This window comes from Thermopolyspora flexuosa (assembly GCF_006716785.1).
Classification (GTDB): domain Bacteria; phylum Actinomycetota; class Actinomycetes; order Streptosporangiales; family Streptosporangiaceae; genus Thermopolyspora; species Thermopolyspora flexuosa.
Map to the genome: position 1 here is coordinate 684261 of NZ_VFPQ01000001.1, position 230686 is coordinate 914946.

General features: G+C 73.0%; 200 protein-coding genes, 4 tRNA genes, 3 pseudogenes and 2 riboswitches (2 of these 209 only partly in view). Of the genes and pseudogenes, 131 read left to right on the top strand and 76 right to left on the bottom strand.

Annotated features, from left to right (window positions below; translation table 11 throughout):
• The 4 genes from FHX40_RS03025 to FHX40_RS03040 all read left to right on the top strand — a co-directional run.
• A protein-coding gene (locus FHX40_RS03025) for an ABC transporter permease (protein WP_306465722.1) crosses the window boundary here: on the top strand, positions 1–391 show its 3' portion. 287 nt of this gene lie to the left of the window's left edge; 391 of the gene's 678 nt are visible here — the last part of the coding sequence; its start codon lies beyond the left edge, outside the window; it ends in the stop codon at positions 389–391.
• Positions 388–1056: an ABC transporter permease gene (locus tag FHX40_RS03030; protein WP_142258191.1), complete on the top strand. Its 669-nt coding sequence runs from the start codon at positions 388–390 to the stop codon at positions 1054–1056. The genes FHX40_RS03025 and FHX40_RS03030 overlap by 4 nt, the downstream gene beginning before the upstream one ends.
• A gap of 34 nt (positions 1057–1090) precedes the next feature.
• Complete coding sequence (locus FHX40_RS03035; RefSeq protein WP_142258192.1) at positions 1091–1996, top strand: ABC transporter substrate-binding protein; 906 nt, start codon at positions 1091–1093, stop codon at positions 1994–1996.
• A gap of 66 nt (positions 1997–2062) precedes the next feature.
• Positions 2063–2542 (top strand): flavin reductase family protein, encoded by a 480-nt coding sequence (locus FHX40_RS03040; RefSeq protein WP_229789153.1) that lies wholly within the window; start codon positions 2063–2065, stop codon positions 2540–2542.
• Positions 2543–2578: 36 nt separating this feature from the next.
• Here the strand turns inward: FHX40_RS03040 and sppA are convergent, their stop codons facing one another.
• Both sppA and glgB read right to left on the bottom strand, forming a co-directional pair.
• Positions 2579–4288, bottom strand: a complete 1710-nt coding sequence (gene sppA / locus FHX40_RS03045) for a signal peptide peptidase SppA (protein ID WP_142258194.1) — start codon at positions 4286–4288, stop codon at positions 2579–2581.
• A 22-nt stretch (positions 4289–4310) separates the two neighbouring features.
• On the bottom strand, positions 4311–6506 hold the full coding sequence (gene glgB, locus FHX40_RS03050) for a 1,4-alpha-glucan branching protein GlgB (protein WP_142258195.1): 2196 nt from the start codon (positions 6504–6506) through the stop codon (positions 4311–4313).
• A gap of 156 nt (positions 6507–6662) precedes the next feature.
• Here glgB and FHX40_RS03055 point away from each other — a divergent pair, with 156 nt between their 5' ends.
• Together FHX40_RS03055 and FHX40_RS03060 are read left to right on the top strand one after the other, a co-directional pair.
• Positions 6663–7268, top strand: coding sequence for an NsdA family TPR-like regulatory protein (locus tag FHX40_RS03055; protein ID WP_142258196.1), 606 nt, complete (start codon positions 6663–6665; stop codon positions 7266–7268).
• 175 nt (positions 7269–7443) lie between these two features.
• Entirely contained in the window at positions 7444–7992 is a 549-nt protein-coding gene (locus FHX40_RS03060) for a DUF3093 family protein (protein WP_142258197.1), read from the top strand.
• A gap of 26 nt (positions 7993–8018) precedes the next feature.
• Here the strand turns inward: FHX40_RS03060 and FHX40_RS03065 are convergent, their stop codons facing one another.
• The 3 genes from FHX40_RS03065 to FHX40_RS03075 form a co-directional block, all read right to left on the bottom strand.
• The gene (locus tag FHX40_RS03065; RefSeq protein ID WP_142258198.1) at positions 8019–9356 is read right to left on the bottom strand and encodes a maltokinase N-terminal cap-like domain-containing protein; all 1338 of its coding nucleotides are present in this window, start codon (positions 9354–9356) and stop codon (positions 8019–8021) included.
• Positions 9353–11062 (bottom strand): maltose alpha-D-glucosyltransferase, encoded by a 1710-nt coding sequence (gene treS / locus FHX40_RS03070; RefSeq protein ID WP_142258199.1) that lies wholly within the window; start codon positions 11060–11062, stop codon positions 9353–9355. Before treS ends, FHX40_RS03065 begins: the two co-directional genes overlap by 4 nt.
• 202 nt (positions 11063–11264) lie before the next feature.
• Entirely contained in the window at positions 11265–13310 is a 2046-nt protein-coding gene (locus FHX40_RS03075; protein WP_142258200.1) for an alpha-1,4-glucan--maltose-1-phosphate maltosyltransferase, read from the bottom strand.
• 439 nt (positions 13311–13749) lie between these two features.
• On the opposite strand from FHX40_RS03075, the gene glgP reads away from it, so the two are divergent.
• The 12 genes from glgP (at position 13750) to FHX40_RS03135 (ending at position 30433) form a co-directional block, all read left to right on the top strand.
• Positions 13750–16347, top strand: a complete 2598-nt coding sequence (gene glgP, locus FHX40_RS03080) for an alpha-glucan family phosphorylase (protein ID WP_142258201.1) — start codon at positions 13750–13752, stop codon at positions 16345–16347.
• A gap of 60 nt (positions 16348–16407) precedes the next feature.
• A complete protein-coding gene (locus FHX40_RS03085; protein ID WP_229789154.1) occupies positions 16408–16848 on the top strand; it encodes a hypothetical protein in 441 nt (146 codons plus the stop codon).
• Entirely contained in the window at positions 16829–18088 is a 1260-nt protein-coding gene (locus tag FHX40_RS03090) for a DUF6395 domain-containing protein (protein ID WP_142258202.1), read from the top strand. The genes FHX40_RS03085 and FHX40_RS03090 overlap by 20 nt, the downstream gene beginning before the upstream one ends.
• A 170-nt stretch (positions 18089–18258) precedes the next feature.
• Positions 18259–19101 (top strand): M55 family metallopeptidase, encoded by an 843-nt coding sequence (locus FHX40_RS03095; protein WP_142258203.1) that lies wholly within the window; start codon positions 18259–18261, stop codon positions 19099–19101.
• Positions 19098–20750, top strand: a complete 1653-nt coding sequence (locus FHX40_RS03100) for a flavin monoamine oxidase family protein (protein ID WP_142258204.1) — start codon at positions 19098–19100, stop codon at positions 20748–20750. Before FHX40_RS03095 ends, FHX40_RS03100 begins: the two co-directional genes overlap by 4 nt.
• Before the next feature lie 15 nt (positions 20751–20765).
• The gene (locus tag FHX40_RS03105) at positions 20766–21302 is read left to right on the top strand and encodes a YbaK/EbsC family protein (RefSeq protein WP_142258205.1); all 537 of its coding nucleotides are present in this window, start codon (positions 20766–20768) and stop codon (positions 21300–21302) included.
• 446 nt (positions 21303–21748) lie between these two features.
• On the top strand, positions 21749–24037 hold the full coding sequence (locus tag FHX40_RS25640; RefSeq protein WP_229789155.1) for a serine/threonine-protein kinase: 2289 nt from the start codon (positions 21749–21751) through the stop codon (positions 24035–24037).
• 11 nt (positions 24038–24048) lie between these two features.
• Entirely contained in the window at positions 24049–25938 is a 1890-nt protein-coding gene (locus tag FHX40_RS03115) for a serine/threonine-protein kinase (RefSeq protein WP_142258206.1), read from the top strand.
• A 19-nt stretch (positions 25939–25957) separates the two neighbouring features.
• Positions 25958–27208, top strand: a complete 1251-nt coding sequence (locus FHX40_RS03120) for a serine/threonine-protein kinase (RefSeq protein WP_142258207.1) — start codon at positions 25958–25960, stop codon at positions 27206–27208.
• A 219-nt stretch (positions 27209–27427) separates the two neighbouring features.
• On the top strand, positions 27428–28207 hold the full coding sequence (locus FHX40_RS03125; RefSeq protein WP_142258208.1) for an electron transfer flavoprotein subunit beta/FixA family protein: 780 nt from the start codon (positions 27428–27430) through the stop codon (positions 28205–28207).
• Positions 28208–28219: 12 nt separating this feature from the next.
• Positions 28220–29173, top strand: coding sequence for an electron transfer flavoprotein subunit alpha/FixB family protein (locus tag FHX40_RS03130; protein WP_142258209.1), 954 nt, complete (start codon positions 28220–28222; stop codon positions 29171–29173).
• A 102-nt stretch (positions 29174–29275) separates the two neighbouring features.
• Positions 29276–30433: a cysteine desulfurase family protein gene (locus FHX40_RS03135; protein ID WP_142258210.1), complete on the top strand. Its 1158-nt coding sequence runs from the start codon at positions 29276–29278 to the stop codon at positions 30431–30433.
• Here the strand turns inward: FHX40_RS03135 and FHX40_RS03140 are convergent.
• The gene (locus FHX40_RS03140; protein WP_142258211.1) at positions 30426–31430 is read right to left on the bottom strand and encodes a DUF695 domain-containing protein; all 1005 of its coding nucleotides are present in this window, start codon (positions 31428–31430) and stop codon (positions 30426–30428) included. The two genes, FHX40_RS03135 and FHX40_RS03140, sit on opposite strands and share 8 nt — an antisense overlap.
• Before the next feature lie 106 nt (positions 31431–31536).
• Here FHX40_RS03140 and mnmA point away from each other — a divergent pair, with 106 nt between their 5' ends.
• Positions 31537–32610: a tRNA 2-thiouridine(34) synthase MnmA gene (mnmA, locus tag FHX40_RS03145; RefSeq protein ID WP_142258212.1), complete on the top strand. Its 1074-nt coding sequence runs from the start codon at positions 31537–31539 to the stop codon at positions 32608–32610.
• 96 nt (positions 32611–32706) lie between these two features.
• On the opposite strand, the gene FHX40_RS03150 is transcribed toward mnmA, so the two are convergent.
• Positions 32707–33351 carry an MBL fold metallo-hydrolase gene (locus tag FHX40_RS03150; RefSeq protein ID WP_142258213.1) on the bottom strand — a complete coding sequence of 215 codons (645 nt, stop codon included), beginning with the start codon at positions 33349–33351 and terminating at the stop codon, positions 32707–32709.
• A gap of 89 nt (positions 33352–33440) precedes the next feature.
• On the opposite strand from FHX40_RS03150, the gene FHX40_RS03155 reads away from it, so the two are divergent.
• The 7 genes from FHX40_RS03155 to FHX40_RS03185 all read left to right on the top strand — a co-directional run bounded on the left by FHX40_RS03155 (position 33441) and on the right by FHX40_RS03185 (position 45133).
• A complete protein-coding gene (locus FHX40_RS03155; protein WP_142258214.1) occupies positions 33441–34472 on the top strand; it encodes a methionine synthase in 1032 nt (343 codons plus the stop codon).
• A gap of 551 nt (positions 34473–35023) precedes the next feature.
• On the top strand, positions 35024–37201 hold the full coding sequence (ligA, locus tag FHX40_RS03160; protein WP_142258215.1) for an NAD-dependent DNA ligase LigA: 2178 nt from the start codon (positions 35024–35026) through the stop codon (positions 37199–37201).
• An 80-nt stretch (positions 37202–37281) separates the two neighbouring features.
• Positions 37282–39351 carry a putative bifunctional diguanylate cyclase/phosphodiesterase gene (locus tag FHX40_RS03165; protein ID WP_142258216.1) on the top strand — a complete coding sequence of 690 codons (2070 nt, stop codon included), beginning with the start codon at positions 37282–37284 and terminating at the stop codon, positions 39349–39351.
• A gap of 158 nt (positions 39352–39509) precedes the next feature.
• Positions 39510–39809 carry an Asp-tRNA(Asn)/Glu-tRNA(Gln) amidotransferase subunit GatC gene (gene gatC, locus FHX40_RS03170; protein ID WP_142258217.1) on the top strand — a complete coding sequence of 100 codons (300 nt, stop codon included), beginning with the start codon at positions 39510–39512 and terminating at the stop codon, positions 39807–39809.
• Positions 39806–41302, top strand: a complete 1497-nt coding sequence (gatA, locus tag FHX40_RS03175) for an Asp-tRNA(Asn)/Glu-tRNA(Gln) amidotransferase subunit GatA (RefSeq protein ID WP_142258218.1) — start codon at positions 39806–39808, stop codon at positions 41300–41302. Before gatC ends, gatA begins: the two co-directional genes overlap by 4 nt.
• Positions 41263–42810 (top strand): Asp-tRNA(Asn)/Glu-tRNA(Gln) amidotransferase subunit GatB, encoded by a 1548-nt coding sequence (gatB, locus tag FHX40_RS03180; RefSeq protein ID WP_373286914.1) that lies wholly within the window; start codon positions 41263–41265, stop codon positions 42808–42810. The genes gatA and gatB overlap by 40 nt, the downstream gene beginning before the upstream one ends.
• Before the next feature lie 211 nt (positions 42811–43021).
• Positions 43022–45133: a VanW family protein gene (locus FHX40_RS03185; RefSeq protein ID WP_142258220.1), complete on the top strand. Its 2112-nt coding sequence runs from the start codon at positions 43022–43024 to the stop codon at positions 45131–45133.
• Here FHX40_RS03185 and FHX40_RS03190 read toward each other — a convergent pair.
• Positions 45117–46280: a PQQ-dependent sugar dehydrogenase gene (locus tag FHX40_RS03190; RefSeq protein ID WP_142258221.1), complete on the bottom strand. Its 1164-nt coding sequence runs from the start codon at positions 46278–46280 to the stop codon at positions 45117–45119. The genes FHX40_RS03185 and FHX40_RS03190 overlap by 17 nt on opposite strands.
• 70 nt (positions 46281–46350) lie before the next feature.
• Between FHX40_RS03190 and FHX40_RS03195 the strand changes: the two genes are divergently transcribed.
• The 5 genes and pseudogenes from FHX40_RS03195 to ilvC all read left to right on the top strand — a co-directional run bounded on the left by FHX40_RS03195 (position 46351) and on the right by ilvC (position 53814).
• The gene (locus FHX40_RS03195; RefSeq protein ID WP_142258222.1) at positions 46351–47274 is read left to right on the top strand and encodes a 2-hydroxyacid dehydrogenase; all 924 of its coding nucleotides are present in this window, start codon (positions 46351–46353) and stop codon (positions 47272–47274) included.
• A gap of 220 nt (positions 47275–47494) precedes the next feature.
• Positions 47495–50128, top strand: coding sequence for a putative bifunctional diguanylate cyclase/phosphodiesterase (locus tag FHX40_RS03200; protein WP_229789156.1), 2634 nt, complete (start codon positions 47495–47497; stop codon positions 50126–50128).
• Positions 50129–50444: 316 nt separating this feature from the next.
• Positions 50445–52217 (top strand): annotated as a pseudogene (locus FHX40_RS03205) (acetolactate synthase large subunit); the annotation flags it as partial.
• Between the two features lie 13 nt (positions 52218–52230).
• The gene (gene ilvN, locus FHX40_RS03210; RefSeq protein ID WP_142258225.1) at positions 52231–52755 is read left to right on the top strand and encodes an acetolactate synthase small subunit; all 525 of its coding nucleotides are present in this window, start codon (positions 52231–52233) and stop codon (positions 52753–52755) included.
• 66 nt (positions 52756–52821) lie between these two features.
• Positions 52822–53814: a ketol-acid reductoisomerase gene (gene ilvC / locus FHX40_RS03215; RefSeq protein WP_142261508.1), complete on the top strand. Its 993-nt coding sequence runs from the start codon at positions 52822–52824 to the stop codon at positions 53812–53814.
• A 104-nt stretch (positions 53815–53918) separates the two neighbouring features.
• On the opposite strand, the gene FHX40_RS03220 is transcribed toward ilvC, so the two are convergent.
• Positions 53919–54458 carry a DUF1707 and FHA domain-containing protein gene (locus tag FHX40_RS03220; protein ID WP_142258226.1) on the bottom strand — a complete coding sequence of 180 codons (540 nt, stop codon included), beginning with the start codon at positions 54456–54458 and terminating at the stop codon, positions 53919–53921.
• 99 nt (positions 54459–54557) lie between these two features.
• Here FHX40_RS03220 and FHX40_RS03225 point away from each other — a divergent pair, with 99 nt between their 5' ends.
• The 3 genes from FHX40_RS03225 to FHX40_RS03235 are packed head-to-tail and all read left to right on the top strand — an operon-like array spanning position 54558 to position 58476.
• Positions 54558–55115 (top strand): PadR family transcriptional regulator, encoded by a 558-nt coding sequence (locus tag FHX40_RS03225; RefSeq protein WP_142258227.1) that lies wholly within the window; start codon positions 54558–54560, stop codon positions 55113–55115.
• Positions 55112–55840 carry an ABC transporter ATP-binding protein gene (locus FHX40_RS03230; RefSeq protein ID WP_142258228.1) on the top strand — a complete coding sequence of 243 codons (729 nt, stop codon included), beginning with the start codon at positions 55112–55114 and terminating at the stop codon, positions 55838–55840. Before FHX40_RS03225 ends, FHX40_RS03230 begins: the two co-directional genes overlap by 4 nt.
• Entirely contained in the window at positions 55837–58476 is a 2640-nt protein-coding gene (locus tag FHX40_RS03235; protein WP_142258229.1) for an FtsX-like permease family protein, read from the top strand. The genes FHX40_RS03230 and FHX40_RS03235 overlap by 4 nt, the downstream gene beginning before the upstream one ends.
• Before the next feature lie 60 nt (positions 58477–58536).
• Here FHX40_RS03235 and FHX40_RS03240 read toward each other — a convergent pair whose 3' ends face one another.
• On the bottom strand, positions 58537–59301 hold the full coding sequence (locus tag FHX40_RS03240) for a class I SAM-dependent methyltransferase (RefSeq protein ID WP_142258230.1): 765 nt from the start codon (positions 59299–59301) through the stop codon (positions 58537–58539).
• A gap of 274 nt (positions 59302–59575) precedes the next feature.
• The gene (locus tag FHX40_RS03245) at positions 59576–60598 is read right to left on the bottom strand and encodes a hypothetical protein (RefSeq protein ID WP_142258231.1); all 1023 of its coding nucleotides are present in this window, start codon (positions 60596–60598) and stop codon (positions 59576–59578) included.
• A 296-nt stretch (positions 60599–60894) separates the two neighbouring features.
• Here FHX40_RS03245 and serA point away from each other — a divergent pair, with 296 nt between their 5' ends.
• The 4 genes from serA (at position 60895) to FHX40_RS03260 (ending at position 65226) form a co-directional block, all read left to right on the top strand.
• Entirely contained in the window at positions 60895–62484 is a 1590-nt protein-coding gene (gene serA, locus FHX40_RS03250) for a phosphoglycerate dehydrogenase (protein ID WP_142261509.1), read from the top strand.
• A gap of 193 nt (positions 62485–62677) precedes the next feature.
• A complete protein-coding gene (locus FHX40_RS24895) occupies positions 62678–62821 on the top strand; it encodes a hypothetical protein (protein WP_170198651.1) in 144 nt (47 codons plus the stop codon).
• 55 nt (positions 62822–62876) lie between these two features.
• Positions 62877–63926: a 3-isopropylmalate dehydrogenase gene (locus FHX40_RS03255; RefSeq protein ID WP_142258232.1), complete on the top strand. Its 1050-nt coding sequence runs from the start codon at positions 62877–62879 to the stop codon at positions 63924–63926.
• 202 nt (positions 63927–64128) lie between these two features.
• Positions 64129–65226 (top strand): branched-chain amino acid aminotransferase, encoded by a 1098-nt coding sequence (locus FHX40_RS03260; RefSeq protein WP_142258233.1) that lies wholly within the window; start codon positions 64129–64131, stop codon positions 65224–65226.
• A gap of 105 nt (positions 65227–65331) precedes the next feature.
• Here the strand turns inward: FHX40_RS03260 and FHX40_RS03265 are convergent, their stop codons facing one another.
• On the bottom strand, positions 65332–65988 hold the full coding sequence (locus tag FHX40_RS03265; RefSeq protein ID WP_142258234.1) for an O-methyltransferase: 657 nt from the start codon (positions 65986–65988) through the stop codon (positions 65332–65334).
• Between the two features lie 253 nt (positions 65989–66241).
• Between FHX40_RS03265 and cimA the strand changes: the two genes are divergently transcribed.
• Positions 66242–67840, top strand: coding sequence for a citramalate synthase (cimA, locus tag FHX40_RS03270; protein ID WP_142258235.1), 1599 nt, complete (start codon positions 66242–66244; stop codon positions 67838–67840).
• Here cimA and FHX40_RS03275 read toward each other — a convergent pair.
• Both FHX40_RS03275 and FHX40_RS03280 read right to left on the bottom strand, forming a co-directional pair.
• Positions 67837–69588 (bottom strand): heparinase II/III family protein, encoded by a 1752-nt coding sequence (locus FHX40_RS03275; protein ID WP_142258236.1) that lies wholly within the window; start codon positions 69586–69588, stop codon positions 67837–67839. The genes cimA and FHX40_RS03275 overlap by 4 nt on opposite strands.
• Before the next feature lie 186 nt (positions 69589–69774).
• The gene (locus FHX40_RS03280; RefSeq protein WP_142258237.1) at positions 69775–70167 is read right to left on the bottom strand and encodes an antibiotic biosynthesis monooxygenase family protein; all 393 of its coding nucleotides are present in this window, start codon (positions 70165–70167) and stop codon (positions 69775–69777) included.
• Between the two features lie 141 nt (positions 70168–70308).
• Between FHX40_RS03280 and FHX40_RS03285 the strand changes: the two genes are divergently transcribed.
• Positions 70309–71085 (top strand): fumarylacetoacetate hydrolase family protein, encoded by a 777-nt coding sequence (locus tag FHX40_RS03285; protein WP_142258238.1) that lies wholly within the window; start codon positions 70309–70311, stop codon positions 71083–71085.
• The gene (gene gltX / locus FHX40_RS03290; RefSeq protein ID WP_142258239.1) at positions 71078–72472 is read left to right on the top strand and encodes a glutamate--tRNA ligase; all 1395 of its coding nucleotides are present in this window, start codon (positions 71078–71080) and stop codon (positions 72470–72472) included. Before FHX40_RS03285 ends, gltX begins: the two co-directional genes overlap by 8 nt.
• A gap of 33 nt (positions 72473–72505) precedes the next feature.
• Here gltX and FHX40_RS03295 read toward each other — a convergent pair whose 3' ends face one another.
• Positions 72506–74527, bottom strand: coding sequence for a M3 family metallopeptidase (locus FHX40_RS03295; RefSeq protein ID WP_142258240.1), 2022 nt, complete (start codon positions 74525–74527; stop codon positions 72506–72508).
• Positions 74528–74705: 178 nt separating this feature from the next.
• Here FHX40_RS03295 and FHX40_RS03300 point away from each other — a divergent pair.
• Together FHX40_RS03300 and FHX40_RS03305 are read left to right on the top strand one after the other, a co-directional pair.
• A tRNA-Gln gene (locus FHX40_RS03300) sits at positions 74706–74777 on the top strand.
• Between the two features lie 652 nt (positions 74778–75429).
• Positions 75430–75505, top strand: a tRNA-Glu gene (locus tag FHX40_RS03305).
• Between the two features lie 211 nt (positions 75506–75716).
• On the opposite strand, the gene FHX40_RS03310 is transcribed toward FHX40_RS03305, so the two are convergent.
• Together FHX40_RS03310 and FHX40_RS03315 are read right to left on the bottom strand one after the other, a co-directional pair.
• Positions 75717–77483, bottom strand: coding sequence for a hypothetical protein (locus FHX40_RS03310; RefSeq protein WP_142258241.1), 1767 nt, complete (start codon positions 77481–77483; stop codon positions 75717–75719).
• Between the two features lie 71 nt (positions 77484–77554).
• Positions 77555–78280, bottom strand: coding sequence for an IclR family transcriptional regulator (locus FHX40_RS03315; protein ID WP_142258242.1), 726 nt, complete (start codon positions 78278–78280; stop codon positions 77555–77557).
• A gap of 78 nt (positions 78281–78358) precedes the next feature.
• Between FHX40_RS03315 and leuC the strand changes: the two genes are divergently transcribed.
• From leuC to FHX40_RS03335, 4 genes are read left to right on the top strand one after another with little or no spacing between them, the layout of a single operon-like run.
• The gene (leuC, locus tag FHX40_RS03320; protein ID WP_142258243.1) at positions 78359–79744 is read left to right on the top strand and encodes a 3-isopropylmalate dehydratase large subunit; all 1386 of its coding nucleotides are present in this window, start codon (positions 78359–78361) and stop codon (positions 79742–79744) included.
• Between the two features lie 36 nt (positions 79745–79780).
• Entirely contained in the window at positions 79781–80368 is a 588-nt protein-coding gene (gene leuD / locus FHX40_RS03325; RefSeq protein ID WP_142258244.1) for a 3-isopropylmalate dehydratase small subunit, read from the top strand.
• Complete coding sequence (locus FHX40_RS03330) at positions 80347–80622, top strand: SCO5555 family protein (RefSeq protein ID WP_142258245.1); 276 nt, start codon at positions 80347–80349, stop codon at positions 80620–80622. The genes leuD and FHX40_RS03330 overlap by 22 nt, the downstream gene beginning before the upstream one ends.
• A 57-nt stretch (positions 80623–80679) precedes the next feature.
• Positions 80680–80970: an HU family DNA-binding protein gene (locus FHX40_RS03335; protein ID WP_142258246.1), complete on the top strand. Its 291-nt coding sequence runs from the start codon at positions 80680–80682 to the stop codon at positions 80968–80970.
• An 82-nt stretch (positions 80971–81052) separates the two neighbouring features.
• On the opposite strand, the gene FHX40_RS03340 is transcribed toward FHX40_RS03335, so the two are convergent.
• Both FHX40_RS03340 and FHX40_RS03345 read right to left on the bottom strand, forming a co-directional pair.
• The gene (locus FHX40_RS03340) at positions 81053–81271 is read right to left on the bottom strand and encodes a hypothetical protein (protein ID WP_142258247.1); all 219 of its coding nucleotides are present in this window, start codon (positions 81269–81271) and stop codon (positions 81053–81055) included.
• 10 nt (positions 81272–81281) lie between these two features.
• On the bottom strand, positions 81282–82013 hold the full coding sequence (locus FHX40_RS03345) for a TetR/AcrR family transcriptional regulator (RefSeq protein WP_142258248.1): 732 nt from the start codon (positions 82011–82013) through the stop codon (positions 81282–81284).
• Positions 82014–82167: 154 nt separating this feature from the next.
• On the opposite strand from FHX40_RS03345, the gene FHX40_RS03350 reads away from it, so the two are divergent.
• Entirely contained in the window at positions 82168–83637 is a 1470-nt protein-coding gene (locus FHX40_RS03350) for an MFS transporter (protein ID WP_142258249.1), read from the top strand.
• Positions 83638–83660: 23 nt separating this feature from the next.
• Here the strand turns inward: FHX40_RS03350 and cofC are convergent, their stop codons facing one another.
• Complete coding sequence (cofC, locus tag FHX40_RS03355; protein ID WP_142258250.1) at positions 83661–84308, bottom strand: 2-phospho-L-lactate guanylyltransferase; 648 nt, start codon at positions 84306–84308, stop codon at positions 83661–83663.
• Positions 84309–84392: 84 nt separating this feature from the next.
• Between cofC and FHX40_RS03360 the strand changes: the two genes are divergently transcribed.
• From FHX40_RS03360 to FHX40_RS03370, 3 genes are all read left to right on the top strand, one after another.
• Positions 84393–85223 carry a lysophospholipid acyltransferase family protein gene (locus FHX40_RS03360; protein ID WP_142258251.1) on the top strand — a complete coding sequence of 277 codons (831 nt, stop codon included), beginning with the start codon at positions 84393–84395 and terminating at the stop codon, positions 85221–85223.
• A gap of 20 nt (positions 85224–85243) precedes the next feature.
• On the top strand, positions 85244–86251 hold the full coding sequence (locus FHX40_RS03365; protein WP_142258252.1) for an NAD(P)H-dependent glycerol-3-phosphate dehydrogenase: 1008 nt from the start codon (positions 85244–85246) through the stop codon (positions 86249–86251).
• A 418-nt stretch (positions 86252–86669) separates the two neighbouring features.
• Positions 86670–87782 carry a D-alanine--D-alanine ligase family protein gene (locus FHX40_RS03370; protein ID WP_142258253.1) on the top strand — a complete coding sequence of 371 codons (1113 nt, stop codon included), beginning with the start codon at positions 86670–86672 and terminating at the stop codon, positions 87780–87782.
• A 117-nt stretch (positions 87783–87899) separates the two neighbouring features.
• On the opposite strand, the gene FHX40_RS03375 is transcribed toward FHX40_RS03370, so the two are convergent.
• Together FHX40_RS03375 and FHX40_RS03380 are read right to left on the bottom strand one after the other, a co-directional pair.
• Positions 87900–88328: a DUF3515 domain-containing protein gene (locus tag FHX40_RS03375; protein ID WP_142258254.1), complete on the bottom strand. Its 429-nt coding sequence runs from the start codon at positions 88326–88328 to the stop codon at positions 87900–87902.
• Positions 88329–88346: 18 nt separating this feature from the next.
• Positions 88347–88580, bottom strand: a complete 234-nt coding sequence (locus FHX40_RS03380) for an Lrp/AsnC family transcriptional regulator (protein WP_142258255.1) — start codon at positions 88578–88580, stop codon at positions 88347–88349.
• A gap of 60 nt (positions 88581–88640) precedes the next feature.
• Here FHX40_RS03380 and FHX40_RS03385 point away from each other — a divergent pair, with 60 nt between their 5' ends.
• From FHX40_RS03385 to FHX40_RS03400, 4 genes are all read left to right on the top strand, one after another.
• Positions 88641–89606, top strand: a complete 966-nt coding sequence (locus FHX40_RS03385) for a thiamine-phosphate kinase (protein ID WP_142258256.1) — start codon at positions 88641–88643, stop codon at positions 89604–89606.
• A gap of 182 nt (positions 89607–89788) precedes the next feature.
• On the top strand, positions 89789–90595 hold the full coding sequence (locus FHX40_RS03390) for a hypothetical protein (protein WP_142258257.1): 807 nt from the start codon (positions 89789–89791) through the stop codon (positions 90593–90595).
• 62 nt (positions 90596–90657) lie between these two features.
• Positions 90658–91449, top strand: coding sequence for a bifunctional hydroxymethylpyrimidine kinase/phosphomethylpyrimidine kinase (gene thiD / locus FHX40_RS03395; RefSeq protein WP_142258258.1), 792 nt, complete (start codon positions 90658–90660; stop codon positions 91447–91449).
• A gap of 166 nt (positions 91450–91615) precedes the next feature.
• Positions 91616–93133 carry a hypothetical protein gene (locus FHX40_RS03400; protein ID WP_142258259.1) on the top strand — a complete coding sequence of 506 codons (1518 nt, stop codon included), beginning with the start codon at positions 91616–91618 and terminating at the stop codon, positions 93131–93133.
• 390 nt (positions 93134–93523) lie between these two features.
• Here FHX40_RS03400 and rpmB read toward each other — a convergent pair whose 3' ends face one another.
• A complete protein-coding gene (gene rpmB / locus FHX40_RS03405) occupies positions 93524–93709 on the bottom strand; it encodes a 50S ribosomal protein L28 (protein ID WP_142258260.1) in 186 nt (61 codons plus the stop codon).
• A gap of 259 nt (positions 93710–93968) precedes the next feature.
• Here rpmB and FHX40_RS03410 point away from each other — a divergent pair, with 259 nt between their 5' ends.
• From FHX40_RS03410 to FHX40_RS03470, 13 genes are all read left to right on the top strand, one after another.
• Positions 93969–95645 carry a DAK2 domain-containing protein gene (locus tag FHX40_RS03410; protein ID WP_229789158.1) on the top strand — a complete coding sequence of 559 codons (1677 nt, stop codon included), beginning with the start codon at positions 93969–93971 and terminating at the stop codon, positions 95643–95645.
• 73 nt (positions 95646–95718) lie between these two features.
• On the top strand, positions 95719–97965 hold the full coding sequence (gene recG, locus FHX40_RS03415) for an ATP-dependent DNA helicase RecG (protein WP_142258261.1): 2247 nt from the start codon (positions 95719–95721) through the stop codon (positions 97963–97965).
• 268 nt (positions 97966–98233) lie between these two features.
• Entirely contained in the window at positions 98234–98806 is a 573-nt protein-coding gene (gene rsmD, locus FHX40_RS03420; protein WP_142258262.1) for a 16S rRNA (guanine(966)-N(2))-methyltransferase RsmD, read from the top strand.
• Between the two features lie 135 nt (positions 98807–98941).
• Positions 98942–99418, top strand: coding sequence for a pantetheine-phosphate adenylyltransferase (gene coaD / locus FHX40_RS03425; protein ID WP_142258263.1), 477 nt, complete (start codon positions 98942–98944; stop codon positions 99416–99418).
• Between the two features lie 77 nt (positions 99419–99495).
• On the top strand, positions 99496–100053 hold the full coding sequence (locus tag FHX40_RS03430; protein ID WP_142258264.1) for a YceD family protein: 558 nt from the start codon (positions 99496–99498) through the stop codon (positions 100051–100053).
• A 1-nt stretch (position 100054) separates the two neighbouring features.
• Positions 100055–100234, top strand: a complete 180-nt coding sequence (gene rpmF / locus FHX40_RS03435; RefSeq protein WP_142258265.1) for a 50S ribosomal protein L32 — start codon at positions 100055–100057, stop codon at positions 100232–100234.
• Between the two features lie 210 nt (positions 100235–100444).
• A complete protein-coding gene (gene rnc, locus FHX40_RS03440; RefSeq protein WP_373286913.1) occupies positions 100445–101212 on the top strand; it encodes a ribonuclease III in 768 nt (255 codons plus the stop codon).
• Between the two features lie 18 nt (positions 101213–101230).
• On the top strand, positions 101231–102118 hold the full coding sequence (gene mutM, locus FHX40_RS03445) for a bifunctional DNA-formamidopyrimidine glycosylase/DNA-(apurinic or apyrimidinic site) lyase (RefSeq protein ID WP_142258266.1): 888 nt from the start codon (positions 101231–101233) through the stop codon (positions 102116–102118).
• Between the two features lie 28 nt (positions 102119–102146).
• On the top strand, positions 102147–102440 hold the full coding sequence (locus FHX40_RS03450) for an acylphosphatase (RefSeq protein WP_142258267.1): 294 nt from the start codon (positions 102147–102149) through the stop codon (positions 102438–102440).
• A 186-nt stretch (positions 102441–102626) separates the two neighbouring features.
• Positions 102627–102821, top strand: a complete 195-nt coding sequence (locus FHX40_RS25645; RefSeq protein WP_142258268.1) for a hypothetical protein — start codon at positions 102627–102629, stop codon at positions 102819–102821.
• A 189-nt stretch (positions 102822–103010) separates the two neighbouring features.
• Positions 103011–106709 (top strand): chromosome segregation protein SMC, encoded by a 3699-nt coding sequence (gene smc / locus FHX40_RS03460; protein ID WP_142258269.1) that lies wholly within the window; start codon positions 103011–103013, stop codon positions 106707–106709.
• Positions 106710–106753: 44 nt separating this feature from the next.
• Positions 106754–107959, top strand: a complete 1206-nt coding sequence (gene ftsY, locus FHX40_RS03465) for a signal recognition particle-docking protein FtsY (RefSeq protein WP_142258270.1) — start codon at positions 106754–106756, stop codon at positions 107957–107959.
• A gap of 926 nt (positions 107960–108885) precedes the next feature.
• Entirely contained in the window at positions 108886–109494 is a 609-nt protein-coding gene (locus FHX40_RS03470) for a sigma-70 family RNA polymerase sigma factor (protein ID WP_142258271.1), read from the top strand.
• A gap of 52 nt (positions 109495–109546) precedes the next feature.
• Here FHX40_RS03470 and FHX40_RS03475 read toward each other — a convergent pair whose 3' ends face one another.
• On the bottom strand, positions 109547–110383 hold the full coding sequence (locus FHX40_RS03475) for a DMT family transporter (protein ID WP_142258272.1): 837 nt from the start codon (positions 110381–110383) through the stop codon (positions 109547–109549).
• 91 nt (positions 110384–110474) lie between these two features.
• Between FHX40_RS03475 and FHX40_RS03480 the strand changes: the two genes are divergently transcribed.
• Together FHX40_RS03480 and FHX40_RS03485 are read left to right on the top strand one after the other, a co-directional pair.
• Complete coding sequence (locus FHX40_RS03480) at positions 110475–111056, top strand: helix-turn-helix domain-containing protein (RefSeq protein ID WP_142258273.1); 582 nt, start codon at positions 110475–110477, stop codon at positions 111054–111056.
• A 158-nt stretch (positions 111057–111214) separates the two neighbouring features.
• Positions 111215–112084 carry a polysaccharide deacetylase family protein gene (locus tag FHX40_RS03485; protein ID WP_229789160.1) on the top strand — a complete coding sequence of 290 codons (870 nt, stop codon included), beginning with the start codon at positions 111215–111217 and terminating at the stop codon, positions 112082–112084.
• A 196-nt stretch (positions 112085–112280) separates the two neighbouring features.
• On the opposite strand, the gene typA is transcribed toward FHX40_RS03485, so the two are convergent.
• Positions 112281–114140 carry a translational GTPase TypA gene (gene typA / locus FHX40_RS03490; RefSeq protein WP_142258274.1) on the bottom strand — a complete coding sequence of 620 codons (1860 nt, stop codon included), beginning with the start codon at positions 114138–114140 and terminating at the stop codon, positions 112281–112283.
• A gap of 232 nt (positions 114141–114372) precedes the next feature.
• On the opposite strand from typA, the gene FHX40_RS03495 reads away from it, so the two are divergent.
• From FHX40_RS03495 to FHX40_RS03520, 6 genes are all read left to right on the top strand, one after another.
• Positions 114373–115170, top strand: a complete 798-nt coding sequence (locus tag FHX40_RS03495) for an alpha/beta hydrolase (protein ID WP_229789161.1) — start codon at positions 114373–114375, stop codon at positions 115168–115170.
• A 237-nt stretch (positions 115171–115407) separates the two neighbouring features.
• A complete protein-coding gene (locus FHX40_RS03500) occupies positions 115408–116298 on the top strand; it encodes a coiled-coil domain-containing protein (RefSeq protein WP_229789162.1) in 891 nt (296 codons plus the stop codon).
• Between the two features lie 93 nt (positions 116299–116391).
• Entirely contained in the window at positions 116392–117042 is a 651-nt protein-coding gene (locus FHX40_RS03505) for a TetR/AcrR family transcriptional regulator (protein ID WP_229789163.1), read from the top strand.
• Between the two features lie 32 nt (positions 117043–117074).
• Complete coding sequence (locus FHX40_RS03510; RefSeq protein WP_142258277.1) at positions 117075–117524, top strand: MerR family transcriptional regulator; 450 nt, start codon at positions 117075–117077, stop codon at positions 117522–117524.
• A gap of 46 nt (positions 117525–117570) precedes the next feature.
• A complete protein-coding gene (locus FHX40_RS03515) occupies positions 117571–118185 on the top strand; it encodes a LysE family translocator (RefSeq protein ID WP_142258278.1) in 615 nt (204 codons plus the stop codon).
• Between the two features lie 283 nt (positions 118186–118468).
• Positions 118469–119755 (top strand): ABC transporter substrate-binding protein, encoded by a 1287-nt coding sequence (locus tag FHX40_RS03520; protein ID WP_142258279.1) that lies wholly within the window; start codon positions 118469–118471, stop codon positions 119753–119755.
• 135 nt (positions 119756–119890) lie between these two features.
• On the opposite strand, the gene FHX40_RS03530 is transcribed toward FHX40_RS03520, so the two are convergent.
• Complete coding sequence (locus FHX40_RS03530; RefSeq protein WP_142258281.1) at positions 119891–120892, bottom strand: ArsR/SmtB family transcription factor; 1002 nt, start codon at positions 120890–120892, stop codon at positions 119891–119893.
• Between the two features lie 137 nt (positions 120893–121029).
• Here FHX40_RS03530 and FHX40_RS03535 point away from each other — a divergent pair, with 137 nt between their 5' ends.
• A complete protein-coding gene (locus tag FHX40_RS03535; RefSeq protein WP_142258282.1) occupies positions 121030–122262 on the top strand; it encodes an MFS transporter in 1233 nt (410 codons plus the stop codon).
• Here FHX40_RS03535 and FHX40_RS03540 read toward each other — a convergent pair.
• On the bottom strand, positions 122213–123247 hold the full coding sequence (locus FHX40_RS03540; RefSeq protein ID WP_229789164.1) for a LacI family DNA-binding transcriptional regulator: 1035 nt from the start codon (positions 123245–123247) through the stop codon (positions 122213–122215). The genes FHX40_RS03535 and FHX40_RS03540 overlap by 50 nt on opposite strands.
• 331 nt (positions 123248–123578) lie before the next feature.
• Between FHX40_RS03540 and mdlC the strand changes: the two genes are divergently transcribed.
• The 4 genes from mdlC to FHX40_RS03560 all read left to right on the top strand — a co-directional run bounded on the left by mdlC (position 123579) and on the right by FHX40_RS03560 (position 128606).
• The gene (mdlC, locus tag FHX40_RS03545) at positions 123579–125183 is read left to right on the top strand and encodes a benzoylformate decarboxylase (protein WP_142258283.1); all 1605 of its coding nucleotides are present in this window, start codon (positions 123579–123581) and stop codon (positions 125181–125183) included.
• Positions 125180–126370, top strand: a complete 1191-nt coding sequence (locus FHX40_RS03550; RefSeq protein ID WP_142258284.1) for a CynX/NimT family MFS transporter — start codon at positions 125180–125182, stop codon at positions 126368–126370. The genes mdlC and FHX40_RS03550 overlap by 4 nt, the downstream gene beginning before the upstream one ends.
• A gap of 416 nt (positions 126371–126786) precedes the next feature.
• The gene (locus FHX40_RS03555; RefSeq protein WP_142258285.1) at positions 126787–127389 is read left to right on the top strand and encodes a hypothetical protein; all 603 of its coding nucleotides are present in this window, start codon (positions 126787–126789) and stop codon (positions 127387–127389) included.
• 80 nt (positions 127390–127469) lie between these two features.
• Entirely contained in the window at positions 127470–128606 is a 1137-nt protein-coding gene (locus tag FHX40_RS03560; protein ID WP_142258286.1) for a glycerophosphodiester phosphodiesterase family protein, read from the top strand.
• Between the two features lie 101 nt (positions 128607–128707).
• Here FHX40_RS03560 and FHX40_RS03565 read toward each other — a convergent pair whose 3' ends face one another.
• Positions 128708–129079 (bottom strand): phage holin family protein, encoded by a 372-nt coding sequence (locus FHX40_RS03565; protein WP_142258287.1) that lies wholly within the window; start codon positions 129077–129079, stop codon positions 128708–128710.
• 145 nt (positions 129080–129224) lie between these two features.
• On the opposite strand from FHX40_RS03565, the gene FHX40_RS03570 reads away from it, so the two are divergent.
• The 6 genes from FHX40_RS03570 to FHX40_RS03595 all read left to right on the top strand — a co-directional run bounded on the left by FHX40_RS03570 (position 129225) and on the right by FHX40_RS03595 (position 134605).
• A complete protein-coding gene (locus FHX40_RS03570) occupies positions 129225–130268 on the top strand; it encodes an NADP-dependent oxidoreductase (RefSeq protein WP_142258288.1) in 1044 nt (347 codons plus the stop codon).
• A gap of 38 nt (positions 130269–130306) precedes the next feature.
• Positions 130307–130576, top strand: coding sequence for a hypothetical protein (locus FHX40_RS03575; protein WP_142258289.1), 270 nt, complete (start codon positions 130307–130309; stop codon positions 130574–130576).
• Positions 130577–130616: 40 nt separating this feature from the next.
• Positions 130617–131309, top strand: coding sequence for a response regulator transcription factor (locus tag FHX40_RS03580; protein WP_142261515.1), 693 nt, complete (start codon positions 130617–130619; stop codon positions 131307–131309).
• Positions 131310–131337: 28 nt separating this feature from the next.
• Complete coding sequence (locus FHX40_RS03585; RefSeq protein ID WP_142258290.1) at positions 131338–132480, top strand: HAMP domain-containing sensor histidine kinase; 1143 nt, start codon at positions 131338–131340, stop codon at positions 132478–132480.
• Between the two features lie 600 nt (positions 132481–133080).
• A riboswitch (cyclic di-AMP (ydaO/yuaA leader) is annotated at positions 133081–133261 on the top strand.
• A gap of 400 nt (positions 133262–133661) precedes the next feature.
• Positions 133662–134402 (top strand): hypothetical protein, encoded by a 741-nt coding sequence (locus FHX40_RS25650; RefSeq protein WP_229789165.1) that lies wholly within the window; start codon positions 133662–133664, stop codon positions 134400–134402.
• 130 nt (positions 134403–134532) lie between these two features.
• Positions 134533–134605 (top strand) — tRNA-Lys (locus tag FHX40_RS03595).
• Between the two features lie 192 nt (positions 134606–134797).
• Here FHX40_RS03595 and FHX40_RS03600 read toward each other — a convergent pair.
• From FHX40_RS03600 to FHX40_RS03650, 11 genes are all read right to left on the bottom strand, one after another.
• A complete protein-coding gene (locus tag FHX40_RS03600) occupies positions 134798–136084 on the bottom strand; it encodes an ArsB/NhaD family transporter (RefSeq protein WP_142258291.1) in 1287 nt (428 codons plus the stop codon).
• Between the two features lie 228 nt (positions 136085–136312).
• Entirely contained in the window at positions 136313–136771 is a 459-nt protein-coding gene (locus FHX40_RS03605) for a CBS domain-containing protein (RefSeq protein ID WP_142258292.1), read from the bottom strand.
• A gap of 428 nt (positions 136772–137199) precedes the next feature.
• Positions 137200–138870, bottom strand: coding sequence for a dihydroxy-acid dehydratase (gene ilvD, locus FHX40_RS03610; protein ID WP_211350150.1), 1671 nt, complete (start codon positions 138868–138870; stop codon positions 137200–137202).
• Positions 138867–140228 carry an FAD-dependent oxidoreductase gene (locus tag FHX40_RS03615; RefSeq protein ID WP_280525099.1) on the bottom strand — a complete coding sequence of 454 codons (1362 nt, stop codon included), beginning with the start codon at positions 140226–140228 and terminating at the stop codon, positions 138867–138869. Before FHX40_RS03615 ends, ilvD begins: the two co-directional genes overlap by 4 nt.
• A 23-nt stretch (positions 140229–140251) precedes the next feature.
• A complete protein-coding gene (locus FHX40_RS24900) occupies positions 140252–140500 on the bottom strand; it encodes a hypothetical protein (protein ID WP_170198692.1) in 249 nt (82 codons plus the stop codon).
• Complete coding sequence (locus tag FHX40_RS03625; protein WP_142258294.1) at positions 140500–141594, bottom strand: hypothetical protein; 1095 nt, start codon at positions 141592–141594, stop codon at positions 140500–140502. The genes FHX40_RS24900 and FHX40_RS03625 overlap by 1 nt, the downstream gene beginning before the upstream one ends.
• A gap of 76 nt (positions 141595–141670) precedes the next feature.
• A complete protein-coding gene (locus FHX40_RS03630; protein ID WP_142258295.1) occupies positions 141671–142210 on the bottom strand; it encodes a UGSC family (seleno)protein in 540 nt (179 codons plus the stop codon).
• 147 nt (positions 142211–142357) lie between these two features.
• Positions 142358–142801 (bottom strand): NUDIX hydrolase, encoded by a 444-nt coding sequence (locus tag FHX40_RS03635; RefSeq protein ID WP_142258296.1) that lies wholly within the window; start codon positions 142799–142801, stop codon positions 142358–142360.
• Positions 142802–142983: 182 nt separating this feature from the next.
• Positions 142984–146226 carry an ABC transporter substrate-binding protein gene (locus FHX40_RS03640; protein WP_142258297.1) on the bottom strand — a complete coding sequence of 1081 codons (3243 nt, stop codon included), beginning with the start codon at positions 146224–146226 and terminating at the stop codon, positions 142984–142986.
• 567 nt (positions 146227–146793) lie between these two features.
• Positions 146794–147258 carry an NUDIX domain-containing protein gene (locus FHX40_RS03645; RefSeq protein WP_142258298.1) on the bottom strand — a complete coding sequence of 155 codons (465 nt, stop codon included), beginning with the start codon at positions 147256–147258 and terminating at the stop codon, positions 146794–146796.
• Positions 147259–147338: 80 nt separating this feature from the next.
• Positions 147339–149711, bottom strand: coding sequence for a beta-glucosidase family protein (locus FHX40_RS03650; protein WP_142258299.1), 2373 nt, complete (start codon positions 149709–149711; stop codon positions 147339–147341).
• A 1052-nt stretch (positions 149712–150763) separates the two neighbouring features.
• On the opposite strand from FHX40_RS03650, the gene FHX40_RS03655 reads away from it, so the two are divergent.
• Positions 150764–151468 (top strand): DedA family protein, encoded by a 705-nt coding sequence (locus FHX40_RS03655; RefSeq protein ID WP_306465717.1) that lies wholly within the window; start codon positions 150764–150766, stop codon positions 151466–151468.
• Positions 151469–151579: 111 nt separating this feature from the next.
• Here FHX40_RS03655 and FHX40_RS03660 read toward each other — a convergent pair whose 3' ends face one another.
• Entirely contained in the window at positions 151580–152872 is a 1293-nt protein-coding gene (locus FHX40_RS03660; protein WP_170198693.1) for a helix-turn-helix domain-containing protein, read from the bottom strand.
• Between the two features lie 256 nt (positions 152873–153128).
• Here FHX40_RS03660 and FHX40_RS03665 point away from each other — a divergent pair, with 256 nt between their 5' ends.
• Positions 153129–153614, top strand: coding sequence for an ATP-binding protein (locus FHX40_RS03665; protein ID WP_142258301.1), 486 nt, complete (start codon positions 153129–153131; stop codon positions 153612–153614).
• A 116-nt stretch (positions 153615–153730) separates the two neighbouring features.
• Here the strand turns inward: FHX40_RS03665 and FHX40_RS03670 are convergent, their stop codons facing one another.
• Positions 153731–154294, bottom strand: coding sequence for a GrpB family protein (locus FHX40_RS03670; RefSeq protein ID WP_142258302.1), 564 nt, complete (start codon positions 154292–154294; stop codon positions 153731–153733).
• Positions 154295–154445: 151 nt separating this feature from the next.
• Between FHX40_RS03670 and FHX40_RS25655 the strand changes: the two genes are divergently transcribed.
• Positions 154446–154718, top strand: a complete 273-nt coding sequence (locus FHX40_RS25655; RefSeq protein ID WP_189136262.1) for a metal-sensitive transcriptional regulator — start codon at positions 154446–154448, stop codon at positions 154716–154718.
• A 65-nt stretch (positions 154719–154783) separates the two neighbouring features.
• On the opposite strand, the gene FHX40_RS03680 is transcribed toward FHX40_RS25655, so the two are convergent.
• Positions 154784–155068 (bottom strand): hypothetical protein, encoded by a 285-nt coding sequence (locus FHX40_RS03680; protein ID WP_142258304.1) that lies wholly within the window; start codon positions 155066–155068, stop codon positions 154784–154786.
• Between the two features lie 275 nt (positions 155069–155343).
• On the opposite strand from FHX40_RS03680, the gene FHX40_RS03685 reads away from it, so the two are divergent.
• Both FHX40_RS03685 and FHX40_RS03690 read left to right on the top strand, forming a co-directional pair.
• Entirely contained in the window at positions 155344–155886 is a 543-nt protein-coding gene (locus tag FHX40_RS03685; RefSeq protein ID WP_142258305.1) for a DUF5709 domain-containing protein, read from the top strand.
• A 187-nt stretch (positions 155887–156073) separates the two neighbouring features.
• The gene (locus tag FHX40_RS03690; protein WP_142261520.1) at positions 156074–157363 is read left to right on the top strand and encodes a TIGR04013 family B12-binding domain/radical SAM domain-containing protein; all 1290 of its coding nucleotides are present in this window, start codon (positions 156074–156076) and stop codon (positions 157361–157363) included.
• 124 nt (positions 157364–157487) lie between these two features.
• Here the strand turns inward: FHX40_RS03690 and FHX40_RS26350 are convergent.
• Positions 157488–158600: pseudogene (locus FHX40_RS26350) on the bottom strand (helix-turn-helix domain-containing protein); the annotation flags it as partial.
• Between the two features lie 752 nt (positions 158601–159352).
• On the opposite strand from FHX40_RS26350, the gene FHX40_RS03700 reads away from it, so the two are divergent.
• The 3 genes from FHX40_RS03700 to FHX40_RS03710 all read left to right on the top strand — a co-directional run bounded on the left by FHX40_RS03700 (position 159353) and on the right by FHX40_RS03710 (position 162678).
• Positions 159353–159628, top strand: coding sequence for a hypothetical protein (locus tag FHX40_RS03700; RefSeq protein WP_142258307.1), 276 nt, complete (start codon positions 159353–159355; stop codon positions 159626–159628).
• Positions 159621–160232, top strand: coding sequence for a DUF6879 family protein (locus FHX40_RS03705; RefSeq protein WP_142258308.1), 612 nt, complete (start codon positions 159621–159623; stop codon positions 160230–160232). The genes FHX40_RS03700 and FHX40_RS03705 overlap by 8 nt, the downstream gene beginning before the upstream one ends.
• Before the next feature lie 79 nt (positions 160233–160311).
• The gene (locus tag FHX40_RS03710; RefSeq protein WP_142258309.1) at positions 160312–162678 is read left to right on the top strand and encodes an ATP-binding protein; all 2367 of its coding nucleotides are present in this window, start codon (positions 160312–160314) and stop codon (positions 162676–162678) included.
• A gap of 55 nt (positions 162679–162733) precedes the next feature.
• On the opposite strand, the gene FHX40_RS03715 is transcribed toward FHX40_RS03710, so the two are convergent.
• The 3 genes from FHX40_RS03715 to FHX40_RS03725 all read right to left on the bottom strand — a co-directional run bounded on the left by FHX40_RS03715 (position 162734) and on the right by FHX40_RS03725 (position 165490).
• Positions 162734–163246, bottom strand: a complete 513-nt coding sequence (locus FHX40_RS03715) for an ATP-binding protein (protein ID WP_142258310.1) — start codon at positions 163244–163246, stop codon at positions 162734–162736.
• A 557-nt stretch (positions 163247–163803) separates the two neighbouring features.
• On the bottom strand, positions 163804–164355 hold the full coding sequence (locus tag FHX40_RS03720; protein WP_170198694.1) for an NUDIX domain-containing protein: 552 nt from the start codon (positions 164353–164355) through the stop codon (positions 163804–163806).
• A gap of 271 nt (positions 164356–164626) precedes the next feature.
• A complete protein-coding gene (locus tag FHX40_RS03725) occupies positions 164627–165490 on the bottom strand; it encodes a sulfurtransferase (protein WP_142258312.1) in 864 nt (287 codons plus the stop codon).
• 359 nt (positions 165491–165849) lie between these two features.
• Here FHX40_RS03725 and FHX40_RS03730 point away from each other — a divergent pair, with 359 nt between their 5' ends.
• Positions 165850–166464 (top strand): sigma factor, encoded by a 615-nt coding sequence (locus FHX40_RS03730; protein ID WP_268241052.1) that lies wholly within the window; start codon positions 165850–165852, stop codon positions 166462–166464.
• Positions 166465–166828: 364 nt separating this feature from the next.
• Positions 166829–167221, top strand: a complete 393-nt coding sequence (locus tag FHX40_RS03735; protein WP_142258314.1) for a ChaB family protein — start codon at positions 166829–166831, stop codon at positions 167219–167221.
• A 93-nt stretch (positions 167222–167314) separates the two neighbouring features.
• Here FHX40_RS03735 and FHX40_RS03740 read toward each other — a convergent pair whose 3' ends face one another.
• From FHX40_RS03740 to FHX40_RS03755, 4 genes are all read right to left on the bottom strand, one after another.
• Positions 167315–169156: a transketolase gene (locus tag FHX40_RS03740; protein ID WP_142258315.1), complete on the bottom strand. Its 1842-nt coding sequence runs from the start codon at positions 169154–169156 to the stop codon at positions 167315–167317.
• Positions 169157–169238: 82 nt separating this feature from the next.
• Positions 169239–169493, bottom strand: a complete 255-nt coding sequence (locus FHX40_RS03745) for a hypothetical protein (protein ID WP_142258316.1) — start codon at positions 169491–169493, stop codon at positions 169239–169241.
• A 74-nt stretch (positions 169494–169567) separates the two neighbouring features.
• The gene (gene rfaE2 / locus FHX40_RS03750) at positions 169568–170977 is read right to left on the bottom strand and encodes a D-glycero-beta-D-manno-heptose 1-phosphate adenylyltransferase (protein ID WP_142258317.1); all 1410 of its coding nucleotides are present in this window, start codon (positions 170975–170977) and stop codon (positions 169568–169570) included.
• 10 nt (positions 170978–170987) lie between these two features.
• A complete protein-coding gene (locus tag FHX40_RS03755) occupies positions 170988–171578 on the bottom strand; it encodes a D-sedoheptulose-7-phosphate isomerase (RefSeq protein WP_142258318.1) in 591 nt (196 codons plus the stop codon).
• Positions 171579–171661: 83 nt separating this feature from the next.
• On the opposite strand from FHX40_RS03755, the gene FHX40_RS03760 reads away from it, so the two are divergent.
• The 3 genes from FHX40_RS03760 to FHX40_RS03770 are packed head-to-tail and all read left to right on the top strand — an operon-like array spanning position 171662 to position 174647.
• Entirely contained in the window at positions 171662–172549 is an 888-nt protein-coding gene (locus tag FHX40_RS03760) for a glycosyltransferase family 2 protein (protein WP_142258319.1), read from the top strand.
• The gene (locus tag FHX40_RS03765) at positions 172546–173604 is read left to right on the top strand and encodes a glycosyltransferase family 9 protein (protein ID WP_142258320.1); all 1059 of its coding nucleotides are present in this window, start codon (positions 172546–172548) and stop codon (positions 173602–173604) included. The genes FHX40_RS03760 and FHX40_RS03765 overlap by 4 nt, the downstream gene beginning before the upstream one ends.
• Positions 173601–174647, top strand: coding sequence for a DNA topoisomerase IB (locus FHX40_RS03770; protein WP_229789066.1), 1047 nt, complete (start codon positions 173601–173603; stop codon positions 174645–174647). The genes FHX40_RS03765 and FHX40_RS03770 overlap by 4 nt, the downstream gene beginning before the upstream one ends.
• 47 nt (positions 174648–174694) lie before the next feature.
• Here FHX40_RS03770 and FHX40_RS03775 read toward each other — a convergent pair whose 3' ends face one another.
• From FHX40_RS03775 to FHX40_RS03800, 6 genes are all read right to left on the bottom strand, one after another.
• Positions 174695–175066 (bottom strand): LppU/SCO3897 family protein, encoded by a 372-nt coding sequence (locus FHX40_RS03775; protein ID WP_142258321.1) that lies wholly within the window; start codon positions 175064–175066, stop codon positions 174695–174697.
• Between the two features lie 95 nt (positions 175067–175161).
• Positions 175162–176034 carry a glycosyltransferase family 9 protein gene (locus FHX40_RS03780; RefSeq protein ID WP_142258322.1) on the bottom strand — a complete coding sequence of 291 codons (873 nt, stop codon included), beginning with the start codon at positions 176032–176034 and terminating at the stop codon, positions 175162–175164.
• Positions 176025–176720, bottom strand: a complete 696-nt coding sequence (locus FHX40_RS03785; protein ID WP_142258323.1) for an SDR family oxidoreductase — start codon at positions 176718–176720, stop codon at positions 176025–176027. Before FHX40_RS03785 ends, FHX40_RS03780 begins: the two co-directional genes overlap by 10 nt.
• A complete protein-coding gene (locus FHX40_RS03790; RefSeq protein ID WP_142258324.1) occupies positions 176717–177931 on the bottom strand; it encodes a glycosyltransferase in 1215 nt (404 codons plus the stop codon). The genes FHX40_RS03785 and FHX40_RS03790 overlap by 4 nt, the downstream gene beginning before the upstream one ends.
• Positions 177928–178857, bottom strand: coding sequence for a glycosyltransferase family 4 protein (locus tag FHX40_RS03795; RefSeq protein WP_142258325.1), 930 nt, complete (start codon positions 178855–178857; stop codon positions 177928–177930). Before FHX40_RS03795 ends, FHX40_RS03790 begins: the two co-directional genes overlap by 4 nt.
• A complete protein-coding gene (locus tag FHX40_RS03800; RefSeq protein WP_142261522.1) occupies positions 178854–179870 on the bottom strand; it encodes a glycosyltransferase family 9 protein in 1017 nt (338 codons plus the stop codon). Before FHX40_RS03800 ends, FHX40_RS03795 begins: the two co-directional genes overlap by 4 nt.
• Before the next feature lie 195 nt (positions 179871–180065).
• Between FHX40_RS03800 and FHX40_RS03805 the strand changes: the two genes are divergently transcribed.
• Together FHX40_RS03805 and FHX40_RS03810 are read left to right on the top strand one after the other, a co-directional pair.
• A complete protein-coding gene (locus tag FHX40_RS03805; RefSeq protein ID WP_229789067.1) occupies positions 180066–180347 on the top strand; it encodes a BON domain-containing protein in 282 nt (93 codons plus the stop codon).
• Positions 180344–181114, top strand: a complete 771-nt coding sequence (locus tag FHX40_RS03810) for a metallophosphoesterase family protein (protein ID WP_142258326.1) — start codon at positions 180344–180346, stop codon at positions 181112–181114. The genes FHX40_RS03805 and FHX40_RS03810 overlap by 4 nt, the downstream gene beginning before the upstream one ends.
• 67 nt (positions 181115–181181) lie before the next feature.
• Here FHX40_RS03810 and FHX40_RS03815 read toward each other — a convergent pair whose 3' ends face one another.
• Both FHX40_RS03815 and FHX40_RS24905 read right to left on the bottom strand, forming a co-directional pair.
• Positions 181182–181724 carry a D-glycero-alpha-D-manno-heptose-1,7-bisphosphate 7-phosphatase gene (locus tag FHX40_RS03815; RefSeq protein ID WP_142258327.1) on the bottom strand — a complete coding sequence of 181 codons (543 nt, stop codon included), beginning with the start codon at positions 181722–181724 and terminating at the stop codon, positions 181182–181184.
• The gene (locus tag FHX40_RS24905; RefSeq protein ID WP_170198695.1) at positions 181721–181870 is read right to left on the bottom strand and encodes a GPGG-motif small membrane protein; all 150 of its coding nucleotides are present in this window, start codon (positions 181868–181870) and stop codon (positions 181721–181723) included. Before FHX40_RS24905 ends, FHX40_RS03815 begins: the two co-directional genes overlap by 4 nt.
• A 139-nt stretch (positions 181871–182009) precedes the next feature.
• Between FHX40_RS24905 and FHX40_RS03820 the strand changes: the two genes are divergently transcribed.
• From FHX40_RS03820 to FHX40_RS03830, 3 genes are all read left to right on the top strand, one after another.
• Positions 182010–182963 (top strand): TIGR03557 family F420-dependent LLM class oxidoreductase, encoded by a 954-nt coding sequence (locus FHX40_RS03820; RefSeq protein WP_142258328.1) that lies wholly within the window; start codon positions 182010–182012, stop codon positions 182961–182963.
• A gap of 104 nt (positions 182964–183067) precedes the next feature.
• Positions 183068–183667 carry a nucleotidyltransferase family protein gene (locus tag FHX40_RS03825; protein WP_142258329.1) on the top strand — a complete coding sequence of 200 codons (600 nt, stop codon included), beginning with the start codon at positions 183068–183070 and terminating at the stop codon, positions 183665–183667.
• 134 nt (positions 183668–183801) lie between these two features.
• Positions 183802–184344: an ATP-binding protein gene (locus FHX40_RS03830; protein WP_170198696.1), complete on the top strand. Its 543-nt coding sequence runs from the start codon at positions 183802–183804 to the stop codon at positions 184342–184344.
• On the opposite strand, the gene FHX40_RS03835 is transcribed toward FHX40_RS03830, so the two are convergent.
• From FHX40_RS03835 to secA2, 3 genes are all read right to left on the bottom strand, one after another.
• Positions 184331–184855 (bottom strand): hypothetical protein, encoded by a 525-nt coding sequence (locus tag FHX40_RS03835; RefSeq protein WP_142258331.1) that lies wholly within the window; start codon positions 184853–184855, stop codon positions 184331–184333. The genes FHX40_RS03830 and FHX40_RS03835 overlap by 14 nt on opposite strands.
• 102 nt (positions 184856–184957) lie before the next feature.
• Positions 184958–185485: a hypothetical protein gene (locus tag FHX40_RS03840; RefSeq protein WP_142258332.1), complete on the bottom strand. Its 528-nt coding sequence runs from the start codon at positions 185483–185485 to the stop codon at positions 184958–184960.
• A gap of 164 nt (positions 185486–185649) precedes the next feature.
• Positions 185650–187884 (bottom strand): accessory Sec system translocase SecA2, encoded by a 2235-nt coding sequence (secA2, locus tag FHX40_RS03845; protein ID WP_211350381.1) that lies wholly within the window; start codon positions 187882–187884, stop codon positions 185650–185652.
• 149 nt (positions 187885–188033) lie between these two features.
• Here secA2 and FHX40_RS03850 point away from each other — a divergent pair, with 149 nt between their 5' ends.
• A complete protein-coding gene (locus tag FHX40_RS03850; protein ID WP_142258333.1) occupies positions 188034–188429 on the top strand; it encodes a VOC family protein in 396 nt (131 codons plus the stop codon).
• A 151-nt stretch (positions 188430–188580) separates the two neighbouring features.
• Complete coding sequence (locus FHX40_RS03855; RefSeq protein ID WP_142258334.1) at positions 188581–189447, top strand: DMT family transporter; 867 nt, start codon at positions 188581–188583, stop codon at positions 189445–189447.
• Positions 189448–189516: 69 nt separating this feature from the next.
• On the opposite strand, the gene FHX40_RS03860 is transcribed toward FHX40_RS03855, so the two are convergent.
• Positions 189517–190671, bottom strand: a complete 1155-nt coding sequence (locus FHX40_RS03860) for an FAD-dependent oxidoreductase (protein WP_142258335.1) — start codon at positions 190669–190671, stop codon at positions 189517–189519.
• Positions 190672–190722: 51 nt separating this feature from the next.
• On the opposite strand from FHX40_RS03860, the gene FHX40_RS03865 reads away from it, so the two are divergent.
• The 3 genes from FHX40_RS03865 (at position 190723) to FHX40_RS03875 (ending at position 193599) form a co-directional block, all read left to right on the top strand.
• Positions 190723–191301, top strand: coding sequence for a TetR/AcrR family transcriptional regulator (locus FHX40_RS03865; protein WP_211350152.1), 579 nt, complete (start codon positions 190723–190725; stop codon positions 191299–191301).
• Positions 191302–191395: 94 nt separating this feature from the next.
• Positions 191396–192394, top strand: coding sequence for a phosphotransferase family protein (locus FHX40_RS03870; protein WP_142258336.1), 999 nt, complete (start codon positions 191396–191398; stop codon positions 192392–192394).
• Positions 192394–193599, top strand: a complete 1206-nt coding sequence (locus tag FHX40_RS03875; protein ID WP_142258337.1) for an acyl-CoA dehydrogenase family protein — start codon at positions 192394–192396, stop codon at positions 193597–193599. Before FHX40_RS03870 ends, FHX40_RS03875 begins: the two co-directional genes overlap by 1 nt.
• A 16-nt stretch (positions 193600–193615) precedes the next feature.
• Here FHX40_RS03875 and FHX40_RS03880 read toward each other — a convergent pair whose 3' ends face one another.
• Positions 193616–194218 (bottom strand): TetR/AcrR family transcriptional regulator, encoded by a 603-nt coding sequence (locus FHX40_RS03880; RefSeq protein ID WP_142258338.1) that lies wholly within the window; start codon positions 194216–194218, stop codon positions 193616–193618.
• 203 nt (positions 194219–194421) lie between these two features.
• On the opposite strand from FHX40_RS03880, the gene FHX40_RS03885 reads away from it, so the two are divergent.
• Together FHX40_RS03885 and FHX40_RS03890 are read left to right on the top strand one after the other, a co-directional pair.
• Positions 194422–195192 carry an NERD domain-containing protein gene (locus FHX40_RS03885; protein WP_142258339.1) on the top strand — a complete coding sequence of 257 codons (771 nt, stop codon included), beginning with the start codon at positions 194422–194424 and terminating at the stop codon, positions 195190–195192.
• Positions 195193–195527: 335 nt separating this feature from the next.
• Positions 195528–195600, top strand: a tRNA-Lys gene (locus tag FHX40_RS03890).
• Positions 195601–195698: 98 nt separating this feature from the next.
• Here FHX40_RS03890 and FHX40_RS03895 read toward each other — a convergent pair.
• Entirely contained in the window at positions 195699–196349 is a 651-nt protein-coding gene (locus tag FHX40_RS03895) for a response regulator transcription factor (RefSeq protein WP_142258340.1), read from the bottom strand.
• A gap of 124 nt (positions 196350–196473) precedes the next feature.
• On the opposite strand from FHX40_RS03895, the gene FHX40_RS03900 reads away from it, so the two are divergent.
• Positions 196474–197250: an ABC transporter ATP-binding protein gene (locus FHX40_RS03900; protein ID WP_142258341.1), complete on the top strand. Its 777-nt coding sequence runs from the start codon at positions 196474–196476 to the stop codon at positions 197248–197250.
• On the top strand, positions 197247–199862 hold the full coding sequence (locus FHX40_RS03905) for an FtsX-like permease family protein (RefSeq protein ID WP_142258342.1): 2616 nt from the start codon (positions 197247–197249) through the stop codon (positions 199860–199862). Before FHX40_RS03900 ends, FHX40_RS03905 begins: the two co-directional genes overlap by 4 nt.
• Before the next feature lie 48 nt (positions 199863–199910).
• Here FHX40_RS03905 and FHX40_RS03910 read toward each other — a convergent pair whose 3' ends face one another.
• Both FHX40_RS03910 and FHX40_RS03915 read right to left on the bottom strand, forming a co-directional pair.
• On the bottom strand, positions 199911–201101 hold the full coding sequence (locus FHX40_RS03910) for a sensor histidine kinase (protein ID WP_142258343.1): 1191 nt from the start codon (positions 201099–201101) through the stop codon (positions 199911–199913).
• 55 nt (positions 201102–201156) lie between these two features.
• Positions 201157–201804, bottom strand: coding sequence for a hypothetical protein (locus FHX40_RS03915; protein WP_142258344.1), 648 nt, complete (start codon positions 201802–201804; stop codon positions 201157–201159).
• Between the two features lie 50 nt (positions 201805–201854).
• Between FHX40_RS03915 and FHX40_RS03920 the strand changes: the two genes are divergently transcribed.
• The 3 genes from FHX40_RS03920 (at position 201855) to FHX40_RS26000 (ending at position 205467) form a co-directional block, all read left to right on the top strand.
• Entirely contained in the window at positions 201855–202535 is a 681-nt protein-coding gene (locus tag FHX40_RS03920; RefSeq protein ID WP_142258345.1) for a response regulator transcription factor, read from the top strand.
• 10 nt (positions 202536–202545) lie between these two features.
• On the top strand, positions 202546–203964 hold the full coding sequence (locus FHX40_RS03925) for a HAMP domain-containing sensor histidine kinase (RefSeq protein WP_142258346.1): 1419 nt from the start codon (positions 202546–202548) through the stop codon (positions 203962–203964).
• A gap of 375 nt (positions 203965–204339) precedes the next feature.
• Positions 204340–205467 (top strand): lytic polysaccharide monooxygenase auxiliary activity family 9 protein, encoded by a 1128-nt coding sequence (locus FHX40_RS26000; RefSeq protein WP_142258347.1) that lies wholly within the window; start codon positions 204340–204342, stop codon positions 205465–205467.
• Between the two features lie 119 nt (positions 205468–205586).
• Here the strand turns inward: FHX40_RS26000 and FHX40_RS03935 are convergent, their stop codons facing one another.
• The gene (locus FHX40_RS03935) at positions 205587–207110 is read right to left on the bottom strand and encodes a serine hydrolase domain-containing protein (protein WP_142258348.1); all 1524 of its coding nucleotides are present in this window, start codon (positions 207108–207110) and stop codon (positions 205587–205589) included.
• 150 nt (positions 207111–207260) lie between these two features.
• On the opposite strand from FHX40_RS03935, the gene FHX40_RS03940 reads away from it, so the two are divergent.
• The 3 genes from FHX40_RS03940 to FHX40_RS03950 all read left to right on the top strand — a co-directional run bounded on the left by FHX40_RS03940 (position 207261) and on the right by FHX40_RS03950 (position 210155).
• Positions 207261–207908, top strand: coding sequence for a TetR/AcrR family transcriptional regulator (locus FHX40_RS03940; protein ID WP_142258349.1), 648 nt, complete (start codon positions 207261–207263; stop codon positions 207906–207908).
• A gap of 230 nt (positions 207909–208138) precedes the next feature.
• The gene (locus FHX40_RS03945) at positions 208139–209485 is read left to right on the top strand and encodes a ferredoxin reductase family protein (protein ID WP_211350153.1); all 1347 of its coding nucleotides are present in this window, start codon (positions 208139–208141) and stop codon (positions 209483–209485) included.
• Positions 209486–209660: 175 nt separating this feature from the next.
• Positions 209661–210155: a hypothetical protein gene (locus tag FHX40_RS03950; RefSeq protein WP_142258350.1), complete on the top strand. Its 495-nt coding sequence runs from the start codon at positions 209661–209663 to the stop codon at positions 210153–210155.
• Between the two features lie 22 nt (positions 210156–210177).
• Here FHX40_RS03950 and FHX40_RS03955 read toward each other — a convergent pair whose 3' ends face one another.
• Together FHX40_RS03955 and FHX40_RS03960 are read right to left on the bottom strand one after the other, a co-directional pair.
• Positions 210178–211857 carry an AMP-binding protein gene (locus tag FHX40_RS03955; RefSeq protein WP_142258351.1) on the bottom strand — a complete coding sequence of 560 codons (1680 nt, stop codon included), beginning with the start codon at positions 211855–211857 and terminating at the stop codon, positions 210178–210180.
• 204 nt (positions 211858–212061) lie between these two features.
• Entirely contained in the window at positions 212062–212679 is a 618-nt protein-coding gene (locus FHX40_RS03960; RefSeq protein WP_229789068.1) for a TetR/AcrR family transcriptional regulator, read from the bottom strand.
• A 49-nt stretch (positions 212680–212728) separates the two neighbouring features.
• Here FHX40_RS03960 and FHX40_RS03965 point away from each other — a divergent pair, with 49 nt between their 5' ends.
• Positions 212729–213886, top strand: a complete 1158-nt coding sequence (locus FHX40_RS03965; RefSeq protein WP_142258352.1) for an acyl-CoA dehydrogenase family protein — start codon at positions 212729–212731, stop codon at positions 213884–213886.
• A gap of 57 nt (positions 213887–213943) precedes the next feature.
• On the opposite strand, the gene FHX40_RS03970 is transcribed toward FHX40_RS03965, so the two are convergent.
• Positions 213944–214792 carry a MaoC/PaaZ C-terminal domain-containing protein gene (locus FHX40_RS03970; RefSeq protein ID WP_142258353.1) on the bottom strand — a complete coding sequence of 283 codons (849 nt, stop codon included), beginning with the start codon at positions 214790–214792 and terminating at the stop codon, positions 213944–213946.
• A gap of 313 nt (positions 214793–215105) precedes the next feature.
• Here FHX40_RS03970 and FHX40_RS24910 point away from each other — a divergent pair, with 313 nt between their 5' ends.
• The 4 genes and pseudogenes from FHX40_RS24910 (at position 215106) to FHX40_RS25400 (ending at position 218650) form a co-directional block, all read left to right on the top strand.
• Positions 215106–215411, top strand: coding sequence for a protein kinase family protein (locus FHX40_RS24910; protein WP_170198697.1), 306 nt, complete (start codon positions 215106–215108; stop codon positions 215409–215411).
• 31 nt (positions 215412–215442) lie between these two features.
• Positions 215443–215532 (top strand): annotated as a pseudogene (locus tag FHX40_RS26185) (hypothetical protein); the annotation flags it as partial.
• A gap of 24 nt (positions 215533–215556) precedes the next feature.
• Positions 215557–216765 (top strand): serine/threonine protein kinase, encoded by a 1209-nt coding sequence (locus tag FHX40_RS03975; RefSeq protein ID WP_244941613.1) that lies wholly within the window; start codon positions 215557–215559, stop codon positions 216763–216765.
• 175 nt (positions 216766–216940) lie between these two features.
• Positions 216941–218650 carry a serine/threonine-protein kinase gene (locus FHX40_RS25400; RefSeq protein WP_229789069.1) on the top strand — a complete coding sequence of 570 codons (1710 nt, stop codon included), beginning with the start codon at positions 216941–216943 and terminating at the stop codon, positions 218648–218650.
• Here the strand turns inward: FHX40_RS25400 and FHX40_RS03985 are convergent.
• The gene (locus tag FHX40_RS03985; protein ID WP_229789070.1) at positions 218634–219329 is read right to left on the bottom strand and encodes an endonuclease III domain-containing protein; all 696 of its coding nucleotides are present in this window, start codon (positions 219327–219329) and stop codon (positions 218634–218636) included. The two genes, FHX40_RS25400 and FHX40_RS03985, sit on opposite strands and share 17 nt — an antisense overlap.
• 371 nt (positions 219330–219700) lie before the next feature.
• On the opposite strand from FHX40_RS03985, the gene FHX40_RS03990 reads away from it, so the two are divergent.
• Positions 219701–220555, top strand: coding sequence for a hypothetical protein (locus FHX40_RS03990; protein ID WP_142258355.1), 855 nt, complete (start codon positions 219701–219703; stop codon positions 220553–220555).
• Positions 220556–220574: 19 nt separating this feature from the next.
• Here the strand turns inward: FHX40_RS03990 and FHX40_RS03995 are convergent, their stop codons facing one another.
• On the bottom strand, positions 220575–221858 hold the full coding sequence (locus FHX40_RS03995; protein ID WP_142258356.1) for a hypothetical protein: 1284 nt from the start codon (positions 221856–221858) through the stop codon (positions 220575–220577).
• Between the two features lie 15 nt (positions 221859–221873).
• Positions 221874–223088: a site-2 protease family protein gene (locus tag FHX40_RS04000; RefSeq protein WP_142258357.1), complete on the bottom strand. Its 1215-nt coding sequence runs from the start codon at positions 223086–223088 to the stop codon at positions 221874–221876.
• Positions 223089–223262: 174 nt separating this feature from the next.
• Between FHX40_RS04000 and FHX40_RS04005 the strand changes: the two genes are divergently transcribed.
• Both FHX40_RS04005 and FHX40_RS04010 read left to right on the top strand, forming a co-directional pair.
• Complete coding sequence (locus tag FHX40_RS04005) at positions 223263–224309, top strand: type III polyketide synthase (protein ID WP_142258358.1); 1047 nt, start codon at positions 223263–223265, stop codon at positions 224307–224309.
• Positions 224306–224824, top strand: a complete 519-nt coding sequence (locus FHX40_RS04010; RefSeq protein ID WP_142258359.1) for an isoprenylcysteine carboxyl methyltransferase family protein — start codon at positions 224306–224308, stop codon at positions 224822–224824. Before FHX40_RS04005 ends, FHX40_RS04010 begins: the two co-directional genes overlap by 4 nt.
• 87 nt (positions 224825–224911) lie before the next feature.
• On the opposite strand, the gene FHX40_RS04015 is transcribed toward FHX40_RS04010, so the two are convergent.
• The 3 genes from FHX40_RS04015 to FHX40_RS04025 all read right to left on the bottom strand — a co-directional run bounded on the left by FHX40_RS04015 (position 224912) and on the right by FHX40_RS04025 (position 226939).
• Positions 224912–225910, bottom strand: coding sequence for an aldo/keto reductase (locus FHX40_RS04015; RefSeq protein ID WP_142258360.1), 999 nt, complete (start codon positions 225908–225910; stop codon positions 224912–224914).
• A gap of 18 nt (positions 225911–225928) precedes the next feature.
• On the bottom strand, positions 225929–226327 hold the full coding sequence (locus FHX40_RS04020) for a MerR family transcriptional regulator (protein ID WP_142258361.1): 399 nt from the start codon (positions 226325–226327) through the stop codon (positions 225929–225931).
• 120 nt (positions 226328–226447) lie between these two features.
• Positions 226448–226939, bottom strand: a complete 492-nt coding sequence (locus tag FHX40_RS04025) for a type 2 periplasmic-binding domain-containing protein (RefSeq protein ID WP_229789071.1) — start codon at positions 226937–226939, stop codon at positions 226448–226450.
• Between the two features lie 265 nt (positions 226940–227204).
• Positions 227205–227320: riboswitch (SAM riboswitch) on the top strand.
• Positions 227321–227500: 180 nt separating this feature from the next.
• On the opposite strand from FHX40_RS04025, the gene FHX40_RS04030 reads away from it, so the two are divergent.
• From FHX40_RS04030 to FHX40_RS04040, 3 genes are all read left to right on the top strand, one after another.
• Positions 227501–228703, top strand: a complete 1203-nt coding sequence (locus tag FHX40_RS04030; protein WP_229789101.1) for an aminotransferase class V-fold PLP-dependent enzyme — start codon at positions 227501–227503, stop codon at positions 228701–228703.
• Positions 228704–229089: 386 nt separating this feature from the next.
• The gene (locus FHX40_RS04035) at positions 229090–229776 is read left to right on the top strand and encodes a glutathione S-transferase C-terminal domain-containing protein (RefSeq protein WP_142258364.1); all 687 of its coding nucleotides are present in this window, start codon (positions 229090–229092) and stop codon (positions 229774–229776) included.
• Positions 229776–230686, top strand: partial view of a hypothetical protein gene (locus tag FHX40_RS04040; protein WP_142258365.1) — the 5' portion only. 82 nt of this gene lie beyond the right edge of the window; 911 of the gene's 993 nt are visible here — the first part of the coding sequence; its start codon is at positions 229776–229778; the stop codon falls past the right edge of the window. Before FHX40_RS04035 ends, FHX40_RS04040 begins: the two co-directional genes overlap by 1 nt.

Genomic DNA, 230686 nt, shown 5'->3' on the forward strand with positions numbered 1-230686 from the left:
CTACGCCCTCGCCGTGCTCGTCCCGGCCGTGGTGGACGGGCTGCGCTCGGTCCCCGACCACGTACGGCAGGCCGCCGAGGCGATGGGCTTCACGCCGCTGCGCCGGCTGGTCCAGGTGGAGCTGCCGATCGCGGTGCCGGTGGTGCTCGCCGGGATGCGGGTCGCCACCGTGTCCGGCATCAGCCTGGTGAGCGTGGGCGCGCTGATCGGCCGCGGCGGGCTCGGCGGGCTGTTCGTCACCGGCTGGCAGCTGCGCTTCCCCACGCCGATCATCGTGGGCGTCGTGCTCGTGGTGCTGCTCGCGGTCGCCGCGGACGGGCTGCTCGTGCTCGCCGGTCGGCTGCTCACCCCGTGGGCGCGAGCCCGCCGCGAGGCAGGGGAGGCCGCATGAGCTGGCTCGCGGACTTCTTCGGCGACCCGGCGAACTGGGCCGGGCCGTACGGCATCCCGGTGCGGCTCGCCGAGCACGCCGGGTTCTGCGCGCTCGCGCTCGGCCTCGCCGCGCTCGTCGCGGTGCCGCTCGGGCTGCTCGCCGGGCACACCGGGCGGGGCGTCCACCTGGTGACGTTCACCGCGAACGCCGCGCGGGCGCTGCCCACGCTCGGGCTGCTCGTGCTCGTCATGCTGCTCGCCGGGGTGGGCACGCTGCCGGTGCTCGTGCCGCTCGTCGCGCTCGCCGTACCGCCGATCCTCGTGAACACCTGCGAGGGGGTGCGCGGGGTCGACCCCGACCTGCTCGACGCCGCGTACGGCATGGGCCTGCGCGGCCACCAGGTGCTGCTGCGGGTGCGCACGCCGGTGGCGCTGCCGCTCATCCTGCTCGGGCTGCGGCTCGCCGCGATCCAGGTGGTGGCGACCGCGACCGTCGCCGCGTACGTGGGCCTCGGCGGGCTGGGCCGGTTCATCATCGACGGCCTCGCCACCCGGGACTACCCGCAGACCCTCGGCGGGGCCACGCTCGTGGTGCTGCTCGCGCTCGCCGTACAGGCCGCGTTCGCCGTCGTGGAGCGGGTCGCGGTGAGCAAGGGGGTGAGCCGACGGGTAAGAGGCGGTTAGCCCCGATTTCCCCCAACGCAGAAGGGAATTTTCGATGAGACGTCTGTTCGGCGGCCTGGTGCTCACCCTGACCGCCGTGATCGCCCTGGCCGGATGCGGTGGGGGAGGCGACCCCCTCGACGAGCCGACCGGCGGGCCCTCCGGGGCGCGCGGCACCACGGTCGTGGTCGGCTCGGCCAACTTCCCGGAGAACGTGCTGCTCGGCTCGATCTACAGCCAGGCACTGCGGGCCAAGGGCGTCAACGTGGAGGAGAAGTTCAACATCGGCAGCCGGGAGATCATCTTCGGCCAGGTCCAGAGCGGGGCGATCACCGTGCTGCCCGAGTACCTCGGCTCGCTGCTCGCCTACGTCGACCCGAAGTCCATCGCGCGGACCAAGGAGCAGATCGTCGCCGAGCTGCGGGGGAAGCTCCCGGACACGCTGGAGATCCTGGAGCCCGCCGCGGCGGAGGACAACAACTCGCTCACCGTGACCCGGCAGACCGCCGAGCGGTACGGCCTGGCCACGATCGAGGACCTGGCGAAGGTGTCGAAGGACATGGTCGTGGGCGGCCCGCCGGAGTTCCGGCAGCGCCAGGAGGAGAACCTCCGGCGCACCTACGGCCTGGAATTCAAGGAGTGGCGGCCGACCGGCGACGCCACCGCCGACGCGATCCTCGACGGCACGGTGGACGTCGGCAACGTGTTCACCACCGACCCGGTGATCGCCCTTGAGGGGCTGGTGCCGCTGGAGGACAACAAGAACGCGTTCGGCGCGGAGAACGTCGTGCCGCTCGTGCACCGGGCCGGCGTGGACGACACCGTGCGGGCCACGCTCAACACGGTGTCCGCCAAGCTCGACACCCCCGCGCTGCTCGAGATGATGAAGCGCGTCGCCGTCGACAAGGAGGCCCCGGAGGCGGTGGCGAAGGACTGGCTGGCCCGCAACGGGCTGCTGTGATCGCCTGACATGATGGGAAGCCCCCGCGTGACCGGGCCGGGGGCTTCTCGTCGTCAGGGGAGGGGCGTGAGCGAGTTCACCGAGGCGATGGCGCAGCTCGCGGCGGGCGTGACCGTGCTCACGGTACGCGACGGCCGCGACGACATCGGCACCACCGTGACCACGTTCACCTCGTTGTCCCTCGACCCGCCGCTGGTGATGGTGAGCGTCACCAGCACGGGCTACCTCAACGAGGTGCTGCTGCGCCGCGACCGCTGGGCCGCATCCCTGCTCTCCGGCGGCCAGGCGGCGATCGCGAGCCGGTTCGCCACCCCGGGCCGGCCCAGCGCCCGGCTGCTCGTCGCGGGCACGCCCCACCACCGCGGGCCGCACAGCGAGGCGCTGATCATCGACGGCGGGGTGGCCGCGATCGAGGCGGAGACCGACAAGGTCGTGCCCGCCGGGGACCACACCGTCTACATCGCGTCCCTGCTCGCGGTCGACTACGTCGACGCGGGCCGCCCCCCGCTGGTACGGCTCCGCGGCCGCTACCGGCCGCTCGGCTAGCCCGGCGGCCGTGCCGTACCGGCGGGGCCGGGGCGGCTAGCGGATGACCCAGGTGCCGGGCAGGATGAGCGGGCCGTACGGCGGCAGCCCGAGCCGGGCCGCGAGCACGGCCAGCGGCCCCCACGCCTCCAGGCGCACCCGGGCGATCGCCTCCGCCTTGTCCTCGCTGGATTCGGCCGGGCGCAGCCGCTCCAGCGCGTGCAGCTTCGGGTAGTAGCGCACCGGCGCGTCGGCCGCCAGCCCCGCCTTGCGGCGGGCGATCGCCAGCGCCTCCTCCAGGCCGCCGAGCTCGTCGACGAGCCCGCGCTCGTGCGCGTCCGCCCCGGTCCACACCCGGCCGCGGGCGAGCTCGTGCGCCCGGTCCCGGTCGAGGCCGCGGGCCTCGGCGACCTTGCCCACGAAGTCGTCGTAGATGCGGTCGAGCCAGGCGTTGACCCGCTCCCACTGCGCCTCGGAGAACTCCTGGGTGAGCGAGAACATGTTCGCGTTCGCGCCCTCGAGGATCGTCTCGGTGGCGATCCCGACCTTCGCCAGCAGCTCGCCGATCACCGGCTTGCCGCCGAGCACGCCGATCGAGCCGGTGAGCGTGCCGGGCTGGGCCACGATCACGTCGGCGGGCATCGACACGAAGTAGCCGCCGGACGCGGCGACGTCACCCATCGACACCACGACCGGCTTGCCCGCCCGGCGGGTGAGCAGCACCTCGCGCCAGATCGCGTCGGACGCGACGTACGAGCCGCCGGGGCTGTTCACCCGGAACACGACCGCCTTCACCTTCTCGTCCCGGCGGGCGGCGCGGAACGCCGCGCAGATCGTGTCCGAGCCCATCGAGGCGCCGCCGAACGGGCTGCGCCCGCTGCGGCCGAGGCGGATCGCGCCGTGCCCGTGGATGAGCGCGACCACCTGCTCGCCCGGCCGCGGCATCTTCCGGCCGAGCAGGTGCTTGTGGTAGCGGGTGACGTACTGCAGGTGCGGCTCCTGCCCGGTCTGCGACCGCACGCCCGCCTTGAGGTCCGCGTAGACCTCGTCGCGGTAGGCGAGCCGGTCCACCAGGCCGGCGCGGACCGCCTCCGCGCCGATGAACGGGCCCTCGTCGATCATCTCGCGCACCCGGGTGGGCTCCATGCGCCGCGCCTCGGCGATCCCGGCGACGATCTGCTCGGTGACCGACTCGGCGATCCGGGCCATCATCTCCCGGTGCGCCTCGGTCATGTGGTCCTGGGTGAAGGTGTTCGCCGCGGTCTTGTACTCGTGCCGCTGGCCCACCTGGTACTCGACGCCGGCCTTGCCGAGCGCGTCCTTGAGGAAGTGCTGCTGCAGCGCGATGCCGGTGAGCCCGACGTCGCCGGACGGCTGCAGGCAGATCGTCTCGCACGCGGTGGCGAGGTAGTAGGGGACGGTGCCCGCGCCGAACTCGCCGAGGGTCTCGGCGAACGCGACCGTGCGCTTGCCCGACCGGCGGAAGGCCTGGATCGCGCCGCGCAGCTCCTGGACCGTGCCGAACTCGATCGGGTGGCCGCCGATCCTGACGATCAGGGCCCGTACCCGGTCGTCGCTCCGGGCGCGCTTGAGGCCCGACAGCAGGTCGGTGAGACGCGGCCGGCGCATGGACATGACCGCCGAGAAGGGGTCGGTCGGCGGCCCTTCCACGACGCCCTCGGTGAGATCGAGTTCCAGAATCAGCGGGGAGGTCCGCACCTTCCGGAACCGGTCGAGGGCATCGGTGATCACCTTGGTCGCGTCCATAGACCCCACCATAAGGGACGGATCAGACGCGCGGCGCGGTCGTTTCGGCGGGACCCTCCTCCGCCGGATCCGTGCGCCGGGCGGGCCGCAGCCAGAGCACGCCGAGCGGCGGGACGCGCAGCCGCGCCGAGTACGGCAGGCCGTGCCGGGGCACGTCGACGGCCTCCACCCGGCCGAGATTGCCCACGCCGCTGCCCGCGTACTCGTAGGCGTCGGTGTTGAGGATCTCCTCCCACACGCCCGGCTCGGGCAGGCCGAGGTGGTAGTCCTCGTGCGGCACGCCCGCGAAGTTCGCCACGCAGGCGAGCACCGAGCCGTCCGTGCCGTACCGGAGAAACGAGAACACGTTCCCCTGCGCGTCGTCGGCGTCGATCCAGCGGAACCCGTCGGGGGTGTGGTCCTGGGTGTAGAGGGCGGGCGTGGACGTGTAGATCCGGTTGAGGTCCCGCACCAGCCGCTGCACCCCCTGGTGGAAGTCGAAGTCGAGCACCCACCAGTCGAGGCCGCGCTGCTCCGACCACTCCGAGCCCTGGCCGAACTCGCCGCCCATGAACAGCAGCTGCTTGCCCGGGTGCGCCCACATGTACGCGAGCAGGGCGCGCAGGTTCGCGAACCGCTGCCACTCGTCGCCGGGCATCTTGCCGAGCAGCGAGCCCTTGCCGTGCACCACCTCGTCGTGCGACAGCGGCAGCACGAAGTTCTCCGAGTACGCGTACATCAGGGAGAACGTCATCTGGTGATGGTGGTACTGGCGGTAGATCGGCTCGTGCCGCAGGTAGGCGAGGGTGTCGTGCATCCAGCCCATGTTCCACTTGAAGCCGAACCCGAGCCCGCCCAGGTAGACCGGCCGGGACACGCCCGGCCAGGCGGTGGACTCCTCGGCGATGGTGACGATGCCCGGCACCTCGCGGTAGCAGACCGTGTTGAGCTCCTTGAGGAACTCCACCGCCTCGATGTTCTCCCGCCCGCCGTAGATGTTCGGGGTCCACTCGCCCTCGGGACGCGAGTAGTCGAGGTAGAGCATGGAGGCGACCGCGTCCACCCGCAGGCCGTCGATGTGGAACTCCTTGAGCCAGTAGAGCGCGTTCGCCACCAGGAAGTTGCGCACCTCGTTGCGGCCGTAGTCGAACACGTAGGTGCCCCAGTCCGGGTGGTAACCGCGCTTCGGGTCGGGGTGCTCGTACAGCGCGGTGCCGTCGAACCGCCCCAGCGCCCAGTCGTCCATCGGGAAGTGCGCGGGCACCCAGTCGAGCAGCACGCCGATGCCCGCCTGGTGCAGCCGGTCCACCAGGTACCGGAAGTCGTCCGGCGTGCCGAACCGGGCGGTCGGCGCGTAGTACGAGGTCACCTGGTAGCCCCACGATGGCCCGTACGGGTGCTCGGCCACCGGCAGGAACTCCACGTGAGTGAACCCCATGTCCGTCACGTACTCGACCAGCTCGGTCGCCAGGTCGCGGTAGGACAGCCCCGGCCGCCACGAGCCGAGGTGCACCTCGTACACGCTCATCGGCTCCTCGAGCGGCCGCCGCGACGCCCGCCTCGCCATCCACTCGTCGTCCTGCCACTCGTACGTCGACCGCTCCACGATCGACGCGGTCGCCGGCGGCACCTCGGTACGGCGGGCCATCGGGTCGGCCTTCTCCCGCCACACCCCGTCGACGCCGAGCACCGCGAACTTGTACCGCTCGCCCGGCCCGATCCCCGGCACGAACAGCTCCCACACCCCGGACCGGCCGAGCGACCGCATCGGGTACCCCTGCCCGTCCCAGTGGTTGAAGTCGCCGATCAGCCGCACGCCCCGGGCGTTCGGCGCCCACACGGCGAAAGCCGTACCGTCGACGTCCTCGTGCCGCATCACCCGGGCGCCGAGCACCTCCCACAGCCGCTCGTGCCGCCCCTCACCGATCAGGTGCAGGTCGAGCTCGCCGATCGTCGGCCAGTGCCGGTACGGGTCGTGCACCACCTGCGGCTCACAGCCCGCGTAGGTGACCCGCAGCCGGTAGTCCGGGATCTTGTCCAGCCCCGGGATCGTCGTGGCGAACACCCCGTGCGCGACGTGCGTCATCTCCCGCGCCTCGTCGCCGATGAGCACCTCGACCTTCTCCGCCAGCGGCCGAAGCGCCCGGATCGTCACGCCGTCGGGGCCGGGGTGAGCGCCCAGAATCGAATGCGGATCATGGTGGGCCCCGCCCGCCAGCCGGTCCAGCTCCGCATCCATCGCCCGCTCACCACTCCTCGCTCGCACCGGATCACTCCACCGTTCGCTCATACCCTGCCTGCCACCCACTGATCCAACCCGCCGCCCCCACGCAGACCCATCACAAGCGCGTAACGACCGTGCCGCGACGCGCGGCTCGCCGCGACCACGCTGAGCATGCGCGCCCACCAGGCGTGGAGCATCGGCGACGGGCCTGCCTGTGTACGGCTCGCCGAGGCGGCGCGGTTGCACGACGGGCGGACCACGCCGGGCGTGCAGGGCATGGCCGCGCAGATGGCGGCGCGGGGACACGCGCTGATGGGCGAGGCGGACGCGGCCCGCGCCCTGCTCGACGAGGCCGAGCGGCTGATCGCCAGGGCCACCGAGCGGCCGGAGGACGAGCCCGCCTGGATGTACTTCTACGACGACGGCTGGTTCGCCATGCAGCGCGGCATGGCCGAGATCGAGCTCGGCGCGGGCGACCGGGCCGTTCCGCTGCTCGAGGCGGGGTTGTCCCGGCTGCCGGAGGCCTTCCGCCGTGACCGCGCCTGGTTCGGTTCCTGCCTCGCCAAGGCGTACCTGCTCAAGGGCGACGCCGACGCCGCGGCCGGTACGGCGCTGCGGTACGCCGGGGACGCCGTCGCCGTGAACGCCTACGCCGTCCGGACGCTGCGTGACGTCGCCTCGGCACTGCGGGACACGCGGCTGCCCGCCGTACGCGATCTGGATGATCTGCTGGCGACCGCCCGGGACGCGGGGAACGGAAACCGCCCCTCGGAGTAGAGATCGCGTGCCTGCCGTCGTCAGGGCCGAAACCTCCCGATCCGGGTGACCGCAGAGCCGCGCGATACGCATGGGGTTTGTGCTGCGTGTCTCTTATTACCGGTGTGGTGAATCGCAGGCGCGTTGCGAAAAGCACAGGTATGTTGCCGGTCGCGGTCAGACGAAAAGGAAAGCGATGGCGGTACGTGACGACACGGTCATTTATCAGCGCGACATCCTGTCGCGGTGGCCGGACAGGGTGTGCTGGGCCGGGCTGCTGGCGCTCGGCGTGGTGATGCCGATCGTGCAGCCGGGGAAGGACGGCGCGCCGTTCGTGGTGGACAGCCTCGCCTACGTGGCGGTCTGGGGCATTCCGTTCTGGATCGCGCTGCTCACCCTGTGGTCGTTACGCCGATACGGCCGGGTCACCGTCACCCGATGCGAATTACGGGTGGGGCGGGAGCGAATTCCCGTGCACCATCTGGATCGCGCCTACGTCTACCTGCTGGCCACGGAACTCCCCGCGCTCGCGGGACGGCTGCCGGACCTTCCCGACCTGCCCTGGGATCGCCTGCGCGCGATTCGCGACGCGCGCCCCGCACGGCTGCTCGGCGGCGCCTACGCCGAGCCGATCGGCGTCGCCTCGTACCCGCTGATGCTGAAGGACGGCACGGCCGTGGCGGTGGCCACCCGCGACCCGGCCGGCATGGTCAAGGCGCTGCTCGCCGTCGTCCCCGAAGGGTGACGACGGGCCCGCCGGACGGCCCAGGGCTACGAGCCGGTGAAGGCGGCGAGCGGGATGGGCAGCCAGGTGGGGCGGTTGCGGGCCTCGTAGCCGACCTCGTAGACGGCCTTGGCGTACTCGAGGGCGCGGAGCAGGACGGCGTCGTCGCCGTGCACGCGGCCGCCGCCCTCGGTGTAGCCGTCGAGGAAGGCGGCGCGGTTGCGGGCCGACCACTCGGCGGCGCGGGAGGTGAGGATGCGGCCCTCGGGGTGGTCCATGAGCAGGTGGCGCGAGGCGTAGTCGAAGGAGCGGAGCATGCCCGCGACGTCGCGCAGCGGCGTGTCGAGGGCACGGCGCTCCTCGAGCGGCTGGCCGGGCTCGCCCTCGAAGTCGAGCACGACCCACTCGGTGTGGGTGCGCATCACCTGGCCGAGGTGGTAGTCGCCGTGCACCCGCTGCACGGTGATCGGGCGGTCGATGTCGGCGAGCCGGTCGTAGGCGGCGTGCACCACCGCGTCGTGGCCGCGCAGCTGGGGCACCTCGAGCAGGGTCTGGTCGAGGCGGGCGCGCAGCCGCTCGGCCATGCGCTTGATCTCCGGCGGGTCGAGCGTGCCGGTCGGGAACGCGGCGGCGAGCTCGCGGTGCACCCGCGCGGTGGCGATGCCGAGGCGGCGCGACTCGGCGGCGAAGTCGCCGCCCACCTCCGAGGCGGGGATCTCCGGCTGGTGGGCGTAGCCGTACAGGTCGCGCACGCTCGCCAGGGCGAGCGACCAGCCGTCGTTCGCCGTGCTGAGGTAGCGCTGCATGAACGCGAGCGTGGTGTCCTCGCCGTCGATGTCGGTGGTGAACCACCCGTACGGCTGCGCGATGTGCGGCGAGCCGCGCCGGGCGAGCGCGGTGACGATCTCCACCTCCGGGTTGACCCCGGGCACGAGCCGCCGGAACAGCTTGCAGATGTACGCCTCGCCGTACACGAGCGAGGTGTTCGACTGCTCGGCGCCGAGCACCAGGCTGCGCAGCCCGGTCTCGATCGTCACGCCCTCCATCGCCCGGAAGCGCAGGGGACCGATGTCGGCCCCCTGCGCCATCGCCTCGAGCAGCACGCCGGTGAGCTCGGCGTCGTGCGCCGCGTCGTAGTAGCGGCCACCGATGTGCGCGTGCTGGAGCCGCTGCGGGATGGACCGCCGCGTTCCGAGCAGCAGCTGGTAGCGGTCCCGGGCCCCGGCCTGGTGCACCTGGAGGACCAGGTGCCGCAGGCCGGGGTCACCGGACTTCAGCTCGACGTCGGACTCGATGCCGACGCCGTCGATCGCGCGTCCCTTGCCGGCGAACCAGCGCTGGCGGCCGATCCATCCGGCGAGCAGGTCTTCGAGTGCTGTTGTCACGACTCCTCGGTGGCGCTCGTGGGCGTCAGCGTGAACCAGTAGAACCCATGCCCAGGAAGCGTCAGAAGATACGGGAGCTCGCCGATCGGGGGGAACGGCACGCCGCCCATGCACTCCACCGGAGTGGCCCCCTCGAACCGGCGCAGGTCCAGCTCCACCGGCTGCGGGAAGCGGGACAGGTTGTTGACGCACAGCACCCGGTCGTTGCCGAGCTCCCGGACGAACGCGAGCACGCTCGGGTTCGACGAGTTGAGCTCGGTGAAGTCGCCGAGCCCGAAGACCGGGTGGCGCTTGCGGATCTCGATCATCCGCCGGGTCCAGTGCAGCAGCGAGCCGGGGTTCTTCTGCTGCGCCTCGACGTTGATCGCCTGGTACCCGTAGATCGGGTCCATGATCACCGGAAGGTAGAGCCGTCCCGGGTCGCAGTCGGAGAAGCCCGCGTTGCGGTCCGGGGTCCACTGCATCGGGGTCCGGACGCCGTCGCGGTCACCGAGCCAGATGTTGTCCCCCATCCCGATCTCGTCGCCGTAGTAGAGCACCGGCGACCCGGGCAGGGAGAGCAGCAGCGCGGTGAACAGCTCGATCTGGTTCCGGTCGTTGTCGAGCAGGGGCGCGAGCCGCCGCCGGATGCCCACGTTCGCCCGCATCCGCGGGTCCTTGGCGTACTCGGCGTACATGTAGTCGCGCTCCTCGTCGGTCACCATCTCGAGGGTGAGCTCGTCGTGGTTGCGCAGGAAGATGCCCCACTGGCAGTTCTCCGGGATCTTGGGGGTCTGGGCGAGGATCTCGGAGATCGGGTAGCGGGACTCGCGCCGGACCGCCATGAAGATGCGCGGCATGAGCGGGAAGTGGAACGCCATGTGGCACTCGTCGCCGCCGGTGACCGGGTCGCCGAAGTACTCCACCACGTCCGACGGCCACTGGTTCGCCTCGGCGAGCAGCACCCGGTCCGGGTACAGCCGGTCCACCTCGGCGCGGATGCGCTTGAGGTAGGCGTGGGTCTCGGGCAGGTTCTCGCAGTTGGTGCCGTCCTTCTCGAACAGGTACGGCACGGCGTCCAGCCGGAAGCCGTCGATGCCGAGGTCGAGCCAGAACCGCAGCACCTCGAGCATGGCCTCCTGCACCGCCGGGTTGTTGTAGTTGAGGTCCGGCTGGTGGTGGAAGAACCGGTGCCAGTAGTACTGGCCGCGCACCGGGTCGTAGGTCCAGTTCGAGGTCTCGGTGTCGACGAAGATGATGCGCGCGTCCTTGTACTTCTCGTCGGTGTCGGACCAGACGTAGAAGTCGCCGTACGGGCCGTCCGGGTCGTGGCGGGAGGCCTGGAACCAGGGGTGCTGGTCGCTGGTGTGGTTCATCACCAGGTCGGCGATGATGCGCATGCCCCGCTTGTGCGCCTCGTCGACGAGCCTGATGAAGTCGCCGAGGGTGCCGAACTCGGGCAGGATCTTGGTGTAGTCCGAGATGTCGTACCCGCCGTCGCGCAGCGGGGACTCGTACATGGGCAGCAGCCACAGGCAGTCCACGCCGAGCCACTTGAGGTAGTCGAGCTTCTCGATCAGCCCGTTGATGTCACCGGTGCCGTCGCCGTTGGAGTCCTTGAAGCCCCGGATGAGCACCTCGTAGAAGACGGCCCGCTTGTACCAGAAGGGGTCGCGTGGCGTCTCGTGGGTGAAGGTGTTCGGAACCGGCTGCGAAACGGCGCTCACGGCTCCTCCTTCGCCGGTCGTTCTCCCGCCGTGAGCGCCCGGCCACCTGGTGTGCGGTCGGCCGGACGGTTGTGTGCGATCAGGTCGCGCACGTTACCTCCCCGCTTTCGTGCTCTCGACGGCCCGCCGGTGGCGCGCCCGGCGGGCCGACTGGTCGCCTGTCACCGGCCGGACGGCCGGCCGGTTCGGAGTGATGGGTGGTTCACCGGGGGTTCGCCGACGCCGCTCGGAGGGTGAACACGTGGGCTGGACACACGTACGGGTCGAGCCGTACGTAGTTGGACCGGCGCCAGCGGTAGGACTGGCCGCTGAGCTCGTCGTCGACGATGAACTCGGCGTTCCAGTCCAGGCCGAGGGCCGGCATGTCCAGGTGCACCGTCGCCTCGCGGGTGTGGTGTGGGTCGAGGTTGACGACGGCCAGTACGACGTCGCCCATGCCCTGCCGTCGTGTGGCGGGGTCATAGGGGCCGGGCAGCCGCTTGGAGAAGCAGATCAGCTCCGGCTGGTCGACGTAGTGGAAACGTAGGTTACGCAATTCCTGCAGAGCCGGGTGTGCCCTTCGCAGCATGTTCAGTCGCCGGATGAACGGGGCGATGCTGCGCCCTTCCCGCTCGGCCGCTGCCCAGTCGCGAGGCTTGTACTGATATTTCTCGCTATCGAGGTATTCCTCGCTACCCGGGCGAACCGGTACATTTTCGCACAGTTCATAACCCGAATATATGCCCCAGGTCGGCGACATGAGGGCCGCCAGAACCGCGCGAATCTGGAATGCGGGCCGACCACCGGTTTGAAGATACTCGTGAAGAATGTCCGGTGTGTTAACAAACAGGTTCGGGCGCAGAAAATGTGACGTCTTGTGGGCGAGCTCGGTGAGGTACTCCTCAAGCTCCTGCTTGGTGTTGCGCCAGGTGAAGTAGGTGTACGACTGGTGGAACCCGATCTTCGCCAGCGTCTGCAGCATCGCCGGCCGGGTGAACGCCTCCGACAGGAACAGCACGTCCGGGTCGGTGGCGTGGATCTCGGCGAGCAGCCGCTCCCAGAACGGCACCGGCTTGGTGTGCGGGTTGTCCACCCGGAAGATCCGCACGCCGTGCGACATCCAGTACCGCACCACCCGCTTGACCTCGGCGTACAGGCCCTCGGGGTCCTTGTCGAAGTTGAGCGGGTAGATGTCCTGGTACTTCTTCGGCGGGTTCTCGGCGTACGCGATCGTGCCGTCGGCCCGGATGGTGAACCACTCCGGGTGCTCCTTCACCCACGGGTGGTCGGGCGAGCACTGCAGGGCGAGGTCGAGCGCGATCTCCAGGCCGAGCTCGCGGGCCCGGGCGACGAACGCGTCGAAGTCCTCGATCGTGCCCAGGTCGGGGTGGACGGCGTCGTGCCCGCCCTCCTCCGAGCCGATCGCCCACGGCGACCCCGGGTCCCCCGGCTCGGCGACGAGGGTGTTGTTGCGGCCCTTGCGGTTGGTCTTCCCGATCGGGTGGATCGGCGGGAGGTAGACCACGTCGAAGCCCATCTCCGCGATCGCGGGCAGCCGCCGGGCAGCGGTCGCGAAGGTGCCCGATCTCATCTGCCCGTCCTCGCCGACGTGCGCCCCCTCCGAGCGCGGGAAGAACTCGTACCACGAGCCGAACAGGGCCCGCCGCCGGTGCACCACGATGCGGTGCTTGGGGGAGCGGGTGAGCAGGTCGCGCAGCGGGTGGGCGAGCAGCATCCGCTCCACCTCGGGCAGCTTCGCGTACGCGAACCGCGCCCGCGGGTCCACCGCCTCGTCCCGCAGCCGCGCCGCCACCTCGAGCAGCGCGGCCCGGTGCCCGCACCGGCCGTTGTCCCCGTTCTGCGGGCACGCGTTCGGCCGTACGGCTCGCGCCGCGCGCTCGAACAGCCGGGCGCCCTCCTCGCACATGAGGTCGGCGTCCATGCCGCGCGGGATCTTGATGCCCGCGTCGTGGAACCAGGTCGCGATGGGGTCGCCCCACGCCTCGATCCGGAAGTGCCAGTGCCCCTCGGTGGGCAGTGACACGTCGACGCCCCAGCGGTCCGTGCCGGGGGCGAGCTCGTGCATGCGCAGCAACGGGCTCACGGTGCCGTCCGGGGCGAACAGCACGACCCCGGCGGCCACCGCCTCGTGCCCCTCGCGGAACACGGTGGCACTGATCTGGAAGGTCTCACCTGCCGCGGCCTTGGCCGGTCGGCGACCGCAGTCGACGACTGGGTGGATGTCCTGGATTGGGATTCGTCCGATCATCGCACTCACGGTAGCGACGGCACACCGGTACCGCCGAAATCGGGCAAATTTGGATCTTCAGTTCGTCAAGCAGGTTTGGCGCAGCGCAAAGCGACCCTCACTTAGGTGGCGGACGGGACACACTTTATGGGTTGCCCCAATGGTCCACCCTTACCCCTCGTCGTGAAAGACCCGGCGGCGGATTCGCCGCAAGATCCGTGACGGGGTGTGCCTGATCGTGTCCTCGCGGTGAGATCTGTTTACCCTGGATCTGGCGATGCGACTCACCGATCGGCACTCATCGTTGTTAGTGATCGCGCCACGGTCTCACATCATGAGCAGCCTATTGGTGGGTTTGGCGGGATTTGTTAGTGGAGAGAGCGAGACTGACGACTCGCCCGTGGCCGACAAAGGCGTTTCGGTCGCGTTCGGCGGCACCGAGTAACTAGGGTCTGGCACCGTGAGAGCAATCCGCAGGTTCACCGTCCGTACCGTCCTTCCTCCCGAGCTCGCCGCGCTCGGTGAGCTCGTGCACAATCTCCGCTGGTCCTGGCACCCGGAGACGATGGATCTCTTCGAGCAGGTGGACCCCGAGACCTGGCAGCGGGTCGGCCACGACCCGGTCGCGCTGCTCGGCGCCGTCGACTCGCGGCGGCTCGCCGAGCTCGCCCGGGACCGCCGCTTCCTGCGGCGCCTCGCCGACGCCGCCGACGATCTGCGCGAGTACATGACCGCGCCCCGCTGGTACCAGAACCTCGAGGGCGCGCCGCAGGCCATCGCCTACTTCTCGCCGGAGTTCGGCATCGCCGCCGCGCTGCCGCAGTACTCCGGCGGCCTCGGCATCCTCGCCGGGGACCACCTCAAGGCCGCCAGCGACCTCGGCGTGCCGATCATCGGCGTGGGCCTGCTCTACCGTCACGGGTACTTCACCCAGTCGCTCTCACCGGAGGGCTGGCAGCTCGAGCACTACCCGAGCCTCGACCCCGGTGGCATGCCGCTCACCCTGCTCAAGGAGCCGGACGGCGAGCCCGCCCGGATCCGGGTCAACCTGCCGGAGAACCGGGTGCTGCACGCCCAGATCTGGGTCGCCCAGGTCGGCCGGGTGCCGCTGCTGCTGCTCGACTCCGACGTGGCGGAGAACGACGCGCTCTCCCGGGACGTCACCGACCGGCTGTACGGCGGCGGCACCGACCACCGCCTGCTGCAGGAGCTGCTGCTCGGCATCGGCGGCGTGCGCGCGGTGCGCGCCTACTGCCGCATCACCGGCTACCCCGAGCCCGAGGTGTTCCACACCAACGAGGGCCACGCCGGCTTCCTCGGCCTGGAGCGCATCCGCGAGCTCACCGAGGCCCGGCTCACCTTCGAGGAGGCGCTGGAGGCGGTGCGGGCCGGCACCGTGTTCACCACGCACACCCCGGTCCCGGCGGGCATCGACCGCTTCCCGATGGACATGATCGCCCGCCAGTTCGGCGGCGACAACGCCTGGCCGACCGTGGACGTCGAGCGCATCCTCGAGCTCGGCGCCGAGCCGGAGGGCGAGGGCGGCGACAAGGCGCTGTTCAACATGGCCGTGATGGGCATGCGCCTCGCCCAGCGGGTGAACGGCGTCTCGCAGCTGCACGGCAAGGTGAGCCGGGAGATGTTCCAGGGCCTGTGGCCCGGCTTCGACGTCGACGAGGTGCCGATCGGCTCGATCACCAACGGCGTGCACGCGCCCACCTGGGTGGGCCGCGAGGCGCTCGAGCTCGCCGGGGAGCGGCTCCCGCTGCTCGCCGAGGAGGCGAAGGGCTGGGAGGGCATCCAGAAGATCAGCGACGAGGAGATCTGGGAGATCCGCGGCAAGCTGCGCCGCCGCCTCGTCGAGGCCGCCCGGGAGCGGCTGCGCCGGTCGTGGCGGGAGCGCGGCGCCTCCGACCCCGAGCTCAAGTGGATCGACGAGGCGCTCGACCCCGACGTGCTCACCATCGGCTTCGCCCGCCGCGTGCCCTCGTACAAGCGGCTCACGCTCATGCTGCGCGACCCCGAGCGGCTGCGCGCCATCCTGCTCCACCCGGAGCGGCCGGTGCAGATCGTGATCGCGGGCAAGGCGCACCCGGCCGACGAGGGCGGCAAGCGGCTCATCCAGCAGATCGTGCGGTTCGCCGACCAGGAGGACGTACGGCACCGCATCGTCTTCCTGCCGGACTACGACATGTCGCTCGCCCAGCTGCTCGTGCAGGGCTGCGACGTGTGGATGAACAACCCGCTGCGCCCGCTCGAGGCGTGCGGCACCTCCGGCATGAAGGCCGCGCTCAACGGCGGCCTCAACCTGTCCATCCGGGACGGCTGGTGGGACGAGTGGTACGACGGCAACAACGGCTGGGCGATCCCCACCGCCGACGGCGTCGAGGACCCCGACCGGCGTGACGAGCTCGAGGCGAGCGCGCTCTACGACCTGATCGAGCGCGAGGTGGCGCCGCGGTTCTACGACCGGGCCGCGGGCGGCCCGCCGCGCCGCTGGATCGAGATGGTCAAGCACACGCTCACCTCGCTCGGCCCGAAGGTGCTCGCCGGCCGCATGCTGCGCGACTACGTGGTGGACCTGTACACGCCGGCGGCGCGCGCGGCCCGCGAGCTCGCCGCCGACAACTACCGGCAGGCCCGTGCGTTCGCCGCGTGGAAGCTGCGGGTACGGCGCGCCTGGCCGGGCGTGCGGGTCGAGCACGTGGAGACCTCCGGGGTGGGCGACACGCCGGAGCTCGGCGCGACGCTCGAGGTGCGGGCCACGGTGGCGCTCGGCGAGCTGGAGCCGGGCGACGTCGCGGTGCAGGCCGCCTACGGCCGGGTGGGCCCGCACGACGAGCTGGTGCGGCCGTCGTACGCCACGCTCGAGCCGGTGGAGTCGGCCGACGACGGCCGGGTGATCTTCCACGGCACGGTGCCGCTCGACCGAACCGGCGCGTTCGGCTACACGGTGCGGGTCGTGCCGTCGCACCCGCTCATGGCCTCGCCCGCCGAGCTGGGCCTGATCACGGTTCCCGAGGAGCCCGCGGGCATGACGAACGGCACGTTCCGATAAGCGCACAGATAGCTGTAAACCACCCGGAAATCACAACATCACCCGCTATCGTGGCGGGCCATGAGCCGGTTCTTCATGCGGGCTTTGGTGCCCGCCAGGATTCGGCGCGCCGTGCGCGCCCGGTTCGACGCCCGCTACGTGTCGCGGGCGGACCATCGCCGGGACGTCCGTGACGCCCTGTGGGAGGTCCGGTCGCTGCGCCGCGAGGTGGTCGCGCTGCGCGCGGAGGTCGATCGGCTGCGCAAGGAGCAGCGGAAGCCGGCCCCGGCCCCCGCGGATCCGGGCATGCCCGCCAAGGTCGGGGAGGCGCGGCGGCTCGCCGAGGAGACCGCCGCGGCCACCGACCGCCTGCTCCAGTCCGAGGTGCTGATCTGGCAGGCGATCGACCGGCTGGAGGCGCGGCTCGACCGCCTGGAGCGGGCCGCGGGCGACGGCGCCGGGGACGACAGGCCGTTCGGGGAGCCGCTCGAGGAGCACCGCCGTGCGCGTGAGATGGCGTGAGGCCGACGGCACCTGGGAGCTGACCTTCCGCCTCGACCCCGAGGAGGAGCTCACCGGCACGGTCACCGACGGCCAGCGGGTCGAGCTCGCCACCAACTCCTGTCACGTACGGCCCGCCGTACCGGCCGGCGAGGTGCACCCGGACCTGCTCGCGCTGCTCGCCTGGACGGTGGTCGCGCCGTGGACCCGGCGGCGGGTCGTCTTCGACCGCCCGGTCTCCGAGCGGCTGGCGCGCGCCCTGCACGACGGGTGGGGCGTGGAGGCGGGCCCGGTGGGCGACGACGTGGCGCCGCGCGAGCGGGGGCGGGAGCTGGCGATCTCCTACAGCGGCGGCGCGGACTCCGCCGCGGTCGCGGTGATCTTCCCGGACGCGCCGCTCGTCACCTTCCAGCGGGTCTCACACCCGCGCCGCCCCAACCGGTGGACCCACTACCGCTCCGACACGATCGTCCGCCTCGCCCAGGCCACCGGCCGGGACCTCACCGTGGCGCAGTCGGACCTGGAGTTCGTGCTGAGCCACCCGCGGCCCGGCTACCCCGAGCACCACGCGGTGCTCGCCGGGGCGATCCTGCTCGCCGACCGCATGAACCTCGGCGGGGTCGCGCTCGGCTACGAGATCGGCTCGCGCTGGCTCGGCGGCGGCCGGTACGTGCACCGCTACACCCCCGACAACCCGATGTGGTCCCAGCACGGCAAGTGGGGGCGGCTGTTCGCCGCCGCCGGGCTGCCGATGGTGCTGCCGGTCGCGGGCATCAGCGAGGCGATGACGATGAAGATCGCGCTCAACTCGAAGCTGCGCGACCAGGTGCGCTGGTGCCTGCGCGGGGACGCCGACTCCGCCTGCGGCAGGTGCGGCAAGTGCCTGTACAAGGAGCTGATCCAGGCCGCGATCGAGGGCCGCCCGCTGCGCACCGAGATCACCGCCGACCGCCCGGTGGCCGCCAAGTGGCAGCGCCGCCCGCCGTACGGGGGCCAGGAGATGATCGAGTACGGCTGCGCCCGGGTGCCCGGCATCGAGAACACCCCGTTCGCCAAGGCGAACGAGTACCTGCGCCCCACCATCGAGTCGACCCGGTGGCTCGAGCGGGTCTACCCGCCCGCGCTCGACGAGGTGCCCGAGCCCTGGCGCGACCACGTCCGGCGGTACATGACCGCGAACTTCGAGCTGATGGACGCCGACGACCGGCGCCGGGTGGAGACCTGGGGCCTGGCGCACGCGGCGGGCGACGCCGAGGCGTGAGCCGTACCGGCGGCGGACCCGCGCCCGGCGGCCCGGCGAAGATCGGGGGCCGGGCGCGGGGGCGGCCGCCGCCGGGTGTATATGCGGGCATGTGGCGCGTCTCCGACGCGTCCGCATGACATGCGTGGATGAAGCCGTGTGGATGAGGGCCGCGAGATGAGGTTCGCACGATGAGGGTGTACGTCTCGGTGGACATGGAGGGCGTGACCGGTCTCACCGACCCGGAGGAGATGCACGCCGGGGGCCGCGGCTACGAGCGCGGCTGCGAGCTGATGACCGGCGACGCCAACGCCGCGGTCGACGGCGCCTACGCCGCCGGGGCGACCTCCGTGGTCGTCAACGACGCGCACGGCTCCACCAAGAACCTCCGCATCGACCTGCTCGACCCCCGCGCCACGCTCATCCGCGGCCCGGGCAAGCCGATGCGCATGGCCGAGGGCCTCACCGCCGACTTCCGGGCGGCCTGCTTCGTCGGGTACCACGCCCGGGCCGGCGTGCAGCACGGCGTGCTCAACCACACGTGGATGGGCAAGGAGATCCAGAACGTCTACCTCAACGGCGAGATCTGCGGCGAGACCCGGCTCGTCGCCGCGTTCGCCGGCTTCCTCGGCGTGCCGGTGGTGCTCGTCACCGGCGACGAGGCGGTCTGCGAGGAGGCCCGCGAGGTGCTCGGCGACGTGGAGACCGTCGCGGTCAAGCGCGGCATCGACAAGTTCGCCGCCGAGCTGCTGCCGCCGAGCGTCGCCCAGCGGCGCATCCGCGAGGCGACCGTGCGCGCGCTCAATCGCCTGGCGGACTTCCGCCCGTACACGGTGGAGCCGCCGTTCACGCTCGGCGTGGAGTGGAACTCCACGGCGATCGCCGCCGGGTGCGCCATCATCCCCGGCACCCGGCAGGTCGGCCCCCGGCACACCGAGTTCACCACCGACGACTACCACGAGATCATGGCCCTGTTCGGCATCTACGCGATGATCGCCGGACAGGTGGCCTGCGGCAGCGGAGTGTACGGATGACCACCGAGGAAGGGCCGGACCCCCGACCGGCCCAGGAGGAGACAGGCAAGCCCGACCAGCCACCGCCCGCCCCGCCCACAAGACGCCGGCCCGGCCCGGTCACCCGGCGCGCCCTGCTCCTCGGCATCGGCGCGGCGGGCGGCGCGGGCGCGATGTACGCCGCGATGGGCGCGCTCGGCCTCGCCCCGCGCGAGCAGAAACGCGACTTCATCGCCCCCCGGCCCGGGGACTTCAGCCTCACCGGCCGCGCCGCGGCCAAGGTGCTCATCCTCGGCGCCGGGGTCACCGGCCTCGCCTGCGCGTACGAGCTCGGCAAGGCGGGCTACGACTGCACCGTGATCGAGGCCCGCGACCGGGTCGGCGGCCGGTGCCTCACGCTGCGCGGCGGCGACCGGTTCACCGAGATCGGCGACGAGCAGCAGGTCGTGCGGTTCGGCGAGGGCGGCTACTTCAACGCCGGACCGGCCCGGATCGCGCAGTGGATGGTCACCATGGACTACTGCCGCGAGCTCGGCGTCCCGGTCGAGGTGTTCATCAACGACAACGCCCAGGCGTACGTCTACACCCGGGGCATGAAGGCCCCGATCCGCGCGGCCGCCTACCGCGCCGACATGTACGGCTACCTGTCGGAGCTGCTCGCCAAGGCGACCAACGCCGGGGCGCTCAACCGGCGGCTCACCCGGGCGGACCGCCAGGTGCTGCTCGACTTCCTCGCCGAGTTCGGCGACCTCGACCGCCGGACGTACGACTACGGCGGCTCGGACCGGCGCGGCTACGCGACCCCGCCGGGCGTGCAGCCGGGCAAGATGCTCGGCCCGGTGCCGTCGGTGTCCGAGGTGCTCGGCTACGACCTGCCCCGGGCGCTCACCAAGACCGCGAGCCAGGAGCAGGCCGCGCCGATGTTCCAGATGGTCGGCGGCATGGACGGCCTGGTGCGCGCGTTCGCCGAGCGGATCGGCGAGGACCGCATCCTCACCCGCACCAAGGTCACCCGCATCGACACCCTGCCCGACCGGGTCGACGTCACCTGCGAGGGCCCGGACGGCACGGTGGTGCACACCGCCGACTACTGCATCGCCACGCTCCCGCCGCACCTGATCGCCCGCATCCCCGGCAACCTCGGCGCCCCGGTGGTGAGCGCGCTCACCGCGGCCCAGCCCACCCCCGCCGGGAAGATCGCCATCGAGTACGACCGCCGCTGGTGGGAGCTCGAGGACAAGATCTTCGGCGGCAGCACCGAGACCGACCTCGACATCACCCGCATCTGGTACCCGTCGTACGGGTTCTTCGGTGAGCGGGGCATCCTCATCGGCTACTACACGATCGGCTCGGCGAAGGACACCTTCACCCCGCTGCCGCACCGGGAACGGCACCGCCGGGCGCTCACCCAGGGCAAGAAGATCCACGGCGAGAAGTACCGGACCGGCGTGCTGTCGAGCGCCTCGGTGGCCTGGACGCGCCAGCCGTACATCGAGGGGGCCTGGGCGACGTTCACCGACCCGGGGGTGCTCGCCACGCTGCGCCGGCCCGCGGGCCGGGTGTACTTCGCGGGCGACTGGCTCACCAACCTCAACGCGTGGATCGCCGGCTCGCTCGAGTCCGCCCGGACCGTGGTCACCGACCTTCATCGCCGGGTGCTGTCCCAGTAGGGCTAACCTGGCGCGATGAAGCTCGAGTGGATTCCCGCCCTGGAGCGGCCGGATTTGCTCGCGCCGCCGGTGGAGCGCGCGCTGCGCGAGCTCGGCGACCTCGACGGCGAGGTGAGGGTGGCCGAGATCGACCCCGGGCTCGCGGACACGGCCGCGTTCTGCGAGCGGTACGGCGTGGCGTTGGAGGAGTCGGCGAACTGCGTCATCGTGGCGGGCCGGCGCGGCGGCGAGACCCGGTACGCCGCGGTGCTGGTGCTCGCGAGCACGCGGGCCGACGTGAACGGCGCGGTGCGGCGGCACCTGGGGGCGCGCAAGGCGTCGTTCGCCCCGCACGAGGAGGCGGTCGGGCTCACCGGCATGGAGTACGGCGGCATCACCCCGATCGGCCTGCCCGAGTCCTGGCCGGTGCTCGTCGACGAGGCGGTGGCCGCCGCGCCCTTCGTCGTGATCGGCAGCGGGCTGCGCCGCTCGAAGCTCGCGCTCTCCGGCGCGGCCCTGGCCCGCCTCAAGGCCGTCGAGGTGCTCCCGGTCGCGATGCCCGCGGCCTCGTGAATCGTTCGGCCGCGCAGGTCACGACATCGCGGAAAAATCCAAACAATACGAATAAAAGAGGATGATTGCGGATAGTGGGTGATTGCGTCGGCGGCGCGGAGCCCGGCGCCCGCGCCGCCGCGCATCACCATGTGCGCTCGGTGACGAGGCAGGGGCCCGTTCGCGCGCACATCCGCCCCGCGTTCCCGGCCGCGCCTTCCCCGACGCCCTGGGATGTTCCAGGTCGCGGCGGAGGAATGCGCGGTGTTACGGCTGAAACGTCGTCATATGCGCGAGGCGAAGGGCGAACACGCGGCGTAACGTGACCGAATCGGCACTCGCGTACGCCTTGCGTCATATCGTCGTTTGGGAAAACGTGGGAGTTCCGGACGTTGAGTGGGGCGGGGGAACGTGGCCGATAGGTTCATTCATTGCCACATCCTTGAGTCGGTATGGTGCCTAGTGCCATGAACCAGGAGGACCGACTCGGGCCTTACCGGCTGCTCAGGCGGCTCGGCGAGGGCGGCATGGGCGTCGTGCACCTCGCGGTCGACCCGCAGGGCAGGCAGGTCGCCGTGAAGATGCTGCGTGCCGAGGTCGCCGGCGACGACGTCGCCCGGCGGCGGCTCTCGCGTGAGGTGGAGACGATGCGGCGGGTCCGCAACGACCACATCGCCGAGGTCGTCGACGCCGACGTGACCGGCCTTCGCCCGTACATCGTGACCCGCTACGTGCCCGGCCGTCCCCTCGACGAGCTGGTGAAGCAGGAGGGCCCGCTCGACGAGGAGGCGCTGATCCGGGTCGGGTACGGCGTGGCGGACGCGCTCGCCGCCGTGCACGCCGCCGGGGTGGTCCACCGTGACCTCAAGCCGGCGAACGTGATGATGCTCGACGGCAAGCCGGTGCTGATCGACTTCGGCATCGCGCAGGCCGTCGACGCCACCCGGCTCACCCAGACCGGCATGTTCATCGGCACCCCGGGCTACCTCGCGCCGGAGATCATCGCGGGCCAGGAGGCGGGCCCGGCGGCCGACATCCACGCCTGGGCGGGCACGCTCATCTTCGCCGCGACCGGCGAGCCGCCGTTCGGCAGGGGCACGCTGGAGATGATCTTCTTCAACATCACGGCGGGCCGGGCGAACGTCGACGGGGCGCCCGAGTCGCTGCGGCCGATCCTGCGCGCCGCGCTCAGCCGGGACCCCTCCCGCAGGCCGACCGCGACCGAGCTGGTGGAGCGCATGCGCCGGCTGATGCCCGCCCCGGCGGGGCCGGGCGCGCCCGCGCGTCCCCGGGTGCCGGACGAGGTCACCACGATGCCCGACCTCGGCCTGCGGTCCGCCGCCGCGTCGGCCACGGCGTCCCCGGCGGTCACCGGAGCCGCCGCGCCGGAGGCCACCCCGCGGGCGCCGCACGCGGCCGGATACCGCGCGGCCGCCCCGGCCGCCGCCCCGCGGACGCCGTCCCCGACCTCGCCGCCGGTCGTCTCGCCGCAGGGCCCGCCGGAGACCGCGCCCGCCCGGCCCGTGCACCCGCAGGCGGGCGGCCTCGGCGGCCCCGCCGTACCGGGGCCCGCTCCGACCGGGCGGCCGGACGAGCCGCCCACGGTCCCCGCGCCCGCGGCGCCCCGCAACCGGCCCGACGAGGCGGCCCCGCCGCCGGAGCAGCCGGGGGACGGCGACCCGTTCCCGACGGTCCGCGTCCCCGGCAAGGACCTGCGCAGCGCGGGCGTGCTGCGCGGCCCGCACCCGCAGCGTCCGCCCGGCCCGCCGGTCCCGCCGCGGCCGCCCGCGCCGCAGCCCGCGGGCGCGCACCTGGCGGACCTGGTGCGGCCACAGCACCGGCCCGGGCACGGCCCCGTCCCCGCGGCCCCGGTGGGCGGCAACGAGGGCGACATCCCGACCCGGCGGGTGCGCCTCGACGACCTCGCCGGCGTCGGCGGCCCGGCCCAGCCGCGGCCCGCGGCGTCCGGCGCCGGGCCCGCGCCCGCGCAGCCGCCGCCGGTCACCCCCGCCGAGCAGCCGCCGCCGCTCCGCCTGCCCGGGGCGGCCGCGGCGCAGGCCCCTGCGGTGCACGCCGCCGCGCCGCCCGGTCCGGTCCCGTCCCCGGCGCAGCCCGCCCCGGCCCCGTCCGCGGTGGCCGCCGCGCCCGAGCAGCGGCCGCAGCAGGAGGCGGCGCCCGGGGCGCTGCACACCCTGGTCCGGGCCCTGCTGCTGCTCGCCGTCACCGCGCTGACCGTGCGCGCGCCGCTGCCGATGCTGCTGATCACGCTCCCGGTCGCGGTGCTGCTCCGCGCCGGTGACATGGCGCGGCCGCAGCCCGCCACGGTCGGCGAGCTGTTCGGGGTGCTGGGGCGGCCGCGTCCGCTGCTCGCCGCCGCGGGGGCCACCGCGGCCCTGCTCCTCTACGGCGCGATCCTCGGGCTGCCGGTTACGCTGTTTGTGACGGTGTTCCTCGGCGGGGTCTCGACGCAGGTCGCACTCAGCGGAGGGATCGCCGTCGCCCTGTGGACGGTCTGCGCGGGGCCCGGAGTGGACGGTCCACGTAGGCAGATGCGGCGCATGCTCGCATCGGCGCTCCCGACGCGGAGCGCGGCGTCGACGACGGCCGCGGTGGTCGGCCTGGTCGCGGTGGCGGCCACGCTGCTCGCCGTGGCCACGTTCGTCAGCCGGTCGCCACAGGTCTGGTGGCAGCCGCTCGACGCCAGTGGCCTGATCGACCTGCTCGACGGCCTGCGGCAGCGGGCGCAGGCGCAGTGACGGGGGAGCGAATGCCGGACACGCTGGAGAGGATCGGTCCCTACCGGCTCGTGCGGCGCCTGGGAGAGGGCGGCATGGGCGTCGTCCACCTGGGCATCGAGCCGGGCGGTGGCCAGGTCGCGGTGAAGGTGCTGCACCCGCACGTCGCCGCCGACCTCAAGGCGCGGGACCGCCTCGTCCGCGAGGTGGAGACGATGCGGCGGGTGCGCAGCCCGCGGGTCGCCCAGGTCCTCGACGCCGAGCTGTCCGGGCCCACGCCGTACATCGTGACCCGGTACGCGCCGGGCCGCACGCTCGAGCGCACCGTGCTCGAGGACGGCCCGCTCGCGCCCCGCGAGGTGATCCGGGTGGCGCGCGGCCTGTGCGAGGCGCTCGTCTCGATCCACGCGGCCAACGTGATCCACCGCGACCTGAAGCCGGCGAACGTGATCCTCGTCGACGGCGACCCGCTGGTGATCGACTTCGGCATCGCCCACCTGGTGAACGCCACCCGGCTCACCCAGACGGGCATGTTCATCGGCACCCCCGGCTACCTCGCCCCGGAGATCATCCGGGACGGGGAGATCAGCCAGGCGTGCGACGTGTTCGCGCTCGCCGCGACGGTGTTCTTCGCCGCGACCGGGCAGCCGCCGTTCGGCACCGGGCCGTTCGAGAAGATCTGTTACAGCATCCTCGAGGGCCGTGCCCAGCTCGACCTCGCCCCGCCGTGGCTGCGCAAGTGGCTCGCGGGCGCGTTCGAGGTGGACCCGTCGCTGCGGCCGACCGCGCAGACGATGCTGCGCATGGCCTACGCCCTCGACCCGGACGCCCCGGTGGCCCCGGATCCGGTGCTCGACCAGGGCACCCGGGTGCTGAACCAGGACGACCCCGGCACCCGCGTGCTCGACCCCGGCCCGCCCGGCACCGGGACCCGGGTCCTCGACCCCGACCCCGGCCCGCGCACCCGCGTGCTCGACGACGGCGCGCAGCACCCGGCGGGCGGCACCCGCGTGCTCGAGGACGACTACCGCGACCTGCTGCCGCCGGTGCGCTACGTCGAGCCGGCGCCTCCGCCGGCCCCGCCACCGGCGCCGCCGGCCGCGCCTCCGCACGCGCGGCCCGCGCCGCCACCGCCGTACCCGGACCAGCGGGTCGCCGGGTACCCGCCCCCGCCGCCGGCGGGCGCGCCCCGGCCGGACCTGCCGCCGCCCGCGTCCCCGCCTCCTGCGGCCCGGCCGCACGCGCCGGAGCGGCCCCGGCCGGTGTACCGCACCCGGCACCCGGTGATCGCCGCGCTGCTGCTCACCATCCTCGTCGCGCTGGCCTGCGTGCTGCCGGTGCCGGTGAGCGCGTTCGCCGTGGTCGCCGCGCTCTGCCTGCGGGTCGCCGACCACCTGCTCGGCGACCTCGCCGACCGCCGCTCGCTCGGCGGCGCGAGCGCGGGCGACGGGCTGTGGGTGGTGCTCGGCACCCCCTGGGCGCTGCTGAAGTCCGCGTTCGCCACGATCGTGACCCTGCCGGTCGCGGCGATGTTCGCCATGATCGTGTGGGGCGCGCTGACCTATATCGGCAACCTGACCACCGACGTCGCCGCGGCCTACGCCGCGGGCGCGTTCACCGCCGGGCTGTTCGTGCTGCCGGGCGGCAGCCGGCCGCGCCGGGCGGTGCGGAACGCCCTCACCGGCCTGATCCGCAGCCCCGGCGCCGCGATGGTGACCACGCTCAGCGTGGGCACGGTCGCGTTCTTCACGGTGATGTTCTGCCTCAACAACCGGGCCTCCTGGGTGCCCTGGCGGCCGCCGTCACAGGTGATCGACGACCTGATCCGGCGCGGTCAGGACTCGGTCGCCGGACTGCTCGGGGGGATCATCGGGGACCTGATGGACACGCTCGGCATGGGGTTCCTCAACTTCTGGGCCTGACGACCGCAGGAGGGAGTGCATGAGCGCGCCGGAGCTCCTCGGCCCCTACCGGATGCTCTCCCCGATCGGGGCGGGCGGCTTCGGCGAGGTGCACCTCGCCCTCGACCCCGAGGGACGCACCGTGGCGGTGAAGGTGCTCCACCCGCACATCGCCGCCGACGAGGCCGCGGTGGCCCGGCTCGCCCGCGAGGTGGAGACGATGCGCCGGGTGCGCGGCCCGCACATCGCCGAGATCGTCGACGCCGCGCTCTCCGGCGACCGGCCCTACCTCGTCACCCGGTACGTGCAGGGCCGCTCGCTCGCCGTCGTGGTGGCGCAGGACGGCCCGCTGCGCGGCGACGCCCTGGTACGGCTCGCGCACGGCCTCGCCGAGGCGCTCGCGCTCATCCACGACGCGGGCGTGGTGCACCGGGACCTGAAGCCCGCGAACGTGCTGCTCGCCGACGGCGAGCCGTACGTGATCGACTTCGGCATCGCGCACGCGCTCGACTCGGCCTCGCTGACCGCGTCCGGGGCCGTGGTCGGCACCCCCGGCTACCTCGCCCCCGAGGTGCTCGAGGGCCGCGAGGCGGGCCCGGCGGCCGACGTGTTCTCCTGGGCCGCCACGCTCGCGTACGCCGCCACCGGGCGCCAGCCGTACGGGACGGGACCGGCCCCGGCGGTCGCCTACCGGGTGGTGCACCACGAGCCGGACCTCGACGGCGTGCCCGAGTGGCTGCGCCCGCTGCTCGCCGACTGCCTCGTCACCGACCCCGAGGCCCGGCCCACCGCGGCCGAGCTGTGCACGCGGCTCGGCGTGGCCGTGCCGGAGCGCACCGAGGTGCTGCCGCCCGCCGCGCACCCGAACGGCGGGCCGGTCAACCGGCTGCACGAGGCCGAGACCCGCGAGTGGCGCCCGGGCATGCGGCGGCCCCGCAAGCCGTCGCGCAAGCCCCGGGCGGAGTCGCCGTGGGCCGAGCACCAGAGGCGGGTGCACCGCCGCTGGGTGATCGGCTCCGGCTTCGCCGCCGCGCTGCTCTCCGCCGCGGCGAGCGACCCGCTGCCCGAGGTGGCGATCCTGCTGCTCGGCACGTACGGCCTGGCCATGCTCATCGACGCCGGGTTCGGGCTCGCCGCCAAATCGCGTTCGCGGGTGGTGCTCGACCTGGCCGCGGGGTTCGGCGCGATCGGGCTGAGCCTGCTCCTCACCGCGCTGTTCAGCCCGCTCGCCCTGCTGCTCGCCGTGGGCACGGTCGTGCTCGTCGTGGTGCTGTTCGCCTTCGCGGGCTGATGCGGCGGGGCGCCGAAGCGACCCGAACATAGTTCGGTAGAGTGGCCTCCGGCGGGGTTGTCCGGATGCTACCCGTGGGTAACATGGCGGTGGTGTCCGCCGGCGGGCCTCGCCACCGAGCGTGGCACGTGGAGCACGCCCGAGTGACCGGCGCCCGTCGCACCCGCGGCGGACGCGAGCGAGCATGGGAGGTCGTCTGCCGACCATGGACGGAGCGAAATGAACATCGTCGTCTGCGTGAAGCAGGTACCCGACACCGCGACCGAGCGCAAGCTGCGGCCGGAGGACAAGACCCTCGACCGCGACGCCGCCGACGGCGTCCTGAACGAGCTTGACGAGTACGCCGTCGAGGAGGCGCTGCGGCTGAAGGAGGCCCACGGCGGGGAGGTCACCGTCCTCACCATGGGCCCGCAGAAGGCCACCGAGACCATCCGCAAGGCGCTCGCCATGGGCGCCGACAAGGCCGTGCACCTCGTCGACGACGCGCTGCACGGCTCCGACACGCTGTCCACCTCCTACGCCCTGGCCAAGGTGCTCGGCACCACCGGGTTCGACCTGGTCATCCTCGGCTCGGAGTCGACCGACGCACGCACCGGCGTGCTCGCCGCGATGCTCGCCGAGCGACTCGGGGTGCCGCAGCTCACCCTGGCCCGCAAGGTCGAGGTGAACGGCTCGTCGATCACCATCGAGCGCCTCACCGACTACGGGTACGACAAGGTCGAGGGCACGCTGCCCGCCGTCGTGTCGGTCGTCGAGAAGATCAACACGCCGCGCTACCCGTCCTTCAAGGGCATCATGGCGGCGAAGAAGAAGCCGGTGCAGACGCTCTCCATCGCGGACGCCGGCATCGACGCCGGTCAGGTGGGCCTCGGCGCGGCGTGGAGCGAGGTGGCCGAGTTCGCCGTCGCGCCGCCGCGCGCCGCGGGCACGATCGTCACGGACGAGGGCGACGGCGGCGTGAAGGCCGCGGAGTTCCTCGCGTCGAAGAAGTTCATCTGAGAGGGCGGGCTGATGTCGGAAATTCTCGTACTCGTCGAGCATGTCGACGGTGAGGTCAAGAAGGTCACCCTCGAACTGCTCACCCTGGCCCGTTCCCTCGGCTCGCCCTCCGCGGTGTGGGCCGGGCCGGGCTACACGCCCGAGGCGAAGGCGAGGCTCGCCGAGTACGGCGCGGAGAAGATCTACGTCGCCGACGCCGAGGAGATCACCGGCTATGTGGTCGCCCCCAAGGCCGAGCTGCTCGCCAAGCTCGTCGGCGAGGCCGCCCCGGGCGCGGTGCTGATCGCCGCCACCCCCGAGGGCAAGGAGGTCGCCGGCCGCCTCGCGATCAAGACCGACTCCGGTGTGATCACCGACGCGGTCGGCGTCGGCGAGGGCTTCGTCGCCGAGCAGTCGATCTTCGGCGGCGGCGTGAACGTCAAGTCCCGGGTCACCAAGGGCACCCCGATCATCGCGGTGCGGCCGAACTCCACCGCGCCCGAGCCGGCCCCGGCCGCGGGCGCCGAGGTGCAGGTGACCGTCGAGCTGTCCGACGCCGCCCGCGGCGCGAAGATCGTCGAGCGGGTCAAGCAGGAGAAGGGCGCCCGGCCCGAGCTCACCGAGGCCGCGATCGTGGTCGCCGGTGGCCGCGGCGTCGGCTCCGCGGAGAACTTCGCGCTCATCGAGCGGCTCGCCGACTCCCTCGGCGCGGCCGTCGGCGCCTCCCGGGCCGCCACCGACGCCCAGTGGTACCCGCACCAGTTCCAGATCGGCCAGACCGGCAAGACCGTCTCGCCGCAGCTCTACATCGCCGTGGGCATCTCCGGCGCGATCCAGCACCGGGCCGGCATGCAGACCGCCAAGACGATCATGGCGATCAACAAGGACCCGGAGGCCCCGATCTTCGAGCTCGCCGACTTCGGCGTGGTGGGCGACCTGTTCAAGGTCGTGCCGCAGCTCGTCGACGAGATCGAGAAGCGCAAGTAGCCCGCCCGCCGTACGGGCGTGCCGCGTGAGCCGTACGCCGCCCGGGGGCGGGCCACCCGCTCCCGGGCCGGTCCGGCGGCCCCGGTTACCCTGAAAGGTGCCATGGCTTATCTGGATCACGCGGCCACCACGCCCATGCTCCCCGAGGCGATCGAGGCGATGACCGCGCACCTCGGCACGGTCGGCAACGCCTCGTCGCTGCACGCCTCGGGCCGGCGGATGCGGCGCGTCGTGGAGGAGGCCCGGGAGAGCATCGCGAGCGCGCTCGGCGCCCGGCCCAGCGAGGTGGTGTTCACCTCGGGCGGCACCGAGGCGGACAACCTCGCGATCAAGGGCCTCTACTGGGCCCGCGCCGCCTCCGGGGCACGGCGCGTCCTGGTCAGCTCGGTCGAGCACCACGCCGTGCTCGACCCGGCACGCTGGCTCGGCGAGCGGCAGGGCGCGGTGGTCGAGGAGCTCGCGGTCGACGAGCACGGCCGGGTGCACCCGGAGACGCTGCGCGAGGTGATCGAGCGCAACCCGGACGACGTCGCCCTGGTCAGCGTGATGTGGGCGAACAACGAGGTCGGCACCGTGCAGCCGGTGGCCGAGCTCGCCGCGATCGCCCACGAGTACGGCATCCCGTTCCACACCGACGCGGTCCAGGCGGTGGGCCAGCTTCCGGTGTCGTTCGCCGACAGCGGCGTGGACGCGCTCACCCTCACCGGGCACAAGATCGGCGGCCCGTTCGGGGTGGGCGCGCTGCTGCTCGCCCGCGGCGTCGACCCGGCCCCGGTGCTGCACGGCGGCGGGCAGGAGCGCGAGGTGCGCTCGGGCACCCTCGACGCCCCCGCGATCGCCGGCTTCGCCGCGGCCGTGGAGCACGCCGTGGCGCGCCGCGAGGAGCTCGCCGCCCGGCTCACCGAGCTGCGCGACGACCTCATCGCCCGGGTACGGCAGGCCGTACCGGACGTGATCCTCAACGGCGACCCGGTGCACCGGCTGCCCGGCAACGCGCACTTCTCCTTCCCCGGCTGCGAGGGCGACGCGCTGCTCATGCTGCTCGACGCCAAGGGCGTGGAGTGCTCCACCGGCTCGGCCTGCACCGCCGGGGTCGCGCAGCCGTCCCACGTGCTGCTCGCCATGGGCGCCGACGCGCTGCGCGCCCGCGGCTCGCTGCGGTTCTCCCTCGGCCACACCTCGACCAAGGCCGACGTGGACCGGCTCGCCGAGGTGATCGGCCCGGTGGTGGAGCGCGCCCGGCGGGCCGGGATCAGTTGAGGAAGTGGGAGATCGACAGCCAGCCCGGGTCGGACTCCACCTCGACCTTGGCGCGGCCCTGCCGCCACCCCTTGACCAGCTCGCGGATCCGGTCCGCCACGCCCGCGTCCGGGTCGGCGTAGATGTGGATCTCCCGCACCCGGTCGGCGTTGATCTGCACCGCGGGCAGCGCCTGGTCGTCCGGCAGCGCCGCGGCGAGCTCGAGCTCGAAGACGTCGAGCGCCTCCGCCGACGCGCCGGTCGGCAGCCCGTCCGCGTCCGCCTCCCGGTACGGCAGCGCCACCGTGATGTGCTGGTCGAACAGCGGGAAGTCCACCGGCCGCAGCGGGAACCGCGCGGTCGCGGTCACCTTGCCCCCGGCCGGGGTGCGGCCCTCCAGCGCCACCCAGCGCGGCTCGTCGTGCTCCTGGGCGAGCCCGGCGACCACCGCGGGCAGGTGCACAACGGGCACCGGGTCGAGCGGCTCGAACGAGGCCGCGGTGATGTCGCCGATCCACCGGGCCACCTCGTCCTCGCCGAGGATCCAGTCGAGCGCGAGCAGCGCGCTCTCGGTACGCGTCTCGTCGTCGAGGTCCGGATAGATCGGGTGGTAGACCACCAGGTCGAGGCGCGGCTTGCCGGGCGGGATGCGCATGCCGAGCACGATCTGGTCGAACGCGAACTCGCGCCCACCCACCTGGATTCTCAGCTCCATCGCGTTCGGGTGCGGCTGCCGCGACGGGTGGAACTCCCACCGCTCGTCGGCCGGGGGCGCGGCGCGCACCCACCGGTGGGCGAGCGGCCGCAGGTCCGGCGCGCCCGCCGAGGTCACCACGAGCGCCTGGCCGGCCGCCTTCCCCGGCTCGATCTCCCAGGCCAGCCGCTCGTCGATCGCCGCCACGGCCGGGGCGAGCGCCTCGGCGAGCCCGGTCTCGTCCCCCGCATCGAGCATCGCGTCGAGCCGTGGCCGGTTCTCCGCCCACCACGACCAGAACGCCGCGATCCGTTCGTCTCGCATGGGCACCGATCCTCGCAGGTGCCCGCGCCGCCCGCCAATCAGGGGCCGCCGACCGGGTACGGCGAGCCGCCCGGCGACCCCGCGGGCACAGGTAGTCTCGACGAATATGGGGCTTCGTGTACTGGCCGCCATGTCCGGCGGCGTCGACTCGGCGGTGGCCGCCGCGCGCATCGCCGAGGCGGGCCATGACGTCACCGGCGTGCACCTGGCGCTGTCCGCCAACCCGCGCTCGTACCGCACCGGCGCCCGCGGCTGCTGCACGCTCGAGGACGTGCGCGACGCGCGCCGCGCCGCCGACGTGATCGGCATCCCGTTCTACGTGTGGGACATGGCCGAACGCTTCCACCACGACGTGGTGGAGGACTTCGTCAGCGAGTACGCGGCCGGCCGTACCCCCAACCCCTGCCTGCGCTGCAACGAGAAGATCAAGTTCGAGGCGGTGCTCGACCGCGCGCTCGCGCTCGGCTTCGACGCGGTCGCCACCGGCCACCACGCCCGGCTGGAGAACGGCGTGCTGCGCCGCAGCGTCGATCCGGGCAAGGACCAGTCGTACGTGCTCGGCGTGCTCACCCGCGAGCAGCTCGCCCACGCGATGTTCCCGCTCGGCGACTCCACCAAGGAGCAGGTGCGCGCCGAGGCCGCCAGGCGCGGCCTCACCGTGGCCGACAAGCCGGACAGCCACGACATCTGCTTCATCGCCGACGGCGACACCCGGGCCTTCCTCGCCGAGCGGCTCGGCACCCGGCCCGGCCCGATCGTGGACGCGCTCACCGGCGAGGTGCTCGGCGAGCACGACGGCGCGTACGGCTTCACCGTCGGCCAGCGCAAGGGCCTGCGCCTCGGCCGCCCGGCACCCGACGGCCGGCCCCGCTACGTGCTGTCGATCGAGCCCGCCACGAACACGGTCACCGTCGGCCCGCGCTCCGCGCTCGAGGTCACCTCGATCATCGCCGAGCGCCCGATCTGGAACGGCCCCATCGACGAGCCGCGCGGCCCGCTCACCTGCTCGGTGCAGCTGCGCGCGCACGGCGAGGTGTACGGCTGCCGCGCCCGGGTCACCGACGGGCTGCTGCGCATCGACCTCGACCGCCCGGCCACCGGGGTTGCCCCCGGCCAGGCGGCCGTGCTCTACGACGGCGACGTCGTGCTCGGCTCGGGCACGATCCGGTCCGCCTCCTGACGCTTCCCGACGCTTCGCCGCCCGCCCGGGCGCCGGGGCGCCACCGCCGCCCGCCAGGCGGGCCCCGGCCGGGCCTCGGACGGGCTTCGGGCGGGCTCAGCCGCCGAGCGTCACGCTCTCGCCGGGCGCGAGGCGCCGGATCTCGGCCTTGTGCCGGTCGGCCTCCATGCCCAGCCAGTTGTCGATCAGCTTCAGGCCCACCTCGTTGAGCAGGCCGTCGTGGGTGGAGTAGGCGCGGCCGGGCCGTACCGTGCGCAGGTACTCGACCCACTCGCGGAGCTTGACCCACGGCGCGTTCGTCGGCAGCAGCAGGGTGGGCACCTCGAAGTCCGGCACGGTGAGCGCGTCGCCGGGATAGAAGATCTCGTCCGCGACGAGGAAGCCGACGTTCTGCACCACCGGCTGGTCCGGGTGGTTGACCGCGTGCCACTCGCCCGCGACCGCGATGTCGAAGCCGTTGCTGCGGAACCGGTCGCCGTCGCGCACCGCCCGGGTGAGCACCGCGATGTCGCCGAGCCTGGAGATCACCGCCTCGGGGCCGTAGATCTCCAGCGCGACGTTCTTGGCCGCGGCCTCCCGCAGCGCCTGCTCGTCGAGGTGGTCGAAGTGCTCGTGGGTGATGAGCACGGTGTCCGCGCCGTCGAGCACTCCCGCGCCGGAGAACTTCCCGGGGTCGATCACGAGCGTGTGGCCGTCCTTCTCCAGCCGCACGCACGCATGGCCGTACTTGGTGAGCTTCATGGCACCCATGCTTACCGCATCGCACCGGCCCCCACGGCCGCCGGTCCGCGCGGTCCGGACCTGTTCGCGGCGCTCTCTAAGCTGGCACCGTGAGCGACAACGGCGATCGTTTCCCGTGGAGTACGGCGAGCGCGACCGGCGTGGGCTCCCACCCGGGTGAGGACCACCTCGAGGCGCTGCGCGTCGTCTTCGGCGAGCTGCCCGACCTGCCCTACCTGCCGGAGCTGCCCGAGCGCGGGGTGGGCGCCGACATGGTCGGGCGTACGGCCTCGCTGCTCGTGGACATGCCGGTGGAGGTCCAGCCGTCCGGCTGGCGGATCACCCAGGCCCCCGGCCGGGACCTGGGCCGCGCGTACGACCACCTGTCCCGGGACCTCGACGGCCTGGAGGAGATCGCCCACAACTACACCGGGCCGCTCAAGGTCCAGGTCTGCGGCCCCTGGACGCTCGCCGCGACCATCGAGCTGCGGTACGGCGACAAGATGCTCAAGGACCCGGGCGCGGTACGCGACCTGGCCGAGTCCCTCGCCGAGGGCGTCACCGCCCACCTCGCCCAGGTACGGCGGCGCGTGCCCGGCGCCACCACGATCGTGCTCCAGCTCGACGAGCCCGGCCTGCCCGGCGTGCTCGCCGGCACCGTGCCCACCGCCTCCGGCTTCGGCCGCCTCCCCGCCGTCGAGGCCCCCATCGTCACCGAGCGTCTGCGCACCGTGCTGCGCGGTGTGGCCGCGGACGGCGTCTACCCGATCGTGCACTGCTGCGCGCCCAACGTCCCGATCACCCTGATCCGCGACGCGGGCGCCAGGGGCGTCTCCCTCGACGCCGCCCTGCTGCGCCGCCAGGACGAGGACCCCATCGGCGAGGCGATCGAGGCCGGCACCGCCTTCTTCCTCGGCGTCGTCCCCGGCACCGACGCCCGCCTCCCCGACATCGGTGTCGTCGCCAAGCCCGCCCTCGAACTGTGGCGCCGCCTCGGCTTCCCCCCGTCCACCCTCGCCGACCAGGTCGTCCTCACCCCCACCTGCGGCCTCGCCGGCGCCTCCCCGCGCTACGCCAAGGCCGCCCTCGCCAAGTGCCGCGAGGCCGCCAAGGTCCTCCGCGACGACCCGGGCGAGGACTGACCCACGCGCCGACCCCCGGCCCTCGCCGCGGGGTCGCGTCATCTGCGGAGCAGGAGCCTGAGCCAGTGGTGATCCATTGGGTTCATCACGCCGGCGACGGTGCTCGCGGATGGCCCGGTGCGTGCTCCACCGGTTACTTCGGCGGACGATACTTTCGCCGATGAAAGTATCGTCGGCGAAAGTATCGCCGATCGAAGTATCCGCACCCGGGGTCACAAGCCGTTCCGCGGTCCGGGACGACGCGTTCCGATCCCGGCGTCCGCCCGCACGCCGTCCTCGCACCTGCGGGATCGCATACGCGGCCGCATCCCGATCTTGTGAATGTCCTTGGTGGAGCCGCGGGTCGAACCCCTCCTCCGCGAGTGCGCGTAGCGTATGGCGTCGGCCGCCGTGGGATATCGGCGCTGCGCACGTACCCGAGGGGATCGTGGAGGCGTGGCGTCAGCGCGGTCTCCGGTGAATTGTCGGTCGCGGCGATAACGTTGTCTGTGCGGTTGGTCGACGGGTGCTCGCCTGACGGGGGCGACCGTTTCACGAGGGGAGACGGGCTGATGAGCGTCGAGCAGGACGGGGTGCCGGCGGCGGCTCGGGAGCGGCACGCGGAGCTCTCCGAGCTGATCAACGAGGCGAACTGGCGGTACTACGTGCTCGACGCGCCCACCGTGAGCGACGCCGAGTACGACGCGTGGATGCGCGAGATCAAGGAGCTGGAGGAGGCGCATCCGGAGCTGCGCACCCCCGACTCGCCGACCCAGCGGGTGGGCGCGCCGATCTCCACCACGTTCGCCAAGGTGCGGCACGTCCAGCGCATGGAGAGCCTCGACAACGCGTTCAGTGACGAGGAGCTGGCCGCCTGGGAGGCGCGCACCCGCCGCATGCTCGAACGCGAGCCCGGCCCGTACCTGTGTGAGCTGAAGATCGACGGCCTGGCGATCTCGCTGCTGTACGAGAAGGGCAGGCTGGTGCGCGCGGCCACCCGCGGCGACGGGGTCGTCGGGGAGGACGTCACCCACAACGTGCGCACCATCGCCGAGGTGCCGTACCGGCTGTCCGGCGACGACGTGCCCGACCTGCTCGAGGTGCGCGGCGAGGTGTACCTGACGGTGGCCGCGTTCGAGGAGCTCAACCGGAGGCTGCTCGACGAGGGGAAGCAGCCGTTCGCGAACCCGCGCAACTCGGCGGCCGGGTCGCTGCGGCAGAAGGACCCGCGGATCACCGCGCAGCGCGACCTGCACGTGATCTGCCACGGCATCGGCCGGTGGGACGGGAGCGAGGTGCCGAAGGCCCAGTCGGAGACCTATGAACGGTTCAAGGCGATGGGCCTGCCGGTGAGCGACCTGTACCGGGTGGTCGACACCCTCGACGAGGTGCGCGAGTTCATCGCGTACTACCAGCGGCACCGCCACGACACGCCGTACGAGATCGACGGCGTCGTGGTGAAGGTGGACGACTTCGGCAAGCAGCGGCAGCTCGGCTCCACCGCCCGGGCGCCCCGGTGGGCGATCGCGTACAAGTACCCGCCGGTGGAGGTCACCACCAAGCTGCTCGGCATCGAGGTGAGCGTGGGCCGCACCGGGCGCGTAACCCCGTACGGGGTGATGAAACCGGTGAAGGTGGCCGGGTCCACGGTCGAGCGGGCGACCCTGCACAACGCCGACGAGGTGCGGCGCAAGGGCGTGCTCATCGGCGACACCGTGGTGCTGCGCAAGGCCGGCGACGTGATCCCGGAGATCGTCAAGCCGGTGGAGGAGCTGCGGGACGGCTCCGAGCGGGAGTTCGTCATGCCCACCCACTGCCCGGAGTGCGGCACCGAGCTGCGCCGGGAGCGCGAGGGCGACGTGGACATCCGCTGCCCGAACTCCCGGTCCTGCCCGGCCCAGCTCCGCGAGCGCATCTTCTTCGCCGCCGGGCGGGGCGCGTTCGAAATCAGCTCGCTCGGGTACGTGGCGGCGACCGCGCTCACCCAGCCGCTGCCGCCGCAGGAGCCGCCGGTGCGCACCGAGGCGGACCTGTTCGACCTCACCCTGGAGCGGCTGCTGCCGATCCGCACGCTCGTCCGCGACCAGGACACCGGCCTGCCGAAGATCGACCCGAAGACCGGCGAACCGAAGGTGGTGCGGTTCTTCGCCAACCAGAACGGCGAGCCGAAGAAGACCACGCTCACCCTGCTGGAGCAGCTGGAGCAGGCGAAGCGCGCGCAGCTGTGGCGGGTGATCGTCGCCCTGTCCATCCGGCACGTCGGCCCGGTCGCGGCGCAGGCGCTCGCCGCCGAGTTCCGCTCGCTCGACCGGATCTTCGCGGCGAGCGAGGAGGAGCTCGCCGCGGTCGAGGGCGTCGGTCCGACGATCGCCGCGTCGATCCGCGAGTGGTACGCGGTGGACTGGCACCGGGAGATCGTCGAGCGCTGGCGCCGGGCGGGCGTGCGCATGGAGGAGGAGGCGCCCGCCGCGGGGGAGGAGCTGCCCAAGACGCTCGAGGGCCTCACCCTCGTGGTCACCGGCACCCTGCAGAACTTCAGCCGCGACAGCGCGAACGAGGCGATCCAGGCCCGCGGCGGCAAGGCGACCGGCTCGGTGTCGAAGAAGACCTCGTACCTCGTCGCCGGGGAGAACGCGGGCTCCAAGCTGGACAAGGCGATCAAGCTCGGCGTGCCCGTGCTCGACGAGGCCCAGTTCCTCATCCTGCTGGAGAAGGGGCCGGAGGGGATCTCGACTACGGAACAGCCGTGACGCAACGTGCCCATTTGGTTTCGCGAGGTGGCCCCGAGGTCGTACCCTCCCAACATGACCTCTTGGGGGTTTGCCGGATAATGACCGACCCATCCGATACCCGGGACACGAGCCCACGGCCGGGATCGCCGCTGTGGACCTACTTCGCGGGCGTCATCATCGTCGGGCTCACCGCGCTCGTCGTCGCCCAGGCCCGGCTCGGCCCGGAGCAGCTCGTCGAGGCGCTGCGCCTGCCGCTGCTGTGGCTGCTCGCCGCGCTGGTGGTGCTGGGCGAGCTGCGGCCCGTGGTGACCTCGTCGTCCACCCTGGTGGGCGGCACGCCCGCCTCGGTGATGTTCAGCTTCGCCGTGCTGCTCCACTACGGCCTGTCGCTCGCGGTGCTCACCCAGGCCGCGGCGATCGTGGTGTGCGGCCTGGTGAACCGCCGGGCCTGGCATCGGGTGGCGTTCAACGTCGCGCACGTCACGCTCGCCTGCACCGCCGGGGCGGTGGTGCTCGGCGCCTTCGGCGTGCTGCCGCACCCGGCCGAGCCGTGGGTGCCCGCCGACGGGGACGACGTGCTCGCGATCGCGCTCGCCGCGCTCGCCTACTTCTCCGTGCGCGCGCTGCTCGTCTGCGCCGCGGTGGCGCTGCACGAGCGCCGCTCGGTGCTGCGCGTGCTGCGGCTGTCGGCCGGCCCGCAGGGCCTGGTGTACGCCACGATGCTCGGCCTCGCCCCGGTGGTGGTCGTGGTGATGGCGTACACGCCGATGCTCGTGCCGCTGTTTACGGCGCCGCTCGCCGCGATGTACTTCACCGCCACGCTCTCGGCCCGCCGCGACCACCAGGCGATGCACGACGAGCTCACCGGCCTGCCCAACCGCAAGCATCTGATCATCGCGATCGAGGAGGCGCTCGCCGAGGTGCGCGACGACCAGCGGCTCGGCCTGCTCCTGCTCGACCTCGACGGGTTCAAGGAGGTGAACGACACCCTCGGCCACCCGGTCGGCGACCGGCTGCTGCAGATCATCGGCCACCGGCTGACCCACAGCGTACGGCCCGGCGACGTGGTGGCCCGGCTCGGCGGCGACGAGTTCGCCGTGCTGCTGCCGTCGATCCGCGACGCCCAGGCGGCCAAGGAGGTGGCGGCCCGGCTGCGCGCCGCGCTCACCGAGCCGGTCCGCCTCGAGGGCATGACGTTCGACCTCGACGCCTCGGTGGGCATCGCGCTCCACCCCGACCACGCCCCCGACTTCCAGCTGCTGCTCCAGCGCGCGGACGTCGCCATGTACCTGGCGAAGGAGGCGCGCTCGGGCGTGGAGTTCTACGTGCCGGACAAGGACCGCAACTCGCCGGAACGGCTCAGCCTCCAGGGCGACCTGCGCCGCGCCATCGACCGGGGCGAGCTGGAGCTGCACTACCAGCCCAAGGTGACGCTCGCCGACCGCTCGGTGGACGGCGTGGAGGCGCTGCTGCGCTGGTGGCACCCGGTGCGCGGCCCGGTGTCCCCGAGCGAGTTCATCCCGCTCGCCGAGCAGTCGTACCTGATGCGGGAGCTCACCCAGTACGTCATCGGCATGGCGATGGAGCAGGCCGCGCAGTGGTGGCACCAGGGCATGCAGGTGCCGGTCTCGGTGAACGTGTCCGCCCGGGACCTGCTCGACAACGGCCTCGCCGAGCAGATCGAGGCCGCGCTCGCCCGCCTGCGCCTGCCCGCCCGCGCGCTCCGGCTCGAGGTGACCGAGCGGGTGCTCATGACCGACCAGGCGTACGCGGCCGACACGATCCGCGAGCTCGCCGCGCTCGGCGTGCAGCTCGCCCTCGACGACTTCGGCACCGGCTACTCGTCGCTGGTGCGGCTGCAGCGGCTGCCGGTCTCCGAGGTGAAGATCGACGCGTCGTTCGTGCGGCGGCTCACCGAGTCGCCCGACGACGAGCGCATCGTGCGCTCCACGATCGAGCTGGTCCGCTCGCTCGGGCTGCGCTCGGTCGCCGAGGGCGTGGAGTCCGCGGAGATCGCCGACCGGCTGCGCGACCTCAACTGCGACGTCGGCCAGGGCTGGTGGCTCGGCGAGCCGATGGCCCCCGCCGACGCGACCGCGTGGCTGCGCGAGCGGCTGCGCACCGACCCGCCGATCACCGCGGTGGAGGCGCCGGCCGGGGCGGTGTGACCGCGCGGCCCCGGCGTTTCCGGGCATGTCGCACGCCTCCGCGCGGCCGTGCCGTACGCCCTTGTGAGGCGTGCGTTAAACGTTCGGCGAGCTGGGACGGTCGCCCTAGGATGAAGTGACTGTCCCATCAGCATCGACGAAACGGGTTTGAACGCCTCATGTCCGCCATAACCCGCGACGAGGTCGCTCACCTCGCACGGTTGTCCCGGCTGGCGCTGACCGACGAGGAGCTGGACCACTTCGCCGGCCAGCTCGACCAGATCATCGCCGCGGTCGCCCGCGTCGCCGAGGTCGCCACCGACGACATCCCGCCGTCCTCGCACGCGCTGCCGCTCACCAACGTCTTCCGGCCCGACGAGGTACGGCCCGGCCTGACGCCGCAGCAGGCGCTGGACCAGGCGCCCGCCGTCGAGGACGACCGCTTCCGCGTCCCGCGCATCCTGGGGGAGGAGGCATGAGCGAGCTGATCAGGAAGACCGCCGCCGAACTCGGCCGGCTGGTCGCGTCCGGCGAGGTCTCCGCCGTGGAGGTGACCCAGGCGCACCTCGACCGCATCGCCGAGGTCGAGCCGAAGATCGACGCCTTCCTGCACGTCGCGGCCGACGCCGCGCTCGAGCAGGCCCGCGCGGTCGACGAGCGCCGCGCGAAGGGCGAGAGGCTCGGCCCGCTCGCCGGCGTGCCGATCGCGCACAAGGACATCTTCACCACGGTCGACATGCCCACCACCGCCGCCTCGAAGATCCTCGAGGGCTGGCGCCCGCCGTACGACGCCACCGTCACCCGGCGGCTGCGCGAGGCCGGCCTGGTGATCGTGGGCAAGACCAACCTCGACGAGTTCGCCATGGGCTCCTCCACGGAGAACTCGGCCTACAAGCCCACCCGCAACCCGTGGGACCTCACCCGGGTGCCCGGCGGCTCCTCGGGTGGTTCGGCGGCCGCGGTCGCCGCGTACGCCGTGCCGCTCGCCACCGGCACCGACACCGGCGGCTCGATCCGCCAGCCCGCGGCGGTCACCGGCATCGTCGGCACCAAGCCCACCTACGGCGGCTCCTCCCGGTACGGCCTGATCGCGTTCGCCTCCTCGCTCGACACCCCGGGCCCGTTCGCCCGCAACGTGCTCGACGCCGCGCTGCTGCACGAGGCGTTCTCCGGGCACGACCCGCTCGACTCCACCTCGATCAACGCCCCGGTGCCGCCGGTGGTGGAGGCGGCCCGCCAGGCCGACGTGTCCGGCCTGCGGATCGGCGTGATCAAGGAGTTCGTCGAGGGCGAGGGCTACCAGCGCGGCGTGCTGCGCCGGTTCACCGAGGCCGTCGAGCTGCTGGAGAAGCTCGGCGCGAAGACGATCGAGGTCTCCTGCCCGTCGTTCGCCTACGCGCTGCCCGCGTACTACCTGATCGCGCCGTCGGAGTGCTCGTCGAACCTCGCCCGGTTCGACGCGATGCGGTACGGCCTGCGGGTCGGCGACGACGGCACGCGCAGCGCCGAGGAGGTGATGGCGCTCACCCGCGCCGCCGGGTTCGGCCCGGAGGTGAAGCGCCGCATCATGCTCGGCACGTACGCGCTCTCGTCCGGCTACTACGACGCCTACTACGGCTCGGCGCAGAAGGTGCGCACGCTCATCGCCCGCGACTTCGAGGCCGCGTTCCAGCAGGTCGACGTGCTCGTCTCGCCGACCACGCCGACCACCGCGTTCAAGCTCGGCGAGCGCGTCGACGACCCGATGGCGATGTACCTCGCCGACCTGTGCACGATCCCGTCGAACCTCGCGGGCAACGCCGCCATCTCCGTCCCGTGCGGCCTCGCCGAGGAGGACAACCTGCCCGTCGGCCTGCAGATCATCGCCCCGGTGCTGGGCGACGACCGCTGCTACCGGGTCGGCGCCGCCGTTGAGAAGGCCCTGGAGGAACGCTGGGGCGGCCCGCTGCTGAAGGAGGCCCCGTCGCTGTGAGCACCCCGACCGAGACCCTGACGCCGTTCGACGAGGCGATGGAGCGCTACGAGCCCGTGCTCGGGCTCGAGACGCACGTCGAGCTCGGCACCGCCTCCAAGATGTTCTGCGGCTGCCCGACCACGTTCGGGGCGCCGCCGAACACCCAGGTATGCCCGGTCTGCCTCGGCCTGCCCGGATCGCTGCCCGTGGCGAACGCGAAGGCGATCGAGTCCACGATCCGCATCGGCCTCGCGCTCAACTGCTCGATCGCCGAGTGGTGCCGGTTCGCCCGGAAGAACTACTTCTATCCGGACATGCCGAAGAACTTCCAGATCAGCCAGTATGACGAGCCGCTCTGCTACGACGGCTACATCGATGTCGAGGTGGACGGGGAGACCGTGCGCATCGGCATCGAGCGGGTGCATCTGGAGGAGGACACCGGCAAGTCCACCCACGTGGGCGGCGCCACCGGCCGCATCCACGGCGCGGACTACTCGATCGTCGACTACAACCGGGCGGGCATCCCGCTCGTGGAGATCGTCACCAAGCCGATCACCGGCACCGGCAAGCTCGCCCCGCAGGTGGCCCGCGCGTACGTCGCCGAGCTGCGCGAGCTGATGCGCGCCCTCGGCGTGTCCGACGTGCGCATGGAGCAGGGCTCGCTGCGCTGCGACGTGAACGTCTCGCTCATGCCGCGCGGCGGCACCGAGTGGGGCACCCGTACCGAGACGAAGAACCTCAACTCGCTGCGCTCGGTGGAGCGCGCGGTGCGCCACGAGATCGAGCGGCAGGCCGCGATCCTCGACGAGGGCGGCCGGATCGTCCAGGAGACCCGGCACTTCCACGAGGACACCGGCACCACCACCTCGGGCCGCTCGAAGGAGGAGGCGCAGGACTACCGTTACTTCCCCGAGCCGGACCTGGTGCCGATCGCGCCGGACCGCGAGTGGGTGGAGAGGCTGCGCGCCGAGCTGCCCGAGCTGCCCTCGGTACGGCGGCGCCGGCTGCAGGCCGAGTGGGGCGTGTCCGACCTCGACATGGCCGCGATGCGCAACGCCGAGGCGATCGACCTCGTCGAGGCGACGGTGAAGGCCGGGGCCCCGCCCGCGGACGCGCGCAAGTGGTGGATGGGCGAGCTCGCCCGCCGGGCGAACGAGGCCGGCAAGGCGCTCGCCGAGCTGCCGATCACGCCCGAGCAGGTGGCCCGGGTGTGCGAGCTCGTCGCCTCCGGCCAGCTCAACGACAAGCTCGCCCGCCAGGTGCTCGAGGGCGTGCTCGCCGGTGAGGGCTCGCCGGACGAGGTGGTCGAGCGCCGCGGCCTGCGCATCGTGAGCGACGAGGGCGAGCTCGCCGCGCTCGTCGACCAGGTGATCGCGGAGAACGCCGACGTGGCCGACAAGGTCCGCAACGGCAAGATCGCCGCGGTGGGCGCGCTCGTCGGCGGCGTGATGAAGGCGACCCGCGGCAAGGCGGACGCCGCCCGCGCCCGGCAGCTCATCCTGGAGCGGCTCGGCGTGTCCGAGTGACGTCGCGACCAGGCGTTTCGCGTACGGCGCCGCCACCTGGGACGGGTGGCGGCGCCGTCGTGTCCCGGCAGAACGTCAGAGAAATCGTTTACGGAAAAGCGTGGACTATCGTCGCAGGTAGGCGGATTTTCGCGGTTTCTCCACTGGAATCCAGATCCAATTCCTGACATATGAGAATGCGGGTGGTTTAAGGTAAGCATTGGGAGTCGCTGTGACGGGAGGTGACGCGGGCGTGACCAACGCCAAGGCGTCGGCGGACCCGCCCACGGATCCTTTCGAGGCGGCGCCGCCGCCTCCGGCGAAGCACCGGTTCCGCCCCGCCACCAAGTCGCTGCCGCGCGGCGTCTCCCCGGACATCTTCGGCACGTCCGGACCCCCGCTGCCGTTCGCCAAGGCCCAGCAGCAGCACGCCACCAAGGCCGGGCTGCCCCCGGCGGTGCCCGAGGTCGTGCCGTGGCCGGTGAAGGGCCCCACGCTCCGCGAGCTCATGCGGATGCGGCCGCCGGAGCCCCCGAAGAAGCCCGAGCCCGGCACCCCCCGCGACGAGCCGGAGCGCCCCCGCCGCCCGAGCCGCATCCGCCGCATGGCGCGCATCATGATCGCGGTGCTCGGCCTCGTCCTGGCCTACCTCATCCCCGCCTGGATCCTGTCCGGCAAGGTGCTGCCGGGCACCACCGTCGCGGGCATCGACGTCGCCGGGCTCACCGCGAGCGCGGCGGCCGAGCGCCTCACCGACCGGATCAGCGCGATCGCCGACGCCGACATCGCGATCAAGGTCGGCGAGCGGCGGTTCGCCGTCAGCCCGCTCAAGGCCGGGCTCTCCTTCGACGTCGCGGCCACCGTCGCGGAGCTGCCCACCGGCTTCCCCGGCCCGATCGACCTGGTGCGGGCGGTGGCCGGGGAGACCCGGCTGCGTCCGCGGATCTCGGTGAACGAGGCGAAGCTGAAGGAGCAGGTCGAGCTCATCGCGGCCGAGGTCGACCGGCCGGTCCACCAGGGCGCGGTCGTCTACCGCGGCCGTGAGCCGGTGGTGGTGCCGCCGCGCGCGGGCGTCCGGCTCGACCAGGACGAGGCCGTCGAGGCGATCAAGGCCGCCTACCTCAACCAGACCACGCCGGTCGAGCTCACCGTGCGCACCGAGCCGCCCACGGTCTCCGTCGAGGTGCTCAAACGCGCGCTGCCCGAGGCGCGCAGGGCGGTCTCCGCCCCGATCACCCTGGTCAACGGCGACCGCCGGGCCGTGCTCGAACCCGAGACGATCGCCGCGCACCTGCGCTTCGAGCCGGACGACTCCGGCCGCCAGGTCAGGCCGGTCTTCGACGCCCGCGCCGGGGTGGCGAGCGTGGAGAAGGAGCTGCTCGACCCGGCCACCGCGCCCCGGGACGCCACCTTCCGGATCGTGGGCGGCCGCCCGGTCCTCGTCCCGGGCCGCTCCGGCCGGGGCGTGGACACCGACGCGCTCGCCGCCGCCGTGGTGAAGGCGATCGGCGGGAGCGGCAGCCGTACCATCCCGGTCGTCCTCACCCCGGCCAAGCCGCGGCTCGGCAACGCCGAGGCGGCCCGGCTCGGCATCAAGCAGAAGATCTCCTCGTTCTCGGTACGGCACGGCTGCTGCAATGGCCCGGCCGCGAACATCCGCAAGGCCGTCGAGCTGGTGGACGGCCGCGTCGTGCGCCCGGGCGAGACGTTCTCCCTCAACGAGACGATCGGGCGGCCCGATGCGGCGCGCGGCTTCGTGGAGGCCCCCGCGGTGGAGAACGGCCGGCTCGTCAGCCGGGTCGGCGGCGGCCTGTCCGACCTCGCCACCGCGCTCCACCACGCGGTCTTCCACGCCGGCCTGCGGATCGTGGAGCGGCGGCCGCACGACTTCCACCTCGCCCGCCACCCGCTCGGCCTCGACGCGGCGCTCTCCTACCCGGACACCGACCTGCGCTGGCGCAACGACTCCAGGTTCGGCGTGCTCATCCAGGCCTACGCCTCCGGCGGCACGGTCACCGTCGCGTTATGGAGCACCCGCCGGTACGACCGGGTGGAGGCGGAGGTCTCGCCGAAACGCGACGTCAAGCCGTTCGAGACGGTCACCGGGGAGGGCCCCGGCTGCGTGCCCACCCAGGGCGCGAACGGGTTCACGGTCACCGTCACCCGGGTGTTCCGCAAGGACGGCGCCGAGGTGAAGCGGGACGCGCCGGTCACCTCGGTCTACCGGCCGCAGCCGCGGGTGGTGTGCGAGGGCTCCACCCGGGCGGTGACCGAGCGGCGCACCGCGCTCACCCCGAACCTCGCCCCGGCGCCCACGCCGAAGGTGCTCACTCCAGGGGAATGACGAGGATCCGGTCGTCCGCCGCGTCCGGATCGCCCCGGCCGTCGTGGTTGCTCGTGCCCACCCACAGCGCCCTGCCGTCCGGCGTCGCGGTGACCGCGCGCAGCCGGCCGTACTCGCCGGTGAGGAGGGCGCGCGGCTCGCCGGTCTCGCCGCCGGAGGCCGGGACCTGCCACAGCCGGGCCCCGCGCAGCGCCGCGACCCAGAGCGAACCGCCCGCGTACGCCGCGCCGGACGGCGAGGCCTCGCCGGTGGACCAGGTGACCAGCGGGTCGGTGTACCGGTCGTCGCCGCCGACGCCCTCCACCTCGGGCCAGCCGTAGTTGCGGCCGGGCTCGATGCGGTTGATCTCGTCCCAGGTGTTCTGGCCGAACTCGGTGGCGTACATCGTGCCCGCCTCGTCCCAGGCGAGGCCCTGCACGTTGCGGTGGCCGTACGACCACACCAGCGAGTCGCCGAACGGGTTGCCGGGCGGGGCCTCGCCGTCCACGGTCATGCGCAGGATCTTGCCGCCGAGCGAGTCGCGGTCCTGGGACAGCGCGGTACGGCCGGCCTCACCGGTGCCCGCGTACAGGTAGCCGTCCGGGCCGAACGCCAGCCGCCCGCCGTTGTGGATGACGCCGCTGGGGATGCCGCTGACGATCACCTTCGGGTCGGTCAGCCGGTCGTTCTCGTAGCGGTAGCGCACGATGCGGTTGTCCGACCGGGCGGTGAAGTAGACGAACACGTAGCGGTCCTTGGCGAAGCCGGGGGAGACCGCGATGCCCATGAGCCCGCCCTCGCCGCGCGGCGCCACGCCCGCGACGGCGCCCACCTCGGTCACCCGGCCGTCGCCGGCCACCCGGAGCACGCGGGCGGTGTCCCGCTCGGTCACCAGCGCGTCCCCGTCCGGCAGGAACGCGATGCCCCACGGCACCCGCAGGTTCTCGGCGAGCGTGCGCGGCTCCCCGGCGGAGAGCGGCCGGGACGGCGAGGCCGGGGGAGAGGCGGTGGGGGACGTCCCCGGGGAGGCCGGGGTGGTCGCGCTCGCCGGCGGCGCGGGGGCGGCGGCCTCACCGGCGGCGCCGGCGGGGTCCGTGCCCGAGCAGGCCGACGCGGCGAACAGGACGGCGGCCGCCGCCGCGGCGGCGCGGATCTTCTGGGTCGGCATGGAACCTCCTCGCATCAGTCCATACGACCGCGCCCGCCGGGTGGTTCCCCACGCGTTAAGGTTCCACAGCATGAGGATCTGGGTCCCCTCCCAAGCCGCCGCGGATGTGCTCGCCGACCTGCCGGAAGTGGAGTGCGTGGTGTTCGACGGCACCACGCCGCCGCCGGAGGGCGCCGAAAAGGTGGAGGTGTTCATCCCTCCGCTCTCCCCCAGCTATGACGTCCCAGCCCTGTTCGCCAAGATGACCTCGCTCCGTCTGGTGCAGACGGTCAGCGCGGGCGTCGAGCCGTACCTGCCGCACCTGCCGGAGGGCGTGACCCTGTGCAACGCCCGCGGCGTGCACGACGCGGGCACGGCCGAGTGGGCGGTGGGCGCGATGCTCGCCATGCTCCGCGACTTCCCCCGCTTCGCCGACCGGCAGCGCAAGGGGATCTGGGACTACCACTACACCGACGCGCTCGCCGACTCCACCGTGCTCATCATCGGGTACGGCTCGATCGGGCAGGCGCTGGAGCGCCGGCTCGCCCCGTTCGAGGTGAACGTGATCCGGGTCGCGCGTACGGCCCGGCAGGGGCCGGACGGGCGGGTCGTGCACGGCCAGGACGAGCTGCCCGGCCTGCTCCCGCTCGCCGACGTGGTGGTGCTGCTCGTGCCGCAGACTCCGGACACCCGGCGCATGGTCGACGCCGGCTTCCTCGCCCGGATGAAGGACGGCGCGGTGCTCGTCAACGCCGCCCGGGGCTCGGTGGTCGACACCGACGCGCTGCTCGACGAGCTGAGTGCGGGGCGGCTGCGGGCCGCGCTCGACGTCACCGATCCCGAGCCGCTGCCGCCGGACCATCCGCTGTGGCGGGCGCCCGGTATCATGATCACGCCGCATGTGGCCGGCTGCACCCCGGCCTCGCAGCGGCGCGTGCTCTCGCTGATCCGGTCTCAGATGCTGAGATACCTGTCCGGGGAGCCGCTGCGCAACGTGATCACCGGGTCGTACTGACCAGCAATGGAATCCTGACCGTGGCTGGCTCGTGACCTCCGGTGCGTAGCGTGAGTCAGGACGTGCCCGACCGAATCGTGGAACGGCGAGGTCGGCGTGTGCGCAGGCCAACCGTGGGAGCAAAGCGGTTATCAGATCGGTGACGACTGGAGTGTTGTCCCACGTCGGCTCGGGCACGCGGGCAACACTGGCCATGTGAACGAACTGATAGGCGACGATGTTGAACGCCTGGCGTGACCTGAGGGTCCCGCTGACCGCCGCGGGCTTCGGTGCGGCGGGGATCGCCGCCGCCCTGGTCCTGGGCGGGGCGTCCTCGCCGGTGGTCGCCGTCGCCGCCGGGGTCATCGGGCTGCTCGCCGCGGTGTGCCTGCTCGCGGTCGCCGGTCGCATCGGCGCGGGGCAGCGCACCGAGGCGCCGTCCTGGCGCTGGCTCGCCATCGGCACGGTCGTCTGGCTGCTCGGCGCCGGGGTACGGCCGTTCGCCGAGGGCACCGCCTACGTCGTGACCTTCGCCGACCTGCTGCTCGCGGGCGGCGTGGGCCTGCTCGCGATCGGGAGCGCCACCGGCGCCACCTGGCCGCCGCCCGGGCGCGGCGTGCTCCGCATCGCCAGTGACGCCTATCTCAGCGCCGCGGCGCTGTTCGTGCTCGGCTGGATGCCGTGGCTCGGCGGGGTGTACCGGGCCGCCGACGACCCCGGCGTGGTCTACCCCGAGCTCGTGCTGCCCGTGGTCTGCCTGCTCGCCGCCTGCACCGCGGCGGCCGTCGCGGTGCCCCCGGACTCGGGCGCGAGCCCGGGCGCCCGGGCCGGCGTCGCGGTCCTCGCCGCGATCACCGTCGCCGAGGCGGCGAACGCCGCGGCCCGCATCGCCGGGGAGCCGCCGCCGGTGTTACCCGCCCTGCTCACGCCCGCGGCCTTCCTGCTGCTCGCCGTGGTGGCGGCGCGGGCACGGCGGGAACGGCCCCGGCGCTCCTGGTCGGTGCCGCACTGGGTGGCCGCCGCGGTCCCGCTCGCCCTGGTGGGCGCGGCCACCGTGCTGCTCGCCGCCGGCATGCTCACCGGCGGCCTGGAGACCGACGCGGCGGCGCTGCCGATCGTGGTCGCCACGATGGTGCTCGTGCTGCTGCTGCGGGTGTTCGTCACCGCGGTGGCGAGCATGAGCCTGCGCCACCAGCTCGACGCGGCCGAGCGGCGGCTGCGCGGCCTCGCCGAGAACGCCGGCGACCTCGTGCTCGTGTGCGACCTCGAGGGCGTGATCCAGGAGATCGACCCGGGCGTCGAGGAGACCTACGGGTACCGGCCCGACCAGCTCGTCGGCAACACGATCTTCGAGTACGTGCACTCCGAGGACGCCCCGGCCGTGCAGAACGCGCTCGCCACGTTCGACGAGGAGGCGGCCGAACGGCAGGGCGCCTGCCGGATCGAGTGCCGGATCCGCGCCGCCGACGGCACCTGGCGGCCCACCGAGGCGGTGGCGCTGCGGGACGGCCGCGCCGAGGACCACATCCTCGTCTCGGTGCGGGACGTGAGCGACCACGTGGCGCTGCAGAACCAGGTCGCCCACCTCACCTTCCACGACGGGGTGACCGGCCTGCCGAACCGGGCCTACTTCGAGGAGCGCACCCGCGAGGTGCTCGCCCGGCCGTTTCCGTCCGGCACCGCGGTGATCTTCCTCGACCTCGACGGGTTCACCGCGGTGAACGACTCGGTCGGCCACGCCAGCGGCGACTACCTGCTCGGCCAGGCGGCGCGCCGGCTGCGCGCCGCGGTGGGCGGGGACGCCACCCTCGCCCGGTGGGGCGGCGACGAGTTCGCCGTGCTCGTCGAGGGCGACGGGCAGAACGCGCTCGACCTCGCCGAGCGGCTGGTCGGCGCGGTCGCCGCGGAGCCGTTCCGGGTCGCCGACCGCGACGTGGCGCTCACCGCGAGCGTCGGGGTGGCGTTCGCCGACGAGGACACGCCCGCCGGCGACCTCATCCGCAACGCCGACGTGGCGATGGCGAAGGCCAAGCAGCAGGGCGGCCGCCGGGTGGAGGTGTTCGCCACCCAGATGCACGCCGACGTGGTACGCCGCCTGGAGTTCGCCGCAGACCTGCAGCGGGCGCTCGCCGAGAAGCAGTTCTCCGTGGAGTACCAGCCGGTGGTGGACCTCGCCACCGGGCGGGTCACCGCCGTGGAGGCGCTGGTGCGCTGGTGGCGCGGCGGCGCGTTCGTACCGCCCGAGCAGTTCCTCGGCGCGGCCGAGGACACCGGCGTGATCGTGCCGATGGGGGAGTGGATCCTGCACGAGGCCTGCCGCAGGGTCGCCGAGTGGCGCGCCTCCGACGCGGAGATCGGGCTGTCGGTCAACCTCTCCCGGCGGCAGATCAACGCGCCGCGGTTCATCGACACGGTGCGCGCCGCGCTCGACGAGAGCGGGCTGCCGCCGGGCGCGCTCACCCTCGAGGTGATCGAGGAGATGCTCGTCGAGAAGGACACCGAGACCCTCGCCCGGCTCGCCGAGCTGCGCTCGCTGGGGGTACGGCTCGCCATCGACGACTTCGGCACCGGCTACGCCTCGCTCGCCTTCCTGCGCCAGGTCCCGGTCGACATGATCAAGATCGACCCGTCGTTCGTGGCGGGCCTCGGCCGCGACGAGACGCTCACCCTGCTCACCCGGGCGATCGTACGGCTCGGCAACGACCTCGGCCTCACCGTGGTGGCCGAGGGCATCGAACGCTCCGAGCAGCTCGACCTGCTGCGCGAGATGGGCTGCAGCCACGGGCAGGGCTTCCACGTCGGCCGCCCGATGGGCGCACCCGGAGTGGACACGCTGATGCGCACCACGCTCGCGGGACTGCAGAACACCGCCTGACGGTCCCGCCCGCCGGTGCCGCCGTACCCAGGCCCGCTCACCAGGCGAGACGGCGTGCCGAACGTGGTGTTCGGCGGCCGTCGCGCGCTCCGGACGCGAACATTTCATCTCGGATCGTGAGACAAGTCGTGGCCAAGTTGGCATGGGGAGGCGCGTGCCGAGTAAGGTGGTCCCATGTACCGCAGTGGGATCCTCGTAGTACTTCGTCGGCGCGCAGGCGGCTGACGAAGTACTCCGACCTGCGCGCGCCCCAGTTTCGCCGGATCGGCGGACGGGGCATTTTTTATGGCCTTTCGCCCGCAACAGCAGGAATGCCTCCCTCAGCCAGCAAGCAAGGAACGAGCCGATGACCGAACAGATGACAGGTGCCCAGGCGCTGGTCAGGGCACTGGAGAACGTCGGGGTCGACACCGTGTTCGGAATCCCGGGTGGCGCCATCCTCCCGGCGTACGACCCGCTCTACGACTCCACCAAGGTCCGGCACGTGCTTGTACGGCACGAGCAGGGCGCCGGCCACGCCGCCGAGGGGTACGCGCAGGCCACCGGCCGGGTCGGGGTGTGCATGGCCACGAGCGGTCCGGGCGCGACGAACCTGGTGACGCCGATCGCGGACGCGTACATGGACTCGGTGCCGATCGTCGCGATCACCGGCCAGGTGCCGAGCGCCATGATCGGCACGGACGCGTTCCAGGAGGCCGACATCTCCGGCATCACCATGCCGATCACCAAGCACAACTTCCTCGTCACCAACCCGGACGACATCGCCCGCACGATCGCCGAGGCGTTCCACATCGCGTCCACCGGCCGTCCCGGCCCGGTCCTCGTCGACATCGCCAAGGACGCGCTGCAGGCCCAGACCACGTTCTCCTGGCCGCCGCAGCTCCAGCTGCCCGGGTACCGGCCGGTCACCAAGCCGCACTCCAAGCAGATCCGCGAGGCCGCCCGCCTGATCGTCGAGTCGAAGCGGCCGGTGCTGTACGTCGGCGGCGGCGTGCACAAGGCCCGCGCCGCGGCCGAGCTGCGCAGGCTCGCCGAGATGACCGGCATCCCGGTGGTCACCACGCTGATGGCGCGCGGCACGTTCCCCGACAGCCACCCGCAGCACCTCGGCATGCCGGGCATGCACGGCACCGTCGCCGCGGTGGGCGCGCTGCAGCGCAGCGACCTGATCATCGCGCTCGGCACCCGGTTCGACGACCGGGTCACCGGCAAGCTGTCCACGTTCGCCCCGCACGCCAAGGTCGTGCACGCGGACATCGACCCGGCGGAGATCTCCAAGAACCGGCACGCGGACGTGCCGATCGTCGGCGACTGCCGCGAGGTGATCTCCGACCTCATCGCCGCGGTGCAGAACGAGTTCGACGCCGGCCGCCGCGGCGACTACGAGGCCTGGTGGAAGGTCCTCAACCACTACCGCGAGACCTATCCGCTCGGCTACAAGGAGTTCGACGACGGCTCGCTCGCCCCGCAGTACGTCATGCAGCGGATGAGCGAGATCGTCGGCCCGGACGCGCTCTACGTGGCGGGCGTCGGCCAGCACCAGATGTGGGCGGCCCACTTCATCAGCCACGAGCGGCCCGGCTCGTTCATCAACTCCGGCGGCGCGGGCACCATGGGCTTCGCCGTCCCGGCCGCGATGGGCGCCAAGGTCGGCCGTCCGGACACGGTCGTGTGGGCGATCGACGGCGACGGCTGCTTCCAGATGACCAACCAGGAGCTCGCCACCTGCACGATCGAGAACATCCCGATCAAGGTCGCCGTGATCAACAACGGCAACCTCGGCATGGTCCGGCAGTGGCAGACGCTCTTCTACGACGAGCGGTACTCCAACACCAACCTGCACAGCCACCGCATCCCCGACTTCGTCCGGCTCGCCGAGGCGTACGGGTGCGTCGGCCTGCGCTGCGACCGCCCCGAGGACGTGGACGCGACCATCGAGAAGGCGATGGAGATCAACGACGTGCCGGTCGTCGTCGACTTCGTCGTCCACCAGGACGCCATGGTCTGGCCGATGGTCCCGCCCGGGACGAGCAACGACGACATCAAGGTCGCCCGGGACATGGCCCCGGTCTGGGACACCGACGACTGAGGAAGGAAGCGCAGTGAGCAAGCACACGCTCTCGGTGCTCGTGGAGAACAGGCCGGGTGTGCTCGCGAGGGTGGCCTCGCTGTTCAGCCGGCGCGGGTTCAACATCCACTCGCTCGCGGTCGGGCCGACCGAGCACGACGAGATCTCGCGGATGACGATCGTCGTCAACGTCGAGGACCAGCCGCTCGAGCAGGTGACCAAGCAGCTCAACAAGCTGGTCAACGTGCTCAAGATCGTGGAGCTCGACCCGGCGCAGTCCGTGCAGCGCGAGCTCATGCTGATCAAGGTGCGGGCCGACGCGGAGAGCCGGTCCCACGTGCTCGAGCTGGTCCAGCTGTTTAGGGCGCGCTGCGTGGACGTCGCGCCCGACGCGGTCACCATCGAGGTCACCGGCACCGCCGACAAGCTCGACGCGTTCATCCGCGTGCTGGAGCCGTTCGGCATCAAGGAGCTGGTGCAGAGTGGCATGGTGGCGATCGGACGCGGCTCGCGCTCCATCACCGACCGCTCGCTCCGGGCGCTCGACCGATCGGCATAATGCCTGGTGCGGCCGTACCCCGTGGGGAGCGACCGACCTGTACGAGAGAGGGAACACGTGACTGAGATCTTCTACGACGACCAGGCCGACCTGTCGATCATCCAGGGCCGGCACGTGGCCGTTCTCGGGTACGGCAGCCAGGGCCACGCCCACGCGCTCTCGCTGCGCGACTCGGGCGTGGACGTGCGGGTGGGCCTGCCCGAGGGCTCCAAGAGCCGCGAGAAGGCCGAGCAGGACGGCCTGCGGGTGCTCACCCCCGCCGAGGCGGCCGAGGAGGCCGACCTCATCATGATCCTGGCGCCGGACCACGTGCAGCGGCAGCTCTACGCCGAGCACGTGGCGCCGAACCTCGTCGAGGGTGACGCGCTGTTCTTCGGGCACGGCCTCAACATCCGCTACGGCCTCATCCAGCCGCCGGCGGGTGTGGACGTCGCGATGGTCGCCCCGAAGGGCCCCGGCCACCTCGTCCGCCGCCAGTTCACCGCCGGCCGCGGCGTACCCTGCCTGGTCGCGGTGGAGAAGGACGCCACCGGCAACGCCTGGCCGCTCACCCTGTCGTACGCCAAGGCGATCGGCGGCACCCGGGCGGGCGCGCTGAAGACCACCTTCAAGGAGGAGACCGAGACCGACCTGTTCGGTGAGCAGGCGGTGCTCTGCGGCGGCATCTCCGAGCTGATCAAGGCGGGCTTCGAGACCCTGGTCGAGGCCGGCTACCAGCCGGAGGTGGCCTACTTCGAGTGCCTCCACGAGATGAAGCTCATCGTCGACCTCATGTACGAGGGCGGCATCTCCAAGATGTACTGGTCGGTCTCGGACACCGCCGAGTACGGCGGCCACTCGCGCGGCCACCGGCTGATCAACGCCGAGACCAAGAAGGAGATGCGCCGCATCCTCGACGAGATCCAGGACGGCCGCTTCGCCGACGAGCTGGTCAAGGAGTTCGACGGCGGCCAGCAGAACTTCCGTCGCTACCGCGAGGCGCTGGCCGAGCACCCGATCGAGAAGACCGGCCAGAAGCTGCGCCCGATGATGAGCTGGCTCAAGAACGCCGACGACTGACCGTCTCGCATCCGAGCCCATCGCGACGCCCGGCGACCACCCTTCGCCGGGCGTCCGGCGTTCTCGCGGCCGGGTGGTCCACGGTACGGCCGGGCCGCGGGCGGTCAGACCGGCTGGGAGATGAGGAAGGCGCAGTCGCCGAAGGAGACCTCGTCGCCGGGGCGCACCTTGGCCGGGCCGACGAGGCGCCACCCGTTGAGCCGGGTGCCGTTGAGCGAGCCGAGGTCGACGACGACCCACTCGTCGTTCTCCCGGCGCAGCTCGGCGTGCACCCGGGAGACGGTGAGGTCGGAGAGCACGAGGTCGCAGTTCGCGCCGCGGCCGACCACGTAGCGGGTGCGCGCGTCGGCGGGCAGCGCGAGACGGGGCAGGCGGGGCCGGCGCCAGGCGGTCTCGATGCGCGTGGTCAGGTCGGACAGCGAGGAGACCGCCTCGGTGATCCGGCGGCGCCAGCGGCCGCGCGGCGGCAGGTCGGCGACGAGCTCCTCCAGCTCGCCGCGGCTCTGGGCGCGCAGCGCCTGGTCCACCCGGCCCAGGAAGGTCTCATGCGATAAGCGGCCCTCCACGGCGCGTTCGCGGAGCTCATTGATCGCACGCTCGCGGTCTCCGTCGGACGCGCGAACGGGAGGAAGCGTCGAGCCCATGTAATGGAGTATCGGGCCGACGAAGCGCACGTGTCCAGATAACGGGGATCTCCGGGCATGTGGTTGCAAATGCATACTCAGTATGCATACTAGGTATGCATGTCGACCAGGCATGCCTTCCTCGCCCTCCTCGCCCAAGGGCCGCGCCACGGCTACCGGCTCCGTGTCGATTTCGAGGCGTCGACGGGGGCGACCCGGCCGCTCAACATCGGCCAGGTCTACACGACGCTCAACCGGCTGGAGCGGGACGGCCTGGTGACGGCGGGCGAGGAGGACGAGCAGGGCCGGGTCGTCTACGCGATCACCGAGGCCGGCCGCAGGGAGCTGGAGCGGTGGTTCGACACCCCCGTGGTGCCCGCCGACCGGCCGCGCGACGAGCTGGTGGTGAAGCTCGCCATGGCGGTCACCACGCCCGGCGTCGACGTCCGGGCGGTGATCCGCAGGCAGCGCACCGCGACCATGCGCCGGCTGCAGGAGCTCACCATGGCCAAGCGCGAGGGCGAGCGCACCGGCCGCCACGGCACCGCGTACCGGCTCGTGCTCGACTCCCTGATCTTCCAGACCGAGGCCGAGCAGCGCTGGCTCGACCACTGCGAGGCGCTGCTGCTCGCCCCCGGTCCGCCGACCCAGAGGCAGACGAACGAGGAGGAGCGATGACGCCCGCACCCGGTCCGCCGGAGTCGCCGCCGCTGCGGCTCACCGAGGTCTCCCGCGTGTACGGCACGGGCGCCACGGCCGTGCCCGCCCTGCGCGGGGTGAGCCTGGACGTCGCCGCGGGCGAGCTCGTCGCGGTGATGGGGCCGTCCGGATCCGGCAAGTCCACGCTGCTCAACCTGGCGGGCGGGCTCGACCGCCCCACCTCCGGCACGGTCACCACCTGCGGCGTCGACCTCGGCACGCTGCGGCCCGCCGAGCTCGCCGCGCTGCGCCGCAGGCACGTCGGCTACGTGTTCCAGGACTTCAACCTGATCCCGTCGCTCACCGCCGCGGAGAACGTCATGCTGCCCCGTGAGCTCGACGGGGTGCGCGCCGCGGCGGCGCGGCGCGAGGCGCTCGCCGCGCTGGAGGAGGTCGGCGTGGCGCACGCCGCCGACCGGTTCCCCGAGGAGCTCTCCGGCGGCGAGCGGCAGCGGGTGGCGATCGCCCGCTCGCTCGTCGGCGAGCGCCGCGTCATCCTCGCGGACGAGCCGACCGGCGCGCTCGACACCCCGGCGGGGGACGAGATCCTGCGGCTGCTGCGCGGCCGCAGCGACGCCGGGGCCGCGGTGCTGCTCGTCACCCACGAGGCGCGGTACGCCGGATGGGCCGACCGCGTGGTGTTCCTGCAGGACGGCACGGTGGCCGACGTCACCGAGGCCACGCCGATCGGGGGCGGGCGGTGAGCGCCCTGCGCGCCGCGTTGCGCCTGGCCTGGCGCGGCATCCGGCGGGAGAAGGGCCGCAGCGCCCTGATCGTCGTGCTGATCGGGCTGCCGGTGCTGGCCGTCACCGCCTTCTTCACGCTGTACGCGACCTATGAACTCGACGCGCGGGAGGCGCTGCCCGGCAGACTCGGGTCGGCGGACGCGCTGATCTGGGCGGTGGGCGACGTGGCCGTGCAGAGCCCGGACGGCAGCGGCTGGAGCTCCTCCGGGCGGGGCGGGCCGCCGCCGGACGAGGACGCGGCGCGAGCGCTGCTGCGCCCCGGCAGCCGGCTGCTGCCCTACCACCGCCGGACCGTCGCGTACCCGGTCGAGCAGGGGCGGATCTTCCTCGACGTGGTGGAGCTGGATCTGCGGGATCCGCTCACCCGGGGCATGGCCAGGCTGCGGCAGGGCCGCCTGCCCGCGGCCCCCGGCGAGGTCGTCGTCTCGGCGGCGATGGCGAGCGAGGGCGTCGGCGTCGGCGACGCCCTGCCGTACCTCGGCGAGCAGGAGAGGGCGCGCGTGGTCGGCGTCCTGGCGCGGTCCCCGGAGTTCCACTCGTACGCGGTGGTGGGCCTGCCGGGCAGCCTGCTGAAGGTCGAGCCGGGCGAGCGGCACTGGCTGGTGGACCACGGCGGCCACCCGGTCACCTGGGAGAACGTGCAGCGCCTCAACAGGGCCGGATTCCACGTGGTGTCCCGCGCGGTCGTGGAGAATCCCCCGCCGGGGCAACCGGTCGACGTGCGGCCCGAGTCGGTCGTGCAGGGGGTGCTCGTCACCACCATGATCGTCCTCGAGGTGGTGCTGGTCGCCGGACCCGCCTTCGCCGTCGGGCTGCGCCGCCGCCGGCGGTGGCTCGCCCAGATCGCGGCGCAGGGCGGCTCGCCGCGGCAGCTGCGCCTCGTCGTGCTCGCCGACGGCCTGCTCCTCGGGGTGGGCGCCGCCCTGCTCGGGCTCGCCGGGGGCGTCGGCGTCGTCGCCGCCGGGATCGCGCTGGTGCGGGCGCTCGACGTGGAGCGGTACGACCTGCCCATCGTCGCGCAGCTCTCCGGCGCCGGGCCGTTCGACGTGCCGTGGACGTTCGTGGTGCCCGTGGCCGTGCTCGGCGCGGCGAGCGGGGTGATCGCGGCCGTGCTGCCCGCGCGGCAGGCGGCCCGGCAGGACGTGGCCGCGGTGCTCGCCGGGCGGGAGACGGCGTTCGCCGAGGGCGCCGCGCCGTACCGGTCGCGGCGCGTGACGCCGGGCGCGCTCCTGGTCGCCGCCGGCGTCGTCGCGACGGTGCTCGCGATCCGGCGGGACAGCCTGGTGTGGATCGCCGCGGCCGCCCTGCTCACCCAGTTCGGGCTGATCGCCCTGACCCCGTGGCTGGTGGCCGCCGCGGGCCGCCTCGCCGGCCGCCTGCCGCTGCCGCTGCGCCTGTCGGTGCGCGACGCCGCCCGCCACCGTACCCGTACGGCCTGCGCGGTCGCGGCGGTGATGACGGCGGCGACCGCGATGTCCGCCACGGCGATCACCCTCACCAGCAAGGACGCGATGCTGCGGGACGGCTACACCGCCGCCGTCCCCGTCGGCACCACGCTCATCGACGGGGAGCGGGTCCCGGAGCAGAGCTGGCCCGAGGTCGTGGCGGCGGTCGGCCGGGTGCTGCCCGGCGTGCGGCCGGTCGAGGTGCACCGCGCCAGGGAGGCCGAGGGCAGGCGGGTCCGCCTCGCCGTCACGGGGGCCGAGTGCGAGATCCGCTGCGGCGAGCACGCCCCCGGCCCGGGGAGCGGCGACCTGCCGATCGGGGACGAGCGGCTGCTGCGGCTCGTCCAGGGCAGGAGCGACCCGGCCGCCGCGGCCGCGTTCGCCGCGGGCAAGGCGGTGGCCTTCGATCGCGGCCTGGTGCGGGACGGCACGCTCACCCTCGACGTGCTCGACGGGCGGAGCCGCAAACGCCGCTCCGTGGCGGTGCCCGCGGTCGTCGCGACCGCGGCGGATCCCCGGCACGCCGTCGCGGTGCTGCCGGAGGCGGCGGTGCGCGCGGCGGGCCTCACCCTGGAGGTACGGCGGCTGCTCGTGGACCCGGCCGAGCGGCGTCTCGACACGGTGGCCGAGGCGCGCCTCGAGCAGGAGCTGAAGACGGTGCACGACGCCGCGTTCGTCCATGTCGAGCGCGGTCACCGGCGGGACATGCGGCCGGTGCTGCAGGTGCTCACCGCGGCCGCGGCGGTGGTGATCCTCGGCGCCACGTTCGCCGTCACCGGCCTCGCCGCGGCCGACCTGCGCCCCGATCTGGCGACGATGGCGGCGGTCGGGGCGGCGCCGCGGCTGCGGCGGCTGGTCGTCGCCGGGCAGGCCCTGGTCATCTCCGGCCTCGGCGCGGCCGTTGGCCTCGCCGCCGGCCTGCTCGCCGGGGCGGCGGCGGTCTGGTCGCTCGCCGCCGGGCCGCAGGGCGCGCAGGTGCGCTACCGCGTCGAGGACGGCTTCCTGACCGCGGTGCCGCCGCACACGCCGCTGCTGGAGGTGCCGTGGCCGTACCTGGCGGCGGTGGTGGCCGGCCTGCCGCTGCTCGCCGCGCTGGTGGCCGGGGCGTTCACCCGCACCCGGTTCACGTTGACGCGCCGCCTGACCTGACCGCCGGGCCGTACGCGCGGCGGTGGGCCGTTCCCCCGCCGCCGCGCCGGTCGCCGCGGGTCAGCGCGGCAGCGTGATGCGGATCTTCGACTGCTTGTGCGGCAGCCGCTCCCAGTCCTCCATGAACGTGGCGTGCAGGCCGTACCTGGCGGCGAGGTCGACGAGGGTCTCGGTGCGGTAGTAGAAGTCCTCGCGCAGCACGTGGTGTTCCTTGCCCTCGGTGCGGTCGAAGGTGAAGTCGAACCAGCCGTCCGGCTTCATGATCCGGCCGACATGCGCGAAGCACTCCTCGATCACCTCGATCGGGGAGTGCGAGAACACGCTGTGCGCGTGCACCACGTCGAAGTACCGGTCGGGCAGGAACGAAAAGCGCAGGTCCTTCACCGGGGTGAGGTACGGCAGCTTGCCCGCGAGGCCGTACTCGACCATGGTGTCCTGGGCCGCGAACAGGATGTCCGGCGAGATGTCGATGCCGTAGTAGTTGCCGGGCTCGAGGTAGTCGATGAACAGCCGCCCGGCCCGCAGGTTGCCGCAGCCGATCTCGAGCATGCGGTGCTCGGGCCGCAGCCCGTGCTTGACCAGATAGTCGAACTGCATCTGGCCGAGCGCGAGCCAGCGCTCGTGCGTCCTGCTGCCCACCGCGCGCTTGGGGTCGCGGGCGGTGTCGTGCCTCATCACCGCCCGGTAGTAGCTGATGTGGTCGGAGGTGCGCAGCCGGAGCCAGGTGTCGCGGGTGAGCCGGCGTAGGTGCGGGATGACGCGTTGCGGGTGGCGTAACGCGTAGCCGATCTGGTAGCCGAGGCTCGTGCGCGTCCTCGCGGGCATGGACGTCCCTCCCGACTCGCTTCCAACGTTGCCCGATCGTAATCAGGCACGGGCCGGACGGACGGTAAGACGCGGCCTGTCAGGCACAGGTTCGCGCGGACGCGAGCCGGGGCGGCCGGGTGCGCGGCGGCGGTCGCCGTGGCCGGGCGGCCGGGTGCGCGGCGGCGGTCGCCGTGGCCGGGCGGCCGGCCGTGCCGTGCGGCGCACGGCCGCGGGGCCGTCCGGCGGGGCGCCGCCGCCGGTCAACGGTCCCGGTCGGGTGACCGGGCGAGGCTCACTCGGCGACGCCCGCGCAGACCACGTGCGCCCCGATCTCGATCATGCGCCGCTCGGTGTGCGCGTCGGCCACCCGCGCCATCAGGACCGGGGCGCCGCTCGCGGCGAGCTGGGGCAGCCGCGCCCGGACGAGGCGGTGCAGGTCCTTGACGATGTCCTCGGCCATCTCCGAGTGCACCTTCACGTGCAGCATGATCCCCTCCGCGCCGGAGATCGTCCTCGCCCCGGAGATCCACACGTGGTGGACGAGCGGGAAGTCGTACAGCAGCTCGGCGAGGGCGAACCGGAGCGCGGGCAGGATCGGGTGGTTGATCCGCTTGTAGCCCGGATCCACCTGCTGCATGGGACCGGACAGGTGCGGCCGGGGCGCGGGCACCCAGGCCTGGAGCGAGCCGGGCGGGGGAGCGGCGGACGCGGCGGGCGGCGCCGCCGGGGCGGGGAACGCGGGCCCCGCGGGCGTCGGCGGGACCGGCGCGGATCCCGGCAGCTCGCGCGCCGGCGGGCCGGGCGGGGCGGCCGGCGGCGCGCCCTGCGCGGTGCCCGGGTAGGCGGACGAGCGCGGGATCGTGGCCATCGCGCCGGTGGCGTAGGCGCGCGGCGCCGTACCGGTGCCGGACTGGGCGGTGCCGGATTGGGCGGTGCCGGTCGGGGTCGCGAGGGCGGGCGACGGAGCCGGCGGATTCACCTCCAGATAGCGCTTGAGGTCCGCGATGGGGATCGCCGCCGCGGCGGGCCCGGCGGCGTCGATGACGATCTCTCGCACCCCGGTGACCCGCTGGATATCGATGATCGTCTGGGCGTCGCACTCCGACAGCCGATGGCTGCCCCGGTGCCGTGCGTAGGTCGCCGGGCTGGTGTAGCCGAGCAGCACGCGCTCACCGGCCTGCGTGGTGCCGAGCACGACCGACCGGTCCGGTCGCACGGCGACCAGGATTCCCCCTTCGGCGAGGGCGGCGAGCAGGCGGTGCGGGCTGCCGTGCTGCGCGAGGACTTCGCCGAGAGCGGGGTTCCCGATGCTCATATGGCGAACGATACGGACAGGAGCATGACCTTAGCAGCGTATTCGCCAAGATTTCGTACCGGCAACACCGAGTTCTCCGGTACGGTTCGGTTGGCGCGTCGGCGGGAGGGCCGCGGGAAGGGGTCCCGACGGTGTCGCGGCGGCCCGCTTCGCCCGCGCGTATGACGACGGTCACAGCGCGGTGACCTGCAGATATGAAGTCGAGTCTCGCATTGCGGACGCTTGTGAGAGCTTTCACATGCGCCCACTAGACTCGTCTGGTGTCCGAGCAGCCGCACAAGCCGAAGGGTCCATTCGTGAACAAGCCCGTCGTACTCGTCGCCGAGGAACTTTCCGAAGCGGGTCTCGCCCTGCTGGGCGCCGACTTCGAGGTACGCCACACCGACGGAGCCGACCGTTCCGCGCTGCTGCCGGCCCTGGCGGAGGCGGACGCGCTCATCGTCCGCAGCGCCACCCAGGTGGACGCCGAGGCGCTCGCGCACGCGCCGCGCCTGCGCGTGGTCGCCCGCGCCGGCGTCGGTCTCGACAATGTGGACGTGGAGGCCGCGACCAAGGCCGGTGTCATGGTCGTGAACGCCCCCACCTCCAACATCGTCAGCGCCGCCGAGCACACGATCGCGCTCATCCTCGCCTGCGCGCGCAACGTCCCCCAGGGCCACGCGGCGCTCAAGGGCGGGGAGTGGAAGCGCTCGAAGTACACCGGCGTGGAGCTCGACCAGAAGACGGTCGGCATCCTCGGGCTCGGCCGCATCGGCCAGCTCGTGGCCCAGCGCCTCGCGCCGTTCGGGGTCGAGCTGATCGCCTACGACCCGTACCTGCAGCCCGCCCGCGCCGCGCAGATCGGCGTGCGCCTCGTCGGGCTGGAGGAGCTGCTGCAGCGCTCCGACTTCATCACCGTTCACCTGCCCAAGACCAAGGAGACGATCGGCCTCATCGGCGACCGCGAGCTGCACATGGTCAAGCCGACCGTGCGCATCATCAACGTCGCCCGGGGCGGCATCGTCGACGAGAACGCGCTGTACGCCGCGATCAAGGAGGGCCGGGTCGCCGGCGCCGCGCTCGACGTGTTCGCCAAGGAGCCGTGCACCGACAGCCCGCTGTTCGAGCTCGACCAGGTCGTGGTCACCCCGCACCTCGGCGCCTCCACCCACGAGGCCCAGGAGAAGGCCGGAACCCAGGTGGCCCGCAGCGTCAAGCTCGCCCTCGCGGGCGAGTTCGTGCCCGACGCGGTGAACGTGCAGGGCGGCCCCGTGGCCGACTACGTCAAGCCGGGCCTGCCGCTCGCCGAGAAGCTGGGCCGGGTGTTCACCGCGCTCGCCGGTGAGGTCGCCACCCGCCTCGACGTGGAGGTCCGCGGCGAGATCGTCCAGCACGACGTGCGGGTGCTCGAGCTCGCCGCGCTCAAGGGCGTGTTCACCGACGTGGTCGAGGAGGCGGTGACCTACGTCAACGCCCCGCTGCTCGCCAAGGACCGCGGGGTGGTCGTCGAGCTGGTCACCAGCGAGGAGAGCGCGGACTGGCGGAACGTGGTCACCGTGCGCGGCGTGCTCGCCGACGGCCGCACGGTCACCGTGTCCGGCACGCTCTCCGGGCCGCGGCAGATCCAGAAGCTGGTGAACGTCAACGGCTTCGACATCGAGATCGAGCCCACCGAGCACCTGGCGTTCTTCACCTACGTCGACCGGCCCGGCATCGTCGGGATCGTCGGCCAGATCCTCGGCGAGCACGGCGTGAACATCGCCTCGATGCAGGTGTCCCGGAACGAGAAGGGCGGCAAGGCGCTCATCGCGCTCACCGTCGACACCGCGATCCCGGACGAGGCGATGGAGCAGATCCTCAGCGGCATCGGCGCCGAGACCGGCCGCCGGGTGGACCTCAGCGAGTGAGGCCCGGCGCCGTCACCGTCCGGTGTCTCAACATGTGAAAAGGCGTGCTACGGGGCGAGACGGCGGTGCCGTCGGCCCGGTAGGCTGACGGGCAGACCGCCGGGGCGCGCCGTCGCCGGCCGTGCGCCCCGTAGCCGTCGTTCTTCGCCGCGCCGTGTGCCGTGCGCCCGGCGCGCCGTCTCGCATCACGGAATTGGGTCCCACCATGTACGACATGTACGCCTGGAGTCGGCAGAACCCGCCCGAGGAGCCGGAGCGGAAGGCCGCCGACGCCGTGCAGGCCGCGCTCGACCGCCGCGACAACGGCGGCGCCGTACCGCCCCGCACCTCCCGGTAAGGGCCGGGACAAGGGATCACACGAGGTCACCACAGGGTTCGGATAAGGTACGGCCATGCTGGACGAACACGGCACGCTCAAGTTGGCGGTCATCCCCGGTGACGGCATCGGCACCGAGGTCGTGGCCGAGGGCCTGAAGGTCCTCGACGCCGCCGGGGTCAAGGCCGAGACCACCACATATGACCTTGGCGCCAAGCGCTACCACGCGACGGGCGAGACCCTGCCCGACTCGGTACTCGAGGAGCTGCGCGGCTACGACGCGATCCTGCTCGGCGCCGTCGGCGACCCGAGCGTGCCGCCCGGCGTACTCGAGCGCGACCTGCTGCTGCGGCTGCGCTTCGAGCTCGACCACTACGTGAACCTGCGCCCGGTCAAGCTCTTCCCCGGCGTGACCACCCCGATCGCCGGGGCCGGACCCGAGGACATCGACATGGTCGTGGTCCGGGAGGGCACCGAGGGCCCGTACGCGGGCGCGGGCGGCGTGCTGCGCCGCGGCACCCCGCACGAGATCGCCACGCAGGAGTCGTTCAACACCGCGTACGGCGTGGCCCGCGTGGTCCGCTACGCGTTCGCCAAGGCCCAGGCCCGGCCGCGCAAGAAGCTCACGCTGGTGCACAAGACCAACGTGCTCACCTACGCCGGTGACCTGTGGATGCGCACGGTGGAGAGCATCGCGCCGGAGTTCCCGGACGTGACCGTCGACTACTGCCACGTCGACGCGGCCTCGATGTTCTTCGTCACCCAGCCGTCGCGCTTCGACGTGATCGTCACCGACAACCTGTTCGGCGACATCCTCACCGACATCGGCGCCGCGATCGCCGGCGGCATCGGCCTGGCGGCGAGCGGCAACGTCAACCCCGAGCGCACCGCGCCGAGCATGTTCGAGCCGGTGCACGGCAGCGCGCCCGACATCGCCGGGCAGGGCAAGGCCGACCCGACCGCCACCGTGCTGTCGGTGGCCATGATGCTCGACCACCTCGGCCTGACCGAGGCCGCCGCCCGGGTGGAGCGCGCCGTCGCGGCCGACCTCGCCGAGCGCGCGGGCGCGGGCACCCGTTCCACGAGCCAGATCGGCGACGACATCGCCAAGCGAGTAGCCGGCTGAACGGGCCGCCACTCGACGATCCTCACGAACGCGCACGGCGGCCGACGCCCCGTGCGCGTTCGTCATGTTCCGGCGCGATCCGCCGGATCCGCATCATCCGCTTGGCGACGCTTTGACGTCGCATTCACTACAGTTTTCACCCGAACCGGCCGCGGCGCACAATGAGATGGGGCGCGACCACCGAAAAGAGAAGGATCCCGTCATGACCACCGCTCACCGCCTTACCTTCGACGTGCAGCTCTCCGACCACGCGCGCACTCCGGAGGAGCGCGAGCGGGTACTGGCGAACCCCGGGTTCGGGCGGCACTTCACCGACCACATGATCGTGATCGAGTGGACCGAGGGGCGTGGCTGGCACGACGCGCGGCTCGTGCCGTACCAGCCGCTCACCCTGGATCCGGCGACGTCGGTGTTCCACTACGGGCAGGAGCTGTTCGAGGGGCTGAAGGCGTACCGGCAGGCGAACGGCTCGATCGTGATGTTCCGCCCGTACGCGAACGCGGCCCGGTTCAACAGCTCGGCGCGCCGCATGGCCATGCCCGAGCTGCCCGAGGACGTGTTCGTCGAGTCGCTCGAGCTGCTCGTGCAGACCGACAAGGAGTGGGTGCCGACCACCGAGGGGCACAGCCTCTACCTGCGCCCCTTCATGATCGCCACGGAGGTCGGGCTCGGGGTCAACCACCCGTCGAAGAGCTACAAGTACATCGTGATCGCCTCCCCGGCCGCGTCGTACTTCGCCGGCGGGATCAAGCCGGTCACGGTGTGGCTGTCGAAGGAGTACACCCGTGCCGCGCCCGGCGGCACCGGGTTCGCCAAGTGCGGTGGCAACTACGGGGCCGCGTTCGTCGCCCAGCAGCAGGCCGTGGAGAACGGCTGCGACCAGGTGGTCTGGCTCGACGCCTTCGAGCACCGCTGGGTCGAGGAGATGGGCGGCATGAACCTGTTCTTCGTGTTCGGCGACCGGCTGGTCACGCCCGCCCTCACCGGCACGCTGCTGCCCGGCGTCACCCGCGACTCGCTGCTCAAGCTCGCCGGCGACCTCGGCTACCTCGCCGAGGAGGGCAAGATCTCGGTCGACCTGTGGCGGGCCGGCTGCGAGTCCGGCGAGCTCACCGAGGTGTTCGCCTGCGGCACCGCCGCGGTGATCACCCCGGTCGGCGCGGTGAAGGACGAGACCGGCGGCTGGACGATCGGCGACGGCACGCCCGGCCCGGTCACCATGCGGCTGCGCGAGGAGCTCGTCGGCATCCAGTACGGCACCCGCCCGGACACCCGGGACTGGGTGCACAAGGTCTGCTGACCGTCCTTGGCGCGTTCCCGCACGTCCTGCGCGGCCTCCCCGTTCGACGAGCGGTGCCGCCGAGGTGCCCGGGGCGCCCGCGATGGCGCCTCCGGGCCGCGGCGGTCAGCGCTTGCGGATCAGGGTGAGCCCGTCCGCCAGCGGCAGCAGGATCACGGTGACCCGCTCGTCGGCGATCACGTGGTCGTTGAACGCGCGGGTGACGCGCACCAGCTCGTCGTCGTCGGCCGGGTCGGCGACCCGGCCGCGGCGCAGCGTGTTGTCCGCGACGATCAGCCCGCCCGGCACGAGCCGGGACATGATCAGCTCGTAGTAGTCGACGTACCCGGGCTTGTCCGCGTCGATGAAGGCGAAGTCGATCGACTCGGTCTCCGGCAGCTCGGCGAGGGTCTGCCTCGCCGGGCCGAGCCGCAGCTCGATCCGGTCCGCGAGGCCCGCCCGCGCCCAGTACTCGCGCGCGATCGCGGTCCACTCCTCGCTCACGTCGAAGCAGGTGAGCCGGCCGCCGGGGGCGAGCCCGCGGGCGATGCAGATCGACGAGTAGCCGGTGAACGTGCCCACCTCCACCGCGTTCCGCGCGCCCATGAGCTGGGCGAGCATGGTGAGCAGCGGGCCCTGCTCGGGCGCGATCTGCAGTCCCGCGTGGTCGCCGGTGAGCTCCACGGTCCGCTCGGCGAGTTCCGCCAGCAGCGGATCCGGCGGCGTGGTGTGCTCCAGGGCGTAGCGGGCGACGTGTTCGGCCATGTACGCGGATGCCTTCATGCGGGCCATTCTCGCCGAGCCGGGTGAACTCGCCACGCCGGCACGGCGGGTTGGTGTGCGGAGCACTCCGGACGTGTGGCAAACTGGCAGACGCAATGCGCTACGGTCTGCTGATTATCGGCAGGCGCGCCGGCACTTAGCACAGGACAATCGCCGGCGCGCAGACCTCTCACGTCCGTGAGGGGTCTTTTGTTTTGGGCCGAAAGACCGCGCGCGGGCGAGCCGTACCGCCCCTGAGGAGAGAACGGACACCATGGCCGACGATCGGTTTCACGTCTACGACACCACGCTTCGCGACGGCGCCCAGCAGGAGGGCCTCAACCTCAGCGTCGCCGACAAGCTCGCCATCGCGCGGCACCTGGACAGCCTGGGGGTCGGCTTCATCGAGGGCGGCTGGCCGGGGGCGAACCCCAAGGACACCGAGTTCTTCCGGCGGGCTCGGACCGAGCTCGACCTGAAGCACGCGCAGCTCGCCGCGTTCGGCGCGACCCGCCGGCCCGGCGTGAAGGCGGCCGATGACCCCCTGGTCGCCGCACTGCGCGAATCCGAGGCGCCGGTCGTGACGCTCGTCGCCAAGAGCCACGACCGGCACGTGGAGCTGGCCCTCCGCACGACGCTCGAGGAGAACCTCGCGATGATCCGCGACACCGTCTCCCACCTGCGTGCGGAGGGCCGGCGCGTCTTCCTCGACGCCGAGCACTTCTTCGACGGCTACAAGGCGAACCCGGCGTACGCGCTCGAGGTGGTGCGCACCGCCGCGGAGGCCGGGGCCGACGTCATCGCGCTCTGCGACACCAACGGCGGCATGCTCCCCGACGAGCTCGGCGAGGTGGTCGAGGCCGTCGTGGCCACCGGGGCGCGCATCGGCATCCACTGCCACGACGACACCGGCTGCGCGGTGGCGAACACCCTCGCCGCGGTCCGCGCCGGGGCCACCCACGTCCAGGGCTGCGCCAACGGGTACGGCGAGCGCTCGGGCAACGCCAACCTGTTCACCGTGGTGGCGAACCTCCAGCTCAAGCGGGGCTTCGACCTCGTGCCGCCGGAGGCGCTGGCGGACATGACCCGCATCGCGCACGCCATCTCCGAGGTGACGAACGTCACCCCGAACTCGCACCAGCCGTACGTCGGGGTGTCGGCATTCGCCCACAAGGCCGGCCTGCACGCCTCGGCGATCAAGGTGGACCCCAACCTCTACCAGCACATCGACCCGGCGCTCGTCGGCAACGACATGCGCATGCTCGTCTCCGACATGGCCGGGCGGGCCTCGGTGGAGCTCAAGGGCCGCGAGCTCGGCTACAAGCTCGACGGCGACCAGGCCCGGGCGCTCGTGGAGCGGGTGAAGGAGCTGGAGGCCCGCGGGCACACCTTCGAGGCCGCGGACGCCTCCTTCGAGCTGCTGCTGCGCGACACCGTGCACGGCGAGCGGCGGCGGCACTTCACCGTCGAGTCCTGGCGGGTCATCATCGAGCGCCGCCCCACCGGCGAGGTGGTGAGCGAGGCGACGGTGAAGCTGCACGCCAAGGGCGAGCGCATCGTCGCCACCGGCGAGGGCAACGGGCCGGTGAACGCGCTCGACCGCGCGGTCCGGCTCGCCCTGGAGCGGCTCTTCCCCGAGCTCGCCGAGCTCGAGCTCATCGACTTCAAGGTGCGCATCCTCGAGGGCACCCACGGCACCGGCGCGGTCACCCGGGTGCTCGTCACCTCCAGCGACCGGGAGGGCGAGTGGTCCACGGTCGGCGTCGACGAGAACATCATCGCCGCCTCCTGGGACGCCCTCGAGCAGGCCGTCACCTTCGGCCTGCTGCGCGCCGGCCGGGAGCCCCAGGAGGTCGCGCCGGTGCTCGGCTAGGCGAGGCCGCCGGACGCGGCCGCGCGGAAGGTGACGGTGCCCTCCGGGGTCTGCACCGTCACCTTCCCACCCGAGCAGGACACCTCGGGCTCGGCGGTGCCGGGCACGATCACCGTGAGCAGGGCGCTCGCCGCGGGGGAGACCACGGCGGGCGCCTTCTCCCTGCGCATGTAGCCCGGGGAGACCCAGCCCTGGTACGGGTTGGTCCGGCCGATCACCACCTGCTGGCCGCCGATCGGCCTGCAGGACGGCATGGCGAGCTGCACCAGGCTCGCCCGCCAGCCCTTGGCGCCGTTCTCGCCGACCACGACGTGGCCGCCCCGGTTGGAGATGACCTTCAGGTCGGCGGGGAAGTGCCACAGGTTGCGGATGCGCGCGCCCTTGGCGGCGGTGTCGAGGACGGCCATCACGTCCCGGTCGTGGTTGACCAGCACCGACCGGGTGCGGCGCACGCCGTACGCGGTGTCGGACAGCTTGTACGTCTGACGCCCGTCGCCGATCTTGTACGCGTCGAGCCGGCTCGCCGTACGCGGCCGGAAGCGCTTGCCCGCCACCACCGGCACGTTGTGCGCCTCCGGGGACATGGTCCAGTACCGGTAGGCGGTCTTCTCGTAGGAGTGGAAGCCGACGTCGACGAGCACGTCCCGGCCCTGGGCGTAGTAGGTGACGCCGAGGTGGTCCTCGTGGCCGTGGTACTTCAGGCCGGGGCCGAACCGGATCGAGTAGTACGCCGCCTCGGGGTCGTCCCAGGCGGTGCGGCCGAACACGTACCCGGCGCGGCGGAACACCTTGACCGGCTTCTCCCGCTTCGCCTTCTTGGTGCTCTGCTTGCCGGTCGCGTCCTTCTCCGCCTCGTCGGGGGTGAACCCGGTGGGCCGCACGTCCGGGCCGCCGTCGCCGATCGGCACCATGTACCCGTTCGGCTGGGTGGCGTGCACGATGTAGGAGGCGAGCCGGTCGTACCGGCGCCGCATCTCGCCCGGCACCTTCATCCCGCACTCGGTGATCTTCTCCATCGCGGTCGTCATGCGCTGGTGCACGTAGACGCCGTACCGCGGCGCCTGCTCCTGCAGCGCGCCGTCGGAGTCGATGGCGAGCCTCGCCGAGGAGTTCATCCGCTTCACCGCGAGCCTGCTCCAGGAGCGCTCGCCGAGGCGGCAGCCGATGCTGAGCAGGCCGATGTCCTGGTCGAGGCCGTGGTTGTGGCCCTTCTCATACAGGGCCGGGTTGGCGAGCACCTTCGCGTGCTCGCGCAGGCTGCGGGTGAGCCAGTCCGCCTTCACGTGCCGGCTCAGGCAGACCAGGGCGGGGGCGCGCAGCGCCACCGGGTGCTCCTCCCAGGCGTACCGGTTGGTGCGCCGCCCGCCGCGCGGGTTGTCCTTCACCCAGTCCTTGGCGACCTCCACCGCGCGGTCGAGGTACCTGCGGTCACCGGTGGTCTCGTACTCGGCGACGAGCCGGGCCATCCAGCGCAGCGAGTGGAACACCATCGCCCACGAGCGGTTGCGGTGGGGGTTGGTGTGCCAGTTCACGTCGCGGCCGATGCGGACCGGGGGGAGGTCGACGAACTCGAGCCGGCCCGCCATGATGTCCGCCGCCGTCGGCGTGGCGGGCAGCCAGTCGCCCTGGCAGTCGCCGGTGCGCTTGCTCTCGGGCGCCGTCGTGGGCGCCGCGTGCGCGGCCGGGACGACCGCGCCGGCCGCGAGCAGGACCGACAACAGAGCGATGCCTCGTGTGCGGGCGCGCACGCCTTCCTCCCCGAGCAGAACGAGAGCCCGTGCCGGCGTGGGGTTCCGGCACGAGCTCGCAAGCCGGTCATATGGACCGAATCACACCAGGTGCTCAGGGCACAGGCGTCACAATCCGCACATTTGTTATCGGAGCTTTGACGGATTGCGTCCTATGACGCGTCGTATGTCCCGTACGGCGGAGCGTCACTCGCCCCCGGTTTTCGGCCCGGCGCTCTGCACCACCTCGAAGGACCAGATCTCGGAGGCGCTCGCCGCGGGCCCGCCCTGCCCGTGGCCGTGCCCCTGCCCCTGTCCCTGTCCCTGCCCTTGTCCGTGGCCCGCCTGCGCCCGGTCGGCGGACGCCTGGGCGTGCCCGGCCTGGAACGCCCGGCTGCTCAGCCACCGCTGGTAGTCCTCCTCGCTGCGCCAGCGGGTGTAGACGAGGTAGCGGTCGGTGCCCTCGACCGGCCGCAGCAGCTCGAACCACTCGAAGCCGTCGGAGGACTCGACCATGCCGGCCCGGTTGGCGAACCGCTTCTCCAGCTCCTCGCGCATCTCCGGCGGCACGGTCAGCACGTTGATCTTCACTACGGACATGTCTCGATCCTCTCACCGCGCCCTGCCCGTGGCACGGACGACGTGCCCTGCGACGCGGCGCAGGCCACGCCGTACGCCGGCCGTCCACAGGCGCCCGCCCGGCTGCCACCCCCAGGTGCGGTACGGCACTAGCCTTGTGGTGTGCGCATCGCGAGGTATACCAAGGACGGTGAGGTCGCCTTCGGCGTGATCGAGGGGGCGCGCGGCGAGGAGGTCGTCGCGCGGATCGACGGGCACCCGTTCGGCACCATCCGGTTCACCGGGGAGCGTCACCCCCTCAAGGACGTGCGGCTCGTCGCCCCGTTGCTCCCGACGAAGATCATCGCCATCGGGCGGAACTACGCGGCCCACGCGGCGGAGCTCGGCAACGAGGTGCCCGAGGAGCCGCTCATGTTCCTCAAGCCGTCCAGCTCGGTGATCGGCCCCGGCGAGGGCATCGTCTACCCGGCCAAGCTCTCCGAGCGCGTGGACTTCGAGGGCGAGCTCGCCGTCGTGATCGGCCGGCTGTGCCGGGACGTGCCCGCCGAGCGCGCCAACGAGGTCATCTTCGGCTACACCTGCGCCAACGACGTCACCGCGCGGGACCTGCAGAACAAGGACGGCCAGTGGACCCGGGCCAAGGGCTTCGACACCTTCTGCCCGCTCGGCCCGTGGATCCAGACCGAGCTCGACCCGTCCGACCTGGCGATCACCACCAGCGTCAACGGCGAGCTGCGGCAGAGCGCCCGCACCTCCCAGCTCATCCACGACATCCCGAAGCTGATCGCCCACGTCAGCGCGGTGATGACCCTCATCCCCGGTGACGTCATCCTCACCGGCACGCCGGAGGGGGTCGGCCCGCTGCAGGTCGGGGACGAGGTCAGCGTCGGCATCGAAGGCATCGGAACTCTCACCAACCGGGTGATCTCACGTGACTGAACTGCGCGTACGCTTCGCGCCCTCGCCCACCGGCATGTTCCACGTCGGCGGGGCCCGCTCCGCCCTGTTCAACTGGGCGCTCGCCGTACAGGCCGGCGGACGGTTCATCCTGCGCATCGAGGACACCGACCAGGCGCGGAACCGGCCGGAGTGGACCGAGGGCATCATCTCGGCGCTCGCCTGGCTCGGCATCGGCTCCGACTCGCCGTACTTCGAGGGGCCGTACTTCCAGTCCGACTACGCCGAGCAGCACCGGGCCGCGGTGGCGAAGCTGCTCGCCGACGGCCGCGCCTACCACTGCGACTGCACGCGCGAGGACGTCAAGGAGCGCACCGGGTCGGAGTTCAAGGGGTACGACGGCTACTGCCGGGACCGCGGGCTCACCTCGGGCGCGGTGCGGTTCCGCACCCCCGACGAGGGCGTGACCGTGGTCGAGGACAAGGTCCGCGGCCGGGTGGAGTTCGCCAACGACTCGATCGAGGACTTCGCCATCGCGCGCACCGACGGCTCGCCGCTGTTCGTGCTCGCCAACGTCGTCGACGACATGGAGATGCGCGTCACCCACGTGGTGCGCGGCGACGAGCACCTGGCGAACACCCCCAAGCAGCAGCTGCTGTGGGAGGCGCTCGGCGCCACCCCGCCGGTGTGGGCGCACGTGCCGGTGCTCGTCAACGAGAAGCGGCAGAAGCTGTCGAAGCGGCGGGACAAGGTCGCGCTCGAGTCCTACCGGGACGAGGGCTACCTCGCCGAGGCGATGATCAACTACCTCATGCTGCTCGGCTGGGGCCCCGGCGGCGACCGCGAGATCATGCCGTGGTCCGAGATGGTGCGGCTGTTCCGGCTCGAGGACGTCAACCCGTCGCCCGCGTTCTTCGACGAGAAGAAGCTGCGCGCGTTCAACGGCGAGTACATCCGCGCGCTGCCGGTCGACGAGTTCGCCGAGCGCTGCCTGCCGTGGGTGCGGCCGATCCCCGGCTTCGACGTCGAGGTGTTCCGCAAGGTCGCCCCGCTGGTGCAGACCCGGGTCGCGGTGCTCTCCGAGGTGCCCGGGTACGTGGACTTCCTGTTCCTCGCCGAGCCGGTGTTCGACCAGGGCTCGTGGGACAAGGGCATGAAGCACGAGGCGGCCCCGGACATCCTCGAGGCGTACGCCGAGCGGCTCGCCACCGTGGAGTGGAACCCGGACGCGCTCAAGGCCGCGCTCGAGGAGGTCGGCGCGGCGCACGGGCTGAAGCTGGGCAAGGCCCAGGCGCCGGTGCGCGTGGCGATCACCGGCCGCACGGTCGGGCTGCCGCTGTTCGAGTCGATCGAGGTGCTCGGCCGGGAGCGCTCGCTCGCCCGGGTCAAGGCCGCCCTGGAGCGGCTGCGCGCCCAGCGGGCCTCCTGACGGGCCTTCGCCCGCCGGTCGGTACGGCCGGCCTCACAGCAGGCCGCGGCGCTCCAGCAGCGGATCCAGCCGGGGATCGCGGCCGCGGAAGGCGCGGAACGCCTCCATCGCGTCCACGCTGCCGCCCTTCGACAGCAGCTCCCGCCGGAAGCGGTCGCCGTTCTCCCGGCGCAGCCCGCCGTTCTCCTTGAACCACTCGACGCTGTCCGCGTCGAGCACCTCGCTCCAGATGTACGAGTAGTAGCCCGCGCTGTAGCCGCCGAAGAAGATGTGGGCGAAGTAGGTGCTGCGGTACCGGGGCGGGACGCGCTCCAGCGCCACGCCCGCCTCGCGCAGCGCCCGCGCCTCGAACGCCTCCACGTCGGCGTACTCGGCCGGGTCGGTGTCCACGTCGATGGTGTGCCACGCCCAGTCGAGCAGCGACGCGGCGAGGTACTCCACGGTGGCGTAGCCCTGGTTGAACCTCCGGCCGGCGAGCATGCGGTCGACCAGCTCCTGCGGCATCGGCTCGCCGGTCTCGTGGTGCCGGGCGTAGTTGGCGAGCACCTCCGGCCAGGTCGCCCACATCTCGTTCACCTGCGACGGGTACTCCACGAAGTCCCGCGGCACCGCGGTCCCCGAGAACCGGGGGAACCGCACGTCGGAGAAGAGCGCGTGCAGCGCGTGCCCGAACTCGTGGAACATCGTGTTCACCTCGTCGAAGGTGAGCAGCGCCGGCTCGCCCGGCGGCGGCTTGACGATGTTGAGGTTGTTCACCACCACCGGTCGGGTGCCGAGCAGGTGGGACTGCCTGACGAGGCTGTTCATCCACGCCCCGCCGCGCTTGGACGGCCGGGCGTAGTAGTCGGCGAGGAACAGGCCGAGCCCGGTCCCGTCGGCGTCGAACACCTCGAACACCCGCACGTCCGGGTGGTAGCCGGGCAGGTCGGGCCGCTCCGTGAAGCGCAGGCCGTACAGCCGGGAGGCGGCGTAGAACACGCCGTCGCGCAGCACCCGCTCCAGCTCGAAGTACGGGCGCACCGCGGCCGCGTCGACGTCGTAGCGGGCCTTGCGCACCTTCTCGGCGTAGAACGCCCAGTCCCACGCCTGCACCTCGAACCCGGCCGTCTCGTCGAGCGCGGCGGCCTCCCGGTGCGCGTTCGCCACCGCGGGGGCCACGAGCTTGCCGAGCATCTCGGCGACCGCCCGGGTGCTCGGCGCGGTCTGGTCGGCCACGACGTACTCGGCGTGGTTGGCGTAGCCGAGCAGCCGGGCCCGCTCCGCACGCAGCCGTACGATCCGCGCCACCAGCTCGGCGTTGTCGCGCAGGCCACGGCCGACCGAGGCGTTGTGGATGCGCTCGCGCAGCGCCCGGTCGGTCAGCTCGGCGAGCGCGGGCTGCTGGGTGGGCAACACCAGGCCGATCACGTACCTGCCGTCCAGGCCGCGTTCCCGGGCCGTCTCGGCCGCGGCCCGCACCGCCTCCGGGGAGAGGCCGTCGAGGAGCGCCACGTCGTCCACCACGACCGCGCGCTCGTTGGTGTCGTTGAGCAGGTTCTGCTGGAACGCCGTGGAGAGGGTGGACAGCTCCTCGTTGATCTTCCGGAGCCGCTCGGCGTCGGTCTCGTCGAGCTCGGCGCCGGCCCGCACGAAGTCGGTGTGGTAGCGCTCGAGCAGCCACCGCTCGTCCGGGGCGAGGCCGAGCTCGTCGCGGGCCTCGTAGAGGGCCTTGATGCGGGCGAACAGCGCGCGGTTGAGGTGGATCGCGTCGGCGTGCTGGGCGAGCCGCGGCGTGATCTCCTTCTGGATGCGCTGGATGCCCGGGTCGGCGTCCGCGGAGACCTTGTTGAAGAACACCGCCGACACCCGGTCCAGCACCCGGCCCGAGCGCTCCAGCGCCACGATCGTGTTCTCGAAGGTGGGCGGCTCGGGCGAGGACGCGATCGCCTCCACCTCGGCGAGCTGCTCGGCCATGCCGCGCTCGAACGCGGGCAGGTAGTGCTCCTCGCGGATGCGCTCGAACGGCGGCAGCTGGTACGGCAGGTCGCTCGGTGCGAAGAACGGGTTCTCGGCCACGGCGTCTGGCTCCTCTCCACGCGCTGCCTACCAGGATGCCGCCGACCGGGCCCGGCGCAAACGCCGGATCCGCGGTGTCCGCACGCGGCCGACCGGGCTTCCGGCATTCGTTTTGGTGCTCGGTGCCAAGCTGGGCTATCCTTTCGAACGTCGCGAACGGCCGACAGGCCGCGAGCAATGGGGTATGGGGTAATTGGCAGCCCGGCGGATTCTGGCTCCGCTAGTCTAGGTTCGAGTCCTGGTACCCCAGCGATACGCTGACCGACGCGGATGTCTCCCGACATCCGCGTTCGTCGTTTTCGGGCGATGTGAGGATGCTCACCCCGGACGTCCGTGGGACACGCGGTCGCCCGCGGCGCCGGGGGAGAGGGACTCGGCATGTTCGCGCATGGCGTGCAGCGCCGCGCGGGCCGCGGCGAGGTGGGCGCGTTCGGCGGCGAGTACGGCGTCGCCGGATCACTCGGCCATGCCGGGCGCGGGCCGGTGCGCGGGCATGGCAAGGTCTCCAGGTTCTCGCCGGACGGTCGGCTGCGGCACGGCGCGCTCCGGTCCCGTCGTCATGCGCCGCGGCCACGGCCGTGGCCGGCGCGCTCCGCGCCCGCCGCGTGACCGCCGGGCCGTGCGGGGGTCGTTCAGGCCCACGCGTCCCGGAGGGCGCGGTGCCCGCTGCGCCGCCCGGGCGCCTCTTCGCGCCGTTTCGCGCCGGGCGCGGTGGCCGTTCCCGCCGCGTCGCCGCCGCCGGGCCGATCGCGGGCCTCGGATCCGGCTCTGCGTTTCCGCAGGTCAAAGCCATGATCGAAAAGCGGGCGGCAATCGGTTTGGTCATCCGGTCCGCGTACGGTACAGTTACGGACGTCGCAAGGAAACCCGCCGCGAACGGCGGGGGGCAAAGCGACAGGCAAGGTCCCGTCGTCTAGTGGCCTAGGACGCCGCCCTCTCAAGGCGGTAACGCCGGTTCGAATCCGGTCGGGACTACCACGAGGATCCGCCACCCGGAGCACGGGGAGGCGGATTTTTCGTTTCCCGGGCAAGGCGCCGGGGCGTCCGTCCCGGGGTGCGGCCGGGACGGGCGAGGGCTCTGCTCCGCACGGCCCGCCCGCGCGAGCCCGAGAGGACGCCACAGAGGGCGCAAAGACCCCGTCGGGACTCCGGGGAGGGTCCCGACCGTTTCGGCCCGCGTCGGTGGCGCTCAGCGGGTCACGGCGGCCGAGCGGGCCTTGAACAGGGCGCGCCGGGCGGCCTTGGTCACCCGCTTGTCCGGGTGGGCGTCGGCGATCGTCTCCAGCAGCTCCGGCAGATGCGGGTGCGGCACCTTCCAGATCGAGTCGAGCAGCCCGAGCAGGTCCCGGACCGTGCCCACGTCCCGCAGCGTGTTCACGAACTCGCTGCGGCCGAGGCCCGCCGAGATCGCCCACATGTCGAGGATCATCCACTGCACGTCCGCCGGGCCGGGCGTGGGCGCGTCGGGCACGCCGAGCCGGGCGAGGCAGTTCGTCGCGTACGGCCGCAGCGACGGCTCGTCGAGCACGGACCGCCACGCGGGCACCGCCGCCTCGCCGAGCGAGCCGACCATGCTCGCCGCCTGCACCCGGACCATCTCGTTCGACTCGTCCGCCGCCGCGGCGTCGAGCAGCTCCTTGGCCGCCCGCTCCGGGGCCCGGGTCGCCAGCCAGCCGGCGAACTCGGCGTCGGCCTCCTCGTCCGGCAGGTCGACGCAGATCTCCAGCAGCTCGGCCGCGCTCATCACGTCGAACGCCGGGCGGGCGTCCACCTCGATCCCGGCCTCGTCGGCGAGGTGGAGCACGCCCTCCACGCCGAGCGGCGTGAGCCGTACCACCTCGGCGCCGCCGTCCGCGGCGCGCTCGACCATGCCGTAGCCGGCCAGCCAGTCGAGCGCGGGGGCGAGCGGGTCGCCGTACCGCTCGGCCGCCGCCGCCCACGCGTCCTCGCCCAGGTCGTCGAGGTCCGCGGCGGCCTCGGCGAGCTCGGCGCGCAGCTCGTCGGCCCGGCGCGCGCCCCCGGCCACCAGCAGCCGGACCAGCACGCCGCGGGTGAGGCCCTCCAGCGCCTCGGTGAGGTCGTCGTCATCGAGCTCGGGGTCGCCGTAGTCGACCGAGCGCAGGCCCTGCACCCACAGCTCCAGCACGTCCTCGTCGTCGTCGAACGGCCAGTCCGCGGTGTCCTCGGCGAGGGTGACCCGGCCGCGCCGGTCGGCGACGAGGAACTCCAGGTCGAACGCGTGCTCCCAGAGGTTCCACAGCTCCCGCTCGTGTTCGGCGGGCACCTCGGCGCCGTCGGCGGGCCGGGGCAGCCCGGCGGCGGCGAGCGCGCCGGCGAGCTCCGCGCCCCCGGACGGCGGGTCCCGGCGCACCCGGCGCCGGTCCGCACCGGCCCACAGCGCCAGGTCACGGGCCCGGGCGATGAGCGGGACCTCGCGGGCCGCGGCGGCGAGCTCCGCGTCCGGGCGCAGCCGGACCGCGGGCAGGCCGGCGAGCGCCTCGGCGAACGGCTCGAAGTCGCCGAGGCCGCCCGGCTCGTCCTCCTCGTCGAGCTCGTCGTCGTCCCAGTCGCGCTCGGCGATGAGGTCCTCCATCGCCGCGACGAAGTCATCCTCGAGCGCGTCGAGCTCCGCCAGCAGCGTGGCGAGGGGATCGCTGCCCCGGTGCAGCCGCCCGGTGGTGGACAGGAACGTCAGGTACGCCCGCAGCGTGGGCACCATGCCGTCCGCGGCGGCGTCCGGGTCCTCGATCACCTTGGGCAGGCGGTCGAGGAGCACGGTGCGCAGATCGCCTTTGCGCCAGACGTGCACGTCGTCGCGTACGCTGAGGCGATGCCACAGGGCGGCCGAGCCGAGCAGCTCGGGGTCGCTGTCGGGGGCGTGCTTCGGCGCCCAGAGGATGAACTCTTGGAGCAGCGGGCGCAGCTCGGCTGCGGCCGCCTCGATCCGATCGGTCACCCCGCCAGGCTAGTCGGTGCCGGTTCGTGGGGCCGCCCGCGCGGCCCCGCCGCTCCGTACGCGTTCCGCGGTCAGGCCCCGCCGTTGGCCCGGCGCATCGCCTCGCTGATGCGCTCCGCGGCGGCCACCACGGCGGCCGCGTGCAGCCGGCCGGGGCTGCGGGTCAGGCGCTCGATCGGGCCGGACACCGAGACCGCGGCGATCACCTTGCCGCCCGGCCCGCGCACCGGGGCGGACACGCTCGCCACGCCCTGCTCGCGCTCGGCGACGCTGTGCGCCCAGCCGCGGCGCCGTACCGCGGCGAGGGTGGTGGCGGTGAACTTGGCGCCGCGCAGGCCGCGGTGCAGCCGCTCCGGCTCCTCCCAGGCGAGCAGCACCTGGGCGGCCGATCCGGCGGTCATCGGCAGCGCGGTGCCCACCGGGACCGTGTCGCGCAGGCCGCTCGCGCGCTCGGCCGCGGCGACGCACACCCGCTCGTCCCCCTGGCGGCGGTAGAGCTGGGCGCTCTCCCCGGTGTGGTCGCGGAGCTGGGCGAGCACCGGCTGGGCGACCGCGAGGAGCCGGTCCTCACCCGCCGCCGAGGACAACTCCGCCAGACGCGGTCCGAGAACGAACCTTCCCTGCATGTCCCGTGAGACGATGCGATGGTGCTCCAGCGCGCAGGCCAGCCGGTGGGCCGTGGGCCGGGCAAGGCCGGTGGCCTGCACGAGCTGGGCCAGGGACGCGGGGCCCGCTTCGAGGGCGTTGAGGACCAAGACTGCCTTATCGAGTACGCCGACTCCGCTAGAGTTGTCCATAACACGATATTGCCGTCTCGATATGCGAGATGCAAACCCACACTCGGGAGAGTGGCACGCAAGGAGGCGTCGCACACCATGGGTCGCACACTGGCCGAGAAAGTCTGGGAACAGCATGTGGTCCGACGGGCCGAGGGCGAGCCGGACCTGCTCTATATCGACCTGCACCTGCTCCACGAGGTGACCAGCCCGCAGGCGTTCGACGGCCTGCGCCTCGCCGGCCGTAAGGTCCGCCGCCCCGACCTCACCATCGCCACCGAGGACCACAACGTGCCCACGGTGCTCGGCCCGATCACCGATCCGGTGTCGAAGGCCCAGGTGGAGACGCTGCGGAAGAACGCCGCCGAGTTCGGCATCCGGCTGCACCCGATGGGCGACCCCGGTCAGGGCATCGTGCACGTCATCGGCCCGCAGCTCGGGCTCACCCAGCCGGGCATGACCATCGTCTGCGGTGACTCGCACACCTCCACGCACGGCGCGTTCGGCGCGCTCGCGTTCGGCATCGGCACCTCCGAGGTCGAGCACGTGCTCGCCACCCAGACGCTGCCGCAGTACCGGCCGAAGACGATGGCGATCGAGGTCCAGGGCGACCTGCCGTACGGCGTGACCGCCAAGGACCTCATCCTCGCGATCATCGCCAAGATCGGCACCGGCGGCGGGCAGGGCCACATCGTCGAGTACCGCGGCGAGGCCGTGCGCAAGCTGTCGATGGAGGGCCGGATGACGGTCTGCAACATGTCCATCGAGGCGGGCGCGCGGGCCGGCATGATCGCGCCGGACGAGACCACCTTCGAGTACCTCAAGGGCCGCCCGCACGCGCCGAAGGGCGAGGCCTGGGACCAGGCGGTCGCCTACTGGAAGACGCTGCGCACCGACGACGACGCGGTGTTCGACAAGGTGGTGGAGATCGACGCCACCCAGCTCACCCCGTTCGTCACCTGGGGCACCAACCCCGGCCAGGGCGCGCCGCTCGGCGGCGTGGTGCCCTCGCCGGAGGACTTCGACGACCCGATCGAGCGCGCCGCCGCCGAGCGCGCCCTCGCCTACATGGACCTCAAGCCCGGCACGCGGCTGCGCGACATCAAGGTCGACACGGTCTTCGTCGGGTCGTGCACCAACGGGCGGCTGGAGGACCTGCGCACCGTCGCCGAGGTGCTGCGCGGCCGCAAGGTCACCGCGCGCACGCTGATCGTGCCCGGCTCGATGGAGGTGAAGGCCGCGGCCGAGGCCGAGGGCCTGCACGAGATCTTCATCGAGGCCGGCGCCGAGTGGCGCACCGCGGGCTGCTCGATGTGCCTGGGCATGAACCCGGACACGCTCCGCCCGGGCGAGCGCAGCGCCTCCACCTCCAACCGCAACTTCGAGGGCCGGCAGGGCAAGGGCGGCCGTACCCACCTGGTCTCCCCGGCCGTCGCCGCCGCGACCGCGGTCACCGGCCGGCTGACCGCGCCCGCCGACCTGTGACCGCCCGCCGACTTCGCCCTTGAGAGGAATCCGACGATGGAGAAGTTCGTCTCGCACACCGGCCGCGCCGTGCCGCTGCGCCGCAGCAACGTCGACACCGACCAGATCATCCCGGCCGTCTGGCTCAAGCAGGTGAGCCGTACCGGCTTCGAGAAGGGCCTGTTCGCCGCCTGGCGGGAGGACCCCGACTTCGTGCTCAACAACCCGGCCTACGACGGGGCGACGATCCTCGTCGCCGGTCCCGACTTCGGCACCGGCTCCTCCCGGGAGCACGCGGTGTGGGCGCTGCAGCAGTACGGCTTCCGCGTGGTGATCTCGCCGCGGTTCGGTGACATCTTCCGCAACAACGCCACCAAGATGGGCCTGCTGCCGGTGGTGCTGCCCGAGGACGTGGTGCTGAGCCTGCAGGACCTCGCGGAGAAGGACCCGCAGGCGGAGCTCACCGTCGACCTCGACGCCCGCGAGGTGCGCTGGGCCGGCGGCACGGTCCCGTTCGAGATCGACGACTACACCCGGTGGCGGCTGATGGAGGGTCTCGACGACATCGGGCTGACCCTGCGGCACGAGGACGCCATCGCGGCGTACGAGAATGGTCGGCAGCCATGGCTGCCGACGACCGTGTGACCGACCATTTCCGGGAGAGCTTTCCCGGCCTGCACGGCCTGCTGGCGCGGCGGTTGCGCGACGCGCACCGCCGCGTCCGGCTGCTCGCGGTCCCGCGGGAGGAGCGCGTCCGGCTCACCAAGCGCCTGCTGGTGATCTGTGATGTGGCAAAGCGCGACATTCACCACGCGAACGCACGCCTGGAGGCGTTCCTGACCGAGCTCGCCGCCTATTACGACACGCCGAGTGAGCGCAACATGGCCGCTGGTGATTGAGTCCCACGCCGGTGTCCCCTAATTTCAAGCAGGTAAGGGGTTACCAGGGGGGGAAACATGAACAAGCGCGAACTCGTCGAGGCGGTGGCCGGCCGGCTCGGCGACAAGAAGGCCGCGACCGAGGCGGTCAACGCCGTGCTCGACGTCATTCAGCAGGCGGTCGCCGGCGGCGACAAGGTCTCGATCACGGGTTTCGGCGCGTTTGAGATGGTGCACAAGCCGGCGCGCACCGCCCGCAACCCGTCGACCGGTGAACCGATCGAGGTGCCGGAGAGCTGGGTGCCGCGATTTCGGCCCGGGACGGATTTCAAGGAGCTGGTCAACGAGGGCGGAAAGAGGCAGAAATAGCCACGCCGCGTAATGGACGCCACGGCGCCCGGCCTCGATGGGGCCGGGCGCCGTCCTTTTCCGGCCCGTTACCCCCGGATCCTCACTCGCCTTCGTCCCCGCCGGGCGGGGAAAAGCCGGGATGGGTGATGGTGACGACCACGTCGCCGAGCATCGAGATGGTCACCCGCTGACCCGGACGCAGCGTGCGCAGCGGCCCGGCGTCGAGCGCCTCGCGGCCGAAGCCGACCGGCGTGCCGTCGTCGAGGAACAGCGTGCCGCTGCGCGTCCTCGGATCGAACGTCCGTACGGTGGCCTGCACGGCCGCCATCCTAACGCCCGGCGTAGCTCGCCAGGCCGCGCAGAATGACGTCGAGGCCGAGCTCGAAGCGCGCGTCGTTGTCCGCCGCGAACATCGCCCCGGAGAGCGCGACGAGGTTCGGGAACCGGTCCGGCGGCAGCGCGGCGAAATAGTCCCGCATCTGCGTGCCGAGCCCTTCCCAGAACGGGTCGCCCTCCGGTTTGTGTTCAAACCACAACGATTCCTCGTAAACGAACCCCTCCACATAGGTGGAGAGCATGTCGGCGGCGGCGGTCACCATGTCGTCGGGCAGCCCGCCCGCCCGGAGGATCGCGAAGACCCGCTCCACGATCGGCAGCATCTCGCGGGTGAGCGGGAGGTGCCGCATGGAGATGCGGGCGAGGTCGCGGTGGGACCGCAGGCGGGCGCGCACCTGTCTGGCGTACTCCTTGACCTGCTCGGTCCACCGCTCGGGGTCGGGGTCGGGGACGTGCAGGCCGGCGAAGGCCCGGGTGTACATCAGTTCCAGCAGCTCGTCCTTGTCCCGGACGTGCGCGTAGAGGGCCGAGACCACGACGCCGAGCTCGGCGGCGACCTGGCGCATGCTCAGCCGGTCGAAGCCCACCCGGTCGAGCACGGTGAAGGCCGCGTCGATGATGCGGTCCCGGCTGAGGGGGACCCGGGCGGGGGCGGTGCGCTTGGCCGGGCGCTCCCACGGCGGCGGTGGCAGGGAGTCCTCGGCCTTCTCGGGTTCGCTGGTCATCGATCTCCCTGTCGGCCTGCGCCTCCACTTCTACCACAGGCCCCGAACCCTGCCGAGCGATGCTCAGCACGGAGAACACCTCTCTTGATGGTGAACAGTGTTCTATGACAGAACATTGCTCAGATATGGTGAACACTGTTCTCTAGGAGGGGTCATGACCACCCCCGTTCCCGATTCCATGTCCGCCGCCCCGGCGCCCGCGGACGCCGAGACCGGCCATCGATGGCGCTGGACCGCCCTCGTCGTCCTCCTCGCCGCCGAGGTGATGGACCTGCTCGACGCGCTGGTCACGCACATCGCCGGGCCCGCCGTCCGGGCCGACCTCGGTGGCGGCGAGAGCACGATCCAGTGGCTCGGCGCGTGCTACACGCTCGCGCTCGCCGCCGGCCTCATCACCGGCGGCCGCCTCGGCGACATCTACGGCAAGAAGCGCATGTTCCTGGTCGGCGCCCTCGGGTTCGCCGCCGGCTCGCTGCTGTGCGCGGTGGCCTGGACGCCCGGGACGCTGCTCGCCGCCCGGGTGGTGCAGGGCGCCTTCGGCGCGGTGATGCTGCCGCAGGGGCTCGGCCTGATCAAGACCATGTTCCCGCCGCGCGAGATGCCGCTCGCCTTCGGGCTGTTCGGCCCGGTGATGGGGCTCGCCTCGGTCGGCGGGCCGCTGCTCGCCGGGTGGCTGATCGACGCCGACCTCTTCGGCACCGGATGGCGGATGATCTTCATCATCAACCTGCCCGTGGCGCTGCTCGCCGTACTCGCCGGGTGGTGGGTGCTGCCCGAGGCCCGTACGGCACGGCCGCCCCGGCTCGACCTCGCCGGCATGCTGCTCGTCACCGCGGCCGGGCTGCTCGCGATCTACCCCCTGGTGCAGGGGCGCGAGCTGGGCTGGCCGGCCTGGACGTTCGCGATGATGGCGGCGTCCGCCGGGCTGTTCGCCCTGTTCGGCCGGTACGAGGTGGCCCGGCGGCGGGCGGGCGGGGACCCGCTCGTGGTGCCCGAGCTGTTCCGCAGGCGGGCGTTCTCCGGCGGGCTCGTCACCGGGCTGGTGTTCTTCGCGGTGATCGCCGGGTTCTCCCTCGTGCTCAGCCTGTACCTGCAGATCGGCCTGGGCCGCTCCGCGACGGACGCGGGGCTCGCCTTCCTGCCCTGGTCGATCGGGTCGGCGATCGGCGCCGGGGCCGGCGCGGCCCTCGTGGCGCGGCTGGGCCGCCGCCTCGTCCACCTCGGCCTGGCCGTCATGGCGCTCGGCGCGGGCGGCCTGCTCGTCGTCCTGGAGACCGCCGGGCAGGTCACGGTCTGGGCGATGAGCCCCGCGCTGGTCGTCGCCGGCCTGGGCATGGGCGCGGTCATGGCCCCGTTCTTCGACATCGTGCTCGCCGGGGTGGAGCCGCGGGAGACCGGCTCGGCCTCCGGCGCGCTCACCGCCGTGCAGCAGCTCGGCGGGTCGTTCGGGGTGGCGCTGCTCGGCACCGTGTTCTTCCAGTCCGGGACGGCCCTCCATGCGGGAACCGGCTTCGGCGGCGCGATCCGGACCACCCTGTGGCTCGTGCTCGGCATGCTCGCGCTCACCTTCGCGGTGGCGTACCTGCTGCCGCGCCGGGCCCGCCCGGGCGCCGGGCACCCCTGACCGCCCCGGCGGCGCGGTCGCCGCTAGCCGGACAGGCCCATCTCGGCGGCGACCGCGGCGGTGTGCGGGCCGACGCCGAGGGCGAGCGCGTCGCGCAGGTCCTCGATCGTGTCGACGTCCCGGCGCACCGAGGCGACCCCGTCGAGCAGCAGCTCCTTCGCCCCGCCCGCCAGGTGCCGGGCCCGGGACTCGCCGCCGAACGCGGGCCGGAACGGCTCGCTCCGGCGGGCCGTGTAGCAGGTGGTGCCCACCTCGACCGCGTCGGGGAGGAACGCCTGCTCGAACTGCTCCGCCGCGGCGAGCACCCGGGCCAGCTCGGCCGGGCGCAGCGCGGGCAGGTCGGCCTGGAGCGCGGCCACGTGGTCGCCCGGCGCGAGCCGTACCGCCTCGGCGGCTCCGGCGCGCAGCGCGGCGTTGAGGCCGCGCAGCGGGTCGCCCACCACGTGCGCGCCGAGCGCGGCGAGCCGCTCGGCCGGGACCGGGTCGGCGGTGACCACCACGACCCGCCGCACCGGCGGGCAGGCGAGCGCCGCCGCCACCGTGTCACACGCCACCGCGACCGCGAGCGCGGCCCGGTACGGCCCGGCGGCCTCGGCGAGGCGCGTCTTGGCGGCCACGAGGGTCTTCACCGGCACCACCACGGACCAGCCGGAACCTCCCACGACATCCATGCCTACCAGCATCCCGCCTCGACAGGCGTGGCGGCGAACCGGGAGACTTGGGGACGCACCTGTCCGCCGACCACAGGAGGGGTAATGAGTCGCCGGCCCGGACGACCGTCGCTGTTTTGGGAGGCGCTGGCCGTGGTGATCCTGCGGCCGTTGCTGTTCCTTCTGGTCAAGCGGGACTGGCGGGGGAGGATTCCGCGCGAGGGCGGCTGCATCATCGCGCTCAACCATCTGTCGAACATCGACCCGCTGCTCATCTCCCACTACCTGTACGTGAACGGGCGGTGGATGGTCTTCATGGTCAAGGAGAGCCTGTTCCGCTACCCCGTGCTCGGGTACGTGCTGCGCAAGCTGCGGCAGATCCCGGTCGCGCGCGGCCGGGCCGACGCGGCGGTGTCGCTCAAGCACGCCGAGGCGGCGCTGCGGGAGGGGGCGTGCGTGGTCGTCTACCCCGAGGGCACGGTCACCCGGGACCCCGACCTGTGGCCGATGGTCGGCAAGACCGGGGTGGCCCGGCTCGCGCTCGCCACCGGCGCGCCGGTGATCCCGGTCGCCCACTGGGGGGCGCAGGAGCTGCTGCCGTACGGCAAGGAGACGCGGCCCCGGCTGCTGCCGCGCAAGACCTTCCGCGTGCTCGCCGGGCCGCCCGTCGACCTGTCGAAGTACCAGGGGCAGCCGATCCGCGGCACCGTGCTCCGCGAGGCGACCGCCGACATCATGGCGGCGATCACCGCCCAGCTCGCCGAGCTGCGCGGGGAGAAGGCGCCCGACACGCCGTACGACATGAACCGGGCGCGTGCGGGCGAGGGCGCCCCGAACGGCTCCGCGAATGGCTCCGGGAACGGCTCGGCGGGTGAGGGCGCGACCGGCCCCGCGTCCGGATCGGCGGGCGACGCGGACAACGTCGCCCAGGCTTGATGACGTCGTACGGTGAGAAGATGACCAAAGCCGCCGTTTTCGGATCCGGGTCCTGGGGGACCACGTTCGCGATGATCCTCGCCGAGGCGGGCACCCAGACGATCCTGTGGGGGCGCCGCGCCGAGGTGGTGGAGGCCATAGACAGGCGGCACGAGAACCCCGACTATCTGCCGGGCGTGCGGTTGCCCGACGGACTGCGGGCGACCACCGACCCCGCCGAGGCGATGGACGGGGCCGATCTGGTCGTGCTCGCCGTACCCGCCCAGACGCTCCGCGGCAACCTCGCCAGGTGGGTGCCGTACCTCCCGGACCACGCCGTGCTGGTGAGCCTGATGAAGGGCATCGAGCAGGGCACCTGCAAGCGGATGAGCGAGGTGATCTGCGAGGTCGCCGAGGTGCCGCTGGAGCGCGTCGCGGTGGTCTCCGGGCCCAACCTGGTGGGCGAGCTCGTGCAGCGGCAGCCCGCCGCCACCGTGGTCGCCTCGGTCGACCCGGTGGTGGCCAAGCGGCTCCAGGAGGCCTGCCACCTGCCCTGGTTCCGGCCGTACACCAACCCCGACGTGATCGGGGTCGAGCTGGGCGGCGCGGTGAAGAACGTGATCGCCCTCGCCGTGGGGGTGGCCGTCGGCATGGGGCTCGGCAACAACGTGGCCGCCACGCTGATGACCCGCGGCCTCGCCGAGATCTCCCGGCTCGGTGCGGCGCTCGGGGCCGACCCGCACACCTTCGCCGGGCTCGCCGGAATGGGCGACCTCATCGCCACCTGCACCTCGCCGCTGTCGCGCAACCGCACCTTCGGGGAGAACCTCGGCCGCGGCATGACGCTCGAGGAGGTCGTCGCCGTCACCAAGCAGACCGCCGAAGGGGTCAAGTCGTGTGAGTCGGTGCTCGAGCTCGCCCGCAAGCACGGCGTGGAGATGCCGATCACCGAGGTCGTGGTGGGCGTGGTGCACGACGGGCTGTCCCCGCGCGAGGCCGCGATGCTGCTGATGTCACGCACCCCCAAGCCGGAACGGTACGGCCTGTGACGGCGCCGCCCCTCGGCGGGGACTCCCGGGCGGTCGGCCTGCCGCCGTGCCCGGCCCCCGGCCACGAGCCGGCCGGGAGGCCGGTCCGGCGAGGTACGGCACGGCGCTTCGCCACCGTCGCCGGGCACGCCGCCGTGGCCGGGCCGTACCCGCGCGATCCGGCCGCGAACGCGTTCGCCTCCGCCGTGGCCGCCCCGGCGTTCTCCTCCGGCCGGGGCGCGCCCGCCCCGGCGTTCCTTTGCCGGTTCCCGGCCGTTCCGCGGGCGGGCGCGCACGCGCTCGCGTCCCGCCCGCTGCGAAAGGAAGCGGGGATTTTTCATCGGGATTGTGACGGCCGCACCCGACGCGCTGCCGTCCTTTGACACACGAGGACCGACATCCCGGTCTCAGGTATGACAGCGGGGTACATTCGGACATCATGAACGAGCAGCGCGAGAACCGGCGTGGGATCCGCGTCGCGGTCGTCTTCGGCGGGCGCAACTCCGAGCACGCCGTCTCCATCATGGGTGCGGGCAGCGTGATCAAGGCACTCAACGAGTCCGGCTACGACGTGATCCCGATCGGGATCACCACGGACGGGCGATGGGTGCTCGCGTCCGAGAACCAGTCCTACGAGATCGAGGGCACCAAGCTGCCCGAGGTGGAGCACACCGGGGCCGAGCTCGCGCTGCCGTCGGGCGGCTCCGAGCTGGTCGTGCTGGAGCACGGGAAGTTCCCCGAGCTCCGCGACGTGGACGTGGTGTTCCCGCTGCTGCACGGCCCGTTCGGCGAGGACGGCACCATCCAGGGCCTGCTGGAGATGGCGGGCATGCGGTACATCGGCTCCGGCGTGCTCGCCAGCGCGGTCGGCATGGACAAGGCGTACATGAAGGCGCTGCTCAAGCACGCCGGGCTGCCGATCGGCGAGTACGTGGTGGTCCGGGACCGGGACTGGCGGCGCGACCGGGCCCGGGTGCTCAAGGAGGCCCAGGAGCTGGGCTGGCCGGTGTTCGTCAAGCCCGCGCGGGCCGGCTCGAGCCAGGGCATCTCCAAGGCGAACGACCTCGACGAGCTGGAGCGGGCGGTCGAGTTCGCCCGGCGGCACGACCCGAAGGTGCTCGTCGAGGCCGCGATCGTCGGCCGGGAGGTCGAGTGCGCGGTGCTCTCCCAGCTCGACGACGAGCCGCCGAAGGCGTCGCTGCCGGGGGAGATCCTCGTCCACGGCGACCACGAGTTCTTCGACTTCGAGGCGAAGTACTACCCCGAGCAGATGTCACTCCGGGTGCCCGCGGACATCCCCGACGAGGCCGCGGAGCGGGTACGCGAGCTGGCGGTGCGCGCCTTCGAGGCGCTCGGCTGCGAGGGGCTCGCCCGGGTGGACTTCTTCTACCGGCCGGACGGCTCGCTCATCCTCAACGAGATCAACACGCTGCCGGGGTTCACCTCGCTGTCGGTGGCGCCGCAGCTGTGGGCGGCGAGCGGGCTGTCCTACCCGGAGCTGCTCGACCACCTGATCAAGCTCGCGCTCACCCGCCCGGTGGGCCTGCGCTGACCGCCGGGCGTCAGGGCGAGCGCCGTCGCCGTGCCGTACCCGATGGGCCGTCCCGGACGGCCGCGCCCGATGGGCCGTCCCGGACGGCGCGGCGGCGGGCCGGCCCGGCGGGCCCGCTCAGTGCGGGAACGCCTTCTTGATCGGTTGGGCGAGGTCGACCAGCACGTTGCCCGGGGTGTGCTCCCGGGAGATCGTCACCTCGATGTACGCCTCCCGGTCGACCGCGGTGAACAGGGTGGGCCGCTCCGGGTCGGCGAACCAGGCGACGCCGTTCACCTCGGGCACCGTGTCGGTGGGGTTCATCGCGGCGGGGCGGGGCACGCCGCAGCGCAGCGCGATCTCGCCGTCGCCCCACACGGCGACGTACGGGGACTTCGGCGTCGTCTCGCCGCGCGCGGCGCCGTCGAGCTTCTGCGGCAGCTCACGCACGAGCCGCCGGCAGCCCTCGGCGGCCGCGCCCTCCGGTGTGGGCGGATCGATCCGGACCGGCCCGGAACAGCCGGCGACGACCAGCGCCGTCAGGACGACCGCGGCGACGACGCGCACCCCTGCCCCCTTGCATGCTCAGATGTGCACTATCGGACAGGTAAGGGTACGCGTGATGCCCTCGACGGCCTGAATCCGGGCCACCACGAGCTTGCCGAGCTCGTCGACGTCGCGGGCCTCGGCCCGGACGATCACGTCGTACGGGCCGGTCACGTCCTCGGCCTGGGTGACCCCGGCGATCTCAGCGATCTGACGGGCGACCTCGGCGGCCTTCCCGACCTCGGTCTGGATGAGGATGTAGGCCTGCACCATCGTTTCCCTCCCGCGCGCTGAGCTGCTGCGTCGGCATCGAGAGCCGGAGCGCCACGGTACATCGAAAGCACCCGGAGGTGTAAGATCAAAATCGGGGATTTGGGCGAATTTGGGGTTATTAATCGCATTACAGGTCGATTAACACAGGGGCCGGACGTCCTGCTCGGTCCCGGCGACGACGCCGCGGTGCTCGCCGCCCCGGACGGCCGGGTCGCGGTCACCACCGACCTGCTCGTCGAGGGCCGCCATTTCCGCCGCGACTGGTCGAGCGGATACGACATCGGGCGCAAGGCGGCCGCGCAGAACCTCGCCGACGTGGCCGCGATGGGCGCCCGCCCGACCGCGCTCGTCGTCGGCCTCGGCATCCCCGCCGACACCCCCGTGGCCTGGCTCGACGCGCTCACCGACGGCATGCGGGACGAATGCGCCGAGGTCGGGGCGAGCGTCGCGGGCGGCGACATCGTGCGCGCCGACCTGGTCGTGCTCGGCGTCACCGCGCTCGGCGACCTGGGCGGACGCCCCCCGGTCACCCGGTCCGGGGCGCGGCCCGGGCAGCTCGTCGCGGTCACCGGCCGGCTGGGGTACGCCGCCGCCGGGCTGGCCCTGCTGCAGGCCGGGCACGCCACCGAGGAGTTCGCCGAGCTCGTGGCGGCGCATCGCCGTCCCCGCCCGCCGTACCGGCGCGGGCCGGAGGCGGCGGAGCTGGGGGCGACCGCGATGCTCGACGTCAGCGACGGGCTGGTGCAGGACCTCGGGCACATCGCCGCGGCCTCCGGGGTCGGCGTGGCGGTGGATCCGGAGGCGCTGCCCGTGCCGGAGACGATGCGGGCGGCCGCCGCGGCGCTCGGGGCCGACCCGCTCGACTGGGTGCTGGGCGGCGGCGAGGACCACGCGCTCGCCGCGGTCTTTCCCGCCGGTACGGCACTGCCGGACGAATGGCGGGTGATCGGCCGGGTGGTCGAGGGCGGCGGCGTGCAGGTCGCCGGACGTGCCGCGGGACGCGCCGGTTGGGATCATTTCCGGTAAAAGGCCCATTGTTTTCGCCGGAATTTGTTACGAATGTGATGAGAGATGCGGCAGTAGTGATGTAGACCAAAGGGGTCGTTATGGGCCGAAGCGGAGTTCCCTGGGAAGGGGATACTCCGTACTGGAGCCAAGGGCCGTATCGGTACCGGCGCCAGGGGACATATGCGCCGCTGACCACCACCGTGCCGCACCGGCCCCGCCGGCTGCGGGCGACGCTGCTGCTCGTCACGGCGTTCGTCGCCACCGTCACCGCGGTGATCTCCGGCGTCCGGCTGGTCGCGGATCTGAACCGTCCGGCCGGGGCGCCCTCGGACCTCGGGGACGTGCCGCCGTGCCCGCCGAACAGCGGCTGCTCGGCGCTGTTCCCGCCGCGGGCCACCCCGGCGGGCACCGGCACGCCCGTGCCCACCGGCGAGCCGGCCGGCGGGGCGAGCGCGGCGCCGAGCGGGAGCCCGACCGCGCCGGACACCGCCGAGCCGCCCACCCCGGTGCCGAGCCCGCGCGGGAGCCGTACCGCCACCGCGCGGCCCTCGCCGAAGCCGAGCCCGACCGGGACCGCCCGCGACTCCGGGGTGCGGCTGCGGCCCAGCCCGTCGCCCACGCCGCCGCGCACCGCGAGCCCGTCGCCCCGGCCCACCGACCCGGAGCCGGAGCCGACCCGGACCGAGCGGCCCCCGCTCCAGGCGGTGGTGAAGTTCATCGTGCTCGGCGCGCGGGACGGCCGGTACTCCGCCGAGATCGCCATCGGCAACGACGGGAGCGGCGACCTGGACGGCTGGGAGATCAGCCTGCCGATCGACGGCCGGGTGCTCGCCGTGGACGGCGCGCGGGCGGTGCAGCGCGGCGACACGCTCGTGCTGCGCTCGGCCGAGCCGGTCCCGTCCGGCGGCGGCGTCGCGGTGCGCATCACCGTGCGCGGCGAGCCGACCGAGCCGGAGTTCTGCCGGCTGCGCGGCGGGAGCTGCCGGATCCTGCCGGACCGCGGGTGAGTGCACCCGGCTCCGGCAGCCCGCGGGAACAGGATCACATCCGGATTTGATTGGATGTGGGCATGATTCCTCCACGCGTGCTCACGATCGCCGGCTCGGATTCGGGGGGAGGCGCCGGAATCCAGGCCGACCTGAAGACCATGCTCGCCCTCGGCGTGCACGGCATGAGCGCGATCGTCGCGGTGACCGCGCAGAACTCGCTCGGCGTGCAGGGCTACTGGGAGCTGCCGCCGGAGGCCGTGCGGGCCCAGCTCGACTCGGTGCTCGGCGACATCGGCGCCCAGGCGGTGAAGACCGGCATGCTCGCCTCGACCGTGCTCGTGGAGACCGTCGCCGAGGTGCTCGCGGGCCTCGACGCGCCGGTCGTGGTCGACCCGGTGGGCGTCTCCAAGCACGGGGATCCGCTGCTCGAGCCCGACGCGGTGGAGACCGTGCGGACCCGGCTGCTGCCCACCGCCACCGTGGTCACCCCCAACCTGTACGAGGTCGAGCAGCTCACCGGCATCACCGTGGACGACGAGCGTGACCTGCGCCGGGCCGCCGACGCCATCCTCGAGCTGGGGCCGCGCTGGGTGCTGGTCAAGGGCGGCCACCTGCCCGGCGACCCGGTGGACCTGCTCACCGACGGGACCGAGGAGCACCGCTTCTCCGCGCCGCGCGTCGACACCCGGCACACCCACGGCACCGGCTGCACGCTCGCCTCGGCGATCGCCTCGTACCTCGCCCTCGGGGAGGACGTGCCGGGCGCGGTCGGCAAGGCGAAGGAGTACATCACCGGGGCGATCAGGCACGGGTTCCCGCTGGGTTCGGGCATCGGCCCGGTCGACCACGCCTGGCGGTGGCGTTCCCGGTGATTTCCGTTCTGACCTGGGAACTCATTGTGTCGCGGGGTCTGTTTCCGGGCCGGCGGCGGTCCCAAATCACCTCATCGCCTCCGGCCGAAATACGTGAGTTTCCCTGACAAATCGGTGCTCGCGCTGCTACAACATGTCGTCAGGTTTGCCAACGGAAGGGTTCGACATGGGGAGCAGCACGGGAAGCGGACCTCGACGACGGCGTGAGCGCGGGTCGGCGGAGGGGCCGGGCTGGAGTGAGCCCGCCGCCGGCTGGACCGACGCATCCGACCGGTCGCCGTACGACCCGCGCTCCCGCGCCTCGGATGTCCCGGGGGAGGACACCGACCCGCTCGACGCGCTCAAGCAGGACACGCCCTACCACCGGCCCTACGTGAGTCAGGGCGCCGAGGCCGCGGACGGGGCCGTCGCGTCCGGGGACGACCCGTACAGCGGTGCGGGTTGGGAAAACGCTTACCTGACCCGGCGTATCGAGGACGGCGCCGACGCGCACCAGGGCGCGAGCCCCGCGACCGGCGACGTGCTCGCGGGCGGGTACGGCAAGGCCGCGTCCGCGGCGCCGGACCATGTCGATCCGTACGGGGGGCATGAGACGCGGCACCTGACGGATCCGGGGTATGCGGGGCCGGACTACGGGCCGAGCACCGGGGAGATGGCCGCGGTCGGTTACGGCTCCGGTACGGACGGATCGGCAGGGGACCACCGCGGTAACGAGACACAGCGCCTCGCGGACCCCGCGTTCGCGGACGCGGACTACGGGCCGAGCACCGGCATGATCGCCCCGGTGACCTACGCCCGGGACGCGGGCGGGCCGGAGCGCGCCGGCGGGTACGGCGGGCACGAGACGCTGCGCCTGCCCGACGAGGGCCTGGACGACGACTTCGGGCCGAGGACGGGGATGATCGCCCCGGTGGCGTACGACCGCGACGCGGACGGGGCGGCCAACCGGACGCAGATGATCGACACCGGGCCGCGCGGCGGCACGGCGGGCGGCGACGCCGAGGCGGGCGCGCGCCGTACCGGGGACGGGGGGCCGGGGCGCCGCGGCTTCCTCGGCTCCGGCTGGCGGGGCGGCCCCGACCCGGACGAGGAGGAGAAACCGCGCCGACGCCGGCGCGGCGGCCTGATCGCCGCCGCGGCCGCGGTGGTGCTGCTCGCGGTCGCCGGGTTCTGGGTCGTGGGCGGCGACGACACGCCGGACTGCGCCGCCGGGGACGTGCGCTGCGTGAGCAAGGCGAACTCCAGCACCCCGTCCGCCGAACCGAGCGGGACCGCGGAGACCGGCGAACCCGCCGAGGACGACGAGCCCGCCGCGGGCGAGGAGGACCCCGCGGCCGAGGAGACGGCCGAGCCCACGCCGACCGCGACGACGCCTCCGGCGACCGCCAACCCGCGGCCCCCGGCGCGGCCGAGCGCCACGCCCCGGGAGAGCCGTCCGGCCCGGACCAAGGCCAGCGAGAGCTCGGTCAGCGAGGACCTGCCGAGCGAGGAGCCCTCGGCCTCGTCCACGGAGGAGGAGGAGAGCCTGACCGGCGACGCCTCCGGCAACCGGCCGGGGCCCACGAGCGAGCCGACCCAGCCGCGGGTGGAGCCCAGCCCGCCCGAGCAGCCCATCGAGGAGGAGCCGCCGCAGGAGGAGGACCGCGGCGGTGGCGGCTGGTTCGACTGGCTCCGCCCACGCTGATCGGCCCGCAGAGGACTCATCGAGGCGCGTACGGCGGTACGCCGCGCGGGAGGGGTACGGCCCGGCGCCGACGACGGCGTCGGGCCGTACGTCATCGCCGGGGAACACGGCCGGGGAACACGGCCGGGAACACGCCGAGGAAACACAGTGGCCCGGCGTCGCCGAGGTCGTGCCCGGCCATCCCCCCACGGCCGCGCCGCGGCGGGGCCGGCCGTACCCGGCGGCTCACGGCGTCCGTACGGTGGTCATTCGCGGGCGCACCCCGCGCGGCAGGGGAGGCGGTCCGGCGCCGGTGGTGGCGGGCCGTCACCGGATCGCGGGCCGCCGGATGCGGCCGGAAACGGCACTAGCCCGGCACCCTGTGGGTGCCGGGCTGGACGCGTGGACCGGTCAGCGGCTGACCTTGCCCGCCTTGATGCAGGAGGTGCAGACCTTGAGCCGCTTGGCGGTGCCGCCCACCACGGCGCGCACCGACTGGATGTTGGGGTTCCAGCGGCGGCGGGTGCGGCGGTGGGAGTGGGAGATGTTGTTGCCGAAGGTCGGCTTCTTGCCGCAGACCTCGCAAACGGATGCCACCGTAATCGCTCCTTTAGATTCACCCTCGGCCCGACCAGACCGAGGGATCTCAGCCTGTGCTGAGGGTTGACGTCTGTCAGAACCGCCCTGCGGCGAACGTCTCCGCGCCTGCCGGCGCGAGCCCCGGCCAGACCGACGCACACCAAAACGACCGGTCGGCCACCCGAGAATACCGGAGGAACGCCAGGGTGCGCCAAATCCACGCCCCGATCCACGGCGAACCACCCGGATATAGCCTCGTAAGCGCCGACCGGAGGGGGTGATCGCCGCGCAGGTCATCGAGGAGATCGACGACGTCGTCGTGCGCCGCTGGTGCCTGCGGTGCGCGGAGGTCCTCGGCGAGGCGCGCACCGAGATCGACGCGCTCAACGTGTTCCCGATTCCGGACGGTGACACCGGCACGAACCTCCACCTCACCCTGCTCTCCGCGGTCGAGGCGCTCGAGGCGCTGCCGCGGGACGCGGGCCCGGAACGGACCTGGCAGACCCTGGCGCGGGGCATGCTGCTCGGCGCCCGGGGCAACTCCGGCGTGATCGTGAGCCAGGCGATCCGGGGCCTGGCGGAGGTGCTGCGGCAGGGCCGCGGCCGGGCCGAGGACCTCGCCCGGGGGCTGTCCCGCGCCGCCGAGCTCGCCCGGCACGCCGTGGTACGGCCGGTCGAGGGCACCGTGCTCACCGTGCTCGACGCCGCCGCCGCGGCGGCCCGCCGTACCAGGGGAGGGCTCGCCGAGGTGGCCACCCGGGCGGCCGAGGCGGCCCGTGCGGCCCTCGAGCGCACCCCCGAGCAGCTCGAGGTGCTCGCCCGCAACGGCGTCGTCGACGCCGGCGGGGCCGGGCTCACGCTCATCCTGGAGAGCCTCGCCGCCGTGATCACCGGCACCTACCCCCGGCGCCACCGGGTACCCGCGCCCCGCACGGCCCCCGACGGCGCCGCGCCCGCCGCGGTCCGCGCCCACCCGGACGGGGACCACCGCCACCCGCGGGGCGAGTACGAGGTGATGTACCTGCTCGACGCCGACGACGCGGCGGTGGCGCGGCTGCGCGCCGAGCTCGACCGGATCGGCCACTCCCTGGTGATCACCGGTGGCGACGGGCTGTGGAACGTGCACGTGCACCTCGCCGACGCGGGCGCGGCGATCGAGGCGGGCATCGCCGCCGGGCGGCCGCACCGCATCCGCGTCACCTGCCTCGGCGCCCCGGGCGCGGACCGCGCCGCGGCCCCGGACGGCGCGGCCACCGGTACGGCGTGCCCCGGCGGCGCGGCCGAGGGACGGCCGCGTGGGCGCGGCGTGGTCGCCGTCGCGGCCGGGGCGGGCATCGCCCGGCTCTTCGAGCGGGCCGGGGCGGTCGTGGTACGGCGCGAGCCGGGGGCGAGCCCGCCGCTGTCCGCGGTGCTGGACGCGATCCGGCGGGCGGGCACCGAGGTGGCCGTGCTGCCCAACGACGGCGGCGTGGCGGCGGTGGCCGCGGCCGCGGCCCGGCTCGCCCGCGAGGAGGGCCTGACGGTGAGCGTGATCCCCAGCCGGGCCACGGTGCAGGGCGTGGCCGCGCTCGCGGTGCACGACCCGCTGCGCCGGTTCGACGACGACGTGGTGGCGATGACCGAGGCGGCCGGGCACACCCGGCACGGGCACGTGTGGGTGGCGAACCGGGAGGCGGTGACGAGCGCGGGCGTGTGCCGGCCGGGCGACGTGCTCGGCGTGGTCGACGGCGACGTGGCGCTGATCGGCTCCGACCTCACCGCGACCGCGATCGCGGTCGCCGACCGGCTGCTCTCGGTGAGCAGCGAGCTCGTCACCCTGATCAGCGGCGCCGGCCCGGGGGAGCGGCTCGCCGCGGCGGTCCGTGACCACCTCGCCGCGACCCGCCCCGACGTCGAGGTGACCGTCTACCACGGCGGCCAGGGCGGATATCCGCTGCTGATCGGCGTCGAGTGAGCGCCGGGTGAGCGCCGGGTGAGCGCCGTGGAAGCCGACGGGTTGTCGGGGCGGCACGGTAGAACTGGGTGACGTGACGCGCTTCGACGAGCCGCTGCGCAAGGTGCTGGACCCGAAGACGGCCACCCGGCTCGAGTCCGTGCTGGGCATCACCACGGTCGGCGGGCTGCTGCGCCACTATCCCCGCCGGTACGCCGAGCGCGGCGAGCTCGCCGGGTTCGAGGAGCTGCAGCCCGGCGAGCACGTGACCGTGGTCGGCGAGGTCTCCCGGCTGATGCGGCGCACGCTGCGCAACCGGCCCGGCACCTGGCTCGAGGTGGAGCTCGCCGACGGCCGCGGCAACAAGATCTATCTGTCGTTCTTCGGCCGGGCGTCGCGGGCCGCCGAGCAGCGGCTCAAGCCCGGCGCGCGGGGCATGTTCGCCGGGAAGGCGACCCTGTTCGGCCGGGGCCGCAGCCGCCGCTGGCAGTTCGCCCACCCCGAGTACGTGCTGTTCGACGAGACCGACACCACCGCCGAGGAGTTCGCGGGCGCCCCGGTGCCGATCTACCCGGCCGGGCAGGACCTGACGAGCTGGGCGATCCGCAAGGCGGTCGGCGTGGTGCTCGACACGCTCGGCCCGATCGAGGACCCGCTGCCCGAGCACGTACGGCGGCGGCACCGGCTGGCCGGGCTCGCCGAGGCGCTGGAGGGCGTGCACCGGCCGAGGGACCACGACGAGATCGCCCGGGCGCGCCACCGGCTCAAGTTCGACGAGGCGTTCCAGCTCCAGGCCGTGCTGCTGATGCGGCGCCGTGCCGCCGCCGCGTCCCCGGCGGTGCCGCGGCCGCGCCGCCCCGGCGGGCTGCTCGACCGGTTCGACGCGGCGCTGCCGTTCGAGCTCACCGAGGGCCAGCGCAAGGTGGGCGAGGAGATCGCCGCGGACCTCGCCCGGGACCACCCGATGCACCGGCTGCTGCAGGGCGAGGTCGGCGCGGGCAAGACCGTGGTCGCGCTGCGCGCCATGCTGCAGACCGTGGACGCGGGCGGCCAGGCGGCGCTGCTCGCCCCCACCGAGGTGCTCGCCCAGCAGCACCACCGGTCGATCGTGGAGATGCTCGGCGACCTCGCCGCGGGCGGGCTGCTCGCGGGCGAGGGCGGCGGGGCGGGGGTGACGCTGCTCACCGGCTCGATGGGCGCGGCGGCCCGCCGTACCGCGCTGCTGGACGCGGCCTCCGGCGCGGCCGGGATCGTGATCGGCACGCACGCCCTGCTCGAGGAGCGGGTGAAGTTCGCCGACCTCGGCCTCGTCGTGGTGGACGAGCAGCACCGGTTCGGCGTGGAGCAGCGCGACGCGCTGCGTGCCAAGGCGGGCGACCGGCGGCCGCACGTGCTGGTGATGACCGCGACCCCGATCCCGCGCACGGTCGCCATGACCGTGTTCGGCGACCTGGAGGTGTCCACGCTCGCTCAGCTCCCGTCCGGCCGCGCGCCGATCAGCACGCACGTGGTCCCGGCGGTGGAGCGGCCGCGGTACCTGGAGCGCACCTGGGAGCGCATCCGCGAGGAGGTGGCGCTTGGCCGCCAGGCGTACGTGGTGTGCCCCCGCATCGGGGACGCCGAGGGCGACGAGGGCGACCTGCCCGCGCTCGCCCCCGACCAGGACGCGGACCGGGAGGCCGACCAGGAGACCGACCAGGAGATTGAGGCCGAGCGGCCCGCCCGCCGCCCGCCGCTCGCGGTGCTCGACGTGGCGCCCATGCTCGCCGAGGGCCCGCTCGCCGGGCTGCGCATCGGCGTGCTGCACGGCCGGCTCGCCCCCGAGGAGAAGGACGCGGTGATGAACGCGTTCACCCGGGGCGAGATCGACGTGCTCGTCGCCACCACGGTGATCGAGGTCGGCGTGAACGTGCCGAACGCCTCGGTCATGGTGATCATGGACGCGGACCGGTTCGGCGTCTCCCAGCTCCACCAGCTGCGCGGGCGGGTCGGCCGCGGCAGGCTGCCCGGCCTGTGCCTGCTGGTGACCGAGGCCCCGTCCGGTACGGCCGCGCGGGCCCGCCTCGACGCGGTCGCCTCCACGGTCGACGGCTTCGAGCTGTCCCGCATCGACCTGGAGCAGCGGCGCGAGGGCGACGTGCTCGGCGCGGCGCAGTCCGGCCGCAGGTCCTCGCTCAAGCTGCTGCAGCTGCTGCGCGACGAGAACGTGATCCAGGCGGCCCGGCAGGAGGCCGCCGCGCTCCTTGAGGAGGATCCCGAGCTGTCGCGGTACCCGGCGCTGCGTGCCGAGATCGACGCGCTGGTGGCCGACGAGCGCGCGGAGTACCTGGAGAAGACCTGACGAGCGACGTCGCGGTGGGTGTGGCCCCCGGGCCCCGGCCAGGGACGGCCTCCCCCCGAATGCCGTCCCTGGCCGGACCCACCCCTCGGGTCAGGTGCCGAGGGCCCCGGCGCACGGAAGGGCTCACGATCACGCCGGTCGGCCTTCCCCTGGGTCACCCGAAGGCCGCACACCCATCATGCGGGCTCACCCGGCCCGCCGGAACGACCCTTACGGTTTCGTCGCCGCCCCCTGCGCACTCTTGACCCAGGCCGATCACAATGGGACCGTGACACGGATCATCGCGGGGCGCGCCGGCGGCAGGCGCCTTGCCGTACCGCCCGGGCGCGGCACGCGGCCCACGAGCGACCGGGCGCGGGAGGGCCTGTTCGCCACGATCGGCTCGCTGCTCGGCACGCTCGCCGACCTGCGGGTGATGGACCTGTACGCCGGTTCGGGGGCGGTGGGCCTGGAGGCGCTCTCCCGCGGCGCCGCGCACGCGCTGCTGGTGGAGTCCGACCCCAAGGCGGTGCGCGTGATCCGCACCAACGTCGAGGCGCTCGGCCTGCCGGGCGCCGAGGTGGTCGCGGACCGGGTGGAGCGGGTGCTCGCCGTACCGCCGCGCGATCCCCGCGGGCGCTACGACCTGGTGTTCGCCGACCCGCCGTACGCCACGCCGGACGCGCAGGTGCGCCAGGTGCTGGAGCTGCTGCGCGACGGCTGGCTCAACCCGGAGGCGCTGGTCGTGGTGGAGCGGGAGAGCCGCGGCGGCCCGCTGGAGTGGCCCGAGGGGTTCGACCACGTCCGGGAGCGCCGGTACGGCGAGGCGACGATGTGGTACGCGTTCGCGCCGGACCACTGAGCCGATCGCCGATGTCCGCCGTATTCCCCGATAACCGGCGGCTCGGTGAGGCGGAGGGGACCTGTTGCGGAAACCCGGTGGCGCCGTTTGGTACCGTCGCGCCCGCCGGGAACCCGTCAAACCTGGGGGTGCGCCTTGCGTCGTGTTGTCTGCCCGGGGTCGTTCGACCCCGTCACCAACGGACACCTGGACATCATCGGCCGGGCCTCACGGCTGTACGACGAGGTCGTCGTCGCCGTTCTCATCAACGTCGAGAAGCAGAGCCTGTTCACGGTCGACGAGCGCATCGAGATGCTCGAGGCGGTCACCAGGGAGTACGGCAACGTGCGGGTGGACAAGTTCCACGGCCTGCTCGTCGACTTCTGCCGCCGGAACGAGATCCCGGCGATCGTGCGCGGCCTGCGCGCGGTGAGCGACTTCGACTACGAGCTGCAGATGGCCCAGCTCAACTACCGGATGGCCGGGGTGGAGACGCTGTTCATGTCCACCAACCCGGAGTATTCTTTCCTCTCCTCGAGCCGGCTGAAGGAGATCGCCAAGTACGGCGGCGACGTCTCCGGCCTCGTGCCCGACCTGGTGCGCAAGGCGCTGGAGCAGCGGCTGCGCGGCTGACGGCCCCTGCAAGGCTGGTATTCTTTCATTTCGGCCTCGTACGACGGCGGTGATTCGCCATGCCACAAGAAGGCAGGATGACTCTGCACAGCCTCGACCCCCGCTCCCCCTGGGTGATCTCGACCCACGAGCTGGGGCGGCGGCCGGGGGCGATGCAGCAGATCGTCCGGACCCTTCCGGCACCGGAGGATCTCGGCGTCGAGATGATCGGCGTCCCCAAGGACGCCGATGTCGAGCTTTCCCTCAGGCTCGAGGCGGTGATGGAGGGCGTGCTCGTCACGGGCACGGCGCGGGCGCCCCTGCAGGGGGAGTGCGTGCGCTGCCTGGACCCGCTGACCTCGGAGGTCGAGGTCGGCTTCCAGGAGCTCTACTTCTACTCGGCCGAGGACGCCGACGAGGACGACCAGGTCCTCGACGGCGAGCTGCTCGATCTTGAGCCCACGTTCCGCGACGCGGTGGTGCTGTCACTGCCGTTGAGCCCGGTGTGCAGCGAGGACTGCCCGGGCCTGTGCGTGGAGTGCGGGGTCAAGCTCGCCGAGGCCGACGCCGACCACGGGCACGAACCACGCGTCGACGTCCGGTGGGCGGCACTGCAGGAACTGAAGATCACGACCGACGACGATCAGGAGGGCTGACGTGGCCGTCCCCAAGCGGAAGATGTCGCGGGCCAACACCCGAGCCCGCCGCGCCCAGTGGAAGGCTGCGCGCGTCGCGCTGGTGCCGTGCCCGCAGTGCCGCGCGCCGAGGCGGCCGCACGTGGCCTGCTCGAACTGCGGCACCTACAACCGCCGGCAGGTCATCGAGCCGTCGGCCTGATCGCGCCCTGACGGATGGGCCGGCCGGTGCCGTACGGCGTCCGGCCGGCTTCGCCGTCCCCGGTGTCCGCGGTGGCGGTGCACCCGAGGCCGTGGTGGGCGCCGGGTTCGTGCCCTCGGCGACGGACCGCCCGGCGTCCACCACGTCTTCGGGCTCCTTGCGCACGAGTACCTGCCACCGCGTAGCGAGCGCAACGGAGCAGGAGGAGACGTGGCCGCTGGGACGAAGCCGGTAGCGGTGGAGGTCGCGCAGGAGGAGATCGGGCGCGTCCTCGACGTGGAGATCGAAGCCGGGCTGCTGGAGCGGGCGCTGACGCACCGTTCCTACGCCTACGAGAACGGCGGGCTGCCCACCAACGAGCGCCTGGAGTTCCTCGGTGACTCGGTGCTCGGCCTGGTGGTGACCGACACGCTCTACCGGGGGCACCCGGATCTGCCGGAGGGCCAGCTCGCCAAGCTGCGCGCCGCCGTGGTGAACATGCGGGCGCTCGCCGACGTCGCCCGCACCCTCGGGCTCGGCCGGTACCTGCGGCTGGGCCGCGGCGAGGAGGGCACCGGCGGCCGGGACAAGTCCTCGATCCTCGCCGACACGCTCGAGGCGCTGATCGGCGCGATCTACGTGGACAAGGGCCTGGAAGAGGCCTTCCGCGTGGTGCACCTGCTGTTCGACCCGCTCATCGCCAAGTCGGCGCAGCTCGGCGCCGGGCTCGACTGGAAGACCTCGCTGCAGGAGCTCACCGCCGCGGAGATGCTCGGGGTGCCCGAGTACCACGTGGACGAGAGCGGCCCCGACCACGCCAAGTCGTTCACCGCGACGGTGCGGGTGGGCGGCCAGGAGTACGGCACCGGGTCCGGCCGCAGCAAGAAGGAGGCCGAGCAGCAGGCCGCCGAGGCCGCGTGGAACGCGATCCGCGCCCGCCGCGAGGAGCGGCTCAAGCAGGAGAAGGAACGCGCGGGCGAACCGGCCGGCAACAAGTAGCGGGCCGGGTGGGACACGATGCCGGAGCTGCCGGAGGTCGAGGTCGTACGGCGCGGCCTGGAGCGCTGGGTCGCCGGACGCCCGGTGTCCGGCGTCGAGGTCGCGCACCCGCGGGCGATCCGCCGCCACGTGGCCGGCGCGCACGACTTCGCGGCGCGGCTGACCGGGCGCACGATCGAGGCGGCACGGCGGCGCGGCAAGTACCTGTGGCTGCCGCTGAAGGGCGCCGACGAGGCATCCGGCGCCGAGGAGGCGCTCGTCGCCCATCTCGGCATGAGCGGCCAGCTGCTCGTGGTCGACCCCGGATCGCCCCCGGAGAAACACCTGCGGGTGCGGTTCTCGTTCGCCGACGGCGGCCCTGAGCTGCGCTTCGTCGACCAGCGCACGTTCGGCCACCTGCTCGTCGCCCCGCTCGTCGACGGCGTCGGCGGCCGGGTGCCGGAGCCGATCGCGCACATCGCCCCCGACCCGCTCGAGCCCGCGTTCGACGCCGACGCGTTCGCCGCCCGGCTGCGTGCCCGCCGTACCGGCATCAAACGGGCACTCCTCGACCAGTCGCTCATCAGCGGGGTGGGTAACATCTACGCCGACGAGGCGCTGTGGCGGGCCCGGCTGCACTGGGCCCGGCCCACCGAGACGCTCACCCGGCCGAAAATCAACGAACTCGTGACCGCGGTGCGCGAGGTGATGCACGCCGCGCTCGCCGAAGGCGGTACCTCGTTCGACCATCTGTACGTCAACGTAAACGGCGAAAGCGGTTATTTTTCGCGGTCCCTTGCCGTGTACGGCAGGCGCGACGAGCCGTGCCCGCGCTGCGGCACGCCGATCCGGCGAGATCCGTTCATGAACCGCTCGTCGTACTCGTGCCCGCGCTGCCAGCCCCGGCCGAGGAGGGCACGGATATAAGCGAAACAACAGGTATCGGCAAACGCCTATGAGCGAAAAGAACGAGCAGGAAAACGTACGGCTCACCGCCTGGGTGCGGGGGCGGGTGCAGGGCGTCGGTTTCCGCTGGTGGACCCGGTCGCGCGCGCTCGAACTGGGTTTGGTAGGGTCCGCGTCAAATCTTGCCGACGGCAGGGTAGAGGTCATAGCCGAAGGACCTCGAGAATCTTGTGACAAGCTGCTTGAGCTGCTGCGAAGCGGCGAAACACCGGGCCGGGTCGACGCGGTTATCGAACGTTGGAGCGAGCCGCGCGGGGGTTTGGTTGGTTTTGTAGAAAGGTGAGCGCTTTACTTTCCGGCCCGGAATAGGGTATATTTGCACGTCGGGAGTCGCCGGTTCCTCTTCGGGGAGTGTTCAACTTGACCGCCTCCATTGCCAGTGCGACTCTTGATAGGAACCACGCGCACCCCTCCCGCGGCTACAAGTGCGCGAACCAGTCTGGTCACTCAGCGTGGAGGACCCTTAACCATGGCGAAGGCTCTATTCGGCCACGTCGGCGGTCCTGACCCTCGGATGGTCTCGGAAATGCGCCGTCTCCAGCAGCGAGTCCGGGACCTGGAGGCAGAGCTCATAAGGCTCCAGGCGCAGAACGACGCCCTTGCGGCTCAGTCGCGCGACGAGTCGCTCACCCGTCTGCAGGATCGCGAGCCGGCCCTCACCTGAGAGGCCGGAAGGCAGTAGCACAGAGTCAGGGACGCCTCGCAACAGGCGTCCCTTGTCATGTCGGTAGCCCCCCTTCCCGGCCCTCCTCGCCGCCGTCCTCTCCGTTGACCCCGCATTCGGTCGGTGCCTGGCTGTAGTCTTCCGCCAGAAGTCGACCGGCGGTCCGCTGACGGGGGGAGGGTTTCCCGCTTGTACCTCAAGACCCTCACGCTGCGCGGCTTCAAGTCCTTCGCCTCCGCCACCACGCTGCGCTTCGAGCCGGGGATCACCTGCGTGGTCGGCCCGAACGGGTCGGGCAAGTCCAACGTCGTCGACGCCCTCGCCTGGGTGATGGGCGAGGGCAGCGCCAAGTCGCTGCGCGGCGGCAAGATGGAGGACGTGATCTTCGCCGGTACGGCGAGCCGTCCGCCGCTCGGCCGCGCCGAGGTCACGCTCACCATCGACAACTCCGACGGCGCGCTCCCGATCGACTACACCGAGGTCACGATCAGCCGGCTGATGTTCCGGTCCGGCCAGAGCGAGTACGCGATCAACGGCGAGCCGTGCCGCCTGCTCGACATCCAGGAGCTGCTGTCGGACTCCGGCATCGGCCGCGAGATGCACGTGATCGTCGGCCAGGGCCGGCTCGACGAGGTGCTGCACGCCGGGCCGGAGGAGCGCCGGGCGTTCATCGAGGAGGCCGCCGGCGTCCTCAAGCACCGCAAGCGCAAGGAGAAGGCGCTGCGCAAGCTCGACGCGATGCAGGCGAACCTCAACCGGGTGCAGGACCTGTGCAACGAGCTGCGCCGCCAGCTCAAGCCGCTCGGCCGCCAGGCGGAGATCGCCCGGAAGGCCGCGGTGATCCAGGCCGACCTGCGCGACGCCCGGCTGCGCCTGCTCGCCGACGACGTGGTGACGCTGCGCGAGGCCCTCGCCAAGGAGGAGGCCGACGAGGCCGCGCTGCTCGCCCGCCGTACCGAGGTGGAGGCGGCGCTGGAGCACGCCCAGCTGCGGGAGAGCGAGCTGGAGGCGGCCGCCGCGCAGGCCCAGCCCCGGCTCGCCGCCGCCGCGGACACCTTCTACGCGCTGTCCGCGCTCAAGGAACGGCTGCGCGGCGTCGAGGTGCTCGCCGCCGAGCGGCGGCGGAACGCGGAGGCCGCGGCCGCGGTGGAGCGCCGGGGCCGCGACCCGGAGGACTACGAGCGCGAGGCCGCGCAGGTGCGCGAGACCGAGCGCATGCTCACCGAGGAGCTGGAGCATGCCCGCGAGCTGCTGGACGCGGCCGTGGCGCGGCGGGAGGAGGCCGAGCGGGAGCTCGCCGCGGAGGAGCGGCGGCTCGCCGAGCTGAACCGCGCCGCCGCGGACCGGCGGGAACGGCTCGCCCGGCTGCGCGGCGAGGTCGCCTCGGCGCAGAGCCGGGCCGACGCCGCCGCGCAGGAGATCGGGCGGCTGCGCGCCGCGCTGGAGGAGGCGCGGCGCCGCGCGGCGGAGGCGCGGGCCGCGTACGAGGCCGCCGAGCGCGAGGAGCCGCAGGCCGACCCGGAGCTCGCCGAGGAGATCGCGGTCGCCGAGGAGCGGGTCGAGACGGCGCGGGCCGCGGTGGAGGCCGCCGAGGCGGCCGCCGCGGAGGCCGAGCGGGGCCTCGCCGGGCCGCGGGCCGCGCTCGCCGCGGCCGAGGCCGAGGTGAACGCGGCGCGGGCCGCCGACCAGGAGGCGCAGCGGGCGGTCGCCGCGCTCCAGGCGCGGCGCGAGGCCCTGGAGCTGGGCCTCGCCAAGGGCGCGGACGGCGCGGGGACGCTGCTCGCCGCCGCCTCGTCCGGCGAGCTGGAGGGCGTGCTGGGGCCGGTCGCCGCCCTGCTCACGGTACGGCGCGGCGCCGAGGCGGCGATCGCCGCGGTGCTCGCCGACGCGGCCGAGGGGGTCGCGGTGGAGTCGGTCCCGGCCGCGGCGGCCGCGCTGGAGTTCCTGCGCGGCCGGGACGCGGGACGCGCCGGGCTGCTGGTCGCGGACGGTACGGCTGCCGAGCCCGCCGCGGCGGGTGCGCCGCCCGGCGACGGGGAGTGGGCGCTCGACCTGGTGGCGGCCCCGGAGCGGCTGCGCGGCACGGTCGCCGCGCTGCTCGCCGGGGTGGTCGTGGTCAAGGACCTCGAGACGGCCCGGCGGGTGGTGCGCGAGCGGCCCGAGCTGCGCGCGGTGACCTGGTCCGGGGACCTGCTCGGCGCCCGGTTCGCCCGCGGCGGCGCGGGCGGCGACTCGGTGCTGCGGGTGCGCTCGGCGCTGGACGCCGCGATCGCCGACCTGGAGGAGGCGCGCCGCGGCGCCGAGGCCACCGCGGAGCGGCTCGCCGAGGCGGTCGCCGCGGCCGAGGAGGCGCGCGCCGCGGTCGACACGGCCCAGGAGCGGCTGGGCGAGGCCCGGGCGCAGGTGAGCGCGGCGCAGAACGGGGTGAGCGCGGCCCGGGCCGAGCTCGACCGGCTGCGGGCGCGGCAGCGCGAGGCCGACCGCCAGGCGGCGGCGACCGCCAAGCGGCTCGCCGGTTTGGAGGCCGCGGCGAAGGCGGCCGACGACGAGTGCGAGCGGCTCGCGGCCGCGATCGCGGCGGCGGAGGAGGCGCGCGAGCGCGGCCTCGCCGAGGCCGAGGAGCTCGCCGAACGGCTCGCCGCCGCGGAGACCGAGGACGAGCTGGCCGGCGAGCCGACCACCGAGCTGCGCGACGAGCTCGCCGCGGCGTGCCACGCGGCCCGGCAGACCGAGATGAACGCCCGCCTCGCGGTGCGCACCGCCGAGGAACGGGTGGCCGGCATCGCCGGGCGGGCCGACCGGCTGCTCGCCGCGGCCCGGCGCGAGCGCGAGGAGCGCGCCCGCGCCGCCGAGCTGCGCGAACGCCGCCGGACGCAGGCCGCGGTCGCCGCGGCCGTGGCCGACGGGGCGCGCCGTACCCTCGAGCTGCTCGACCGGTCGCTCGCCGCGGCGGCGGCCGAGCGGGACGAGGCCGAGCGGGCCCGGGGCGAGATCGAGGCCGAGCTGAAGGCGGTCCGCGCCCAGGTGCGCGAGCTCTCGGCCGAGCTGGACAAGCTGACCAACCGGGCGCACGGCAGCGAGATGGCGCGCACCGAGCGGCGGTTGCGTCTGGAGCAGCTCGAGACGCGGGCGCTGGAGGAGTTCGGCATGGACGTCGAGGCGCTCGTCGCCGAGTACGGGCCGGACAGGCCGGTGCAGCTCGCCGACGGCACCACCGTGCCGTACGTGCGCGAGGAGCAGGAGCAGCGGGCGAAGACCGCCGAGCGGCAGATGGCCCAGCTCGGCAAGGTGAACCCGCTGGCGCTGGAGGAGTACGCCGCGCTCGAGGAGCGGCACGCGTTCCTCACCTCCCAGCTCGAGGACCTCAAGAAGACCCGCCGCGACCTGCTGCTCGTGGTCAAGGAGGTCGACGACCGGGTCGAGCAGATGTTCCGCTCGGCCTACGAGGACGTGGCCCGCGAGTTCGAGACGATCTTCAGCCGGGTGTTCCCGGGCGGCGAGGGGCGGCTGTACCTCACCGACCCGGACGACATGCTCACCACCGGGGTGGAGGTCGAGGCCCGGCCGCCGGGCAAGAAGGTGAAGCGGCTGTCGCTGCTGTCCGGCGGGGAGCGGTCGCTCACCGCCGTGGCCTTCCTCATCTCGATCTTCAAGGCGCGGCCGTCGCCGTTCTACGTGATGGACGAGGTGGAGGCCGCGCTCGACGACACCAACACCCAGCGGCTGCTCACCCTGTTCGAGGAGCTCCGGGAGACCTCCCAGCTCATCGTGATCACGCACCAGAAACGTACGATGGAGATCGCCGACGCCCTCTACGGCGTGACCATGCGGGGCGACGGCGTCAGCCAGGTGGTCAGCCAGCGGCTGCGGGAACGCGCGTCGGCCTGACCACCGGTCTCGGCACACCGACCTGTCTGGGAAACTGACATCTTGTGAGCGACTACCTCGGCATCATCGTGATCGTGGCCGTCGTCGCCGTTCTGGCGGTCGGCGGCCTGTTCCTGCTGTTCCGCCCGAAGGGCGGAGGGGCGCCGACGCTGCCGCCGCCGGAGGCACCGCCCGCGCCGGAGGCGGAACGGCCCGCGCCGCCCAAGGAGGTGGCCGAGGAAGGCGGCCCCACCACGACCCTGCCGCCCCCGGCGCGGCCGGTCGAGGTCGTCAAGGTGCCCGAGGTGGAGGTCCCGCCGCCGTCGGCGGGCCGCATGGTGCGGCTGCGGGCGCGGCTCGCCCGCTCGCAGAACGCGCTCGGCCGGGGCCTGCTCGAGCTGCTCTCCCGCGACCACCTCGACGACGAGGTGTGGGACGAGATCGAGGAGACCCTCATCACCGCAGACGTGGGCGTCGGGCCGACCCGCGCCATCGTCGAGGAGCTGCGCACCCGGGTGAAGGTGCTCGGCAGCCGCACCCCGGAGGAGGCGCGCGCCCTGCTGCGCGAGCTGCTCCTCGCCCAGGTCGGGCCGGACATGGACCGCACGCTGCACGTCACGCCGCACGGTGAGCGGCCCGCGGTGGTGCTCGTGGTCGGCGTGAACGGCACCGGCAAGACCACGACGACCGGCAAGCTCGCCCGGGCGCTGATCGGCGACGGCAAGCAGGTGCTGCTCGGCGCCGCCGACACCTTCCGCGCCGCCGCCGCCGACCAGCTGCAGACCTGGGGCGACCGGGTGGGTGCCGAGGTGGTCCGCAAGGACGAGGGCGCCGACCCGGCGAGCGTGGCCTTCGACGCGGTCGCCCGCGGCATCGAGAAGAAGGTCGACGTGGTGATCGTGGACACCGCCGGCCGCCTGCACACCAAGACCGGGCTCATGGACGAGCTCGGCAAGGTGAAGCGGGTGATCGAGAAGAAGGCGACCGTCGACGAGGTGCTGCTCGTCCTCGACGCCACCACCGGGCAGAACGGCATGCGCCAGGCCCAGGTGTTCGCCGAGGTGGTGAACATCACCGGCATCGCGCTGACCAAGCTCGACGGCACCGCCAAGGGCGGCATCGTGATCAGCGTGCAGCGCGAGCTGGGCGTGCCGGTCAAGCTGGTGGGCCTCGGCGAGGGGCCCGACGACCTCGCCCCGTTCGACCCGGAGGTGTTCGTCGACGCGATCCTCGGCGACGAGAAGCCCGGAGGCGACCAGAAGTCCGCATAGCGGACGGCTCCCATCAGGCGTGTGGCGCCGCCGCCGGCCGTCGTGCCGGTGGCGGCGCCGTCGTCTTCGCCCACCGTCCGCCGTACCGTGGGCCTCGCACCGGGCCTACCCGGGTCACCGGCCTCGCGCGCTCGCGCGGAGCGCGGCCGCACCGGGATCCGAGAGGCCGGACCGCGGCGGCTCGCACGAGCGTGCGCCCCTGGGGCGCGCCGAGCCGGGATCGGCGGGGCCGTGCGAACCGAGGCCGAACCGTGCGGCCGGGGTGCGTGGATCACCGCTGAGGCGAAGCGGATCCGTCGCTCAAGGACGTGTCCGCCCCCGCCGCGCGACGGGTCGCCCGGGCCGGTCCGCCTGGCACGGCGAAACCGCCGTTTCAGGGGTTCAGGAGGGTGTCCGGGCCGTACGGGTCTGCGACGCGAGTCGTTTGCCACGGCCGGGCGCAATGAACGTCGATCCTCGCCGGATGTGCGTGGCCCCACCCCCAGGTCGTCTCAAGGAATGGCCCGCTCAACCGGCTCCACCTCCGCCGAGGCGGCGGCACCGCGCACGACCCGGTACGGCCGGGCGGCGGGAAACCGTTCGCCTCGCGGGGTGTGCGACGCTTCAGGCGGTTTGCGGATTTTACTGTTGGCCAGGCCACAAAATTTGTTGATCTGAGCGTCAAGTGTTACGATACTGATACTTGTTTGGCTGTGGGCTTTGGTCTGGGCTGTCCTGCCTCGCCCGCGCCTCACTTCCCTGCCGCGTCCAGTGAAGCCCTACGGGCGGTCCCCTGACGGAGTTCTTACTCGAGTACTGCGACCCTGGGCGTGAGCACGGGCGGATTTGCTGCGTAGTGCAAGGTGAACCGGTGGTGCCGTGCCCGCGTGTGCGGTGTACGGAGGTGCCGGAAGGGTAGTGGGGGATTCGGTTCGTAGGGGGTTGGAATGATCTCGATGACGGAAGAGCAGAGGCGCGCCTGGTTCGAGCGGGACGTCGTGCCCGTGACCCAGCAGCTCTACGCGTCCGCCATGAGGCTGACCCGCAACACGGCCGACGCCGAGGACCTCGTCCAGGAGACCGTCGCGAAGGCGTTCACCTCCTACCACCAGTTCCGTGAGGGCACCAACCTCAAGGCGTGGCTGCACCGGATCCTCACGAACAACTTCATCAACGAGTACCGCAAGAAGCAGCGCTCCCCGAAGCTGTCCGCCACCGAGGACATCGAGGACTGGCAGCTCGCCGCCGCCGAGTCGCACATGTCCACCGGCCTGAAGTCCGCCGAGACCGAGGCGCTGGAGCAGCTGCCCGACTCGGCCGTGATGAACGCCCTGCGCGCCCTGCCCGAGGAGTTCCGCATGGCGGTCTACCTCGCCGACGTCGAGGGCTTCCCGTACAAGGAGATCGCCGAGCGCATGGGCACCCCGATCGGCACCGTGATGTCCCGGCTGCACCGCGGCCGCCGCCAGCTGCGCGCGATGCTCGCCGACTACGTGCGCGAGCACGGCTCGCTGCGCGCCCCGCAGCGCGAGGCCGAGCCCGAGCTCGCCGCCTGACCGCCCGGCGGCACCACCCCTCTCCGGCACCGGATACGGCCGAGGCGCACGGTCACGCCGCGGCGATCAGCGCCACCGCGCCGAGCGCGAGGCCCACACCCGCGACCTGCACCGGGGTGAGCCGTTCCCCGAGCACCTGGCGGGCGAGCAGCAGCGTGCTCGCCGGGTAGAGCGAGACGATCACGGCGACGAGGCTGAGCAGGCCCCGGTGCACCGCGAACATGTAGAGCACGTTCGCGGCCATGTCGAGCACGCCCGCGAGCACGATCGTGCGCAGCGACCCCGGGGCGGGCCGCAGCCCGCGCCCGGAGGCGAGGGCGATCCCGGTGACCATGAGGATCGAGGCGATCCGCGCGCCGAGCAGCGGCCACGGCCCGGCGTCCTCGGGCGCGTTGCCGAGCAGGATGAAGAACCCGCCGAACCCGGCCCCGGCGATCGCCGCCAGCGCGAGCGGGCCGAGCCCCCGCGTCGCCGGCTCCTGGGCCGGGGCGCGGCTCACCAGCAGCACCGCGGCGATCGCGAGCGCCACCCCGGCGAGCGCCGCGGGCGCCGGACGCTCGCCGACCGCGAGCCCGAACACCACCGGCAACCCCGCCGAGATCGTCGCGCTCACCGGGGCGACCACCGACATCGTGCCGATCGCGAGCGCCCGGTAGAAGAAGATCAGCCCGCCGCCGCCCGCGAGCCCGGCGACCATGCCCCACGCCAGCGCGGCCGTGCCGCCCTCGCCGGGCAGCACCGGCAGCAGGCAGGCGATGAACGCGAGCCCGGCGAGCTGCGACAGCACGACCACGGCGAACACCTGGGATCGTCGGCTCGCGAGCCCGCCGTAGAAGTCCGCCGCGCCGTACACCACGGCACACGCCGTCGCCAGGGCGATCGCGGTCACCTGGAGCCTCCTTCGGTGCAATGAATTGAACTCGAAGTACATTACACCGAAGTACAACGCGCTTAAAAATTGATCTAATACACTGCACCGCATGCCGGAACTCGAGACGCTCACCGCGGCGATCGCGAACAACGTCCGGGCGCAGCGGGCGCACCGGGGCATGACCCTCGACGAGCTGGCACTGCGCTCGGGCGTGAGCCGGGGCATGCTCATCCAGATCGAGCAGGGCCGGACCAACCCGAGCATCAACACGCTCAACCGGATCGCCGACGCGCTCGGCGTCTCGGTGGGCCGCCTCGTCGAGGTCTCCGACACCCCCGTGGTCCGGGTGGTGCACGCCTCCGATGTGGTGACGATGTGGCGCGGCGAGCGGGGCGGCTCGGCACGGCTGCTCGTCGGCAGCGACCTGCCCGCGATCCTCGAGCTGTGGGACTGGCGGCTCGGCCCCGGCGAGCACCACGACAGCGACGCGCACGCCGCGGGCACCCGTGAGCTGCTCACCGTGCTCACCGGCGAGCTCACCCTCTCGGTGTACGGCAAGAGCCACGTGATCCGGAAGGACGAGGCGGTGCTGTTCACCGCGGACCGGCCGCACCGGTACGCCAACGAGGGGGAGGAGGAGGTCCGGTTCGTCATGGTGGTCACCGAGCCCCGCGACACGCCGGACCGCTGATATCACCCCTCACACCCATCTCTCGTGACACGCTCCCCCGAGAGGTGAAACGCAGACATCTGGGTACTGCTCCAGATACCTGGCCGGGGTGTTCCGCGGGCGACACGGCCAGGGGTGGTGGCACAGGTCCCGCGGTGCTTTCGGGGGGAAGCGTGCGAGTGGGGGGCTCGTTAACGTCGCGGCGCGCGACGCCGTTGCTGGTGATGACGCTGGTGGGCGCGCTGGTGGGCACCGCCGGGTGCGCGGCGATGGGCATGTTCCGGCAGGCGAGGGAGGCGACGGCGGTCCCGGAGCGTCCGCTGAGCAGGCCGGTCGACGCCGACACGCTGCGGTACCGGCTGGTCGCCCAGCAGCCCGAGTGGCCGACCGGCCGGCTGCCCGCCGGGCCCGGGTTCCGGACCGTGGACTGCGCGCGGATCAAGTGCGTGGCGCTCACCTTCGACGACGGTCCGGGCAAGTACACCGGGAAGGTGCTCGACCTGCTCGCCGCGCACAACGCGCGGGCGACGTTCTTCGTGATCGGGCAGAACATCACCCCCGAGATCCGCCCGCAGCTGGTCCGGATGGTCGCCGAGGGCCACGAGATCGGCAACCACACGTGGAGCCATCCGCAGCTCACCGCGCTGTCGCCGGGCAAGCTCACCGAGGAGCTCGCCAGGACCAATCGGCTGATCAAGGCGTACACCGGGGTGGAGCCGCACACGCTGCGGCCGCCGTACGGCATGACCAACGCCAAGGTCGCCCAGGAGGCCAAGCGGCAGGGGCTCGCCCAGATCATGTGGACGATCGACACCAACGACTGGCGGGAGAGTAAGACCGACGTCGTGGTGAAGCGGGTTCGGGCGGCGAAGCCCGGGGCGATCGTGCTGCTCCACGAGACCAAGGCGACCACGGTGGCCGGCATCCCGAAGATGCTCGAGCACTTTGATCGCCAGGGTTACACCTATGTCACCATTTCCGAGCTTTTCGGCGAGCAGTATCTGCAGCCGGGGGAGAAGTACAAGGAGCACGCCGGCATGATCCAGTGACGCGTGCCGTGGCCGCGCGCGGTCACACGTGCGGTGTCACGTGCGGTGGCGTGCCGTCGCGGGCGGACGGCCCGGTGGCCGGAAGGCCGCCGGGCCGTCTGGGCGGCGGGCCCGGCCGGGTTCAAGCGGGCTCGGCGGGTTCGGCCGGTACGGCGCGGCCGCCGGTACGGCGCGGCCGCGGGTACGGCGGGGCCGGTCAGGCCGGCCGCCCGCGCTTGGCCCGGGCGGCCATGCGGGCCCGCTCGGCCTGGTCGAGCACGAGCTTGCGCGGCCGGATCGCGGTCGGCGTGACCTCCACGCACTCGTCCTCGCGGATGAACTCCAGCATCTCCTCGAGGCTCATGGTGCGCGGCGGGCTGAGCCGTTCCAGCTCCTCCGCGGTGGACGAGCGCATGTTCGTGAGCTTCTTCTCCCGGGTGATGTTGACGTCCATGTCCTCGGCCCGGGAGTTCTCCCCGACGATCATGCCCTCGTAGACCTCGGTGCCCGGGGTCACGAACAGCGTGCCGCGCTCCTGCAGGTTGAGGATCGCGTACGCGGTGGCCGCGCCCGCCCGGTCGGCGACGAGCGAGCCGGTCGGCCGGGTGCGCAGCTCGCCGAACCACGGCTCGTAGCCCTCGAACACGTGGTGCGCGATGCCGGTGCCGCGGGTCTCGGTGAGGAACTCGGTGCGGAACCCGATGAGGCCGCGGGCGGGCACCACGAACTCCATGCGGACCCACCCGGTGCCGTGGTTGGTCATGTTCTCCATGCGGCCCTTGCGCACCGCGAGCAGCTGGGTGACCGCGCCGAGGTACTCCTCCGGGCAGTCCACGGTGAGCCGCTCGACCGGCTCGTGCACCTTGCCGTCGATCACCCGGGTGACCACCTGCGGCTTGCCCACGGTGAGCTCGTAGCCCTCCCGGCGCATCGTCTCCACGAGCACGGCGAGGGCGAGCTCGCCCCGGCCCTGCACCTCCCAGGCGTCCGGCCGGTCGGTGGGCAGCACCCGCATCGACACGTTGCCGACGAGCTCGCGGTCGAGCCGCTCCTTGACCAGCCGCGCGGTGACCTTGGTGCCCTTCTCCCGGCCCACGAACGGGCTGGTGTTCGTGCCGATCACCATCGAGATCGCGGGCTCGTCCACGGTGATCCGGGGCAGCGGGCGCGGGTCCTCGGGGTCGGCGAGGGTGTCCCCGATCATGATGTCCGGGATGCCGGCGACCGCGATGATGTCGCCCGGCCCGGCCTGCTGGGCGGGCTTGCGCTCCAGCGCCTCGGTCATCAGCAGCTCGCTGATCCGCACCCGCTCGATCGAGCCGTCGGCCCGGCACCAGGCGACCTGCTGGCCCTTGACGATGGTGCCGTGGTGGATCCGGCACAGCGCGATCCGGCCGAGGTAGCTGGAGGAGTCGAGGTTGGTGACGAGCGCCTGCAGCGGGGCCGTCGGGTCGTACACGGGCGCCGGGACGGTGCGCTTGATCGTCTCGAACAGCGGCTCCAGGTCCGGCGAGTCGGGCAGCTCGCCGTCGGCCGGCCGGTTGAGCGAGGCCCGGCCCGCCTTCGCCGACGCGTACACGATCGGGAAGTCGATCTGGTCGTCGGTCGCGTCGAGGTCGAGGAACAGCTCGTACGTCGCGTCGACGACCTCGGCGATGCGCGAGTCGGGCCGGTCGACCTTGTTCACGCAGAGGATCACCGGCAGCTTCGCGGCGAGCGCCTTGCGCAGCACGAACCGGGTCTGCGGCAGCGGGCCCTCGGAGGCGTCGACGAGCAGCACCACGCCGTCGACCATGGACAGGCCGCGCTCCACCTCGCCGCCGAAGTCGGCGTGGCCGGGCGTGTCGATGATGTTGATGGTGATGCCGCCGTGCCGTACCGCGGTGTTCTTCGCGAGGATGGTGATGCCCTTCTCGCGCTCGAGGTCGTTGGAGTCGAGCACCCGCTCGTCGACATCCTGGTTCGCGCGGAACGCCCCGGACTGCCACAGCATGGCGTCGACCAGCGTGGTCTTGCCGTGGTCCACGTGCGCGATGATCGCGATGTTCCGCAGGTCGTCACGGCTCTGCAAAGGCATGGTGAGATCTCGTTCCGCTTCGTGTGGGAATGGTCCGCGCCTCGGGATGCCCGCTGACTGCCGCCGGGACGATCGCTCCGGGTCGCCCCGCCATTTTAGTTGACGCCGGTTACCGGAAGATTGCGCGCGCCCACCGGCGGAAGCGGGTACGGCGGGGCGGTGCCGTACGGCGGGCGGCGCTCGCGGGCGGACGGTCGTGGGCGGGCGGGAACGCCGCGGTTACCCTCTCACCATGCCGCTTGCTCCCGTTTTCGGCGCGATGATGCGCACCGTCGACGGCGTGCGCATCGACGCCGGGCACATCCCCGGCGACTCGCTCGAGCTCTGCATCGTCGTCGCCCACGGGTTCACCGGGACCTGGCGCGAGCGGGCGAGCCGCCGCATCGCGCACGTGCTGAACGGCTACGGCGGGGTGCTCGCCTTCGACTTCCGCGGCCACGGCCGTTCCTCCGGCCTGTCCACCGTGGGGGACAAGGAGATCCACGACATCGAGGCGGTGGTCCGGCACGCCCGGGTGGTCGGGTACCGCCGGGTGGTCACGGTCGGCTTCTCCATGGGCGCGGCGGTCGCGATCCGGCACGCCGGGCTGATCGGCGGGGTCGACGGGGTGGTGGCGGTGAGCGGCCCGGCCCGCTGGTACTACCGGGACACCCGGCCGATGCGGCAGGTGCACTGGGCGATCGAGCGGCCGATCGGCCGGCTGGCGGCCCGGCTGGTGAAGCGCACCCGGATCGCCACCGGGCCGTGGGATCCGGTGCCGGTGCCGCCGTACGAGGCGGTGCGGCACATCGCCCCGACCCCGCTGCTCATCGTGCACGGCGACGCCGACGCGTTCTTCCCGGTGGAGCACGCCCACCAGCTCTACGAGAACGCCCGCGAGCCGCGGGAACTGTGGATCGAGCCCGGGTACGGCCACGCCGAGACCGCGGCCACGCCCGCGCTGGTGCGGCGGATCGGGGAGTGGGCGGCGAAGTCCGCGAAAAAATCTCTCGAACCCCGAACTTCTCCCCGCGACCTGTCGTCTACCTAGGCACAGAACCGTTGCGAGCGGCGCAGCGGGAGCGGGGGCGTTCAGGTGGTGCACGGCGGGTGCCCACAACTGGCTGGGGAGCGCTGCCGGCACTCCGCCGTGCACCACCTGAACTCTATGCACTGATGGGACGCGCGTGCCCAAATGGCACGATTGGGGCACGAGTTAGTCGTTCCGGCATCGCCGACGAGATGGATCTCCTATAGTTCCCTTCCGTCTGAGGAAGGGGAGAGCGGCGTGAAACGTGGCCGGGTTCTCGCTCTGGCCGTCGTTCTTGCCGGGATGACCGCCCTCGCCGGTGCTCCCGGCGCCCAGGCGGAACCCGATCGGCAGACGAAGCTGAACCAGCTCACCAAGCAGGCCGCGGCGCTCACCAGGGCCTACCGCGGGGAGATCCAGAGCCTGGAGGAGGCGAAGCGGGCCGTGCGCCGGGCCGAGGCCCGGGTCAAGTCGCTCAAGGCGAGCGTCGCCGCCGCGCAGCGCACGCTCACCCAGTTCGCCCAGACCTCCTACATGCAGGGCGGCGTGGATCCGGGCCAGTTCCTCGCCTTCGGCGACGGCGACCTCGGCCAGGCCGCCACGCTCAACTACCTCGCCGCCATGCGGGCCGAACGGCTCAACCGCCTCAAGGAGATGCAGCAGGAGGCGAAGAAGGCCGAGAAGGCCGCCGACGACAAGGTCGAGGAGCTGCGCGAGAACATCGAGGAGCTGCAGCGCAAGCGGCGCGAGGTGGAGAGGCTGCTCGCCCGGTTCGGCTTCCAGAAGCCCGACGCGGGCACCGGGCTCACCCCGCGCATGATCAGCGTGCGCAACGCGATCCTGCAGCAGTTCCCGATGCCGTACGGCTACGGCTGCCTGCGCCGCGGCGACGCCGGCGAGCACGGCGTCGGCCGGGCGTGCGACTTCATGATGGCCCCCGGCGGCCGCTACGCGACCGGCGCCGACCTCGAGCGCGGCAACGCCCTCGCCGAGTGGTGCATCAGGAACGGCCGGCGGCTCGGGATCATGTACATCATCTGGCAGCAGAAGTACTACGACATCCGCACCGGCAGCGGCTGGCGCATGATGGCCGACCGCGGCAGCCCCACCGCCAACCACTACGACCACGTGCACGTGTCGGTGCTCTAGGCCGGTGCGCCCGCCCCGCCGTACCGGTCGGCGGTCGATGCCGGGTGCCGCGAACCCCCGCGGCGGGCGGCGGAGCCCATGGATAATGGCGGGGTGACGAAGGTCTCCGACGGGACGCTGCGGCGTCGCCCGGCCCAGCGGCGCAGCCAGGAGCGGGTCGAGCGCATGCTCGACGAGTGCGCCCGGCTTCTCGACGAGGTCGGGTACGACGGGCTGACCACCAAGGAGGTGGCGCGCCGGGCCAACGTGCCGATCGGCACCTTCTACCAGTTCTTCCCGGACAAGCAGGGCCTGGTGCGCGCCCTCGGGCTGCGCAACCTCGACGCGTTCCTCGACCGGGTCACCGCGCGGCTCACCGAGCGGCGGCTCAAGAACTGGACCGAGGCGGTCGACATCCTCGTCGACGAGTTCGTCGACATGAAGCACACGATGCCGGGCTTCGGCGTCATGGACTTCGGCGAGGTGCTCGTCACCCCGGGCGGCCCCGGGCTGCGCGGCACCGAGCGCATGCTCGACGGGCGGCGGGAGAACAACTTCGTCGTCGCCGACCGGGTACGGGCGCTCGCCGTCGAGGTGCTCGGCGCCCCGGCGAGCCCGGAACTCGACCGCGCGATCGTGGTCGCGGTGGAGGCGGCCGACGCGGTCCTCAAGCTCGCCTTCCGCGTCGACCCCCAGGGCGACCCCGCGCTGATCGCCGAGTGCAAGCGGCTCGTCCGCCGGTACCTCGAGGACTACGCCTCCTGACCCCGCGCGGGCACGGCTGAAGGGAGGGCCGGATGACCACGCACGCGGCCGGCCGGGGGAGCACCGGCTACTACACCCCGGCGCAGGTGGCCGAGGAGACCGGGTTCAGCATCGACACGCTGCGGTACTACGAGCGCATCGGCCTGCTCGGCCGGGTGGCGCGGAACGCCGCCGGGCGGCGCCGGTTCACCGACGAGGATCTCGGCTGGCTCGGCTGGATCCGCTGCCTGCGGGACACCGGCATGCCGATCGCCGAGATGCTCCGGTTCGCGGAGCTGATGCGCGCCGGGGACCACACCATCCCCGACCGGATCGCGATGCTCGAGGCGCACGACCGCAACGTCGAGGCGATGATCGCCGACCTGCGGGAGAAGCAGGAGGCGATCAAGCGCAAGATCGCCCACTACCGGGACCTGCTCGCCCTGTCCGAGGCGACCGCGGACCACGCCGCGGCCGAGCCGGACCCCGCGCCGCGGGCCTGACCGCGGGCCGTACCCCACCGCGGCCTTCCCGCCTAGCCTGGGATGGGTGAACTGGTCGTCCTACGGCGCGTTCCTCGCGTTCGCGACGGTGCTCACGCTGCTGCCCGGGCCCGACTTCGCCGTGGTGGTGAAGAACACGCTGGCGGGCGGGCGGCGGCGCGGCGCCTGGTGCTCGGCCGGGGTGAGCCTGTCCTGCGCGGTCCAGGGCGCGGCGACCGCCACCGGCCTCGGCGTCCTGATCACGCAGCTGCAGCCGGTGTTCCAGGCGGTCAGGTGGGCGGGCGTGGCCTACCTCGGCTACCTGGGGGTGCAGACGTTGCGCTCGGCGTTCCGCGGGCACTACCCGCGGCTCACCGGCGGCGCGGCCGCGGCCCGCGGCGGCCTGCGGGAGGGCTTCCTGTCGAACATCACCAACCCGAAGACGCTCGTGTTCTACCTGGCGGTGCTGCCGCAGTTCATCTCGCCGGGCGCGGCGGCGTTCACGCTGCCGCTGTTCGCGCTGAGCCACGCCGTGATCTCCCTGCTCTGGCTGTGGGTGGTCGTCGCGGTCCTCGACGTGGTGCGGGCGGTGCTCTCCCGGCGCACGGTACGGCGGGCACTCGACACCGTGATCGGCGTGGCGCTGCTCGGCTTCGGCGCGCGGCCGGCCGCCGAGGGCTGAGCGCGGGCGCCGGCTGACGTCGCGTCCCCCGGCCGACGCGCGGGCACGCGCCGGCGGCTCGCCGTACCTCTGGTCCCAGGGTCGTCGGGCCCGGCCTGTGGGGGTGCGACCGTCCCGCCTTGACCAGGGAAAACGGCGGGAATGGGCGGGTATGCGGAGACGTTACCGCCCTGTTCTTGACCCGGGTGTGCGGCGGTGGCTTCATGGGCCGCGACAACGTTGTCAGCCCGTGCGAAACCTTCGGGGGAGTTTCGTTGCCGGGGTGGGACCGAAGGGATGGGCGATGCGGAGACGGTGGATGAAGGCCGCCGCGATGGGTCTGGCCGGCGTGCTCGCGCTCACCGCCTGCGGCGGCGGCGACCCCGGGGACGGCGGCCTGGGCGGGTCCTCCAAGAAGCGGGTGGAAATCTTCTCCTGGTGGACCGGTCCGGGTGAGGTGGACGGCCTCAAGGCGATGCGCCAGATCTTCGAGCGGAGGAACCCGAACTTCACGTTCTACGACGCCGCGGTCGCCGGCGGCTCCGGTGACCAGGCGCGGGCGCTGCTCTCCAGCAAGCTCAAGGCGAACCGGCCGCCGGACACCTTCCAGGGCCACGCGGGCGCCGAGCTGCAGGGCTACATCAAGGCCGGCAAGCTCGAGCCGCTCAACTTCCTCTACGACGAGCTCAGGCTGCGCGACGTCTTCCCCGAGCAGCTCGTCGAGCAGATCACCGTGGACGGCAACATCTACTCGGTTCCGGTCAACATCCACCGGTCGAACATCCTCTGGTTCAACCCCAAGGTGCTGAAGGACGCCGGGGTCTCCGGCCCGCCGAAGTCGATCAAGGAGTTCGTCGACGCGCTGGAGAAGGTCAAGAAGGCCGGCAGGATCCCGCTGTCGATCGGCCCCCAGTGGACCCGGGTGCACCTGCTGGAGAGCGTGCTGCTCGGCTCGCTCGGCACCGAGCGGTACAACGCGCTGTGGACGGCGAGCGCCGACTGGTCCGGCGCGGACATCACCACGGCGCTGGAGAACTTCAAGAAGATCACGTCGTACGCCGGCACCCCGCAGGAGGACTGGCAGCCCGCGGCGAAGCAGGTCGCCGACGGCGAGGCCGCCTTCAACGTCATGGGTGACTGGGCCTACGGCTACTTCGCGAACCCGCCGGACGGCGGCCTCGGCAAGACCGCCGGGCAGGACTTCGACTGGGCCTCGGCGCCGGGCACCGACGGCACCTTCATGTGGCTGTCCGACAGCTTCACCCTGCCGAAGGGCGCCCCGAACCGGGACGGCGCGATCGCCTGGCTCAAGGTCGCCGCGAGCAAGGAGGGCCAGGACGCGTTCAACCCGCTGAAGGGCTCGATCCCGGCCCGCAAGGACGCCGACAGGTCGCTCTACAAGGACTACCTCGCCTACAGCCTCGAGCAGTGGGCGACGAACAGGCTCGCCGGGTCGATCCAGCACGGCGTGGTCGCCAACGACGCGTGGCGCAACGCGATCAACGAGGCCGTCGGCCGGTTCATGCAGGACCGGGACGTGGCGAAGCTGCAGCGGGCGCTCGTGGGCGCGGCGAAGAACAGCGGCCAGTAGGCCGGGCCCGGCCACGTGCTGTCGAAGTGGCGGTTCGCGGGCGCCGGCCTGGCCTTCACGCCGCCGCTGTTCGCCTCGCCTCGATCCCGGCCGTGATCGGCCACATCCTGCTCGGCCGGTCCTTCAGGCGCGGCCTCATGGCCGGTGCGCTGACGGGTTGACGAGCGAGTCGCCGAGCGGCGTGCGGTGGTAGAGCACGCTGCGGCCGGTGCGCACCCCGGCGATCAGCCCCGCCTCGCGCAGCGCGGCGATGTGGTCGCCGGTGCCGCCGATGCTCAGCCCGAGCCGGGCGGCGAGCTGGGTGGTGGTCGCGGGCACCTCGAGCTCGGTGAGGATGGCGGTCCTGGTCCGGCCGATGAGCCGGGCCAGGCCGCCCGGCGCGTCCTGCGGGGCGGCCACGCCGCGCGCCGGGTAGATCAGCGCGTACGGCCAGGCGTCCGTCACGTAGTCCAGGTAGGCGCCCGCGTTCTTGATGAAGACGCTCGGCACGAACAGCAGGCCGCGGCCGTCGAGACGGCAGGTCCGGTCGTCCGCGCCGACCCGTACCTCGATGTGGCCGCAGGCGTCGTCGTCGCGCCAGCGCACCTGTGGGGAGAGGTCGTCGAGGGCGGCGCGCCAGCCGTACGTGGCGAGCCGCCCGGCCCGCTGCACCACGTCGCGCTCGAGGATCGCGTGGAACCGCGGCCAGCTCGGCGCGATCACCTCGCGCCAGAGGGCCTCCAGCGCGTCGGCGATGCGGGCGACCACGTCGCGGTCGCGCAGCACCCGCATCACCGGCTCGGGCAGCGGCTCCCGTTCCTGCAGACTGCGGGCGATCTCGGCGTGGGCCTGCTCGGCCGGGGTGGCGCGCATCGCGGCGATCTCATCGTCGAAGGTGACGTTCACCCCGGTGGGCGGCGGCGCGATGAAGTCCGGGGTGTACCGCCGCGGCACGTACAGCGCGACCAGCGCGCGCAGCTCCGGCATGGACTCCTGCAGCCGGAGGTACGCCGGGCGGGAGCGGGCCACCCAGTCGCGGAGCGCGCCGACCTCCGTCCTGCCGGAGAGCGCCCACACGGCGTGCAGGGTCTCGATGAGCGGTGAGATGGCGAATCTGCTCGCCATGATGTCCTGCGCGCTGACCTCGATCCGGAGCATCCGATCACCACTCTTCAGGTGAGTGCGTAGAGCACAGTTTGCCGCTATCAGCCCAGCTGCGCCCTCCTTGGACGCATCTTTTCGGCTATTTCCGAATTTCTGGCTGAGTGGCCCGGGGCGGCGCGAGCATCGGGGCCATGACCACGTTCGGCCAGGTGTTCGCCGAGCCCCGGTTCCGGGTGCTGTTCGTCGGCCAGACGCTGCTGGTGGCCGGGGACACCGTGAAGATGCTCGCGTTCTCCGTGCTCGTCTACGCCCGCACCGGATCGCCGGGGCTGTCCGCTGCGGCGTACCTGTCCGGCTTCCTGCCCGAGGTGGTGGGCGGGATCTTCCTGCTGTCGATCGCCGACCGGATGCGGCCGCGGGCCCTGATGATCGCCGGCGACCTGCTGCGGGCGGCGACGTGCGTCGCGCTCGCCGTGGGCGGGCTGCCGGTGTGGGCGGCGCTCGCGCTCGTCTTCGTGACCGGGGTGCCGAGGCCGGTCTTCAGCGCGGCGCGCGCCGCGATGCTGCCGGAGATGCTGGCGGGCGACGCGTTCGTGCTCGGCCGGGCGGCGCTCGGCATGGTGGCGGCCGGGGCGCAGATCGCCGGGTTCGCGGCCGGCGGGCTCGTGCTCGCCGCGACCGGGCCGGAGCGGGCGCTGCTGGTGACCGCGGCGCTCTCGCTGCTCAGCGCGGCCGTGGAGCGGCTGGGGCTGCCCGACACCCCGCCGCGCGCCGGCGGTGCGCGGAAGGGAACCGTGCGCACCACGCTGCGGGGCAACCGGGAGCTGCTCGCCGACCGCCGGGTGCGCGGGCTGCTGCTCGCCGGGTGGCTGCCGATGCTCGTCTTCGTCGGCGCCGAGGCGGTGTTCGTGCCGTACCTGACCGGGCTCGGCTCGCCGTCCGGAGCCGGGCTGGTGCTCGCCGCCACCGCCGCTGGCATGGGGCTGGGCAATCTCGTGGTGGGCCGGTTCGTCTCGCCCGACGGGCGCGAGCGGCTGGTCTTCCCGCTCATGCTGCTGAGCGGGGTGCCGCTGGTGGCGTTCGCCGCGCGGCCGGGCGTCGCCGTCGCCGCGGTGCTCGCCGCGGCGGGCTGCGCCTGCCTCGCCTACAACCTCGGCCTGCAGCGCCCGTTCGTGGACGCGGTGCCGCCCGACCGTCTCGGCCAGGCGTACGGCCTGCAGAACTCCGGGATGATGACCGCGCAGGCGGTGGGCGCGATGCTCGTCGGCGCCCTCGCCGAGGTGGTGCCAACGCACCACGCGATCGCCTGGGCGGGCGTCGCCGCGGTCGGCTGCGCGCTCGCGCTGCGGGCGACCGTGCGCAACGGGCTCGCCGTCAGGCGGCCCGGGCCGGTGGCGGGATCTCCCCGGACCCGCGCACGATGAGCCGGGTGGGCAGCAGCACCCGCTGGGCCGGGCCGCGATCGCCGGCGAGCCGCCGGAACAGCAGCTCCGCGGCGGTCCGGCCGAGCCCGGCCGGGTCCTGGGCGACCACGGTCACCCCCGGCACGAGCAGGTCGGCGAGCTCGAGGTCGTCGAAGCCGACGAGCGCGGGCCGGTCCGGGCCGGGGCGCGCGGCGAGCGCCCGCAGCACGTGCGTGGTGATCAGGCCGTTCGCGGTGAACAGCGCGGTGGGCGGGTACGGCAGCGCGGCCATCGCGGCGAGCGCGGCGCGCAGCCGGTGCGGATCCGGGCGGCCCAGGCTCACCAGCGCCTCGTCGTACGGCAGGCCCGCGGCGGCGAGCGCGTCGCGGTAGCCGCGCAGCCGCTCCCGCGCGGTGAAGATCGCCGGCGAGTCGCCGAGGAACGCGATCCTGCGGTGGCCGTGCCGGATCAGGTGGGCCACGCCCTGCGCCGCGCCGCCCGCGTTGTCGCTGAGCACGGTGTCGGCCTCCAGGCCGGACCCGGGCGGCCGGTCGGCGAACGCGACCGCGACGCCCGCCTCCAGCTCGGGCCGCAGGTGGCCGTGGTCGGTCCCGGCCGGGACGATGACGAGCCCGTCGACCCGGCGGGCGCAGAACGCCGTCACGATGTCCCGCTCCAGGGCCGGGTCCTCCTCGGAGATGCCGGTGAACAGCAGGTGGCCGTGGCTCCGGGCGACCGCCTCGACCGCCCGGCTGAGCCCGGAGTAGAACCGGTCGCTGACGTCCCCGATCACCAGGCCGATGCTCGCGGTCCGGCCCGCGCGCAGCAGCCGGGCGCTGTCGTTGCGCCGGTAGCCGAGCCGCCGGATCGCCTCGCGTACCCGTTCGGCGGTGGCGGGGTTGACGCCGGGCTCGCCGTTCACCACCCGGGACACGGTCTTGAGCGCCACCCCCGCCGCGGCGGCCACGTCGCGCATGGTCGGCCGGCCGCGTCTGGTGTCCGTCACGTGGAGATCATCCCGCAGAACATGGGGCTTGACAACGTTGTCAAGATCTCGATCAGGGGTGGCGCCCCTGGAATGACCACTCCGTGCCACGCGGACTTCCGCACGATATAAGCCTGTTTGACCCCAAGTGGTCATGGGACATACGTTCTGACTGGTCGTCCCGTCGACCGGAACGGTCCGAAGTCACCGTCCCGGATCGCCGAGGCGACCTCGTGACGAGCGTTCCGGGTAGCGCGGCCGGGTCGGGTGGCCGGTGCGGGCGGTGGGTGAGGCGGACCCGCCGCGTCACGAAGTCGGCGATCACCCCTGGCACCGGGAAGGACGGGCGAGTGTGAGGACGGTACGGGACGCGGCGTTCGACGTGCTGCGCCGCACCGGCATGACCACGATCTTCAGCAACCCCGGATCCACCGAGATCCCGCTGCTCGCCGGGCTCCCCGACGATTTCGCGTTCGTGCTCGGGCTGCACGAGGGCGCCGTGGTCGGCATGGCCACCGGCTGGGCGATCGCGCACAACAGGCCCGCGCTCGCGCTGCTGCACACCACCGCCGGGCTCGGCAACGCGGTCGGCGCGATCGCCACCGCGCGGTCGAACCGCGCCCCGGTGGTGATCGTCACCGGCCAGCAGGACCGCCGCCACCTCGCGCTCGAGCCGTTCCTCGCCGGGCACGGGCTCACCGCGCTCGCCGGGCCGTACCCGGTGTGGACGGCCGAGCCGGTGCGCCCCCAGGAGGTGCCCGGCGCGATCGCCCGCGCCTGCCACGAGGCGGCCACCCGGCGCGGCCCCGCGATCGTCGTGGTGCCCCAGGACGACTGGGCGCAGCCCGCCGAGGAGGCCGTGCTCGCCGCCCCCGGCACCGTGCTGCGGCCCGCCGCGGTGACCGACGCCGACGTCGCCGAGCTCGCCCGGCTGCTCGCCGGGGCGCGCTCGCCCGCGCTCGTCACCGGCGCGGGCGCGGACTCGCCCGAGGCGTGGCGCGCGCTGGTCGCGCTCGCCGAGCGGCTGCGCTGCCCGGTCTTCGCCGAGCCGTTCGGCTCCCGGGCCGGGTTCCCGCAGGACCACCCGCAGTACGGCGGGCTGCTCCCGGCCGAACGCGAAGGGCTGCGCGAACGGCTGCGCGGCCACGACGTGGTGCTCGCCGTGGGCGCGGCCGCGTTCCGCCAGTACGTCTACCGGCCCGGCCCGCTGGTGGCCGCGGGCACGGTCGTGGCGGTCGTCTCCGACGACCCGGACGAGGTGCACCGCAGCGCGGCCGAGCTCGCCGTGCTCGCCCCGCCCGCCGCGGTCTGCGAACGGCTCGCCGCGCTCGTGCCCGAGCGGACCGGCGTGGCCGCGCCCTCGTTCGCCCGTGACACCGCTCCGCCGTACACCCCGGGCGAGCCGCTGCGGGCGGTGCACGTGCTCGGCGAGCTCGCGGCGCGGCTCGCGCCCGAGACGATCCTCGTGGAGGAGACCCCCTCGTCCCGGCCGGACCTGGTCCGGCTGATCCCGGCCCGGCGGCCGCTCGGCTTCCTCGCCGCGGGCATGGGCGGGCTGGGGTTCGCGCTGCCCGCCGCGGTCGGGCTGCGCATGGCCGCGCCGGACCGGCCCGTGGTTGCGGTGACCGGGGACGGCGCGGCGCTGTACGGCATACAGGCGTTGTGGAGCGCGGCGCACTACCACGTGGGCGTGTTGTTCGTCGTGCTCGCCAACGGGCGGTACGCGGTGATGGACCGGCTCGCCGAGGGCATCGGCGCCGGCAAGGCGCCGTGGCCGCCGTTCCCCGAGGTGAGCGTGGCCGGGCTGGCCCGCTCGCTCGGGTGCCCGGCACGCCGGGTGGAGGACCTAGCGGACCTCACCGCCGTGCTGGACGAGGTCATCCCGGCACTCGGCCGGCGTGACGAGCCGCTGCTGCTCGACGTCGCCGTGGTGCCCGACACGGAGTACCGGTTGTGAACCACAGCACGCTCAAACGCGCCCTGCTCGTCGTCGCGTTCACCCTCGCGGCGCTCAACCTGCGGCCCGCGCTCGCCAACGTCTCGCCGCTGCTCAACGAGATCCGCGCCGATCTCGGGCTGAGCGCGGCCGCGGCCGGGGCGATCACCACGGTGATGGTGCTCTGCCTCGGCGTGCTCAGCCCGGCCGCGCCGGTGCTGGTCCGCCGCTTCGGGCTCGACCGCACGCTGCTGATCGCCCTGGTGGTGCTCACCACCGGGATCGCGCTGCGCAGCGCCGACGGGGTGCTGTGCCTCTACGCCGGCGCGGCGGTGGCGGGCACCGCGATCGCGGTGATGAACGTGATCATGCCGGGCGTGGTGAAGGAGCGCTTCCCCACCCGGATCGGGCTGTTCACCGGCATCTACACCTCGGCGCTCGTCGCCGGGGCCGCGGCCGGATCCGCGCTCATGGTGCCGCTGGAGGAGGAGTACGGCTGGCGCCTGGCGGCGGGATCCGCGGCGGCGCTCGCGTTCCTCGCCGCGGTGCTGTGGTACCCGCACGTCCAGCGCGGCCCGGCCCCGATCCAGCCGGTCGAGCCCGGGCGGTACCGCAGGCTGCTCGGCCGCCGGGTGACCTGGTACGTCACCGGGTTCCTCGGCGTGCAGTCGATGACCTTCTACCTCATGCTCGCCTGGCTGCCCACGGTGTTCCGGGACGCCGGGCTGTCCGCGGTGGACGCCGGGAACCTGCTCGGCCTCACCAACTTCGTGCAGATCGCCGCGACGCTCGCCATGCCGCAGATCGCGGCGCGCGCCCGGAGCCAGGCGCCGCACGCCGTACTGTCCACGATGCTCACCCTCACCGGGTTCGCCGCGGTGATGGTCGCCCCCGCCACGGTGCCCTGGCTGTGGATGATCATCCTCGGCCTGGGCCAGGGGTCGACGATCTCCCTCGCGCTGCTCATCATCACCCTGCGGGCGCCCGACCCGACCTCGGTCACCGCGCTGTCCGCGGTCGCCCAGTCGGTCGGGTACGTGTTCGCCGCGGCCGGGCCGGTGCTCATCGGCATGATCCACGAGCTCACCCACGGCTGGACCGTGCCGCTCGGGGTGGCGGTCGGCCTCAGCGTGGTCCAGCTCGGCTTCGGGTACCTGGCGGGCCGCCCGGTGCCGCAGCGTGCGCGGCCCGTCCCGGTTTCGTCATAGCGTTTCCGGTTCGGCACAGTTTTTCGTCATGGCTCGGCGGGCGACCGGCGTGGCGTCGCGGCGCGCGCCGGTGCGCGCGGTAGACATCCAGACACACATCCGGGCCGCCGCGATGATTCCGGCGCCCGGTTCGGTACCCGGCGGGGTACCGGAATTCGGGGATGTCGCCTTTTGTGCCGGATCACGCCATGTCCATGCCTTCGTACGCTCTTTTCACGGCCGGATCGCTCGCCGTGAGCCTCGTTTCCGGGCTCGTCGCCGGCGTCGCGCCGGCCGCGGACGCCGTCGCGCGCAAATCCGGGAAAGGGTGCCGGATCGGCTCGTTCTGGAAAATAGATAACTTTCGGCCGCGTAATTTCTATATTCCCGGCACTCGCTATATCGACGGCCCGGGCGGCGTGATGCGGGTGTGGGTGATGCGCGCCTACACCATCAGGTCCGAGTTCGAGATCGAGGACTGGCACGAGCGGGAGCGGCGCCGTACCCGCTTCGGCCCGGTCCGCCCCGGCGACGGCCCCGCCGAGATCACCCGGGAGGTCGAGCGGGAGGTGGAGCGCGAGCGCGGGCGCTCGGTACGGCGGGCGGGCGGCGAGGACCCCGGCCGGGCCGCCGACCAGGTCACCGGCCGGGTCGACGGCACTGCCGGCGGCGCGGACGACGCCGAGCGCGAGGTGACGCACGCCTCCAAGATCAAGATCAAGGACGGCCGGGCCGTGCTGACCAGGGCCGACGAGCGCGAGCTGATCCGGACGATCCGCCACATGGTGAGCCCGCTGATCAGCGACGACCACACGGTGGAGGTCGGGCACGAGTACACCCGGAAAATCTCGCCGGGTAAATACGGATATGCGCGGTATCGTGTGTTCGGTTATCGGGTGAAGTTCTCGAAATGGTGGCGTGGCGACGACTGCCGGGTGCACTGGGCCGCATCCGGTGTGGCCGGGGTTCCGGCCCGGGTCGAGGGCTGGGTGTATCGGGAGAGCAAACGCCCCGACCCCAAATGGCTGCGCGGCCGATAGCCATTTCCTGTATTCACCGCACTTTCTCCGGTCCATCGGGTTAATGTGCCCCGTGGTACCGGAGAAAGGGGTGGGCGGAAATGACGAACCGGTTGCTGGCCGGGACGCTGGCCGTGCTCGCGGGAGGGGTGCTCGCGACCCACGCCGACGCGAGCGGCGCGGTCGCCGAGCGGGCCACCGAACGGGCCACGGTGAAGCCCGCGCGGGCCACGGCGACCCACGTCGTGATCGCGCACCGGGGCGCGAGCGCGTACCGGCCGGAGCACACGCTGCTCTCCTACGAGACCGCGATCCGCATGGGCGCCGACTACATCGAGCCCGACCTGGTGTCGACCAAGGACCACGTGCTCGTCGCCCGCCACGAGAACGAGATCTCCGCCACCACCGACGTGGCCGAGCGTCCCGAGTTCGCCGACCGCCGCACCACCAAGATCATCGACGGCAAGCGGGTGACCGGCTGGTTCACCGAGGACTTCACCCTCGCCGAGCTGCGCACGCTGCGCGCCCGGGAGCGGGTGCCCCACCTGCGCCCCGGCAACACCGCCTACGACGGCCTGGCGCGCATCCCCACCTTCGACGAGGTCGTGCGGCTCGCCAAGCGGTACGGCGTGGGCGTCTACCCGGAGACCAAGCACCCCACGTACTTCGACTCGATCGGGCTGTCGCTGGAGGAGCCGCTGCTCGAGGTGCTGCGCCGGCACGGCTGGACCGACCGGGACGACCCGGTGTACATCCAGTCGTTCGAGACCCGTAACCTGCGCGAGCTGCGGCGGCGCACCCGGGTCCGGCTCGTCCAGCTCATCGGCGCCGAGGGCGCGCCGTACGACCTGGTCGCCGCGGGCGACGACCGCACCTACGACGACATGGTCACCCCCGAGGGCCTGCGCGCGATCGCCGCCTACGCCGACGCGATCGGCCCGTCCACGGCGCGCATCTACCCGGTGGGCCCGGACGGGCGGCTGCGCCCGCGCACCACGCTCGTGCGCGACGCGCACCGCCGCGGCCTGACCGTGCACGCCTGGACGGTGCGCGGCGAGAACGCCTTCCTGCCGCCGGACTTCCGGCAGGGCGACGCGAACAGCCCCAGCTACCGGCGGGCGATCGGCGACGTCGCGGGCTGGCTGGAGAAGCTGCGCCGGGCGGGGGTGGACGGCGTGTTCGCCGACGACCCGGCGATCGCCCGGGCGACGCTCGACCGGGCGGCCCGCCGTACCTGACCAACGGGCCGCCGGCGCCGCGCCGGTGTGCACGTTTCACTACAGGTCACCACGGGCCCGGTGCCGCTCGTCCCGGGCCGCGCGGACGGGCGGCGTCCGGCTCAGTCGTCGCCCAGGACCAGGTTGAGCAGCCAGCTGATCACGCCGACGATGATCGCGCCCCAGAACGCCGCGACGAAGCCCTCGACGTGGAACGGCACGTCGATCTGCTGGGCGATCCAGCCGGTGAGCAACAGCAGCAGCGCGTTCACCACCAGCGCGATCAACCCGAGGGTGAGCACGTAGAACGCGCAGCCGACGGTCTTGATGATCGGCTTGAGCACCGCGTTCACCAGCCCGAAGATCAGGGCGACCACGAGCAGCGTGCCGACCTGGCCGGCGGTGTCCTCGGCGGTGACGGTGATGCCGTCCACGAGCTGGGTCGCGGCCCACAGCGCGGCGGCGACGATCAGGATCTTGATGATGACCTTCACGCCCTCGATCCTGTCACCTCGATCGCGAACCCGCGAGGATTCGCCCAGGTGGCCGAGTCCGCTATCGGACGAACGCCGCACACGTGCGGTGCGTTTCGTGTAGAGACATCAGGTGTGAGTCCCTGACGCGGTTTGAGGAGAGTGCATGGTGTTCACCCGGCCCGAGTCCGTTACCACGTGGGGATCCCTCGGTGGTCCGCTCCTCGCCCGTGAGATCCATCTCGCCGCTCTCCCGGCAGGGCTGCCCGAACCCGGTGATTTCGCCGTGGTGACCGTGGAGCTCGCACCGCCCGGCCCCGGCCAGGTCCTCATCCGCAACCTCTGCATGGCGGTCGAGCCGTACCCGCCGTCTCCCGCGCACCCCGGCGCGCCGCCCTTTCCGGTCGGCCAGCCGCTCGACGGCCCCGCGGTCGGCGAGGTCGTCGAGTCGATGGACGACGAGCTGCGTCCCGGCGACCTCGTGCTCCACGGGTACGGCTGGCGCGACCAGGTGGTGCTCGACGCGCGCAGCGTGCTCCGCATCGACCCGGTGCCCGGCGTGGACCCCTCGGCGTACCTGGGCGCGCTCGGCATGTCCACGCTCGCCGCGTACGTGGGCCTCCTCGACATCGCCGGACTCCGGCCGGGCGAGGTGGTGTTCGTCTCCGGCGCGGCGGGGGAGATCGGCGTCATGGCGGGGCAGATCGCCCGGCTCAAGGGCGCCGCGCGGGTGATCGGCACCGCCGGCTCGCAGGCGAGGGCGGACCAGCTCACCCGGCGGTTCGGCTTCGACGCCGCGTTCGCCGACGCCGAGGGAGAGGTCGCCGAGCGGCTCGCCGCGGCCGCGCCGGACGGCATCGACGTCTGCTTCGACAACGTGGGCGGCGAGCACCTGGAGGCGGCGATCGCCGCGCTCCGGCCGCACGGCCGGGTCGCGCTCTGCGGGGTCGCGCCGCAGAACGCCACCGAGACCGCGCCCGGCCCCCGCAACCTCGCCCTCGCCATCGGCAAGCGCCTCACCCTGCGCGGGTTCAGCGTGTACGACCACCTGTGGCGCATGCCGGACATGCTCGCCGAGGTGGGCGCCTGGGTGCGGGAGGGCCGGATCGTGTTCCAGGAGACCGTGGTGCACGGGCTGGAGTTCGCCCCCGCCGCCTACGTGGGGCTGCTGCGCGGCGAGAACACCGGCAAGATGATCGTGCGGATCTAGCGCGACATAACGCCCACCCTGCAGGGAACAGGGCGGGCATGACCGATCCGGAGGAGCTCTCCACCCGCGAGCTGCACGACCGCGCCGTGGCCCACGCGGTACGGCACGGCGACGTGGCGTTCCTGTGGCGGCTGCTGCGCACGATCCCCGTGGCGTGGGCGGCCGCCGGGCACGCCGAGGAGGCCGCCGGCGACCTGAGCCGGATCTCCGCGCTGGTCAGCGACGCGCTCGGCGCGGGCGAGGGCGAGCTGGGGGAGGCGCTGCGCCCGGTCTACCTGGACTACCTTCGCAGGCATCCGGAGGCCTGAATACCCTGGAATCATCCCCCGGACAGCAAAGGTGCCGAAGATCGATACCCCCGTCCGCGTGCTCGTCGTCGAGGACGAGCCGCAGCTGCGCAACGCCGTGTCGCGCGCCCTCCGCATGGAGGGCTACGCCGTCGAGGTCGCCGAGGACGGGCCCGCCGGCCTCGCCGCCATGGCGAGCGAGCGCCCGGACCTCGTCGTGCTCGACGTCATGCTGCCGCGGATGGACGGGCTCGAGGTGTGCCGCCGCATGCGCCGCAACGGCGACACCACGCCGGTGCTCATGCTCACCGCGCTCGACAGCGTGGGGGACCGGGTGGCCGGGCTGGACGCGGGGGCCGACGACTACCTGGTGAAGCCGTTCGCGCTGGAGGAGCTGTTCGCCCGGATCCGGGCGCTGCTGCGCCGCGCCGGGCCGGGGGAGTGCGACGCCCCGCTCACCTTCGCCGACCTCACGCTCTACCCGCGCAGCCGCCAGGGCAAGCGCGGCGACCGCCGGTTCGACCTCACCCGCACCGAGTACGCGCTGCTCGAGCTGCTCATGCGCAACGCCGGCCAGGTGCTCACCCGGGAGGTGATCCTCGAGCGCATCTGGGGCTACGAGTTCACCCCGGGCTCGAACTCGCTCGAGGTCTACATCGGGTACCTGCGGCGCAAGACCGAGGCGGGCGGGGAGGTCCGGCTGATCCAGACCGTGCACGGGCTCGGCTACGCGCTGCGGGAGCCGACGACGTGACCGGGAGCGACGCGGGGGGAGGCGCGGCATGAAGCGGTTGCCGCTGGTGTGGCGGCTCGCGCTCTGCGCGGGCGTGGCCGCCGCGGGCAGTGTGATCACGGTGCTGGCCGGGGCCTACGTGCTCGCCTGCCGCCGGGTGGAGGACCTGGGCAGGGCGGGCGCGCTCGGCCCCTACTACGGCGACCACGGCCCGTACCCGCCGGTCGGCCCGGCCGGCGTGCTCGACAAGGTGGCCGGGCTGCAGGCCGAGCTCGGCTGGCCGTTCGTCGTGGTGGCGCTCGGCGGCCTGGTGCTCGCCGCCGTGCTCGGCTACATCGCCGCCCGCACCGCGCTGCGCCCGGTGGCCACGCTCACCTCGCTCGCCGAGCGGGTGGCGGCCACCCGTGACCTCGGCACCCGCATCGAGGTGGACCGCGACGACGAGCTGGGCAGCCTGGCGCGTAGCTTCAACACGATGCTCGACGCGCTCGAGCGCTCGGCGAAGGCGCAGCGCAGGCTCGTCGCCGACGCCTCCCACGAGCTGCGCACCCCGCTCGCCGCGCTGCGCACGAACGTGGAGCTGCTGCGCCGCGCGGACCGGCTCGACCCCGCCGAGCGCGCCGAGCTGCTCCAGGAGACCCTCGACGGGCTGGAGGAGCTGAGCGCGCTCGTCTCCGACGTGGTGGAGCTCGCCCGCGACGAGGAGCCGTCGGTGCTGCTCGAGGACGTGCGGCTCGACGAGATCGTGGAGCGCGCGGCGGCCCGCGCCCGGGCGTACTGGCCGCGGGTGCACTTCCACGTGGACGTCGAGCCCGCCGTGGTGCGCGGCGTGCCCGACCGGCTCACCCGGGCGGTGGCGAACCTGCTCGACAACGCGGGCAAGTACAGCCCGGCGGGCGGCGTCGTCGAGGTACGGCTGCGCGGCGGCGAGCTGACCGTGCGCGACCACGGGCCGGGCATCGCCGAGGAGGACCTGCCGTACGTGTTCGACCGGTTCTACCGGGCGCCGAGCGCGCGCTCGATGCCGGGCTCCGGGCTCGGCCTCGCCATCGTGCGGCAGGTGGTGGAGGGCCACGGCGGCACGGTCGCGGCGGGGAACGCGCCGGGCGGCGGCACGGTCGTGCGCATGCGGCTGCCGCTGCAGCAGGCCCCGTCGCGGCCGTCGCGGGCCCGGCAGCCGGTGCGGGCCTGACCGGCGCGGCGTGCCGTACTCGGCGGGTAACGCCCGGCCTGGGGCTCTCTCGACCTGACCTGGCAGGTCATCGGCGGATGTATGCGATAGTTCCACCTGGCCATGACGCACTCATGACGTGCGTCTCGATAGTGTTGAGGCAGGTCATGGGACCTGGGGCGCAACCGGCGCACCACAGGACTTCTTTCCGATAGGGACGTGGAGGGGGGAACCACGTCCGGAGCGGGACCCGTGGCGCTTTGGGGGAGGCGCCGAAACGGGCCGCGTGAGTCGGGGCCGGGCAGCAGGGGGAACTGCCCGGCCCCGACGTATGTCCGGAAACGGTGGCCGGGGGGACAGGGGGACGCCCGTGGGAGGTCCGTCCGCCCGGCCCTCCGGCCTTTACCGCCCGTCGACGCCGTCGCCACCCGTCCGGGCCGCTCGGAACGCCGCCCGGGAAGGCGGTTCGGGGTCGTTCGACCGCCGCCACCCGGCCCCGCGCGGGTCTCCCAGGGGTAGATCTTTTTGGGTGTTTTGGGTGGTTATCTTGGCATTTGGGTGACTTAGGCACTAGTGTCTTGTTCCGTTATCCGATGGAGACCTGGCCTCCGCCAGGAGGCCGGCCATCCGACGCCGAATCCCACGGGCGCCCAGCGCCCCGGGAGCCGGGGACCCAGTCGCGCGGGCGGCGCAGTGCAGGCCGTACCCGCGAGGGGTGAATCCAGCGGCGCGTGGCGCGCTGGTAGGGCACTCCTAGCCCGAACCCGTCAGCTAACCCGGTAGGCGAGATAGGAGAGGAGAACCAGGTGGAGAACCCCGACTCCACGGCCTCGCCCCGCCGGCGGGCGCCGTCCCATGACCAGGGCGACGGCCGCGACAGCACGCGGCGGCCACGCACCCGAAGCACAGGCTGACCGCCCTCTGCTTCGCCCGAGGCCGATCGGATGACCTCCATCTCGGCCCTCGGCCCCAGGTAACGGCCCCGGCGGACATCCGCGCCGTCACCTGCACATCCTCGCACAACCCCGCCGCGTCGTGGTGCGGCGTGTCTCATATCGCTTTCGCTGCGGGCGCCACCACGTTCCGTCTTCCGGCCGGCGTCCTCCGGCCGCAGGCGCCCCGTCCACGTGCCTTGTGCTCTGCCCTAGAGGTGCCGAGGTCGACGTGGAAGTCCTGTCCCCTCACGGAAGACCTCCCGTTCGATGAAGTTCCCCTTTGGCCTGAACAAGAACGATGTCAAGACGAAGTACGCCCCCCTCGCCGCCGGCCTCGTCGGCATCACCATGGCGGGCCTGACCATCGCGGGCGTCACCGACGACGCGAACGGCACCGCCGCGAAGGCCAAGACCGTCGCCGCCGACGTCCAGCCGCTCGCGATGACCGCGGGTGCGCGCGCCGCCGAGGGCCTCGCCGCCGCCGCGGCCGAGGCGAAGCAGAAGGACGAGGCGAAGAAGCGGGCCGCCGAGGCGCAGCGCAAGGCCGAGGCGAGAAAGGCGGCGGCGGCGAAGAAGAAGGCGGCACAGGCCGAGCGGCGGCTGCTCGTCGGCACGACCAAGGCCTCCTACTTCTGGGACGACGGCTCCGGCCGCCAGGGCGACACCGGTATGCCCGCCTCCGGCAAGCCCATGCAGAAGGGCCTGTTCGCCTCCCCGAGCTGGCCGCTCGGCACCGAGGGCTACGTGATCTACAAGGGCAGGAAGGCGAAGTTCTTCATCGGCGACCGCGGCCCCGGCGTGCCCTCCAACCACGGCGTCATGCTCGACATCGACGGCAAGACCTTCGCCGAGCTCACCGGCGGCACCTGGGACCCGAACACGCTCACCGTGCGCGGCAACGGCGGCCTCGGCCACATCCACGTGACGTACGTCATCACCAAGTGGGGCAACGGCCCCGGCCGCCCCGGCAAGCCGGTCCCGTTCTCCACCGGCGCCTGGCGGGAGTGATCCGGCCCTCCCGACGCCGCCGCGACGCCCGGGCACGCCCGCGACGACCTCGCCGGCCGGATGCCCGGGCCGGTATCCGATTCCGATGTGCGCAGACGCCTCGGGACTGCTATGGTTACGAACGTCGCTCGCGCCGCTAGCTCAACTGGCAGAGCAGCTGACTCTTAATCAGCGGGTTCGGGGTTCGAGTCCCTGGCGGCGCACCCGAAGACGCGATCTGGGCACCGTCCACCGGCGGTGCCCAGATCGCGTTTGGCGCTCATGTCTCCGGCCGGTCCGGTTCGCCTCCCTGCGGACGCCGGAGGGAGGTCCGACCCGCGGGCGGAAGGCGTGCTCCCGCCCGCGGAACGGCGCTCGTCACCGGCGGTCGCTCCGGGCGCCCACCCGCGGCCCGCTCACGTGAAGTAGCGCAGCCACACGTACACCCACGCCATCACCATGCTGAGCACGGTGACGAGCGCGCCGTACTTGGTGAACTCCCAGAAGCTGATGCGGTGGCCGGTGCGCGCCGCGATGCCGATGGCGACGACGTTCGCGCTCGCCGCGACCGCCGTGCCGTTGCCGCCGAAGTCGGCGCCGAGGGCGAACGCCCACCACAGCGCCTGCCCGATCTCCGGGGCCGGGGCCTCGGCGACCAGCCCTTCGACGATCGGGGCCATCGTGGCGACGTAGGGGATGTTGTCGAAGAAGGCGCCGAGCACGCCCGAGCCGAACAGCAGCGTGGTCGCCGACAGGAAGGGCGCGTCACCGAGCAGGTTCACCGCCCAGGTGCCGATCGTCTCGATCACGCCCGTGTGCACGAGCCCCGCGACCATCACGAACAGGCCCATGAAGAACACGAGCGTCGGCCACTCGACCTCCTCCATCGTCTCCGCCACGTCGGCCTTGGCCACCAGCATCATCACGCCGGCGCCGACGAGCGCGACGATCGACGGGGCGACGTGCAGGACCGAGTGGAGTGCGAAGCCCGCGATCACGCCGGCGAGGACGATCAGGCAGCGGGCGAGCAGCCTGGGATCGGTGATCGCCCGCCTCTCCTGCAGCGCCATCACCTCGGCCACGTGCTCGGGGTTGTACCGGAAGCTCCGGGCGAACAGCACGCGGGTGAGCAGCACGAAGACCGCGAAGATGATGACCACGATCGGGGTCATGTGCACGAGGAAGTCGTTGAACGTCAGCCCCCCGCGGCTTCCGATGATGATGTTCGGCGGGTCGCCGATGAGCGTCGCCGCGCCGCCGATGTTGGAGGCGAGAACCTCGGCGATGAGGTACGGCTGAGCCGGGATCTGCAGGCGGTTGCACACGACTACCGTGACCGGCGCGACCAGCATGATCGTGGTCACGTTGTCGAGCACGGGGGACGCGACCGCGGTGATGATCATCAACATCACCATCAGCCGGTACGGCCGGCCCTGGGAGCGTTTCGCCGCCCAGATGGCCAGGTAGTCGAAGACGCCCGTCCGCTTGATGATCCCGACGATGATCATCATGCCGAAGAGCAGGAAGATGACGTTCCAGTCGATGCCCTCGTGCTCGGAGTAGAACACCTCCTCTCCGGGGATCAGCCCGAGGACGGCCATCAGCCCCGCGGCGATGAGAACGGTCTTGACCTTGTCCGCTTTCTCGGTGGCGATGAAGAAGAACGCCACGCAGAAGATGGTGAGGGCGAGGAATGCGGTCATGCACCAGGCCTCGGCGGTGCGGCTCCATGGAGGATGGCGGTCGGGTCGGTGTGGTGGGCGGGGCCACCGAACTCAGCGCGCGGCCGCCCCGGTGATCGAGGCACGCGGTGTTCTGCGCAGGCCGAACCAAGGCACACGAAGATCGCCTCCGATCCAGTGACGTGAAATGAGAAGCGAGAAACGAAACGATCAGGGCTCCGGGGAGCGGAGGGGACGCCCACCCGGAGGTCAGTCGCCGAGGCCCGACAGGACCAGGTGGGTGAGCAGCCGTTCCAGGGTGATCACGCCGATCAGCGAGTCGCCGGCGTCGACGACCCCGACCAGCGGCCGTTGGGAACGTGCCATCAGCGCGGCGACCTCGAGCAGGGTGGCGTCGGCGGGCACGGTCACCGGCCGCTCCACCTGCCGTGGCATACAGTCCTCGAGGGTCAGGTCACCGAGCTCGTGCCAGAACCGGTCCGCGTGGGCCTCGTCGACCGCCCGTGCGAGCTGCGGGTCCTCCTGGTAGGCTCCGGGAATTCCCATCCGGAGCACCTGGGTGCCGGGAAGCACCTTCCGGGGCCTGCCCTCGTCGTCGACGAGGATGAGGCCGGGCAGTCTCCCCAGCGCCATCACCCGGATGGCCTTCACGACCGGGTCGCGGGCCGTTACCGTCGGCAGGCTTACGGCGATATCGCTGGCTTGCATGAATCCTTTCCGGTGGCGGGGCAAGCGGGTCGTTTCCGATACGGTCACGGCACCTCCCCGCGGCTCGGTGACGACAGGGCTAATCGACGACGTCAGCTGGGGAAAATGGCTTACGTCGCCGCACCGCCAGTCTTGCCCGGTTTGCCGGAATGCGGCTATTGGGGTCAGGCCCCATTTGTGATGGGTGTGAACATGCAGACGCATGGGCCGGCCGCCGGCGACGGCGGCCCAGGGGAGCGGTGGCGTCCGCCGCGGCCAGGGGCGGGCCGGCCGTACCACGCGGGCACCGGACGTGGAGATGAACGACCCGGGGAGGGCCTGCGTTCCCGGGTACGGCCGGGCGGGGTTTCCGGAAACGGAAAGGCCCCTGACGGCCTGCCGGGGTGATCCCCGGGACAGGCCGCCAAGGGCCGGGCTGCGGGTGTCCTTCAGCCGCCGAGCGTCGCGCCCTCGGTGAGCGGGCGGACGGTCCGCGCGTAGACCGAGAGCCAGCCGCAGCCGGGCGGGGCCGGGGTCTCGGGCATGGCCGCCCGCCGCCTGGCGAGCTCGTCCTCGTCGACCTCGAGGTCGATCGTGCGCGCGTCCACGTCGATGCTGATCATGTCGCCGTCCCGGACGAGCCCGAGCGGGCCGCCGACCGCGCCCTCCGGGCTCACCTCGGCGACCACGAGGCCCTTGTTCACCAGGCCGGACATCTGGCCGTCGGTGACCACGGCGACCTCCGGGCCGAGGCCGGCGCCGTCGAGCGCGAACACGAACGCCGAGGTGAGCCCCATGCCGGGCGAGCCGCGCAGGCCCAGGCCGGTGAGCACGAGCACCTGGCCGGGCTCGACCTCGCCGTTCCGGATGGCCGCGATGCCCTCCTCGCGGGAGCGGAACACCTTGGCCGGGCCGCGGAAGCGGCGCGGGGCCTCGTCGGCGACGGTGCGCTTCACCACCGCGCCGTCGGGCGCGAGCGAGCCGCGGATCACCACGATGCCGGGGTGCCGGGCGAGCGGGTCGTCGAGCGGGCGGATCACGTCGGACTCGGGCGGGGTGACCGACGAGACGATCTCCCGCACGGTACGGCCGGACACCGTGGGCCGGTCGAGGTCGAGCATGGGGGCGAGCCGGTGCATGAGGGCGAGCGCGCCGCCCGCCGCCTCGAACTCGTCGATGCGCCGCGGGCCGTTCGGCTTCACCCCGGCGAGCAGCGGCACCTGCGGGGCGAGCTCCTCGAACAGCGCGTACACGTCCACGTCGCAGCCCGCCTCGACGGCGACCGCCTGCAGGTGCTTGAGGGTGTTCACCGAGCCGCTGATCGCGAGCACGGCGGTGACCGCGTTGCGGAACGCGCCGGGGGTGAGGATGTCGCGGGGCCGTACGTCCTCGGCGACGAGCTCGACGATGCGGCGGCCGGCCTCCTTGACCGTCCGCCACATCTTCTCGCTGCGGGCGAGCACCGGGGTGCTGCCCGGCAGCGCCATGCCGAGCACCTCGGCGGTGATGTGCATCGAGTTCGCGGTGCCCATGCCCGCGCACACCCCGGGGCCGGTGATCGCGCAGGCGCTCATCTCGGCGAGCTCCTCGACGGTCATCTTCCCGGTGGCGACGTGCCCGGCGTACAGGAACACGTCCTCGAAGTCGACGTGCTCGCCGCGGTAGACGCCGGACGGCTGGTAGCCGCAGGCGACGATGATCGTCGGAATGTTGAGGCGGGCCGCCGCCATCAGGTGCGCGGGCGTGGTCTTGTCGCACGACGACAGGCAGATCATGCCGTCGAGCAGCGCGCCCTCGGCCGCCACCTCGATGTCGGCCGCGATCAGGTCACGGGACGGGAGGATGTACTGCCCGGCCGCGCCCGCGCTGGTGATCGCGTCGCTCGGCGCCGCGGTGCGAATCTCGAAGCCGACGCCGCCCGCCTCCCGGATCGCCTGCTTGAGCGGGCCGACGATCTCGTCGAGGTGGGCGAAGCAGCTCGCCAGGTCGGACGAGGTGTTGACGATGGCGATCTTCGGCTTCTCCATGTCCTCGGGGGTGAGCCCGAGGGCGGTCCACTGGGCGCGGCGCATCGCCCAGCGGGTGGTGCCCGGCTCGAAGTTGCTGCGCAGCGGCCTCACTTGACCTCCCGGCCGAGGTAGACGCCGTGGTTCTCCAGCCTGCGCTGCAGCTCCGGCACGTCGATGTCGGCACAGTCCACGCCCGCGTCGAGCGCCATGCCCGCCGCCATGCCCGCGGCCTCGCCCATCGCGAAGCACGGCCCGGTCACCCGGGCGGCCGACTGGGCGTCGTGGGTCATCGACGCGCACCGGCCGGTGACGTACAGGTTGCGCACCTTCTGCGGCAGCAGCATGCGGAACGGCAGCTGGTTGAACCCGCGCGGGTTCTCGCCGCGCGGCCAGCGGAACTCGACCGTGCCCGCCACGTGGGCCTCCACCGGCCAGCCGTTCACGCCGATCGTGTCCGGGAAGTCGGCGCAGTCGCGCACGTCGTCCTCGGTGAGCATGTACCGGCCGATGATGCGGCGGGTCTCCCGGATGCCGATCTGCGGGGCGATGTCGACGATGTACGAGTCGCCGAAGCCCGGCGTGTTGTCGCGGATGAACGCGAACGCGTCGAACACCTGCCGGCGGCCCTGCAGCTCGCCCCGGGTGAGCTGGTCGACGTCGGTGCCGTCGATCGCGCTGCCGTCCGGGTTGCTGAGCTGGGTGAGGTTCGCCCGCCACTCCAGCGGGTTGCGCTGCGGCCGCACGATCGGCTTCTTGCGCGGGAACTTGTGCGTGCCGGCCCGCTCCGCCTCCTCCATCAGCCGCTCGACGGTGCGCCACGGCTTCTCCCCGGCCGCGGCCGCGTCCACGCCGTTGATACGGAACATCAGCGACGGGTAGAGCATGCCGTTGATGCCCGGCGACTTCTCGTACGGCACGCCCGCCCACGCGGCCACGTCGCCGTCGCCGGAGGCGTCGATGAAGATCCGGCCGCGGACCGCGGCACGGCCCGACTTCGACTCGATGAGCACGGCGTCGATCGTGTCCTCGTCGGCCATGACGAGGCCGACCGCGAGGGCGTGGAAGAGGATGCGGGCGCCGTGGCCGGTCACCAGCTCGTCGGCGGCGAGCTTGTAGGCGGAGATGTCGAACGCCTGGGCCTGGATGCCGTCGTTGATGGTCAGGTGCGGCTTGGACAGGCCGTCGAGCTTCTCCAGGCGTTCCAGCAGCTCGTCGGCGAGGCCGTGGATCACCCGGCGGTGCTCGCCGTACACCTTGGCGTGCAGGCCGCAGAACGTGCTGAGGCCGCCGGCGGTGCCCGCGCCGCCGAGGAAGCCGTAGCGTTCGAGCAGGATCACCGAGTGCCCGGTGCGGGCAGCGCTCGCCGCCGCCATGATGCCCGCAGGTCCGCCGCCCACGACGACGACGTCGAACTCGCCGTACACGGGGGTCTTGCGGCTGGGCTCAATGATCACTGGGCGCTGTTCCACGGGACGTTCCCTCTTCCTCTATGTCAGTGGCCCGGGGTGTCCGCGGGCAGCTCGATCCGATCCAGCGAGTACGGCGTGCCGGCCAGCGCGTCCGACAGGATGGCCTGCATCACCGGCAGCGGCACCAGGCAGTCGGCGCACGCGTCCGGCCCGGCCTCGATCCGCACCACGACCTTGTCACCCTCGCCGACCTGCCAGTCGAGGCTGTAGCCGTCGGAGGCGAGCATCTCCTTGAAATGGCCGAACGCCGCATCCAGGGTCTTTTGCGTCATCACACATCCCTCACCGGCGCGATCGAAGGGGCGTCCCCCCGCGGCCCGAAGGTCTCGATGATCGTCGACACCCCGGCGTTGTTCGCCCCGGCCACCGCGATCAGGATCGCCTCGGGGCTGTTGAGCGCCGGCACCCGCTCGGGGGTTTCGGAGGCCGAGGCGGTGTCGGGGATGGCGTCGGGGTGGTCGGACGGCAGGCGCCAGCGGCTCAGCCGGGAGATGGCGTCCTTGCCCACCGCCTTGAGCTCCTCGCGGGTGTTGACCGCGTTCTCATAGACAAAGCGGCGCACGTCCTGCTTGCTCCAGCCGCAGGAGGCGAACATCTTCGCATGCTCGGGGCCGAGCACGATCAGCACGCTGGTGGTCTCGTGGATCAGCGCGCCGGTGCGGCGCACGCTGTCGGCAAGGTCGCGGCCGAGCTGTTCGGGGATGCGGGTGTGGCGGGCCTCGATGTGCATGCACGAGCGGATGGTCAGCCCGGTCACCGCGCTGGTCTCAGCATCCAGGCCGTGTTCGACGTGGAACGGCTCCCAGGGGGAGTCCTCTTCGTTTTCGGCGATGCAGGCGCTGTATTTGCCGAAGGTGGCCTGGGTGGCCTGGTCCAGCTGGTGGGGGCGCACCCCGAACACGTTGATCGCGGTCAGCCGGATCGCCCGCCCGATCGTGGCATTCGCCCGAAAGCCCGAGCCGAAGACGTTGCCTTTACTGTTGAGCCCGATCTTGCCGCGGATGGGGCCGTTGACCATCAGCAGCGGGGCGGTGCCGGTGGTCGACTGCCAGATGCCCTTCTTCGGGTAGGGCTCTTTGGCCAGGGCGTCCCAGCCGGCGAGCACGACGGGGAAGTACTCGGGCAGGCATCCGGCCAGGGCGGCGTTGATCGCCGCCAGGCGGACGGTGAGCTTGCGGTTGAGGTGCGGCATGACAAACAGCACCTCATCGGGGTCCCGGCCGGTGGTGGCGAGGAACTCGGCCAGGTAGGACTCGGTGACCGGGACGACCGGCAGGCCGTCGGTCCAGCCGTTTCGGGCGTAGTGTTCCATGGCCGCGCGGATGGCGGCGGCGTCGACGGCCGGGGTGTCGAGCTTGGTGCTCATGATCTGCGATCAGCCCTCGTAGTCGATCAGGGGGTCAGGAAAGGGACGGGTCGGGGGTGGGAGCCGGGGTGGGGGGTCAGTTTTCCAGGCCGAGGATGCGCTGGATGTCCGGCAGCACCTCCAGCACGCGCTGGCGCAGCTCGGTCTCGTCGCAGCTGGCCACGGGGTGGCGTACGGCGACGAACTCGTAGCCGGAAAAGCCTTGGAGCTGGGCCATGGCGCGGCCGGAGACGAGGAAGGAGTCGGAGACGATGGCGACGGCGGGGATGCCGGCGCGTTCGAGCATGATGCCGTCGGCGACGGTGGCGGCGCTGCAGGAGCCGCAGTCGCCGACGGCGGTGATGACCAGGTCGCATTCGGCGGTGAGCTTGTTGAGGACCTGCTCGGTCATGGGGGTGCCGAAGTAGTCTTTGGCGTATTCGCGGACCTGGCCGGTGCCGTGGCGGGCCTGGAGTTCGCGTGCCACGTGCCGCAGCAGGTTGGTGGCGTTGGGTTTGGTGTTGTCGAGCAGGCCGATGGTCAGGCCCTGCAGGGTTCCGGGCCTGGGGGCGAGGGTGGTGTCGGCGGCCTGGTCGGCGTTGCCGGTCGGGTCGAGCAGGTGTTCGAGTTCGGGCATGTCCCCGGACGCCTCCTGGGTTGGGTCATGGGGGTGCTTGGTGGTCAGCTAAGCACGACCCCGGATGGATGACAAGATTGTGCACAATATTGCCAATCAGATGTGTGACCGGGGCCACGCGAAGGCCGACGCCCCTTCACCGTGCGCTCAGGCTCCGGTGAGCCGCTCCAGCACGTCGAGCAGCTCGGGCGGCTCCACGTGCTCGGTGAGGGCGGCGAGCTCCGCGCGGGAGAACCAGGCGAAGCCCAGCAGGTTGCCCGTCTCCTCCGTGGTGAGCGCGGCCGGAGCGACCCGCGGCCGCTCGGCGAAACGGGCGAGGTAGAACGGCTCGGTCTTGACGTAGTGCACGCCCAGCCACATGTAGTCGCGTGGCACGGGCACCCAGCGGTCGAGCACGGCGTCGCCGGGCAGCCCGGTCTCCTCGGTGAGCTCACGGCGGGCGGCCTCGAGCGGCGTCTCGCCGGGATCCACCCCTCCACCGGGCGGCTCCCAGAACACGAGCCCGCTCACCGGGTCCCGCCACCGCAGCAGCAGCACGTGGCCCGCGTCGTCCACGCAGAGCACCCGCGCTGCGGGTCGATCGCTCGTCACCCTTCGATCGTGCCCTCCGCCCCGCCGTACGGTGCGGCCGACCCCTCGGTTACGGACCCCGCACACACGCGCGGGCCGGGGTCGCGTCGCCTGTCGTATCCGGTACCCGCGAGGACGACATGCGTCGCACGGATACGTATTGAACGACCGAGGCGACGACCCCGGCCCGCGCCGACGCCGGGTCAGCGGCGGAGTTTCGCGCTGTCGTACAGGCCGAGGAGTTCGGGCTCCTCGCCGGGCCGGAACCGCAGCACCGGGAGGAGCTGCGAGATCCGGTTACCGGTGGCGGAGTCGATCCGGATCTCGCCGGACGCCCCCGGCACGCTGTTCGCGGCCGAGGTGATGAGGTAGATCTGGTTGCGCACCGCGGCCGGCTCGGGCAGCTCGCCGGAGAGCGCGGCGCGCCGTACCGCGTGGGCGGCGGTGAGCACGGCGTCGTGCGCCATGATCGCCCAGCCGGTGGACAGGTCGGCGGTGGCGAAGCCGAGCCCCTGGAAGGACTGCTCGAACTTCAGGTACTGCGCCGCCGCCGGGTTCTTCGACGGGTCACGCAGCACGGACGGCTCGGCGAGCGGCACGTACAGCAGCGAGATGGGGTTGTGCGACGACCGGAGCGCGGCGATGCCCGGCGCGTTCTCCGCGGTGTCGCTCATGAGCCGGACCGCGTCGGAGCCGGTGAGGACCGTGATCCGCTCCGGGTGGCAGTTCCGGTTGCCGAGGTAGGCGAGGAACAACGGCAGGTCCTTGCCCCGCCCGGCGTACAGCACGGTGTCCGGGGCGTTCTCGCTGCACAGGTTGCCGATGATGGTCCGGAACTCGTTGGCGGGGTCCTCGCCGAACGGGTTGTTGATCCTGCCGCCGCGTCGCCACAGGTCGGCGAAGTGCCTTTCGAACCCGCGGACCAGGGAGCGGGTGTAGAGATCGTTCTCCTGGCTGTAACTCACCATCATCGCCCGGCGCAGGCGGCTCTTCTCCGGTACGTACCGGCCGAGCGCCGCCAGCTCCTCGTCGGTCGTCGGGCTCACCCGGGCGATGCCGTTCACCGCGTTCTTGTCGATCTCCTCGGAGGTCACGATGTCGACCACCATCGGCAGCTTGACTCCGCTCAGCCGTTCGGCCGCCCACCTCGTCTCGTCCTGGCTGAGCCCCATGCTCGCCACCGCCACGAGCCGGTCCTGCTCTTTGGTCATGTCCACGAGGTCGTCGGTCACCTTCCGCCAGTGGGCCGCAGTGCTGCTCGTGTTCGCCAGCACCATCCGGATGCGCGGCCGGTCGCCGACGAGCGCCTCCCGGTTGCTGCGGTGCTGCGCGGTCACCGCGCCCTCAAGCTGGTGAACGACCCGCGGGTCCGGGTTGGTGAGCGGGCCCAGGAACGCGATCGTCACGTAGCTGCCCGGGCCCCCCTCGGTGGCGTACGCGTTCTCCTTGGCCAGCGTGTCGACGACGTGCCGGAATCGCGGCTCGAACGCGAAGGAGTCCGTCACCCCCACGCACTCCTCGCGGGTCTCCCCCTTGGCCACCTCGACCTCGACCTTGGGCACGCCGGATGCGCACGTGGGAGCGAAGATCCCACAGCCGCGAATCCAGCAGATGATCAGCGGCGCCACCACTATCAGCACCAGGGCCACGATCAGCGCGACCAGCCACCGGCGGCGTCGGCGCGGCGGCGACCACGGGTTCCGCGGGCCGCCGATGTCGCGCAGGTGGCCCTCCTCGCCCTGCACCCGGCGGAGGAACTCGGTCTTCGCCTCCATCATCGCGCCGGTTTTCGGGCACTCGATCGCCACCTTCTCGAAGGCGTCGTTGACAAGGGTGAGGAGTGCGGTCCGGTCGCCGCGGGCAAGCGGCTCGTTGGCCACCCACAGCGCGGTGAGCAGGCGTGCGACCTGTACGGTGAGCTCGTCGGTGGGGGTGACGCCGCGAGCCAGTTCCTGCGCGTGGTCCACCGGCGCCTTCTTGAACGGCTCGCGATGCGGGGCCGTCGCCACCTTCTCGAGGAGGGTGAGCCAGGCCTTGACCCCCATGCCGGGATCGCGCAGGCGCCGGGTCAGCTCGTCGACGACCTCCTCCACCTTGCCCAGGGCGAGGGCGTGGTGGAGCTCCCCGGCCTTGTTCGCGGCCCGGGAGCGCAGCAGCTCGTGCACGGCCGTCCAGCCGTTGGGCGCCTGGGGGTGCCGCCTGGCGAGGCGGTCGAGCAGCAGCCGGCGCAGCACGGGGTGCATCCTCGCCGGGCCTGCGGTGACCCCGGGAAGCCAGATCGTGGTCTCACTCAGTACCGCGGCGCCGTCCCTGCCGATCGGTCTTCCCGGGCCGACCAGCTCACCCGCCTCGCGATGGTCCCGCGCCGCCGCGCACGTGATCAGATGGTCCCGCGTCTTCGCCGGGAGGCCGTCGAGGAACATGTCGAGCAGCCGTTCCCGTACGGCCCTGCCGCCGTCGACCCCGAAAGGCACGTGGTCGACCACCTTACGCAGGTCGACCGCGTGGTCACCCAGCCGGTCGCGCATCTCCTTGATCGCGCGGACCACCTCGGCCGTCGCCCCGGCGTGCCCCCGGGTGAACCGGTGTACGGCGGGCGCGATCTTCTCGGGGTCGCCGGCGTCGGCCTTTCTTACCATGGCCTTGACCTGGTCCACGGTGAGGTCGGTGAGCCGTACCGGGTAGCACCAGCGCCCTTTGCCGAGATAGTCGGCGACGCTCGCCTCGTCCGTCGTCGGGAACGGCTCGTCCGACGTCGCGTACGGCGCCACGAGAGGGCCCCGGCTGGTGGCCACCACCGTGATGGGGCTGTCCTCGTCAGAGTCGTGAAAGGCGTTTCTGAGCAGTTCGAGGAACGCTCTTCCGGACGGTGTGTCCGCGTTGTCGAGAAGTATCAGGCAATTGGAACCGCGGTCCCGGCCGTGGCGTTCGAAGTCGTCACGCAGGTCGGCGAGGAACGCCCGGAGCATGACCGCGTCGACCTGCCTTCCGCCCTGGTCGGCCGACTGCGCCAGGCGGTTGAGCTTGCGCAGCTCATCCAGGTAGTCCCTCGCGGGCCCGTGGTCCTGATGGGAGTACCACTTCGCGCCCTTCCCCAGGAGCGCGCCGGTTCGGATCCACCGGGATGCGACGCTCTTGACGAGCAGGTCGATGGCGGTACGCAAGGCCGCGTCGCCGATGCCCGGAGTGAGCGCCTTGAGCATCTGGGCGATGGAGTCCTCGAGCGTGTGCAGGTTTCTGTGCCGCGCCAGAAGGTCGCGGATCTGGGCACGGGCCGAGTCCGGGTCGGTGTGGTCGATCTCGGCTTGCAGGACCAGGCTGCCGACGATGAAACGCGGGAAGGCGATGCGGCGGCCGTAGGCGGCGCAGTGCGCCGGCGGCCGTAGGCGGCGCAGTGCGCGTTCAGGTCCTGCACCAGGAGGCTGAGCACCTTGGGGATCGGCCATTTGTCATCGGCCGGGAAACGGAGGTGCGCGTAGGGGACGTTCTGATCGAGAACTTCCACCAGCAGCTCGAGCAGGGTCGACTTTCCGCTGCCCCGGTGCCCCACGAATATGATCACGGGTGCGGGCTGCGGTGCGCTGCCGTCCCGGACCGAGAATCGGTGAACGAGTTCGATCGCCCTGCCCCGACCGTACGGCATTGGCATTCCCCCACCCTGATAACAGCAAGCCGGTGCCCAGGTCTTTCGGCCGATCAAGCGCCCGATAGGCGAATTGTGGGGGAACAGGTTAGTCAAAAGCCATGGGAATGTATAGCTCTAACATTACGGGGGTCACGCGGTGAAAGTCGTAATCGGTTATCGGGGTTACACGGAGACCGTAAAGTGGTATTATGGATATTTCGGTAATGTGCAGTTTTGTTTATTTTTATCCGATATAAGCAGGTTTGGTGCAATATTAACCGAGGGCTGCGTGGGTAACCGTGCCCGGTGGCCGGATCGGCGGGAAGGGCGGCGCCGCCTTCCGGCGGGCAGCCGCCCCGGTCGAGCCGGGTACGGCACGGCCCGCGCGTCAGCCGTACAGGTAGACGGCCCGGCCCTGCTTGCGGGCGTCACGGGCGGCGAGCAGCCGTGGCCGGACCGGCTCGGGGAGCAGCTCGGCCGCCTGTGACCAGGGGAAGAAGCCGTACTCGTCCAGCTCCTCCTCCTGCAACGTGACCTTCGCGTCAGGAGGGAGCGTGCCGCCGTCGAAGACGAAGGTGACGAGGCTGCGCGGACGGTTGCCGTCGGGCAGCTGCCAGTGCACGACGAGCAGCTCGCCGGGGGTCACGCGCAGGCCCAGCTCCTCGAAGACCTCGCGCTCGGCGGCCTGATGGGGAAACTCGGCGGCCTCCATCACGCCGCCGGGGATCGACCAGCCGGGGCGGTAGTTGGGCTTCACCAGCAGGACGCGGTCGTCGGCGTCGGTGAACAGCACGCTCGCCGAGGCGAAGTGGGCGGGCAGGGACGCGAACCAGGCGGCGGGATCGAGGGTCATCGGCACAACCGTACCGCCCGGACGGCGGCCCCCGGAGGGAGCCGGGCCGCCGCCCGGGCTGCCTGTGGCGGTACGGAGGATCAGGCGTTCGGGTCCGTCACCGTGGCGGTGGCGGTCATGACCCGGTCGAAGCCGACCTCACGCCGCGGACCGGTCATCGTGACCTGCAGGGTCTTGCGGATGTCCGCGCTGGAGGCGCCGACCCGCAGCTCCACCTGGCCGGGGTCGACCTGGCGCACGCCGGCCACGCCGGTGTACGAGGTCTGGTCGGCGTGCAGGGTGATGGTGACCTCACGGGTGGCGCCCGCCGGCAGCTCCACCCGCTGGGCGGCGACGAGCGCCTGCACCGGCCGCGCCACCTCGGCCACCGGGTCGTGCAGGTAGATCTGGACCACCTCGGAGACCGGGACGTCGGCCTCGTTGCGCAGCACCACCCGCACGTCGTACGTGCCGTCGGTCGCCCACTCGCCGGTCGGGCCGCCGGAGACCTCCACCCAGGTGGCGGGGTGGTACGACAGGCCGTGGCCGAACGGGAACAGCGGGGAGGGGTCGCTCGAGCTCACCTGGCTGCGCTGCCCCAGCGGCGCCGCGAGGTACGTCGACGGCTGCACCGGGCACTTGCCGGGGAACGAGACGGGCAGGCGGCCGGAGAAGTCGACCCGGCCCGCGAGCAGGTCGGCGAGCGCGGCCGCGCCCTCCTCGCCGGGGTAGAAGGCGCACACGGCGGCGGCGAGCCGGTCGATCTGCCGCGCCAGCTCGTACGGCCGGCCGGACATGAGCACGAGCACCACGGGCGTGCCGGTGGCGAGCACGGCCTCCAGCAGCTCCTCCTGGCGCCCGGGCAGGCGCAGGTCGGCGACGTCGCAGCCCTCGCCCGAGGTGCCGCGGCCGAACAGCCCGGCCTCGTCCCCGAGCACGGCGAGGCAGACGTCGGCATCGGCGGCCGCCCGGGCCGCGGCCGCGATGCCCTCGTCGTCCCCGCCGACCACCGGGACGCCCTGCTCGTACCGAACGTCGTAGCCGTTGGGGTCGGCGCGCAGCGCGTCGACCACGGTGGGCACCTCGATGCCGAGCTCCACCTCGGGGTGGTGCACGCCCACGTGCAGCGGGAACGAGTAGCAGCCCATCATCGCGTTCGGGGTGTGCGCGCGCGGGCCGACCACGGCGATCCGCTGCCCGGGCCGCAGCGGCAGGCCGCCGTTGTTCGCGAGCAGCACGATGCCGCGGCGGGCGATCTCACCCGCGATCGCGCGCGCCTCGGCGTCGTCGAGCGCGATGTCCTCGAAGTTCTCGTCCGCCTTGGCGGCCTCGGCGGCCTCCCGCAGTACCGCGGGCTCGGGGTCCCAGTCGGCGTCGAGCAGGCCGAGCCGGCACTTCTGCAGCAGCACCCGGCGCAGCGCGCGGTCGATGAGGGCGATGTCGATCTCGCCCGCCTGCACGGCCTGCACGAGGTCCTTGCCGAAGCAGTTGACGGTGGGCAGCTCGACGTCGATGCCCGCCTCGAGGGCGAGCCGCGCCGCCTCGGTGGGCGAGCCCGCGACGTTGTGCAGCGTCTGCAGGAACGGGATGGAGAAGTAGTCGGCGACGACCGTGCCGGTGAAGCCGTAGGTGTCGCGCAGCAGCTCGGTGAGGAGCCGGCGGTCGGCGGCGACGGGAACGCCGTCGATGTCGGCGTAGGAGTTCATCACCGAGTCCGCCCCGGCGCGCAGCGCCATCTCGAACGGCGGCAGCAGGATGTCGGCGAGCTCCCGGGGCCCGGCCGAGACGGGGGCGAGGTTGCGCCCGGCGCGCGAGGCAGAGTAGCCGACGAAGTGCTTGAGCGTGGCGATCACGCCCGCCGACTGCACGCCGCGCACGTACGCGCTGCCGATCAGGCCGACGAGCAGCGGGTCCTCACCGATCGTCTCCTCGACCCGGCCCCAGCGCAGGTCGCGGGCGACGTCGAGCACGGGGGCGAGGCCCTGGTGCACGCCGAGGCGGCGCATGGTCGAGCCGATCTTCGCGCCCATACGCTCGATGAGGTCGGGGTCGAAGGTGGCGCCCCAGACCAGCGGGTTGGGGAAGACCGGGGCCTTCCAGGCGGCGAGCCCGGTGAGGATCTCCTCGTGCACCAGGGCGGGGATGCCCCAGCGCCCGGACTCGACGATCGACCGCTGGGCCGCGGCGAGCGATGCCGCGCCCTTCACCACCGAGACGGGCCGGGTGCCGAAGGGTCGGGTGAGCTGCCCGATGCCGTCACGCACCAGCTCTTCCCAGCTCACCGTGAGCACGCCGAACTCGTGCTGGTGGGGGGCCATCTCGCCGTCTTCGTTGTCGATGCCCACCCACACTCCGTAGAGCTGGGCGACCTTTTCGGCCACGCTCATGCGGGACATGAGCGCCTCGACGCGGGCCTCGTCCGGCACGCTCGCGTCCTTCCACACCTCCGGCGACGTGCCGGTTTCTACAGCCATGATGTACTCCGTTCGGTCGGTCCAGCCGTCCGCCGTCGGGCGGGCGGGCGCCGGTGGCGGGCCGGCATCACCGCGCCGCCAATGCCAGCTCCGCCGACGCCGGTACGGCGCGGCGGTGGGCCTTGACCAGCGGGAGCGCACCGGCGGCGCCCGGCGGGGTCTGCGCGGCGGGGACGGCATGCCGTCGGCGCAGGTGCCGGACGCCGACCGGCCAGGTCACGGGCCGGTACGACGGGGCGTATTCGGAATTTGTGATCGTGTGCTGCCCGGCGCCATGCCGACCATCGCCGAGAGCCGGGCCGGGCCGGGGACGGCGGCGGGCGGCCGTGCTCGGCGAGGGTCTCGGACGCACCCGGACGCCTCGGCCGTCGGGACGGACGGTCGACGGCCGCGGAACGGTGACCGGAAGGCCGCGCCCGTGGGCTGGACGGGGCGCGCTCGTCGCGGGCGCCGGTGACGACTCGTGGTACATCGACGCGATGCCGAAGCGGACGCGCGGGCGGCGACGGCCGGGCGGCGATGCGGGGAATGCCGTGACCGCCGCGCGGTGGGCCACCGCGTCACGTGCGGTGACAGGGGGCGGCGGGGCCTGCGGTGACGGCGGACGCCGGGCGGGCCCGCGCGTTTCGCGGACACGACTCAACGGCCCGACCCGCTGGGCCGAGCCGATCGCTCCGGTACCGCCAAGGTGGACGACGCTCACCGCCGGGCCGTGACCTCGCGGGTTGCGGCGACCGCCCTCCGGAGGTCCTGACGAAACGTCCGGCGGTCTTCGTTCGAAAATTTTCGGCATTCTTTTGAAAACTTCAGCATCGCGGGAACACCGTAGAACGGCACGTCGCCGGGCGTCAAGCGGCCAAACCCTCCGGTTGACAGCGATGTCATGCCCGGCACCGGCCGGGCCGCGGATCCGAAACACACTCGCCTCCGCCGCGTGGCTTTTCGCCCGGCTCGCCCTGCGGCGGCGCCGGCCGTCCGCCGGGACGTCACGGTGTGGGGTCAGGGGGCCTTACCCGCATTGCGGAGTGCATCCGGTTTCCGGTGTTCCCCCAGTGGAAGTTTCAGGTATGGACGCCGACGTGCACGAGCCGCCGCCGGATGGCATCGAGGGCTGGGTGATCGGGCTGATGGAGGCCCTGGGCGAGCCCGGCGCCGCCATCGCCGTCGCCTTGGAGAACCTCTTCCCGCCGATCCCCAGCGAGGTGATCCTCCCGCTCGCGGGCTTCGCCGCGAACCGGGGCCACCTCAACCTGTACGCCGCGATCGCCTGGACGACGGCCGGCTCGGTCGCCGGGGCGCTCGTGCTCTACGGCCTGGGCGCGCTGTTCGGCCGCGAGCGCCTGCTCGCCGTGGTCGAGCGCATGCCGTTGCTCGGGGCCGACGACCTGCGCAAGGCCGAGGCGTGGTTCGCCCGGTACGGCCCGGCGAGCGTGTTCTTCGGCCGCATGGTGCCGCTGATCCGCAGCGCCATCTCGGTGCCCGCCGGAATCGAGCGCATGCCGCTGCCCGTCTTCCTGGTCTTCACCACCCTGGGCAGCCTCGTCTGGAACACGCTCTTCGTCCTCGCGGGCTACCTGCTCGGCGCGAACTGGCCCCTCGTGGAGCGGTACGTCGCCCCGCTCTCCACGTTCGTCCTCGTCGCCTGCGCGACGGCGCTCACCGCCTTCGTGGCCGTACGGCTCCGCCGCCTGCGCCGCGAACGACGTGCCAGACGTGCCCGGGAGGAGGCCGAAAGCGGCCCTCGGGCACATGGCTAGCGGACCGCTTTCGTCCGTGCCGGGAGCGTTCGCCGAACGGATGGGCCACGAGACGCCTGCGGTTCCGGCACATGCGGTGCAGGCGTCTTGCCGGTGAGCCCGCCTGACGATCTATGTAGTGGGTCGTCGGCGCAGCAGCTCGCGGAGTTCGGTGACCTCCGGCCACTCCTGCTGCGTCGGCGGCACGGCGCGCAGCACGAGCCGTCCGGTGTGCATGATGTGGTGGCTGCGATAGGCGGGTTCGAGGTCGTCGATGACCTTTGCCGCGTGGCGCGCTCCTTCGGCCGTTCCGCCGTTGACGATCATGCAGAGCGCTTCATGGAGCTGGACGTTCGCCCGATATTGGTAATCGCGGGTGCGGGCCAGCACGTCGTCGCGCGCGATATCCGCTTTCCGCTCGTCGCCCATGGCCGCGTAGACCCAGCTCTTGGCGAAGTGAATTTGGCTGGGTGACCAAAAGCCGAGAGGGTCTGGAGTGACGCCCTTATCCGCGACGTCGAGAAGGGTCTCGATGGTTTTCTGTGCCTGGTCGTGCCGACCGAGCACCGACAGCGCTTTGGCCTCGGTGGTCAGCAGATCAACGGAGGGCCGATCGGGACCCAGAAGTTGTTGTGCCTCCCGGACAAGGCCGAGCACGGATTGCGGTTCGCGCTGGCCGTACAAACCGTGGCCCGCCTCCTCGGCGCGGACGAGGACGCGCAGCTCGAGGTCTCCGGACGCGTCGGCGGCCTGGCGCGCCGTGTGCCACCAGCGCAGTGCCGCGCCGTGGTCGCCGAGGCGGGTGAGCGCGTTCGCCTGCACGCTGGCCAGCGCGGCGGTCACCCGCTCCAGCTCCAGCGTCTCGGCCGGTGAGGAGGCCTCCTTCTGCCGCTTGACCGTGAACAGATCGATGAGGAGATCGGCGGCCACCTGCGCGGGCGGGCGGGTGCGCAGCGCGTACAAATGATCGACGCATGCCCGTTCCCAGTCGGTGATGCTCCGAAAATCATTCGCATAAGACGCGGCGATTGCCTGGCGCACGGATTCACCGGAGATACCGAGCGCGCCGATTCCGGCGCCCACCGCGGCGAGCCGTAAAACCTGGCGGCGTTCCGTGGCGGCCTCCTTTCCCCCGGAGCCTTCCTTGACCAGGGTACGCAGCCGCTCCACCTCCATCGCAAGAGCGTGGAGGGCGACAATTCTGCCCCCGGCCCCATAGAAATCGTCGAGCCGCCGTACGTTGTCCGGATGGGGACGGGTGATACCGCGTTCCCATTTCGACAGGTCGCCGTCGTCGCAGTAGACCTGGCGCGCGACCTCGCGCAGGCTGAGGCGGTGGACCTGCTCGCGCTGGTGGCGCAGTTCCGCGCCGAGCAGGTGCCAGGGCGATCGTGCCGGGTCGACGTGCTCGGAGATGAAACGCACCGCTGCCTCCCGTCCGCTGCCGATCACTGGGTGCCGCCACCCCAGATGTGAGGCTCTTTGCGGTTCCGGAGCCTCACCCGATGATGACTCTCCGTAAAGGCATGTTCACGATACTCACTCGATCGGGTCTGCGGGCCGTAAACGACCATCCGTACGCCCTCGGCGTAGCCCCGGCCGGATCGGGTGGATCGGCAGCGCAGTGAGCCGAGGTGCACGTTCCGCGCCACGTGCCCTCACTACCGATAGGGAGAACCGAATGCCCCTGGTGCCCCCGCATGACGCGGAGGATCCGGCCGGCGCGACCTCACCGGCGGGCGGCGGCAGGCGTACGGCCTGCTGGGACCTGCCCGCCGAGCCGTCCATCGTGCGCAAGGCCCGCGAACTGACCCGGACCACACTCCTCGGCTGGGGCCATCCCCGCCTGATCGGCGACGTCGTGCTCATGGTCGACGAGCTCGTCGCGAACGCGGTCACCCACGGACGGCCACCGGTCCGCCTGTCGCTACGCCTCGAACCCCGCCCCGCCCCCGGGCACGCCGTCGTGGTCGGCGAGGTCACGGACGGCGACCCGCGCCTGCCCGAGGTGCGCGAGGCCGATCACCTCGGCGAGGGCGGCCGCGGCCTGTGGATCGTGCGCCACCTCGCCGACGAGTTCGGCGTCCGCCCGACGCCCCAGGGGAAGGCGGTGTGGTTCGCCCTCGCGGTCCACGCCGGGCCGTCCGGCGAGCGGCCGGGCCGCTAGCTGGTTCGGCGATCCGGAGGAGGAACCCCGGCCGGACGCGCCCGGTGTGCGGCGGTACGGCGACGCGCCGCCGTGCCGTACCGGCCGCCGAGGGCGTGCGGTGTGGACCGGCCGGGTCAGCCGGCGGGAAGGCCGTCCGGCGCGGGAAACTGCTGGGCGTCGATCGTGGCCCGCTCGGCCTCGGTGAGGCCCGCGGCCGCGAGGATGGCCTGGACCGCCGCGTTCTTGCCCTGGATGTAGTCGTCGATGGTGGCGGCGGTGCGGGCGGCGCGCTTCTTCGCCTCGGCGTACCGGGCGCGGAGTTCGGGGTCGGCGCGCAGGGTGTCGCGGACGGCGAGGTGGTTGCGGAGCGCCAGGGAGCCGTCGACGACGACGTAGGTGTGGGTCGGGGCGAGGCGTTCGGGCTCCTGGAACGCCCAGCGCTGCGGGATGCCGCGCTCGCCCAGCGGGGTGAAGCCGAGGCCGACCAGCACGTTCGAGGCGGCCTCGACGTGCTCCTCGGCCACCACGATGTCGCAGTCGATGATGGGCTTGGCGGCCAGGCCGGGTACGGCCGTGCTGCCGACGTGCTCGATGGCGATCACGGGGACGCCCGCGGCCCGCATCGCCTCGCCGTACTCCTTGCGCAGTGCCTCGAACCGGGCGGGCCAGGCGGGGTCGTGGTCGACTACCAGGATCACGGGTGGGACCCTATGCGACCCCGGCGGGGACGGGCACCGCCCGTTCGCCGGCGAGCGGAGAGGCCGGTACGTCGTCCGTAGCGTGCCGTGGAAATGTCCCACCACCCGGCGCGGAGTCCTACCCTGGGGGGTACCAGAAAGGGGGTGCCGGGTGGAGATCGACAAGTATGCGTTGGCCGACGTCGTGGTCCGCCTGCGGCGAGCACAGGGGCAGATCGGCGGCATCATCCAGATGATCGAGGACGGACGGGACTGCGCCGAGGTGATCACCCAGCTCGCCGCGGTCTCCCGCGCCCTGGACCGCGCCGGCTTCAAGATCATCGCCACCGGCCTGGAGCAGTGCGTGAAGCGCGAGGACGCAGACCCCCAGCAGGCCGAGGTGGACCTGGCCAGGTTGGAGAAGCTCTTCCTCGCCCTCGCCTGACGGCCCGCCGTACCGACAAAGCCGCCTCCCGCCGCGGCGCGTGCCACGGCGGGAGGCGTACGGCGTCACACCTGGCGGGTGAGGCGGAAGGACGGCCTGCCCTGGGTGCTCACGTCGGCGTCGAGGGTCTTGTCCTCGACGATGCGCGCGGCCTCCGGGGAGAGGAAGACGCGCACGTCCTCGCGCGCGACCACCTCGTCGCCGGCCTGCGGTCCGCTGGTCAGCGACAGCTCGAGCGACCCGGGGTCGCTCTCCACGGCGGCTATGCGCATCCCGGCGTTCTGCGGGAGGTCCTCACCGACCAGAAGGTCGCGAATGGCCTGAACGGCGTCATCGGTCAGCGTCAGCACTACTGACTCCTTCGAGCTTGGTTGCGGGTTGCGGATCTCGGAATCGGTCGCCGTGTTCGGGCGGTCGCCGGTCCCGTGGCGAACGGCGTGATCGTGATGGATCGTGCGGCCCTTCGCCGTCGTTCCTTATTTCTGTGTCCCCCTCCGCGTGCCCCCAGGGCGGCGGGGCAAACACCCTCGCCGGGGCTCCGTACGGCACGGCGTCCGGCCGCGCGGGCCGTTACGAACGGGGCGGCCCGGGCAGATGGCGGTTGACCGAAGCTCGGGGAGACGTCGTGAGCAGGAACATGCCGGAGCCCGATCCGCACTCGCGGTTCGAGGACGAGGGCATCCCGGATCTGCAGAGCGGGACGCCGGAGCAGCAGTGGGCGGTCGACCCGCAGGAGGAGCCGATCCCCGCCGACCGGCCGATCGCCGTCGACGACTTCGGGCTCACGGCCGAGGAGCAGCGCGAGGGGGAGCCGCTCGGGGCGCGGCTCGCCCGCGAGGTGCCGGAGGAGCAGCCGATGTTCGGCCCGGACGAGGTGGGCGGCGGCATGCGGCTGCCGGAGGAGACCGGGGAGGGCGAGGAGGAGCGCAGCCCCTGGTCCGACGAGATCGAGCTTGAGCCCGGCGAGGGCCGCGAGGACGAGTGGCCCGCCCAGCCCGAGGAGCCGTCGGGCGCGGTCTGGGACGAGCCGCGGCGCGCCGGCCGCCTCGTCGCCCCCGACGAAGGGGTGCGCGGCGACGACGAGCCGGACGAGATCGCCGCGGAGGTCGGGCCGGACGCGGGCGGCTTCAGCGCCGAGGAGGCGGCGATGCGGGTGGAGCCGGAGTAGAGCCCTGTCACGGGACGGCCCCGGCGGACGAGCGCCGCCGGGCAGGCCCGCGGCCCGGCCGGATCCGGCCCGTTGTGGCCGGTCACGGCCGCCGCGGGCCGTGCCGTACCTGGGGTTCTCCGCTGTCGCGGCCTGGTCGCGGCGGCGCGGGCTGCGCGGGGCGGCCACTACCCTTCCCTGTGTGGCAATGGACGTGACGGTGGTGGTCCGCTATCGCAAGGCCGTGACGTACGGCGTGCACGCGCTGCTCGCCGCGATGGACACCGCCGGGCTGGACTGCGAGACGCTCCTCGGCGAAACGGTCGAGCAGACCGCGGCGCACATCGCGTCCGCCAAGGCCGACCGGGTGCTCGTGCTGTGGTCGTTCTACTCGCCCGACGCCGAGAAGATGGCCGAGGAGCTCGCCGCGGTCCGCGCGCTCGCCGACGGCGACCACGTGCTGCACATCGCCGGGGGCGTGCACGCGACCGCCGAGCCGCAGCACGTCCTCGACCTCGGCTGGGACCTCGCCGCGATCGGCGAGGGCGAGTCCACGATCATCTCGCTCGTCACCGCGCTGCGCGAGGACACCCCGCTCACCAAGGTGCCCGGGCTGGCCCTGCGCGACTCCGACGGCGTCGCCCTGCGCACCCCGCCCGCCCCGCAGCCGCCGCTCGACACGTTCCCGTCCTTCCCCAACCGGCGCCGCCACTTCGGCCCCATCGAGATCACCCGCGGCTGCCGCTATACGTGTCGCTTTTGTCAGACACCGTTCATGTTCGGCGGGAAATTCCGCCACCGGTCGCCCGCGAGCGTGCGCGAACACGTGCGCTGGATGGCCGAGCACGGGCTGCGCGACGTCCGCTTCATCACGCCCACCTGCCTGTCGTACGGCTCGCCCGGTCCCGACCCGGACCTCGACGCGGTCGAGGAGCTGCTCGCCACGGTCCGCGAGGAGCTGCCCCCGAACGGCCGCATCTTCTTCGGCAGCTTCCCGTCCGAGATCCGCCCCGAGCACGTCACCCCCGAGGCGATGCGGCTGCTCAAGCGCTACGTCGCCAACGACAACGTGATCATCGGTGCGCAGTCCGGCTCCGACCGCCTGCTCACCGCGGCCGGCCGCGGCCACGGCACCCGGCCGGTACGCGACGCGGTGCGCATCGCCGTGGAGCACGGGTTCCGCGTCAACGTCGACTTCATCTTCGGCATGCCCGGCGAGACCGAGGAGGACCTGCAGGCCTCCCTCCGCTTCGCCGCCGAACTGGCCGACCTCGGCGCCCGCATCCACACCCACACCTTCATGCCGCTCCCCGGCACCCCCTGGCGCGACGCCGAGCCCGCCTTCATCCCCCTCCACGCCATGCGCGAACTCGACCGCCTCGCCCAGCGCGGCTCCGCCTACGGCCACTGGCGCCGCCAGGCCGACCACGCCGTCCGCCTCGCCGAAACCGCCAAGGCCTACCCCCGGCGGATACGGCGCCGCCGTACCCAGGGCTGAGCCGTACCGCGAGCCCGCTCCGGCCGGCGACGAGCCCGGATGTCAGCGGAGCCGCTCGCCCAGCTCGATCACCTCCGGACGCTTCGGCCATCTGCGGAGCATCCGCAGATGTAGCCCGCCGAGCCGTGCCAGCAGCCGGTGCCGCACCCGTCCGGTGCGCGATCGCCGCCGCCTGCCCGGCCGCGTCACACGCCTGTCCGGCCTCGCCCGCCTGGAACAGGGCGAACGCGAGGTGATAGAGGTACTCGGCCGCCCACGCCGACTCCCGTGCGTCCCCAAGCCCGGCGAGCCCGGCGGACAGGTGGCGGATCGCCTCGGCGTTGAGCCGCTCGTCGTCGCGGCCGAGCAGCCGGTACACCCATCCGCGCTCGAGCAGGTAGAACGGCGCGGAGTAGTAGTAGATCCACGGCGGCGTGTCATCCCGATGGTCCTCGACCGCGGCGGCGAGTTCGGCGGCCTCGGCGAGCAGGCGCTCGGCCATCGGGTCGCCGATCACCGCGAGGGCGCGCGCCTCCTGGTGGGCGTCGTACGCGCGCTGCCCGATCCACACCGCCGGAGACCGGCGGGCCGCGCGGGAAAGGCCGGCGGCCGGACCCATCCGGCCGAGCAGGAACGCGAGGTGGCCCTTGAAGCTGAGCACGGTGGCCGCCATCGTCGGGTTCCCGGACTCGGCGGCCCACTCTGCGGCCCGGTCGAACCACCGCCGCGCCTGCTCGGCGTCACCGGTGCTGGTGTGCAGCCACCCGAGGAACTCCGCCCACTGGGAGGCGACGTCGACGAGCGGGAGCCGTACCGGGCCGCGGGCGTCGACGACAAGGCCCTCGATGGTGCCGAGCTGGGCGGCGACCGGTGCGAGCAGCGGACCGGACCCGATGGCGTCCTCCGCCCGGCGCTGCGCGGCGAGGATCTTCGCGAGCGCGTCCACCACCGCCCCATCGAGGCGGGAAGGACGGCGTACGGCGAGCATGAGGCGTTCCTCGTCGTCCGGAGTGAGCCCGCCGTCGGACGCGTCGTCCGGCACTCTCCACCGGCCGTCGGGCGGGACGAGGGCGACCGGCTCTCCGTCCGCCCCCAAGGCCGCGTCGACGCGCTCGGCCAGGTGAGGGGTGGCGCGTTTCCGCCCATTGAGGACCTTGGACAGATACCCGGGGTCGTAATTGATCTGCTGTGCGAGCCGACGCAGGGAGATCCCACGCTCACGCATGAGGGCACGCGCACGCTTGCCGAAGGTCTCCATCCACCTGCCCTGCCTGACGCGGGTGTTGCCCTCCGACCGTTGCCGATGAGAGGCCAACGGTCAACGGCTCCACCGTAGCCCACGACGTAGCTGCCTGCAGTCAATCGATTACGAACGCGGAATCGGTTCTCCGGCGACGACCGCCCGGCGCGCGCACCACCGGCCGAAGCCTCGACCTTCCGCCTGCACCGCCCTCGTGTTTCGACCGCCGCCGATAGGCGGCCGGCGGTCAAAGCGGGAAAGTTTCATCGGCCCGGCCAATCCACGCCATCGAATTCGCACATGTGGCCGAATGCAACCGGCGATGCGTAGGGCTTCATCCCGGCCACGGCTTCGATGCCCCTTACGGGCGTTGGATCTGCGTGACGTCGGGCCGTCACCGCCTGATCCCGGATCGTGCCCTTTGTTGAGGCTACGGCCATTGCTGAAACTTTAGGAGATCTCCCCCGAATGGGGGTACCAAGATCTGTGGTGGGTCGGCTGGATGAGCAAGATCACTTTCGCGTAAAGGTCATTGCCCGGGTTGATCGCAATGCTTAGACTCAAGATTAAAGATCTTGATCAATGGTGCCAACCATGTCGAACGACTTCAGATGGTGCTCTTGGAGCTGTCGGGCAAAAAACCGATCGTCGCCGTATAAGTCGTTACAAATAAGTCGGTGTGGCACAACCTTATATCGGACGAACATTGTCCTTGCAGGCCATTATGTGTACGGTTGAATTGTAAGGTCAGGCGAACGCGAGGATTTCGTATGGACACACCCCGCGCTTGGGAGGCGAACGCCTCGGCATCCTTCTTACAGCGGCTGGGTAAGTCACCCGAGGAGCTTGGTGTCACGGGAGGCCGTGACGGCTGTCCCGACATCTGGGAACTGGACAACGGCGACATCGCCGTAATCGGTCGCGACCTCACCGAGGCCTACCGATCCCGGCTGCCCTCCGGCGTGCACATCGCCGCCGACGAGAGGCTCGTGGTCATGCCGCGCCAGACGATCGTAGCGGCCAAGAGGGATATTCCCGATGCCTAAGTCACCGGCGCTCGACAGGTCCCTGGGGTCACGCCTGTCGCTCGACGCCTATCGCCGGGAGTTCCGGACGCGGCAATGGGAGATCCGCGGCCAGGAGTCGTGGAAACTCGAGCGACAGCAGCATTTCAAGGAGCCGGGTTTTCCCAGTTGGGAGGCGTTCAACCGAGGCGATTGGAGTGAGGCGCTCACTCTGATCGAGGCGGAACGCGACTATCTCTACGAGTTCTCCGCACAAGCCGCGCGTCTGGGGATCGACCTTTACCGCGTGCGTGTGGTGGAGGAGCCACTCGATCCCTACCTCCAATGGGAGCTCCATCTCCTTCGCCTACGTGAAGAATGCGGAGAGCTCATCAGAGTCGTGGGTCCGGAGGACGTCGCGCCGTACGAAAGCGCCGGACGCCTGCCGGAAGTGGTCACGCTGGGCGACTCCCTCCTTTACGAGGTGCTCTACGACGATGACGGCGTTCTTGACGGCGCCATCAGATACTCCGACCGTGAAACCGTGAACCGCTGGACCTCGTTCATACGTGATCTCTATGCAAAGGGCGAGGAGCTGCATCTGTACTTCGACCGCAAGATCGCAGCCCTGACCCCGCCGGTCTGAGGAATGCGGTCACGGAGGAGACCAGGAGGTGCGGACAGACGAACGATCCCAGGAAGAACCGGATCGGTCACTTAGCCCGATGACCCGTTCCGAGATGTCGGGATCGGCGAGCAACGTGGTGCAGGCGGGCACGATCGATGGCGGTATTCACTTTCACCATGCCGGCCCCGCCGTACCGCCGACGCCGCGGCAGCTCCCCGGCGGCGTACGAGGTTTCGTCGACCGGTTATCCGAGTCCCGGCGTCTGGATGCGGTGCTGTTTTCCAACACCGCCACGGACCCGCCTTCGGTGTCGCTGGCGGTGATCGCGGGCACCGCGGGTGTGGGCAAGACGACCTTCGCCCTGCACTGGGCGCATCAGGTAAAGGATTGCTTTCCTGACGGGCAGCTCTATGTGAACCTTCGGGGCTACGACCCGGGGGAGCCGGTGAGCCCGCAGCAGGCCCTTGGACGATTTCTCGTCGCGCTCGGTGTCTCCCCGCAGGCGATCCCGACCGATGTCGACGCGGCCGCCGCGCTGTACCGGTCACTGCTCGCTGGACGGCGCATGCTCATCGTGCTGGACAACGCGGCGACCGCTGCGCAGGTCAGGCCACTGCTGCCGGGAGCGCCGGGCTGCCTCGTCCTGGTGACCAGTCGAAGCCGCCTCTCCAGCCTCGTGGTCCGCGAGGGCGCACACCGGGTCACCTTGGGCGTGCTGCAGGAGGACGACGCCGTCGAGCTGCTCCGTGTGGTCACCGCCGGTTATCGCTCCCAGGACGATCCGGCGAAGCTGGCCGAGCTCGCGCGGCTGTGCGCCCGGCTACCGCTCGCCCTGCGCATAGCCGCCGAGCGGGCCGCCAGCCGGCCGTGGATGCAGCTCGACGAACTCATCGCCGACCTGCGCAGCGAGTCGGGGCGCTGGGACGCGCTCACCGCCGAGGAGAGCGAAGGGGAGGCGGTGCGAACCGTGTTCGCCTGGTCCTACCGCGCGCTCCCGGCGGACACCGCGCGCCTGTTCCGGCTACTGGGTTTGCATCCCGGAGCGGAATTCGGCGCTCCCGTCGTCGCCGCCATGGTCGGCACGAGCGTGACCTCGGCCCGACACAAATTGGACACATTGGTCGGAGCGCATCTGTTGGAAAATCACTCGTCTGGCCGTTATCAGTTCCACGATTTGCTACGCAGTTACGCCACGGATCAGGCCAACCTCGAGGAGACTGCGGAGGACCGTCGCGCCCATCTGCGCCGGGCACTGGAGTGGTATCTGCGGACGATGGACGCCGCGCAAGGTTTCCTCAATCCGGGCGAGGCCCATGTTCCGCTTGATCCACCGGAACCAGGGTTGGAGCCGCTGCGGTTCGACACCTACCGGGATGCGCTGGAGTGGTACGAGACCGAGCGGCCGAACCTCGTCGCCGCAACGCGGGCTGCCGCGGCGAACGGAATGCCCGACATCGCATGGAAGCTCGCGGTCGCGCTGCGTGCGGCCTACATGCGCTTCAATCCCTTCGACGACTGGATCACCACGTCAACGATCGGCTTGGACGCCGCGAGGCGGCTGGGCGACCGGGAGGCCGAAGCCGAGTTATTGGAAAGCCTGGGCATGGCCTACACCCAGTCGCACCGGCTGGCGAAAGGGCTCGAATACCACACCGCGGCCCTCGAGCTGCGCCGTGAGCTGGGCAACCGCATGGCCGAAGGGCTGTCCCTGAACGCCATCGGGCTTATCCACCTCAGAAGCCGCGATCTGGTGCAGGCGGGCGCCATGTTCGAGAGCGGCATGGCGATCTTCCGAGACCTCGATGAGCCCTTCTGGGCGGCGGTGACCGCCGCCAACCTCGCCGAGGTGCGCGCCGAACTCGGCATGCCGGACGAGGCCGAGCCCTTGGTACGGCAGGCGCTGGATCTGTTCGTCGCACGCGGCGACCGGGGTGGGGAGGGGAACGCGTTACGCATCCTCTCGCTGATCGCTCGGCAACGCGGCGAACTCGAGAGGGCGCAGGAGCATATCGACCGGGCCGTCGCCATCGCACGGGAACATCAGAACGCCGTCTGGGAGGGTTACTGGCTGCTCGAACTCGGCATGGTGCACCTTGCACGCGGCAACGCGCCGGACGCCCTTGTAGCTCTCCGGCGTTCCGCCCAGCTGCACCGAGAACTCGGAGACCGGGCACGTGAGGCGCAGGCGTGGAACGCGACCGGCCGTGCCTACCGCGAGATGGGACGGCCGGAGGAGGCGATCGAATTTCATCGGCGTGCCGCGGCCGTGCACAACGAGCTGGGCGACCAATGGCGGCTCGGGGTGGCGTTGGGGGATCTCGCCATCGCCCAGCACCTCGCGGGCGAGGTGGATGCGGCCGTGGAAAACGGGCGTCGCGCCTTGGAGATACTCGCCTCCTACGAGGATCCGCAGACGCGATCCGTTCGCTCCCGGGTGGCGGAGCTGCTCGGGGAGGCGTCATAGCCACGGCATGGGCCCGGGGGATGGGTGTGGGCTGTGCGGTACGGCCGTGCCGGGGTCACGTGGACGCGCCGAGGCGGGTCGGGGGTTGGTCGTGGGCTGCGCCGGCGGGTGGGGCAGGGGTGGGGCAGGTCAGGCGGGCCCAGACGATCTTGCCGCCGGTCGGGGGCCAGCGGACGCCCCAGGCGCGGCTCAGGGACTCGACGAGCCAGAGGCCGCGGCCGCCCTCGTCGAAGAGGTCGACGTCTCGTCGCTTGGGGATCTCGTAGCGGGGGTCCCAGACCTCGACGACGAGTTCGCCGTCGTCGAGGAACAGGCAGAGGCACACGTGATCGGGGCGGTCGGATGGCTCCGGGGCGTCGCCGTCGCAGGGCAGTAAGGTTGTCGCCTTTATCGCGTTGGTGAGTATTTCGCTGACGACCACTTCGGCGTCGTCCACGACGGCCGGCACTTCCCATTTCTGCATGAGGGTGCGCGTATGGACACGCGCGGTCGCGACCGATGACGTCATCGCCGGGAGGGCGACACAGCTCACGAATTGACCGTTGACGTCCCCACCGAACCCGTTCACGAGATCTCCTACCTGAGACGCCGGGCCGCAACCGGGCCCGGCAACCCGCTGCTCGCGGTCATGCGGCCACTATGGGGTGATCGCCTCTTTTGGTGGCCCGCTAACCTCGGATCTGGGCCTGCGGATACGAAATTTGGGTAAGTTATCCATACGTCTCAGGAATTGGCGCGCAGGATGAAATGCGGTTTCCGGCCGCCGCCGGCAATATACGCGCCAGTGGCGCGGATGTTCGGCGTACAGGGCAGGGCATTGTTTTTCAGCGGAAGGTCAGCCGCGGTTGAGCCGTGGGTCCGGATGACGAGACAGGCGGTCCACGAAGGTCAAGACTTGGCTTTCATGACGATGCCGCCGGCGCTCGTCGAGCCACCGGCGGAGCGGCCGCGGGGATCGGCGGCACCGGCTTGTGCCGGGGAAGGCTCCGGCTTGTCTCGGGGAAGACGTGTCGTTTGGGCGAAGGACGCGGTCGGCCGCTCATCGTGACGTGAAGGTCATGCCGATCTCGACGTGGTCGGCCGGACGACGCTGGGCGGCTCGGGGCGCCGGTCGGCTTCGTTGGGTTACCGAGGCGACGCCGCCGCGTCGTACCTCTCCAGGACCTGGCGGCAGAAGTGGGCGAGGTTCGGCCGCAACGCCTCGTCGGGCGTGAAGGCCGCCAGTTCCTCTCCCTCGGTCAAGGTCGGCTGCTCGGGCGTCAGCGGCGTGTGCACCTCGAAGAGCGTCAGCAGTCGGCCGTCGCCGCAGGTGTCCACGAGCCGCCAAAGCGGGCGGGCATCGAACTCGACCAGTCCGAGCTCCTCCTCGAGCTCGCGTATGAGCGCCTCGGCGGGGGACCCGCCGTCTTCGATCGCGCCGCCGAACAGCGACCAACGGCCTGGATTCGGAATGCCGGGCTTGTCGTCCCGGAGATGGAGCACGATGCCGGAAGGGCTGATGACCAGGGCCACGGCACCCTCGGCGGTCGCCGCGCGGGCGGCTTCCTCATGTTCCGGCCCAAGGAAGGGCGGCGGGACAAGGTCCTGCACGGCGTCCTCCGGTCGAAGATCGGCCGAGGGTGTGGCGGTTCGGCTCGGCTGCGCGCCAGGCCGTGGCCTCGCGAGCAAATCGATCATCGGCGATAGAACGTCTGGCGCATGTGGCCCGCGCCGTCGGAAGAATGTGAGCTTCTGTCCCGGTATCGCCGCGTTGTATCTCGGGCCGCGAACCCGGGACGTATGGCCGATGACAGGTGAGTACGGCCCCACCATGTGCCGGGCGGAGGAGTGCGCTGATCGGCCGGGCAGGCCGTCCCGGCGGCGGGTCCCCGGCACGCGGAGGTCCGGCCGAGGACACGGAAGGCCGCCCCCACGCGGGGACGGCCTTCCGGGTGGATCTAAGTGACGATCAGCCGGTCTCCATGGGGAGGGACGGGTCGGACGTCCAGTCGTTCAGGGAGCCGTCGTAGACGGCCACGTCGGTACGGCCGAGCCGGGCGAGGTCGAAGGCGACGAAGGTGGCGGCGATGCCTCCGCCGCAGTAGGTGATGACGCGCTTGCCCTCGTCGAGGGTGCCCTTCTCGGCGAACAGGTCGCGGACCTCGTCGGTGCCGCGGATGCGGCCGCTCTCGTCGGCCAGGTCGAGGAACGGGATGTTGACGCTCGACGGGATGCGGCCCCGGCGCGGGTAGGCGTTCGACTCGCCGCGGAAGGTGGCGGGGTCGAGCGCGTTCACCAGGACGACGTTCTCGTCGTTGATCGCCTTGGCGACGGTGTCACGGTCTGCGAGCAGCTCGGGACGCCGCCGGGCGACGAACGTGGCCGCGGGGCGGGTCTCCACGCCGCTGCGGGTGGGGTAGCCGGCCGCCTTCCAGGCGGGCAGGCCGCCGTTGAGGACCGACACCGCGTCGAAGCCCTCCAGGCGGAGGTTCCACCACAGCCGGGTCGCCCACATGTTGGCGCCCTGGTCGTACACGACGACGTGCACGTCCGGGCCGACGCCGAGCGCGCCGATCCGGGCGGCGAAGGTCTCGCTGTCGAGCACGGTCATCGGCACGGCCGCGTTCGGGTCGGAGAAGTCGTTGAGCAGGTCGGCGAAGACCGCGCCGGGGATGTGCTCCTGCTCGTACGTGGCGCGACCCGAGGTGAGCCTGTGGTCCGTGCCCTCCGGGTCCATGTGCAGGAACGTGGTGGCGTCGATGATCACAAGCCGCGGATCGTCGAGCCGGGCGTGCAGCTCCTCGGGCTCGACCAGGAGCGAGGGTACGGTCAATTTCCCACTTCTTTCTGGAACGAACGGTGGTCGGGCGGCCGATCACGGGACGTGCTCGGCCCAGCTGGTGCGTGGACGCTAAGGCTGTACCCAGCTAAAACTGTATAACCTACCAATTTGGTGGATATATCGCAGGGGGTGAAAAGCCGCCTACGCCCTGATCGTATGTGGTGACCTGGACGGCGGGTATGCGAGCCTCCGATCCCGGTCGAGGCGACGCGGCCCCGCGCCGGGGCCGCCGGGCGGCGGTCTGCCGGGTCCGAGGTGATCTGTGACCATCCGCGGGCCGGTGCCGTCTTCTGGGGCGTGTACGTTTCACCTCGCACGCGGAGGCGATCATCCGCACCGGCATCGAAGAGCTGTACCGGGACCACTGGCCCCTGGTGTGCGGTTACCCGCTGCGCCGTACCCGAGACCCCCACCTCGCCGAGGATCTCGCGCAGGAGACCTTCGTCAAGGCCACCCGTGCGCTGCTCGGCCGGTGCGGCGGGTCACCGGCCGCCTGGCTGCTCAGTCGCGCGGTCCTCGCCAGGCTGTCCGAGGCCATGAACGCGCTCGTCGTCGTGGAGTTCGCCACCCCGCTCGACGCCTCCCGGCTCGCCGATTTCGCGCGCCGGTACGGCTCGTGCCCGGAGCTCGTGGTCTACGAGAGGCGGCCCCGCGCGACCCCCATCACCTGGGGCGGCCACATGACGCCGAGCACCTCCGAGCCGCGGAGCGGCGCCTGCCACGGGCTCGTGCCGCACGAGCTGGAGAACTTCCGGCGCTGGACGGCGTCCCTGCGCGAGCACGACGACGCCAACCTGCGCCGGTTCGGCCTCGACCTGAGCAGGCTGCGCGCCGCCGCAACCGCGGGCCGGGCGTACGGGTACGTGGACCGGACCGTCTCGGTCGCCCGGGCGCGGAAGATGCTCGACGATCCGTCGGCCGCGACCGTCCGGGTCGTGGACGTCGCCTTCGATCTGGAGCTCTGAGCGGCGGCCGCGCCCGAGCACGCCGCCCGGGAACGGCAACGAGGGCCCCGCCATTGGTTGTCGCGAGGCCCTCGACGCGTGTGCACCGGTGTGCGTGTCGCCTCGCGGCGAAGGCTCAACGCGGCTCCAGCCGAACGGTATTCCGCGAAGGCAAATGGGTGAGGCCCGGGGACACTGGGCACACCGGCCACGATGTAGAGAACCAACGACGGCGGCCCGATGTTCCCGAGCCGCCATGAATTTTTTGGGCCGCCCGGTACGGCAGGGCCGTCCGGGCCGTGGGCGGCAGGTTTGCGGGCCGTACCGGGGATAGGGGGAGGGCGCCGAGCCGAGCGCCGGGAGCCGGCGCCGAAAGGAGCCCGAGATGCCCGCGAGGGAAGAGTTGCCGTCCACGCTGCGACGGTCGCCGAAGAAGGCCCAGGACACCTGGATCAAGGCGCACGACTCCGCCGTGGAGACCTACGGCGAGGGGCAGCGCGCCCACCGCACCGCGTTCGCCGCGCTCAAGCACTCGTTCGAGAAGGTGGGCGACCACTGGGAGCCCAAGGCCGCGAAGGGCCCGTCCGACGCCCAGGCGCGCCGGGGCACGCCGCGCCAGGGCAGGACGGCCGAGGGCGTGAACGCGAACGCCACCAAGGAGCACCTCTACAAGACCGCCGCCCGCCTCGGCGTGAAGGGCCGCTCGAGGATGACGAAGGGCGAGCTCGTCGAGGCGATCAAGAAGGCGAACCGCCGGGCCACCGCCAAGGCCCGCTGAGCCCCGCCCGACGCGCGGCGGTCGCGACCGGGGCGAACCACGTGCCGCCCACCGGTGGCTCACTGACGGCCCCGGCCGTACGGCGCGACGCGGTCAGCGGGCCGCCAGGGCGTACAGGTCGTGGACCGCCCGGCGGATCGCACCGCGGTCGATGCCGGCGTCCTCGAGCTGCTCGCGGCTCGTGGCCGAGCCGGGCATCGCCCGTACGGCGAGCCTGACCACCTTGGCGTCGGTCTCCGCGAGGGCCTCGAGCACGGCGTCGCCGAGGCCGCCCTCGGGCCAGTGGTCCTCCACGGTGAGGACGCGGCCGGTGTGCTCGGCGGCGGTGCGGATCGTGGCCGCGTCGATCGGCTTGACCGAGTACGCGTCGATCACCCCGGCGGCGATGCCGTCCGCGGCCAGGGCGTCGGCCGCGGCGAGCGCCTCGTGCACGGTGATCCCGGCGGCGACGATCGTCACCGCGTCCCGGCCGGAGCCGCGGAGCACCCGGCTGCCGCCGACCGGGAACCGCGTGCCCGGCGGGTAGATCACCGGCGTGGGGTTGCGGGTGGTCCGCAGGTAGCACACCCCGGAGAGGCCGGCCATCGCGGCGGTGAGCGCCGCGGCCTGGTTGGCGTCGCACGGGTACAGCACCGTGCTGCCGTGGACCGCGCGGAACGCGGCGAGGTCCTCCAGGCCCATCTGGGACGGGCCGTCGGGCCCGATGGAGACGCCCGCGTGTGAGCCGACCAGCCGCAGGTCGGCCCGGCTGACCGCGGCCATCCGCACGAAGTCGTACGCACGCGCCCAGAACGCCGCGAACGTCGCCGCGAACGGGATCCACCCCCGCCGCTGCATGCCGACCGCGGCGGCCGTCATCTGCTGCTCGGCGATGTAGAACTCGAAGAACCGCTCGGGATGGGCGGCGGCGAACGCCTCGGTGCGGGTCGAGTCGGCGACCTCGCCGTCGAGCGCGACCACCTCGCCGCGCGCCGCCCCGAGCGCCGCCAGCGCCGCCCCGAACGCGTCCCGCGTCGCCACCTGGGCGCCGACCTCGTACTCGGGCGGCCGGTACGGCCCGCCGGGGAAGCGGTGCGGCTCCCGCGACGACCGCGGCGGCGCCACGGACACGGTGAGGTGCCGCTCCCCGCCGAGCTCGGCGACCGCCTGCCCGGCGTCCTCGAGCGGCTTGCCGTGGAAGCCCTCGCGGTCCTCGACCGCCGCCACGCCCCGGCCCTTGCGGGTGCGGGCGAGCACCACGGCCGGCCTGTCGCTCCGCGCGGCCTCCCGGTAGGCGTGGTCGATCGCGTCCAGGTCGTGGCCGTCGATCTCGATCGTGTGCCAGCCGAACGCGCCGAACCGGGCCGCGTACGCGGCGGTGTCCCACCCGTGGCGGGTGGGCCCGCGCTGGCCGAGCCGGTTGACGTCGACGATCGCGGTGAGGTTGCCCAGCCCTTCGTGCCCGGCGTGCTCGGCGGCCTCCCACATCGAGCCCTCGGCGAGCTCGCCGTCGCCGCACAGCACCCACACCCGGTACGGCAGGCGGTCGAGCCGCCGCCCGGTGAGCGCGAGCCCCACCCCGACCGGCAGCCCGAAGCCGAGCGAGCCGGTGGCCACGTCCACCCAGGGCAGCCGCGGCGTGGGATGCCCCTCCAGCCGGCTGTGCCGGGCGCGGAAGGTGAGCAGCTCCTCCTCGCCGATCGCCCCGGCCGCCTTGAGCATCGCGTACAGCAGCGGCGAGGCGTGGCCCTTGGAGAACACCAGGTGGTCGTTGCCGGGATCACCGGGGTCGTGGACGTCGTACCGCAGGTGCCGGGCGAGCAGCACGGCGATCAGGTCGGCGGCCGACAGCGAGGAGGTGGGGTGGCCCGAGCCCGCGGCGGCGGACGCGCGCACCGCGTCCACGCGGAGCTGCGCCGCGAGCTCGCTCGGCCGGTGCGGGTCCTGGACGGCCATGCGCCGTCACTCCTTCGTCAGGTGTGCCCCGGGCGTCACGGCGCGCCCCGGCGGCGACCGGTGCGCGCGTGCGGCCCGCGGGTCATTCGAGGCCTTCGGGGCTGCCGCCGAGGCGGCGCTGGCGCCGTACCGCGAGCACGATGTCGACGATCGTGCCGATCGCGATCAGGTAGAGCAGGATGCCGAGCACCGTGACCCCGAGCACGAACGCCAGCGTGCCGAAGGCGAGGGTGAACAGCAGGATGAACGAGCCGATGCGGATGTGCAGCACGTCGCGCGGGGTGGCCGGGACCATCGGCTTGCCGGTCGGGGAACGCTCCTCGGGAATCCGCTTCATGGTCGCCTCCGGTGTCGGCCGGGTCGGGTGGACGTCCTGCCCGGACCGTGCCTCACTACCCGGGCCGGGGCCGGCTATGCCTGGGTGCGGATGCGGTTGACGATCGCGGTGGTCGACCGGTCCGGCACGTAGTCGAGCACCCGCACCTCGCCGCCGAGCTCGCGCACCAGCGCGGCCTCGGGGAGCAGCTCGGGGTGGTAGTCCCCGCCCTTGACGTACACGTCGGGGCGGACGAGCCGGATCAGCTCGCCCGGGTCGTCCTCCTCGAACACCACCACGTAGTCGACGCAGTCGAGCGCGGCGAGCACGGCCACCCGGTCCTCGCAGGCGTTGATCGGCCGCCCCGGCCCCTTGAGCCGGGTGACGCTCGCGTCGCCGTTCACCGCGACCACGAGTACGTCGCCGAGCGCCCGCGCCTCCTCCAGGCACACCACGTGCCCGCGGTGCAGCACGTCGAAGCAGCCGTTGGTGAACACGATGCGGTCGCCCCGCCTGCGGTGCTCGGCGATGTGCCGGGCGAGCACCTCGGGCGGTACGGCCCGGCCGCCGGTGCCGAGCTCCTGGACGAGCTCGTGCCGGGTGCAGGCGACCGTGCCGGGGCGGCGCACCACGACCCGGGCGGCGGCCTGCCCGATGTCGGCGGCCTGCTCGGGGCTCGCGCCCGCGGCGAGGGCGAGCGCGAACGCGGCGGTGAAGGTGTCCCCGGCGCCGGTGCTCATGTGGTCGGGCGCGGGCACCGCGTGGGTGCGGTACGGCGGGCGGCCGGGCCGGTGCAGCAGCGTGCCCTCGCCGTCGAGCGTGGTGACCACCATGCGGGCCCGGGCGGCGTCGAGGATGCGCCGGGACGCGGCGGTCAGGTGGGCGACCCGGTCGCCGCCGTCGCCGGGCTCGCCGAGCATGCGGCACACCTCGGCGTAGTTCGGCAGCACGGCGTCCGGGCGGCACTCGGCCCAGGGCCGCACGTCGTGCGCGTCGACCACGAGCAGCGGCAGGCCGCGCAGCGCGTGCCGTACCGCGTCGGTGCACACGCCCGCGCCGTAGTCGCAGGCGATCACGACGTCGGCGCGCGGGGCGAGGCGGCGCAGCCGGGCGATGAGCCGCCGGATCAGGTGGTCGCCGATCGGGGCGCGGTCCTCCTCGTCGTAGCGGGCGACGAGCTGCCCGCCGGCGAGCAGGCGGCGCTTCACCGCGGTGCGGCGCTCGCCGGTGAGCAGCCCGGTCACGCCGTGGCGGCGCAGCAGCCGGGCGAGCAGCCGTCCCGGCCGGTCGTCGCCGATCACGCCGAGCAGGTGCACGGTCGCGCCGAGCGCGGCGAGGTTCACCGCGGTGTTCGCCGCGCCGCCGGGGGACTCCTCGGTGCGCTCCACGCGCACCACGGGTACGGGGGCCTCCTGCGCCATGCGGGTGGCCGGGCCCTGTAGCCAGGAATCGAGCATCACGTCCCCGACGACCACGGCCCGCAGCCTGGCGAAGCGCTCGATCATGCCCGGGCCGCTACCCAGAGAAGTAGCACGAGAACGGATCGGAGCCGCTTCTTCCCGCCGCTTGGTCCAAAACAGAACAAAGAGTGTGAACTAAGACGAGGTGCACTTCCTGGATGGTGGCGGTGCCCGCCGCCTCGACCGCGATCGCGTCGTCGCAGACCAGGCCGAGCGGGTTCGGGGCCGGGCCGGTCAGCGCCCAGGTGATCATGCCGAGCTCGCGGGCGGTGCGCGCCGCGGCCACCACGTTCGGGCTCGACCCGCTCGTCGACAGGCACACCAGCACGTCGCCGCGCCGGCCGTGCGCCCGCACCTGGCGGGCGAACACCTCGTCCGGCCGGTAGTCGTTCACCAGCGCGGTGAGCGACGAGGTGTCGGCGTGCAGCGGGATCGCGGAGAACGGCCGCCGCTCCTTCTCGAACCGCCCCACCAGCTCGGCGGTGAGGTGTTGCGCCTGGGCCGCGCTGCCCCCGTTGCCGCACGCGAGCAGCCGCCCCCCGGCGTGCAGCACCGACGCCAGACGGTCACCCCACGCGCCGATCGTGGCGAGCGCCGGGCGGACGCGCTCGAGTGCCGTCTGCAGCCGATCGATGCACTCGTCCATGGCGCGTTAGTACCGCCCGGTATGTTCGGCAAACATCGCGTTTGCCCAGGTGGTGCCGGGGTAGCCGGGGCGTTGTGTGCGCGATGGCCCAGCCCTGGCCGGACGGCCGCGACGTGGGGCCGGCCGGCGCTTCGAACGGTGCCTTTGGGGGCGCCGCCCTCGACGTGGACGTGCTCGTGCCGACCAAGGACCGGCCCGCGGCGCTCGCGGTCACCCTCACCGGCCTCGCCGCGCAGACCGCGCCCGGCTTCCGGGTGATCGTCTCCGACCAGTCGGCGACCCCGGTGGCGGACGAGCCGATCGTCGCCGCGGCGATCCGCATCCTGCGGCACCATGGGCACCCGGTCCAGGTGCACCGCCACGTGCCGCCGCGCGGCATGGCCGAGCAGCGGGCGTTCCTGCTGTCCAAGGCCGAGCGGTCCGCCGTGCTCTTCCTCGACGACGACGTCTGGCTCGACGTGCACGGCGTCGCCGTGCTCGCGCACGCCCTCGCCACCCTGCGCTGCGGTTTCGTGGGCTTCGCCGTACAGGGGCTGTCGTACCGGGACGACGTGCGGCCGCACGAGCTGGCGCCGTACGAGGAGTGGCGGGGCCGGGTGCGGCCCGAGCGGGTACGGCGCGGCGGCCCGGCCTGGGCCCGGCACCTGCTGCACAACGCGGCCAACCCGCTCCACCTCGCCCACCGGCACCGCCGCCGCGGCCGGGCCTGGTGGCCGTACAAGGTCGCCTGGATCGGGGCGTGCGTGCTCTACGACCGGCGGCGGCTGGTCGAGTGCGGCGGGTTCGACTTCTGGCCCGCGGTGCCGCCCCGGCACGCGGGGGAGGACGTGGTCGCCCAGCTCCGGCTCATGGAGCGGTACGGCGGGGCCGGCCTGCTGCCGAGCCGCGCCTACCACCTGGAGCTGCCCACCACGATCCGGGACCGCGACGCCGAGTGCTACGACTACGTGATCGCGGACGAGGCGCCATGACCAGTGATTCCGGCCGGGTGCCCGGCGTGCGGCGGATCGCGGTGCTGCGGGCGAACGCGATCGGCGACCTGCTGCTCGCCTACCCGGCGCTGGAGGCGGTCAAGGCCGCCTACCCGGAGGCCCGGCTCACCCTGCTCGGCCGCCCCTGGCACGCCCGCTTCCTGCGCGGCCGCCCCGGACCGGTCGACGAGGTGGTGGCGCTGCCGCCGGTGAAGGGGGTGTCGCTGCCGGACACCGAGGAGGGCGAGGCGCCCGAGGAGTTCTACGCGGCCCTGCGCCGCCGCCGGTTCGACCTGGTGCTGCAGATGCACGGGGGCGGGCGGTACTCGAACCCGTTCGTGCGCCGCACCGGCGCCCGGGTCACCGCCGGGCTGCGCACCCCCGACGCCGAGCCGCTCGACCGCTGGGTGCCGTACGTCTACTACCAGCACGAGATCCTGCGCTACCTCGAGGTCGCCGCGCTCGTCGGCGCCCGGCCCAAGGGCACGCCCGAGCCCCGGCTCGCGGTCACCGACGCCGACCGGGCCGAGCTCGCCCGGGTGCTCGGCACCCCGCCGCGCGGGCTCGTCGCGATCCACCCCGGCGCGAGCGACCCGCGCCGCCGCTGGCCCCCGGAGCGCTTCGCCCGGGTCGCCGACGACCTCGGCCGGCCCGTCGTGGTCACCGGCACCCGGGACGAGCGCGACGTGGTCGACCGGGTGATCGCCGCGATGCGCCGCCCGGCCCGGGCGGTCGTGGACGAGCTGAGCGTCGGCGGGCTCGCCGCCCTCTACGCCGCCTGCGACCTGGTGATCGCGAACGACACCGGCCCCCGGCACCTCGCCGCCGCCGTGGGCACCCCCACGGTCGGCATCTACTGGTGCGGCAACCTCATCAACGCCGGGCCGCTCACCCGCGCCCGGCACCGGCCCCTGCTCTCCTGGACGATCGCCTGCCCGGCGTGCGGGGGCAACCGCGTGGACATCGGCATGAAGGACTGCGGGCACCGGGTGTCGTGGGTGGCCGACATCCCGGTGGACGCGGTGGCACAGGAAGCGGCGGACCTGCTGAAATGACCGACCCTGACCTGATCGAGCCGTTCGCCCCGGACCAGATCGAGCTGCGGCCGAGCAACCCGGCCGAGCCGGGCATCACCCGGCGCCGCCGCGGGCGGCACTTCAGCTACCACGACGCGCGCGGCCACCGGATCCGCGACCGCGCGACCCTGCACCGGGTCAAGGCCCTCGCCATCCCGCCCGCCTGGACCGACGTGTGGATCTGCGCCGACCCGGCCGGGCACATCCAGGCCGTCGGCACCGACGCGGCGGGCCGCCGCCAGTACCGGTACCACGACGAGTGGCGGCGGCAGCAGGACGAGGCGAAGTTCGACCGCGTGCTCGCCCTCGCCGAGCACCTCGACGCCTTCCGCGAGCGCGTGTCGGCGCACCTGGAGGGCCGCGGGCTCACCCGGCTGCGGGTGCTCGCCACCGCCGCCCGCATGCTCGACGTCGGCTTCTTCCGGGTGGGCGGCGAGGAGTACACCGACTCGTACGGCCTGGCCACGCTGCGCGTCGAGCACATCACCTGCCACGACGGCATCGTCACCTGCTCCTACCCGGCCAAGGGCGGCAAGCAGCGCGAGCAGGTCCTCGCCGACGAGCAGGTGTGCGCGGTGGTGCGCGCGCTGTGCTCCCGGGGCGAGGGCGAGCTGCTCCGCTACCGGGAGGACGGCGTCTGGCGGGACGTGCGCAGCGCCGACATCAACGCCTACCTGAAGGAGACCTTCGGCGAGGAGGTCAGCGCCAAGGACTTCCGCACCTGGCACGCGACCGTGCTCGCCGCGGTCGGGCTCGCCGTGTCCGGGGCGGCCCGCGGCGGCCACGGCCAGAAGCGCGCGGTCTCCCGGGTGATGAAGGAGGTCGCCGAGTACCTCGGCAACACCCCGGCCGTGGCCCGCGCCTCCTACGTCGACCCGCGGGTGATCGAGCTGTACGAGCACGGCCACACCATCGCCCCGATGCTCGGCCACCTCGGCTCGGACGTCGAGTCCCTCGCCACCCACGGCGAGGCCGAGAAGGCCGTCATCAAGCTGCTGCGCCGTACCCGCCGCCGGGGCTGACGCCGGCGGACGACGGCACCGGCCGGGGCCGGAAACCGCCATCCCCGTCAGGGTTTCGGCGAATTACCCTCGGGTTTCGTCGACGAACGGATGTTGATGGCGAGACACACGGAGTAATTGAAGATCCGGGTCCCCCGGCCCGACCAGTGGTGGTAGACCTTGTCGGTGCCCGGGACGTCCCGGCACCAGCGGTCCTCGTCGTCCTCCTGAATGGCGATCACCCGATAAAAGGCGTCCGGACTCGAGCAATCCACCTTTCGGAGCGAGTTTTCCCGTATATCGGCACAGTCGCCGACGTCCGGGCGGGTGCAGGCGGCGAGCGAGACGACAAGGGCGATGGCGGAGGCGGCCGGGAGAAACAGGCGCCCGTGTTCCCGGCGTCCGCGTGACCGCCCGCGGAAGCGTTCCGAACCGGCCATGTCCGTCCCTTACATCAGGCGGTGACGGAAATCACATTGCCGAGTGTAGTTTTGGCTCGTTCGGCAGGGCGAGTGAATTTCGCGCCGCCGAGGGCCTATCCGGTCGCGGCGGCGATTACCTCCTCGACGGTGACGGCCCGGGGGTCGGGGCCGCGGTGCAGGACCCGGTGCCTGGGGCGGCCGGGCGGCGGGCCCCAGCGCGACGGCGGGACCGGGCCGAAGATCACCACCGAGGGCGTGCCGTACGCGGTGGCGAGGTGGGCGACGCCGGTGTCGGCGGCGATGAGCAGGCGGGCGCCCGCGACCAGGGCGCACAGGTCGCGCAGCGGGGTACGGCCGGCGAGCACCGCGTCCCGCGGCAGCCCGGCCGTGGCGGCGACCTGCGCGGCGAGCGGCCGCTCGGCGGCGCTCCCGGTGACCACGACGGGGTGGCCGCGGCGGCGCAGCTCGCGGGCGACCGCGGCGAAGCGCTCCGGCGGCCAGCGGCGGGCGGGGTCCTTGCCGCCCGGGTGGACGATCACGGTGCCGGGCGCGGGGCGCGGCCCGGGCGGCACCGGCAGCGCCAGGTCCTCCGGGTCGGGCCGCAGGCCGTACCAGGCGAGCAGGCGGCACCAGCGCGCCACCTCGTGCTCGTCCTCGTCCCAGCCCGGCCCGGTCACGGGCACGGCCGGGTGCGCGTACGCCCACAGCCGCCGCGGGCCGAGGGCGAGCAGCTGCTCGTGGCTGATCGGCCCCTTGCCGTGCAGGTTGACCGCGAGCTCGACCGGCCCGCGCCAGGCGATCCGGCCGAGCCCGGCGGTGGGCAGCAGCCGGTCGACCGCGCCGGTGAGCGCGGCCACCTCGCCGAGCCACGCCGGGGCGGCGAGCACCGTGCGCAGCCCGGCACGGCGCAGCGCGCGCAGGGCGGGCACCGCGGTGAGCAGGTCGCCGAGCCCGAGCGCGCGCAGCACCAGGGCGGTCACGGCCACGAGGTCTCGGTGTCCGGGCAGACCACCAGCTCGCGCACCTCGCAGCCCGCGGGCCGGGTGAGCGCGAACGTGATCGCCTCGGCGACCTCGCGCGGGTCGTTGAGCCGCATGTCCGGCGGCGGCTTGTAGCGGTCGTCGCGGTCGTCGAAGAACGCGGTGCGCATGCCCCCGGGGATGACGAGCGTCACCCCGACCCGCCCGGCGAGCTCCGCGGCGAGCGCCCGGGTGAACCCCACCACCCCGAACTTGGAGGCGCAGTACGCGGTGGCGTCGCTCACCGCGCGCAGCCCCAGCGTGGAGGCGACCGTGACCACCCGGCCGTGCGAGGCGAGCAGGTACGGCAGCGCCGCCCGCACCACCGCGGCGGTGCCGAGCAGGTTCACCTTGATCACCCGCTCCCACTCGGCGCCGGGCACGTCGGCGAGCCGCCCGCAGGCGTCGATGCCCGCCGCGGTCACCACCGCGTCGAGCCCGCCCGCGGCACGGGCGAGGTCGGCCACGGCCCGCTCGACCGCGAGCCGGTCGGCGACGTCGGCCTGCACGTGCTCCACGTCGGACACCCCGGATGCGGGGGACGACGGCAGCGGGGAGCGGTCGATGACGAGGGGACGCCCGCCCTCCTTCGCCACCGCCTCCACGACGGCGGCGCCGAGGCCGGACGCGCCCCCGGTGATCAGTACCTTCACGATGCCCTCCGTTCCGGCGCGCGCCCGCGCGCGGCCAGCACTCGGTCGTAGGCGGCGAGGGTCTCGGCGGCGATGCGCGGCCAGCCGTACCGGGAGCGGGCCCGGTCGGCGCCCGCGATGCCGTACGCGGTGCGCTGCAGCGGCTCGTCGAGGAGGCGGCGGGCGGCGCGGGCCACGGCGGCGGGCTGCCGGGGCGGCACGAGAATGCCGGTCACCCCGTTGATCACGGTCTCCTTCTGGCCGCCGACCGCGGTGGCGACCACGGGCACGCCGCACGCCATCGACTCCAGGGCGACCATGCCGAACGGCTCGTACCACGGCACGCACAGCGTGACCGCGGCCGAGCGCAGCAGCTCGGGCACCCGCTCGCGGGGGATGCGGCCGAGGAACCGCACCCGGTCGGCGACGCCCTTCGCCGCGGCGAACCGGCGCAGCCGGATCACCTCCGGGTCGTCGTCGAGCCGGTCCGGCGGCGGCCCGCCCGCGATGACGAGCTCGGCGTCCCGGATGGCGCACAGCGCCTCGATCGCGGTGTCGAGCCCCTTGCGCGGCACGAGCCGGCCGACGCTGACCAGGCGGCGCGGCTTGCGGGTGGTCGCCGCGACCGGCTCGGGGGTGAACAGGTCGGTGTCCACCCCGCACGGCACCACGCAGGCGCGGCGGCGCGGCACCCGCATGCGCAGCAGCTCGGTCACCTCGTCCCCGCAGGTGGCGATGATCGCGTCCACGCTCCGGCCGATCATCGCCTCGGCGTTGATCCGCTCCGGCGGGCTGGTGTCCGCGTCGCCCTGGTGGCGGCGCTTCACCACGCCGAGCGCGTGGTAGGTGTGCACGACCGGCAGGTCGAGGTCGCGGGCGGCGGCGAGCGCGGCGAGCCCGCTCATCCAGAAGTGGCTGTGCACGATGTCCGGCGGGTCGGCGGCGAGGTCGGCGGCGAGCCACCGGCCGAACTCCGGCATGTACGGCAGCAGCTCGTCCTTGGGAATCGGCTCGGGCGGGCCCGCGGGCACGTGCACCACGGTCACCCCCTCGCCGAGCGGCACCCGCTCCGGCAGGCCGGGGTCGTCGCGGCGGGTGTAGACGGAGACCTCGTGCCCCTTGCCGGCGATCGCCCGGGCGAGCGAGGCGACGTGCACGTTCTGGCCGCCGGCGTCCACGCCGCCGAGCGCGGCGAGCGGGCTGGCGTGTTCCGACACCATCGCGATCTTCAACGGGCTACCTCCTCGAGCAGCCGGTCCCAGTCGCCCAGGAATCGGTGGAGCGAGTAACGTTCCAGGGCCGCGGCCCGGGCAACCTTGCCCGCCTGCCGGGCGAGGGCCGGGTCGGCGAGGTACGTGCGCACCGCCTCGGCGAGCACCTCGGGCCGGGTGGACACCACGCCCGCCTCCGGCGGCACCGCCTCGACGACCTCGGTGGCCGCGAGCGCGACCACCGGCATGCCCATCGCCATCGCCTCCAGGAGCGCCAGCCCGAGCGAGGTCCACCGGTACGGGTGCACGTAGACGCGGCGGCGGGCGAGCTCGCGGTGCATGCGCCACTGCGGCAGGTCGCCGTGCGGGGTCACGCCGTCCGCGGCGAGCCGGGCGGTGCCCATGCCGTACACGTCGATGGGCGCGAAGCGGGGGAGCAGGTCGGTGCCCGCGACCCGGGTGCGCCGGACCGGCTCGTTGATCACGGCGGCGGCGCGCGGCAGCTCGCCGGTGTAGAGGTGGCCGGGGTCGGGCACGCCGTGCTCGATCACCACGGTCCGGGTGCGGCCGGTGTCCCAGAACAGCCGGTTGAAGTGGGTGACGTGCACCAGGACGAGGTCGTCCCGGTCGGCGAGCGGGTGCCGGGTCTCCGGCACGTCGCCCTTGGGGGTGTTGTGCTCGACGTAGATCATGGGCACGTCGCCGCGGCCGAGCCAGCGGCGGGCGAGGTCGATCTCGTGCGGCCGCTGCAGCACGACCACGTCGACGTGCTCGTCGCGCAGCCGGTCGGGGGAGACCTCGATCGCGTTGTCCGGCCACTCGTAGGTGGTGGCGCGGCCGAGCCCGTTGGGGCCGCGGTTCGGGGTGACCGGGACGAGGTACTCGTGCCGGCCGTGCACGAACGCGGTCATCCAGGATCCGTGCACGTGCCAGACCAGGATTCTCACGCGGCCTCCTTGACCAGACGGATAACGGCGCGGACCACCTCGCCCGGGGTCACGGAGCTCAGGCAGGGATGGCCGGGCACCGGGCAGACGCGCGCCCGGGACCCGGCGCACGGCGCCTCGGGATCGCCGAGGAGCACGTGCGGCACGCCGTACGGCGCCCAGCGCGCGGCGGGCACCGTCGGCGCGAACAGCGACACCACCGGCGTGCCCACCGCCGCGGCGAGGTGGGCCGGGCCGGTGTTGCCGGCGATGAGGACCGACGCCCTCGCGAGCACGGCGGCGAGCTCGGCGAGGCTCGTCCGGCCGCCCAGGTCGAGGCCGTCGTCCCCGGCCACGCGCGCGGTCAGCGCACGGTCGGCCGGAGAGCCGGTGACGACGACCCGGAACCCCGCCTCGGCGAGCAGGCGTACGGCCCGCGCGCAGTGGCCGGGCGGCCAGGCCCGGGCCGGTACCGACGTACCAGGATGAATCACCACATACCCGTCATCTCTCACGAGATGTTCTACTTCAGGTAGGGGTTTGCGCACGGCGAGTAAACCGTCGTCGCGCGGCGGGAACCCGGCCGCCGCGGCGAGCGAGAGCGCCCGCTCCGCCTCCGGCGGGTCGCCGTCGACGCGGTGCCGCAGGTCGAGCAGTGATCCCGGGTAGTCCTCGCAGATCGCCCCGATCCACGCCACCCCGGCGAGGCGCAGCAGCAGCGCGAGCGGCAGCGGCGACTGGTGGTACGAGGTGAAGATCAGCGCGCTGCGCACGCCCTCCGCCGCCACCGCGGACACCAGGGCGTCCACCGCCTCGGCGCGCACCGGCTCGGGCTCCGGGTCGATCCACGGGGCGTGCCAGGCCAGCACGCGGTCCACGCCGGGCAGCAGCTCGGCCGCGGCGCGCCCGCGCGGCCCGGCGAGCATCACCACCCGGCACGCGCGCGCGGCGACCGCGCGGATCGCGGGCCCGGTGAGCAGCACGTCGCCCACGCTGTCGAGGCGGGCGACGAGGACCGGTGAGCCGAGATCGATGTCGGGCACCGCACACTCCCCTCAGGCGAGACGAGGCCGAGGGAGGTACCTGCGTCACTGCACCGGCTCTCTGCTGCCCGTTATTCCGGTTTTCGCACGTTGGAAAACGCGAACCTCCGGTCCGGGCCGGTTTGGGCGGCCGGGCAGAGGGCAGGCGGCTCGCCGTACCGCAACGGGAGGGGAAAGGGGGAGCACATGCCGGAGCAGACGCACCAGGAGATGCTGCACGACGCGCCGCACTACGTGGCCGCGCGCGTGCGGGAGGCGCTCGCGGCCGACGAGCGCACCAACGAGCTGGGGATCCGGGTCGACGTGCACGGCGACCAGGTCTACCTGCGCGGCAGCGTCGGCTCCGCGGAGCGGCGCAGGTACCTCACCGAGGTCGCCCAGGAGGCGGCCCCGGGCACGACCGTGCACAACGAGTGCGACGTGGTGAGCGTGCGCACCGCGCAGGTGGAGGAGGACGAGCGGTTGTGAGCCCCGTCCGGATCGCCGCGGTCGGCGACGTGCACCTCGGTACCGACGCCCGGGGGTGGTACCGGCCCAGCCTCGACGGCATCGAGGAGCGCGCGGACGTCCTCCTCCTCGCGGGCGATCTCACCCGGCACGGCACGCTCGAGGAGGGCCGGGTCGTCGTGGACGAGTTCCGCGACCTGCCCGTCCCCGTCGTCGCCGTGCTCGGCAACCACGACTACCACTCCGACGTGCAGCGGGAGATCGCCTCGATGCTGCGCGACGCCGGGATCACGGTGCTGATGAACGACTCGGTCGTGGTCAAGGCCAACGGGACCCGGCTCGGCATCGTGGGCGGCAAGGGCTTCGGCGGCGGCTTCGCCGGGAAGTGCGCGAGCGAGTTCGGCGAACGGGAGATCAAGGACTTCGTCGGCCACACCAAACGCATCGCCACCGAGTGGCGCGAGGCGCTCAAGAATGTCGTGGCCGACCGGCGCATCGTGCTCAGCCACTACTCGCCGGTGAAGGACACGCTGCTCGGCGAACCCCCGGAGATCTACCCGTTCCTCGGCAGCTACCTGCTCGCCGAGGCGGTCGACGCGGTCGGGGCCGACCTCATCATCCACGGCCACGCGCACGCCGGCGTCGAGAAGGGCCTCACCCCCGGCGGTATCCGGGTACGGAACGTCGCCCTGCCGGTGCTCAAGCGCGCCTACGCGGTCTACCTCCTGCACGAGGAGGACGAGGAGGCCGAGCCGGAGTACGCCCGCGAGTCCGTGGGCGCGTACTAGGTTCCGTTCCGGTACGGCCGGGCGGTGACGGTGGCCACGCAGGGACCATTGCGGCCGGACAAGCGGGTCAGACGCGGGCGCGGTGACCGAGCGCGAGGGCGACGGCGGCCGGCAGGTCGGGGGCGATCTCGGGGGCGGCCGCGATCTCCGCGGGGAGGGTGACCGGGGTCGGGACGAGGATGCCGCGGGCGCCGGCCCGCGCCGCGGCCTCGATGTCGCGGCCGATGTCGCCGATGACGACGCAGTCGCGCACGTCGACGCCGAGGCGGCGCGCGGCGCGCAGGATCAGGCCGGGGCGGGGTTTGCGGCACGGGCAGCCGTCGGCCTCGCCGTGCGGGCAGATCTCCCACACGTCGAACGGGCCGAGCAGCTCCTCCACCCGGCGGTTCACCGCGGCGAGCTCCGCGGGCGTGACGAGCCCCCGGGCCACCCCGGACTGGTTGGTGACGATCCCCGTGCGCACCCCGGCGCGCCGTACCCGGGCGAGCGCGGCCGCGGCGCCCGGCATGGGGCGGACCGCGTCCGGGTCCCGGTTGTACGGCACGTCCGTCACGAGGGTGCCGTCGCGGTCGAACAGGATCGCGGCGGGCGGGGACGGCCGGTCGGTCATACGTTGAAGATGCTCACACCACCGGGCCCGATGAGCAGCCCGACGACGATCAGGACGATCCCCCAGAGGATGTCCCGGCGGGCGAGGAGTACGTAGACCCCCGCGATGACGAGTACGACGGCGAGTATCCACAGCAAGGTTGCCATGCCAGGGCCCCTGCCCTCGGCCGCCCCTTTTTAACGTTGATTTTTCCGTCTTGACCCTGACGTTGACATTTTTCCCAGGTGGGCGGCCGTACGGCGGGGCCGGGCGTTTGCCCGCCCGTTCTCGGGTCACTGGGAGCAGATGACGAAAATCGGCTATTTCCTCGCGTCCGAGGAGCACGGCCCGAACGAGCTGGTACGGCAGGCCCGGCTCGCCGAGGAGGCCGGCTTCGACGGGCTGTGGATATCGGACCACTACCACCCCTGGATCGACGAGCAGGGCGAGAGCCCGTTCGTGTGGGCGGTGATCGGCGCGCTCTCCCAGGTGACCTCGCTGCCCGTCACCACCGCGGTGACCTGCCCGATCATCCGCATCCATCCGGCGATCATCGCCCAGGCCGCGGCCACCGCCCAGGTTATGCTCGACGGCCGCTTCCGCCTCGGCGTCGGCACCGGCGAGGCGCTCAACGAGCACGTGGTCGGCGCGCCGTGGCCGCCCGCGGGCGAGCGGCTGGCGATGCTGGAGGAGGCGATCGGCGTCATGCGGCGGCTGTGGACCGGCGAGGTGGTCACCCACCGCGGCGTTTACTACGACGTCGACACCGCCCGGATCTACACGCTCCCGGACGAGCCGCCGCCCATCTACATGTCGGGCTTCGGCCCGCGGTCGATCGCGCTCGCCGCGCGCGTCGCCGACGGCTACGTCTCCACCGCACCCGACCCGGAGATGGTCGAGCGATTCCACAAGGAGGGCGGCCAGGGCAAGCCGGCCCAGGCCGGGTTCAAGGTGTGCTGGGACGAGGACGCGGCCGAGGCCCGCCGTACCGCGCACCGGATCTGGCCGAACCAGGGCATCCCGGGCGAGGCCGCGCAGCTGCTGCCGATGCCGCGGCACTTCGAGCAGCTTTCCGCCCTCGTCGCCGAGGAGCACGTGGCGCAGAACGTGGCGTACGGGCCCGACCCGGACGCCCACGTCGAGATGATCCGCCGGTACGCCGACGCCGGGTACGACGAGGTGTACGTCTCCCAGATCGGCCCACGGCAGGAGGAGTTCTTCGCCTTCTACGCCGAGCAGGTGCTGCCCCGGGTCCGGTAGCCGGACGGCCGGGCGAGCGCCGGGCGGCACGGGTGCGCGCGGCGCCGGGTTTGCCGTGGCCGGGCGCGGGTAGTCACGCGTCCGCCGAGGTCAGGAGGCCGGGGATGGGCAGTCACAGCCACGAGGTGACCGACGCGATCCTTGACACGCTCAAGCGCGCCGGCACCGGGCTCAAGGACGTCGGCGTGCGGTTCGCCCTCGCGGGTGGCTGCGCCGCCTACGCGCGGGGCGCGGCCCCGTCACTGCACGACGTCGACTTCGTGCTGCCCGAGGACGAGGTGCCCGCGGCCCTGGAGCGGCTGCGCGAGCTCGGCTTCCGCACCGTCAAGCCGCCCGAGGACTGGCTGGTCAAGGCGTACGACGAGAGCGGCCACCTGGTCGACCTCATCTTCCGGATCGCCGAGCGGCCGATCACCACCAAGGTGATCGAGCGGGCCGAACTGCGGTCCGCGGCCGCGGTGAACCTGCCGGTGCTCGAGGCGACCGACCTGGTGGTGAGCTGGCTGCTGCCGCTGTCCGAGCACGGCTGCGACTTCGGCGCCCTGCTGCCGATGGTGCGGGCGATGCGCGAGCAGGTGGACTGGGACCGGGTGGCCGCGGTCACCGCGGGCTCGCCGTACTGTTACGCGTTCCTCACCCTGCTCGACCGCCTCGGCGTGGCGAACCCCAAACTGCCGCCGCCGTACCAGGAGGAATGGCCCTGACACGAGGCTGCGAACGATTGTCAGCGATTTCCGGCGGCCTCGTTTTCCGTGGCAATTTCGTTTCGAAACGTGCACAACCGGTGGACGATTGGGTAGCATTTTGTGGGAGCGCTCCCACTCCAAAGGAGGAGCAGGTGTCCCACTTTCTGGCGGCGGAGCGGGCGCAGCGGGTCGGCTGCGGTGGTTTCGAGTACGGCGCCGAGCGCGGGGCGGCGTACGACGACGGCGTGTGCCGCGGGGTCCCCGATTTCGTCGCGAATCCCGCCCCGGCTCCCGCGCGCACCTACGACTGCCCGCTCGCGCCCGACGCCGGGAGCGCGCGCACGGCCCGCGCCGCGGTACGGCGTGAGCTCGCCGCCTGGGGCGCGGCCGAGCTGGTCGAGGACTGCTGCCTGATCGTCACCGAGCTCGTCACCAACGCGGTACGGCACGGCGCCGGCGCGATCCACCTGCGGCTCGGCACGAACGGCCGGTGGGTGTACGGCGAGGTGTACGACGGGGGAGAGCACCTGCCGCGGGTGCGCCCCGGCGACCCGGACGCGACCGGGGGACGGGGGCTGCTCATCGTCGACCGGGTGGCCGACGACTGGGGCTGGGCCCGGATGCCGGGCGGCGGGAAGATCGTCTGGTTCCTGCTCGGCGCGCGCGGCGAGCCGCCACCGGTCACAGGGGCTTGAACAGCACGATCAGCACCTGCGGCAGCAGCGGCACGGCGACCGCGGCGTAGGCGACGCACCCGGCGGCCACGATGGTCCGCGTCGCCCATCGGGCGCCGGGCGCGGTGAGCGCCGCCACGAGCGCGTAGGCGGGGATGCCGCCGAACAACGAGAACCAGAGGAGAAAGCCGGGGTACGGCAAGGGATCCGCGTGCGCCGCGGCCAGCTCCCAGATCAGGACCAGGAGGGCCGCGCCACCGAGGGCGACCGGGAAGGCCGGCCGTACCCGCAGCAGGTGGAGCAGCGGCCAGGCGAGCACGAGCGCGGCCCAGCGTCCGCCCTCCCAGGCGAGGAACACGTAACCCAGGCAGCCGAAGAGGCCGCACGCGCGGTCGGACGGGACGACCATCGCCACCGCCGCCATCCAGAACAGCAGGCTGACCGGAAGCGCCAGCCCGGCGGAACCGGCCAGCATCGCCCGTAGGCTCACCTCGGTGAGCCGTCCGGAATGCACCTCCGCGGATCGCTTCACGACCGCATGGTGATGCGCCACTGTCCTTCGGTAAATACTTGTTTCACGTTATTTGCATATCATCTCGGTCACCGCAGGTTGCCGTGGGACGAAAGCATCCGGTCAACGGAGTCCCACCACCATCTGCAGCAGCTGCACGACCCCCACGCCGCACGCGAGCGATGCGACGGCGACGACGGCCCGCGCCACCCATCCGACGTCCGGTGTGGTGACCGCCGCCGTGAACGCGTAGACCGGGATCGCGCCGAACGCGGCGAACTGCAGGGGCCACCAGGGAACCTCCGATATCGCCATCGCCCAGGATCCCAGCATGACGGCCCCGCTGCCGAGGACGACCGGGGCGACCGGCCGTACCTTCAGCCCGCGGAGCAGCGGCCAGGAGAAAACGAATCCGAGGATGTATCCGGCGATCAATCCGTAGAAAAGAAACTGCAGCTGGAGCGCGAACCTGCGTTCGTCGGCAAAGGGAATGCCCGGGTCGTCCGGGACGGCGAAGCCCGCCAGCCACGCCACCAGCAGGGCCACGGGTGGGACCCATGCGATCGACAGCAACCCGGCGAGACCGGCGCGAAGGGCCCGCCCGGCCGTTTTGACGATCTGTTTCGACGTCGGTGGCACGCCTTCGTTCATGCGTCAATCGTGGCGGGGGTCACCGGCCGGACCGGGGTGTTTCACATCGGTTACATATCGTTTGGGGTGCGGGGCCACGCCGGGCTCCGGGCCACGGCCGGACAACGCTCCGGATGATCGGCCGGCGGCCCGTTCTGTCCGGTCGCGGGCGTGTCACGCTCCGGTCAGCGGCGGCCCCGGCCGGAGAGGCGGCGGGTGATGCGGTCCCATTCGCTGCCGAACGGGTTCTCCTGGACGAGGTAGGTCCAGGTCGCGCTGGGCCGCAGCAGGCCGGCCGCCTCGAGGTCGATGCCGTCCTCGGTGATCTCGGACTCCTCGAAGGTGGCGACCGACCGGCGGGCGACCTCGTCGAGCAGGTTGCCGAACGCGCGCACCGACTCCTTGTGGAACTCGTCGAGCGGGTTCTGCCGCCCGAGCACCCGCAGGTGGATGCCCTCGCGCAGGTCCTCGAGGAACGCCAGGTGGTCGGACCAGCACTCGTCGAGGTGGTGGAGCACGATCTGGCGGCACACCTTCCGCAGCACCTCCTCGCCCACCCGCTCGCGCAGCTCGGCGTACCGCTCGGGCGCGGTGGCGGCGAGCGACTCGGCCCCGGCGTCGCCGTGCAGCACCTTCTCCCGCTTCTCCAGCACCTGGGCGCGCTGCAGCTCGAGCAGCCGGGTGTACCGCCAGGTGTTGCGGTGGAGCTCCAGGTGCGCGCCCTCGGCGACCCGCTGCGCGTGGCCGACGATGTACCGGGCGTGCGGGTGCCGCACCATGCCGTCGTCGTCCGGCGGCGGCGGGGTCTCGTCCGGGGCGTACCGGGTGATGAGCTCGTCCTCGAGGCTGACGAAGAACACCGAGCCGCCCGGGTCGCCCTGCCGCCCGGCCCGGCCGCGCAGCTGGTCGTCGAGCCGGCTGCTCGGGTGGCGGCCCGACCCGATCACGTACAGGCCGCCGACCTCGGCCACGCCCTCGCCGAGCCGGATGTCGGTGCCCCGCCCGGCCATCTGGGTGGACACGGTGACCGCGCCCTTCTGCCCGGCCCGGGCGATGATCTCCGCCTCCTCGGCGTCGTTCTTGGCGTTGAGCACCACGCAGTCGATGCCCTCGGCGGCGAGCCGCTGCGCGAGCCGCTCGGACTCGGCGACGTCGAGCGTGCCGATGAGCACCGGGCGGCCGGTGGCGTGCGCCGCGGCGACCTCGGCGACGAGCGCGCGCTCCTTGTCGGTGACCGTGGCGTAGATGCGGTCGGGCTCGTCGGCCCGCACGCACGGCACGTTCGGCGGGACCACCGCCACCTGCAGGTCGTAGAACTCGCGGAGCTGCTCGCCGACCGCGACCGCGGTGCCGGTCATGCCGCACACCCGCGGATACCGGCCGATCAGGCCCTGCACGGTGATCGAGTCGAGGATGCGGCCGGTCTCGCTCGGCGGCAGCGACTCCTTCGCCTCGACCGCCGCCTGCAGGCCGTCCGGCCAGCGCTGCAGCAGCGCCACCCGGCCGCGGGAGGTGTTGATGAGCTGCACCCTGCCATCCCGGACGATGTAGTCGACGTCCCGGACGAGCAGCGCGTGCGCGTGCAGCGCCAGGTTGATCTCGGTGAGCCGGTCGGCGTTCTCGTCGGCGAACAGGTCGATGCCGCCGAGCGCGGCCTCCACCGCGTCGATGCCCTTCGGGGTGAGGAAGACGTTCCGGCCTTCCTCGTCGATCTCGTAGTGGTAGCCCTTGACCAGGCGCCGCACCAGCGCGGCCGCCTCCGACACGGCGGCGCCCCGCTCGGAGGCCCCGGCGAGCACGAGCGGCACCCGGGCCTCGTCCACGAGCACCGAGTCCGCCTCGTCGACGATCGCCACGCCCGGCTCGGGCACGATCACGTCCTCCGGGTCGGTGACGAGCCGGTCCCGCAGCACGTCGAAGCCGATCTCGCTCACCGGCGCGTAGGTGACGTCGGCCCGGTAGGCGGCCTGGCGCTCCTCGCGGGTCGAGGTCTGGCCGATCCACCCCACGGACACGCCGAGCGCCTGATACAGCGGGCCCATCCACTCGGCGTCCCGGCGGGCGAGGTAGTCGTTGACCGAGATCACGTGCACCCGGTGGCCGCGCAGCGCGTAGCCCACGGCGGCGAGCGCGCCCGACAGCGTCTTGCCCTCGCCGGTGGCCATCTCCGCGACGTGGCCGTCGAGCAGCGCGAGCGTGCCGACGAGCTGCACGTCGTACGGCCGCAGGCCGAGGGTACGGCGGGCCGCCTCGCGCACCACGGCGCAGAACTCGGCGAGGTCGCCGATCGGCGGCTCGGGCAGCTCGGCCATCGCGCGCACCCGCTCCTCGCGCCGCCCGGCCTCGGCCACGACCTTCTCGTACGGGCGGATGTCCACGCCGCCGGGACGATCCAGCAGCCGCCTGATCATTCGCCTGATCGCCACGCGTCCTCCGTGTTCCGCTCCGGCCGCCGGTCCCGGCCCGCCACCTTCAACGTCGGTGTCGGCATCCACGTTCCCACATGCGGGCGGAAGGCGCTCGCCGTACCTGACAGGAGTTGGCAGGTATGGGGCCGACGATGGGGCCCATGACGACGAACACGACGGATGTGACGAAGTCCACGGTGACGCGGGCCACGCTGATCGCGGTGACCATCGACTGCGCCGACCCGCGGCGGCTCGCGGAGTTCTACGCCACCGTCCTCGGCTACGAGATCACATACGCCGCGGACGAGTACGCGGCGATCGGCGACGGCACGCACACGATCTACTTCGCCCGGGTGCCCGAGCGCCGGCCCGCGGAGTGGCCGGGTCCGGGCAAGCAGTTCCACCTTGACCTGCGGGTTCCCGACGTGGCCAAGGCCGTCGCCGACTACCTCGCGCTCGGCGCGGCCAAGCCCGAGTTCCAGCCCGGCGGGGACGACTGGACGGTCCTCGCCGACCCCGAGGGGCACCTGTTCTGCGTGTGCCCGCAGCGCTCCTGACCGCCGGAATTCACACGTGAGGGTCACGATGCGGTCGTGACTCCGCCGTTCCATGCAGATGGGGCGGGCCAAGCCCGTAAGCTTGCCCCATGACCCGATCGACGTCCCTTTATGCGTTCCTGCCCGCATTCCTCGCCCGCGAGGGATGCCGATGACGTGGTTGGGGGTCTCGATCGCGCTCCTCGGGGCCTTGGGATACGCGCTCGGCGCGGCGCTGCAGCAGTACGAGGCGGTCGCCGACGGCGCGACGCTCAAGCTGGTACGGCGGCCCCGCTGGTGGATCGGCGGCGCCATCGGTTTCGCCGGGGCCGCGCTGCACGCGGTCGCGCTGAGCTTCGCCCCATTGATAGTGGTCCAGCCGGTCAGCGTCACCACGCTGGTGTTCGCGGTACCGGTCGCCGCCTGGTTGTACGGACGCCGCCCGCACCGCCTGGAGATCGTCGGATCGATCGCGGTGACCCTCGGGCTGCTCGGCCTGGTGCTGATCGTGCCGACGAGCAACGTCCCGCCGGTGCTGAGTGACCGCGAGGCGGTGGGCTTCCTGGCGACCGTGGCGCTGGTCGTGGTCGCCTGTCACCTCCTCGCCCGGCGGCTCACCGGCGCGGCGAAGGCGATGGCGCTCGCGGTCGCGGCGGGGGCGGTCACCGCGTCGGTGTCCACGTTCGTGCGGGTCGTGGGCGGTGGCATGCACGGGGATCTGAGCCGCCTGCTGCACTGGTTCACCGTCGCCATCCCGCTGCTGCTGGTCTGGGCGGTGGTGCTGCTGCAGAAGTCGTACGCCGTGGGCTACTTCGGCGTCGCGTACGCGGTGGTCCAGGTCGTCGACCCGATCGTCTCGGTGCTCGCCGGGGTGCTGCTGCTCGGCGAGCCCGTGCCGACCGGCATCGGCAACGTCATCCCGGCGAGCATCGCCGCGGGCATCCTCATCGCCGGAACCGTGATGCTCGGCCGGATGGCGCCGGACCGGATCACCCGGGATCGGTCGGCGACGCCCCCGGTGCCCGTCGGCGTTCCCTGACAGGCCCCTTCTCGCCGGGCCCCGCTCCCGCTTCGGGACGGGGCCCGGCGCGTTTTCCGGCGCGAGTCCTCAGGCCGCCCGCCCGGCCGTCTCCCCGACCGGGGGTTGCCAGGTGAAGACCTCGTCGAACCGCCGGACCGCGGAGTCCGGGGCGAGCCGCCCGGCGAGCGACAGGGCGAGGTCGCGGACCGCGATCGCGACCGGGTTGGCCCAGGTGGAGACCCGGCCGATGGAGCGGGACCGGCGGGCGATCGCGGTGGTCCGGGGGAGCCGGGCGGCCGTGTACTCGGCCAGGTCGCCGGAGGTGGCCGCGACGTGGGCGAGCACCACGGCGTCCTCGATCGCCTGGCAGGCGCCCTGGCCCAGGTGCGGGGTCATCGCGTGCGCGGCGTCGCCGAGCAGCGCGACCCGGCCGGCGTGGTAGGCGGGCAGCGGAGTGTCGAGGCAGCACAGGTCGGTGCGGATCACGGTCTCCGGGGTGGCGGACGCGATCAGCCGCGGGATCGGGTCGGGCCAGCCGGCGAACCGCCGGGCGAGCTCGGCCCGCTCGTCGGGCGCGGTGGCGCCGGCCGGGGCCGGGGCGGTGGCGTAGCAGTACATCCGGTCGTCGGTGAGACCGGCGGCGCCGAAGACGAGGCCGCGGCCCCACACCTCGCCGTACGGGCAGGGCCCCGGCGGGCGGGGGACCACGATGCGCCAGCTCGTGTGGCCGGTGTAGACCGGGCCGGGGTGGCCGGGGAAGAGCTGCGCGCGGATCGCCGAGTTGATGCCGTCGGCGGCGACCACGAGGTCGGCGTCGAGGTCGCCCGCGTCGGTCTCCACCCGGCCGGTCGCCGGATCGGCCCGCCGTACCGCGGTGCCGAGGCGCAGCGCGTCCGGGGCGAGCCGGTCCGCGAGCAGGCCGACGAGCTCGGCCCGCATGAGCATGACGATCGGCCGGCCGTACCGCTCGATGATCGCCTCGGCCTTCGAGCGGTGCAGCCACCGGCCGTCGGACCGGCGGATCCCGGCGTCGCCCTGCATCACCGACCGGTCGCGCACCGCGGCGCCGACGCCGAGGGTCTCGAGCGCGGCGAGCGCGTTCGGGGCGATGGCGACCGCGGAGCCCACCGGCTCGAGCCGTGGGGCCCGCTCGCAGACCGTCACCTTCCAGCCGCGCCGCTCCAGCGCGACCGCCGCCGTGAGGCCGCCGATCCCGGCCCCGATCACCACCGCACGTTTCATGATCATCTCCTTTACTACATCTGTAGTGTACTACATGTGTAGTCTAGGCCCGTGCTTTCCTCAAGGGCGCAGCTGGTGGCGGACACGGCCCTGGCGCTGGTCGCCGAACGCGGCATGCGCGGCCTCACCCACCGGGCCGTGGACGAGGCGGCCGGGCTGCCGCCCGGCTCCACCTCGAACGTCGCCCGTACCCGCGCGGCCCTCCTCGAACTCGTCGTCGCCCGCTTCGTCGAGCTGGAGATGGGCCGATGGGCCGGGCTGGCCGAGCGGGCGGAGGCGGCCGACCTGACCGACCCCGACGTGCTCGCCGACCTGATCGCCGAGTTCGTGCACGGGCTGATCACCATGGGACGGGTGGCCACCATCGCCCGGTACGAGCTCGCGCTCGAGGCCACCCGCCGCCCCGAGCTGCGCCGGGTCTACGACGAGGCGGGCCGCCAGTACCGCTCCGCCGCCATCGCCCTGCTCACCGCCGCCGGGTCCGCCGACCCGGTACGGCACGGCCACCAGCTCGTGGCCTTCCTCGACGGCCTGATCTTCGACGCGACCGCCGGCGCGGGCCCGGTCTTCGGGCGTGACGAGCTGCGCGCCGTGGTGCGCGAGGCGCTCGCCGGCATGCTCTCCCGCTGACCGGCCCGCTCGCCGGGCCGTACCGGTGGGCCGCCTTCCGGCACATACCGGACGGTCGGTATGCTCGGGTGAGCTTCTGAGCCAGGGGAGCGTGATGGGGCACAAGCAGCCTGCCGGGCCGCCGGGACTCGACCTCGCCCGCCTGGGCCCGTACCTGGAGGAGGCGGGCATCGCGACCGGCCCGCTCGCCGCCGAGGTGATCCAGGGCGGCATGTCGAACCTCACCTACCTGGTGCGCGACGCGGCCGGGAACCGGTTCGTGGTGCGCCGCCCGCCGCTCGGCCACGTGCTCGCCACCGCGCACGACATGGGCCGCGAGTACCGGGTGATGACCGCGCTCGCGGGCTCGGGCGTGCCGGTGCCGCGCACCTACGCGCTGTGCCGGGACGAGGCGGTGATCGGCGCCCCGTTCTACGTCATGGAGTACGTGCCCGGCACGGTGCTGCACGGCGGCGCGCCGCAGTTCGCCCGCCCGGACCGGCCGGAGCGCGACGAGCGGGTGGTCCGCCTGCTGCTCGAGCTGACCGACGTGCTCGCGCTGCTGCACCGGATCGACCCGGCGGAGGTCGGGCTCGCCGACTTCGGCCGCCCGGAGGGGTACCTGGAGCGGCAGGTGCGCCGGTGGAAGCGGCAGCTCGACGCCTCGCGCAGCCGCGAGCTGCCCGGCATCGACCTGCTGCACGAGCGGCTCGCCGCGACCGTGCCGCACCCCGGCGGGCCGGGGTCGATCGTGCACGGCGACTTCAAGCTCGGCAACGCGGTGATCGGCCCGGACGACCGGATCGGCGCGGTGCTCGACTGGGAGATGGCCACCCTCGGCGACCCGCTCACCGACCTCGCGCTGTTCCTCATCTACAGCGAGGCCGAGGGGTACGGCGACGGGCTCGCCGAGCGGTACGCGGAGGCCACCGGGCGCGAGCCGTACCGGCTCGGCTGGTACGTCGGCCTCGCCTGCTTCAAGCTCGCCGTGATCTCCGAGGGCATCCACTACCGGCACAGCCGGGGGCTCACCGTCGGCGCGGGCTTCGACACGATCGGCGACCAGGTCCTCCCGCTGGTGGAGCGGGGGCTGCGGGCGCTGAAGGAGGAGTGATGGACTTCACCTACGACGAGGTCACCGAGCGGCTGCGGGAGCGGCTGCTCGCCTTCATGGACGAGTGCGTCTACCCGGCCGAGGAGGAGTTCGAGGCCCAGGCGGCCGAGTCGGGGTGGCGGCCGCCGCCGGTGCTGGAGAAGCTCAAGGCCGAGGCGCGCCGCCGCGGCCTGTGGAACCTGTTCCTGCCCGGCGAGTACGGCGCGGGCCTGACCAACCTGCAGTACGCCCCGCTCGCCGAGATCATGGGCCGCAGCCCGCGGATCGCCCCGGCCGCCACGAACTGCGCCGCGCCGGACACCGGCAACATGGAGGTGCTCGCCATGTTCGGCACCCCCGAGCAGCGGCGCGCCTGGCTGGAGCCGCTGCTGCGCGGCGAGATCCGCTCGGCGTTCGCGATGACCGAGCCGGACGTGGCCTCCTCGGACGCCACCAACATCGCCACCCGGATCGAGCGCGACGGCGACGAGTACGTGATCAACGGCCGCAAGTGGTTCATCTCCGGGGCGATGAACCCGGACTGCCGGATCTTCATCGTGATGGGCAAGACCGACCCGGACGCCCCCAAGCACCGGCAGCAGAGCATGGTGCTCGTGCCCCGCGACACCCCCGGGCTGACGGTACGGCGGAGCATGCACGTGTTCGGCTACACCGACGCCGACCACGGCGGCCACGCCGAGCTGATCTTCGAGAATGTGCGGGTGCCGGCGAGCAACCTGATCGGCGAGGAGGGCGGCGGCTTCGCGATCGCCCAGGCGCGGCTCGGCCCCGGCCGCATCCACCACTGCATGCGGCTGATCGGCATGGCCGAGCGCGCGCTCGAGCTCATGTGCCGGCGGGCCTGGTCCCGTACCGCGTTCGGCGCGCCGCTCGCCCACCAGGGGGTGATCCAGGACTGGATCGCCGAGGCGAGGGTGACCATCGAGCAGCTGCGGCTGCTCGTGCTGAAGACCGCCTGGCTCATGGACACGGTGGGCAACAAGGGCGCGCACACCGAGATCCAGGCGATCAAGGTGGCCGTGCCGAAGGCCGTGCAGGAGATCGTCGACCGGGCGATCCAGGTGCACGGCGGCGGCGGGGTGAGCCAGGACTTCCCGCTCGCCGCGCTCTGGGCGGCGGCGCGCACGCTGCGGCTCGCGGACGGGCCGGACGAGGTGCACAAGCGCTCGCTCGCCTGGCGGGAGCTGAAGCGGTACCAGGGGTGACGGGCCGGCGGGGCCGCTACGGGCGCAGCGCGGCGAGCAGCAGGTCGGCGAAGTAGCGGCCCACGTCCCGGCCGGAGAGCGGGCCCTCCGGGTTGTACCAGATGCCGAGGTGGTGGACCGAGCCGAAGAAGAAGTCGACCACCATCTCGGCGGGTACCGCGTCGCTGAACACGCCACTGCGCTGGCCCTCGAGCACGAGGTCGCGGAAGCGTTCGTGGTAGCGGCGCCGGTCGGCCCGCACCGCCTTCTGGATCTCGGGGGCGAGCTGGTGCATCGACCGGAAGAAGATCTTGGAGTCGTCGAGGTTCTCGATCGTGGTCACCACGACGTCCATCGCGGCGGCGTGCAGGCGCTCGGCGACCGGCGCGTCCGAGTCGGCGAACCGGTTGAGGCGCTCCATCTGCATGCGGAGCACCCGCGCGTAGATCTCCTGCAGCAGGTCGTCCTTGGACGTGAAGTAGTGGTACATCGCGCCCTTGGTGACGCCCGCCGCGTCGACGATCTCCTGCACCGAGGTGCCCTCGAAGCCCCGCTCGGCGAACAGCCGCGTCGCCGCGCTGAGCAGGCGCTGCCGTACCGGCTCCTCGGAGGTGGAGCTGCGGGCTGCGTTACGCGCCATCGGGTTCTCCTCCTTGCCCCCCGGTCAAGGATACCGACTGGTCGGTTGGAACGTTGGCGCATATCTACAACCGACGGCCCGTCCGCAACCGAAAATTCGGTCGTCCGGGGAGTTGTTTTATCACCGATACTGGCTCACATTGATGTCCGGGGTGTGTCCGCCCCGTCTCACGTGTGAGCCCTAGGCGAGGGGGGCCCAAAGCCGTGGCCGGTGGTTCCATCTATGTGTCGCAGGACGAGAAGTACAGCGGCACCGACCAGATCGTTTACGAGAACCTTTGGGCTCAGGGGCGCGAGGCGCGGCTGAAACGGCGGGGCGTCATCGCCGTGATCGGCCTGATCATCGGCGTCGTGCTCGCCATCAGGTTCTCCCTCAACTCGTTCGTCATGGCCGTGCTCGGCGCGATCGTCGCGGCCGGCGCCGACTTCTACCTCGCCTGGCGCGCCCACGAGTCCACCGCGGTGTGGCGGGGCAAGCGCCGGGGCGACGTCATCACCGGGCGCATCCTGCGCCGCACGCTGCGCCGCCGCGGCTACCACGTGCTCGACGGCCGCTCCATCCCGGGCAAGGCCTCGGTCGACCACCTGGTGATCGGCCCCGGCGGCATGTGGGTGATCGACAACGAGGCGTGGGCGCCCGACACCGACATCGCCCGGTACGGCTCGCGCCTGTTCCTCGGCGAGCGCACCGGCACGAAGGTGGCCCAGGAGCTCATCCAGGTGGCGAACGAGCTCGCCGAGCTGCTCGGCCGGGAGACCGGCATCACCGTCGAGGCCAAGCCGTTGCTCGCCGTACACGGGGGGAAGATCACCGCCGGGGAGCACGTGCGCGGCGTCGTGGTCGCCGAGGGGATCACCGTGCTCTACCCGCGGCGCATCCCGCGCTGGATCCTCTCCCACCCGACCGGCGAGCTCACCGACGAGCAGGTCGATCTCCTCTCCCGCACCGCGGCCCGCATCCTGCGCCGCGCCTGACCGGCCCCGCTCGGCGAGCCCCGGCCGCGTGCGTACGGCGTGGCCGGGCCGCCGCGTCGCGCCGTTCCATGCCGCTCCGCCCAGGGCCGAAGCGGTACCGGGTGATGTGGCGTGGCTCACGCGGGAGCGGCGCGGGCGATGACGCCCGCCACCGGGGCGGGCGGGGAGGGGCACCGGCGTCCGGGCAGGTCACCGGGCGGGTGTGCCCGCGTGCGCCACGGCGCGTGTTCCGCTCCGCCCACAGGAATCCCAGGCGTACCGAATGAGGTTCTGGTCCGGGCGGGCCGCGTCTGGTTCGAAGCACTCTGCCGGATGCGCTACGCTTTCTCTCGTTCGCGCCGCTAGCTCAACTGGCAGAGCAGCTGACTCTTAATCAGCGGGTTCGGGGTTCGAGTCCCTGGCGGCGCACTCGAACAACGCAGGACGGGCACCCTCCACGCGGAGGGTGCCCGTTCGGCGTTCCGGCCGCGTGACGCCCGCCGTACCGGCCACCGGGACCGGGCGGATCAGTCGAGCAGGCCCGCGTCGTGCACGAGGATCGCGGCCTGCACCCGGTTGCTGAGCGCGAGCTTGGCGAGCACCCGGCTCATGTGCGCCTTCACCGTCGACTCGCTCATGTACAGCCGGTGGGCGATCTCCGCGTTGCTCAGCCCGTGCGCCGCCGCGATCACCACCTCCCGCTCCCGCGCGGTGAGCGCCTCCAGGCGCCTGCGCGCGGCCGCCGCCCGCGCCGAGCCGTGCGAGGTGAATTCCTCGATCAGCCGCTTGGTGACGCTGGGGGAGAGCATGGCGTTGCCCTCGACCACCGTGCGCACCGCCTGGATCAGGTCCTTCGGCGGGGTGTCCTTGAGCAGGAACCCGACCGCGCCGTGGCGCAGCGCGGTGTGCACGTACTCGTCCAGCTCGAACGTGGTGAGCATGACGATCTTCGGCGGGTCGGGCAGGCCGGCGATGCGCTCGGTCGCGGTCAGCCCGTCCACGCCGGGCATGCGGATGTCCATGAGCACCGCGTCCGGCCGGTGCCGGATGGCCTGCTCGACCGCCTCGCCGCCGTCGGCCGCCTCGGCGACCACCTCGATGTCCCCCGCGGACTCGAGGATCATCCGCAACCCCTGGCGAACGAGCTGCTCGTCGTCGACCAGCAGCACGCGAATCACGGAGAACCTCCGGCCCGGACATCCGACTTTCGTGGGGGGTCGATCGTAGACGATCGGCCGATCCCGCCGCCCCCGCTCCGCCGAACCATCGTAGTGACCTGCAGTTCGGCCGATAGGAGGGACGATGACAGGCCTGCCGGCTCCCGGCGGGGTGGCCGCGGCGGCGTGCGAACTCACCAAGGTGTACGGCGAGGCGGCCACGCGGGTGGTCGCGCTCGACGCGGTGTCGGTCACGATCCCGGCCGGCCGCTTCACCGTCGTCATGGGGCCGTCCGGTTCCGGCAAGTCCACCCTGCTGCACTGCATGGCCGCGCTGGAGCGGCCGACGTCCGGGCGGGTGCTGATCGACGGGACCGACGTGTGGGCGCTCGGCGAGCGCGAGCGCACCCGGCTGCGCCGGGACCGCCTCGGGTTCGTGTTCCAGGCGTTCAACCTGGTGCCGACGCTGAGCGCGCGGGAGAACATCCTGCTCCCGGCGCTGCTCGCCCGCCGCCGGGTGGACCCCGGCTGGCTCGACCGGGTGGTGGACACGGTACGGCTCGGCGACCGGCTGGAGCACCGCCCGAGCGAGCTGTCCGGCGGCGAGCAGCAGCGGGTGGCGGTCGCCCGCGCGCTGGTGACCCGCCCGGCGGTGATCTTCGCCGACGAGCCCACCGGCAACCTCGACTCCCGCACCGGCGCGGGCGTGCTCGCGCTGCTGCGGGACGTCGCCGGGCAGGGCGAGGCCGCCGTGGTGATGGTCACCCACGATCCCGGGGCCGCCTCCTACGGCGACCAGGTGGTGTTCCTCGCCGACGGCCGCATCCGGGACGTGCTGCCGGAGCCGACCGTGGCCGGGGTGGTGGAGCGGCTGCGGCGGCTGGAGCTCGTGGCGGCGCGCGGGGAAGGGGGCCGGTCGTGATCCGGCTCGCCCTGGGGGAGCTGCGGGCCCGGCCGGTGCGGCTGCTCGCCACCCTGCTCGCGGTGGCGCTCGGCGTCGGGTTCGTGGTCGGCTCCCTCGTCCTCGTCGACTCGGTGCGCGCCGCCTTCGACGTCCGGTACGTCGACGGCGGGCGGAACGCGGCGGGCGTGGTGCGGCCGGTCGGCGGCCTGGGGACCCAGCGGTACGCGCGGGTGCCCGGCCGGGTGGCGAGCGCGGTGGCCGCCGCGCCGGGCGTCGCGGCGGTCGCCCCGGTCCACCGGGAGACCGTGCTGATCACCGGGCCGGGCGGGGAGCGGCTCGGCCGCCGGGACGGCGGGTCCCGCCTCGACCGGGCCGGGCTGTACCTGGGCAACTGGATCGAGGACGCGCGGCTGCGCGACCAGACGCTGCGCTCCGGCCGCCCGCCCGTGACCGCCACCGAGGCGGTCGTGCACCGGCACACCGCGGAGGCGTACGGCCTCGCGGCCGGGGACCGGGTGCGGCTCGTGCTGCCCGCCGCCGCGTTCGAGGTGACGATCACCGGCGTGTTCGACTACGGCGACGCCGACCCCGCGCCGCACGCCCCGCTGTTCACGCCCGGCGTGCTCGTCCCCACGCGGGCCGCCGCCGCGCGGCTCGGCGACCCCGTCGAGCTGCGCGTGGCCGCCGTGCCCGGCGTGCCCGCCGAGCGGCTGCACCGCGCGGTGGCGCAGGCGATCGGCGACGGCGACCACGAGATCGTCCCGGCCGAGAAGGCCGCCCGGGACACCTTCGAGCTGATCTGGCGGATGAACCTGGGGCCGCTCGCGACCGGCATGCTCGTGTTCTCCGGCATCACGGTGCTCGCGGCCGGGCTGATCGTGTTCACCACGTTCGCGGTGACCGTGGCGCGGCGCACCCGCCGGTACGCGCTGCTGCGCCTGCTCGGCGCGGGCCGCGGCCAGGTGGCGGTCGTGGTCCTCGCCGAGGCGTCGGCCATCGGGCTCGCCGGCGGCGCCGCCGGGGTGCTGCTCGGGTACGGCGTGGCCGAGGGGCTGCGGGCGCTGTTCGCCGTGGCCGGCGTCGACCTCGTCCTCGGGCCGGGGGACCCGACCGTGCTGAGCCCGGGCGGCGCGCTCATCGGCCTGGCCACCGGGGTGGTCGCCACCGTGTTCGCCGCGCTCCCGGCCGCGGTGCGCGCCGGGCGGGTGCCGCCGATGCAGGCGCTGCGCGAGGCCGACCGGCCGCCGCGGGCCGCCGCCGGGCGCCGGGCGGCCCGGGCCGGGCTCGCCTTACTGGCCGCCGGGGCCGTGGCGCTCGCGGTGGCGCCGCTCGGCGGGCAGGACGACGGGGACGCCACCGGCCGGTTGGTGCCGCTGTCCGTGGGCGCGCTCGCGGCCTTCGCCGGGACGGCGCTGCTCGCGCCGCGCTGCACCGGGCCGGTCGCGCGCCTGATCGGCGCGCCCGCCGCCGCGCTGCGCGGGCTGCCCGCGCGGCTCGCCCAGGGCAACGCCGCCCGCAACCCCGGCCGGACCGCGCTCACCGCGACCGCGCTGGTTCTCGGGGTGGGGCTGGTCGGCTTCACGCTGGTGGTCACCGCGAGCCTGGAGGCCACCCAGCGGGCGCGGATCCGGGAGATCACCTTCACCGACTACTGGGTGCGGCCGGACGGGCTGTCGAGCTTCCCGCCGGAGGCCACCCGGGCGGTCGCCGCGGTCGACGGGGTGAAGGTGGTCAGCGCGGTACGGCCCGCCCAGGTCAGGGTGGCCGGGGCGGCGCTCACGCCGCTCGCCGTACAGCCGCGGACCCTGATGCGGGTCATGGACGTGCCCGTGGTCTACGGCGACTTCGCCGCGCTCGCCGCGGACGGCGGCACCGGGCGGCCCCTCGTCGCGCTCGGGGAACGGCTCGCCCGCACCCTCGGCGTCGGGGTCGGCGACGGCCTGGCGGTGACGTTCGTCGGCGGCGGGCCGGCGGCCGGGGACGCGCAGGCCCGCGTGGTCGCGATCTACGACCCCGAGCGCCTCCCCGAGGGCTTCCAGGCGGAGATGATGCTCTCGCGGGAGCGGGCCGCCGCGGTGCAGCCGCTCCAGGGCGACACGAGCACGTTCATCGAGCTCGACGACGGGGTGGGCGTCGCGGAGATCCGGCCCGCGCTCGAGGCGGCGCTGCGTGGGTACCCGGTGCTGCTGCAGGACGCCGCGGAGGCGCGCGCGGCGATGGCCGGCCGGGTCGGGAGCGTGCTCGCCCTCGGGCTGGGGCTGCTGCTGCTCACCGTGGTGATCGCGGTCCTCGGCGTCGCCAACACCCTGGCGCTGTCGGTCATCGAACGCACCCGCGAGCTCGGCCTGCTCCGCGCCGTGGGCATGAGCCGCGCGCAGGCCCGCTCGATGATCCGCTGGGAGGCGGTGATCGTCACCACGCTCGGCGTCCTGCTCGGCGTCGTCCTCGGTACGGCGTTCGCCTGGCTGACCGCCCGCGCGGTGCCGCGCGAGATCGAGGTGCTGTCCGTCCCGGTCGGGTGGCTGGCGGTCACCGTGGTCGTCGGCGCCCTCGCGGCCGTGCTCGCCGCGACCGGCCCGGCCCGACGCGCCGCCCGCGTGGACGTCCTCCGCGCGATCGCCCGGGGGTGACGGCGGCCGGTCCGGATCGTGAGGCCGGTGGCGCGGTGCACGCCGGCCTCACTCGCAGGGGATGGTGGCGTGGACCTCGTAGCCGCCGTCCGGCCGGGGGCGCGCGTCGAAGGTGCCGCCCAGCAGCCGGATGCGTTCCCGCAGGCCGTGGTGGCCGAGGCCGGATCCGGCGGTGCCGAGGACGGTGTCGGGTGCGCGCTCCGGGGCGGCGTTGCGGACGGTCACCTCAAGCGCGTCAGGAGCGTGGCGGAGCCGTACCGTGGTCGGCGCGCCCGGGGCGTGCTTGTGCACGTTGGTCAGGGCCTCCTGTACCAGGCGGAAGGCCGCGCGCTCCACGGCCGCCGGAAGGCCGCGCCGCTCGCCCTCGATCTCGAGGGTGACGGGCAGGCCGGCCTCGTGCGACCGCCGTACCAGCCGGTCGAGCGCGTCGATGCCCGGCTGGGGCTCGACGGCCGCGGTCTGGCCCTCCTCGCGCAGCACCCGCAGCACCTGGCGCAGCTCGGTGAGGGCCTCCCGTCCGATCTCGCGGATGGTCCCGGCCATGCGCGCGGCCGCCTCGTCGGCGAGGGTGCTCTCCAGCGCCCCGGCGTGCACCACCATGAGGCTCACCCGGTGGGCGACCACGTCGTGCATCTCCCGCGCGATCCGGGCGCGCTCCTGGGCCCTGGCCCGCTCGGCGAGGGCGGCCTGCTCGCGTTCCAGCCGCTCGGCGCGCTCCCGCAGCGTCGCCACCAGGGCCCGGCGGGCGCCCACCCACAGGCCGAGCAGCACCGGGGTCCCGGCCACCAGCACGGTGAGCAGCAGGGCGTAGCCGGCCGAGACCCGCTCGGCGAGCAGCCGCCCGAACACCAGCAGCGCGAGCGCACCGGCGAAGGCCGCGAGCCATCGGGTACGGCGCGCCCCGGCCGGCCCGGCCTCCGGCCCGGCGGCGGGCAGGCCGGCGGACAGCGTGTACGCGGCGACCGCGAGGCCCCACGGCGCGGTCATGACCAGCCAGGCCCCCGTCCCGGCCACGAGCAGCGGATACGGCGTGAGCCGCCGGATCAGCACGGGCAGCGCCACCACGGCGGCCACCACGGTCTGCACGGGCGGGCCCGGCCCGCCGAACGCCCCGAACTCCGGCATCCCACCGCCGCCCTGGTCCGCGGTGAGGATGAACACGATCAGCGCGAGGACGGCGTCCGCGAGCAGCAGCATCCCCCCGCGAACCGCCCCTGCCGCCACCAGGACCCGCGACATGCCCTCAGCCTACGGGCGGCCCGCCCGGCGCGAGCCGTACCGGAACCGGGGCCGGTCAGAACTCCCAGACGTCGGTGGCCGGCCCGTGCCCGTGCCAGGTGCAGAACACCGAGGAGCCGTGGTCGCCCTTCATCAGGTCGACCCGGATCCAGCCGACGTTGCCGCTCACCCGCGCCTCGTAGCCCGCGGCGGGGGTGGCCGACAGCAGGCGGCACTCGCCGTTCTCGATCGCGAAGGAGACCTGGCCGCCCTTGACGTTCACCACCTTGACCTCGGACGACGGCTCGGGGCCGGGCGGCCGCCGGATGGCGGGCGGGGTGGACCTGGTGGCGGTGGCGCGCGGGCTCGCCGAGGTGCGCGTGGGGGCGGGCCTGCGGGTCGCCGCCGGGCGGGTGGCCGTGGGCGTCAGGACCGAGGGGGGCGAGGTGGTGGCGGCGGGCCGGGTCGTGGCGGGCGGCTGGGACGGGGTGGCGCGTCTCGGGCGGGCGGCGGGGGTCGCGGCCGGGGAGGTGGCCGTGGGCGGCGCGGCCACCGCGGCCGGGGTGGGGGGACGGCCGGTGCGGGCCTCGGCCACGGGCAGGCTCGGGTACGGCGCGTCGATGACCTCGGCGCGGAGCACGTCGCGTACCCCGAACCAGGCCAGGCAGATCGACAGGGCGGTCGCGCCGCACCAGATCGCCAGATATCCCACCACCCGTCGCATGCGCTGAATTATCGGATCTTTCGCGATCTCGTGCCCTACCGTTGGGTCACATGGCGACGGTGCTCGTGGTCGAGGACGACGAGTTCGTCCGCGCGGAGCTCATCCAGGCGCTCGCCGGACGGCACGCGGTACGCAGCGCGGGGCGGGCGCTCGACGCGCTCCGCGAGATCACCCGGAACCCGCCGGACGTGGTCGTGCTCGACCTCGGGCTGCCCGACCTCGACGGCGCCGAGGCGCTGAAGATGATGCGCGGCGTCTCCGACGTGCCGGTGATCGTGGCCACGGCGCGGGACGACGAGGCCGAGATCGTCCGGCTGCTGCGCGCCGGGGCCGACGACTACCTGGTCAAGCCGTTCTCCGGCGAGCACCTCGAGGCCCGGCTGGAGGCGGTGCTGCGCCGTACCCGGAAGGCCGCGGCCCCGCCCGCGGTGCTGCGGGTGGGCGGGCTCGAGGTGGACCTCAACCGGCGGGAGGCCACGCTCGACGGGGTGCCGCTCTCGCTCACCCGCCGGGAGTTCGACCTGCTCGCCTACCTCGCCGCCCGGGCGGACCGGGTGGTGTCGCGGCGCGAGCTGCGCACCGAGGTGTGGCGCCAGGCGTACGGCGAGGACCAGACGATCGACGTGCACCTGTCCTGGCTGCGGCGGAAGCTGGGGGAGACCGCCGCCGCCCCCCGCTACCTGCACACCGTGCGGGGCGTCGGGGTGATGCTGTCGGCGCCGCGGGACTGAACGGCCGGCGATGCGACGCTCGCTCGTGCTGCTCGCGGTCGCGTGTACCGCGATGGTGACGCTCGCGTTCCTCGTGCCGCTCGGCATGGTGGTGCGCGAGGCGGCCCGGGCGCGGGCGATCGCCGACGGGGAGCGGCAGGCCGCCGCGCTCGTGCCCGTGCTCGCGATCACCACCGAGCCGGAGCGGCTGGAACACGCCCTGGCGAGCATCGGCGCGCAGGGGCGGGTCGCGATCCACCTGCCGGACGGCGACACGCTCGGCACCCCGCGGGCCTCGGCGGACCTGCTCGCCGCGGCCGCCCGGCGCAACCGGGCGATCACCACGGAGCTCGGCGAGGGGCGGCTGCTGCTGCGGCCCGTCGTGCTCGACGGCGGGCGGAGCGCGGTGATCGAGGTGTACGTGCCGCCGGAGGCGCTCACCCGCGGCGTGGGCCGGTCGTGGGCGGTGCTCGCGCTGCTCGCCGTGGTGCTGGTGATCGGCTCGGTGCTCGTCACCGACCGGCTCGGCACGCGGCTGGTGCGCGCGACCCGGCGGCTCGGCCGCGCGGCCACCGAGCTCGGCGCGGGAGACCTCGGCGTACGGGTGGAGCCGGACGGGCCGCCCGAGCTGGTGGCGGCCGGCCGGGCGTTCAACGCGATGGCCGACCGGGTGGTGGAGCTGCTCGCCGCCGAACGCGAGCTCGTCGCCGACCTGTCGCACCGGCTGCGCACGCCGCTCACCGCGCTGCGCCTCAGCCTGGGCCGCCTCGGCCCGGAGGCCGAGCCGAGCCGGCAGGCCCTCGACCGGCTCGAACACGAGGTGGACGCGATCATCACCGCGGCCCGGGCCCGCAACACCGCCTCGCCGTACTCCTCGGGCAGGCGGCCTGCGGCCGGCCGGGCGGGTGATCCGTCCGTGGGTACGGCGGAGCGGGCGGAGGCGGCGGGCCCGCCTGCGGGCGGCGGTGCGTCCGGCTGGTGCGACGCGGCCCAGGTGCTGCGGGAACGGCTGGAGTTCTGGTCGGCGCTCGCCGAGGACCAGGGGCGGCCGTGGGACCTCGTCGGCGCGGCCTCGCCCGTGTTCGTTCCGGTGCCCGCGACCGAGCTCACCGCGGTCGTGGACGCGCTGCTCGGCAACGTGTTCCGGCACACCGCGGAGGGCACGGCGTTCACGGTGACCCTGCACGAGGGCGCCGAGGCCGTGGGCATCCTCGTCGCCGACGCGGGCCCCGGCATCCGGGACCCGGAGACCGCGCTGCGCCGCGGGGCGAGCGGCGCCGGGTCCACCGGCCTCGGCCTCGACATCGCCCGCCGCCTCGCCGAGTCCACCGGCGGCACGCTGAAGATCGACCGCTCGCCCGTGCTCGGCGGCGCCTCCGTCCAGCTCTGGCTCCGCACCGCCCCGCAGTCCACGTCCCCACGCCGGTTGCGCCGCCGCGTCCGCTCGTAGGCCCGTCGGCAGGGGCCTCCGACCCGGGGAGCGGCCGTTCGGGCGTGCTCGGGGCGGTTCCGCGGGCCGGGCTCCCTGCCGCGTCCCGGGTCGGGACGTCCGGTATCGGTTGCGCCGCCGCGTCCGCTCGCAGGCCGCTCGGCGCGGACTTTACGGACGGGCCGTTTCCGGGGCCGGGTCCGCGCCGGTGCCGTGCCGGCCGAGCCGTCGCGCACGGTTCGGCCGGCACGGCGGAGCGGTGCGTGACCGGTGTCGCCGCCGGTCACCGAGGTTCGGCCTTGATCCGCGATCATGCTCTCAAAGGGCACCTAACAGCGCCTTAACGGCGGCTTAAGAGCAGGATTTCGGTGCGCGCGGCGGGCCAGTCTGTGGGACATGCAAACCACCGGTAATGCCCGCCGTACGGCTTCCATCGCCGCCGTGGTCGCGGCCTCCACCGTGCTTCCGCTGGTGCCGCTCGTGCTCGCCGAGCCGGCGTTCGCGCACGGGACGATGCAGAATCCCCCGAGCCGTGCGCTCGTCTGCCGCAACGAGAACCCGGAGAGCCCGAAGTCCGACGCCTGCAAGCAGGCCGTCGCGCTGGGCGGCACCCAGCCCCTCTACGACTGGAACGAGGTCAACATCCCCGACGCGGCCGGGCGGCACCGGGAGATCATCCCCGACGGCAAGCTGTGCAGCGCGGGGCGGGACAAGTACCGCGGGCTCGACCAGGCCCGTGCGGACTGGCCCGCGACCCCGCTGACGGCGGGCGCCCAGTTCACCTTCACCTACCGGGCGACCGCCCCGCACCGGGGCTCGTTCGAGCTGTACGTCACCAAGGACGGCTACGACCCGACCAAGCCGCTGCGCTGGTCCGACCTGGAGAGCGCGCCGTTCGTCACGGTCACCGATCCGCCGCTGGTGGACGGCGCCTACACGATCTCCGCCCGGCTGCCGAACAAGAGCGGGCGGCACCTGATCTACGCGATCTGGCAGCGCAGCGACAGCCCCGAGGCGTTCTACTCGTGCTCGGATGTGATCTTCAACGGCGGCTCCGCCGGTTCGGGCGCCCCCGCCACGGCCCCGAGCGCGCCGGCCACCGCCCCGAGCTCGGCGCCGAGCACGGCGCCCACCTCGGGCACGACTCCGCCGCCGACCACGGTGCCCAAGCCGGACCACGACCATCCGCTGCCCAGTCCCACTCCCACCCCCACCTCCGGTAAGGGCACCGGCGACGCGATGAGCCGGATCACGACCGGCATCGGCGTGCACCCGGCGCAGGTGACCCGCGGGCAGCCGGTCACGGTGTCCGCCGTGTGCTCCGGCAGCCGGGTCCGGTCGGTCGCCTCCACCGCGTTCCGGCGTAGCGTCGCCACGGCCCCCGCCCGTGCCACCAGCTGGTACCCGACCTTCACCGTCGCCGACACCGCCCGGACCGGCCGCCACGTCGTCCAGGTCCGCTGCGCGGACGGCGGCGTGGCGAAGGCCGTCTTCACGGTCACCGGGTCCCGGTCCGCGCGCTGAGTGGCGCGATCCGCCGCGGCGTGAACGTCCCGTCACGCCGGGCGTGATCTTCCGGGGTGTGGTCCGCCGGCATCCCGGGCCACACCCCGGAAGGGCGGCCACATCGAGTCCTAGAGCCCTCACGACCCGCCCCCTCCATCCCCGCGTGGCCGTACGGCCGCGACGAGGCGGAGCACGACGAGGACGGCGCCGGCGGCCGCCGCGGCGCACAGCGCGAGGAACACATCGGGCGTCCAGGTCCACACCTGACGCAGCGGCACCCGGCCGCCGAGGACGAGCAGGCCGATCCCCGGCAGCAGGCCCACCCCCCACCAGCCCACGGTCGCCGCCACCCGCCGCGGCGGGGAAACCGCCGGGTGAGGACGGCGGAGCAAAAGGACGGTGCGGGCCACGGCGAGCGCCAAGGCCACCGCCACGCCGGTCACCCCCCACACCGCGATCAGGTACGGCGCCGCCGAGGCCCGCCCGTCGGGCGCGGTCGCCCCGGCGAGCAGCCGGGCCGCGCCGAAGCCCACCTCCATGACCGCCGCGTCGTGCAGCACGCCGTACAGGTTCTGCAGCAGGACGAGGGCGAGGCCGCGTTCGGGCAGCAGGAACAGCGTCGCCGAGTACCCGGGGACGCCCCCGGTGTGCCACACGGCCGTGTCGAGCGGGGCGGGCAGGCCGCCGACCCGCCAGCCCAGGCCGTAGGAGGCGGCGCGGCCGCCGGTGAGCACGGCGGGCCGCCGCATCAGCGCCGCCGTCTCGGGGCGGAGTACGGCACGGCCGCCGGCGGTGGCGCCCGCCCGCAGGTGCAGCGCGGCGAACGCGGCCAGGTCGTCCAGGTCGCCGCCGAGGTAGCCGTAGCCCGCGCCGTGGTCGTCGACCCCGGTGGCGATCGGGGCCGGGACGCCCCAGAGGAGCTGGTGGCCGGGCGGTAGCCCGCGCGCTGCGGCCGAGGCGGCGTCGGCGATCGCCCGGTCCATGCCCGCCGGGCCGAGCACGGCCGTGCGCAGGTGCTCGGCGAGCGGACGCCCGGTGACCGCCTCGACGACGGCGGCGAGCACCAGGTAGTTGGCGCTGGTGTAGGCGTAGGCGGCCCCGGGCGGGGCGATCGGCCGCAGGTCCGCCAGGTCGGCGAGGCGGCCGGCGGGGCGGGGACAGCCGGACCCGTGGCAGTCGGTCACCGCGTACCCGGCCGCCGGAGGCAGGCCGGAGGTGTGCTCGAGCAGGTGGCGGACGGTGACCCGGGCCGCGTGGGCGGGACCGCCGAACCGGAAGCCGGGCAGGTGGTCGGCGACCCGGTCGTCGAGGCCGAGCCGCCCCGCGTCGACGAGGGCGAGCACCGCCGTGGCCATGACCGGCTTGGCGACCGAGCCCCACAGGAACGGGGTCGCCGCGGTCACCGGCTCGCCGTTCCCGTCGACGCCCCAGGCCCGCCGGTGGAGCGGCCCGTCGGGGCCGACGACCGCGTACGCGAGCCCGGGCGTGCCGGTCGCGGCCATGCGGTCGCGCACGTAGGCGTCGAGCGCGTCGTACCGGCCGGGCGGGGCGTGCGCCACGGCGGCCGGCGCGCCGCGGAGCGGCACGGGCGCGAGCGCGAGCACGAGCGCGACGGCGGCCAGGGCCGCGAAGGCGGCGGTGCGCCGGAGGTGCGGGAACATGGCGATCCTCGGCGTCGCTGGGACGGATGACAATATGTCCATACGGTTATCGGGGCCGCCGAAGCGCAGGTCGTTCGTTGATCACGACTGGGGGATCGGCGGATAACCGTACGCTGGTACGGTTCTACCGTACGGCGGTATGGTCATCAAGTGCCCAGGACCGCCGATCACGAGGAGCGCCGCCGCCAGATCGCCGCGGCGGTCTGTGCGCTGATCGCCGAGCACGGCCTCGACGCCGTCACCGTCGCCCGCACCGCCGCCACCGCGGGCATCTCGGTCGGGCTCGTGCAGCACTACTTCCGCACCAAGGACGAGATGCTCCTGCACGCGTTCGCCCAGGTCACCGCCCGTATCCGGAGCCGGGTCGACGAGCGGGTGCGGGACGGCGTCCGGCACCGGCGGCCGATCCGGCGGGTGCTCGCCGAGGCGCTCGCCGAGCTCGTCCCGCTCGACGAGACCCGCCGCGCCGAGTTCCGGGTGGCCCGCGCGTTCGCCGGGCGGGCCCTCGACGTGCCCCGGCTCGCCGAGATCGACGCGGAGACCGGGCGGGCGCTCCGCGCGGAGATCGCCCAGGCGGTGCACAACGGCAAGGAGTGCGGCGAGGTCGACCCCGGCCTCGACCCGTGGCCCGCCGCGGTACGGCTCGCCGCGGTCACCGAAGGGCTCGCGCTGCAGGTCTACCGCGACCCGAAGGGCGTGCGCGGCATCCCCGCGGCCGAGCTCGTCGACTCGGTCCTCGCCGCCGAGCTCGCGCTCGTGTTCACCGGCGAGTGCCGCCAGTACGCGGACCGGCCGTGACCACCGGGACCGGTGACCCGCGACGGCCGGCCGTACGGCCTGCGGATCGGTGAAACGGGTGCGGCGCCGTTGATACTTTCCGTCGCCCGCCGCGTATCGGAAAGTGAAGGATCCCGTTTACAGCACTGTCATGAGTCGCCGTCGCGTGCACACTGGCAACCGGCAGCCGCCTCGCCGGCCACGGCGAGTCGTGGCGGCGAGCTCGGGGCGGTCGCGGACAGGAGGTTCATGTGACGGCTGCGGAGCACTCCTTACCCCGGCGTACGGCGCTTCCGCCCGCCACGCTGGCGACGCTCACGCTGGCGGGCTTTTTCGCGGTCAACCTGCTCATCGTGTGGGCGCTGTTCCTCACCTCGGGCGAGGGCAAGAACTCGATCCTCACCGTCGCGAAGTTCTTCGGCCTGCACGCGGCGCTGGTCATGATGCTCCAGCTCACCCTGGTGGCACGGCTGCCGTGGCTGGACCGGCGCATCGGCATGGACCGGCTCACCCGCTGGCACCGGTGGATCGGCTTCACCCTGCTGTGGACGGTGGTGCTGCACGCCACCTTCGTCGTGCTCGGGTACGCCACGCTCGACCGGGCGTCGCCGCTGCGCACCTTCCTCGCGCTGGCGGGCGTGCCCGCCTCGCTGCTCGGCATCTGCGCCGCCACGGTGATCGTCACCGTCGCCATCGTGTCGATGCGGGCGATCCGGCGCCGCCTGCCGTACGAGGTGTGGCACGGGCTGCACCTGCTGGTCTACTGCGCCCTGATGCTCGCCCTCGTGCACCAGTTCCTGGAGGGCACCACGTTCACCGCCACCCCGCTGTCCACCGCCTACTGGTGGACGATCTGGACGCTGGTGGTCGTCGCGCTCGTCGCCGGGCGGATCGTGCTGCCGATCCACCGGAATCTCCGGCACCGGCTCCGGGTGTCCGCGGTCGTCCCCGAGTCGCCCGAGGTCACCTCGGTGTACCTGACCGGCCGGGACCTCCACCGGCTCCCGGCCCGGGCGGGCCAGTTCTTCATCTGGCGGTTCCCCGGCCACCACGGCTGGTGGCGGGCGAACCCGTTCTCGCTGTCCGCCGCGCCGGACGGCCGCACCCTGCGCATCACCGTCAAGGCGGTCGGCTCGGCCACCCGCGGGCTGCGGAACCTGCAGGTCGGCACCCCGGTCTTCGCCGAGGGGCCGTACGGCGCGTTCACCTCGATGCACCGCACCCGCGAGGGCACCGTGCTCATCGCGGGCGGGGTCGGCGTCACCCCGGTCCGGGCGCTGCTGGAGGAGCTCACCGGGCCGGTGGTCGTGCTCTACCGGGTGCGCAGCGTCCAGGAGGCGGTGCTCCTCGACGAGCTGCGGTCGCTCGCCGCGGCGCGCGGTGCGCGGCTCCACCTGCTCACCGGCCGCACCGGCGTGGGGTCGCCGCCCAACCGGCCGTTCGCGCCGCGCAACCTGCGCTCGCTCGTCCCGGACATCGCCGAGCGGGACATCTACGTGTGCGGGCCGCCCGCGATGACCGAGTCCGTGGTGGCGAGCCTGCGCGAGCTGGGGGTGCCGCGCCGGCAGATCCACGCCGAGCGGTTCGCCCTCGCCTGACCCGCCACCGCTCACGCCCGCCGCGCGCCGGGGTGCCGGGTGCGGCGGGCGTGGCGTGCCCGGCGCCGCCGGCGGCCGCGACACGCCGTCCGGATTGTCCCGAGGGCCGGTGCGGTGTCCGCATCGGCCCTGCCTAGACTCTCCCAGCGGTATCCACGGAACCTCACGGACGACGATGCGAGCGGCACGTTTCGAGCAGTACCTGCGCGACCTGTTGCTGGGCAGCGCGAACCCGGCGATCAAGGACGTGGTGACCTTCGCGGACGCGGGCCACAAGGCGTCGCCGTACGGGCTCCAGGTGACGTTCACCACCGGCGCCCGCATCCTCCTGCAGATCGTGCGGACCTCGGCGCAGGGCGGCGAGAGCGCGGACAAGCCCGAGGTGGTCAAGACCGGCGACGCGCCCGCCCCGGTGCCGGACCCCGGCTTCGGCCTGGAGAACGACCGGGTGAACGTGCGGGCGTTCGAGGCCTGGCTCGCCGCGCTCGTCACCAACGGCGGCAACCCGGAGGTCCAGGAGGTGCGGACCTTCCACGGCAAGACCCACCGGTACGGCGTCGAGGTGGCCTTCCACAGCGGCGCGCGCGCCTTCGTCTACTTCGCCCACACGCTCGGCCCCGGCCAGGACGTGGGGGCGCACCCGGCGTTCGAGGCGAAGGACGTCATCTGACCCCGGCCGGCCGCCGTACGGCTCACGCGGTCGCGGCGGCGTCCTGCGCGGCCCTGACCGCGTACTCGGTCGCCCAGCGGCGGTCGGCCTTCCCCGCGGCGGTGCGCACGATCGCGTCGACGAACAGCACCCGGCTCGGCTTCTTGTAGCTCGCCAGGTGGGCGCGCACGTGGTCGATGAGCTCCTGCTCGGTGGCGGTCGCGCCGTCGCGCAGGGTCACGATCGCGTTCGGGGTCTGGCCCCACCGGGGGTGCGGGACGCCGACCACGACCGCGTCGGCGACGGCCGGGTGGTCGACGAGCACGTGCTCCACCTCCTCGGCGGCGATCTTCTCGCCGCCGCTGTTGATCACGCCGCTGGCCCGGCCGAGCAGGGTGAGCGACCCGTCCTCGTGGAGGATCGCCCGGTCGCCGGGGACCGCGTACCGCACCCCGTCGATGACCCGGAAGGTGGCCGCGGTCTTGTCCGGGTCGCCGAGGTAGCCGACCGGCATGCGGCCGGGCGCGGCGAGCAGCCCCACCCTGCCGGAGCCGGGCGGCACGTCGTTGCCGTCCTCGTCGATGAGCCGGGCGTTCGGCGGCAACATGAACCGCGCGTTCTCCGGGTCCTCGCCGCGCACCGTGATCGCCACGCCGTACGGCCCGCCCTCGCTGGAGGCGATCACGTCCATGCACCGGATGTCGGCGTGCCGGAGCAGGGCGAGCTTGTTCGCCGCGCTCCACCGCATGCCGGAGCTGCGCACCTGCCACAGGCTCGACAGGTCGTACGGCCGGCCCGCGGCGGCGGCCCGGTCGAGCTCCTCGGCCATCGGGCCGCCCTGCACGTCGCCGACGATCACGACCTCGTCGACGCGGCGGCGCTCGACCGTCTCCCACAGCTCCTTCGGCGAGAACGAGGCGCCCGCGAGCAGCACCACGTGCGCCCCGACGTACAGGGCGCCGAACGCGCCGAACATGCCGGTGCCGTGCATGAGCGGCGAGGACGGCATGATCACCGGGCGCCGGTCGGACCGGGCGTGCTCGGCCACCATGCGCCGGACCTCGCCGAGGGTCTTCGGCGGCTCGAAGCCGCGCCGCCGCCACTCGTTGTCGCCGACGCCGATGAGGTCGCCCTGCCGCCACATCGTGCCCTTGGGCATGCCGGTGGTGCCGCCGGTGTAGAGGATGAGGTGGTCGTCGCCGCTGCGGCGCTCGCGCGGCGCCGGGGTCGCGGCGGCGAGCGCGTCCTCGTACCGGACGAACCCGCCGTCGAGGTGCTCGGCGGGCGGGTGGCCGGCGAGGTCGGCCACGGCGACGCGCACGGCCGTGGCGTCGGTGCCCTCGGCGGCCTCGAGCGCGGCCGGGACGATCGCCTCGCCCACCACGAGCCCGCGCGCGCCGGAGTCGGTGAGCAGGTGGCGCAGCTCGGCCGGGCGGTACCGGACGTTCAGGTTGACCGGGGTGAGCCCGGCCTTGAACAGCCCGAACAGCACCTCGATGTACTCCACCGAGTTGCGCAGCCCGACCGCCACCCGGTCACCGGGGGCGAGCCCGGCGGCGCGCAGGTGCCCGGCGAAGCGGGCGGCCCGCTCCTCGATCTCGCGCCAGGTCCGGGACCGGTCGCCGCACGAGACCGCCGTGAGGTCGCCGATCTCGTCGGCGATCAGATGCCACAGGTCGGCGAGGCCCTGCTCGTGAACCGGCTCGTCCATCAGGTCGTGCATCGGGTCGCTCCTGGGGGAAGGGCCGGGCGGGGCGGCGCGCGCCCGCGCACGGCGGATGGGCGGGGGTCGGTAGCGGTGGGCGATCGTCCGTGCACATCCTGAGTGGGCGCTCCGAAACCGGTCAATAGGGGTTTCCACCTATTGCAAGACCGCACGTCACGCCGCCGATCCGGCCGCCGGTGCCGTGCCGTGTCCCGGGCGCGGTCACCCGGTGGTGGCGGTGAGGCGGCGGATCAGCGTGACCGCGGCGTCGATCACCGCGTCGGCCTCCTCCTCCGTGGCGCACACCGCGACCTCGCGCCCGGCCTCGACGATCGCGCCGGTGAGCACCGCGGTGGTGAGCCGGTCGAGCGGGGTGTCGCCGGCGCCGAGCAGCACGGAGTTCTGCCGCACCCATTCGCGCCCGCGGGTGCGGCGGACCAGCTCGAAGCCGGGCGGCGAGTCGCCGTCCGCGAACAGCCGGGTGAGGTCCCGCTGCGCCCAGGCCTCCCGGAGGAACGCGCGCGCCCCCGCGATGAACAGCTCGACCGGGTCGGACACCCCGGTACGGCGGGCCTCGGCGACGCCGGAGGCGGCGGCCTCCTCGCCGGCGCGCTGGTGCTCCTCCCACAGCGCGAGAAACAGCTCGGCCTTGCCGCCGAAGTGGTGGTAGAGGCTGCCCACGCTGCAGCCCGCCCGCTCGACCACGTCGGCGACCCCGGCCTCGGCGAAGCCGCGCTCGCAGAACACCTGGCGGGCCGCGTCCAGCATGCCGCGCCGCGTCTCGGCGGTGCGCTGCCACTCCCAGCCGCCGCCTCGCGCGGCCGACTTGCGGCTCTTCACGGTACCTCCTACATTTCTAGACACAGATTCTAGAAAAGGTTTCGGTCAGATGGACTTCTCGCTCAGCCCCGAAGAACGACAGATCCGCGACACGGTGCGGAGCTTCATCGAAAAGGAGATCATGCCCCTCGAGCCGGAGGTGCTGCGCAACGAGCGCGAGGGCCGGCCGTCGCTCGACCCCGAGGTCCTGCGCGACCTGCAGCAGCGGGCCAAGCGGTCGGGCCTGTGGGGCATCGACACCCCCGAGGAGTACGGCGGGGCCGACCTCGGCCCGCTGCTCGACGCGATCATCACGATGGAGCTGGGCCGTACCTTCGTGCCGTTCTCCTTCGGCGGCAGCGCCGACAACATCCTCTACGCGTGCAACGAGGAGCAGAAGAAGCGCTACCTCATCCCGGTGATCGAGGGTGAGCGGCAGTCCTGCTTCGCCCTGACCGAGCCCGGCGCCGGCTCGGACGCGCGGAACATCCGCACCCGCGCGGTGCGCGACGGCAAGGACTGGATCATCAACGGCGAGAAGACCTTCATCACCTTCGGCAGCAAGGCCGACTTCGCGATGGTCTTCGCCCAGGCCGAGGACTACGGCGTCACCTGCTTCCTCGTCGACCGGGACATGGGCTGGACCTCCGAGCCCATCCAGACGATGAGCGAGTGGTGGAACCCCGCGTCGCTGGTGTTCCAGGACGTCCGGGTGCCGGAGGAGAACATCCTCGGCGAGCTCGGCAAGGGCTTCGACCTCGCGATGAAGTGGATCGGCGCGGGCCGCTACCGCATCCCGGCCAAGGCGGTGGGCACGGCCGAGCGGCTGCTGCAGATGGCGATCGACTACGCCAAGGTGCGCGAGTCGATGGGCCGGCCGATCGCCGAGTACCAGGCGATCCAGTGGATGATCGCCGACTCCCAGGTGGAGATCGAGGCGGTCAAGTGGCAGACCCTGTACGCCGCCTGGCGGCTGCAGGAGGGCAAGGACCCGCGGCACGCCACCTCGATCGCGAAGCTCAACGGCGCGCAGATGGCGAACCGGGTCGTCGACCGGGTGCTGCAGATCCACGGCGGCATGGGCTACACCAAGGAGCTGCCGATCGAGCGCTGGTACCGCGAGCTGCGCGTGCTGCGCATCTTCGAGGGCACCGACGAGATCCAGCGCCGTACCATCGCCCGCAACCTGCTCAAGGGCTACGCCCGGCTCGGCGAGATCGGCGAGTGAGCCCGGCGCCCCGGCGGCGACCCCTGCCGCCGGGGCACGCCACGGGCCCGCGGCCCGTCACCCGCGGATCCGGGCCTCGCCGCGGTCGATCACCACGGTGCCGTCGTCCTTGGCGGTGCGGAACCACACCTGCTCGCCGTCCACCCACATCGACACGGTGAGCGCGTCGCCCGGGAACACCGGGGCGGAGAACCGGCCGGACATCGCGGCGAACCGGGCCGGGTCGGAGCCGGCGACGGTGTGCAGCAGGGCGCGCCCGGTGAAGCCGTAGGTGCACAGGCCGTGCAGGATCGGCCGGGGGAACCCGGCGCGCGCGGCGAACGCCGGATCGGAGTGCAGCGGGTTGCGGTCCCCGGACAGCCGGTAGATGAGCGCCTGCTCCGGCCGGGTGCGGTAGGTGACCACGTGGTCCGGCTTGCGCTCCGGCACCCGCCACTCCGAGCGCGGCCCGCGGTCCCCGCCGAAGCCGCCCTCGCCCCGGATGAACACCGAGCTGCGCGAGGTGATCATCGGCTCGCCGCTCTCCGGGTCCACCGCGAGGGACTCGCTCACCACGAGCGCGCCCGACCCCTTGTCGTAGATGCCGGTCACCTTCGAGGTGACCCGCACCGTCCCGGCCGGCGGCAGCGGCCGGTGCAGCTCGAACGCCTGCTCGGCGTGCACGAGCATCGCGGGGTCGAAGTCGCCGAGCCTGCCGGACCTGCCGCCCTGGGCGAGCAGCACCGCGAACGTGGGGAGCACCTGCTGCGGCACGCCCTCCGAGTTCTCGGTGGTGAAGGCGAGCTCGGCGGTCGGGTCGTCGAGACCGGCGCCCACCCCCACCGCGTAGAGCAGCGCGTCCGTGCTCGTCCAGCTCCGTTCCACCGGCTCGGACTCGACGCCGACCAGGTCGTGGTTGAGCGGCATTTCGCCCCTCCTGCACCTTAATGGGAGAAAAGAGAACAAGATACTAGAATCGGAATCTAGCAGCGCCGGTCGGGATGTCACCAGCCCGCGCACCGGCCCGCCCCGGCCGTCCCCGCCACCGTGAATCCGGCCACGTGGTCCCGGGGCCGTTTTTGAACGATTCACACCACAGGCCCGTAGCCTCCCGCGTGGGCCCGCCGTACGGCTTTCACGGCGCCCGGCCGATTTTGCCGCCGACGACCCGCGACCGGACAATAACGAAATGCCATTGCAGATGGTCCGTGGCGCGGCGGAACGGCACGAGGGGGTTGTCGTGGCCGAAGATGCGTTACGGGCCGGTGATCCGAGACGGCTGGGGGGCTACCGGATCGAGCGGCGGCTGGGGGAGGGCGGCCAGGGCGTCGTCTACCTGGGGGTCTCCGAGACCGGCCGGAAGGTGGCGATCAAGGTCGTCCGCCGTCCCCTCGTCTCCGGCGACGCCTCGGCGTTCCTCCGCGAGATCACCGCGGCCCGTCAGGTCGCCGAGTTCTGCACGGCCGCCGTCCTCGACACCGCGCTCGACCACGACCCGCCGTACATCGTCAGCAGTACGTCGACGGGCCGACGCTCCAGCAGGTGATCGCCGCCGAGGGCGTGCGCACCGGCGTCGCCCTGCAGCGCCTCGCCGTGGCCACGATCACCGCGCTCGCCGCGATCCACCGGGCGGGGTGGTGCACCGCGACTTCAAGCCGTCGAACGTGCTGCTCGCCCCGGACGGCCCGCGGGTGATCGACTTCGGCATCGCGCGGATCGTGGACATGACGACCACCACGGGCACCACGGCCGGGTCGCCGCCGTACATGGCGCCGGAGCACTTCACCGGCGCCCGGATCGGGCCCGAGGCGGACGTCTTCGCCTGGGGCGCGACGATGGCGTTCGCCGCCACCGGCCGGCCCCCGTTCGGGGACGACAACCTCGCCGCCGTCGCGTACCGGATCCTGCACAGCGAACCCGACCTCGGCGCGCTGCCTCGGCCGCTGCGCGAGGTGGTGCGCCGCTGCCTGGCGAAGGACCCCGCGCGCCGGCCGAGCGCGAACGAGGTGTTGCACTGGCTGCTGGGCCGAGCCGATCCGGCCCCGGAGGAGGCGCTGGAGCAGGGCCGGGCGGTGGCGCGGGGCGTCCAGGAGCCGCCCGACGCCACCGGCCCGCCGACCCGGCCCTCGGTGCCCCGCCGCAGGATCCTCACCGGGGCGGCCGTCACCGCCGCGCTCGCCGTGTCGGCCGCCGTGCTCGGGCAGCGGATCTGGTCCGGGCGCTCCACCGAAGCCCCCGCGCGGCCCGCCGGCGGCGATCCGCCCATGACCCCGCTCGCGCTCGCCGTGGCGATCGACACCGCGCTCGCCGACACCCCGTGCGCGACCTTCGAGTTCCAGGGCGGTTTCGCCGATGACCCCTGGCATGTGGCGGGGCGGGGACGGATGGTCCATGCCGCCGGGGCGCACTACCCCGACACCGCGTACGACATGCAGGTCGCCTGGCCCGGGTCCCGAAGGCCCGAGCGGGTGATCGTCAAGAACCGGGTCGGGTACGCCGTGCAACGCCGGAAGCCGTTCGTCCTCTCGCCGGACCGCAAACCGAAACGCGGGCTCGTGTTCGCCGCCCAGACGGTGGCCGCGCTCAGCTCGCCGCAGACGCTGATCCGGCTCATCACGGGAACCCGGACGCTGCAGCGGGAGGGCGGCGCGTACACGGCCACCATCCTCCTGGGAATGCTCGACTTCGACCTGATCACGTACCTGGTCGGGGAGTATGTGCCGGACGACCAGGTAGCCGGCTACCTCACCTATACCCTCACCCTCGACGAGCGCGACCTGCCCACGGAGCTGCGCCTGGTGTGGGGGACCCCCGCCGTCCTCGCCCCCGCCCCCGAGTCGGACTTCGTCACCCGCTACCGCGACTGGCGGGCCCGCGAGGAGATCACCCTTCCGGGCTGACCGGTGCGGCACGGCCGGACGGCCCGCGGCGAGGCGGGACCGGATCGCCGCCCGATGCGTGGATTCACCCCACCCGGCCGATCTTGCCGCCTCTAGCATGTGTCCGGACGACGGCGGGACGCCACGCCGGGGAGGTGGTCCCGTGACACCACGGATGGCGGCAAGGGGTGATTGGGTGCCGGTGGACGCGTTACGGCCGGGCGATCCGCCGTACCTGGGGGGCTACCGCATCGAGCGACGGCTGGGCGAGGGCGGCCAGGGTGTCGTCTACCTGGGTGTCTCCCCGAGCGGCCAGAAGGTCGCGATCAAGGTCCTCCGGTCCCGTCTTTTCTCCGGCGACGCCTCGGCGTTCGGCCGGGAGATCGCCGCTGCCCGTCAGGTCGCCGAGTTCTGCACGGCCGCCGTCCTCGACGTCGCCCTCGACCACGACCCGCCGTACGTGGTCAGCGAGTACGTCGACGGGCCGACGCTCCAGCAGGTGATCGCCGCCGAGGGCGTGCGGACGGGCGCGGCCCTGCACCGGCTCGCCGTGGCCACGATCACCGCGCTCGCCGCGATCCACCGGGCGGGGGTGGTGCACCGCGACTTCAAGCCGTCGAACGTGCTGCTCGCCCCGGACGGCCCGCGGGTGATCGACTTCGGCATCGCGCGGCTCGTGGACCTGACCACGACGACCGGCACGACGGCCGGGTCGCCGCCGTACATGGCGCCGGAGCACTTCACCGGCGCCCGGATCGGGCCCGAGGCGGACATCTTCGCCTGGGGGTCGACGATGGTGTTCGCGGCCACCGGCCGGCCGCCGTTCGGCGACGACAACATCGCCGCGGTCTCCTACCGCATCCTCAGCGCCGAGCCCGACCTCAGCGCGATTCCCGAGCCGCTCCGCGACGTGGTGCGCCGCTGCCTGGCGAAGGATCCGGCGCAGCGGCCGACCGCGAACGAGGTGCTGCTGCGGCTGCTCAACCGCTCCGACCCGTCCCCGGCCGAGGCGCTGGAGCAGGGCCGGGCGGTGGCCCGGGGGGTCGCGACCGTGGACCTCGGCGACGGCCCGACGACCCTGCCCTCGCTGCCCCGCCGCAAGGTCCTCACCGGGGTGGGGGCAATGACCGCCGCGCTCGCCGCGTCCAGTGCGATGCTGTGGTACCGGCTCACGTCGGACGACACCCCGGCCACGCTCGCCGCGGAGGCCCCGTCCTCCGCCACCCCCACGGCGACCCGCGCGGCGGCCTCGGGGGCGTTCCCGCCTCCCGACAACCCGCAGGAGCTCGCGGCGGCGATCGACGCCGCGCTGGCCGTCACCCCGTCCGCGACCTTCGAGTTCGATGGCGGTTTCACGCAGAGCGACTGGAGCGTGTCGGCGGAGGGACGGCTCTACCACGACAGCGTGGAGCGGCGCGAGACCGCCTTCGACATGGTGATCCACTATCCGCCCGCGGAGCAGGACCTCGGACCCGAGCAGATGATCATCGCGAACGGCGCGGGCTACGCGCTCCAGCGCCGGAACGCGAAGTTCACCCTCGATCCGGAGGAGAAGAAGTTGCCCTCCTACGCGCGGGCCGCCCACATGGTGGTCGCGATGAGCTCGATCCAGGCGATCCTCGAGCTCCTTCTCGCCACCAACCGCGTGCGGCGCAAGGACCGGACCTACACCGGCGGCGTGCCAGTGCGGGAGGACACGCACGAGCTCGTGGTCCGCTACCTGCGTGACTGGGGTGGCGCGAGCGGCTACGTCAACTACCGGCTCACCGTCGACGAGCACGACCTGCCCAAGCAGTGGCGCGTCGGGTGGCGGATGCCTTACGGGGACGGCAGCGTGCTCGAGTCGTTCTTCACCACCCGATACCGTGAGTGGCGCGGCGACCGGAAGATCAGCCCTCCCCGCTGACCGGCACGGCACCGCCGTACGCGCACAGGTCGCGCAGCTCGCACTCGCCGCACCGCGGCGCCAGGGCGCGGCACACGGTACGGCCGTGCACGATGAACGCCACGTGCAGCTCGTGGCGGATCTCCGGCGGCACGAGCGGGGTGAGCAGGGCCTGCGCCTTGGCGGCGGTGGTGCCCGGCGGCACCCAGCCGAGCCGGGTGACGATGCGGTGCACGTGCGTGTCCACGGGGAACGCGGGGCGGCCCATGGCGAACACGAGCACGCACGCGGCGGTCTTCGGGCCCACCCCGGGCAGCGAGGTGAGGTAGGCCTCGGCCTCCTCGTCGCCGAGCCCGCGCAGCCGGTCGAGGTCGATGCGTCCTTCCCGCCGCTCGATCTCGGCGAGGATCTCCTGGATCCGGCGGGCCTTCACCGCGGCGAGCCCGCCGGGCCGGATCGCGTCCGCCACCTCGTCCGGCGGCGCGTCCGCGACCTGCTCCCAGCTCGGGAACCGCTCCTTCAGCCGGGCGAACGCCCGCCCGGAGTTGACGTCCGAGGTGTTCTGGGACAGCACGGTCGCCACCACCTGGTCGATGATCGGCAGCGGCGCGCCGGGCCGGAACGGCCCCTGCCGGGCCCGCAACCGCCGCAGCACCTCCCGGATCGTCTCGGGGTCCGGCCCCGTCATCGGCGCCGTCATCCGCGCTCCTCGGTCCTGTCGCCCGCGTCGGCCGTACGGCACGGCCCGACGCCACCCAAGCCTACGGCGGCCGGGGCCGTGCCCGTGATCGCCCCCGTGTGCGGCCGGCCGCCCCGGTGCGCGGTACGGCGGCTCGCCTGGCACGTCATCGACCGCCTCTGGGAGACGGAGGACCGCCGCACCTGAACCCCGGCCGGCGGTCAGGGCGGCGGGCGGTGTCCCGCCGTGACCCGGCCGTGGCCGGAGAGGTGTGCCGATTTCGAGTCGTTTGCCGCTGTCATTCGCTTTTGCCGGTGTTGCCGGGAGTCGCGCCGGGTGGGATCGTCGGGGCCGCAGGCCGTACGCGTCCGGTACGACCAGGGGCAGGGGCGATGAGCATCGTCGGAGTGCACGGCATCGGCAAGTACCGCTACTTCCAGGCGGCGGGTTCGGCGTCCGGGGCGGCCGAGGCCATGCGGGCCAAGTGGAACCGCTACCTGCACGCCGGGCTGCACGGCGCCGCGCCGTACGACGGGCGGTCCTACATCAGCGAGATCGCCTACTACGCGCACCTGCTGCGGCAGGGCGACGCCGAGCCGATCCGCGACCTGCGCCGCATGGGGCCGGAGCACTCCCTGCTCATGGCCGACTGGCTCACCCAGCTCGGCCTCGGCAGGCTCGACGGGGTGCGCGCGGTCGCGGGGGAGTCGCTCACCGGCATGCTCCGCCGGCTCGCCGAGTGGGCGGTCGGGCGGTTCGGCCCGCGGCTGGAGGAGTTCGCCAGGAACTTCGTGCCCGAGGTCGCGGCCTACCTGGCCGCCCCGGACGCGGCCGCCCGGGTGCGGGCCCGGGACGCGGTGGCCGAGGTGATCCGGCGCCGCCGGCCCGCGGTGGTGGTCGCCCACTCCCTGGGCAGCGTCGTGACCTACGAGGCGTTGTGGGCGCACCCCGGGCTCCGGGTCGAGCTGCTGGTCACCATGGGCAGCCCGCTCGGCATGCGGAACGTCGTCTTCGAACGGCTGCTCCCGGCGCCGCTCAACGGCCGGGGAGAGCGCCCGCCGGGGGTGGGCCGGTGGGTGAACATCGCCGACAAGGACGACATCGTGGCCATCCCCGCGACGCTGTCCGACCGCTTCGCCGGGGTGGACGCCGACGAGCTGGTCAACATCGACTGGATCGACTTCCACACGGTCGAGAAGTACCTGGCGTGCGGCGCGCTGAACCGCCACCTCAAGCCGTACCTGTGACGCCCGGCCCGGGGCGGCGTCAGCGGGGGAGGACCGGATGGGGCCGCAGCGCGTGGGCGCGCAGCGCCGCCCGCACCGCGAGCTCCCCGTACGGGGTGAGCACGACCAGGCCGCGCAGCCGCGGATCCGGCCGGTGGCAGTCGAGCGCCCGCAGCCGGTCGCACAGCAGCAGCCGCTGCTCGCGCACGGCCAGGGTGAGGCGCTCGCCGTCCTCCCACTCCTCGCCCAGCACCTCGCGCGTCCGCCGCTCCAGCCGCGCGGGCGGCATCGGGCCGTCGACGAGCAGCAGGGCGAGCATCACCTCCCGTGCGGCGAGCGCGACCGCGTTGCCGGTGCCGACCACGGCCCGCACCGCCGCGGCCCAGAACACCTGCTCGTCGGCGACCATGCGCCGCCCCAGCGGGGTGAGCACCAGCCGGTCCCCGAGGCGGCGCACCGCGCGCAGCTCCCGGGCGGCGACGTACCGCAGGCAGCGCAGCGGCGGCACGTCGGCCTCCGCCACGGCATCGCCCGCGCCGTCGCGCCAGCCGAACGCGTCGGCCGCCACGGCGACCAGGCCCGGCGCGATCTCGTGCCGCCCGGTGAGCGCGAGCCCGTCGCGGGCCTCGGCGAGCAGCCAGCGCAGCGGCCCGAACGCGGCCGGGGACGACGGGATCGGCCGGTCGAGCAGCTCCGCGGCGGCGCCGAGCAGCGCCGCCTTGGCCGGGGTGACCGTGCGCGTCCAGGCGGCGAGCCGCTCGGCGTGCACCCGGTCGAGCCACGGCCCGTCCGGCCGCGGCGCGGTGAGGCACCGCTCGGTGAGCGTGGTGCGGGTGCGTTCCCAGCCGCGCGCGCCCGGCCGCAGCTCGCCCGCGGTCACCGCCATCTCCAGTACGGCGGCGCAGGCGTGCCGGGCCGCGTGCTCCACCGGCCCGCTGAACACCCGCCACGCCAGCAGCGTGGTGTCGGGCGGCTGCAGCCCGGACTCGGCGATCGCGGCGTCGCACGCCTCCCGGCCCGCGTCCGCCCCCTGGCGCGAGTAGACGGCGAGGATCGCCTTCGTCGTCTCGCACGTCGCCAGCTCGGCGTACCGGTCGAGCCCGGTGAGGGTGAACAGGTGCCCGAGCGCCGCGGCCACCCGCTCCGGGTCGTCGATGCGCCAGCCCGGCAGGGTACGCCACAGGAACTCCTGCAGCCGGTGCGCGGTGACCGCCTCCAGCCCGTCCTCGCCCGCGATCACGTCGATCGCGGCCTCGGCGAGCCGGGCCTCCCGCGCGCCGTACCGGCTACGGAGCTCGGCGAGCGTCCCCTGGTCGATTCCCATGCCCCCAGTGTGCCGTCATCGGCGCTCGCTCCGCCGTACGGCCTCGGTCCTGTGGTCCTCGGGTCCGAGAACGGTGAGGTCGGCGCCGTGCGGGGCGGTGTACGGCGCGCGCAGGTCGGCGGTCTGCAGCGCGCGGGTGATGTCGCTCGGCGTGACCAGCCCGATCAGGCGGCCCTCGTCGTCGAAGACGACCGCGCGGCCGTCCGGGTGGCCGGACATCTGCTGCATCAGGTCGACCAGGCCGTCGTCGGGATGGGCGGCCGGCACGTCCGCGGGCGGGCAGGCGATGTCGGCCAGCAGGGTGAGCGGGCGCAGCTCGGTCGGCACCTGGCGGATGCGGTTGAGCGTGACCAGGCCGCGGAAGGCGCCGAACTCGTCGACGAGCGGGTAGGTGGACAGCCGTTCGCGCATCACCACCCGGTTGATGAGCCCGGCGACCGTCTCGCCGGGGGCGGCGGTCACCGGCGAGCGGGACATGACGTCGCCGACGCGGATGCCGTGCAGCGCCGCGCCGAGCCGGGCCTGCTGCTCCTCGGCGCTCGCCGCGTTGACGAGGAACCACCCGATGAGCGCGAGCCACAGCCCCTGGAACCCCGGGCCGGTGAAGACGAGCAGGAACCCGAGCACGATGAGCGCGTAGCCGAAGGTACGGCCGGCGTTCGCCGCGGTGATTGCGGCCCGCACCCGGTCGCCCCACCGCGCCCACAGCACCGCGCGCAGCACCCGGCCGCCGTCGAGCGGCGCGGCCGGGATGAGGTTGAACAGCGCGAGCAGCACGTTGACGATGCCCAGGTAGGCGAACACGCCGACCAGCAGCGGAGCGGCGCCGGCCGCCGCGAGCAGCCACGCCACCAGCCCGAACACCGCGGCCGCGGCGAGGCTCGTGGCCGGGCCGACCGCGGCGATCCGCAGGTCGGCCCGCGGGGTGCGCGCCTCGCCGGTGAGCTGGGCCACCCCGCCGAGCAGCCACAGCGTGATGCCGGACACGCCGATGCCGTAGTGCCGGGCGACGAGCGCGTGCGCCAGCTCGTGGGCGAGCAGCGAGGCGAGGAACAGCAGGGCGGTCACCGCCGCGGCGAGCAGGTAGACCGCGAGCGGCAGCCCGGGGTACTCGATCGGGAAGCGCCCGAAGCCCAGGCCGATGACGAGGATCGCCACGATGACGACGACGCTGAGGTTGAGGCCGACGGGTACCCCGCCGATACGGCCCAGGTTGATCGACGCGCGCATCCCGCCTCCCGCAGGTCGAGGTATGGCCTACGCCTACCCGCGCAGCGGCGAGGATCACGCGCGCCGATCGACGGCCCCGGCCGCGCGGCCGCACGGCCGGCGCGGTGGGCCGTGCCGTACCGCCGGGGCGCGTCCCCGATCGATCTCGCGCCTTTCGGGTACGGGGCACTCACTATGTGGATCCAGGCCGTCCGGACCGTCCTTCCCGACCACCGCTACCGGCAGGAGCGGATCACCGAGGCCGTGCAGGCCCTGCTGCCCGCCGACCCGGAGGCGCTGCGCCGCTTCCACACGGCCACCGGCGTGACCGGCCGGAACCTCGCGCTCCCGCTGGAGCGGTACGGCCGGCTCGGCGGGTTCGGCGAGGCGAACGACGCCTACATCGACGTGGCGCTCGAGCTGGGGGAGCGGGCCGTCAAGGCGGCGCTCGAGGAGGCGGGCCTCGCCCCCGGTGAGGTGGACGTCATCGTGTTCTGCTCGTCGACCGGGGTGGCCACGCCGTCGCTCGACTCCCGGCTCGCCCAGCGCGCCGGGCTGCGCCCCGACGTCAAGCGGCTGCCGCTGTTCGGGCTCGGCTGCGCGGGCGGCGCGGCCGGGCTCGCCCGGCTCCACGACTACCTGCGCGGCTGGCCGGACCAGGCCGGGCTGCTGGTGTGCGTGGAGCTGTGCTCGCTGACCGTGCAGCGCGACGACGGCTCGACGGCGAACCTGATCGCCAGCGGCCTGTTCGGGGACGGCGCCGCCGCCGTCGCCGCCGTGGGGGAGGAGCGGCGCGGCCACGGCCCCGGGCCGCGCGTGGTGGCGACGAAGAGCCGCCTCTACCCGGGCACCCGGCACGTGATGGGCTGGCAGGTCGGCGAGTACGGGCTACGGCTCGTGCTCTCCCCCGACCTGGTGGACCTGGTGGAGGCGCGGCTCGCCGGGGACGTGGCCGCGTTCCTCGCCGAGCACGGCCTGCGGGTCGGCGAGGTGCGCTCGTGGATCTGCCACCCGGGCGGCCCGCGCGTGATCGAGACGATCTCCCGGGTGCTCGGCCTGCCGGAGGACGCCCTGGAGATCACCTGGCGCTCGCTGCGCGACGTCGGCAACCTGTCGTCGGTCTCGGTGCTCAACGTGCTGCAGCGGACGATCGCCCACCGCCGCCCGCCGCCCGGCGAGCCCGCCGTACTCCTCGCCCTCGGTCCCGGTTTCGCCGCCGAACTCGTCCTGCTCCGCTGGTGATCGCCTACCTGCTGCTCGTCGCGCTCGTCGCCGCCGAACGGCTCGCCGAGCTGGCGGTGACGCGCGCCAACCTCGCCTGGGCACGGCGGCACGGCGGCGTGGAGTACGGCCGCGGCCACTATCCCTGGATGGTCCTCGCGCACGCGGGCCTGCTCGTGGCCGCCCCGCTCGAGGTGTGGCTGCTCCACCGCCCGTTCATCCCGGCGCTGGGCTGGCCGATGCTCGCCGTGGTGCTCGCCGCCCAGGCGCTGCGCTGGTGGTGCGTGGCCACGCTGGGCCGCAGGTGGAACACCCGCGTGGTGGTGATCCCAGGCCTCCCCCTGGTACGGCACGGCCCCTACCGGTGGCTGCGCCACCCCAACTACCTGGCGGTGGCCGCCGAGGGCGTCGCGCTGCCGCTGGTCCACTCGGCCTGGCTCACCGCGATCGGGTTCACCGTGGCGAACGCCGTACTGCTGTGGGTGCGGATCCGTGTCGAGGACCGGGCGCTCGGCCGCCGGCCCGCCGCGCCGTGACGCCGCCGCGCCGCGCGGCGGGCCGGAGAGCCGTCGCGCGCCCCGGCGGCCGCCGGCCCCCGCATGCGGCGGCCCGGGCGCCGGGCCTCAGGTGTCGATCGGCGACATGTCGCCGTACCGGTCGCCCACCACCGCGCCGCGCGGCACGGCCTGCTCCAGCGCGGCGAGGTCCTCCTCGGTGAGCGTGATGCTCGCGGCGGCGACGTTCTCCTCCAGGTACGTCACCCGCTTGGTGCCGGGGATCGGCACGATGTCGTCCCCCTGGGCGAGCACCCAGGCGAGCGCGAGCTGCCCGGGCGTGACCCCCTTCGCCTCGGCCAGCTCGCGCACCTTGGCGACGAGCGCGAGGTTGGCGTCGAGCGCCTCGCCCTGGAAGCGGGGGAAGAAGGAGGTGCGGCGCACGTCGTCCGGCGGGAGCCTGTCCACCTCGAGCCGCCCGGTGAGCAGGCCGCGGCCGAGCGGCGAGTACGGGACCAGGCCGATGCCGAGTTCCCGGAGCGTCGGCAGGATCTCGTCCTCCAGGTCCCGGGTGAACAGCGAGTACTCGGTCTGCAGCGCGGTGATCGGGTGTACCGCGTGGGCGCGGCGGATGGTCGCCGCCGACGCCTCGGACAGCCCGATGTGCCGCACCTTGCCCGCCTGGACGAGCTCGGCCATCGCGCCCACGGTCTCCTCGATCGGGACCGTCTTGTCCACCCGGTGCTGGTAGTAGAGGTCGATGTGGTCCACCCCGAGCCGCTGCAGCGAGGCGTCGCAGGCGGCGCGCACGTACTCGGGGTGGCCGTCGATGACCACGCTGCCGTCGGGCCGCTGCACCCGGCCGAACTTGGTGGCGAGCACCACCTCGTCCCGCCGCCCGGCGATCGCCTTGCCGACCAGCCGCTCGTTGGTGAACGGGCCGTAGCTGTCGGCCGTGTCGAGGAACGTGACCCCGAGATCGAGCGCCCGGTGGATCACGGCGATCGCCGTGTCCTCGTCGGCGGCCCCGTAGAACGCGGACATCCCCATGCAGCCGAGCCCGAGCGTGGACACGGTCAGCGGGGACGCCTTCCCCAAGGTTCTGGTGCCGATGTTCAGGTCCGTCATGCCCCCGGATTGAAGCCGTTAGAGCGCGCTCGAAGTCAAGCGGCCGAGGGGGCGGCAGCACTCCTCGTAGAACTCGATCTTGTAGTCGATCGCCTTGAGGTGCTCCTCGATCACGGTGAGCCGCTCGATCACCCGCCGCCGGTGGGCGCGCAGCAGCTCCAGCCGCTCCCGCCGGGTGGCGTCACCGGCCCGGGCCAGCTCGGCGTACCGCCGTACCTCCCGGATCGGCATGCCGGTGGCGCGCAGGCGGGTGATGAGCCGGATCCAGGTGATGTCGTCCTCGTGGTAGAGCCGGCGCCCCGTGGACGACCGGTCCACCTCGCGCAGCAGCAGTCCCTCGCGCTCGTAGTACCGCAGGGTGTGCGGGGTGAGTCCGGTGCGCTTCGCCACCTCCGCGATCGTCATGCACGTGCTCATGCGCGCAGTCTCACACCCGCGGCGTACGGGCCGTCAATCCCGGGCCGTCAACGCGGGGTTTCCGGTACGGCGGGCCACGCCGCAGGCCGGGCCGTACCGGCGGCGTGACCCTGCGGCGGGTCAGCCCTCGCGGGGCAGCCCGGGCGGGTTGACCAGGGACTCGGGCACCGCCTCCTTCTCCAGGCCCCAGCGGGCGAGCACCTGCCGATATTTGCCGTTTTTGATCACGACGTTGATCGCGTCCCGGACCGGCTCGGCGAGCCCGTTGCCCTTCCTCGTCATCGCCGCGATGAGGCCCTGCCGACTGGCGCCGCCGCCCGAGTAGGTGCCGACGATCTTGGTGTCGCCGCTCACCGCGGAGTGGTACGCGGCGGTCGGGTACGGCCCGAAGTACGCCTGGATGCGGCCGGACTTCAGCGCCAGGTAGGTGTCGGCGGCCTGCTGGTAGTACTGCACCTCGACCGGCTTGAGCCCGGCCTCCCGGTTCTGCCGGTCCCAGTCGAGCAGGATCTTCTCCTGGTTCGTGCCCGACCCCAGCGGTACGGCGGTGGGCGGGCGGTACGGCGAAGCGGCCGGGGCGGGGCGGCCGCCGCGGCGCGGTGGGATCGGCACCGGTCGGTGCGGTGCGATCGGTGAGGACGGCGCCGTGAAGTCGGCACCGTGAGGTCGGGGCCGCGGGATCAGCGGGTCAGCCGAGACACAGGGACGACCCGATGCGGCAGAGGTCGATGTGCCCCCGCCGGGTCAGCAGGGCCTGCGTGCGCATGTTCTCACTCCAGCACGAGGGGATTTTCCCGTCAAGTCCTACTTGTTTAGAGGGTTATTCGTGGATACCTGTTGCGCGAGTCGGGATTGATCGGGTTATAGTTCCGAACGAGGTCACGAGAGCCAGCGCTAAGCCCCGGCTTGCTGGCCGGCAACCCTCCGTCCTGCGGCGGGGTGCCCCGGGTGAAGACCTGGCCCGGCGCGAGGTGCGTCGGGCAAGCGCGGGCCCCCCGAACGACGGGGGCCGATGGCCCCTGGGGGTGTGACGTGTCCATTCTGACCATTCTCGACGCTGCCAACACCGCTGCCACCGTCGACGCCGCCACCGATGCGGTCGCCGCGGCTGCGCCGGCCGCTACGCCGGCCGGCGTTCCGGCCGACGCCTCGACCGGCGCCGCCGAGTGTCCGCTGCCCGCCGTGGTCGGATCCGACCTGCTCGTCCCGCTCGCCGACGGGCGGCAGGTGCCGTACGCGAACCTCGACTACGCCGCGAGCGCGCCGTGTCTGGAGCCGGTGCGCGCGGCCGTCGCCGAGGCGCTGCCGGCCTACTCCAGCGTGCACCGCGGCGCCGGGTACGCCTCCCGGCTCACCACCGCCCGCTACGAGCGGGCCCGGCACACGGTACGGGCGTTCGCGGGCGCGCGGCCCGGCGACGCCGTGGTGTTCACCCGCAACACCACCGACGCGATGAACCTGCTCGCCCGGTGCCTGCCCGAGGGCACCACGGTGGTGGTGTTCGACAGCGAGCACCACGCCTCGCTGCTGCCGTGGCCGCGCGCGGTGCGCCTCGCGCCGCCCGCCTCCCCGGGCGAGGCGGTGCGCGCCGCCGACGAGGCCCTGGCCGCGATCGACGGCCCCAAGCTGCTCGTGGTCACCGCCGCCTCGAACGTCACCGGCGAGCTGTGGCCGATCGCCGCGCTCGCGCACGTCGCGCACGAGCGCGGCGCCCGGATCGCGGTGGACGCCGCGCAGTACGCCCCGCACCGGCGGCTCGCGGTGGCCGCGCTCGACCTGGACTACGTGGCGTTCTCCGGCCACAAGCTGTACGCGCCGTTCGGCGCGGGCGCGCTGGTCGGGCGGCCGGACTGGCTCGCGCAGGCCGAGCCGTACCTGCGCGGCGGCGGGGCCACCCGGAACGTCGCCGACGAGGTGGAGTGGAGCACCGACCCCGAGCAGCGGCACGAGGCGGGCACGCCGAACGTGCTCGGCGCGATCGCGCTCGCCGCCGCGTGCGAGGCGCTGACCGCCACCGGCTGGACCCCGATCGTGCGGCACGAGGAGCGGCTCACCGCCCGGCTGCGCGCCGGCCTGCCCGAGGGGGTGCGGGAGCTGGCGCTGTGGGGGCCGGACCACCCCCGCATCGGCGTGGTGTCGTTCACCGTGGCCGGGCACCCCGCCCGCGAGGTGGCCGAGATCCTCAGCACCGAGTACGGCATCGGCGTGCGCGACGGCCGGTTCTGCGCCCACCCGTTCGTGCGCGCGCTGCTCGGCGAGGAGGGCGACTGCGCGGACGGGACCGGCGCCGCGGTCCGCGCCTCGATCGGCATCGGCACCACCGAGGAGCACATCGACCGGCTCGTCGCGGCGCTCCACGACATCGTGCGCCGCTGACGCCGCCCCGGCCCGGCCGCGCTCCGGTACGGCGGGCGCGGCCGGAAATGCCATCGAGGAATTGGACAAAAGATAATGAAGGGGCGAGCAGGGCGAATTCGGCGAGCGGTGTGACGAGGATCGCCTTGACCGAATTCCGTCAGGCGTTGACAAGAATCCAGGTATTTCCTACTGTTTAAATGGGTTAGCTTGTCAGGCGCTCGCACGCCACACGGAAGGCGAGGTGGTCATGATCCTCCCCACCACCGGGCGTAGGGGCGCACCCGTCTCCCCGTTCCTCGTCGCCCGGCTGCACATCGACCTGTGTCGCGTGCTCAGCGCACGGTGTCCCCGCTCCCTCGCTCGCTGACCCTGCCGGAATTTCCGCATTTCACCGAGGGAGCACCATGCCCGAAATCACCATCGACATCGCGCCCGACACGAGATCCGACACCGCTTTCCCGTCGCCGTCACTCCCGGAACCGCCGCACTCCGGCGGCGCCGCCCTCACCGACCTGCCCGACCCGTACCCGCCGGTGGACGGCCCGGAGGCGCACCGGGTCGCGGTGATCCGGGCGCTCGCCCTGCACGGCGGCGTGCCGGTCTCCCGGCTGTTCCCGGCCCGGCTGCACCGGGAGATCGCCGAGCTCGACGCCGTGATCGACGAGTACGTCGCCGGCACCATCCGCCGGGTCGCCGCGGCGGCCACGCAGGAGGAGTACACCGCCGAGCGGCGGCGGCTCACCGCCGTGTTCCACGAGTTCGACGGGCGGCTCGCCCGCACCCGGTTCCTGCTCGGCCCGCGGATCACCGAGCCGGACATCCGGCTGTGGACGCTGCTGGTGCGTTACGACCGCGGCTACAACCCGTTCGCCCGGATCAGCAAGCTGCGGCTCGTCGACTTCCCCCGGCTGTGGGCGTACGCCCGGGACCTCTACCAGCACCGGCCGTTCCGGGACACCACGGACTTCCCGGCGATCGCCCGGCTGCCCGAGGCGCCGCCCCCGCCCTACTTCCACGACGCGCCCTGGCGCATCCTCGTCGAGCCGTACGTCGCCGACTGGGAGTCGCCGCACGGGCGAGAGCGCCCGTGATGGAGCCCGCCGGATTCGCGTACGAGCACGGCCTGGTCTACCTGTCGGCCGGGCACGTCGACGGGCTCGTGCTCGACCGGGTGCCCGCGGGCGAGCCGGTGATCGTGCGCGGGGCCGGGCCCGCGTTCCTGGACCTGCTGGAGCCGCTCACCGTGGGGCGCGGGGGCGGCTTCCGGCCGGGCGTCGACGGGCAGCCGGTGTACGCGGCGAGCGGCGACGAGCCGCTGCTGTTCGTCGGCTCCCGGCGCGGCGTGCCGTACCGCACCCGGATCGGCTACCCGCTCGAGGAGCCGCCGCCGTACGGCGGATTCCTGGGCGACCTGCCGGACGGGCCGCTCGACTACCGGCGGGACGTGTGGCCGCACATCGCCAAGGAGCTCGCCTACGCGTACTACCACGAGCTGTTCCGGCGGCACCCGGAGCGGGTGCGCATGCGGTGGGACGAGTTCGCCGCGGCGTACGCGGCCGAGCCGTGGGACGGCAAGGCGATGCGGGCGCTCATCCGCCGGGCCGTACCCGGGCACGCCGACCGGCTCAACCTCGACCGGCTCGACCGGCCGCTGCACGGGATCCGGTTCGGCGACTCCGACGGCCTGCAGCGCTGGATGCGCGGCTACCTCGTCGCGGACATCGACCGGCGGACGAACCCGGCGTACAGCGCGGACCTCGCGCTCGTGCACGCGATGCGCCGGGTGCTCGACGCGCTCGCCGGCACGGCCGGCGGGATCGACCCCGCCTACCTCGACCTGTACGGCTTCGTCACCGGCGGGCCGTCCCCGGACCGGCAGCGCGAGCTGCTCGCGCTCGCCCGGGCGGGGATCGTCACGTTCCTCGGCGCCGACGCCTGGGTCACCGCGGACCGCGTGGCCGGGATGTGGCGGGCGGGCAGCCCGGGTGTACCGGGGCAGGT

What these genes read in the sequence shown, in the direction of transcription:
- FHX40_RS03735 (WP_142258314.1), top strand. Translation starts at nt 166,829, where the DNA reads ATGCCCGCGAGGGAAGAGTTGCCGTCCACGCTGCGACGGTCGCCGAAG.
- FHX40_RS03585 (WP_142258290.1), top strand. Translation starts at nt 131,338, where the DNA reads ATGAAGCGGTTGCCGCTGGTGTGGCGGCTCGCGCTCTGCGCGGGCGTG.
- FHX40_RS03055 (WP_142258196.1), top strand. Translation starts at nt 6,663, where the DNA reads ATGCGCGCCCACCAGGCGTGGAGCATCGGCGACGGGCCTGCCTGTGTA.
- FHX40_RS26000 (WP_142258347.1), top strand. Translation starts at nt 204,340, where the DNA reads ATGCAAACCACCGGTAATGCCCGCCGTACGGCTTCCATCGCCGCCGTG.
- FHX40_RS03770 (WP_229789066.1), top strand. Translation starts at nt 173,601, where the DNA reads ATGACCGACCCTGACCTGATCGAGCCGTTCGCCCCGGACCAGATCGAG.
- FHX40_RS03640 (WP_142258297.1), bottom strand. Translation starts at nt 146,226, where the DNA reads ATGGCCGATCCCCAAGGTGCTCAGCCTCCTGGTGCAGGACCTGAACGC.
- FHX40_RS03700 (WP_142258307.1), top strand. Translation starts at nt 159,353, where the DNA reads ATGGACACACCCCGCGCTTGGGAGGCGAACGCCTCGGCATCCTTCTTA.
- FHX40_RS03720 (WP_170198694.1), bottom strand. Translation starts at nt 164,355, where the DNA reads ATGATCGATTTGCTCGCGAGGCCACGGCCTGGCGCGCAGCCGAGCCGA.
- FHX40_RS03870 (WP_142258336.1), top strand. Translation starts at nt 191,396, where the DNA reads ATGGGGCACAAGCAGCCTGCCGGGCCGCCGGGACTCGACCTCGCCCGC.
- FHX40_RS03520 (WP_142258279.1), top strand. Translation starts at nt 118,469, where the DNA reads ATGCGGAGACGGTGGATGAAGGCCGCCGCGATGGGTCTGGCCGGCGTG.
- FHX40_RS03935 (WP_142258348.1), bottom strand. Translation starts at nt 207,110, where the DNA reads ATGTTCCCGCACCTCCGGCGCACCGCCGCCTTCGCGGCCCTGGCCGCC.
- FHX40_RS03315 (WP_142258242.1), bottom strand. Translation starts at nt 78,280, where the DNA reads ATGGACAACTCTAGCGGAGTCGGCGTACTCGATAAGGCAGTCTTGGTC.
- FHX40_RS03120 (WP_142258207.1), top strand. Translation starts at nt 25,958, where the DNA reads ATGAGCGCGCCGGAGCTCCTCGGCCCCTACCGGATGCTCTCCCCGATC.
- FHX40_RS03850 (WP_142258333.1), top strand. Translation starts at nt 188,034, where the DNA reads ATGACGACGAACACGACGGATGTGACGAAGTCCACGGTGACGCGGGCC.
- FHX40_RS03230 (WP_142258228.1), top strand. Translation starts at nt 55,112, where the DNA reads ATGACGCCCGCACCCGGTCCGCCGGAGTCGCCGCCGCTGCGGCTCACC.
- FHX40_RS03625 (WP_142258294.1), bottom strand. Translation starts at nt 141,594, where the DNA reads ATGAGCACCAAGCTCGACACCCCGGCCGTCGACGCCGCCGCCATCCGC.
- FHX40_RS03470 (WP_142258271.1), top strand. Translation starts at nt 108,886, where the DNA reads ATGATCTCGATGACGGAAGAGCAGAGGCGCGCCTGGTTCGAGCGGGAC.
- FHX40_RS03095 (WP_142258203.1), top strand. Translation starts at nt 18,259, where the DNA reads ATGAGGGTGTACGTCTCGGTGGACATGGAGGGCGTGACCGGTCTCACC.
- typA (WP_142258274.1), bottom strand. Translation starts at nt 114,140, where the DNA reads ATGCCTTTGCAGAGCCGTGACGACCTGCGGAACATCGCGATCATCGCG.
- FHX40_RS03950 (WP_142258350.1), top strand. Translation starts at nt 209,661, where the DNA reads ATGCGAGCGGCACGTTTCGAGCAGTACCTGCGCGACCTGTTGCTGGGC.
- FHX40_RS03650 (WP_142258299.1), bottom strand. Translation starts at nt 149,711, where the DNA reads ATGGCTGTAGAAACCGGCACGTCGCCGGAGGTGTGGAAGGACGCGAGC.
- thiD (WP_142258258.1), top strand. Translation starts at nt 90,658, where the DNA reads ATGATTCCTCCACGCGTGCTCACGATCGCCGGCTCGGATTCGGGGGGA.
- FHX40_RS03900 (WP_142258341.1), top strand. Translation starts at nt 196,474, where the DNA reads ATGACAGGCCTGCCGGCTCCCGGCGGGGTGGCCGCGGCGGCGTGCGAA.
- FHX40_RS03815 (WP_142258327.1), bottom strand. Translation starts at nt 181,724, where the DNA reads ATGACCGACCGGCCGTCCCCGCCCGCCGCGATCCTGTTCGACCGCGAC.
- FHX40_RS03575 (WP_142258289.1), top strand. Translation starts at nt 130,307, where the DNA reads ATGACCGATCCGGAGGAGCTCTCCACCCGCGAGCTGCACGACCGCGCC.
- mnmA (WP_142258212.1), top strand. Translation starts at nt 31,537, where the DNA reads ATGGGGCTTCGTGTACTGGCCGCCATGTCCGGCGGCGTCGACTCGGCG.
- sppA (WP_142258194.1), bottom strand. Translation starts at nt 4,288, where the DNA reads ATGGACGCGACCAAGGTGATCACCGATGCCCTCGACCGGTTCCGGAAG.
- FHX40_RS03765 (WP_142258320.1), top strand. Translation starts at nt 172,546, where the DNA reads ATGACCAGTGATTCCGGCCGGGTGCCCGGCGTGCGGCGGATCGCGGTG.
- FHX40_RS03665 (WP_142258301.1), top strand. Translation starts at nt 153,129, where the DNA reads ATGCCCCTGGTGCCCCCGCATGACGCGGAGGATCCGGCCGGCGCGACC.
- FHX40_RS04020 (WP_142258361.1), bottom strand. Translation starts at nt 226,327, where the DNA reads ATGAGCACGTGCATGACGATCGCGGAGGTGGCGAAGCGCACCGGACTC.
- FHX40_RS03350 (WP_142258249.1), top strand. Translation starts at nt 82,168, where the DNA reads ATGACCACCCCCGTTCCCGATTCCATGTCCGCCGCCCCGGCGCCCGCG.
- FHX40_RS03965 (WP_142258352.1), top strand. Translation starts at nt 212,729, where the DNA reads ATGGACTTCTCGCTCAGCCCCGAAGAACGACAGATCCGCGACACGGTG.
- FHX40_RS03760 (WP_142258319.1), top strand. Translation starts at nt 171,662, where the DNA reads ATGGCCCAGCCCTGGCCGGACGGCCGCGACGTGGGGCCGGCCGGCGCT.
- mutM (WP_142258266.1), top strand. Translation starts at nt 101,231, where the DNA reads ATGCCGGAGCTGCCGGAGGTCGAGGTCGTACGGCGCGGCCTGGAGCGC.
- FHX40_RS03365 (WP_142258252.1), top strand. Translation starts at nt 85,244, where the DNA reads ATGACCAAAGCCGCCGTTTTCGGATCCGGGTCCTGGGGGACCACGTTC.
- FHX40_RS03330 (WP_142258245.1), top strand. Translation starts at nt 80,347, where the DNA reads ATGGCTGCCGACGACCGTGTGACCGACCATTTCCGGGAGAGCTTTCCC.
- FHX40_RS03560 (WP_142258286.1), top strand. Translation starts at nt 127,470, where the DNA reads ATGACGAACCGGTTGCTGGCCGGGACGCTGGCCGTGCTCGCGGGAGGG.
- FHX40_RS03240 (WP_142258230.1), bottom strand. Translation starts at nt 59,301, where the DNA reads ATGCCCGCGAGGACGCGCACGAGCCTCGGCTACCAGATCGGCTACGCG.
- FHX40_RS03555 (WP_142258285.1), top strand. Translation starts at nt 126,787, where the DNA reads ATGCGCGCCTACACCATCAGGTCCGAGTTCGAGATCGAGGACTGGCAC.
- FHX40_RS03165 (WP_142258216.1), top strand. Translation starts at nt 37,282, where the DNA reads ATGACCGACCCATCCGATACCCGGGACACGAGCCCACGGCCGGGATCG.
- FHX40_RS03920 (WP_142258345.1), top strand. Translation starts at nt 201,855, where the DNA reads ATGGCGACGGTGCTCGTGGTCGAGGACGACGAGTTCGTCCGCGCGGAG.
- FHX40_RS03805 (WP_229789067.1), top strand. Translation starts at nt 180,066, where the DNA reads ATGCCGGAGCAGACGCACCAGGAGATGCTGCACGACGCGCCGCACTAC.
- FHX40_RS03985 (WP_229789070.1), bottom strand. Translation starts at nt 219,329, where the DNA reads ATGACGGCGCCGATGACGGGGCCGGACCCCGAGACGATCCGGGAGGTG.
- FHX40_RS03645 (WP_142258298.1), bottom strand. Translation starts at nt 147,258, where the DNA reads ATGACCCTCGATCCCGCCGCCTGGTTCGCGTCCCTGCCCGCCCACTTC.
- FHX40_RS03915 (WP_142258344.1), bottom strand. Translation starts at nt 201,804, where the DNA reads ATGCGACGGGTGGTGGGATATCTGGCGATCTGGTGCGGCGCGACCGCC.
- FHX40_RS03255 (WP_142258232.1), top strand. Translation starts at nt 62,877, where the DNA reads ATGCTGGACGAACACGGCACGCTCAAGTTGGCGGTCATCCCCGGTGAC.
- glgB (WP_142258195.1), bottom strand. Translation starts at nt 6,506, where the DNA reads ATGGATGCGGAGCTGGACCGGCTGGCGGGCGGGGCCCACCATGATCCG.
- FHX40_RS03400 (WP_142258259.1), top strand. Translation starts at nt 91,616, where the DNA reads ATGGGGAGCAGCACGGGAAGCGGACCTCGACGACGGCGTGAGCGCGGG.
- FHX40_RS03245 (WP_142258231.1), bottom strand. Translation starts at nt 60,598, where the DNA reads ATGAGCATCGGGAACCCCGCTCTCGGCGAAGTCCTCGCGCAGCACGGC.
- FHX40_RS03450 (WP_142258267.1), top strand. Translation starts at nt 102,147, where the DNA reads ATGAGCGAAAAGAACGAGCAGGAAAACGTACGGCTCACCGCCTGGGTG.
- FHX40_RS03150 (WP_142258213.1), bottom strand. Translation starts at nt 33,351, where the DNA reads ATGAAGCTCACCAAGTACGGCCATGCGTGCGTGCGGCTGGAGAAGGAC.
- FHX40_RS24900 (WP_170198692.1), bottom strand. Translation starts at nt 140,500, where the DNA reads ATGACGCAAAAGACCCTGGATGCGGCGTTCGGCCATTTCAAGGAGATG.
- FHX40_RS03265 (WP_142258234.1), bottom strand. Translation starts at nt 65,988, where the DNA reads ATGAAGGCATCCGCGTACATGGCCGAACACGTCGCCCGCTACGCCCTG.
- FHX40_RS03995 (WP_142258356.1), bottom strand. Translation starts at nt 221,858, where the DNA reads ATGGGAATCGACCAGGGGACGCTCGCCGAGCTCCGTAGCCGGTACGGC.
- FHX40_RS03605 (WP_142258292.1), bottom strand. Translation starts at nt 136,771, where the DNA reads ATGCAAGCCAGCGATATCGCCGTAAGCCTGCCGACGGTAACGGCCCGC.
- FHX40_RS04015 (WP_142258360.1), bottom strand. Translation starts at nt 225,910, where the DNA reads ATGACGGACCTGAACATCGGCACCAGAACCTTGGGGAAGGCGTCCCCG.
- FHX40_RS03335 (WP_142258246.1), top strand. Translation starts at nt 80,680, where the DNA reads ATGAACAAGCGCGAACTCGTCGAGGCGGTGGCCGGCCGGCTCGGCGAC.
- FHX40_RS04005 (WP_142258358.1), top strand. Translation starts at nt 223,263, where the DNA reads ATGTGGATCCAGGCCGTCCGGACCGTCCTTCCCGACCACCGCTACCGG.
- FHX40_RS24905 (WP_170198695.1), bottom strand. Translation starts at nt 181,870, where the DNA reads ATGGCAACCTTGCTGTGGATACTCGCCGTCGTACTCGTCATCGCGGGG.
- FHX40_RS03360 (WP_142258251.1), top strand. Translation starts at nt 84,393, where the DNA reads ATGAGTCGCCGGCCCGGACGACCGTCGCTGTTTTGGGAGGCGCTGGCC.
- FHX40_RS04000 (WP_142258357.1), bottom strand. Translation starts at nt 223,088, where the DNA reads ATGCGCGCGTCGATCAACCTGGGCCGTATCGGCGGGGTACCCGTCGGC.
- FHX40_RS25645 (WP_142258268.1), top strand. Translation starts at nt 102,627, where the DNA reads ATGGCGAAGGCTCTATTCGGCCACGTCGGCGGTCCTGACCCTCGGATG.
- FHX40_RS03130 (WP_142258209.1), top strand. Translation starts at nt 28,220, where the DNA reads ATGTCGGAAATTCTCGTACTCGTCGAGCATGTCGACGGTGAGGTCAAG.
- FHX40_RS03970 (WP_142258353.1), bottom strand. Translation starts at nt 214,792, where the DNA reads ATGCCGCTCAACCACGACCTGGTCGGCGTCGAGTCCGAGCCGGTGGAA.
- FHX40_RS03190 (WP_142258221.1), bottom strand. Translation starts at nt 46,280, where the DNA reads ATGCCGACCCAGAAGATCCGCGCCGCCGCGGCGGCGGCCGCCGTCCTG.
- FHX40_RS03225 (WP_142258227.1), top strand. Translation starts at nt 54,558, where the DNA reads ATGTCGACCAGGCATGCCTTCCTCGCCCTCCTCGCCCAAGGGCCGCGC.
- FHX40_RS03115 (WP_142258206.1), top strand. Translation starts at nt 24,049, where the DNA reads ATGCCGGACACGCTGGAGAGGATCGGTCCCTACCGGCTCGTGCGGCGC.
- FHX40_RS03345 (WP_142258248.1), bottom strand. Translation starts at nt 82,013, where the DNA reads ATGACCAGCGAACCCGAGAAGGCCGAGGACTCCCTGCCACCGCCGCCG.
- FHX40_RS03875 (WP_142258337.1), top strand. Translation starts at nt 192,394, where the DNA reads ATGGACTTCACCTACGACGAGGTCACCGAGCGGCTGCGGGAGCGGCTG.
- cimA (WP_142258235.1), top strand. Translation starts at nt 66,242, where the DNA reads ATGGCCGACGATCGGTTTCACGTCTACGACACCACGCTTCGCGACGGC.
- FHX40_RS03705 (WP_142258308.1), top strand. Translation starts at nt 159,621, where the DNA reads ATGCCTAAGTCACCGGCGCTCGACAGGTCCCTGGGGTCACGCCTGTCG.
- FHX40_RS03955 (WP_142258351.1), bottom strand. Translation starts at nt 211,857, where the DNA reads ATGCACGACCTGATGGACGAGCCGGTTCACGAGCAGGGCCTCGCCGAC.
- gatC (WP_142258217.1), top strand. Translation starts at nt 39,510, where the DNA reads ATGTCCGCCATAACCCGCGACGAGGTCGCTCACCTCGCACGGTTGTCC.
- FHX40_RS03135 (WP_142258210.1), top strand. Translation starts at nt 29,276, where the DNA reads ATGGCTTATCTGGATCACGCGGCCACCACGCCCATGCTCCCCGAGGCG.
- FHX40_RS03825 (WP_142258329.1), top strand. Translation starts at nt 183,068, where the DNA reads ATGGGCAGTCACAGCCACGAGGTGACCGACGCGATCCTTGACACGCTC.
- FHX40_RS03910 (WP_142258343.1), bottom strand. Translation starts at nt 201,101, where the DNA reads ATGTCGCGGGTCCTGGTGGCGGCAGGGGCGGTTCGCGGGGGGATGCTG.
- leuC (WP_142258243.1), top strand. Translation starts at nt 78,359, where the DNA reads ATGGGTCGCACACTGGCCGAGAAAGTCTGGGAACAGCATGTGGTCCGA.
- FHX40_RS03280 (WP_142258237.1), bottom strand. Translation starts at nt 70,167, where the DNA reads ATGTCCGTAGTGAAGATCAACGTGCTGACCGTGCCGCCGGAGATGCGC.
- gatA (WP_142258218.1), top strand. Translation starts at nt 39,806, where the DNA reads ATGAGCGAGCTGATCAGGAAGACCGCCGCCGAACTCGGCCGGCTGGTC.
- FHX40_RS03035 (WP_142258192.1), top strand. Translation starts at nt 1,091, where the DNA reads ATGAGACGTCTGTTCGGCGGCCTGGTGCTCACCCTGACCGCCGTGATC.
- FHX40_RS03570 (WP_142258288.1), top strand. Translation starts at nt 129,225, where the DNA reads ATGGTGTTCACCCGGCCCGAGTCCGTTACCACGTGGGGATCCCTCGGT.
- FHX40_RS03740 (WP_142258315.1), bottom strand. Translation starts at nt 169,156, where the DNA reads ATGGCCGTCCAGGACCCGCACCGGCCGAGCGAGCTCGCGGCGCAGCTC.
- FHX40_RS03510 (WP_142258277.1), top strand. Translation starts at nt 117,075, where the DNA reads ATGACCACGCACGCGGCCGGCCGGGGGAGCACCGGCTACTACACCCCG.
- FHX40_RS03260 (WP_142258233.1), top strand. Translation starts at nt 64,129, where the DNA reads ATGACCACCGCTCACCGCCTTACCTTCGACGTGCAGCTCTCCGACCAC.
- FHX40_RS03380 (WP_142258255.1), bottom strand. Translation starts at nt 88,580, where the DNA reads ATGGTGCAGGCCTACATCCTCATCCAGACCGAGGTCGGGAAGGCCGCC.
- FHX40_RS03600 (WP_142258291.1), bottom strand. Translation starts at nt 136,084, where the DNA reads ATGACCGCATTCCTCGCCCTCACCATCTTCTGCGTGGCGTTCTTCTTC.
- cofC (WP_142258250.1), bottom strand. Translation starts at nt 84,308, where the DNA reads ATGGATGTCGTGGGAGGTTCCGGCTGGTCCGTGGTGGTGCCGGTGAAG.
- FHX40_RS03535 (WP_142258282.1), top strand. Translation starts at nt 121,030, where the DNA reads ATGACCACGTTCGGCCAGGTGTTCGCCGAGCCCCGGTTCCGGGTGCTG.
- FHX40_RS03105 (WP_142258205.1), top strand. Translation starts at nt 20,766, where the DNA reads ATGAAGCTCGAGTGGATTCCCGCCCTGGAGCGGCCGGATTTGCTCGCG.
- FHX40_RS03855 (WP_142258334.1), top strand. Translation starts at nt 188,581, where the DNA reads ATGACGTGGTTGGGGGTCTCGATCGCGCTCCTCGGGGCCTTGGGATAC.
- FHX40_RS03710 (WP_142258309.1), top strand. Translation starts at nt 160,312, where the DNA reads ATGACCCGTTCCGAGATGTCGGGATCGGCGAGCAACGTGGTGCAGGCG.
- FHX40_RS25650 (WP_229789165.1), top strand. Translation starts at nt 133,662, where the DNA reads ATGAAGTTCCCCTTTGGCCTGAACAAGAACGATGTCAAGACGAAGTAC.
- FHX40_RS03140 (WP_142258211.1), bottom strand. Translation starts at nt 31,430, where the DNA reads ATGCGAGACGAACGGATCGCGGCGTTCTGGTCGTGGTGGGCGGAGAAC.
- leuD (WP_142258244.1), top strand. Translation starts at nt 79,781, where the DNA reads ATGGAGAAGTTCGTCTCGCACACCGGCCGCGCCGTGCCGCTGCGCCGC.
- FHX40_RS03480 (WP_142258273.1), top strand. Translation starts at nt 110,475, where the DNA reads ATGCCGGAACTCGAGACGCTCACCGCGGCGATCGCGAACAACGTCCGG.
- FHX40_RS03495 (WP_229789161.1), top strand. Translation starts at nt 114,373, where the DNA reads ATGCCGCTTGCTCCCGTTTTCGGCGCGATGATGCGCACCGTCGACGGC.
- FHX40_RS04035 (WP_142258364.1), top strand. Translation starts at nt 229,090, where the DNA reads ATGCCCGAAATCACCATCGACATCGCGCCCGACACGAGATCCGACACC.
- FHX40_RS03430 (WP_142258264.1), top strand. Translation starts at nt 99,496, where the DNA reads ATGACTCTGCACAGCCTCGACCCCCGCTCCCCCTGGGTGATCTCGACC.
- FHX40_RS03690 (WP_142261520.1), top strand. Translation starts at nt 156,074, where the DNA reads ATGGACGTGACGGTGGTGGTCCGCTATCGCAAGGCCGTGACGTACGGC.
- FHX40_RS03530 (WP_142258281.1), bottom strand. Translation starts at nt 120,892, where the DNA reads ATGCTCCGGATCGAGGTCAGCGCGCAGGACATCATGGCGAGCAGATTC.
- FHX40_RS25640 (WP_229789155.1), top strand. Translation starts at nt 21,749, where the DNA reads ATGAACCAGGAGGACCGACTCGGGCCTTACCGGCTGCTCAGGCGGCTC.
- FHX40_RS03745 (WP_142258316.1), bottom strand. Translation starts at nt 169,493, where the DNA reads ATGAAGCGGATTCCCGAGGAGCGTTCCCCGACCGGCAAGCCGATGGTC.
- FHX40_RS03820 (WP_142258328.1), top strand. Translation starts at nt 182,010, where the DNA reads ATGACGAAAATCGGCTATTTCCTCGCGTCCGAGGAGCACGGCCCGAAC.
- FHX40_RS03085 (WP_229789154.1), top strand. Translation starts at nt 16,408, where the DNA reads ATGAGCCGGTTCTTCATGCGGGCTTTGGTGCCCGCCAGGATTCGGCGC.
- FHX40_RS03370 (WP_142258253.1), top strand. Translation starts at nt 86,670, where the DNA reads ATGAACGAGCAGCGCGAGAACCGGCGTGGGATCCGCGTCGCGGTCGTC.
- FHX40_RS03880 (WP_142258338.1), bottom strand. Translation starts at nt 194,218, where the DNA reads ATGGCGCGTAACGCAGCCCGCAGCTCCACCTCCGAGGAGCCGGTACGG.
- FHX40_RS03840 (WP_142258332.1), bottom strand. Translation starts at nt 185,485, where the DNA reads ATGAACGAAGGCGTGCCACCGACGTCGAAACAGATCGTCAAAACGGCC.
- FHX40_RS03195 (WP_142258222.1), top strand. Translation starts at nt 46,351, where the DNA reads ATGAGGATCTGGGTCCCCTCCCAAGCCGCCGCGGATGTGCTCGCCGAC.
- FHX40_RS03925 (WP_142258346.1), top strand. Translation starts at nt 202,546, where the DNA reads ATGCGACGCTCGCTCGTGCTGCTCGCGGTCGCGTGTACCGCGATGGTG.
- ligA (WP_142258215.1), top strand. Translation starts at nt 35,024, where the DNA reads ATGAGCGTCGAGCAGGACGGGGTGCCGGCGGCGGCTCGGGAGCGGCAC.
- FHX40_RS03755 (WP_142258318.1), bottom strand. Translation starts at nt 171,578, where the DNA reads ATGGACGAGTGCATCGATCGGCTGCAGACGGCACTCGAGCGCGTCCGC.
- FHX40_RS03030 (WP_142258191.1), top strand. Translation starts at nt 388, where the DNA reads ATGAGCTGGCTCGCGGACTTCTTCGGCGACCCGGCGAACTGGGCCGGG.
- FHX40_RS03220 (WP_142258226.1), bottom strand. Translation starts at nt 54,458, where the DNA reads ATGGGCTCGACGCTTCCTCCCGTTCGCGCGTCCGACGGAGACCGCGAG.
- FHX40_RS03100 (WP_142258204.1), top strand. Translation starts at nt 19,098, where the DNA reads ATGACCACCGAGGAAGGGCCGGACCCCCGACCGGCCCAGGAGGAGACA.
- FHX40_RS03860 (WP_142258335.1), bottom strand. Translation starts at nt 190,671, where the DNA reads ATGAAACGTGCGGTGGTGATCGGGGCCGGGATCGGCGGCCTCACGGCG.
- FHX40_RS03125 (WP_142258208.1), top strand. Translation starts at nt 27,428, where the DNA reads ATGAACATCGTCGTCTGCGTGAAGCAGGTACCCGACACCGCGACCGAG.
- FHX40_RS03060 (WP_142258197.1), top strand. Translation starts at nt 7,444, where the DNA reads ATGGCGGTACGTGACGACACGGTCATTTATCAGCGCGACATCCTGTCG.
- FHX40_RS03075 (WP_142258200.1), bottom strand. Translation starts at nt 13,310, where the DNA reads ATGATCGGACGAATCCCAATCCAGGACATCCACCCAGTCGTCGACTGC.
- rfaE2 (WP_142258317.1), bottom strand. Translation starts at nt 170,977, where the DNA reads ATGATCGAGCGCTTCGCCAGGCTGCGGGCCGTGGTCGTCGGGGACGTG.
- FHX40_RS03990 (WP_142258355.1), top strand. Translation starts at nt 219,701, where the DNA reads ATGAGCATCGTCGGAGTGCACGGCATCGGCAAGTACCGCTACTTCCAG.
- FHX40_RS03775 (WP_142258321.1), bottom strand. Translation starts at nt 175,066, where the DNA reads ATGGCCGGTTCGGAACGCTTCCGCGGGCGGTCACGCGGACGCCGGGAA.
- FHX40_RS03630 (WP_142258295.1), bottom strand. Translation starts at nt 142,210, where the DNA reads ATGCCCGAACTCGAACACCTGCTCGACCCGACCGGCAACGCCGACCAG.